Raw genomic sequence first — 230,686 nt, 5'->3', positions numbered from 1 at the left:
TTGTGATGGGATCTCCCGGCCATGAGTCTTTTCGCGATCACTCGTTGGAGATTCCCATTCGCACCCAGATCCCTCGGACATTCGCGATTTGTGACGCGGAGGTGACCTTGGAGCAATTCCAGCGTTTTGATCCCGATGCGACTTACGCGACCCAGTACGCACTTCAACCCGACTGTCCGATGACTTCCGTTGGGTGGTTCGATGCGATCAAGTACTGCCGTTGGCTGAGTGAACAGGAAGGCATTCCTAAATCGCAAATGTGCTACCCGTCAATCCAAGAAATTGAACAGTCCTACCAGTTGCCCGAAGGGATCAAGCGTCCCAAGGATTTTCTGGAACGCACGGGTTACCGACTGCCAACGGAAGCAGAATGGGAATATGCCTGCCGCGGACGAACCCACACGCCTCGTTCCTATGGGAATTCGCCTGAGTTGCTGCCTCAATACGCCTGGACAACGGAAGGGGCCGCCCAGGGCTCGAGAATCCTGTTTCGACCGGTCAGGCAGTTGGTGCCCAACCCGTTCGGTTTGTTTGACACTCTCGGGAACGTGATGGAGTGGTGCGAAACTCATGAAGTCTCACGCCGCGAAAACAAAACGATGCTTGTCGACACGACCAATGGCTTGATCGACAACCAGTCGACTTTTCGAGCCGCACGAGGCAGCGCGGTGTTCTACATTCCGACCACCATGCGTTCGGCCAAACGAGAACAAGAAAAGCTTTACACGCACCACCCTTATCTTGGATTTCGCGTCGCACGCACGTTGCAGGTGGTGGAAGAACCCAAAGCGGAATGAGCGGCTGTGATTCAGCCGTGAGGGGGAGTTTTGGGCCGTGATAAAATGCTTTGGCCCTGACAACGAGCCCAGCCAATGATCAAGGGGCAAGCCGTGTCCGTTCTTCCCATTGGCCGTTCGTATTTCGTTGGTAAACCGTTCCCTTGTTCGTGATCACTCGGAGCTTTTGGTTGACTGTCCGCAGGTCGATCGGCTTGCTGGCATTGGGGGAGAGGGAAACGAGGGACCAAGTCGCCGAAGCTGCTTGGAACTGGTAGAGGTTTTGGTCTTCGGTGAGGGCGTGAAGTGGTTGAGAGTCCGCTGCTGCCATCATGCAAACCTTTTTTCCCGCCAGCGGGGCGCGACTGAGATGCGACCAGCTGGCGCCTACGCCGGTGTCCTCCAGTTGGTAAACGGTTTGATCGCGCGCCAGCAGAAACAGGTTTTTGTTGTTGCAAACCAGGTCATCCACTTTCCACGAGGATGGCGAGATGACTTGTCCGTTCTCGTAGACTTTTCGGTCATTCTTCAACAGGAAGTGCCTCCGGATAGGAGGCGGCGGTGGGGCGAATGGATTCACCGGGGTCGCTGAATCGACTTTGACCATCCATGCTTCGTAGGGGGCGTGTTCTTTGATTCGCAACACATGAGCTTCGGCACACCACTGGCTGACGTCGATCGAATCAAAGTTGTCGTACGACGCCCAGCAGAATCCTTGGTCCTTCCATTGCGTTCCCCATGAATTCATCAATCGAAGGGATCGTTTTTGGTCGTCGTAGCCAACCGCGGTGACGGCATGATGGTTCACCTCGGAGGATGAATCGCTGCTCCAGAGGTAGGGGGAGCCGTCGTTTTCGTCGGAGCGGAACTCCGTTTCCATGCGAACAACCAGGATGACGGGGTACCCTTCGTGCAAGTACAGCTTGATCTCATCCAGGTTGCGAGCACGTGTGTTTTCGAGCAGTCGGAAGGTGTTCGCCTCGACCGCTGCTTGTGGTGTGGCTTGTCGGTTCGTTTGATCCAGGTTTGCTCGTGATGCACACCCATTGAGTTTCAAAAAATCGATCGCTCGTTGAACGGTCAACCCTTCTCCATTGCTGGAAATCTGATCGTAGACATATTCGGGACTGAAGTGGTCGCCAGCGAAGGTCGGTTTGCGTCGACGTTCTTGGCTGATTTGGCATGAGTAGGTCGAGTAGGCAACCGCCCACGCGACGCAATCGTTTTGGGCTTGTTTTCCGGGGGTCGGCAAATGGTCTCGCAGGTCGACTTGCTGTGGCAGGACGACCGAGTCTGTCGGGCCCCAATTCTGGTCAATTCCCGGGGCCATGCTGTACGCGGCACTCATCGGCGGGGCGAGATGAGTCTCAGGCTCGGCAGTTCGATCGCTTGCCGGAACGGGAACACCATTCAGAGTGGCGGTGCCCGGAATCACCGCACTTGGAACTGACGCAGCGGTGGATGGCGAAAGGTTCGTTCGTGTCGGAATCTGTTCGTAGATTTGTTTCGGCATCAAAATGACGCCGGGGTTGTCGGCGGACTGAGCAGCCACCTTGCTCTGGCAAATGGCAGTCAAAGCGACGCCGACAAGAGCTGTCAAGAAACACAAACGCATGCTGTCCGGCCAAAAAGGAAGATTCAAAGAAGGAATTGGAAATGGTTGGTTCCGAGTCGCTCGCTCCAATTGGCAAACTTGCGTGGGGCGTGAAAAAGGAATAGCCTTCTTCTCCGTGGGGTGAACAAACCAGCCGCTAGCATTCTATCCGAGGCAAGCATCGTGAGTAAAAGTCCAGAGCAAGTTCGTGCCATGGCATTGTCGGGCACCGTCTCGATACCACCGCGTTTCCCCGAATTGGCGACCATCACTTTCGAAAAGGGGGATGCCGTTGCTGATCCCGCCTACGTGGTGGCGAGTCAGCAGTTGTCGCCGAAGCTCGCGGTCAAACGCAGTTTCTACGCGATGGACGTGAAATGTTTGTTCGTTCCCAACTCCACCGCCGACGTTGATCTGGAAGATGGCGAGTGGTTTGAGGGCGAGAAACTGGCTCAGAAAGCGTATGCGATGATGAACAAGGAAAAGTTGATTGGCATTCTTTACGTTCGAGAGCAGGCCCAGTCGTTGCTCGAAATGGAAGCCGGCATGACGGCTGCGGAGAGTGCGGAGTTCTACCCGCCGCTGCCGGAGGATCGTTCGGTCAACCATTACAACATGGAGCCATCAGGGGTTTCCGCCGGTTGCCACTGAGGTCGTTCGATGAATTTCATGCCAACGATTGATCTGGCGCTGCTCACTCGAGACGATCGCCCCTTGCAGGATTCCGTGCGGGACGCGATTGAGTCGCAAGTCGATGTCCGATTGAATGTTCACCGAGTCATCGGTCAACCTGGTCGGACGGACGCCAGCCGAATGGCGACCATCGTTCGGGCTCGAAACGAAGCGGTTCGTCGTGGGCGCTCGGACCACCTGATGTTCTTGGACGACGACGTGGTGCTTGGCAAAGACTGCATCGCTCGGTTGCACCATGCCTTGATGGCGAGGTCCAACTACGGTGCGTTTGCCGCGGACTACTTGGGTGAGTCATCGTCTCATCGCGATTCCCGGCATGTCGCGATGGGAGCAACGTTGTTCCGTCGATCCGTGTTGGAACGGAATGCGTTTCGTTGGGAACCTTCCAAGTGCGAATGTTTGTGCCAGTGCGAAGACGTGCGCCGAAGTGGAGCCCGCATCGGTTATTTGAGCGGCGCCAAAGCATGGCATCTGTCGCCTCGGCATTCGGCGACCGATTGTGCGACTAGGAATGTTGCGGCAGTGGATCCGCCTCCAATCAGCGTGAACCCGGAGGTCGTGAAGAACGCGAAAATTTTGGTGGCGTTCAATCGTCGTGATGTCAGACGATTCCAAGACGTCTTCTTGCGGACGTTGCGGGCTTCGGGAAACCGTCAGGAAGTCATCGTGGTGGGGTACGGGTTGTATCCCAGCGAGATTCAGAAACTGCAAGCGTTGCCGAACGTCCGTTTCATTCGTCAACCGTACAACGGGCAGCTTCCACCGGTGAGGCGATTGGCCGACTTTCGCGACATCGTCGCGCAGCTGCCAAGCGAAACTTCAGTGGCTTACTGGGATGCGGGGGATGTGTTGTTTCAAGGTCGGCTCGATGCGCTTTGGCAGCAGACGCAGCAACACCCCAGCAAGATTTTGGCGGTCAGCGAACCACTCGGATTCCCCTACAACAACGCGATTCGTGGGTGGACGCGAACGATCGAAGATGCGTCGATGCGTCGGCGTGCGTTTGAGCTCTTCGCATCCAACCCATTCTTGAACAGCGGTTTCAGTGCGGGAACAGCTGAGTCATTGAACCGATACTTCACCGAAGCGATGCGATTGCAAAACAGGGAACTGCGTGGAACGACCGATTGGGGCGACCAGACGGCACTGAATTTTTATTGCCACAGCGATGCAAGTCGTTGGGTGGAAGTCGCAGAGGGTTGGAATTTTTGTGTCCATGATCGCCGACGAGGCGATGTTCGTGTCCTGCCCGATGGGCGGGTGTTGAATCGTCAGGGCGCGGCCATGCCCGTTGTGCATGGGAACGCTCGCTCGTTGACCCAGCTGGCGATCGTTCGATGAGCCCTTCATGAAACACATCGATGAAGACACGCCGACCTTCGTGATCAGCACGCTCGACGAGCAATCAAAGGAACGCGTTGGTCAAATCGAGTGGCAGCTGCACCGGGCAGGGTTTCGCAATGCGGAGATCATTCAAGCGAAGACGCCCGAGACCGAAGATTTTGAACGCCTCGGCTTGCCGGCGATCCTGCAGGGCAGATGGCGATCCGACCTTCAGCATCTATGGGGGTCTGCTGCATGCACGTTGTCGCACATCCAGTTCTATGGTCGGCCCGAAGAGGAACTGCCTGTCATTGTCTTGGAAGACGATGTCACAATTCATCCGGAGTTCTTTCGCTATCTAGAAAAAGTGGATTTCCCGGAAGAAGTCGAGTGGGACCTTTGTCATCTGTCGTATTTCAACCCTCTGGTGGGAAGCCAAGGGAACCCCACGCACCTTGTCGCACCCAATCTGGTTCGGTGCCCAGCGGACCATGTCGCTGGCACGTACAGCTACATCGTCAACCAATCCTTCCTGGAACGTTTCGTTCCATTGGTGGAGGAAGTCGATTGCCAATTGGCTCATCGAACGCATGCGGTTCGCAGTTTTGTGATCGAACATGATCCGAAATTGACGTTGCCAGATTTCAAACTGGACAGCGTGCGGAATTCGCTGGATCGAGTTTCCTGGCAACGAAACAACCCACCATCCGATTGATCGGAAAGTCAATTTTGGGCCTCAATCGACGTCGCCCAATTTGCCTGGTCGCTTTCGCAAAGCCCCTGGGTTGCCAGTTCGTGGAGGGAGAATTCGGATGGGGATTTCATCTTGGTGCGGTCAAAGGGTTCTGCTAATTTCCCTCTCATCGCCGGAGAGCCAGGAAGGCCCCCGCAAACGGCGATGCGATCTTCACAGAACCGGAAGGGAGTCCGACGTGGAAAACACGCAGAAAATTGGCCCAGCTTTGACCGGACAAGCCGCGCATATCCGTTGGATGATTCGACGAGATATGCCGGATGTCTTGGGGATTGAATCCAACTGCTTTGAGTTCGCTTGGTCGGAGGATGACTTCATCCGCTGCCTTCGCCAACGCAATTGCATTGGCATGGTGGCAGAATGCGACGAGCGTGTGGCGGGTTTCATGATCTATGAACTGCACAAGAATCGGTTGCATATCCTGAACTTCGCCGTTCACAGTGATTACCGACGTCACGGCATCGGCAACACGATGATGCGAAAATTGCTGGGCAAGTTGTCTCAGGAACGTCGCAATCGCATCATGCTGGAAGTTCGCGAGACGAACTTGGAAGCTCAGTTGTTCTTCAAGTCGTTGGGTTTCAAGGCCATTTCAGTGCTGCGAGATTTCTATGACGATGCGACGGAAGATGCCTACCTGATGCAGTTTCGCTATCAGCCGACGGCAGAAGAGTTGGCTGCCCCTCACAATCGCATCACGCGGATGGCTGGCTGAATCCAGCAGCAGGTCATTTCATGACCTGACACGCAGGGCGTTGCACTTCATGTTCAACGCCGTGTTTTGTTGCCGTGTTGTTGAGTGCCGCTTGATGACTTCAGGTGGCAAACTGGGGCGGTGGTCTGTGGCGTTCGATTGCGATCGAGCGATTTCAGGTCCGCGGTTGGATGGTCCATGCTCGGACGCTTCTCACCCGAACCTCGTCTCGGCCTTGTTTGATAAGGTCTCGATTTTTGGGCGTGGCGACGTTCCTCCCGTACAGTCCTGCGTCGACCGGGATTTGTTCCCCATCGGCTCGAAGGTTCTGGTGATCACTGGATTGGCCTGCCCCCGTGTTCGCTTCTCGTGAGATGATCAGGTACATCGGTACTGTTGGTACCAGTTTGGAGTCGCGGACAACTGCTTTGCCGTCGACAAACCAGATCAAAGCCTGTTCGGTCCAGAACAGGCCGATTTTGTGCCAGCCTTGATTGATTCCCGGGACATCGATCGATGTCTTGCCGTCTTCTCGAAGTTCGTTGAAGGTGGATGGTGGATTCGTTTTTCCACCGATGCACTTCATGAGCAGGATGTTGTTGCGGGATTCAGCCTCTGGCGAATCTTGTTCGACGACCATCTCGTGTTCGTAGATGTCAATCTCAAGCCCGTTGGCTGGATCATTGTCATACGCACCGCTTTGTTCCGAAGCTGGCATCAGCCAAAACGAATGGCGGTGAGCGAGTGCTTCCATGCCCTCGAAGTTCACCTCGATTTCAAAGAATGTCCCTGGCTCAAAGGTGATGTTGGGTGAGGCCGTGTCGGTCTTCCCGGGTTGTCCCCAGAATTGATCTTTGGGGACCTGTTGATCGGATCGTTCGACCGGCACTTGTTGGCCGTTCATGCTTTTCAGTGCAAAGGTATCGAACCATGACGTGTGGATTTCAAAGTCGGCAAAGTTGACTTCGCCTCGGGCGGCGTCGTTCGGATCGGGGTCAAGGTAGGCAAAATTGCGAGGCGATTCGCCGGCGTCGCGGCTTGCAAAACCTTCGATGTCTGAATCGGCGACGAAGCCTCGTTGGATCAACACGCCGTCTTCGATCGATGCCGTTTGGTCGTGGTGTTTGTCGTACCAGGCGGCGTGCCGCCGTCCCGGTCCCTGGCGGTGCTGTCCGGCATTGTTGCTGACACCCATGTCTTCGCGACGGAGGAAGCCTGTTTTGGGATCCAGTGTCTCGAGCGAGCAGAAATCCAAGTCGTAAGTGAGTTGGAACTCAAAGCGTTCGTGCGCGCGTTGATCATTGATGGAAGGAAGGTCCTCCGCGATCACCGGGGATAGAAGTGAGAGGGCGAGGGCAATCACGCCGGTTGGTCGACTGCACATGTTGTGGCTCTCTATCTTTTCGAAGGTTGTTTGGCAGCGTCAGCGGACGACTGTTGGGTGGTTTGCTCGCTTTGGTCAATCATAGCTTGCATTTCGGCAAGTTCCGTGTCGCTGGCGTCCTCAATCACGCTGTGAGCATTGCCGGGGGCGCAACCTACCTGGCACAGAATGCATGAGCACAACAGGAAGATGCTGAAGGCAACAAGACGGGGCTTTTTCATCGTGACGATCGAATGAAGGGAAGAGTGGTGTGAATTCATCGGGCGGTGGTGGTCGATGCCAATCGAATTTGCGAGGGCATCAGAACTCGCCGTTGATCACTTCTTTGGACGAACGCGTGCCGAGTGCACCCCACAATCCATAGGGGCTTTGGGCGCCTGGTGTGTTCCATCGCCAGATTGGTTCTGCACCGGAGTTTCCGGCTTCGATGGAATCGGTGATGAATTTCACCGCTCCGTCTCCCATCAGCACGTGCACCCCACCTTGATGGCGGCTGGAAGTCGGGAACGAAGTCAGCAGTGAAGCTGTGTCGGTCGTGCAGAGTTCTCGGTTGGGCGCCAGTGCCGTGTTGCAGGCACTGAAGTTCTGGTAGGCATCCGCCCATCGGAATCCGCGACCGTCCGTGACTGGAACGCGTGGGTCGGCTGCTGGTCCCCAGAACTGAGGCCGTTCGGGATCGATCCAGTTGGGCAATTGGATCGCGCACCAGGCAGGATTTTTGGACGGGCCGGCAATCCATGAAGCTTGATCCACCGCGATCGTTCGCTTGTCGTCATCGCCCAGGTCGGTGGCGATTTCACCCGCCGCAATCGTGTTGGACAGGCCGTCCAGAATGTCTCGGAACGCCATGTTTTTGTGCATCACGAAAAAGCCCCGAGCTGAAGCTCGGGTTTCTTCCGAGCGAACGGAATCCGGTTGCAGGTAGTCGTTCAGTCCACCCTCATGAACGTTGTAAACGCTGTCGCCGAAAGAGGCCGCGTAGTTGGTGCGCCCAAACGCAGGGAGTCCCGAACCGGGATCGCTTGGGCAACGGAAGGTCGGCATCTCCGTCACCCAGGGGCCGTAGTCAAGTCGCGTTGGCGAAGGGCCCATCGCTGGCCAGGGCGGTGTCCGGGTTGATTTGTCAGCGTTGAGACCATTCGGGCGACTGATGGCATCCCACATCGCTTGCTGTTCCATGAATGGCAGCAAGCCAACGAGCATGCTGAGCCGGAGGTTGTTGGCTACTTCGCTGCTGGACCACCAAGCCGCTGGGCCGGAGTTGAGTGAATCGTAAGTTCCGGCTCCCTGTGCAGGCAGTCGATTGTAGGCCGAATGGTAGTTGTGCATCGCCAACCCAATTTGCTTGAAGTTGTTGCTGCAACTCATTCGCCGAGCGGCTTCTCTGGCAGCTTGCACTGCGGGCAACAGCAACCCCACCAGCACGCCGATGATTGCAATCACCACCAGCAGTTCGACGAGGGTGAAGCCTTGTTTCGGTTTCTTCTTTGACGGCATGGTCAGTGGTCCGGTGACGCTTGAAACTGCTGGGGAAGAACGCTGGGAGGGGGCTGTTCGAAAGCCAAGCGATCCTAGTTTGTGTCGGAGGTCTGAAAACCCCTCTCGTAGATGAACATTTGTCAAGCGGCGGCTAGCGGTCCCGCAACGCGCAGGAACGTGTCTTCAAGTTGCCATGCAGGTGTTTTCTGCGGCATTTTCAGGTGCCGAGTATCAAACGCCGCGGGACCGGATCATGGCTGTCAGGACGCCCCATCCCGAAACGCAACTTCAAGCTCGCGCATTGAGGCGTTGCGAACACGACAAATGAATGCTTCGCAACCTTACCTATCCGGGCGATCAGGCCGATGGGTCTGCAGTTGCTTGAGTCAACGTTTGGGGGCCACTCCGATTTCCGCTGACAGCTCTTGAAACGCGTCCAGCCATTTCGCGGTGATCGCCTCCGCAATGCCCGCGTCTTTTTTTGCCCGGAGTTCATTCGCGGTGGCGCCCCAGTAGAAGCTGATCCATCCATCGACATGCGATTCAGACTGCAGGACGAAAGTCGACAGTTCGTCGACCCCGCATTTCATTGGGAACATCTCTTCGACGACCAGCGGCTTCCCGACTTCGTAGGCCTGCAGTGACTTCAAAGCGTGGTCAATCTTTCCTTTCTCGGGATAGAAATGAACCGAGGCAAAGTCCAGTCGCTTGCCGATGTCGGGCGAGTGGAAGAGCGGCTTTCCACCACCAAAGACAAACACCCAGGGGATCACACCGACGGTCACCATGGTCTCTGGGTCCTGTTCGCGAATCGCATCGACCATTTGGTTGACCCAGGCTTCCGCAATCTCTTCGCGACTTCTTCCTTTTCGGTCGAGTGCCAGTCGCTGCACGAAGAACTTGCCACCAAGCTCACCGGCCAGCCAGTCCGTCTCGGGGGACTCGCCTGGTAGGATCGGTTCATTCATCAGGTCGTAGCAAAAGATGGCAGGGCTGCCAGCGCAGGCCTTCGCGACCGACGACCAAAATCGGGCTTGCACCGCCCATCGCTCTGCCTCGTTGAGTTCATTCAGCCAAGCAGGAATGTTGGCTTTGTGGTAACAGGCCAGCCCGGTAATATCGAGGTACAGGCGTTTGGATTCGGCCAGTTTGATCAGCTGCTTGAGTTGGTTCACCTGCGACGGGGACGCCTGCTCGTGTGATTCCATCCACAGGCCGATCTGCAGGTGAATGCGAACACAGTTGGCACCGAGTTGCTGAATTTCGCCAAAGTCTTCGATGACTTTGTCCCACTCTTCGGTCCAGTACTCATCGAGTAGGCGTCCCGATTCATCGTGATCGTAGTTCACGCCCCAAGCCACGAAGGGCTGTTCTGAGCCAGCCTGAATGAACGAGTGCCCGTCGGGGCTGACTCGGATCGCCGGCAGAGGTTCTTGGGCCCGCCCGACGCTGAGGTGGGTCGTTCCGGTGATCCAAAGCAAGCAGAGCATTGCCAAGACGGAGTGCCGCCAGGTGGGGTGCATTTCAGTTCCTTTCAGGTGGAACCGAAATGATACCATCGTTGGTGGCAGGTGGATTGATTGATTGCCAGGCGGTAGCCGGCTGGGGGCGGGGCTAGATCGCTTCTCCGCCGCGTTCGCCCGTTCGGATCCGGACGCAGTCGTCCATTGGCAGGACGAAGATCTTTCCATCGCCGATCTCGCCGCTCTCACCGCTGCGGCCGCCTTCCAGGATGGCGTCGATGGTGGGCTGCACGAATTCTTCGTTCACGCCGATCTGCAGCTGAACTTTGCGGAGCAGGCTGACGCCGTAGTCACGGCCTCGCATCGAGCCCGTTTGGCCTCGTTGGCGGCCAAACCCTTGGCAATCCACCACCGTCAAGCGGTGCACCTCCACTCGGGTCAATGCCTCTTTGATGGCATCCAATTTGGAGGGTTGAACGATTGCGATGATCAATTTCATGGACGGTGCAAGTCTGAAGTTGCGAGCAGGCAAATCGAGCGAGCTATTCGAGCGGGCAAGGAGGCTGCCCTTTCGGCGTTCAGGTCCGCTCCTGATCGCTGAACGAAAGCTGGTGGCGTCGAGGGCCAACCAGGAATTTAGTCGATCGCCAGTTTTTCGCGTAGACCCGGTGATGGCCGGTTTGCTTCGCTTGCGGCGATGAATCACTGACAGCGCAAAAAAAAAGACCCCGATCCGTAACAGGTGAGGCGGACACCTGTCACGGATCATTGGGGCTTCTTCTGGCCCAGGCAAGAGCCGAGAAGTTCAAAGGCACCGCGCTGCGACGCCGCCGAGTGTGGTAACGGCACATTCGGCGGCATCACTGCGGTGGGTAGAACTAGACCACCGATCCGCCGGCGACGGCGTCCGATGGGTAAGCGTGCATACCGTGTTCGCTGATATCCAAACCAGCTTGTTCTTCTTGTGGCGAAACTCGCAGCATGCCCACTGCTTTGAGAACTCCGAAGACGATCGACATGGTGATGAAGGCCCAAGCACAGATCGAAGCGGTTCCGATCAACTGGATCATGAAGTTGGTCGAGCCAGATTCGAGGTGAGCGTTTGGCAGGATGCCGAGAGCCATGCAGCCCCAAACACCGCAGACGCCGTGGACTGGGAAAGCACCGACGGGATCGTCGATCTTGACTTTGTCCAACACGATGATGCTCAGCACGACCAAGGCACCGGCAACGCCACCAACGACGATCGACATTGAGTTGCTCATTGCGTCACAGCAAGCCGTGATGCCAACCAATCCACCCAACGCACCGTTGAGGCCCATGGTCAAGTCAGGTTTGCCGAACAAGCCCCAGGAAACAGCGGTGGCAACGATCACGCCAGCAGCTGCGGCGAGGGTGGTGTTCACAGCGATGAAAACAGTTGCGTCGATGTCAGCCGACGATTGGAAAGCCAGTTGGCTGCCAGGGTTGAATCCGTACCACCCCACCCACAGGATGAACACACCCAGAGCAGCGAAAGCAACGTTGTGACCTGGCAATGGAACGCTCTTGCCTTCAGCGGTGTAGCGACCCAGGCGAGGGCCGAGGAAAATTGCACCAGCGAGGCCAGCGAAACCGCCAACAGCGTGAACCACTGCTGAACCAGCGAAGTCTTGGAAGCCCATGGCGTACTCGCCGTCGACCAGTTCACCGAACTGCATCAACCATCCGCCGCCCCACTTCCAGTAACCGCTGATCGGGTAGATCAGGCCGGTCAGGAGGGCACTGTAAACCAAGTAAGCGTTGAATTTCATACGGCCAGCAACTGCACCGGAAACGATCGTTGCGGCGGTTGCAGCGAAGACGGCTTGGAAGAACCAATCGACTTGTGGCGAGAATGTTTGATCAGGACTGGAGTCGTAGATTCCGGTGCCACCGAAGGCGAAGAATCCGTTTGTGACATCGCCGTAGCTTCCTGGGTACATGATCCCGAAGCCGACGAAGAAGAACAGAAGTGCCCCAACGGACAAATCCATCAAGTTCTTGGAAAGAATGTTGATCGTGTTCTTGGAGGAGTTCAGCCCAACTTCGACCATCGCGAAGCCAGCTTGCATGAACAGAACCAAGACGGCACAGAGAAACAGGAAGCCATTGTCGAAGGCGTACCCGACTCCCGCATCCGCAGCGGGTTCCTCTGGATCAGCGTCACCCGCGTCGGCGACCTCTGCAGTTTCCATTGCAGCCGAGGGCTCTTCCTGAGCCGAAGCTACCGACGCGAGTGAACCGCCGATCCCCATCATCCCCACAAGGAGAGCCATAGTGAGCCAGGCAAAACGGAACCCTGTCCGTCCGCCGCCAAGCTCGTGTGTTGTAAATGCTGAGATCGAACTCATGTGGTCTTCCTTCTCGTAAGACAGTTGGTTGACCCGACACGTTGCCTTCGGCACCCATTGCCAAAGTGAATCATTCACCATGCCGAATCGTTTCGAACCAAGTGCTGCACCGCCGTCCACCGTCCAACTCCTGCCCGGGCCATCCTGAATCGCTCGTGAGTCGTGCGTTGTCCTTTTGGGAAGCACTTCTTTTCGGAGGATGGCTATTGGCACACTTCGGGCCAAAGGCAAAGTTGTTTCTTTGGAAAGGTTTATAAGGTGCTTGACAGGAAGGACTTAAAAGTTTGTGAAAGCAAGGTGGTTGCAATTGAGGCGGCGTGCCAAAAATTTTGATGCCTAATGCATGGGCAGCTTTGTTTGTCGACGCGTAAAAAAGAGGCAGCGTGGCTCACTGGCGGAGGGGGGGCAATTCGAAGCTCCATCGTTTCTCGCGAAGACGGACCCCAGGCAGCGTCGGGTGGATCCCTTGGGCGACCTTTCTCGGGCCGCGGCGGATATGCCGGTCACTCATCGCTATCGCAATGCGTTCGCTGTCACAGGCTCAAACCCGTTCTGGCAGGTGCCGTGATCGACACGCCGCCAAGCAGTTCGGCAGGAATGATCGGAACCACGTGAGCGGTTTGGGTGTTCGCCTGGACCGCAAAATGTTTGATGTTGATGCCCCGATAGCGGATGCAACTTTTCTTCCGGCTTGCTGTCTTTCTTCATCCCGGTAGGGATGCCAGATGGTAGCCGGGGGGGTGCTGCGTAGCAGCGTACCCCCGGAAAACATGTCCGTCGGTGGCGCGATCGCTTACCGACGGCTACCATCTGAAATCCCTGCCGGGACAAAAATTTGCGGAACCACAGTGTGTCACAACGCCAAACATTCAGCAGTCCAGCGTGAGCGCCGGTTGTACGTCGGATCAACAACGCTTGCCCAAACCATTTCAAACGCCGAAACAATCCTGCCGACCTGCTCAACACCAGCTTTCGGGGGACCGCATGGTCGCCGGACATATTCTGTTGACGCGATGTTCCTGGGCACGACCTCCTGACTTTCCGGCGGTGGTCGAGCGAGCCGAGTGCTGGCGTCCGCATCGTCCGATAGCCACCTGGCTCGCGTGGGCGTTGAACCTGGACGACCACCGCCTCCTGAACCGAAGTGACATTTCAAACGTCTTGTATGACTCGCACGCCAACGTGCGCAATGGGTCGGGGGGCATGCACCGGCCCGCCTAAGGTGCAGAAGCAACCGACACCCGATCTCAGCGGAGTTTGTGACGCCGTCTTCACAGTCCCCTCATAATTACGCCTGACAGGGGGCATGCATTCGTTTAAGCTATTGGATGTGATGTCGGTCATCTGGCATCACTCCCCCACCCGGACGGATCTCGTCCGTACTCCTCATCTTTTCATCCCACCGAATCGGTTCTTTCCTCATGGAACCTTCCTCCACGCCGGGCCCGGCGCGCAACGGTCGCCGCAGCAACCGACGCATGCGCCACCCAGACAAAGACGTCGATAAACGCGTTCGCGAGCTTGATGCGGAACGCGATCCGCTCTCGTTGCCCGAAGAGATTGTCAGTGAAGTGACACGCGCGGGCGGTCGAGTTGGCATTCCCGCGAAGGATCAATCCTCCAAGCAAGCGTTGAATATCAACGACCTGCAGAAGCTTGATCACGATGAGTTGCTGGCTCTGGCCGAAACGGAAGGCTTGCAAGAGATCGCAGCCTTGCCGCGGCAAGATCTTGTCTTTCGCCTGCTGAAGGCGCGGATGAGCGCCAACGGTTTGATGTACGGCGAAGGCACGTTGGAAATCCTCCCCGACGGGTTCGGATTCTTGCGAAGCGCGCAGTACCACTACCTTTCATGCCCCGATGACATTTATGTCTCGCCCAGCCAAATCCGACGGTTTGGTCTGCACACGGGGTCGCACGTTGCCGGCCAAATTCGTCCGCCGAAGGAAAACGAACGTTACTTCGCGCTCCTTCGGATTGAAGCGATCAACCACGCCGACCCGATGCAACGTCAGCGTCAAAAACCCTTTGACGATTTGACTCCCTTGCACCCTCGAGTGCGAATTGTCACTGAATATGACGCACAAGAACTGAGCACTCGTGTTGTTGACCTGTTCACGCCGATTGGATTTGGGCAACGCGGATTGATCGTCAGCCCGCCCCGTGCAGGCAAGACGATGTTGATGCAGAGTTTGGCTCGCGGTGTTTTGAACAACTATCCGGACGCGTATGTTGTCGTGCTGCTGATCGATGAGCGGCCCGAAGAAGTCACGGACATGGAACGCGAGATCACTTCGCCCCAATGCGAAGTGATCAGCAGCACGTTTGATGAGCCTCCGGCGCGGCACATTCAAGTCGCTCAGATGGTCGTCGAAAAAGCCAAGCGAATGGTGGAGTCGGGAACCGATGTGGTCATCTTCCTCGATTCAATCACGCGTCTGGCGCGAGCATACAACAGTGACAGTGAATCAGCGACCGGCAAACTCTTGACGGGTGGCTTGGACGCGGGAGCCATGCAGAAACCGAAGTCCTTTTTCGGGTCGGCTCGAAAAGTCGAAGAAGGTGGCTCGCTCACGATCTTGGCGACCGCCTTGGTTGACACGGGCAGTCGCATGGATGATGTGATCTTTGAAGAATTCAAAGGCACTGGCAACTTGGAAATCGTTTTGGACCAGGACTTGGTCGCTCGGCGAGTTTGGCCTGCCATTGATCTGACACGCAGCGGCACGCGACGCGAAGAAATGTTGTTGGATCAAGAAGAGCACCGCCGGATCGAAACGTTGCGACGCGAATTAGCGGATCATTCACCGGTAGACTCCATGACGGAACTCACCAAACGCATGCGGAAGACGCAGAACAACGCGGAGTTTCTGATGAGTGTTCAGCCTCAGGATTGATGGCTTCCCTCTCTTACTGACCAACCTTCCCACCTCCAATTCTTCTTCGAGAATTCGAATGCCCTCCATTGATGGAACCACAGGAAACCTGCCCAGCGGACGTGTCGCGATCATCGCCAGTCGCTACAACGCCAACATCTGCGATTCGATGGTTCAAGCAGCCCTGCAATCACTCACCGATGCTGGGATCCCGGTGGAGAAACATTGGTTGATCCGTGTGCCGGGGGCTTGGGAGTTGTGCTGGGCGGTGGAGCAAGCGTTTCAGCATGCCGACGTGATCGGTGCCATCACGCTGGGATGCGTGATCAAAGGCGAGACCACTCACGATGAACACATCAACCGCGCGGTCAGCGACACTCTGATGGAACAATCGGTGCGAAGCGGTCGCCCGATCGGGTTTGGTTTGCTGACCTGCAACACGGTCGAGCAAGCCATCCAGCGCAGCGGTGGAACGGTCGGCAACAAGGGGCACGAAGCCGCGGATGCGATGTTGGAAATGCTGCGTTTGCAAACCAAAATGCGCTAGGGTTCATGACTGAGTCGACGCTTTGCGAAGGGGGCCAAACGGCGTTCGCAAAGAGGAAATTCTTCCGCCGCAACCGGAGCCGCACATGACTCGATTGTTCATCCAGTTCTATTGCGGGGTGCTACTGATCTTGTTCATCGCTTGGGTGATTCAAGCGTATGTGTTTCGCGGCACGACGGAATCGCAGAACATCTCGGTCATCGAAAGTGCGCTCAGTGGTGGAGCGCTGCTGGCTCGCGATGAGATCGTCGCCGGTGGCATGGAGCACTTGGATGACACCGTCGCCAGCATTCAGTCTCGTTTCGCGTACCCGGTTCACGTGGTCGATCGCTCCGAGCGAAGAATGTCACCGACTCTGTTGAAGCGACTCGATGAGGGTGAGGCGGTGCTGTATGGCGACAGCATCGAAGTGGCTCTTCCCGAAACAGAATGGCTGTTTGAGTTGGGCCCGCTGCCTCGGTTCGCTGGTCCACGCCGCAGTGACATCCTGCTGGGGTTGGGCAGCGTCTTTGGGCTGGTCGCGATGGCCATTGCGATCTTGATGCGGCCCATTGCCCGGCAGTTTCGCAGTGTCGAGCAAACGGCGTTGGCGATCGCGGAAGGTGACTTTTCCGCTCGGATCAAAGACACGGGGCGTCGTCGCAGCCTGCCGATCGTGGGGGCGTTCAACACGATGGCCGAACGTGTGGAATCACTTCTGCAGTCGCAAAAGGAATTGCTGCAAGCGGTCTCGCACGAGTTTCGAACGCCACTCGCTCGCATCAAATTTGCAACCGAATTGGTGCGTTCCGCGGACACCGAAGAGAAACGCAATCAGCGAGTGGATTCGATCGATGATGCGACCGACAAACTCGATGACTTGGTCGCTGAGCTGCTCCACTACACTCGCACCGACGAGCAATCTCAAGTGGCGCCTCGCGAACGGGTTTCCGCTCAAGCAATCGCCTTGGAAGCGATTGGACAACACGCTCCCTTGCATCCCAACATCCACTTCGACTCGCCCACCGGTTCGGAGACGATCGATTTGGTGACGTATGAAGCCGGGTTGGTTCGGGCCCTCGGCAACCTGGTCGGCAACGCGGGCAAGTACGCCAACTCGCAGGTTCGCGTCACGATCACCGACCAAGCCAATCGCGTTCGGTTTCTGGTCGAAGACGACGGGCCGGGAGTCCCCGCTGCGGATCGTCGGTTTATCTTCGAACCCTTTCATCGCCTTTCCGGCGACTCTCAGCCTGGTACCGGTCTAGGTCTCGCCCTCGTGCGACGCATTTGCCGGAGACTAGGTGGCGCCGTCACGGTGGACGATAGCCCGCTGGGTGGAGCCGCGTTCCAAATCGAACTGCCACAAAGTTTGCTGCCGATGCCGCCTCGTCACTCGGCGCCAGATCAAACCGGAGACCGTTGATCGCGTTAAAGTGAAAGTGGAGCGAACGAATTGCGGCGGCCATTTTCGTCGTGCACTGCTATCTGGTCATCTTTTTTTGAGGCGAGAATATGAACGCCAAGTTGCCTTCCTCGAGTCGACCAGCGAACTTCCGCAGACGACTCCTGTTTGTCGTCGCGGTCATCGTTTTCATCGGTGTCCCAGCGTACTTGGAATTCAAACTTCGACGCCCCGTCGGTGAGGGACCAGCCGGTTTGCAGATCTCGATCGAACCGTTCGAGACCGTTTGGACGCAGCGACGTGTGCACATGCTCGGGGTGGGAGACAGTGTCACGCGAGGTCTCGGCGCGAAATCCAGTTCGCATTCGTACTTTGAACGCTTGAAGCAAAATCCAAAGGATGAATGGCCGGGCATGCAAGGCAAGCATTTGTCGGCGGTCCTGCCCAACCTGACGGCGTCCAACGTCGCCGTGTCCGGTTCCACTTCGCTGGACCATGAACGCATCATCGAAACGGAGATCGAGCCGTTTGATGAGGACGTGTTTGGATTGGTCGTGATGACCACCGGTGGAAATGATTTGATCCACAGCTACGGTCGCCGCCCGCCAGAAGAAGGCGCCATGTACGGTGCGACCTTGGAACAAGCCCAGCCTTGGATTGAATCGTTTGAATCAAGGTTGGGTGGAATGCTGCAGTCGATCAGCGACCGCTTCTCTGCAGGGTGCATTGTCTTTCTGGGTGACATCTACGATCCGACCGATGGTGTCGGTGATGCACCGAGTATCTTTCTTCCCGATTGGCCCGACGGTTTGGCAATCCATGCGGAATACAACCGCGTCATTCGCCGGGTGGCAAATCAGTTCGGGCATGTTCATGTCGTGCCGCTTCATGAAACGTTCTTAGGGCACGGATCGCATTGTCGCCAATTTTGGCGAAGCACCTACGACTGGGATGATCCCACGTATTGGTTCTACACCAACATCGAAGACCCCAACGATCGCGGCTACGACGCGATTCGTCGCGTCTACTTGCAGGCCATCGTCGATCAACGCCAGGCGTTTGTGTCCCTGTCCGACCGCGAGCCGGACCGGAGCCTCGGAATTGCCCCAGGTCCGGCGTCGCTTGGTCGTTGGCACTCGCCTCAGTCAGAAATGGAAGCCAGGCTCGTTGGCATGCCTTCGCAATCGAATTTTGCTTGGACGGATTGATCGGTCAATGAGATCACCCAGAGGCTTGCATCGCCCGGGTTGGTGATCGCGATCTGACGGCCTCGCGGAAGGAACACCGCGTCGTGATGTCCGAAGTGGCCTTCCATCTGACTCGGTCCCACCGCGATCGGTTCACCCGCTTTGGCGTCGGAGAAATCACCGTTGCCATCGGGATCCAGTTCCACCACGTACAGCTGATCGCTTTCCGGAGCTTCTTTCGATTCCGCAAAGCACAGTGCGATCGGACGTCCGCCGGAGCCTTTGCCGACAATCGGTGTCCGCAGCGACTGGTCGCTGGCGAGTTCCATCTTCATCGATTGAACCTTGGGTTCATGGCTGGAAGCATCGACGAAGCAGAGCAGTGATTGGTCAGCCTTGCCACTTGTGAAGACCACCTTGTCACCGAGAGTCGCGAATGCTCCGGTGCGAAGCGAGTTGCCCTCCGAGTCCGTGCCGATATCAAGCTGATTGACATGCACGGAATCAGCCGCGTCATCGACTTCCAAGTCCGCTTCGACCCAGCAAATGCCTTCGGCCGGAGCGAAGAAGACTTTGCCGCCACAAGACGTCGCGCCGTGCAGGACGCCGGTGGGGCAATCGATGCGATATCCCTTGCCCTTGTTTTCTGCCAGCCCGACGACGTCGACGCGTCCCGCATTCTCACCTTTGCCGTGAATCCAAGTGCTGTAGGCGACCTTTCCATCGGCCACCGCCAGCGTGATGTGTCCTCCTCCGCCTTCGTGGAACTGCCCCGCTTCGGTCGGCGTCGTGGCTTGTCGAACACCTTTCGCATTCATCACCGTGAAGCCATTGCGTTGATCGTTTGCCATCACGAACGATTGCCCATAGCGATACAGGTGAGCTGGGTTGCCTTGGCCGTCGTCAATCAATTTCGAGTGCACCGAGGGTGGCTCTGGAAAACGCCAGTGGAAGTGATCGCCATGGGCTTCTTGCGTGGCTCCCGACTCAATCGCAATCCAGCCGCTGCCGATGTCGCCGTTTGCTTCGTCACGCACGCCAACGACGAGCAGCCCGTCATCGATCTGCATCTGAACCAGCGTCTGGTCATCCACATCCAGTTCGGGGAAGCCTTCGACGGGGTGCTCTTTCAGCGAGTATCCCTCCTTCGATTTTTGCAGGTCGCCCCATTTCAAGGCGGCACTGGAGTGGTCCTGCCAGAAGAGGCGGGCGATGGTGCGCCCTTCTGCGTGGAGGTTGGAATTGCCCAAGAATGAGAGGGCAGCCAAGGTCAAAAGGAATGTTCGAATGGTCATGGTTGGTTGTGTTCGATGTCAATGAATGGATGAAAGGGAATGAACGGCGCGTCGTGGCAGCTCAATCGTCTGTTGAGGGGTTTCGGAGAACGGTTTCAATCGGAGCGAGTCGCAGAACTTGTCCACCACGGATGCTTTCAGCATCCAGCCGCCATCGCTGATCGATTCCATTGCGACGACATAGCTCTCCGGTTCAGGGGATGGCAAGGCGTGGAAGTGGGCGACTCCATGTTCATTGGTGACTGACTGGTCGAGCGTGATGCCATCGGCAGACTGCTTCAGTCGCACCTGCACGTTGGCGAGTGGGGTGCCGTCGTAAGCGAGCGTCACGAATGTGGTGGATTTCGCAGCCGTCTTCGACGACGTTCCATCACACCCGATGACAGCCACAGCAGCACCGGCCAGCAGCAATGCCCCGTAGTGCTTGGTCACGGCCACTGGACCACCTCTTTGCCGTCGCGTGAAAACAAGGCGTGGTACAGCGTTCGATCGATTGAATCGGTCATGAAGTGGACGCTGCCATCCAACATCGCGTGCATCGATCCGCCGGTGTGATAGGACCGCGAGGAATAAAACCCGCGACCGTGCATGCCCACATCGGGGATCGCCGAGTTCGGCGTCATGTAGCCGTTGATCACCGTGGAGTAGGGCACGCCTCGGATCCAGCTTGCCCCGCGATTGCCGGTGTAAGAATTGATTTTCGCGGGAAAAACCGTTTCCAAATCGGGGTTCAAAATCAGCGTTCCACCATCCAGGAAACCTGGATTCGGGGCGGTGTTGGCCGTCGTGCCACTCCAGTTCGCGATCCGGCGATGTGGCCCAGCGGGCGTGGGCTCGGTCAGGCCGCTGGTTTGATCGCCCATGACGGTTTCGGCCAGCAACACGGTTTGGCTGGTGCCGTCCAAGCAGTCACGAAATTTGGCCCAGGAGTTCTCCCAGACCATTCCGTCGGTTCGATATCGATCATCGTAGTGTGTGTCAGTTCCGCTCCCGTAGCTGAACATGTAGCTCAGGCCGCCAGAATAGCCGTCGGTTCCGTCCGCAAACGTGGTGCTGAATTTTGGGTCGCCGACGTCGCTTGGGCAAAGAAAGGTGGGGACCACTGTTTCAACCGCTTCGCGAAGAGCCGGGTTGAAACTCGATGCCCAGGGAGGGCCGGTCAGCAGAGGTTGTTCAAAGTTGATCAGCTCACTCAGGCCAGCCTGTTCGATGTAAGGCAGCACGCGAGCTTGAGCGGAGAAGCTGCTGGATCCCGTCATTGCTGGGATGCATTTGAACGAGCTCTCGTAGTTGTGAGTCGACAACGCGATTTGTTTCAGGTTGTTGCTGCACGACATACGGCGAGCCGCCTCGCGAGCCGCCTGAACAGCCGGCAATAGCAACGCGACTAAGATCCCGATGATGGCAATGACCACCAGGAGTTCAACCAACGTGAACGCATCGCGAGATCGGTCGCGACGTGTTGGAGGTGGAATGGATTTCATGAGATTTGGAGTGGGTGAGTGCGCAGAAAAATGGTAGATGCCCCGCGTGGCGCGCACGTCGATCGACACAGGTATGGTCGGACCGCGCGCCGCTCGTGCGTGAACGCACACGCGAGGCAATGGATGAAGTCGAATCGCGAATTGAGTGCACCGCCATTTCCCGCTCGCTCATCCGTCATCGGATGGCGTGGCGTTCCTGCGCATGCCGATCAGTGAATCGTTGCCAGCTCGATGGTGGCAAGGAACGATCGACTTGCACCGCCCGCGCAAACGCAGGCGAATTCAGCAAGAACGAAGTGACGGTGACTCAGACTCGAATCGCAGGCGGGCCACGAAGAGGTGGCCAAGAGATAGACAGTCCGACGTCCGCGGAATCGCGAATCGGCCAATCAGTGAACTCAATCCATTCGCTGTTGATCGGCGCTTGGGGCTGATCAACCAAGCCTGTTGGGGCCGCGAGCGATTGGCAAATCCAGCACGAATGAGAATCGTGCGGGGATTGGGATTCGTCGGCGAATTCGCTTGAATTCGCGAGCGAGTCTTGTGGGGAAGCGATCGGTGTCGCTGTTTCGCAAGCATCCGAATCACAGCAGTGATCGTGCGTGTGAATTCCCTGGGAAGCAAGCAGTTGGACCGCGTTTCCAAGTGGACCGCTCTCGCGATCACAGTTCCCGTGTTCATGGGAATGGTTCGCAGAATGCCCATGATCGCAACCACCTGAACGACAGACGACATGGTTGCACGTGGCAACATGCAACCAAGCCGGTGCATGGCCAAGCAACAGCGTGACGCTGAGCAAGAAAGTCGTGAATGGACGGATCGACGGAGCCACGGTTCGCCCAAGCGGGAGATCACGGAATTGGAATTGGAACTGCAGGTCCGACCAAAGACTTGCACCAGCATACGCAAACGTTGTGCGTTTGGTTTAGCCCCCTTTTCGAAAATTTTTGCACCTTGGAATCAATGGGTGCCCAATCATCCCTCCAAACTGCCTCGTGGTCTGTTCCAACACAATTTTGGGGCGCGGGACTCGTCAAGAGTTTCGTTGGTTGCGGGAAGACCGAGTGTCTTGACGAATGCCGCTACGGTCGGATCCAAGTTTGTGGGCGAAACAGACCGCTAGAAAGGTCGGCAGGAGTCATTCGGGATTTGAACCGTTTTGGCAAGCGTTGTTGATCCAAGTTCAATCGGGGCCAGCGCTGGACCGCGAAATGTTTACATTTGGCACTCCAACAGCGGATGCAATTTTTCTTCCGGCTTGCTGTCTTCCTTCATCCCGGTAGGGATGTCAGATGGTAGCCGGGGGTCGCTGCATAGCAGCGCACCCCCGGAAAACGAGCGTCCCCCAAAATACTCTCCATCCCGCCGTGGCCAATGGCCACGGCGGGATGGAGAGTGGCAACGCGGGCGACAGGTCCGTCGGTGGCGCGATCGCTTACCGACGGCTACCATCTGACATCCCTACTGGGATGAAAACGTGCGCAAACGAACGCGTTCCATGACACCAAACATTTCGCAGTCCAGGCCAACGTCCAAACGGCTCACACGACTGTGTCCAATCATTCCCTCCAAGCAACTTCAAAGCAGATTTCGCTCAGCTGAAAGGCTGGTTCTGCTTGGCGGAGTGGTTTTGTCGGTGCGGTGCGAACCATCCGGTGAGCAAACCGAGGGCCCGCGTCCTGGCGCTCGTCATGGGACGATTATGCAAGCGAGTGCGACTTCAAGGAATCGAAATACGATTCCCAGCTCTGGTGCTCGCGGCCGGCTGCCTCAACAAAATGGCTTTCGTTGTCGACCGCACCGGTGCGAATGCCTTCGTAGATGCCAGCGATGATGTTACCCAGGAATTCGCCAAGTTCTTGCGTGCGGTCGTCGCGATATTCTTCGACGGACATGGAACGAAAGGTGAGTTGGGTTCCAAACGCGTCGTTCAAATAGTCCGTCAATTGCTGTTGAGTGATCGCATCACCGTGCAGGTTGTAAGTGTGCCCGTCGTGTTTTGATTCCGTCAACATTTTCGCATAGGCAAACGCGAGTTCAGGACGCGTTGTGTACCCGCATTTTCCATCCCCGGCGCAGTTTGCGATCTCGCCTCGTTGTTTGTAGTTGTCGATGTATTCCACGTCGGGTTCGATGTAGATGCCGTTGCGACCGATCACCCAATCCAGACCACTTTCACGGATGTCCGTTTCGGTTTGCCGGTTGCTTTGCACCACGGGTGAGAACGCAGTGCCGTCCTCCGCACCTTGAATGCTGGTGTAAACGATCTTGCGGACACCCGTCTGCTTGGCCGCTTCGATGACGTTGCGATGTTGTTCGATGCGTTTCTCGGGAGCGTCCATTCCGGACACCAGCAAGACGTGGTCGATGCCTTCGAGCGAGCTTGCAAGGTCGGATCGCGAGTTGTAATCGCCCGGTCGGATTTCAATCCCGAGCGAGCTGGCTTTGCTGGGAGTCCGAGCCAGTCCAATGACGTTTTCCTGGCCCACGATTGGAAGCACAGCGTTGACAACTTCGCCACCCAGGTGGCCGCTGGCGGAAGTGATTGCGACTTTCATGATCGAATTCCTTGTCGGTGGGGGATGGCGAATTGCATCGTCGTGCGACTGGCGAAAACTTGTCCCGTGCCGCTAGTAAGTGTAGGATGCACGCAAAGGCGATTCAACCGCCGCCGAAGTGCGGCGTTTCGTTGCTCTTCAGTGCGACCACCTACGAGAGCATTCATGTCAAAACCTGAGCGACCTGGCTTTTTGATCAGTCGACTCGCCTACCTCTTCCGCGCACGAATCGAATCGGTGCTGGCGGAAAATGGTTCCACATTGTCCCCGGAAGAATTCGCCTTGCTGATGGTCTTGGTGGAGTCAGAGCAACCGCTGCGCCGTGGAGAATTCGCGGAGATCATGTTGCGAGACAAGACCACCATCACGCGACAGCTCGATGGGCTGGAGGCGAAGGGGCTGGTGCGAAGAAAACCGGATCCATCCGACGCTCGTGCGGTTCTGATATCACCGAGTCCGAAGGGAACTCGCCAGATCAAGAAGCTGCTGCCGCACTTTCAAACGCTTCGAGAGAGCCTTCAGGACGGGCTGACGGCGGAAGAGTGGGGGGCCGGGATGAAGGTCATGCGTCAGATGAAAGACAACCTGATCGCGATCGAATCGAAAGGCTCGCGCGAATCCAGGTGACCCCGGATTCGCGATTTTATTCTCGCTGCGATTCGCGTGGATCAAGCGATCGTGGGGACGATGCCGCCGTCGCTTCGCAGAGCAGCGCCATTGATCGCTGAGGACAGTGGGCTGGCGACAAACGCGACCAGGTTCGCAATCTCTCCCGGTTCGATCAGACGTTGGATCAAGGAAGTTGGCCGGTTTTCTTCCATGAACCGTTTTTCCGCAGCGTCGAATGGTAGCTCGGGGAACAGTTTGCCCACAAACTCGCGCACGCCCGGCGTTGCAGTGGAGCCTGGCAACACCGAGTTGACGGTCACCTGGGTGCCTTGAGTCAACTGGGCCAGGCTTCGCGAAAGTGCGAGTTGAGCGGTCTTGGTCATCGCGTAGTGAGGCATTTCTGGTGATGGAACCAGCCCCGACTCGCTGCTGATGAACACGATCCGTCCCGAGTTTTGGTCGAGCATTTGTTTGAGGTAGTGACGGGCTAATCGCACGCCGCTCATCACATTGATCTCAAGGATTTCGTTCCATTGATCGTCTGTCAGATCGAAAAAATCGACCGCTTCAAAGATTCCGAGGTTGTTGATCAAGATGTCGACCTGCGGATGCTCTTCGATCGTCTTGGCGATCCCATCGGTGGTGCCGTTGTCGGCGACCAAGCTCACGAGTTTTGCGTCCGGCAGTTCTTGGCGAATTTCACCGATCGCCTTTTCAACGCTCGCTTCGCTACGGGCGTTGATGATGGTGGTCGCGCCGTCTGCTGCGATCCGTTTCGCGATTGCCATCCCGATTCCGCCCGACGAAGCGGTGATCAGTGCTGTTTTGTCGTTGAGTCGTAAGTCCATGAGTCTGCTTCTTTTCGTTCAATTGCTTCGATGAGGTGACTCGAGTCACCGGTCAACCTGAGATGTTCGTTCAGCATGGACGTCCGCACGGTGAATACCAGATGGCTCATGTGCCGTCTGGCTCCTGCCAAAATGCGATCGTCTCTCGCGGTGATCGCAGGCTTTCACGAAGACGACAGGATGGTTTACATCGACCCCGACGAGTGCATCGACTGCGGAGCCTGCGTGCCTGAATGCCCCACCGAGGCAATCTTCTACGAAGACGACGTGCCGGACCAGTGGAAGGGATTCATCGAGCGAAACGCAACGAAATCGCAAGAATGCCCGTCAGCACACGAGTGAAGTCGTTCACCCAAGCAATCGCCGCATGGCAAGACGGTAGCCGGGTTCGCCAAGAATTCGGAGGCTCACAACTCGCGCCTCTGAATTTTGGTAAATCCAGCTACCAGGTGCCGTAGGCCAGGTTCCACCTGGCACCGCGCCGATGCTTGGGAACCAAGCGAGGCGTCCAGATAACCTTCCGTGACGATGGCGATGTTCTGCGGCATAGCACCCGCGCCAGGTGGGACCTGGCCCACACAACAACGGGTGCATCACAACCCGCCGCATGGCAAGACGGTAGCCGGGTTCGCCAAGAATTCGGAGGCTCACCACTCGCGCCTCTGAATTCTGGCAAATCCAGCTACCAGGTGCCGTAGGCCAGGTCTCACCTGGCACCGCGCCGATGCTTGGGAGCCCACTTCAATCCTGTTCTCACCAGTACGCCAACGATCAGTAAGGTGGCGCAAGTCGGCGGAAGCCGTGAAAGAGAACAACGATTAGAAAAAACAAATTGCGAAGCAGGACAGCGATCGGATTGATTGTCGGAGTTTCGACGGACGCCTCACCGGCAACGGAACGAGCCAGCGAATCACCGAGTCGCTCCATCCATGCTGTACTGCGAGGCCATTCGCAAATGCCGTGGATCCATTCCGCGGGAATCCCTTCGCGACCAACCCCGGTACCCACAATGCCTCCCACGATTGCGGCGGTTGTGTCAGCGTCGCCTCCGCAGCGAATCATCTCAGTCACGGCTTGTCGAAAATCCTTCGGGTGTGAAAGCCACGCATGAATCGCAACCGGAACGGTGTGATACGTGTAGCCGGTGATGCCTTTACCGAGCCCCAGTGAATCGGCAAACGTGTTCGTGGACTCTCTCTCACCGACGCTGTCGATTGCTTTTTGAAGCAGTTCAATGAGCTCGGTGCCGGCTTCTCCGACCGCATCGACGACTTGATCGAGCCATTGGTTTGCATTGATCGTTGGGCGTTGGCGCGAATGTTTCGCAGCCAACGCCACCGCGATCGCTCCGTATTCCGCTTTCGGGTCGCTGTGTGTCAGTCGTGAGGAGGTTCGCACCATTTCCAGCATGGGCGACATCTCATCGATCGCGGCACCGAAGATCGCAGCTCGCATTGCCGGCCCGTTTCCGGCTGAGAAAACACCGGCGTTTTCTGGTTTTGCACCCAACCACAGTTTGATCCCCGACCGAGCCGTTGCTTTGCCAACTCCCGCTGGCAAGGCCAAAATCCACCAACGCAGCCGTCTGGCGAAACGTTTTTTGAAAACATCGACATCGCCGCGGGCTTCGATCAGCGACTGGGCCACCATGCACGTGTGTTCGGTGTCGTCCGAGACCATCCCTCGCCGAAAGAAAAACCGGTAGCGATCCGCCGGTCCAAGCAAACGCTCGGCTCTCTGCGGCGAAACACCTTCGTAGGGAAGCCCCAACGCATCGCCAACCGCGGTTCCCAAAAGGCATCCAACAATCGCGTCGCATGTCATTGCATTCGTGCTCATCCTGGAAACGCCAAGTATTTCGTCGGCACGGAATCGACCAGCCACACGCCGTTGGCGGAGAGGAAGAATTCGTGACCGTCTTCGTGCATCATCCCGGCAGCGACACGAAGGATGATCGGTTTGCCTCGCCGCGAACCAACTTTCGTGGCCGTCGTTTCATCTGCGGACAGGTGCACGTGATTGCGAGCACGCTTTTGCAATCCGCCTTCACGGATGCTGTCGAGAAACGCGGCCACGGTCCCATGATAAAGCGTTGCGGGAGGCGTCTGCTTCTCAAGCTTCAAATCCACGCCTGACACAGAGTGACCTTGGCTGGCACGAATTCGCAAACCATCGTCGCTGAGTGCGAAACGACGTTTGTCGTTCGTGGCAATGACTTCGTGAACCAATTCCAAAGTCAGCTTCTTGCCGCGGGCATTGGCACTCGCAATCAAATCATCGATCTCCAGCCAGCCTTCTTCGTCCAGCTTCATTCCAATGACTTCCGGTTGGTGCCGCAGAACAAGGCTGAGGAACTTGCTGGTCGAGATGAGTGTTTGGCTGGCTTTCATAGCACCAATGTAGTGGATGAGGGAACGAATGGATTGCAGCGGGACTCGTTGCCTCATCCACTACGAACGAAAAACGCCCGCGACAGAAGGATCCGTCGCGGGCGTTTGTCATTGGTTGCGTCAAACGACGACACGAGTCACAACACCCGAGCCGACTGTTTTGCCGCCTTCGCAATCGACGCGTACGATTTGTACTTCGCCAGCCCTTTCTCAGCTTGAACACGCAAGATCGCCGATGTCAGCGTTGTTTTGCCGTGGTTGATGTGACCGATAGTGCCAACGTTGACGGAGAAGTACTGTCGCCTGGGGCAGCGGACGATTGACGCGATCGAGAGGGCCAATGACCAGGGCGGAAGCGGGAGTCGCTACGATAGTGCAACAGTTCACGCGAACGCCTGTCACGATCCCAGGGGAAGAACGGTTTCTGAACCTGGCGAGGGAACGAGTCCGTGTGCCCTTTCTTTGCTGAATGGCAATTCAAGGGTGGAGGCTTCGGTTCCGAAAGGGGCGACGTTTGTGTTTTCGGTTTCGCCCATCAACGAGCTTGGTGGGTGAGTTCCGACAGCATTCAAAACAACGGATGAAACTCTCAAGAGGAAGATCCAGGATGAAAAGAAGTGAATGCATCGTGCCAGCAATGGTTTTCGTCTTCACGTGTTGGCTCGTCGGTTGTTGCGCTGCGAATGCCGACGGCACGCTTGCTGCCCCCGGCGAAGGCAGCGAAACGGTCCATGACAGCACCGCTTCGCCTCGGCCTCCATTCAGTTGGGATCGAGTCCCTTTGTACATGCACATCCGAAAGGCGACCGATTTCACGCCCGAAGAGTTGGACTATTTAGGCGGGTTCCCGTTGATCACCCTGGAGAAGACCACGGGCAACCGGACCCATGGCTCCACCGAGGCTGGGTCTCTTGCCGCAGCCAAAGCGATCAAGTCCGTCAATGAGGACGCGTGTGTTCTGTATTACCGAAATGTCATGTGCAACTATTCCGGCTACAAGACCAATGACGGGTTGAGGGACATCCCCGGAGCATTCTTGCAGGGTAAAGACGGCAACCGAAAGCTGCATCGTGGTGTTCGGGAAATCTACGACCTGTCCAATCCGGATGTGCGTCGATGGTGGGTCGATCACTGCGTGGAAATGGCAAATCACGATGAGATCGACGGGATCTTTTTGGATGGCAACATCAAAGCGCTTGAGCCAGCCTTCCTTCGTGCGGAGATCGGAGCCGAGCGAAAGCAGGAAGTGGCCGACGGCTACTTCCTGATGATGCAAGACCTGAAGGACAGGATTCCAGCCAACAAGATGCTGTTGGCCAATGTCATCCGAGCAAGGTTGACAGATTCTGGCTTGGACACCATGCGGTACTTTGACGGATCCTACTTGGAAGGCATCGAGAGCCAGGCCAATGGCCTGACACGAGTGGAGTATTTAGCGAAAGGGATCGACGCCGTTCAGAAAGCCGCACGTCAGGGAAAGATCATCGCGATGTCGATTGGCCTGGGCGACGCAGCGCTCACAGGGCTCAAGATTGATGACAGTCGCAAGAAAGTGGTTCGGGGAGCCAACATTCAGCCACGCCTGGAGTATTGCTTGGCGCTGTTCTTGATCTGCGCTGAAAAGTACAGCTACTTCCTTCCTCATGATGGTTACAGCGTGAACAACAAGGACAGCGCCGTGTGGCTCACCAAGTTTCCAGAATACGACAAGCCATTGGGGCCGCCCAAGGGACCTGCCGTGAAGGATGGCACCACCTACACGCGCGAGTTTGAATCAGCGAGCGTCTTTCTGGATATCGAAACGCAAACCGCAAAGATCACTTGGAAGGAAACGAGATGAACTTACGGTCGCAAAGACATTCGCTTGACTGATTCACCTCGCTGGCAATCCCGCGTGTCAAATCCTTCGTTCGTTGGAGGTGCATCGAAGAGACCCTGAACAGGGAGCGGATCACGGAGGGTGGGTTGGTCAGAAAATGTGAGGTGCGAGGTGATCGTGTCAGGTGATAGGCGTTGAAGCATGTTTTAACGCTCCCCGTTCAAACCGCGGAGCGGTGACACTTGACAGCCTCGGGTTTCAACCCGAGGTCCCCTGTGCGACCGCATCGCAACAAAGCCGCAGAGCGGCGACAGGTGGTTCGCACACGCTGTCAATTGCGGTCGCTCCGACGCCTCCCATGTCCGCGCCCTCACCCACGCGTACGCCTGAACGGCGTCGCTCGACCTAGTGTATCGCTGTCGCTCTCCCGAAACTTCGTTTCGGGAGAGGTGCGCAGTGTGGCCCAGGCGAACGTTCGAACGACTCATACACTCGATGACACTTGCATGCGTGTTTAGCGTGTTTCGATTCATGCGGTTTCGCCGCATGGCTTCTGCTCACCTGCTGCTTGGGCATCTTGCCGAGACAGCCATTCCAAGATTGCTTGATTGGTTTGCTCTGGTTGTTCTTGCTGGATCCAGTGGCCGCAGTCCAGGTTGACCACGTCCGCGTTGGGGACAAACTCGGTCAGTCTTTCAAACTTGGGAATGATGTCTCGGTCGCCGTAGATCATCAATGTGGGCTGCTTAATAATTGGATCGACGTCGGCCAGCAATCGCCAGTTGCGATCGAGGTTTCGATACCAGTTGATGCTGCCGGTGAAGCCAGTCGATTCAAAGGAGGAGAGGAAGACGGCCAGTTCATCGTCACTCATCAGCGGTTCGCCTCGCAGCGTTTCTGCTTGGGCCAGGTTGATCATCATCATGCCTGGTTCAGGCGGTGCCGGCGGCACGTTTTTGCGGAACAGGTTTCGAAGAAACCGGGACGTGTTTTCGTTCAGCACTGCATCCGCGACGCCGGGATGCCGGTTGAAATGAACGAAGTAGTGGTCGCTGCCGAAGATCTCTTCCAAAAACTCAATCCAAGGCTTTTCGCCACGCTCTTGGTACGGCAAGGCAAGGTTGATCACTCGATTGACTCGGCGAGGATGCAACAGTGTCAGCCCCCAAACCACCATCGCGCCCCAGTCGTGACCGACAAAGGTGGCGTCGTCGTAGCCGAAGTGATCGAGAAGTGCGACCAGATCACCGGCCAGATGTTCGATGTCGTAGTCGGTGACTTGGGCAGGGCAAGACGAGTTCCCATAGCCTCGTTGGTTGGGGACGATGACGTGGTATCCCGCTGCGGCAAGAGCAGGGATTTGATGACGCCAAGAGAACGCATGTTCTGGCCAACCGTGACAAAGCACGATCGGATTCCCTGCGTTTTCTTGACCAGCCTGAAAGACTTCGAGGTCCACACCATTGACTGAAATCAGAGTGGGTTTGGGAAATTCGGTTGAGATGGACACTGCGATTCCTGTTGGTTTCTGGGGCGGTCAATCAGATGTGTGTCGCAACTTCGAAACTTGCTTGCGACCATGAGCACGCGTAGCGTAGAACCTAACGGTGCCAAAACGTGTCACCATTCAATGTGGTTTGTGAATTGAGTTCTCGCTCCCGTCAAGATGCGATCGTGCGTCTTCTTCGCCGCAATGGGACCATGACAATCGCTGAGTTGGCGACGGAGGTGGAGGCGTCCCGACGCACGGTGTTGCGTGACATTGGCGTTCTGCGAGACCAAGGCTTTGTCATTCATTCGGAACCAGGACGCGGGGGCGGTCTGCAACTCGATCCGCAATCCGTTTTGACCACCGCGAGGCTGTCCGTGTCGGAGGTCTTTGCGCTGATCATCAGCGTATCGGCGATGCGTGCCACCGGGAGTTTTCCGTTTCTGGGGCTCGCGGACGCGGGGCTCGCCAAGATCGAGAAGGCTCTGCCCAGGGACAAGATCCGCGATTTACGCCGCCTGTTGAAGTGCCTGTACGTCGGGGAACTTGCCCCACAAGTGAACATCTCGGACATGGGAACGATGACGCCGGCGCTGTTGCCGGCATTCGAGACCGCTTTTCTTCGTCGACTGCATCTGCGGTTTCAGTACCGAGATGCGAAAGGCGTTGAAACGCGTCGAGAGGTTGAACCGCAAGCCATGCTGATCTTGCCACCGCTGTGGTACTTGGTGGCCTGGGATCCTTCCCGCGACGACTTCCGGCATTTTCGAATGGACCGAATCAGCCGACCGACATGCTTTGAAGGCGAAACTTTTCGGCGACGTCACGTCCCATTTGAGGCTCATGTGCATCCCGTTCGCGACCCAACGTCGCGTCCATGACAGACTGGAAACCGATCCCACAGGTCCAATAAAAAAGCCGAGTTGCGATTGCTCACAACTCGGCTTTTGAAGTGGAGGCGGGGAGGATTGAACTCCCGTCCCGCGATGCATCCACGATGCCGTCTACATGTGTAGTCAAGCTATTTGTAGGGATGTCGCAACCGAAATCACGCACCCCCTTTTCGCTTCATCGGGCGCTACCTGACAGGCTCCCGAATCCACTAACTCAAATCTTGTTTAGCGACCCGCGTCTTGAGTAAGACGGGTTGCGATCCGACATTGTGACGGACATTCAGGCGACATCGGCGATCCCCATCAGTCCGGGCTACCTGTAATTAGGCGGCCAGTGCAAAGTTTTCTTCTGCAACTAAAAGTTTTTGATCAGCTTTTTACGTGGCCAACTGATCAACCACGACACGCAGGCATACGCTTCTTGACATCCGGTCGATTCCAAGTCGCCCCCTTGCTTCTTCATCAGACGTTCATTGTACCCGATTGGTTCACTGTTCGCTGCACGGTTTGTCGACGAATTTTGATCGGTGTTCTCGCAAGTCCTTTCCTCGCTGGTACTTCGCAAGGAATGCCAAACTTGGCTGCGGCACTGGTTGCTCAACGCTGCAGGGCCATGTCGACCAATGACGACAGCCCACCAAACTGGCCCTCTCGGACGACCAACCGGTCTCCCGCTCGCAGGGCGTAGTCGGATTCGGGGCGGACGTCGCCCGCACCATGGTCGGCGAACATGACTTCCATGCGAAGCCCTTCCACGGAATCAGATGAATGCCGATAGAGCACGGCTTCCAATCGACCAAAACGTTTGTCCACGCCGGTTTGCTTGAGCAATGTGCTGACGAAAACGGATTGACCTTGAGGGTTGGACCCCGAGGCGGGCGGCAATGGCAAGACTCGCACAGGTGTCCGGTCGCCGACGACCTGCAGCACGATGGAATCGTTTGCTTTGGCCTCTCGCACCTTGTGATAGACCTCTTCATTGAAGGTGCCCGATGACAGGGTGGCTCCCGAGCCAACGGTGTCGAATCGTGATTCTGGATCCGTTCCACCTGCTGCCATGCCACTCAGTTCGCTGAGTTTGGGTGGTTTCATGCTGGGCATCTTCAATGCACTCAGCTGCAGCGGCGCACAGCCTCCAGACAACAAGCACAGGGCTCCCACGACACAGGTGAGAAACAGCGTTCCGCTCAGTTTTCGTTCGGTGAGGCGTGTCATGGTGGGGGGCTTCGTCAGGCGAAGAATGACCCTGCGGGTCGCGGAAATTAGATCGTCTGGGAAGTTAATCGGCCCACCGCTGAAGTTTCTTGAGCAATCTTTGGATATTTCCTCAACTCAATCCGTTGGAGCTTACTTCTCGAAAGGGTCGATTGAGTCCGCGAAAGCCGGTCAAGGCGGGAGATGTCGGGCGGTTTGAGTCCCATCTCGGTTGGAAGAGGGATTCCATCCCGACTCGAACTGGGGTGGCAGACCAACCGAGGGCGCTGTTATCGAAAAATCTCTCGAATCGCTTCCTCCCAGGAGTCTTCTCTTATGTTCGAGTTTTTGAAACGTTTTCCTCTGCGTCGTCGGTCCCCTGTCTCACCGACCCATCTGACTCGCGACACTCAAATGAATGGGCAGCAGGCTTCTGCTGGTCATGAATTGTCCGGGAGCGTGAAGCTGAAGTTGCAGCTTCCGCCGGCCGCTGCGGATCTTCGCTCCATCGCCCAGCCAAACGTGGCTCCGGTTGCAATGGCGATGCAAAGCACCGAGGCAATGGGAAGTTCCGTCGCTTCATCTGCCATCCCAACGCCATCCACTTCGGTGGCGTCTGCTGTTGGTCGTCCGTCGCGACTTCGCAGCAGCCATCGTGAACGCATTTTTGCGATGCGGATCGAGCACCTGCAAATCTGCAATGAGAAACGTTGCCGTTTGCTGGCAAAGGTTGGAGTGGTCACCGCGGGTGATTTGGCGTGTTGCAACCCGGACCTGATTTCACGTCAATACAAATCGCCTCAACGTGCCCTGCGTTCGATCAAACGTTTGCGTGCGGCAGTGCGATTGGCGGTTGCGATTGATGGCATGATGCCTCGCGATGCACTGATTCTGGTCGCGATTCATCGCCGCAGCGTGGCTTCGTTGGCGCGTGAATCAGCCGCTGTGTTGCATCGCGATTTGGAGCGGTTCTCGCTCAGCAGTCGCGGTCAGCGATTGGTGGGGCATCGAGGGGTTCCGAGCTTGCGACGCGTCAAAAGCTGGGTGGGCCAATGCGAACAATTGGTCGCTCACTGGATTCAAACGCACCCTGCCGAAACGCAGGTTGCGGCGTAGCGAGGATCGGTCCGCGGGTGGATGGTTCACGGTCCTGGCAGGTCGTCACTGCATCTTCAGCACCGGCAGTCGACCACGTGTATCGATGCGATTGCGAATCGATTCTGGTGTGGCATCGGCTGGTCGAGGTCGTTGCATCGGAGGGACCTCCGGCGGCACGAAGTGGTCGCCTTGTCGTGAATCGCGGCGGTCAAATTCCGCTTCAATCTCTCGACGAATGTTTTGTTTGTCCGCGCACCATTTTGGTTCGATCAGATAATTGGGCGGTGCGTCGCCACTGACCCGTTCGACGATCACCTCTGGTGGAATGCGTTCCAGGAAATCGACGACGGTGCGAACGTAGTCTTCACGTTTCATCATCTGAATTTTGCCCGCCAAGACTTCTTCCCCCAGCGGCGTTCCGCGAACGCTGTAGAGATTGTGAAGCTTGATCGCATCGAAACCCAGACGACCGATTTCAACCGCCGATTCCATCATCATCGCGTGATCTTCTCGGGGGACACCCAAGATGATGTGTGAGCAGCATTCAAATCCGCGACCTCGGGAACGGTCGATCGCGTTGATCATATCGGCGTGGGTATGAGCCCGGTTCATCCACTCGAGCGATTCGTCGTGAACGGTCTGCATCCCAAATTCCAGCGACACGTCGTGGTCAACGGCCAGTTCTTGGAGCAGATCCAGGACACTGTCGGGAACGCAATCGGGCCGAGTGCCCACGGCCAAGCCCACGATTCGATCGTCCGAATGCAACGCGAGGTCAAAGATCTCCCGCAATTGCTCGATGGGAGCGTAGGTGTTCGTTGCTGGTTGGAAGTAGGCAATGAAACCACGGACGTCGTTGTAGCGTTTTTGAACGCGGCCGATTTGTTCGCTCAGCTGATCCGCGACGCGCTGCAAACGCACGCGTCGGGAGGGACTGAAGGACCGGTTGTCGCAGAAATTGCAGCCGCCCGTCGTGACCGCTCCGTCCACGTTGGGGCAAGTGAATCCCGCATCGATGCTGACACGCTGAATCCGCCCGCCATGTCGTCGACGAAGCGACTTTCCAAATGCATTGAACCGAGCACCCTCTGCCTGCCAAGCCAACCGGGAGTGATCGGGAACGATCGCCGAATCGGGGGCGGGGGTGGCGGAACGATCGGGGGATGATTGCTCAGAGGGTGATTTCATCGCGGAATTGTAACGTGGAGACGTCGGAAACCAACCGGCGACGCCGAGGGGCATGACAGACGCTTTGCCCGATGATTTTCAGCGTCGACTCGCTGGGCAGCGTCCCTTTCGGTGAAGGTGGGTTCGCTCCCCTGCCCGCTTTGGAGGTCGGGCCGTTTTGAAGTCTTGAATTGCCAGGCGTTTGTCATCACCCTCGCCTTGGGAGGGTCGAGCGAAGCGTGGGGAGGGTGAAGTAAAACTGCACGACCTCTTTCGGGGACGGAAGTTGGTTTTGGGCCAAGCAATCAAATCGCACAACCAAACTTCAAAGCGAACGCGCCGGGGGATGGACGCTGCCAAGTGAAGCGGTCGGTTGAGTCGGTCGCTGACGGCCGTTTCGGAGAATCTTCCATTTTCCGCGAGCCTTCCAATCAGAACAGGCGTCAAAATAGGAAAAGAAAGCCCTGTGATTGCCTTCCAACCTTCCCCGTCGGGGGGCGTGAAGGCTGGCCCGTCGCTCATTGCGAGAATACAATGCAGCGTTTCAAGTCATCATCCCTCCTTCTTTGAAGCTCAACGTCATCATGAGTGCGGAAGACGCCCCTCAATTTGCTGGTGCCTTTGGTCAACTGACGCCTTTGGGCGGCGGGGACCCAATCCCGCTGGTCAAAGACAAATTGCTTTTTGGTCGCCGGCGACACTGCGATATCTGCTTGGACTTCTCCAACGTGTCCAGCCAACATTGCCGAATGACCCTGGAACAGGGGTATTGGTTCATCCGTGACCTGAACAGCCGCAACGGAACCAAGGTCGATGGTCGTGCGATCATGCGCAAAAGAGCGGATCCCAACTGCAAAATCTCGATCGCAAAGCACCACTACACGTTGGAGTATGAACCGCAATTGTTGGGAGCTTATGGGCCACCACCTGCGGATGACGATTACATCGAAGAAGTGATGAAGAGTTCATTGATGGATCGGGCTGGGATCAGTCGGCGGGATCCCAAGAAGGGGTTCTTCAACCGAAAATCGGAAGACTGATCGCTCGCGACGGGAATCGGCGGCGGTTTTCGCCGTTGATCCGTTCGGATGGCAACACAACAAAAAAGGCACGTGCGAACAATGCTCGCACGTGCCTTTTTTATGAATTGGGCTGTTGTGCTTGGGATCGCCCTCTCGGGCGTTTCCAAGCGAAGCCTTGATCAACCGCGACCCAAGGTGGCGGTGACTCGTTTGATCAGGGAGCGAACGGGTTGAACCGGTTGGTACCCCGTCAACTTGCGGCGACTCCAACGACCGTCTGCCGTTTTGCTGTAGAGGATGATCTGCGGGATCATCTTTTCGCCTTCCATCAACGTTTCGGCGAGTTCTGGTTCCGCATCGCGGTTGACCAAAGCAACACTGACTCCGTCAAGTTCGCCACTGTTTTGCATGTTGGCGATGGTTGTTTTCTTCAACGTTTCGCAAGCGGGGCACCACGGTGCTCCGACCACGACCATCAGTGGTTTGTCTTCCTCGACCGACTTTTTGTAGGCGAGTGTGTAGTTCTGGTCTGGCGTCTGTGTGGACGCATGATGGGTGACCTCGGTCGTAACAGAGCCGTTGGTCGCCATAGCGATTGTGAGACCCAAGAACAGTGACAGCATCCCAAGCTTCCTCATACAACGTGTGAAGCGTCGACGGTTGCGGCACCATGCCGGCATCGAGCTGGGCAAGCGAGTGACTGACAGCCTCAGAGTCCCTGAGGGCGGCAGATCATCCGCAATCCATGTCCTAGCTCAAGAAAAGTTCGATGAGTGGTACCGCCGAAACGCTTGTGCAACGAAACACGCCCAACCCATTTCGAGTTCCTCTCGAAGGCACTGGCGAATTCGCAATAAACGCTGAAAGTCGGCTCCGGTCGATGACATCCTGATCGACGATGGAAATGACCTCGGCCTGAAAGGAAAACGTCTGACACAGTTTGGTCCCCGTTCAGGGGGGATGGCCAAACTGTGCCGATCGCGTTGACCGGACAGGCTGGGCGGGATTCTAGGACTGCAGCAAATGCGTGCAAGTATCCGCACTCGCCTTTTGGCAATTTCATGGCAGGGGAGGAATGTGGACCGCTATGGGGCGATAAAAGAGTCGCGTGCGACGCTCGTGTGTGAGAATAGGCAAGTCTGGTGAGTGCGAGATGGCACGATCGAGCGGAAGGTGGCAGTTTTCGCTCGCTGGACGCCTCTCGGGCAGACGTTTCGAGGATTCGCTTTCGAGGCGTCCACACCGCCGTCCCGGACGCTTGTTAATCGCTTTTTCCGTTTCGCGGGTTGAGAAATGGCGGGATTGCTGGCAAGTTCTTCGATTGTTCCGCCGAGTTGTTCTCCCTCATCCACCAGTAGCTCCATGCAACCGCCCGCAGTCCCGGCCGTTCCCCCTGACCACCCCCGCCTCGAAGCGTTGCTTCGGCGGATGGGCGAAGCCGTCGGGATCATGGACGACACGGTTTTTGAGAACGACAAGTTTCTCGGTTTCTTTCAGTCTTTTCGTCCCGATGGACGTGGCTTGGACGGCGTGTTTGACGAGCTGGATTGCGGGCCAGAACTGGGACAGCGCCTGGAACGCTTGTTTGAAATCGCCGGGGATGACCGGCGGCCTCAGGGCGGTCGCGATGCATTCTTCTTGGTTCGATCGCCTGAACCGATCGATCCAGCGGTGGTCGAGTCCAAGGCGGTGGAGTGGACGGAACGCATGGCCGAATTGGCCGACAAGCTGGGGGATCCCGAGGCGGCTGGACGCCTGCGATCGATCACCAAGCACCGGGTTTTGGAAGGCATTGCCCCCAAACACCCTCGGCAAGATCATGAGAAAACGGAGCTGCTGAAGACGTTCCAGAATGTTGTCGAGCAACTGGTCACGCGAATCTCGACGCCTGAACCCTTCGCAGAATCACTTCGTGCTCCTTTTTACTTCATTAGCTGCGACGCTGGTGTTCGTGATCATTTGATGTGGCCGTTGTACCGGGACCACTTGGCGGCAAGTTTGGTCGGTGTGGATCAAGGGGAGCTGGAAGAACCGTTTCAGCCTTACTTTGATCTCTGGTCCCACGGCGTGAAATTTCGCGTCTATCAAGAAAATCAAGTCGACTGGTACATGCCACGTCTATAGTGGGCCCGATGTCACCCTCGTCTTCTCAGCCAACGTTTGCGAGCCCCGGTTCCGCGGTTCCCGATTCGGTCGTCGCTTCCCTGGATGCGGCGGAAGCAGACGCGTTCCCGGACGGTGACATGGGCGCCATCCATGAAGTTGAGCCTCCTTCCGGGAATGGCCCCAGGTCTTCCTCCGGTGACGGTGGTTTCATTCACGCGATTGTTTTCGTGGTTGTGATGATGGCGATGTTCATCAACCCCATCGAACCGAAGACCAGTGCCGAATTCGATCGGGCGACCAGCAGCCTGAACGTGCTGACGCTGGCAAAACTTGCCATCGCCGCGGCCGCCAGCGGTTTGGGAGGAATCGCGTTGTTGGTCAGCCCGCGAACCCGGCTGTTGCTCGGCAGTCTCCCGGGACTTGGACTGCTCGCACTCGGCGGTCTGTTCTGTATCACCAGTCTGTTTGCCATCGAAAGCAACGCGACCATCAGTCGCGCGTCAGCATTGATCTTTGTTGGCTACCTGCTTTTCACCGCGATGGCGCTGGCCACGTTGGGACCACGACGCATGCTGGCGGCGATCGTTGCAGGAACGTCGCTGTACATGTTGGTGACCTGGGGCCTGTTCGTGCTTGTTCCCGAAATGGGGACGTTCGAGGAATACATTAGCGCGACCGAAACGGTCCAGCGAATGGGCGGCACGGGGCACCCGAACAACATCGCGAAAACGGCGATCGCAATTGGGTTGGTTGGCGTGGCCATGTACTTGGGACGCACCGATTCATTGATCTCCGTGGGCGTCCGTGGGCCGTGGCAGCGACTGGTGTTGATCGCCATCATGGTGCTTGCCGCAGCCACGGTCGTGGCAACGCTCAGCCGAACGGCCATGCTGGCGGGGATGGCCGCTGGGGGCGTTTTGCTGATCGATCGTCTTTACGGACGAGGCGGGTTGGCCCTTGGGATCATCGGAATCGCCTCGGCCGCGGGGCTGGTTCTGGCGATTTCACTGTTCACCGGAGAAGGCCCTTTCTCGGAGTCCGCGGTCAATGCGGTGACCAAAAGCGGTGATGTGGAAGAACTCACCTCGCTCACCGGCCGAACCACGATCTGGGAAGAAGCCATTGGACTGATCGCGGTGCGCCCGCTCACTGGATACGGGATGGACAGTGCCGCCAGTGTCATGAGCCGCGAAGCAACCGGGACTCACAACTTGTTGTTGCACGTCACCTTTTCCGCGGGAGTCTTCGCCTGCTTGCTGATACTGTTGATGCTCGGATGGTCGTTGGTGTTTGGAGCGACCTCGCCACAGGAATGGATCCGCACTGTCCTGACCTACGTGTTGGTGTCAGGACTCGTCGAGGACACGATCATCGAGTCGTTTCCAACCACGCTGACCGTCCTTTGGATGGCCGCGTTGTTGGCACCGGCGTTAGCCGGTCGTTCCCAATCCTGACGCGATCGCATTGACGCTCAACAGCAAGGCGGGGAGCAATGCATCGGCTTGTTTGTGCTCGCCCATCTTGTTGTAACTACGCCAACGCTGCAGCAGGGAGATCTGTTGGCGGTGCAGCAAACGCAGACCCTCGCTTCGCAGTGCGATCATGCGTTGCACGTTGGGACGCTGGGTTTCCAGCGGTCCGCCATAAACTGCTTCGACCATCTCGCAAGCCAGCGTCCATTGCGATTCGATGTCGCTGACAAAGTGTTCTCGCAGTGTTTCGTTTTCAACCAGCATCGCGTATTGCTTCATCACTTCAATGTCGACCGCTGTCACGCTGGTCGCCACGTTGCTGATCAAGTAGTGGAGTGGCGCCCAGTCGCGGAGTGCTTCTTTGACGGCCGCGAACTCATCGGGGCATTCGGTTTGCAACTTTTTCAGAGCGGTCCCGACGCCGTACCAACCTGACAGGTAGCAACGGGCTTGACCCCAACTGAACACCCACGGGATGGCTCGCAAGTCATCCAGCGTTTGCTGGCCGGTTCGACGGGCCGGACGCGATCCGATGCGGCTTTGTTCAATTGCATCGATCGGCGTGGCTTCGCGAAAGAACTCGACGAAGCCGTCGCTGTGAAGCAATTCGTGGTAGGTCGATCGAGCCCAGGCGGCCAGTTTCACCAGCGTTGGTTCCAGCGGATGTTCGGGTTCCTCGGATCGCGAATCGGCCAACGATTTTCGCGTGACTCCCGCGAGGAACAGTTCCAGGTTGTAGATCGCGGTCGGTTCGTGAGCGTACTTTTGAGCGATCGTCTCGCCCTGTTCTGTGAGCCGCATGTCACCGCCGATCGTATGATCGGGAAGACTCTTGATGAACCGGTGCGTTGGCCCGGCACCGCGGCTGATCGTGCCGCCGCGGCCATGAAAGAATCGGGCGCGAACGCCGTGGGAACGAGCCGCCTGAGTCAGTTTTCGCTGAGCGTGACGCAGCCCCACGAGGCTGGCCAGAATCCCGCCATCCTTGTTGCTATCGCTGTATCCAATCATGACTTGTCCGACCGGAGTCGTCGCCCCTTCTCGTTGGGCAATCGCAGCCAAGCTGTTTCGCGTGATCGGGTGTTGAAGGAATCCGTCGTAGATCTCCGGCGAGCGTTCGAGGTCATCGATCGTTTCGAACAACGGGACCACTGGCAGCGGGCAAACCACTCCCGATTCGGTCCGTTGCAACAACCCGACTTCGCGAGCGAGCAAGTAGACCGCCATCAAATCCGATGTCTTGCGGGTCATGCTGACGATCAGCGCTCCCAGTCCATCGGCACCATGTTGCGAGCGATACTCGGTCACCACGCGCAGCGCTCCGAGCACCGCATCGGCTTCTTCGCCAGCGGATGCATCAGGGTGCGTCAGTGGTCGCGAACTGGCTAGTTCCTCGTTCAGGAAAGCCATCCGTTTGTCTTCATCCCAGCTGGCAAATTTCCAGTCCGCCATGCCTGCGGCTCGCAGAAGTTGTTCGATCGCGGTGTCGTGTTTGGCGCTGTTTTGCCGGATGTCCAGCACTGCCAAGTGGAAACCAAACGTTTGAGCGATTCGCATTGTGGGAGCCACGGCACTGGTCGCCACATCTCCCAGATCGACCGCCACCAAGCTTTCGTGCAGGCAACGGAGATCCGCCAGCAATTCGCGTGAACGTTGGTACGTGAATTGTTCCTTGCCGTTTGCCCTCGTCGACTCGGATGGCAAGCTGGCTAGCATCAGGTTGATGAACTGACGCCAAGGTTCATTGGGGTTCCGCGAAATTGCGGCGGCTCCGGTGCTGCCCATCGCATGGGCTCGTTCTGCAATGCGGGTGAGGAAATCACTGGTCGGCGGCAACCAATAGGCCGACACGCTGGTCAAACGCGCCAGTTGAACCAGCTCCTCTCGCATCAGTTCGACCGCACCACGGCGAAGCTGCATCAGCGTTTCTTCAGTGACTTCAGGCGTGACCAATGGGTGCCCGTCGCGGTCGCCGCCCACCCAGGTTCCGAACGTCAATCGCGGCAACGCCAAGGGATCTGCGATGGCCTTTTCGCTCAGTCCGACCTCTCGCCAAGCTTGCCGCAAGCGTTGATCAAGTGGTTGCAAGGCTTTGGGGAAGACGACCGTCAAGTAATCCATCACATTGCGGCGTTCGGATTGCAGGTCCGGTTTGTCGAGGTAGATTTCGCCGGTTCGCCACAGGATGCTGAGCACCGATTCAATCGCTTGCTCGTTCTCAGATCGCCGCCATGGGGGAAGGTCTTCCTGGTGTCGAAGTTGGAAACGGCGGAAGAGGCGACGGTGGTGAGCCAACACCGTCGCTCGTTTGGCCTCGGTGGGGTGTGCGGTCAGCACGAGTTCGACTCGCATCGATGGAAGTTCTGCGGCAATCATGTCCGCGGTCCATCCCTGGTCGATCAATTGTTGCAGGCTCTCGCCCCACAGCGCGGGGAGATCAGCCATGCCGGTCTCAGATTCAATGCGGTCTCGAAACTGAGCGGCAGACCCCTGTTCGGCCATGCTCAACAATTGGAAGGCAATGGAATACGCCTGAGTCAGCTGAACCGAATCAGCCGGAGCTTTTGCGGGATCGAGCTTGCAACCCGGGACCGGCAACAGCTCTGCCAGTTTCTCGTCGCCCCCCCGCTGCAGAACCGTCTGCAGCGCGGACAGCATCCACTGCCAGTCACGATTCAGTTGGTCGACATCAAGGGCGAGAATATTGGCTGATACCATCGGGGCAATTCAATGTGGAGAATAGGAGAATGAGGTCGCGACTTAATTGCATCATCGGGTCTCGTCAATCAAACGAATCGTCGGGTATCTCGCGTTCCTTGCCAATGGTGACAGCGCATAAAAAAACGAGCGCTGTTCGTGAACAGCACTCGCTCTTATTCTCGGTCAAACGTCGATTCCGAATCAGGTTGGGAATCAACGATGTCCGGTGATTCAGTTGCAGCAAGGGGTTGGGCAGCACTTTTTGGCTGCGAAACGAGCCTTGATCTTTGCGAACAAGCCACATTTTGGCTTGGCACATGGGTCGCAGCAGACAGGTGCTGGTTCGCAGCAAACTGGAGCTGGTTCGCAGCAAGGAGCTGGGGCAGGTTCGCAGCAAGGTGCTGGAGCTGGAGCTGGTTCGCAGCAAACGACTGGTGCAGGTGCTGGTTCGCAGCAAACTGGCGCTGGTTCGCAGCAGACAGGTGCTGGTGCTTCGCAGCAAACTGGGGCTGGTTCGCAGCAGCTGTTCTTTTTGAAGCATCCGAACAAGCCAGCTTCGGCTTGTGGAGCAACGGCAACGCTGGAAACAGCGAACAGGGCGACAACCATGATCGATCGAATCATCTAAACTCTCCTAGACTAGGTGGAAATGCCTCAAACACGCGCGGAGGCAATTTGGGCAGAGTTTAGGTCTCACGCAGCTTGCGTCAACCATAGCAATTGCACCGGGAAAAACGATTAAAACGTCTTTTAGGGCAGTTCGCTTGCGGTTTTTGAGCGTTTTTACGCGACTGTGTTCAAATTGGGAACGCAGCCGCGTCAGGATGCCGCACCGGGCCCCTTAGCAAGATTTCCTGCCTCAACCACCCAATTTCAACATTTTGATGCTGATTGAGCTGGTTCACGAGGCAATTTCTACGCTTTTCGACTGAGGGAGGCAGCGAAAATCAAGCCGCACGGCGACCTGGAGTCGCTGTGTCTTCGCGTCGGGTGGGCTGGTCCAAGCGTCGTCGTGGAATCGCCAAGGGGCCCCGTTCATCTGCTCCGGCGTACGAATACCAGGCCCGTTCATCGATCGCGTCCAAGATGGAGCTGGCAACCTTCACGGCGCGAGCCCCGGCGGAACCGTCAACAACCGGTGAGGATCCGCTTTCGATGCTGATGACAAAGTCATGCAGTTCGTCCAGGATCGCGTTTCGAGGTTGCAGTTCGTTGACTTCGCAATGCAGGTGCTCACTGAACAACGCGTCGGCGTAACCCAGGGGGTTCTCCGTTTGTTCGTTGAGCTCGAATTGTCGAGTCGTGAGCGTTTCGCTGGCGCGAACGGTCGCCAGGGATGGCTTGCCGAAATCGATTTGTGCAAAGCCAGCGGGGCTGAACAGAGTCATGTCGCGAGCAGGCAGTGGGCTGACGCGAGAAGCCTTGAGGTTGGCGACCATGCCGCACTCGAATTCGATGCGTGCTTCCGCGATGTCTTCGTGGTCGCTGACAACCGAAATTCCGCTGGCGGAAATGGATCGGACGGCGGACTGAGTCAGTGACAGGACGAGGTCCAAGTCGTGAATCATCAGGTCCATCACGACGCCGACGTCCAAGCAGCGGCCTGGGAATCGAGAGGCCCGTGTGGCTTCGACGTACTTCACGTCGACACCAAAGTCTTCCAGCGATGTGAACGCTGGGTTGAATCGTTCGACATGGCCGACTTGCAACACGACGTTTCGTGTGGATGCCATCAATGCCAGGCGGCGTGCGTCGTCGGACTCAGCAGCCAGTGGCTTTTCAACCATCAGATGTTTGCCCGCTTTGATCAGCGTCGAGGCGATCTCGGCGTGATAGTCAGTGGGGGCCGCGATGATGGCGGCGTCGATGTCTTCGATGACATCGCGATAATCAGAGTGAGCTGCAACGCCGTGCGTGTCGGCGACTGCCTGGCAGGCGGCCTGGACGGGATCGCAGACGGCGACGAGGCGAGCGCCATCGACTTGTGAAATCAATTTCGCGTGGATGCGGCCCAGATGACCTGCACCGATGACGGCGACTCGCAATTCCCGGTTCATGCTGCTTTCTTTCTTCTATCTCGGCCTCGGCCGGCACGACCAAGGCAACTGTTGTCTAAACAATCAAATAGGTGCCGCAACACGGGGCGGATCGGACCTGTCGCAAACAATTCATCGCGAGCGGGTTCCACGCCGATACGTTTCCGATACAGCAAACGAAAAGCCTGTGTCAACACAGTAATGTCATCTTCCGTGTAGTCATGGCGTTTCAGTCCCACTGTGTTGATGCAGCGAGGACGAGCGTCAGCTCCATCGACGATGACAAAGGGAGGCACGTCTTGAAGGATGCGGGTCATCGCACCGACAAAGCTGAGCGTTCCGATCGAAACGAATTGATGCACGCCGGCTCCGCCTGCAATGGTGACGTCGTCAGCGATGTGGGCGTGACCGCCAATCATGCAGTTGTTCGCCAGTACGATTCGCGAACCGATGTTGCAATCGTGCGCAATGTGGGTGCCGGTCATCAGATAGTTGTGATCGCCGACGCGAGTCACACCGTCTTCTTTTTCGCTGGCGCGATTGATCGTGACTTGTTCGCGGAAGACGTTGCCGTCGCCGATCTCCACACGCGTGGGCGTGTTCCGATAGCTGACGTCTTGCGGGTTGGTGCCGATCGAAACGTGCGGGAAGATTTGGTTGTCGCAACCGATCGAAGTGACACCATCAAGGGTCACATGATCTCCCACTCGTGTGCGGTCGCCCAACTTAACATTGGGGCCAATGACACAGAAGTGTCCAATTTGGACACCTTCGCCAATTTGCGCACGAGGATCGACCACGGCGGTTTGAGCGATACTAGCACTCATAGTTGGATCCTTGGTGCGTTGTTCTGAGGTTGAGTTGCGAGAGGGAAGTGAGTCAAAGTTCCGAGTTGATCTATCATGCGGCTCGCCGTTGCTGCAGGCCAATGGTTTGATTGGCACGTTGATTCCGTTGTTGTTGCTGAGCAAGTTCAGCCAAGCGAACGGCAACCATGCCGTTGAGTTGGTGCCCACCTCGGACGGAAGAAAACTGTCCTATCAAAGTGACGCCCGCCAAGGAAAGGTCACCGATCAAGTCCAGCGTTTTGTGCCGAGCGCACTCGTTGCGGAATCGATATTCGTTGTCGACCGGTCCTTCGTCGCTGATCACCAAGAGGTCTTGGTGGGTGACGTGGGAGGCGACGCCGGACTGGCGGAGTTGCAAGGCTTGATCGGCAGTCACGAACGTGCGTGCGGAGGCGACTTGTCTTGCGAACGTGTGCGGTGTGGGAACGCATCGGAAGGATTGCTCCCGAATGGCACTGTCGGGGCCGTAGTCCAGGTGGTATTCGTAAGCGGCTTCGCCTTGCGTGGTGGGCGAAACGTCGATGTACCCGCCACCGTGTTCTGTGCGGAATGAGTCGCGAATGATCAGGGGTTGGGAAGCGGCGGCTTGGATGACCAGGCCTGCTTCTTGCAACGCCTCGACGTAGGGCAGGGAGCTTCCGTCCAACCCAGGGAGTTCCTCGGAGCTGATTTCGACACGGCAGTTGTCGATTTCCAGGCCTGCGAAGGCGGCCAGCAGGTGCTCGACCATTTCAAATTTGGCCGGACCGTTGGCAAGGTTGGTTCGGAACGAAACGCCCGTGGCGAAGTGAGTGTTCGCAGGGCATTCGGGTTCGCCAGGCAAATCGGATCGCACGAGAACGATTCCGGTTCCGGCAGGCGCGGGGCAGCAGGTGACGCGGACGTCCTTGCCGCTCCAGTAGCCGCGGCCGCTGATCGCACAGCTCGAGGCGATAGTGTGTTCGTTGCGAATCCCCATCACGCTGCGAGCCTCCTTGCACGCGAGCGAAGCCTGATTGTCATCAACGGAGTGACGATGTGCCCCATTGGTATTCTTGGAGAGCGTCACGAATCCTTGTGGCGCTCGGTCGGTGGCTCAAGCGATGCTCGAGCCACCTTTCAAATTGTCAGTCAGGGCGACTGGATCACTGGCGGTTTGGCGTTCCGCCAGGCTTGACAGCCAACAGTTTCTTGTCGAGGTAGCTCATGACCGCACCGGTCATGTCCAGTTGCTCGTCGTGATAGACGATGTTTCGCATCACGCCACGGATGACCGACTCGCCTTGTGCCAGGTCCATGTCTTCGCTGTTGTAACGCAAAACCAAGTTGATTTTGTGGTACTCGGCGATCGCTTGAACGCCGGAAGTGATGAGTTTGTAGTTGTCGTAGTAGATCTTGGCTTCGCGGTCGGCGAGCTCTTTGCGTTTGCGAGCCATGTCCAAACGGAGTTTGGATTCCATGGATGCGACGCGTTCTTCTTGAGCGGTGTACTCAGGGGAGTTGGGTTGGAAGGTCTTCAGCTTTTCAGCCGCTGCCTTCAACTCTTCTCGTTTCGCTGTCAGTTCGGTGTCGAAGGACTTCAAATTGTCCTCCACCGCCTTGACTTGCTGTTTGATACCTTCGTTGTTTTTGAAGATGTACGCGACATCCACAACGGCGATGCGATGGCCTGCGTCTTGGGCGGATGCCGAAGTCGGTGCCAATACGCTGACGGTGGTCATGGCCATGGCGATGGCCGAAAGAACGATGGTTCGCACGTCCGCTACTCCTTGCGTGGTGAATGCGATTGTCTGATTCATGCCCGCTTGATTGGCTCCGGTTTCCTCACCGAAATCAAGCATTGCTGCCGGTCATTGTGTCAATCCGTTCCAACCGCTTCAAGGCGGATCGGGGCGGTTTGCACAGCAGTTTGGCATTTTTCTTGGCGTTTTATCTTGTTCATCTTGCCCGAAGTCGCACCATCAATTCCATCTCTTCTTCATCACGCTGGATTGTCAGTCGCAGCGAGTCTCCGGGTGACTTCGGTCGAAGTTCTTCCCGCAGATCGTTGACAGTTTGAATGGTCCGGTCTCCGGCTTTGATCAACTGATCGCCCACTTGGACGCCACCTTCCTTTGCAGCACTGGGATCCATCACTCCGGCGACTTGGTTGGAATTGGGATCCATTTGGATGCCCAGAACCACTTTCATCTGATGCCGAATCTGAAAGTCTTTGTTGGTCTGCGTGTACGGAGGGCGCTCGTCCATCGTGGCGACACGATTGGCGGCCTGAGAAACGATATCGGTTATGCGGGTCATCCCGTCCAGGTTAAGTTTCTCAAAATCATCACTTGGACGGTGATAGTCACTGTGCAATCCGGTGAAGAAGAACAGAACAGGGACGCCAGCTTCGTAAAACGAGGCGTGATCGCTGGGCCCATATCCGGTTGAAACGAGGTTGAGTTTGAACGGTCGCGAGGTTTGCTGCATGCCTTTGTTCAGGCCCAGGACCAGTGATTCGAAGCCCGTGGCTGTTCCGGTCCCGTAGATGGTCAGTTCGTTGTCGCGAAGTCGACCGACCATGTCCATGTTCAGCATCGCGACCGTGTTTGAAATCGGGAATCGAGGCTGGGAACAGTAGTGCTTGCTGCCCAGCAATCCACGTTCTTCGCCGGTGAAGGCGATGAACACGATTCGTCGGTGATCGGTCGTCTGGTTCAGTTCATCCACGACACGTTCAGCGACGGCCAGCATCGTGGAGGTGCCTGAGGCGTTGTCATCAGCCCCGTTGTGGATCTCGATCGTTCCAGGGGCAAGCGAACCCATGCCGCCCATTCCAACGTGATCGTAGTGAGCCCCGATCACGATGGTTTCATCGGCCAGCTTGCCTTTGCCTTCCAGCACACCCAACACGTTGGGGCTGGTCGCGGTTGCTTTCGTCAGTCCCACCTGGAGACGACCACGCAGTCCGGTGGATGCAATCACTTTCGGCTTGTAGTCCGCGTCAATGGCCTCTTCGACCGCGGTCAGACCCTTCGCAAACAAGGCTCGCGAGTCGTCGTCCTCGTTCGTCGATGGCAGGGAAGCCATTTGCTTCAGCAAGTGATCGGCGGCTTCCCTCGAAATCGACGCGACGGGGATGGCGGGACGGCGAGATGACTTGCCCGTCTGCGGGTCGGTGACCTTTCCGTTGCCCTGGAGAGGCCGCATCCCGGCTTCGGCGACACCGAGCATTCCCCACTTGGCTTGCGCCACTTCCTGTTCACGATTGCCCAGCATCTCGTTGACTCGATCAAGTTGCTTGGTCAATGCCGTTCGCAGATTGGTGGCTTCGGCAGGCAACGCGTTGAGCTGAGTCGTTAACGCTTGGAGACGTTTTTCTTCGGCTCGATAGCGTTGGTGGATCGCTTGCACCATGCGTTCTGTGCTCACCGGATCGTTGACGAGCAGCACGCCCACGGCGCCCTGGTCGATCGCGGTTGAAACTTTGGTGTCAAAGAAGGCATGGCGGGTGTTCTTCACGCCATCGAAGGGGCTGTTTGGGTCCGCGAAACCAGGCTCTTTGCGAAGCATCATCACAATTTTGCCTTCGATGGAACCGTTTTTCTCGGAGGGTTGCTCGCCGCTAGCCAGTTGGAAAGCCGCGTAATCGTCGTATCCCAGATCTGCTGCGCGGATGCCGTATCCCACCCAAACAATGTGGGCTTCGACGTCGCCTTGGGTGGTGCCAATTGCCAGCGGCATGAATTGGTTTTCCAGTTCGATCGCGGTCGGTTCCGTCCCGGGGGACGACCAGCGGAGGCGATTGTCAGCCGACGAAGTCGGTTGCGATCCCGTGGCCATCTCCACCGGTTGCATCGGGGAATCGCCGTACAGGCGCGTTTCCAATCCGATTTCGCGATATCGTTCGGCAATGTAATCCGCCGCTTTCAGGATCTCGGGGCCCACCGCGCTGCGCCCGGCCAGTTCTTCGCTGGTCAGGTACCTCAGGTCCTTTGCCAGTGATTCGGCTGACGCCGCCGGAGAGCGGGTGGCCTCTGATTTCGCGACGGATTTTGGCGTCAACTCTTCTGCGTTGAGGGAATGCATCGCCATTCCAAACCCGAGCAGGGCGATTCCCAAGCGGTAAAAAGCGAGCGAGGCTCGGTTCCCAGGCGTGCCAATCGTGTGCCTTCGCGTCATCATTTGCTTCCAGAGGTAGTGACAGAGATCGTTTCGCGAGAAGGTGTGGGGTGCACCTCGTTATACCTGTTGAAGTCGGCTGTTTGTTCGGTCGGTCCAGTCGACTTGCTGTGCCAGATTGAAACTTAGTTCGAAGCAAACCTGCATTCTCGTTGCCAAAACACCCGTTTCCCAGATAGAATTTGCGTTTGGAAGAGGGAGATGCGATTGCTGCATTGGCGATCATTCCCTCCCACCAGTCGCTCACCGGTGGCCGAGACAACCTCTTGTTTCGGTCACCGGCGCGGGACTGAAGATTTGACACTCCTGTCGTTTCTTCCCCATCCCACTCTCTGAGGTCTCCTTGCGCGTGTCACCCTCGTCACCGAAATCTTCTCGTGATCCATCACGAGAATCGCTGTCGCCATCGGCGTTGGAAACGAAACCGGCGAACTCCAACGAGTTCTCTCCCTCCTCGGATGAAGCTGAGGATCAGGCCATTCGATTGGTGGACGCATCTGACGACGAACCGTACGCCGATGCCTTCGCAAAGATTCAGCGTTGCCAGGAGATTCTGGGCTACGACTTTCAAGACCTGGATCTGCTGCGGTCGGCTTTGACCCACGCTTCTGGGGCATCCAATCGATTGGCCAGCAATGAGCGTCTGGAGTTTCTCGGTGACTCGGTTCTCGGGCTGACCGTTTGCGAATGGTTGTTCAACGAATACCCCGAATACAGCGAAGGCGATCTGACGAAGATCAAATCCGCCGTCGTCAGTCGTCGTTCGTGTGGCAAAGCCGCCTGCAAACTTGGGCTGGATCAATGCCTGATCGTTGGCCGTGGTGTGACCCGAAATCGAAGCTACCCCAAGTCACTGGTTAGCGACGTCTTCGAGGCTGTCATTGCAGCCTTGTACATTGATGGTGGGCCTGAGATCGTGCGCAACCGATTGAAGGATTGGTTGGCCGATGAAGTCAACTTGGCCGTTGACACGCAAGGGTCCGGGAATCACAAATCTGTTTTGCAGCAATACGCTCAGCGGGAATTGTCCGCGACGCCTGTCTACAGACTGATTCGCGAGACGGGACCGGACCATCGCAAGATGTTCTTGATGGGCGCGATGGTGGACGATCGCAGTTTCGCTCCCGCGTGGGGCAACAACAAAAAAGACGCCGAGCAGCGTGCCGCTGCCAACGCGTTGGCTGAGTTGCACGGCAATTCAGTGCCGTACGACAGCGATCAACCACCGGTTTAGTGGACGGCTTGGGAGTCAAAGCGAAGCCGGGCCGAGCAGCTTGCTTTGAGTGAACCGAAAAATCCAACGGGGTGTCACGTCTGTGGAATGTGGACGGGTTGCGACTTCTTTGTCGCGTTGCGACTCTGACGCCACTCCGCCCGCAGTTCGTTCAATTGAGTCCTTCCGTGACCACGGAAACCACCGCCGCTGATTTGACACCCACCTCCGATTGGGTCCCCGTGCGATTTTCATGGGGAGTGATGTTGGCCATCGTGGGGACATTTCTGTTTGCACTGAAGTCGATCTTCATCAAGTTGGCGTTTGCCGCGGGGGCTGACGCAACACTCTTGTTGGCCATTCGCATGGTGTTGGCCGTTCCCTTTTATGTGGTCGTGTTCGCCACGCTCTTGAGGAGGAGATCATCGGCAGACGCCGAATCTGCTTCGCCCGCCTTTCCCGTTTCGATTGTGATTCGGTCATTGTTGCTTGGTTTTTTGGGCTACTACCTCGCGTCGTACTTGGATTTGTCGGGGTTGGAATTCATTTCAGCCCAGTTGGAACGGCTGACGTTGTTCACCTACCCGGCCATGGTCGCGGCTCTGGCATGGATGTTTCTTGGCGAGCAAGTCAACGGAAAGATTCTGGCGGCGATCGGGTTGTCGTACCTGGGCGTGTGGTTGATGTATGGCCAGGAGCGTTCGTTCACACCTCACGCCAATACAGGTTGGGGGGTGTGCTTGGTGTTTGGTGCAGCGCTGAGTTATTCACTGTACGTGTTGTTCGCCAAACCGGTGATGCAGAAGATTGGCAGTCGAGAATTCACCAGCCTGGCGATGATTGGATCGACGTTTTTCGTCGTGATTCATTTTCTCTGCACGCATTCGTTCAGCGATTTTTTTGATGCCCAGCCAATTGTCTACGTGTATGGATTGGTGCTTGCCTTTGTTTGCACCGTGATCCCAAGCTTCATGATCAACGAGGCAATCTTGCAGATCGGAGCGACCCGAACCACCGTCATCGGTTCGGTCGGCCCTGTGCTAACGATGTTATTGGCGGTCATGGTTCTCGAGGAGCCATCTTCCTGGCAGCACTTCGCCGGCATGGCGATCGCGATTGTCGGCGTCAGCTTGGTCGCCAAAAAATGACCCTTCTTCCATTCGGTGCCAGCCACCTTCCGGATTGAGCCACCTTCCGGATTGGCAATCCCAATTGGAGACTGGGTTCCCGCTAATCCCGGCGTTTTGCGGCTTCGATCAGGGCATCAATTTCCAGAACGTGCGAATGCGGGAGGCGATTCCGCCGATATTTGTTGTTGATGATTTCGTGCAGGGTCTCGAGATCATCCAGCGGGATGGCAGGAAACGTGGTCCACTCGGTTTCCGACTTGAGTCGGGACCGAAGCTGCCATTTCCCGGCATGTCGCGTCACAGTGACCAGACGCCTCTCGCCTTCGTCAGTGGTCTCGTACCATTCGTGTTTCTTCATGAATCACCGAGCCTAAAGGCCTGCGACTCAGAACTCCTGTCGCAAGCGTGAGATGAACTGCAAAGAGAATCCGCAGCAGGAACGGACGAATTCTGGATTCACAGAATGATGTCAACGGAGCAGCATCAAAGACACGTAAAACAGTCCCCGGTTTCACTTCGCGCAAGCCGTGATCACGAATGCACATCGCTCGCTCTGCCGCCGAAAAGGATATCAATCGGCGGCTTCATTGGATAGCCATTCCCTGCGCGAGATCCGCAGGGCAATCACCGAGAGATGCACACTCCAATTTGAGCGACGGAAACTGATTTTGGTGGGTGGCACAAAACAGGAGGAGTCATGACACGTTTCGGGGCGTGATAGAATCAGGCGGGACGGCAAGCCGTGTTGTGCCTGCCGTCAGCGAAAACATGGTCTCCCGGAGTCTTCGACGTGAACCAGAACCAAGCTTTCATCGACCAGGATCGACGTCAGTTCCTTCGAGCTTCCGCTTGGGGCGCCGTCGCGACAACCGTTGCCGGCATCGGAATGCCCCGCGTTGCCTCCGCTGAAACACAGGGGCGAAACGCCTCCGTTCCGCTGCCAACCCGCCCAGCAAACGTTCACGTGCTGATGCCACGCGACCGAGTGCCGTTGTCGTTCATCATCGATGACTCGACATGCCTGGTGAACATGGGCCATTTTTGCAATCCGCAATTCGCTGCCGCTTGGCCCAATCGCACGGAATATCAAAAGCCATGGAAATCATGGCCGCGTGAGATCCCCGATGCCTTCGTTCGTCAGTTCGGAGAATGGTGTGCCGAACACGGGGTGAAGGGCAAGTACAGCATCGTTCCGAACCCGGCCTGCGTCGGTTGGCTCGATCGCGAATTGCCGGGGTGGTCGCGATCCGAACTGCAGTCCAGCTTGAACTTGGTCCGTGAGTTGATGCTTCCCAACTGGGACATCCATCCGGAGATGATCACACACACTCGCGTGATCGATCTGAAGACCGGCAAGCCGATGGAAGCGATCAGCGCCGCAACCATGGAAAATTCGTACCCGCAGGAAAAGAAAAGCGTGGACGAATTGGCGGCGTACCTAGCCTATGCACTTCGCATTCTGAAGAACTGTGACCTCCCCTGCGAAGGTGTCACCACTCCCGGCGGATTTGGCAATGCGGTGAAAAGCGAATTGCCGATCGCGGTCGACCAAGCGGTTCGTGACGTCTATGGCGTCGAGTTGCCTCACTACTTTAAATACGTCATCTCGGGCGACGAGAGCACTGAACCCCAACTAGAAAATGTGCGAGGAATCGGAACCGACGACGTGCAATTGACGGTGAACGTGCCCGCAGGAACAGGCGATTGGTTTGGCGGTTGGCAAGGCGACTCACTCTCGGAACCAGATCGCTATTGCAATGCCGCTGCGACCAGCGGGCGGATGGTCGAGCTGATCCAGCGACGTCAACCAGCAGTCATGCTCTGTCATTGGCAGGGGATGTATAGCAACGGCAGCCAAGAGGGTTTCCGCTCCTTCCAACGCGTGGTTCAGTCGTTGGCGTCCCAATTTGGAAACGAAACCATCTGGATGAAGGTCAGCGAGATCGCTCGCTACTGGGCGGCCAAGCAGTTGACCGAGATCGAACAGGTTGGCAACCAACTGACGCTCCGGGCCCCCTTCGCGACGGAGAGGTTCACGTTGCAAGTCGACGGTGCCTCGGGACCGGTCAGCGTCCAACAAGGAAGCGAGCGGACCGTGCTGAAGGAAGCAACTGACCGGTCGACGCTGAATTCAGGAACATGGGTCTCCGATGGCAAGACTCTCGTCGCTTGTTTTGACTTGCCGAAGGGAACCACCCAAGTCCTGCTCGGCCAGACCCCTTCGAGTTGAATCCCAGAGTCTCTCAATGCAATCAAACGAAAGGCAATTCTCTGTCGCAAGCTTGCTCGTTCTGGTCATTCGTCGCGATTGTTCTCTCTTTCGTACTCGGGAGGACCATCATTCGGGCAAGCCTGTTTGGGAACGAACGCTTGCTGGCTCAATCCCTGGTTGTCTCCACTACGATTTCCTATTTTCTTGCGGTTTCGGTGGTGGGTGGGTATTTTGGCGGTCTCGCTGCTGAACTGGAATGAGTCTTGTCTTCGCCAAGCATTTCGACTGGCACATCACACTGAATCCACAAGCCACTCTTATGAAACGCATCCTGCTATTTCTTGCCTTCCTGGCCTGCTCGACTCACGCCGGAACTTCGCAAGATGCGGTGGAAGCGAATGCGTTTGAATCGGATGTCGCGAAAACTGCGATTGCCAAGTTTGACGAACGGTTGCAATTTCTTGACCGGAAACTCAAAGAGCAGATTTCACTTGCTCAAGAGACTTTGCGAAGCGATCTTGAGGCAGCTCTTTCCACGGTCGTCGAAGAGAAGGACTTTGCAGAAGCAAATCGCATCTCGGCTCTCCTGGATCGCAAGTTGGATTCGTTCGTTGAGCAGCGAACCCAAACAGGCTCCCAGGCAGAAGATGCTCCCGACGACGACAAGCAACTGATTGCGAACTTGAAGGAACACATTGCCGAGTTGAAAGCACAACGAAAAACTCCAGAACCACCGGACCCAGTGGTAGGACGCTGGGACTACGGCAACGGAAATGTTTGCGACTACACCCCAGATGGTCTCGTCGTTCTCCGCGGAAAGCCCATCGGACTTTGGGCCAAGGTGGGCAACAAGCAGTACCTCGTTGCGTTTCTTCGCAACTTTGCGGACGGTTCGTCAGAGGAAATCATGCTTCATCCCGATGGAGAACACGCGACGTCGGTCGGGAGCAAATCGAGCGTCCAACTCACCCGGATCGGGAAATAGGCCGCGACGAAACGGCAAGTTGACTCAATCACTCCGCCGTCATTGAACCATCACCCCGCCTGCACCACTCTGGGGCTCATGGCTGCTTGGCCATCGGCCCGATGTACTTCTTGGCGATCACCACGTTGTCCAGAAAGATGTGCTGGTCATGAGGCGATGCGGTTTTTCCGCCATGGTAGAGGTTCAGCCAGATTTGCTCGATTCGAAGTTCGTCCGTCAATCGAAACCGCACATCTGTTTTCTCAAACGCCAACTGCCCATCGACCCAGGCTCGCAAAATCCCATCCTTTTCACCGGGAGTGTTGAGTCGGCACTGTTGCTCAATGGCGTACCAGCGATTGGTTGTCAGGTACCCGCGGTAACCTTGGCTCCAAACCCAATTCGCTCCATAGGTGCCTTCCATGTCAGCGTGATAGCAATAGAACCCAATCGGGGTTCGTCCTGCCAAAGGATTGCCCTCTGGAATTGTCTGGCGGAACAACCCACGAGCCGACCAGCCGTCCTTGCCATTGCTCTTTCGTCCCCCCCAGCCAGCTCGACCGTAGGTCCCACTGATCCCCGGTAGCTTCCCGCCTTGGATGGTTTGATTCCAATCATCTGCCAACCGCAGGTAGTACCGAAAATAGACCTCTTCGGGCTCACTGCCGATCCGCTCCTCAAACTTGTACAGCGTGTTCAGGGCGGTGAACTCTCCTTGGGCGATTCGAGAACGCAATGCCATCCCTTGCAGAGGAAGAAAACCTTCTGACCGAGTGTCGGCATCCACCGTGTCCACTTTGCTGTCGGGTCCGGCCTGAGTCCATTCATTCTCCCAGTTCGATTGTTCGAAACCCGTGGCGAAGATCACGTCTGGATCGTCCTCGATCCCGCGATCATTTTCGTACTTCGCCGCGATGCCGAAAACAGGCGAAGAAGGCAAAACGCGTTCGCCCTGATTGCAGCGAAAGACACCCACACTGGCGGAACCAAATTGCTGAGTCGACTGCAACACCAGCTTGGCGTTGGTGATTGTCCCGATATCGGCCGCTTGGTTCATGTTGAATCGGATCAAGAGATTCTCCGACTCGGAAGAAACTCGCAGTTCGTCGGCTTGGCCCTGGCAACGATAAGTCGACTTGGGCAGGAACGTGTCAGCGACTGCGTCCAAACGGACTGCCCCCCCTTCGCCGGTCAATTCAAGCTTGGGATGCAGAGTCGCGTCTGAACTCTCACGGCTGCCAAATGCAATCCGGCCACTCCCATCGATGACACGTAGGAACACGCCTTGATCCGGGTGTGTTGCATCGCCCCACTGCTTCACCAGATTGGTCACATCCCAACGAACGGGTTTGCGAATGTCGTCGTCCACCACTTCGGCGACCGCATAGGCTACCTCACCTTGTTCGGTCCCCTCGGCGTCACACCAATCGCCCAAGAAGTGTTTCCAACGCAAGGATGCGGCCAGGTTGTAATGTTCGCGATTGGCTCCATCGTTGTGCTCGGCGGTGCCTTCCGCCCAATCGGACTGCTCCGCCATGGCTGGGAGGGTTCCTGTCGAAACCAAGACCGCGAAGAAAAAGAAAACCCGGCTGAGTGTGGAAGGCTGCATCGGATATCGGTATGGTCACGGGGGTGCGATATGAACAACGAACAATGTACCCCACCTGATCACAGCATGGCTGGACTCTTCCTGAAACCACAGCTCACAGTTTTCGATGGCCGTCGCTGTTTGGCTTGGCTCATTGTGCCGTGGTTGGCGTTTGGGTGGGTGCAATTGAGATTGCCGACCCGTTCCCTTGCGGAAGCTCCCAGCAAGGTGGAGACAGAACGTTGGCGGAACCAAACGCTTGCCTCCATCGCAACGAAGATCCGGAAAACCAAGTCGGATGCTGAACGCCTGGAATATTCAGCGAGGCAATCGTGGCTCCGTCGATGGAAACCAGGGCAGATGCCTTTGGCTCCCGCAGACGCACCGGATGAATCGGGGCTGGTGGAAGAGCCTTGGCTGCAAAATCTGGAGCGTCCCGAATCCGTTGCCACCGATGCTTGGCAAGCGATGATTGATTTGCAGGATCGGTTGCTCGCGTCCGACACCGACGACGACCGCAAAGACAACTTGCGGGCCACGATTGAGCTGGCCAGCCAACTGGAAGCGACCTTGGCCGCGCATCTTCCGGCTGATTCGCAATCGCTGACGACGCCGACGTCATGGGCTCTCGCGTTCACTCGTTACCGACTGGGGCGGGCGCTCGCGTATCGCGAATTGCCCGAAGTTCGAGAGCGATGGCCAATTGCCGATCCGGATCAATATCAAGCACAATTGGTCGCTGCCTTTGAGCGGTTGACCGAGCAAACGAAGGGGGATCGTCACGAATTCATCCTGCTGCAAGACCGGATGTTTCGGCGATCGGGCAAGAAAGGGCGAGCTCTGGAATTGCTGGAGGCCAATCGACATTCAATTGAACCGAAATGGTACCTCAAGAAGCGACGCGATCTGCTACAAGAACTCGGTTGGGATCCGCCCTATCGAGAAGCCGCCCAACGGTACCTGCAAGCCGGCTACGATGATGAATTCTGAAGGACCGATCCGAAATGAGCGACGAACACCTTGCCGCTCACAAATGAGATGCCCAAGCGGGTAAGTTGAAGACTGTGTCAGGCAACTTGACGTTTTTGTTCACTCCAACAAGCGGCCATTCCTCTGAATGATGCTTTCACTCTCCAGCACTGATATCCAGCTTCCTTCTCCCCGTCCGCACGGTCTTGCCAAGTACAGCGATCTGACCGAAATGGCTCGTGGCGGCAATGGGGTGTTGTACTCGGCTTTCGATCAAATCGTCGGTCGAACCGTGGTGCTCAAGATGCTGTTGCCAGAGCATCGGCTGGACCGCGGGTTCCGACGTCGCCTGCTCCGTGAAGCACGAGTGACCGCCCAACTGGAGCACCCTGGAACCGTCCCCGTGCATGAGATCGGTGAGGATGACGAATTCGGGATCTACTACGCGATGAAACGCATCTCGGGGGAGAATTTCTTCTCCGTGCTTCGTCAGCTCGCAAAGGGCGAAGAGAGCGTGGCCGCAGCATTCCCGCTGCACCGACGGATCGAGATCGTTCGAGACACGTGCCAAACCCTGGTCTTTGCACACGCGGCGGGGGTGATTCACCGCGACGTCAAACCTGAGAACATTTGGGTGGGGAACTTCGGTGAAGTCACGCTGCTGGATTGGGGCGCGGCCAAGGTTTGGGGCGAGCCGACGCTGGACGATGGTCGCTACCCCACCTCCCCCGTCCGCCATAGCCACGCCCCACACAGCGAGTCGGACAAGTCATCGATGCACGTCAAGCACGAAGAGAAGACCTACGAGCTACCGACGTTGACGCCTGCCAATCAACTGATTGGCACACCGACTTACATGTCGCCAGAACAGATCTCCAATCGCGAAGTGGATGAACGCAGCGACGTGTTCTCAGCCGGTGTCTGTTTATACGAGGCCATGGCGATCGCCGAGCCGTTTCGAGGAAAGAACCGTGATGAAACGTTCGACAACATTTGCATGCGTCAGCCAACGCCACCAAGCGAACGCTCCCCGAAGCAGCACATCCCCGAGGAAGCCGATCGCATCGTTTTCAAAGCAATCGCCAAACAAACCACGAGTCGATATCAATCGATGCGTGAAATGATTGCCGACCTCGACGAACTGTTGCTGATCGTCCGCCAAGACGAATCGGACTGACGCCCCAATCACCAACGTGACGATTCAATTGGGGACTGGTCAGGACCAGTCCCCAAGGCTGGATTCGTCCAGGATGAGCTCGTGCAGCTTCGTGTCCTTCGTGCTTGAAACGCCCTCTTCCTGTTCAGCACGTCCGTGTCGGCGATCGGTTCAACGCTGGAAAGATGGTTCCAGGACAGAACGGCCGAGGCAACAGAATCGTTCTGATTGGAACGCTGGCTGTTGCTCGCAAAATCGCGTTGGATGGGTGGCGTTTGACTCATTTTTTTGTCAGAAGAATGAGGGCTGGAGGAGTGGTCGGAGGATAGCGTCGCGAGAAAAACAACGAACCGAGTGAAGGAGTTGCCGTCAAAATGAAGGAGTCATTGAAAACACGGATGACGTTTGCACTTGCGTTCGCGATTGGAGCACCGCTGGGGATGTTCCTGATCGGTTTGCTTGACAACGAAGCGGGCCTTGATCGAGATTTCGTTTGGACGGGCGTTCCCTCTTGGATGAACGTCGTTGGTCTGGTTGTGACCGGAGCTGTTTTGATCGCTGTTGCCAATTGGCCAGTGCGAACGATTCGACGACTACTTTCGCGGATGCTCGGCAGAGCGATGACGGATCATTCCAATCCCAAATTTGGCGACAGCGAAATTCCTCGTTGGATGTTTCCGGTGCGTGGCTACATCGCCGCACGTTGGTGCTTGGCATTGTCGACTTGCCTGCCAGCCATCGCGATGCTTTCAGATGGCCCGATGGATGACGGCAAGATCGCCGCTGCTTCATTCGGTTTGGGGATCCCGTTGGTGCTTGCCATCTTTTTTGGATGGCGAGGACTCGCGGAAGCGTCCTTGTATCGGGAAGCCGAGAAAGGTCAACGATTGGCAGTGTGGCAAATGAACGCCAAAGAAAGCCAGCTATGCCGACGATGGTTTTACCGTGATTTGTTCCAGCGGATCGCACGTTTCGTCGGGATACCGATGGCGATCGGCATGACCGCGGCCATCTCCACGACGCTGTACTTCTGGTATGAAGGCGTGGAAGCCTGGGCGACCTCCGGTGGCCGGCTGATCGCGACGGTGCTGGCGGTCGGAGGCACGGTCTTGATGGGTTGGTGCTTGCTGCTGATTCCGAACCTGGTGATCGTCAGCCGCAATCACATCGGAGCCTTGTTTTTGAAGGATCGGTTTTGCTTTGCCGGCCATTCGATTCGAATGACGACGAATCATCACCGACGCAGAGTCGCATTCGTGGATCAGCCAGATCAGAAGCTTTTGAGCATCACATTGGTGTGGCTGCACCGCCGTCGCTCTTCGAACCACGGCACCGGACTGATTCCCTATGTCACCGACACCACCACGCAGCGGGTCTATCGGATTCCGGTTCCCACCGAAAGCCTTCCCAGCATCCCTCGCCTGCAGTCGAGCTACCAACGCTAGGCGGATCAGCGGAATCCCACTTCCGTGGAAACCAAGGCACCGCGTTCATCGGTCAACGTCACCAACCAAGTGTTGGCTTCCAGAGGAAGTCCCTCGGCTTCGACTTTTCCATCCGCAATCACGCAGTCGACGGTTTGCCACTTTCGCTTGGATCGCAGGCCCGTTTCGGTCGTGAAATGCAATGCAGATTGAACGATCTTCGTATCGGACTGAAAGGGCACCGTGACGGTCCCGTTGTCGCTGACCTGCAGCGTGCCCACGGATGCCAAAGGTGTGGTGTCCCTCAAAATCGAGTCCACGAAAATCTGGATTTCGGGCGGGTTCCAACCTGCCTGGTGGCCGTGTGGCATTCGCGGTTCGATCCGCATCGTGCGCGGCCCCTGCACCTTGGCGTAGGACTTGGCATAGCTGTCGAGTACGTAGTGGATGTCGTGCGTGCCATTGACCCACAGTGTGGGGACCGTGCATTTTGGAAGGTGACTTCCGGGGTCGTAAGCCGCAACCCAGGCATCACGGCGGTCGCCAAGGCCGTCAATGGATGGTTTTTGGACCGATTCGCCTTCGTGCAGGAATCCGCATCCGTAGACAGGCACTGCGGCTTTGAATCGATCATCCAGCGAAGCGGCCAAGCAAGTCGTGTAGCCGCCCCAGCTGATCCCGGTCACGGCGGTGCGGTCAGCATCGACCTCAGGGAAACTGCGGATCAGTGTGTGAGCTCGCATCACGTTGGCTGCCGCGTGGTACGGCCAATCGTCATCGATTCTTCCCCCGATGCAGTCAAACTTTTCGGGGTGTCCGTCCAGGGGACCGCCTTGTGCAAGTCGAACGCGAGTGTCTCGTTTGTGACCCGCGTAGGGTTTCAACTTTCCTGACGAATCGAATTCAGGATCGGGAGCTCGGCGCCCTCCGAGGTCCATTGCGATCGCGGCATAACCGCGGTTCGCCCACATCCAAACCCAATCGGCGAAGGCCGTTCCACCGCCACCGTGAATCAGCACAATGCCTGGATACTGCTCGCCCTCCCTGCCAATGCCCAGCGTTTTGGGCGAGGCGTAAAATGAGAAGACTTCCGTCGCTTGGCCATCAACCATCTCGCCTTCGTAAATCAGCGTCTGGATCTTTGCGTCGGGATCTTCGATTCGGTAGGCCGGCACCTCCGACTTCAGGCGGTCAATCGGCCAGATTCCTGGTGTTGAGAGGCTCGCCCCTTCCTCAGCTTGGACGCAAGGAGTCAACCAACAGATCGCAAGCAGCAAGACACTGAAAGAACGAGAGGAAGTCATGCAAGGGGAACCAGGTTGTGGATATGAACGGAATCAATGGAGGTGAAACGGGCTGCCTCCAAATCAAGGATCACCCCGAGCGACGCTGCCTTTTGCAGGCGGTCGAGCAAAGCGTCATCGGGATCGTCACAGTTTATCAGAACCCGCCGTGCTCGCAGCGTTGGCTAACGGTCGAATGGCGATCCTTGACGTTCGACTAGCTTCCCCAACCGGGCGTTGGGGCCCGATTCAAACATCCTCCCCCATTCAGGCTGAGCCGACGCTACGCTAGTTGAGAACCAGCGTGATGGATGGGCCCGATCAGCACTTGGATCCCTCCCAGGTATCGATCCACTCAACCGTTGCGACAATTTCCTTTCCCTTTTTCGCTATCAAGCCAATTTGGGCAACTAGCGGTGGTGTCGAAAGCTCGTGATCTTTCAGGTATCTCATCGGATTCATTTTCGATACGACCAACCGGTCGTCATCCAACCGCTCACGATCCGACTGCGGCCCCGCAGCGACGGAGCGCAACGTGTGCTGTATTGGAATTGTCAGCTCAGTCCCGAGCCATCATCGTCCAACTCAATTTTGGATGTGTTCGGCAATGTGGCCCAGCAGGTTTCATTTGAGGGCAGTCATCGCGAACTCACCCTGGATGTGAATTTCGAAGTCGAAGCGTCGCGGACCAATCCGTTCGACTACCTGTCCCTCGACTCGCGAGTCACCAATTTGCCCGCTTACTATGACTTGCGGATTGCCCAAGCACTGTCTCCGAACCTGCATCGACAGATGATGGACCGCACCATCGGTCATTGGGCAGGCGAGATATCTGCGAGCGTTGATTGGCAAACACAACCCTTTTTGTCGAAGCTGTGTGAGATCATCCACCGCGAATACACTGCGGAAACCCGGTACGAGGGCGCTGCTTTCTCACCCAGCCAAACGTTCGCGGAAAAACGGGGTGCTTGCCGAGACTTGGCCGCACTGTTCATGGACGCGTGTCGCACGCAAGGCTTGGCAGCCCGGTTTGTCAGCGGCTATGTCTATGAGCCCAACCGAACTCACGGATCCGAGCTCCATGCCTGGGCGGAGGTCTACCTGCCCGGTGGTGGATGGCGTGGTTACGATCCAACGTTAGGGATCGCCGTCGCGGACGCTCACATCCCGGTGGCTGCCGGCCCTGAACCGGAATGGGCTGCCCCGACGGAAGGCTGCTACATCGGCGAAGGCCGTTCCGAAATCGTCTACGAAGTCCAAGTCACACGTCGCTAGTCCGGCCGTGATCGAGCTGCCTGCCAGTTCGTTGGTGCCAGTGCTAGACTTCGCCCCCAGCCAGAATCACAGAGACTGGAATCACAACCACCTCCGCCAACGGAAGCCCAAGGAATGTCGAGTCGCCCCATGGACTGGGAAAATGTACTGAACGAAATTGATTCGATCATTCAACCTTCTCGCGGCCAGGGACGTGTTGCCGACTACATTCCCGCGCTGGCAACGGTGGACCCAATGAAGTTTGGGCTGGCGGTCGCCCTTGGTGATGGCAACGTCCACACGCTCGGCGACGCCGACGAATACTTTTCGATTCAAAGTATTTCCAAGGTGTTCACCCTTTCGATGGTGCTACGTAAAGTTGGCGACGAGCTCTGGGAAAGCGTGGGGAGAGAACCGTCGGGGTCACCCTTCAATTCCATTGTGCAGCTTGAACTCGAAGGCGGGATCCCTCGCAATCCTTTGATCAACGCGGGCGCGATCGTCGTGACGGATCACTTGGTCCAACAGCAAGGAGCCGACGCTACGATTGCCGAACTGATCGAGCGGATGCGAACGCTGGCCAGTGATTCTGCGATCCATGTGGACCAAGCGGTTGCGTATTCCGAGTCCGAGGCGGGATCGCGAAATCGGGCTCTGGCCTACTTTCTGAAGTCGTTCGGGAATTTGCGGAGTCCGGTCGAGGAGACTCTGAAGGCGTATTTTTCACACTGCGCGATTGCGATGAATTGTCGCCAACTGGCACGCGCCGCCTTGTTCTTGGCCTTCGACGGCACCGATCCCATCAGCGGAATCCAGATGGTTAGCAGTAAGGCGTGCCGCCGGGTCAATGCGGTCATGATGACATGCGGGCACTACGACAACAGCGGTGATTTCACCTATCGAATCGGCTTGCCCGGCAAAAGCGGTGTGGGAGGCGGCATCTTGGTCGTCGCCCCCGGAAACGGTGCGATTGCCGTCTGGTCGCCGGGGCTGAACGAGGCGGGGACATCCGAAGTCGGCAGCCTTGCTCTAGAAACCCAGGTCCGCCAAACGGGATGGTCCGTTTTTGTCTAACGGAGGATCGCCAGCGAAGCGGGTGCCATCTACGCGGATGATCGTCCGCGTGGCGTCAGATGATGCCGCTGTGACGCTGGCTCGGCGACCTTGTCGTGGTCTCGTCAATTCTAGAATCTGGTGGCCATCAAAACACCGTCCGTTCCCATGCTTCGTCCCTCTACAGCCTGGCAGGTGGCGATGGAACTACTGCGCGCCAGGGGCTGTGGTCAGGCGATAGGCGCACGCTGAATCGCCACGTGTTTCGTGATTGAAGACGCCGATGTCCAGGCCCTTTTCGTGTGGCGTGAGAAAGTACGGGACCACTTTGCTGGGCAGCAGGTGACTGAGGTCTTCCCACGTCCCCTCTTCAAAATCTTGCCAGGTCTGGAAGCGGATGAATTTGTGTTCATCGCAGTTGTGTTCGCCTGCATACGATGGGCAAAAATAGCTGGTCGCGTACCAGTGACCGTCGTGGAAATCGACGTCGTTGAGGACCAAGCCAGTGCCCTGCCAGCTGCCTGCGGGGGCGTTCCTCTTCTTTCCGAAGCTACGGTGGATCTTGAACTCTTGGTTTTCGAAATCCGTGACTTCGACCACCATGCCATGACTGGAACCGACCACGTACAGCGTCCCATCGGAAATCGTGAGTGCACGTGAATACCCCAACTGCTTGGAAAGATCCAACACCTCCACCTTGCCGTCGGCTCCTTGGAACCGAAACACTTGGCTGCTGTCGGGATTCAGCGTGTACATCCATCCCGTTGCCGCATCAAACAAGATGTCGTGTGGACGCTGCAGCTTGATCTCTGCCAGCGATGTCGCAAAGCTCTCCCATTGATCGCTCGCCGGATCTGCAAAGGTGATCAACCGATGGTTCCCGGTGTCGGTTGCGTAGTAGCGTTTCTCAACAGCGTTGAATGCGACGGAGTGGGCGTCGACCAAGACGCTGATCGGCGACTGGCGAAACGGCGACGTCGAATCCGTTCGATAGAACAGTCGGTCGCCACTGGTCACGATCTCAATCTTTCCGCTGTGGTCGATGTGCGTGCACGCCGGAAAAGAACCGCTTTGCGGCGCGTATTTCTCGATCGCAATCTTGTTCACTGCCACGGTCTGCGCGTTCACCGACAAACCATTGAACAGGCTGGCAACAAGAATCCCAGCGTAGATTGATTGGGGCACGTTCATGGAAGGGGCGTCCGGAGGAAAAACAGCCCAGCATACAATCTGCAACCCGCTTCGGGGCCCGATCGCATGGGATCCAACTCGGATTTCGGGATCGAGGAACGTTCATTTTCCAATCCGCCGGATGCAACGTTGGAGGGCACCGCCAAAGTCGCCCCAACCTGCGAGTTGACCTCGCTCGGCCCCAGCGCAACGAAACGATTTTGAGCGGGCGGAGCCCCAGGCTGGTTCTGTGTCCTATCATTTCGTTTGTAGACGGGCGTTGGGTTTTCGAAACGAGCCCCATGCATTGCATTCTTCCTGTCAAATCTCCATCCGTTACGAAGATTTTTTCATGCTCCGAAGTTTTCGTCTTTGCCAGACAATCGCGTTGACCGGTCTTTTGACTCTCTGGGGCACCTCTGCCTCGGCATGCACAGGGATCACGATCCGGCCCGCTGACGGTTCCGTTGTTTTCGCGAGGACCATGGAGTTTGGGATCGATCTGCGATCGAACGTGATCATCGTTCCTCGAGGTCATTCATTCGAAGGCACTGCCCCCGGTGGAAAACCAGGCATGCAGTGGACATCAAAGTTTGGCATCGTTGGCACCAACGCATTTGATGAGCCGCTCATCGCAGACGGCCTGAATGAAAAAGGGCTTCATGTCGGCCTGTTTTACTTCCCCGGCTTTGCGAAGTATCAAGAGGTGAAGTCCACGGACGCTGAGCGAACGCTCGCCCCGTGGGAACTTTGCTCCTATTTGCTCGGCATGTGCGGCAGCGTGGACGAGGCGGTGGAAGCCGCCAACCATGTTCTCGTCGGCGAAGTGGTGATGGAGAAGATGGGATTTGTGCCACCGCTTCACTTGGTCGCAACCGACTCCAGCGGTGAGTCAATGGTGTTTGAATACGTCGACGGCAAACTGAACGTCCATGCGAACCCGCTCGGCGTGGTGACCAATTCGCCTCCGTTCGACTGGCACATGACCAACCTTCGAAACTACATCAACCTCACGCCTCAAAATTCCGGCGGATTGGATTTGGCCGGAAACAAGATCGAGGCACTCGGGCAAGGGAGCGGAATGCTCGGGCTGCCGGGGGATTTCACTCCGCCGTCACGGTTCGTGCGGGCGGTCGCCTACACTCAATCGGCTTTGCCGGTCGAAACCGCTGAACAAGGAGTCTTGCAGGCCTTCCATCTTTTGAACCAGTTTGACATCCCCAAAGGGGCAGCGACGAGCACCGAAAATGGCAAGGAAGTGGCGGACTACACCTTGTGGACGAATGTCGTCGATTTGAAAAACCTGCGTCACTATTTCCGCACCTACGAAAACAGCCAGATCCGGATGGTGGACCTTCAGCAACTTGACTTCGATGCGAAAACCATCAGCACGGTTTCGATGCGAGGCGATGAAGTCATCGAAGATCTTTCCAAAACCGCAAAGTAAATCCAGTCACCCGGAACAAATGGATCGCCTAGTGGTCTGTCAAAGCTAAAAGTTAGGGTTGTTCGTAGTGGACGAGGCCACGAGTCCTTGGATTTGACGCCAGTTCAGGACTCGTGGCCTCGTCCACTACCCTAAAAACAAGTCCTGACAGACCACTAGGCAGTTCGCACAGCGTTCAGCGTAGGGCGCCGCTGGGGGACGACGGCTGGATCGAACCCAGCGCACGGTGACTGGATCTCGAATCGTCAATGCGAACTCGCGGACGACCAAGGACATGTCCATCCTCGCCGGGCAACTCCCCGAAAGAGGTTTGACCCATTGAATCTCGAGTGTGCAAATCAGACGCTCCCACTGTGCGAATCGGCGCAGCGGTGTGTCACTGGCTGGCTGACGGTGCGAATCGCGTGACAAATGCGAATGGCGTGAGAATTGCGTGAGAATTGCATGTGGGACATTGCGTATGAAGAGTGAGCAGCCAAACACACCGAAAACAGGAAAGAGCAGACCATGCGAAGCAACGTTCATTTCTTAATCGTCTCCGTTTTCACCATAGCGATATTTAATATGGGCGAGACTCAATCGCGTGCTGAGACGCCGCAGGATGGATCCATCGTTCAATACGGAAAAATGCACGAGGCGATCGGCAAGCACCAAGATCAGGGGCGTGTCCAACTGAGTGATCTTGTGAAGCGGCCCCATTTCTTTGGAGTTGGGGCGCTGCAGGGTCTCGAAGGCGAAGTGACGATCGACGATGGAAAGGTCACGATCACCGGGGTCGATTCCGATGGTCAAATGAAGCCACTTGAAAACTCGGACGCTCAGCAAGCGACGATGCTCGTTGGATCCTACGTGGCATCATGGACCAGTCACGAAACGGCCACGGCAATAGGCCCCGATGACTTTGACCAGTTCATTAGTGATGCGGCATCCGCGGCAGGCATGAACACTGACAAGCCATTCATGTTCAGTGTTGTAGGAGAGTTTAGCGACGTCAGGTTGCATGTGATTCACGGGGCCTGTCCGATTCACGCGCGGATGCAAAAGATTGATCTGCCCCAAAGTGAACGACCTTTCGAGAGCACCTTGCCGAAGGTTCGCGGAAAACTGATCGGCGTTTACGCGAAAGACGCCGTCGGAAAGCTCACACACCCAGCCACCTCCACTCACGTTCACATCCTGTTCGAGAACCAGGAAACGGGTGCTCCGGTGACTGCCCACGTCGAGCAGATCGGTCTGCTGAAAGGAGCCACGTTGATGCTGGCGAAATGAATGCTTGGGGGAAAGAGCAGATGAGTGTGGCGGCTTGGGTGGGTGGCATGAATCTGGGAACCGTTATTCGTTGCAGTCGTTTATAGAAAAGACCCGTGATCGTGATCTCGATCAGGGACTCTTCGAACTTGAAACGGAACGAATGCTCGACATCAACCTGAACGGTGAGGTCTGGACAAAGCTCGGCGCCATGGTCGCCTATGCGGGAAATGTCAAATTCGAACGCGAAGGAATTCTTTCGCGTGGGATCTGAAACTTGCTCAAAAAAGCGGTCTCCGGCGAATCCGTGCAGCTTCTGTTTCGTGGCCATGGCTTCGTCGTCGTCCAACCCTACGAAGAGGTCTATTTTCAACATCGGCAGGCATAAGATGCCAGCGCATTCAGGCTAGACGGCAAAGAAACGGGTCGGCTGGGAAATACGTCAAGTGGCAAGTTGTGACGTTTGTTCACTGGCGATTATCGAACGAGCCGGCTTGCGACGATGTACGACATACGAGGGGCACTCGGTCGCGTGCTTGGGAACCGTGAAGGCGGCGGTTTCCATCGCGACTTGTTGAAACGTTGCAGATCACCCAGGGGCACATCGCATGAATGCGATGATGGGGGATTTGGCGTGCCTCTGTGTACGCTTATTCCGCTGCATGTGATGAAAAAACGAACCGCACGTCTTGCGTTGTTGATGGCGATTTTCGCCAGTCCTTCTGCCAACGCCGCTGATTTTGACGTCAGCAACCACAATGATTCTGGGCCGGGTCGTTGCGCGCCGCGATTGAAAGCTCCAATGGTGCCGGGGCTGATGTCACGATCGCTAACATGACGCTGAAAGAGGGGTGAGCCGGCGGCGGTGACGGTGGCGATGGCTATGCAGGAGGCGGAGGAGACGCTGGGGCTGGCGGTGCTCTTTTCGTCAACACGGGCGCCATCGTCAACGCCCAGTTCGCTGGCGTGGGCGGGGCAGGCTCCACGGCCAACGGCTTGGACCTGGGTCGAGACTGGGCGAGCGCCGGTGGCGGTTTCGCGGCTCAACCGAGCGACCGCTAGGAACTGCGAGCCGACGACGACGCACAGTTCAACGATCACCAAGTCTTCCACGTCGGATCAGGTTCCGTCAGCTACGTCTGGTAAGCCCCGTCGAAGGGAAGAAGATTCTCAAACAACCAATCAAACTCAATAAGGAAGAATACCATGCTTCGACACTTAACCACCTGGGCTCTCATCGCGTGTGTGACCACTGCACACGCAGCGGGCCCGATCATCAGCTCGTCCAATACCAGAATCACGCAAGCCGACGGCTCTCATGCTATCGTCGATGTCAACGTGGGGGCAGGCGAGTCAATCTCGGCCATCAACGTCAGCGTTTCGGGCGATCATCTTTACACGCGACTGGATGGCGAAGGTGAAATTTGGAGTGAATTTTGGCATGATGAAAGTGGTAACCTGCTAGATCATGGAGGCCCTGACACGGTTTCTCCCGGAACATACAGCTTTTTATGGGACGATGATTTTGGTTTCGCAACTGACTTTACCATCGACTTCATATTTGCTCTCGCCTCGTTTGAAGCAGGGCAATTGTTGGGCAGCACGTCGCAGGCTCAGTTCCAAAACCAGAGCTACCAATTCCAATCGCTCAGCAGTCAAGTTCGCAACATGGCGGGCACCTACACCAGCGGTGGCGGCTCGATGGGCTTGGCCTCGCTGACCCCTCCACCCCGCACCGCCGACGGTGAGTACGCACCCATTCGTTTGGTCAGTTACGAAGAGCCAGCCGTTGATCAGGTCAGCTATCAAACGGGTGCCGCCCGTCAAATCAACAACCGCAGCTTGCCACTGACACGCGGCGGATGGGGTGGATGGATGCAAGGCTACGGCGTCGGCGGTAGCGCCGATGGTCACGCCGGTGTGTCGGGATTCGACTACGGCGGCGGCGGGACTCAGTTAGGACTGTTCCGCCACGTCGACGCTCACACGATGGTTGGATTCTATGGTGCCTACGGCTATCAAAACGTCAACACCGATGCCGGTTCGGAAGCCAACGTCAACAGCGGCATGGTCGGCGCGTTCTTGCATCGCCACGACCACGAAGGCAACTACTACACACTGGCTGGCAACGCAAACTACGATGACTACGACACGTCTCGCACCGGTGGAATCACCGGCAACTTTGACGGCGTGCAAACGGGCACGTACCTGGAACGAGGGTGGAATCGCACACTCGGTGGCGTGACGGTCCAGCCCAATGTTGCCCTGCAATACGTCTGGGTACATCAAGACGACCATGTGGAATCCGGCGGCGCGTCGATCGACGACGTCGATGCCCATTCGCTTCGCAGCATGATCGGATCGAACTTCTATGGCAGCCGTCACTTCCACGGTCCGCTGGGTTGGGGCTGGACACCGAACGCTCGTGCGTCATGGATGCACGAATTCTTGGACCCATCAACGAGTGTGACGGGAACGCAAAGCGGATCAAGTTTCGCAACCAACGGTTTGGACATGGGCCGCGACTGGGCACTGCTGGGTGTCGGCATGCAAGGCAACCGCAATGGAGCGTTGTCGTTGTACGCCAACTACGACCTGCAAGTGAATGACCGCAACCGATTCCACACCGGCACCGGCGGCATCATCTGGACCCGGTAACCCGATCGCCAGGGTGCTGATTCGTCGCCACAGCGTGGCATAGCCGCAGGGGAGGTCGGGCTGCTTTTGCCAGCACTTACCAACTCGACTTCACCCTCCTGAACGCAGTTGGGGAGGGGGCGGAAAGCGAGCGTTCAGCGAAATTTCCGGGGCAGGGCCGAACTGGCAGGCCAGCCCAAATCAGTCGTGCTCGGCCTAGCGTCCCACCCCAGGTCGCACAACGAATGGTAACGATTCAGCCATTTGGCCGAGAGTTCGATCTAAACCGATTTTCATAACCCGAAGGCGTCACCGTCTTTTAGCCGGTGAGTTCTTCCCAGCGAATTCGGTTCTCTTTCATCGCGGGCAGGAGTTCTTTGGGAACAGTTCCCTCTTCGATCAAGGTCCATCCCGTAAAACTTTTGGCATCCGTGTCGAGGAGCATCGGGAATAGTTCGTCCCACGGATAATGGTTGTTTCGGAGGTCATGGATGTGAATCGTGCCCATCCGATCTTTTAGCAGGTTGTAGTTGTGCGCCAAACCTTCGCCGTGCAAGTCCTGCGGGTTGCAGTTCCAACAAACGGCTACGTTCGGGTGATCAGCGATGTCCATGATCGTCTTCATGTGAGCGATTTCCGTCGTGCCTTTGCCGTGCACTTCGACTCGGATTTGGACGCCGTATTCGGCAGCGAAGCGTCCGACCTCATTGAGTGATCTCCCAATCTGTTCCAGGGTCTGTTCGACAGGGCGTCCGGCCGGCAAGCCATTGGGGCGAACTTTGACGCCGCTGCCACCGACGTCTCTGCATAGCTTCACGAACTGCTTTGTTTCTTCGATGTTCTTGTTGAGCTCCGCAGAGTCAATCGCGTGATACTCACAGGCGCTGCCGAGTCCCACAAGCGTCACGTTGCTATCCGCAAATTGTTTGCGAACATGCTCCCGTTGCTTTGAGTTGAGCGTGATTTCAACCTGATGTTGATGGGTGCTTCGCAATTCAACGCCAGCGAATTGGGTTGTTTCGCAGTTCTTGATGATGGTTGGCAGATCCCAGTCCTTGCCCCAGTTGTAAGTGACCAGCCCGAGCCGCAATGACTTTGGGGAAGCTTTGTCAGCTCGGACATCGGAAGCGGAGAGAGCAGCAAGTCCCAATGCCGAACGAGCGATAAATTGACGGCGATCCAACGACATGGAGGCTTCCTTCGAAAGGGGAACGGAGCAATTTCAGGGCTGCCCAACTTACACCGATGAGGTGTGGCATGCCAACTTAAGCAGGTCGGCAGGAGTCTTTCGGCATTTGAACTGTTTGGGGTAGCGTTGTTGCTCCCACGTGCAATCGGGGCCAACGCCCAAATGGCTCACCGGGTTCTGCCTGATCGTTCCTGCCGACCTGCTTCGGAGTGAACTCCGCGTCACTGTTTTCGTGTTGGCCTGATCGGGTTGGCGTTGGATGTCAGGACGGCCACGCCAGTTCAAAACCTTGCCGTGTGAGGAGGCGTTGGAACTCGGCCAGTGACTGGGGATCGTTCCGAACTCCGCTTGGTCGATCGTGTTGATCGAGACAATGAGCGGCCAAGGCACCCGCGGCTTCGCCAATGCTCCATTCGACTGGGTGCAGGCGGTAGCAACCGTTGCTGAGATGAGTGGTGCCAATGTTCTTGCACCCAGCGATCAAGTTCTTCATTCGCTTGGGGATCAATGCGCCCAGGGGAATTTGAAACGGAACACTGGCGAAGTCGATGTAGTTGTCGCCACCGGTGCTGGGGTGCAGATCGAGATGGTAGTAGCCAACCCCGATCGAATCGTGAAAGGATGCCGCCCGAACTTTGTCCGTTGGGCTCTTCACCAGCGTCTCACGCTCGGCACGTGAAATGTGTTGTTCGAGAATGGTGAACTCGGCTTCGATTCTTCGCGACTCACGGATGTAGGGATACTTGGCCAGGCCATCCTCCGTGCCCATGATGTCCTTCCGTAAGCGGAGTCCCTTCCATCCCGTTCCGCCGTCAGGACGTGGTGCTTCGGTCTGCAGCCAGTACAGCAACGACAAACTCAGTTGCCGGGATCCTTCCAAATGCTTGTCGATTTCCTGTTCATCGCCAGTCATCAAATCCCCCAGCATGTAATCATTCTGCGGCCAATTGACGATGGTCACACCGCTTGGGTAGGTGCCAGGGACAAAGTTGGCTGGGGCCAGGATGCGGCGATACAGCCACAAGTTCAGGGCTTGTGTTTTCGCTGGTGGCTGTCCGTTGCTTGGCGGGACAAAGGCGAGGTCATGGGGCTTGTGCGTGTTCGGCTTGGAATACTGAAGCGACAGCAACTTGCCGGGCCAGGGTGGCGTTAAGTCAGGTGTGTGCTCTTTCCAGAATCCGTATTGTTGGGGCCGATCGATGGTGTGATCTTCTCCGTCCAGGTGATCGATCGCGAAGCACCACGTGAACGATTGGATGTTTTTCGGGGCGGCTTGGTCAGGGGCATGTGGTTCCCCGGTTTGGTCTCGAGATTCGAAGCCGGTGACATATTCGGTGTTGGTCAGTGGCAGCACGTCCCCTTGTTCGCTGGCGTCGACGAACATCGGTGCCGTCACGGTCACCGCCGTCCCCGCTCTGTTGCGGAAGGTGAGCGATCGAATGCGATCGCCATCGACATCAGCTTGGATCGGTTCGGTATCGAGCAGCACGGTCAGTCGGCCTGCGCTGACTGCAGGCGCCAGCATGGCATCCAGGACCGCGACGGCAACACGAGGCTCATGACAAAGCCGCGAGACACTTCCATTGCCAGGATTCAAGCGAGCGTTCTGTCGGGCGGCCTCGGTGAGCGGGGAGTGTCTTCTGTAATGGTCGCGAACCTTCTCGCGAAATTCTCGGTAGCTGGCGGTGCAACCATGTGTTTCGATGTGGCTGTGTTCATCGGGCGGCACACCTTGTTGACTGAGTTGTCCACCAATCCAATCGGTGGGCTCAGTCATCAGCACACGCTTGCCCATCCGGGTGGCTGCCAACGCTGCAGCACAACCACCAAGGCCACCGCCAACGATGACGACATCCACCGCCATTTCGTCTGCGGGGGTTGCCCCGGCGGCATCAGCCGCGGCAGCGATTTTTGGCAGGCAAGAGGATGCGGCCACCAGACCAGCGAACTCAAGGAAGTCACGACGCTTGAAGCTGCCTGAGTCGGTTGGGCGTGCAGCGGAGACGAATGATTCAGGCATGGTTTTTCGGATGAATTCGGGGCGGAGATCCACCCCAGGCTCGTGGTCTGTCATGACTTGATCTTAGGGTAGTGGACGAGGCGACGAGTCCTGAACTGGCGTCAAATCCAAGGACTCGTCGCCTCATCCACGACGATCAACCCTCACTTTTAGGCAGGTCGGCAGGAGTCTTTCGGCATTTGGACTGTTTCGGTAAGCGTCGTTGCTCCCACGTACAACTCACATGATTGTGCCCGATCATTCCTGCCGACCTGCTTCGCTGTGACAGACCACCAGGAGCCTGTGACACTGTTGGTGAACGTGCTTGCTTGCCAGCTACTTCACGGTCAAGGTGACCTTGTCGATCTTGCCCGTGAACTTGCTTGATTCCTCGGTGTAGTCAGGCGACACGGAGGTCTCGCGATCGAGGCCGACATTGGCGGTTTCATCTGCCGACCAAATCGCGAACTGGGTTTTCTCGACCTTGCCTGAACCAACCGGTTGGCCGTTGACCTTCAGCGTGGCCGTGCCTCCCGCACCAAGTTTGGGTTGGCCATCGGCCGATTGACCGTCATACGCGAATTCGAGTTGGAGCGTTGATTTGCCGACAGGCAGAACGTCCTTCGATGTCACCGAATAGCTTTCCAGACCGAGGTAATTGTAGGTGTAAACCGGCTTGCCTTCTTTCAAGTACAAACTCCATCCACCAAAGCGACCGCCTTGGCTGACGATCACCCCGTTGGTTGCTTTGCCCTGTGATTCGATTTCCGCGACGATTTCGAAGGAACGGTTCTTGGTGTCGATGAAATCGTTTTCAGGCAAAAACCCCAGCCCTTCATAGACGGTCAGCGAGGTGCGATCTCCCATCAAGGTTGGCCGTCCGGCCAGCTTGGCGTTGAGTCGCAATTGGCGTCGATCGTCGATCGGCAACACCTTGTATTTCACCGCTTCGGACAAAAACACTTCCTGCAGCTCTTTCAGCTTTTCAGGATGCTTCGCTGCCAGGTTGTTTGCCATGCTGAAATCTTCCGCCACATGATACAGCTCCCAAACATCGTCGAGGAGTTTGTTCCGTGGTGGAGCCCAGGGGTACATGTGAACGGTGCCGGCGAACCAACCATCGTAGTACACGCCTCGATTGCCCATGATTTCGAAGTACTGCACCAAGTGCCGGTCAGCGGCTTGGGCCTCATCGAAGGAGTACAGCATGCTGACACCTTCCATCGGACGTTGCCCGACGCCATTGACGATTCGAGGCTGCGGCAAGCCAGCGGCTTCCAAGACCGTGGGGGCGATGTCGATCACATGGTGCCACTGCTGACGCAAACCGTTCTTCGCTTTGATCCCTGCCGGCCAGTGGATCACGGTTCCCTGACGCGTTCCGCCATAGTTGGACGCGACTTGTTTGGTCCAGGTGAAGGGCGAATCAAAGCACACGGCCCAGCCGGCTGCCATGTGAGGGTAGGTGCTGGCGCTGCCCCAATCGTCGTAGTGCTGGAGCATGTCGTCGACCGTTTCCTCGACTCCATTGAAGTACGTCATTTCGTTGTACATGCCGTTCATGCCGCCTTCCGCACTGGTGCCGTTGTCACCGGCAATGAAGACGATCATGGTGTTGTCGAGTTCGCCGAGTTCTTCAATCGCATCGATGAGTCGGCCGATTTCAAAGTCCGCCATGTCCAAGAATGCTGCAAAGACCTCCGCCTGACGCGAGAACAGCTTTCGCTCTTTCGGCGAAAGAGCGTCCCAGTCTTTGATGTCCTCGGGCTTCTCGGCCAGCACCGCGTCTTTCGGAATCACTCCCAAGCGTTTTTGGTTGTCGAAAATCTGCTTCCGAATGACATCCCAGCCAGCGTCGAACTTGCCTTCGTGCTTTTTGATAAACGATTCGGGAACATGGTGGGGTGCATGCGTGGCACCGGGGACAAAGTAGGTGAAGAATGGCTTGTCCGGCGTGAGCGACTGTTGGGCACGAATCCAATTGATGGCCTGCGTCGTCATGTCGTTCATGAAGTGATAGTCGGGGTCGCCCTTCGCCGGGTTGTCCACGGGGGTGATGCCGTCGTAAATCGCAGGTGCCCACTGGTTGGTTTCTCCCCCCAGGAAGCCGTAGAACTTGTCGAATCCCGAGAGCGTCGGCCAACGAGTCAGCGGACCGCTGGGACTGATCTCCCAAACAGCGACTTCGTGACACTTGCCGAAGTGGGCCGTGCTGTAACCGTTGAGTCGGAGGATTTCAGGCAACTTGGCGCAGCTGTCTGGGAGCTTGCCTGTTTGGCCAGGGAAAGAGGTCGCAATCTCTGTGATCGAACCCATGTTCACGCTGTGGTGATTCCGACCGGTCAACAAAGCTTGACGTGTGGGAGAGCACAACGCGGTCGAATGAAAATGGTTGTATCGCAAACCATTTTTCGCGAGTCGATCGAAGGTGGGCGTTGGGGTGACGCCGCCGAACGCGCTAGTGCCACCAAAACCAAGGTCATCAATCATGATGACCACCACATTGGGCGCATCCTGGGGCGCTTCGACCTTGAACACCGGTGGGGCTTTGGCATCGCGGGCGTCCAACGTTTTGATCGGTGGTTGCCATGGCGCCGCGATGGGCAGCACACGTCGGTTGACTGGCACTTCTCGGTCAGACTCTTGTGCCTCGGTTGCCTGTGCATGAAGCACGACTCCCGCCAACACCAGGCACTGGATCACGTTCCGAATGACAGGTGATTGTTTTTGATCGAACTTCATGGAAGCAATCCAGCAGAACCAGGAAACAACGGGGATCGAATGCAAGAGACTGCATTCGGTTGTGAGCCTATTCATATCACTCCCCCCTCGAACATACAACTAAGCGGGGCCGCAGGATTGATTGGGAGCAAGCATGCAAGCTGTTTGGGTGTTTGCCCCGTTTGTACATGGGAGCCTTGGCGAACGCCAAAGGGCTCACACACTCGAAGACGCCCGTCGAGCTGATTGAACGGGAACGCTTCTGTCACGCAAAAGTGATTGGCATCACGCGACATTCTGCCGAAGCAATGACAATCTCTTTGTGAGCTTGCAAAGTTCAGGCAGGACCAAGGCTCTGGCCATTGAACTTCGCTTGAATCGTCGATGGCACGGGATGCATGATCGACTGGTGGATGAAGCAACTGTTCTCGCCGACTTCAATCATCTTCCGAATGGTTTCTTCGGATTCCTCCGATTCGATCTCCAAGTGAGTGATCACTTCGACGCCTCGGCCAGTCAGCGTGCCTTTGAGAACCGATCCTTCCATCGAGAACCGGGTTTCCTGCGAAAGTTTTAAACGGGAGATTTTGAGTTTCTTGATGGAGGCATAGCGAGAGAGCTGAGTCAACAGGCAAAAGGCGATGCTGGCGCTGTAGTAGGCCAGTGGCGGTGGTGCGGAATCGTCCCCGCCCAAGTACGGGCCTTCATCGCAAATGATTTCGAACGTGCTGCCTTGAGGTTGATCGACTCGAACCGTTGCCCGCTTCCTCATGTTGTCCAGTGATTCTGCCTCCAACCGCAACACGACTTCGCGTTTCTGAACCGGCGCGAGACTGGATCCATGCTCGTCGGGATTGGAGAGTTCTTCCACTTTGCGAACAATCGGCGTGGCGGATTCGTCTGTGCCCATCGGTGAACTTCCGGCTGGAGTGAAAAGAGGTTTCAGAGAATCATCACGTGATGAGCACACGTTGGTCAATGCGTTTGACGCCGCACGGTGCAGGTGAGCCTGCCACGGTCGATGTACGACGGACGGGTGGTTGAGTCAGCGTGGACTTCGAAAAGGGGACGACAGCCGGAACCACCGACGTGCTCTATGAAATCGAAGACATGTGTCCCCTGCGTGGCTACGGCTTCGTCGACATGGGGAATGGCTATGTCGACCATCCGATGGCTGGAGAAGACGCCTACACGTTCGCGTTGAGCTCTGGCGTGGGGGTTGCATGTCCATCGGTGGCGCTGTCGCTTACCGACGGCTACCATCTTGCATCCCTACCGGGATGAAAACTTGCGCAAGCGACAATACTCTTTAAGCAGGTACGCAGGTGTCATCGGGTATGTGAGCCGTTGGCGTTAGCCACGGTTTTCACGCACAACCGGGGCTAACGCCCAAACGGCTCACATGATTGTGCTTGATCATTCCTGCCGACCTGCTTAACCCCAAACGTTCAGCAGTCCAGGCTAGCGTCCAATGGCACTTGCTTTACAAATTTACCCTCCCCCTGGGAGCGTCGAGCGAAGCGAGGGGAGGGGCTACACACCGGGTTTTGGGCTCGCCCTCCCCGGCCCGAAGCGGGCCGACCCTCCCTGAGGGAGGGTGAAGTCAGTGCCATTCGGCTAGCGCCCGTCGGCTGATCGTTCGATCTGCGAAACGTTTTCAATCAACAGTCTGCTAGGCGTCATTGGCAGCCGGGCGGCTCCGTGTGGAAAGCGTTGCCTGCGCTCCATGCTCAATCATGGCGGGCCTCACGTTCGTCGGCCACCACCACGCGTGGAGTCATGGCTTCCTCCCCCAGCCTCCGTCCCTCACCTTGGCAAAATGATTTGAACGACGGTCCCGCCATCGGGATGGTTGGCGGCGGCAATGGTTCCCCCGTGAGCTTTGACGATTCGCCGGCAAACCGAAAGTCCCAGCCCCGCGCCTCGTTGCTTGGTTGTGAAGAAGGGTTCGAACATCCGCGCCTGGACTTCTTCCGTGAGGCCACTGCCATGGTCGCGGACACGCAGCAGAATTGGAGACGCGTCGATCGACTTCCATTCCGAGGAGAGCGATTCGGTGGACGGTGAACAGTCACATTCAAACGCAATTCGTCCTCCTGGAGAACTGGCGTGGATCGCATTCTCCAACACTCGCCGAAGCACCTCTCCGATCCGATTGACATCCAAGTGGACCAGCGGGCAGGTGTCTGCTTTCGAATCCACCTTCGACGGTTGGCTCTCGGCCTCCCCGGCGGCGATTTCGATCCACATTCGCGGGCACTCCTCCGCGATTGGCTGAACGAGCTTCCTAAATTGTTGTTGGCAAAGTTCATTGAGATTCACTGGCGAACGCTTCAAAACAATCGGCGCCGCGTAATGCTTGACCTCTTCATGGTTTCGGTGCAAGTCGTTCAAAGCGACTTTGATTTGGTCGGTCAACTCTAGCAACTCGCCTCGATGGGTGAGATCCAAACGCAACAAATCCAGACAGGATTGGGCGCGTTGCAAAGCGTTGCTGGACTCGTGCGCCAGTCCGGTGGCCATCTGCAACACTGCCGCCAATCGCTCTCCTTCGATCAAGTGATCGACTGCCGGTGGATTGACATCGGCATCCTCCACGCCAGCTTGATCGCGGCAGACATCAATCAAGTTGATCCAGCGAGTTTCTCCCCAATCGGAGGTGAGAGGGAAAACCGAGGTTTGAGCGAGAAAACTGGACCCGTCGCGTCGGTGTCCGCGCCGGAGGGTTGGCTGACGTCGCTCCAAATCGCTCGATCGTGCCGGTCGGCACGAAGTGTGTGACGCATCGTCACTGGTTGAATCGACCTCCAAAATCAAATCCAATTTTTGACTGATCAATTCCTTTTCTTCGTAGCCAAACCATCCCTCGGCCACATGATTGATTGCTTCAATAACTCCGCTGGTATTTGACAATACAATCGCGACAGGCGATGCCTCCATCATCACTCGAGCGAGGCGGTTGTTCCGCAGGGGGTCGATTTCTATATGCATTTCTAGTTCCGCCCAAAAGTTGATCCTCAGTGGAGGGATTGCAATGCAGACGGAGTGCCATCAGGTGTCCGCCCCTGGGCGCATTCTTCGCGTGTGTTCGGCACAGGGTTCGCTCTAAGACGTCGTGGAGCCTTTTCGACTCCTGCCCCCTCGCGGTTACACAATGCACACACGGAAAGATCCTATGCAGGCGATTCCATTGAGCGAAAAGCAGTCATTCCCCTCGAATTCATTGGCGGTTCATCCAACGGCCAGTTCCACCAGGGATGTATCCGATCGGTTCAATGCAGAAATGCGGCGAGTTGGTCACGGCGAACTGCGGGGCATTCGAGTCGATGTCAACGACCAAGGGATCGTCTTGCAAGGCCGCGTCTCATCGTTCTATCTCAAGCAACTCGCTCAGGAGGCCGTTCGTCCCCTGTCGCGGAGCTTGCGGATCCTCAATCAGATTTGCGTGACCGGAAAGAAACCGCTGAATCGAAAACGCTTGCCCATCGCAAGGCGAATCACGCTGGATTCCCCGTCACGCGATTCCGAGTGAATCGGACGAGGAGATCACGACTGGAAAACGATGCTTCAGCAGATGCGGTCGTCGATTTTGCTCATCAGAGCATTCATGTCCAAGGGCTTGAAACAAACCTCGTCCAATCCGAGAGCCTTCAAGCCGTCGAGGATACCGTCGGCTTCTTCGCGGTGCCCCGTGATCAAAATCGTTCGAATGGTCGGGTTGACCTCGAGGACTCGCTGCAGGACTTCACAACCGTCGGTCAGTCCGCTGCACAGGCTGAGATCAACCACCGCGATCTGGTAATCGGCTCCCATCGCTTTGAGGACGCCATCTTCTTTGTTGTGCGCCAAACAAACTCGATACGATCGTTCACGCAAAATGTGCCACATCGTTTGACAAAACTCGGGGTCATCGTCGACGACGAGCACCATCGGAGCGTTCGAAACCTGTTCGATCAACGGAAGCAACTCCTTCAGATCAACGGGTTTGCGTAGCACCTGTTGAATCCCACTGTCTCGGGCTCGCTGAGCACCATCGCCGTGAGCATAAGCGGTCACCATGATCGCGGTGATTTCCGGCCGGAGCTGAACCATCTGTTGATGCAGCGTGGCCCCGTCCATGCCAGGCATCGAATAATCCAGCAAAGCCACGTCGTAGGGACTGGATTCGACAAATTGCAAGGCGGACGGCCCGTCATGAGCGATGTCGGTCTGGTACCCAAGGTCATCGAGAATGTCCTTGATGTTCGTGCAGATGTCCACGTCATCGTCCACGATCAACACACGTTTCGCGGTCACTGGCTCTGCTCCGCGATTGGAATCGAGATTTGAAACGTGGTTCCCTCGTTCGGTTCCGATTCCAGTTCCATTGAGCAATGGTTCTTTTCGAGAATTGCGGTGGTGATGGCCATGCCCAGCCCCATTCCGCGAGCCTTGGTTGAAAAGAAAGGCTCGGCTATTCGACGAACCACATCCGGTGACATTCCAATGCCATCGTCCTGCACTGTGACGACCACTTGTGATTCCAAGTGGCGAGCCGACAACTGGAGTGCGCCGCCCTCGCTCATCGCGTCCCGAGCATTGCGGATCAGATTCTTGAAAACGATGGGCAACTGCTTTTCATCCGCCCACACGTTCGGCAAGTCGGCTGGAACAATTTGCGTGACAACGATGTTCTGCGGCAATTTGCACTCACGCAGGATTGTCGCCAGCATTTCAGCGACATCCATCGGGCTCGATTGTGGATCGGGCAAACGAGCCAGGTCCGACAGTGCCGTGACCGCATTGTTGATGCTCGAAACTTGCCGGTCGATTCGATTCAGATGCTCCTCGGTCTTCGCCGGCGATGGCGTTTTCGCGTTGAGCAAATAATAAGCGGACGTTTTGATCGCGTTGAGTGGGTTGCGAATCTCGTGAGCGATCCCACCGGAAATCCGCCCGAGGGTCGCGAACTTCTCCTTTTCCACCAATTCTGTTTGAGCCTTCTGTAGCTCGGCTGCTTGGTCTTGAACGCGTTGATCCAGCGTCGCATTGAGCTGCTTCAGTTCTGCTTCGGCTGCTTTGAAGTCGCTGATGTCACGCAGGATCCCAGTGAAGAGCTTTCGTTCTTTCGCCTCCACTTCGCTGACAGCGAGATGCAGCGGAAACAAACTGCCATCTTTCCGCTGGCCGGTCACCTCACGGCCGATGCCGATGATGTGTCGTTCGCCGGTTTCCTGATAGCGATCGAGGTAGCCATCGTGCTGCTCATGGTAGGGCGATGGCATCAGCATCTTCACATTCTGACCGAGCATTTCATCGGCGCGAAATCCGAACATCCGCTCCGTCGCAAGATTCACGGACTCAATCGTGCCGCGTTCGTCAATGATGATGATCGCATCGACCGCTGTTCGTAACACCGAGGCCAGGACGGCCAGTTGTTCGACGTCATGCATTGCTTGATTCCCGTGATCCGGTGCAGTCATCTTCCAATGTCGCCTCGTGTTTTCCGAAACGAATGACGAACCGCGCCCCGCACTGCTTCGGCTCAGCGATTTGGATCACACCTCCATGGGCATGAACGATGCGTTGAACGATCGACATGCCCAGTCCGGTTCCCTTGACTTTGGTCGTGAAGAATGGCTCGAAAACCATTTGACGTTGCTCGGGTGAGAGTCCAGGGCCGTTGTCCTCGAAATCAAGAAGAACATTGCCACTCCCATCGCATCGGCATTGCAGCTGAATGCGAACGGGATCCTGACAAGCCGCCAACGAGTTTTCAAAGAGATTGCGAAAGACCTGTTCCATCCGCAACACGTCCACGACAACGGGACATTCACAATCGCACAGCGTCTCGTTCAATTCAGCGTCGCGAACGCCTCGCGATTTCGCCAGATAAGCCCACACTCGTCGCCAAATGAAAGGCAGTGAAGCATTTTCAAGGTGCAGGCGAATCGGGGCCGCAAACTCACGGACTTCTTCCAACGTCGTCCCCAGTTCATTCGAGGCTCTGGCGATGGACTCGATCTCCTCGCGCATGTCGGTCTGAGGAGGAACATCGAGACGCAATAGTTCGACACTGGCGTTGATCCGGTGCAGTGCGTTTCGACTTTCATGCGCCAACCCAGCAACGGTCTGTCCGATCGCGGCAAGCCGGTGATCTCGCGCGGCTGCCTCCTGAGCTTCGACCATGTCCGTCACATCGATTCCAATCGCGATCAAGGATTCGATCTGATCGTCAGCGTCTTCCAATGCCGAATCTGACCAACGAATTTGACGCACCCGGCCGTCCTTCGTCAAAATGCCGTTGCGGAAGCCGGAGACCCGCCCGCCACCAACCGAATTGCGAAAGACCTCGCTGACTCGTTCTCGTTCCGCAGGCGGAATGCAGTGGCGAATGTAATCCTGATGAACCAACTCCTCGAGCTTCCACCCCGTGACAACAGAAAACTGCTTGTTGAAGTGGACGACACGTCCGTCCAGATCCAGCACAACGATCAACGCCTCCGTTGTCTCCAAGATTTGATTCGCGAATCGCTGCTCACGCTGCAATTCCGCTTCGACCCGCTTGTGCTTCGCAATCCTAGCGACGCTTTGCCGGATGACGTCTGGATGCACGGGTTTGAGCAGGTAGTCCGTCACACCTTGCTTGAAAGACGCGATGGTGCCCTCCATGTTCGCAAACCCCGTCACAATGATGAACTCTGCGTTGGGCAATTGCTCCGTCAAACCAGCCAGATGATCTTCAACTTGGCCATCGGGCAATCGACGGTCCAGGATTGCCAGCTCAATCGCGGGATCGACGCCAGCATTCAGGACCTCGGCGAAGCTGCCGGCGACTCGAATTTCATGCCCGTCCATCTCCAGGATGTCGATCATGTTCGCTAAAGAATCCGGGTCGTCTTCAACGAGCAAGATCGTCAACTCGTCGTCCATATCCCAGAATCCGGCATGAAAGCAATCTGATTGCGTCAAACTTGTCGCAAGCTGTCATCAACAGGATACAGGACGAGGATTTTCCCTGGTACCTCCCGCACCACGCTGGATGCCCGAATGGCCAATGAGCAAACTTTCCGAACGCTTCCCCTGCACTTTTGGCTTGGCCAAGCAGCACAAACCGCCCGCTACGTCACCGCAGAGGTCACACCCTTCCTCGCCCGTTTGCAATCCCCCAGTGGTTTTGCAGCAGTTTCTCATCGGTCGACACGACGATTCGCAGCTGGACTCCTGAGTGCAAGGAACGCTGACCTCGACGCGACTCGGGCAATCCATGCACTCCGTCCCAGCTCAACCGAGTCGCCACTTCCCGACCTGAAAAACAATGTCGTGGGGACGACACTCGGAAAGGATGTGGCCGAATCAGATTCCCATCTGCGAAAGCATGTCAGCAAATTGACCGGCGGTTTGGGTCAATTGCGGGTGGTTGCATGCGACGCTTTGTGTCGATCGATGAAATCGCTTGGCCAATTCGGCTGATTGAATGTCGAATCGCTCCAAGCTGTCTTGAATCTCCTCGACAGCGTTCTGGAGCTGTTGTCGTTCCGAGGAATTCAACGTGTCAAGTTCGGCCAACTGGTCATGAAGCTGCCGCAGTGTGTCTTCCAGTGCTTCTGGCATGATGCTGTCTCTCGGAAAGGAAAATCTTAAAAACACCTTCCTCCGATGCACGTTCCATTCCGTCGCCCAATTTCCCCTCGTCAATGCCAACCCGAGCCTCCCGGTGGACTCATCCGCACGCTGCTGCTCCCCAGAGCACAGTTGCCATGACTGAGCGTATGCAACACCGCCTTGATCAGGGGCGGGCCCCGAATCCCAACTGCCGCAGAAAGAAGGACGACTCGCCAGACCACCAGGTACTAAGCTACGTCGGCGGAAGCACTTCCGGTCGGCCCCACTCTTGATCGTTCTCTCCCAGCGGATGACGATAGCAAGAAGAACGCATCCGTTTTGGTTCGGTCGTTCCGACCTGACGTGATTGACGTTGGCGATTGATACTCGCTGGGTCCAGCGTTGTCGGAGTCAAACACCGGTTCAGCGTTCTTGCTGGCGCCCCCCACTTTGCACAAGGAATCACGATGACGGAATCGCCCATCAAGCTGCTGCTGGTCGACGACGAAGAGGACTCGCGTCGATCGTCTGCAAAATGGATGACGCGAAAGGGACACACCGTGACCGATGTTTCCAACGCTGCCGAAGCCCTCGGGCTGCTCGAACGCGAATCATTTGATGTGGGTGTTTTCGACATGAACATGCCCGGCATGTCAGGATTGGAATTGCTGCAGCGAATTCATCAGGACAACATCGACATCGAAGTCATCATGCTGACCGGGCAGGGCACCGTGGAAACGGCGGTGTCGGCGATGAAAATGGGAGCCTGCGACTTTCTGAGCAAACCCTGTGCACTGGGCGATTTGGAACACCATTGCTTTCGGGCCCGTGAGCGACACCAACTGAAGAAAGAGAACAAGCAGCTCAAAGCCGTCATTTCGCGTTCGCAACCGGCCGCCAAACTGATTGGGCAATCGAAATCGTTGCAAGAAGTTTCCCGACTGATTGAAAAGGTCGCACGCACAACGAAACCCGTTTTGATTCAAGGCGAAAGCGGCACGGGAAAAGAAGTGGTCGCCAAAGCCATCCAGCAATCCAGTCACGTCGCTGACAAGCCCTTTGTGACCGTCAACTGTGCCGCGCTGCCAGAGAATCTGGTGGAGAGCGAACTGTTCGGCCATCAAAAGGGAGCTTTCACGGGGGCAACGGCCGAGAAGCCAGGGCTGTTTGAAATCGCGGACGGTGGAACCTTGTTCATCGATGAAATTGGAGAGCTGCCGCTGTCTCTGCAACCTAAGTTGCTACGCGTTCTCGAAGACGGGTCACTGCGTCGCGTGGGGTGCCACCGCCAACGCAACGTCAAGGTCCGCATCATTGCCGCGACCAATCGAGACCTGCAAACCGAAGTCAATCGAGGCAACTTCCGGGAAGATTTGTTCTATCGGATCAACGTCCTGTCAATTGCGCTCCCTCCGCTGCGTGATCGAGAAGGTGACATCGATCGATTGATCGACCATTTCCTGCCGCGGTCCTATCACATGGACGATGCGGCCAGGGATGCCATGAACCGCTACCCTTGGCCGGGCAACATTCGGCAGCTGATCAATGTGATCGATCGGGCCACGATTTTGGCCGACGAATTCGACATCACCTTGGACGATCTGCCGTCCGAAGTGGTTGACTTCGGGCGTCCGTCCGCCAAACCGCCAATGAGGTCCAATACAGAAGCAACGACGATGATGGAGGCAGGTCAGGATTCGACGTCGTCACCGCACCCCAGTGAGATGTTGGGCAACTCCCGCTACCAACTGGACGAGATCGCACGAGTCCATGTTTTGAAAGTCTTGGAAGACCAAAACGGCAACAAGGCCGGTGCGGCACGCAAACTGGGAATTCACCGTCGAAAGCTCTATCGCTTGCTGGACCGATTCAATGGCGTGACCTCCGACAACACCGACACCGACGAATTGGCAGGGGACTCCGTCATTTAGTCAGGTTCGCTTCAGTCTTCCGGCATCGCAGCTGCTTGGGCGTTCGCCATCGTTCAACAAAATCGTGTGGATGCGGGAAACGCGAATCTCAGATTGATTTTCGGATGCGGTGAAATCCATTCTTGATTTCTTCCCCGACGAGTTGCAACGCAGCCCAGACGTCGTCACCGGTTTCATCCACCGCGTTCTTGAGTGGCTGGTATTGCTGGTTCAATTCTTCGAGTTTTTGATCGAGTCGTTCCAGCTCGCTCTTGGCATCTTCCTTGCCAAGGTGAATCTGCAGAGCCAGCTCGTCTCGTTCTTCTTTGAGGTCGCCAATCATGTTGGAGATCAATCGGCGGGCAGAGGCAGGCATTGAATTCATCCTTTGAAAATATGAGACGCGGCCAGGCGAAGTCGATTGCCGGACGCTGTGGTTGGGTTCCAAGGCAATGACTGTGCCGTTGCGAAAACAGCGTTTCCGCACACCATTCCGATCCAAATTTGCTCGGTGGACTGCTCCGTATTGTCACACTAGCGCGCCCGGGCGAAGCAGTGACTGGAAGAACTGGCATGGGAACAACGTTTGCGTGGACCTTTCACGTTCCTGATTTTTCTCCATTGAGATTTTTCTCCATTGACCGGGGTGCCCAAGCCATGTCCTGTGAACTGACGACGAAATACCTCGGGCTGGAATTGGTCTCACCCGTTGTGGTCGGTGCTTGTCCTTTGAACACGCAACCGGAAACGGTGCGGCAACTGGTCGGCGCAGGTGCCGGTGCGATCGTGTTGCCGTCGATGCTTCAAGAGCAAGTCGTTCATCAACAGATGAAGTCCACCGACCCGGCAAATGCAATCCAGCGCAGTGGCTACCAACCTCAGCAAGACCGGTACAACGGCGGGACGGAAGTTTACCTGCAGACCATCGCACGTCTGAAGGAGATTTGCACGGTTCCAGTCATTGGCAGTTTGAATGGGTCTTCGCCTGGGCAGTGGCTTCAATACGCGAAGGAAATTGAATCAGCCGGGGCGGATGCCCTGGAGTTCAACTTGCAGCAAGCCGTGTTCGATCCGTTGGAAACGTCCAACGATGTCGAGACACGAATGTGTGAGTTGGTGCGACAGGTTCGCGAATTGGTTTCCATTCCAGTCGCTGCCAAAATCAGCCAGCGATACACCAACCTTTCGTCGATGACCGCTCAGTTGCAAAGAGTCGGCGTATCGGGGTTGGTCTTGTTCACTCACTTGCCTCAGTGGGATGTCAGCACCGACCGCATGCACTGGACGATCCATTGGGAATTGTCGCCGATCAATACGTTGGGCGGTATTCTCGAAGGCATCGTGCGTGCTCGTGCCGGTGACCGGACGATTTCGATCGCTGCCAGTGGCGGGATCTCAAACGCTGAAGACTCCCTCAAATCGATGATTGCGGGCGCGGATGTGGTCATGATCACTTCGGCCGTCTATCGCGAAGGCCCCGATGTGATTCGAGACATCGTGGACGGGATCGTGCGGCACCTGGAAGAAACCCAGTATCAATCGCTGCAGGCATTCCGCGACGCTTGCCCGACAGACCACGTGGGTGACGAGAAATCAGTGCGTCTGGAATACGTGGATCCGCTGACTCGAAGCGACACCTACTTTGATCCCACCCCCTTGGTTTCGCAACAGTCAGGCGATTCCTACGGTCACCCCAACTGATGAGCCGGTGCCATGGTTGTCATTGAGTCCAACGCTCCCCTGCAAGCGGCGGAGCAGATCGAGGGAATTCGCGAAAACAAGACGTTCGCGAAACAGCTCTCGGAAATCGCCGATTTGCTTCAGGAACAGCACGCCAATGAGTTTCGTGTCCGTGCTTATCACGCCGCGGCCGAAACCGTCGCGAACCTGCATTGTCCAGTCCGAGACATCCTGGAACGAGATGGAATCAACGGGCTGGTCAACCTTCCCACGATCGGTCATTCCATTGCCGGGCTGCTCCAATCAGCGATTCAAATCGGCCGGATTCCGCTTCTGGATCGCTTGCGTGGTCAATCCAATGCCGAGCACTTTTTTGCGACGCTTCCGGGGCTCGGGCCTGAATTGTCTCATCGTATTTATGACCACTTGCACATTGAAACCCTTTCGGAATTGCTCATCGCCGCCAAGGACGGTCGCTTGGAACACGTTCCTGGTATCGGGCGCAAACGGAGAGAAGCGATTCAGGCCAGCCTGACACATCGCGGCGTCACACAACCACCAGACTCCGTTTCGAGCCCGGAGAGTCAGGTCACGGTCGACGAACTCCTTCACATTGACTGCGAGTATCGCAAACGGGTTTCAGAAGGCACTCTGACTCAGATCCATCCGGCAGGCCAAAAAGGCAGTCCCAGTTCGGCGATTCCGGTGTGGCATACGGAGCAAGAAGGGCGTCACTACACTGCGATGTATTCCAACACCGCTCGAGCACAGCAACAACATGCGACGCACGACTGGGTCATCGTGTTTCGAGACGATGCGAGCGCACACGGACGCTGGACAATCATCACGGCTCGGTTCGGTGAACTGAGCGGATTTCGGATTGTCCTCGGTCGGGAACAGGACTGCGTCGCCTACTACCGACAACACAATGCCTACCACCAGCCCAAAGCCGGTCAGACACGTTACCCCGAGCTTCCGACCCAGTGGGAAGAGGACGCGGGGCGAACAGGCATTCACGGCTGACGGAATGCCATCGTCGGCATGACGTTCAATGCGTTTGCGTCTGTTGTCGCATCGCAGTGAGCACTTGGTGGATCGTGGCCTTTTCTTTGGCCGAGACTTTCCCGAACCCCAGGTGCCCACCGGAGGCCTTGGCAACGCCTGTCATCTGCTTCTTCGTCAACAGAATCAACCGCTGCTGAGCAACGCTCGACATGCCACGAAAGAGTTCGTGGACGTATCGCTTCCATGCATCCACGCACAATCCAGGCGGACGCACCTGCAGCCACTGATCAAGCAGAATTCCAGCGGTGGAATCTTCTTGAATTCCAATTTGGTGGGCTTCGGCCATGACCGCTTCGCGTTCTTTCTTGTCGACGTTCTTTTCGGCCCAGGCGACCAGCACCAATGGGAACAACCGCAGGGTGATCAGGCCGTCGGCCGTCACCCCCAGCTTTCCCAATTCTTCGATCAGACCGGGATCGTGAATCCCGGTGCTGCGGATCAATTCTTGGCGACCGAAATCGCTGCTGGCTTCGTCGTGCAGTTTGCGGACGATTTCTTGTTCCAGATTCGAAAAGTAGTGCTGTGTTTCGATGGCTCGTTGCTTGGCCGGTGCGGCTTTCATGTTCGACATATCAATCGAATCCTGTGGAGTTGAACTAGACGGTGCTGACAGAACTAGCAAAGCCGGGACCAGGGGCATTCCAGGCGGAAAACTCGCACAAATGCACCTCCCAAGCGATCCACTCCGCTCAGATGTGCACCCACGCACGCGTGGCCTTGGAAACCACGAGCGATTTTGCGGAAATTTCACTTTGGCACCCCGCGTGCGTCGGTTCTCCAAGCAACCCCCAAGAGAGTTCGATGAAAAAGATCTTGCTGACCATTGATGGCTCCGACGCTTCGTTCGACGCCGCTCGTTTTCTGGCTCGTTTGCCACACACTGAAGCAATGGAATTGACCGTCGTCACGGCGATCGCTGAGACACCTTCGCGAAAGACATTTCTAGCGGATGGATGGAGCGAAAGTTGGATCGCCCGAAAGCACCATCAAGCTGAGCAGTCGTTCAGCAAGGTCCAGGAGTACTTTGACAATGCCGATATCAAATGGCGTCAGATTATCCGCCAAGGTCAGCCGGGCGAAACCATTGTCGCGATCGCCAAAGAGCATCGCCCCGATTTGCTGGTGATCGGATCCAAGGGCTACTCAACCGTTGCTCGCCTCTTGCAGGGCAGCGTCAGTGATTTCGTGGCAACCCATGTTCCCTGCAGTGTTCTGGTGGTGCGACCAAATTCGCAGTTCAGCGGACGTCATCGCCTGCGCGTCGCAATTGGCTGCGAACCAACTGAGCCTTCCGGAAAGGCCGTGGAAGAATTCGCGGAGTTTGGTTGGGCCAGCAACACCGAGGTGCGTGTGTTGTCCGTGACGGACAACATGGACGAAGCCGAACTGCCCCACGACGCTCCCGCAACCGAGGTCATTGAGAGTGTGGTGGAGCGACTCAATGACGTCGCCTCCACCACTCAAGGGCATCTGATTCACTGCGACCACATTGGTGACGGCTTGGTCGACTACATCGAAACCAATCAAGTCGACCTGGTGGTGGTGGGGGAAACGCCCAGGAGCGACCTGGGCCGTGTTCTGTTGGGCAGCACCACGCGATTTGTGCTTCGTCACTCTCCATCCAGTGTGTGGATCGCACGCAATCAATCGATTTCCAGCAATCCCCCAAACGCAGCTCTTCAGCATTCCATCGTGACCTGATTGCGACTCAATGAAACGCAACTGCCTTCGAAACCCGTGAACTCTCAATCGTTGCCTTGCCAAACCTCGGCTCCCAATACCATGCAAAACTTCACCAACATTCTCGTTTACGCTGGTACCGAACAACCACAGGTTGCGGTTTCGCGGGCGACTGACATGGCGCTCGAAAACAATGCAAAACTCACGCTCATGGATGTCGTCAAGCCGATCCCCAAAGCGTTGGGCATGATGACCGATGTGGCCAAACCAGAGGAGCTTGAAAAGCTAGTCGCGGCTGATCGCCGTCGTCGTTTGCTTGACCTCGCAGCGGACTACTCTGACACCGGATTGACCTTGGACGTTGCAGTCGCCATCGGTGACCCGGCCACCGAGATCACCCGACAAGTCCTCCGAGAGGAGCATGATTTGGTCGTCAAGACCGCCGACGGATTCAGTGCGGCGGAGCGATTCTTCGGAAGCATCGCGAAATCGCTATTGAGATTGTGCCCTTGCCCCGTGTGGTTGCTCAAACCGGACATTCACGGGGAGTTTGATCAAGTCGTCGCGGCCATCGACGTGGAAGCCGCGAACCAACAACATCGTGAACTGAACCGTCAGATTCTGGAACGGGCGTATTCCATCGCTCAGCGTGACAAAGCTCAATTGCATGTTGTCGCCGCTTGGCAAATGTGGATGGAGGACTCGATCCGTCGACACGCAGGCGATGATGCGGTGGACCTGGCGCGGAAGGATCACGAAATGAAGGTCCATCAAGCGCTCGACGAACTTCTGCAAACCCCGTACGCAGACGCGGCGGACGTGCACCTGCACCTCCGACACGGATCGCCCGCCGATGTGATTCGCAGTGTCGCAGATGAAGTCGAAGCGGACTTGATGGTGATGGGAACCGTGTGCCGATCCGGCATCGCTGGAATCCTGATTGGCAACACAGCAGAAACAGTCATTCCCGACATCACCTGTTCGTTGCTGGCGCTCAAGCCCAAAGGTTTCCTCTCTCCCGTTGAAATGTCGCAGACCTCGTTGATCGAAGATGATGAACCACTCCCTCTCATATAGCTGAACGTCATGAAAAGCACTCTCTCAATCATGCTTGCCGGTTTCGTGTTGCTGTTGACATCCATGGTGGGGTTGACCTTGCAAGCGGACCCGCCATCCGACGATGCCTCTTCCCATCGGACAACCAAACTCACCCCGTTGATGCGGTTGAAGCTGGAAAAGTCCAAAGCAATCTTGGAAGGGCTGACGCTCGAAGATTTCGACCAGATCGCGTCCAACGCTCGATCGCTAAAATTACTGAGCACCGAGTCTGGGTGGAACGTGATCCAAACACGGGAGTACGCCGAGCAAAGTCGCGACTTTCAACGTGCAACCGATTTGATTGCCGAAGCCGCTGAGGAACAGGACATTCATCGGGCCACGATGGGGTACGTCGCCATGACGGTTCACTGTGTGGAATGTCATTCTTACATGAGAAAGCATCGAAACGAATTGATTGAGCTGCCTCGTGAATAGTTGATTGGCCAAGCGTCTCTTTGGGGGATCCGAATGCGATGAGCATCACAACAGACATCCATCCAACCCTGGATGGCTTGATCACTGGTTTGAAACACCCCCAGGCGTACCCGCATCCGATCGAATCCCCGATCCTTGTGCAGGAGACGCATCTCTCGGTTGTGTTCTTGGCTGGTGAGTTTGCTTACAAGATCAAGAAGCCGATTCGGACCGATTTCCTCGACTACAGCACGCTCGCACGACGGCGACATTTCTGTGAAGAAGAGGTGCGTTTGGATTGTCGCTTTGCAAACGGTCTGTACATCGGAGTCGTGCCGATCACTCTCACCGAAAAGCGACCGACCATCGAAGGGGAAGGCGATGCGATCGAGTACGCGGTCAAGATGCACCGTTTCCCATCGAATGCCCTCCTCAGTGAACGGGTTCAAGCAGGGCAACTGACCACCTTGGAAGTCGTTCACCTCGCGTCCACCGTCGCGGGGTTCCACCGTGACGCGGCGGTTTGCCGCGATGGCATCGCCGAGGAGTGGCCTGGATTCTTGCAGTCCAACATTCCTCAGACGATCGATCAGGTTCTGACAACCGCCGATGCCACGACCGCCGCGACCTGCGAAGTGTTGCGGGGATGGACCGCGGATTTCCTGGAACAACATCAACGTTTGCTGGCCGACCGCATCGCGGCAGGATTCATTCGTGAGTGTCACGGTGATCTGCACTCGGGCAATGTCGTGCAATGGCAAGGACAGTTGGTTCCTTTCGATGGCGTCGAGTTCAACGACCACCTGAGATGGATTGATGTTCTCAGTGATGCCGCGTTTCTGGCAATGGATTTGGCAGCGCGGGATCATCTCGATCTGTCACGCACCTTTCTCAACGCCTACTTGGAATGCACTGGCGACTACCAATCCTTGGAGTTGCTGAGGTTGTTCTTGGTTTACCGAGCCCTCGTGCGGGCCTTGGCTGCCTCAATGCGAAAGGATGCGGTGGACGCTCGCCATCACGTTGACTTGGCCTATCGATTCACCTTGCGTGAGACTCCTCGGTTGTGGATCACGCACGGCGTCAGTGGCAGTGGAAAGACAACGCTCAGTGAGGCGGTCGTGCAACGTCACAACGCATTCCGATTGCGCAGCGATATCGAACGAAAACGCATGTTCGGGCAGTCGGCGATGCAGCGATTGACCCCAGACACCGTCGGCTTCCCAAACACAGCGTCTTCAAGTACTGCGTCTCCAAAGATCGCTTCCCAGGACATTGCTTCCCAGGACATCGCCCCCCAGGAAAACGCGGCGCTGTACTCGTCCGAAGCCAACGAGCAAACCTACCAGCGTCTTTCCCAACTTGCTCGCCGAATTCTCGCGTCCGGTCACAGCGTGATCGTTGACGCCACTTTTTTACGACGCGCTGACCGCCAACAATTTCACGAACTCGCCGAACAAGCTGGCGTGCCCATCGCCATCCTGGACTGCCACAGCGACCTTCAGACATTGCGTCAACGCGTCGCTGATCGCTTGGCACATCGGGAGGACGCCTCGGATGCTGACCTGGATGTCCTGGATCGACAACTTGCCAATCGGGAACCACTGACGGAAGCCGAGCGAACGTTGGTGGTTGAGATCCCTGACTTGGCTCAAGTGGCCGAATCGCTTTGAACCGTTCTTTTCTCTCTCAAAGGATTTGAAGCAATGACTTTTCATCTCAACACCCATTTTGGCGGTCTGGCGTTGGCTTCCCCTGTGATCGTCGGTGCCTCTCCGATGTCCATGAATGAACACACGCGTTTGGCCATGCAACAGGCCGGGGCTGGGGCGATCGTGTTGCCGTCATTGTTTGAAGAACAAGTGATCGATTGGAGCTGGAACGCGGGACGCAAGATCACGGCTCGAGAACGAAGCCTGCTGGACCGCTCTGATCGCACCCAACACAACTGGGTGTGCCCCGACGCCGATTCCTACTTGGCACTCGTCAATCGAGCCAGTTCTCTGCAAGACATCCCCATCATCGCGAGCCTGAACGGGTTCACTGCCGGTGGTTGGATGGACTTCGCAGGTGAATTGCAGGAAGCCGGTGCCGCCGCGATTGAGCTGAACGTCCACCATTCCCGCCCCAGCGACTTCACCAGTTCAGCCGAAATTGAAGCGACCATTCTCGAAGCCATTCGAGAGGTCGACGCATCGATCACCATCCCGCTGTTTGTCAAACTCGGCCGAAATTTCACCAGCTTGCCGCACCTCGCCCGTCAATTGCTGTCGGGTGCACAAGGGATGGTGCTTCACGGACGAGCCCCCAAAACGGACATTTGTCTGGACACACTGAAGCTGGCCAGTCGCTGGCGACTCACCCATGAAAGCGACGAAATGGAATCGCTTGATACGCTGATGCAGGTCCACAGCTTTTGCCCGGCGATGCCGTTGGCGGCCAACGGCGGGATTGGCCATGCCGATCATCTGATCAAGGTGCTGCTGGCGGGAGCGGACGTGGCGATGGTGACGTCGGCGATCTATCGGGAAGGCCCCGATGTGATCCGGTTCATGCTCGACGGACTGACGGAATTCATGGAACGACATCAAATGCAATCGATGAGAGAGTTGCAAACACGCCGCCCGCTCGAATTCACCAACGACGAAGACAGAACCGCCTACATCGCGGCATTGACAGCGCACCTGCACAGCAGCGACGCGCATCTCCCGCCCCCCAACCTGCATGCGGACCGCTGGGGCCATCCGGCAACATAATTCCGAGGGCAGCCAATGCACAACGGTCTGCTTGGCCACTGCGATCAAGCGATCGAGATCGCCTTGTCGAGGTAGACATCCTGAATCCGATGAAGCAGTTCGACTCCTTCCAGCATCGGACGCTGGAATGCTTTCCGACCGGAGATCAAACCGGTTCCCCCAGCTCGCTTGTTGACCACCGCTGTTTTCACAGCTTCGGCGAGATCGGATGCGCCCGAGGACGCTCCGCCGGAGTTGATCAATCCCGCACGGCCCATGTAGCAATTGGCCACTTGGTAGCGACACAGATCGATCGGATGATCGGTGGTCAATTCGTCGTAGACCAAGGGGGACGTTTTGCCAAATTGGATCGCATTGAAACCACCGTTGTTGGTTGGCAGCTTCTGCTTGATGATGTCGGCTTGCAGCGTGACGCCCAAATGATTGGCTTGCCCGGTCAGATCCGCGGAAGTGTGGTAGTCCTGGTCCGTTTTGAAGGCTGGGTTGCGAAGGTAGCACCACAAAACAGTCGCCATCCCCAATTCGTGCGCGTGCTCGAACGCCTCCGCCACCTCAACCAGTTGGCGACGCGATTCTGGAGAACCGAAGTAAATCGTCGCTCCGACCGCGCCGGCCCCCATGTCAAATGCCCGTTCAACACTGCCAAACATCACCTGATCATAGGAATTGGGATAGCTGAGAAGTTCATTGTGATTGATCTTCACGACAAACGGAATTCGATGCGCGTACTTGCGTGACACAGCCCCCAGGACTCCCAAGGTGGACGCGACCGCATTGCAGCCTCCCTCGATCGCCAAACGCACAATGTTCTCTGGATCAAAGTAGTCCGGGTTCGGTGCGAACGATGCCCCAGCGGAGTGCTCAATGCCTTGATCGACTGGAAGAATCGACACATACCCCGTCCCGCCCAGTCGGCCATGGCCAAAGAGACGTGCCAGTTGATTGATGACCCGTTGGTTCCGATCGGTTCCGCACACCACTCGTTCTAAGAAATCAGGTCCCGGAAGATGCAGCCGACTTTGGTCGATCGTTTCACACCGGTGCTCAAGCAAATGGGGGCCATCGGGGCCAAGCAATTCTGTCGTGGATTGGGGCATGTTCTTCTCGGATTCGAATCTCGCGGCAAAGTGCAGGCGCCTTTTCACGTCATCCGTGCAGGGCAAACGTTGCTCTCCAGGTGCGAACGACGACCGTCACCGACCACTCGATTCCTGGGAAAGGAATGAGACGACTCTCTTCCTTGCAATTCTTGATCCACTTGCGAAATGCGCCGAGTTGCCCCTGCGGACGTGCATCGCCGCACAATGCCCGGATTCGAATGGCTCACGAGGACGCCCATGCACTCTTTCGCCCTACCAATGCCTTGGTTTAAAAGATTGGGGACACCAAGGTCCAGCACTGACGATGCCAAGCAGGTCGGCAGGAGTGATCAAGCACAACCATGTGAGCCGTTTGGGCGTTAGCCCCGGTTGTGCGTGAAAACCGTGGCTAACGCCAGCGGCTCACATACCCGATGACACCTGCGTCCCTGCCTACCGAGTGCCAGTTTCCATGTGCTCATTTGCACGTTGTGATCGACGACGCACCGATTTGGGCTTCCCCCACAAAATGCAGCACCGGCATAGGCTTTGCCCCTGTGGTTGTCCCGTCACACTTGCTGCGTCATTTCATCTCTCCGGCGTTCCACGCCTCCCCCCTTTCAACAACGGAACCAAGTCCATGCGTCTGCTCGTCATGCTCGCTTTCACCGCGCTCTGGATCACCACCGGATTGGCCCAATCGCCCAGCACCGAACCGGAAACCAAGGCTGCATCCGACGAAACGGTTCCGAAGGAAACCAGTGAACGTTCCCTCGACTTTTGGATGCAGAAAAAGCTGGACTACTCCACCGGAATTCTGCGTGGGCTGTCGATGGGCGACTTCGACCAGATCGAAGCCAATGCGAACCACATGCGTTTGCTGAACAAGGTCGAAGGCTTCGCTCGCAGTCGCAATCCCGACTACCGCAATCATGTCCGAACGTTTGAGCGAGTCACCAACGAGGTGATTCATCAAGCCAAGAAGAAAAACATTGACGGAGTCACGCTGGCATTCCACCAATTGACCACCAGCTGCGTGCGCTGCCATCAATCCCTTCGCGAAGCGGAATGATCCGGAGACGCGTGTCGAGTGCTTTCACCCGGGAAGCACTTTCACACATCGACGTTCCCCGGCAGGTCGTGCCGGTTTGGTTGGCGAACGCGTCTTTGTTTGTCAGACCTGCTTGAACCGCCAGGCACTTTTCGGCAAATCGATGTCCGGGTTGGCTTTCGCCAACGCAGCATAAAGTTTCGCTCGATTGTAGTGATGGTTTTGCGTGATCCGTATCTGCTCGCCAGACTTCATGTGCATCCTGATCGAGCTGAAGTTGGAATTTTTCTGATGAGTCTGCTTGATCTGAACGATCTCACTCACCGGCACAGAAAACGACCCATTTGCTGACAGAGGATCGACCACTTCAAAGCGGTCCGCATTCACGGCCATCCGAAACGTTCCGTTGCGGATCCAAAAGAAAAGGGCGGCGAACAGCAGACCGAGCTCCACCAATGGCACAACGATTTTCACCCAGTCGAACAACTGGTCCTTCGCCTCGGAGGGTTCGATGAACTGGTGAGCCGCCCAAGCCATCACCAGCAGCACCCCCATGTTGATCATCAGAGTTCTGGCGGTTTGCCGGTGCTTTCTCTGGTAAAGATAAAGTTCTCTCATGTTCGCATCGGGCGGAGAAGGGAATGAAGACTCAAACAAGCTCAGTCGCGGTTTCTTGGGGTTCTTTGGCTGAATCTGGCGACTCAAACAAGGTCAACAACGCGCCGATCAGAAAACAAACCGCGCCCTGCAACGTCCACGCAGTTGAAACTGTGATCGCACGCTCGCTCAGACCACTTGGAAGCACGAAGGCGAAGCAGGCAGAGATCATGAACCCAACGCAGCCTAACAAATTGATCCAAACGATCCACCACGTCAGGCTACGCGGCTGAAACGCCCAGTGGGCGTGACAGGTTTCGATAAAAGCCAGGTAGCCCGATGCCAAGAATAAAACAGACCCCACCCAGTCAGGCGCCCACACGACCAAGTCTTGCTGCAACCAGTTCAGCGACGGGGACATCGCGTCCAACGTGTTGAAGTTGAACAACACGGTCCCGACAAATTGCAAGGCACAGCTCAACCAGCCGATGTCCCGCGGGTACCAGCCGAACCCGATCAGTCGATCCCGTCCAAGCGGGTCCAGGCGGGCACTGGCGCTGGCGGCCTGAAACAACTGCAACCCTGCTGCTGTAGTGAATGGAATCGAACCGGCGAAGTAAATCGCGTTGAGATGCTCTCCCACGACGGAGCCTTCCACCATCAATGGGAATAAGCTGCCACAACTGGCGACCACAAAGCACGCTGCCCCGATTGCAAAGACCGTCCCAATCCAAGCGTTCAAATGTTCCGCAGAGAAGATCCCTGCGACACGTGAAAACGCACGCGGAACCGTTCCCTTGCGATGCTGCCGAGAATTCCAAACCTGCCGTGTTCCTTCGATCAGACGAACACGTCGCGACACAAACGGCCATGCCCCCGAGGCTTCGACCGCCGACTGCGGTTCCACCGGATTGTCGTTGGTCAAGGGCATGGGGTCTCCATTGGATTCGTTACAGAACGCAGCACAGTTCGAATGCCGACCGAAGCCGGTCGGCAGGAGTCTTTCAGCATTTGGGATTTTTTTGGGTAGCGTCGTTGCTCCCAAGTACAACCGGGGCTAACGCCCAAACGGCTGACTTCGTTGCACGCGATCTTTCCTGCCGACCTGCTTAGTGGGAGAATCCCGAGGCTTCGGCGGCTGTCATCGTGGTATGAACCGGATGCTTTTCGAAGTGCTCGATGACGCGTTTCATGTCTTCGACCAAGATCGAACTCAGGTCACGACTGACACCGTGCCGAACCAGAATTCGCTGGATCACCAAGTCTTCTTGGTTGGCTGGGAGCGCGTAGGCGGGAACCTGCCAGCCTCTCGTTCGCAACCGGTCTGCAAAATCGTACAGCGTGAACCCTGGATCTTCTCCCGCTTTCATCTTCCAGCACATCGCTGGAATTCCGGAAGCCATGTCCCCATCGTAGATGACCTCGAACGGCCCGAGTTTCGCGATTTCTTCGGCCAGGTACTTCGCCGTGTCATAGCAAGCAGTGTGAGTGCGTCGATAACCTTCTCGCCCGAGTCGCAGGAAGTTGTAGTATTGGCAAACGACTTGACCGCCCGGCCGGGAGAAATTGAGCGCGATGTCTCGCATGTTGCCGCCCAAGTAGTTCACCCAAAAGATTTCCTCTTCTGGCAAATCTGATTCTTCTCGCCAGATCACCCATCCCACTCCCAGCGGCGACAAACCGAATTTGTGTCCCGAGGTGTTGATTGACTTCACTCGCGGGAGTCGAAAATCCCAGACCAAATCCGGAGCGCAGAAGGGGGCCAAGAATCCGCCACTGGCTCCATCGACGTGCATGCGAATGTCGATGCCCGTTTCTTCTTCGAATCGATCCAGTGCCTCTGCCACTGCTTGGACAGGTTCGTACTGGCATGTGAACGTCACCCCCAGAGTCGGCACCACACCGATGGTGTTCTCATCGCAGCGTTGGATGACTTCTTCCGGCGTCATGATCAGACGCCCCTCCTCCATCGGGATTTCGCGCAGTTCGATGTCCCAGTAGCGAGCGAATTTGTGCCAGCAGACTTGGACGGGACCGGTCACCAGATTAGGGCGATCGATCGGCTTGCCCGCCTCCTTGCGACGTTTTTCCCAGGCTCGCTTCATTGCCATTCCGCCCAGCATCGCGGCTTCACTGGAACCCGTCGTGGAGCATCCGATCGTGTTCGCTGACTCAGGGGAATTCCACAAATCCGCCAGCATGTGGACGCAGCGAGCTTCGATCTCGGCTGTCTGAGGGTACTCGTCCTTGTCGACCATGTTTTTGTCCATGCAGTCGTCCATCAACTGCCGCACTTCAGGTTCTGCAAAGGTCTGGCAGAACGTTGCCAAGTTCTGACGGGAGTTCCCGTCGAGCATCAACTCGTCATGAACGGCAGAGTAGATGTGCTGCGCCGCCTGCTCTTGCTGCGGGAATTTGAACTTGGGCATCGTCGTGGACAGATCCGACGAGGCATAGATTTCGTCGTCGATGAATTCGCGAATGTCATCTTTGCTGTGCAGAGGCATGGTGCTTCCCTTCGGGTTGGCCGGAAAGCACGCGGCGAGGTGGCGTGGCGATACGGCGGAGCTTGCGGTCACGTGTCGTGAGCGGAGGTTATAGCGGACCACCGCATATCGCGTGGAGCCGACCTCGGCAAGTGGATGCCTGGTCCGAGTGCGTTGCACTGCCAAGAGAAGCACCGCCAAGAAGCACGCCCGGGAGCCCGGCAAGACGCCCGGCAATCACCTGCCCAAAGAAGGGTCATGCAAAAAAGAAAACTGCCAACACTCATTGCCCCTTTGAGTGTTGGCAGCGATGGTTTGCGACCAGCAAAGCGAATGATCGCCCGCCGGAATACAAACCATGATTCACTGGCGTGAAGTTGGAAACAAGGTGAACATCTGCATCAGGTTTCAGAAGGTTGAGTTTTTCCGTTTGCCAAGGCGTTCTTGATCACACCTACAATGGCCAGTAGCGCGCCACCCCCGACGCCTCCCGATGCCACGCTTCCGAGAATGGCCGATAAATCCATCGCTCCACTCGGTCCTGCTGTCATCCCGAGCATGCCGAGCAGTTGACCACCAAGTCCGCCGCCGATGATTCCGGCAATTGAATTCCCAAGGATTCCAAGATCGAGCTTCTTGACCAGTTTCGCGGCTGCATTGCCACCGCCTGCACCGGTGATGAATTGGATAAGAAGAGGAAGGTATTCCATGGGATGGGCTCAATCAGAAGAAGAGAAGAACGTCGAGACAATCAAAGACGCGTTCCTCCGCAACCGAACCCGCAGTTCCCGCTCGATATGCGCCCCAGTGAGATCAAACACCGTCGATCATGAATTGGGGATGTGAGCTGGTCGGCAGGAGTCTTTCGGCATTTGACCTGCAATGGCAAACGCTAGTGTTCCCGCGTACAACCGGGGCGAATGCTGGGCTGCGAAATGTTTGGGGTTGCCGATCTGATCGCGGATGCAATTTTTCTTCCGGCTTCTGACTTACTCCATCCCGGTAGGGATATCAGATGGTAGCCGGGGGTTGCTGCGTAAGCAGGTACGCAGGTGTCATCGGGTATGTGAGCCGCTGGCGTTAGCCACGGTTTTCACGCACAACCGGGGCGAACGCCCAAACGGCTCACATGGTTGTACCCGAAGATTCCTGCCCACCTGCAAAGGACCTTTTCGTTGGGAGACGTCCTGGCCAATGGAGACCGGTTCGTGCGATCCGCCGATGTGTCACTGCATGAACGAGTCCAGCAACGAGTAGGACATGGTTGTCTGCGATTCCGCGACTGGTGTCGGATTCAATTTCGCTGGCAACTGCCCCGCTTTGAGAAGCTGGACAATGAAATCAACCTCTTCCTGAGTGAAATTGCTGGTGATTCGTGCCTCTTGCCGGATTGGCTCCAAGATACTTGGAGCTGTCAGCAATCGGTCATCCAAGATGATCCCGAGTTGTGTGGCTACATTCCCCAACGGTGCATTGTCGATGCACATCGCAAACATATTGCGACCGCCTGCTTCGGTGAACTGAATCGCAACAGCGGGCGAACCGTTGTGGTCAAAGGTGGAAGACGCAAACGCGATGTCCTGACCGCCCAGCGATTGTGGCTTGTCCACGACTGCCAGTACATCGATGGAAGCGATGTGCTGGTCATGTAACCAGCGAGCGACCTTCATTGGGCTGTCGTTGCCCAGCAGTTCCTCGGGCAGAGGGATGACTTCTCCTGTTTGAGAATTTCGAACGACGGGCGATGTCAAAACGATATTTAGTGGAGCGATTGGATCGGCCACTCCCGAGTTGGCATCCACACCAACCGTCGCCCATCTCGCGGCCAGATCGCCGTTTGGGGCGTGCACGTCCCGCTGGGGTGTTGGAGCATTGGTGGTTTGCTGGACAAGTTCAAAGACTGACGCGTGCCGAGTTGGATTGGCGATCGGAAGGAATCGCAGCACGCCCGCGGACATCAGCAAGTCCTTCGCAATCTTGATTTGGGTTGGATCTCGGGTCGGCAAAATGATCTCGATTTGCTCATCATCAACGGCATTGACCTCCAGTCCGATGCCAAACAACTCGCCCATGCGACGTCGCAGCGGGACTTCCATTTGTTCGCTCGTGACAAACTCGGGCTGTGAGTCGGAACGCTGGATCGAGTACACCAGTTGGGTCGCTGGCACTGTACGCTCCAGCGTCAACAGGGACGCGACGCCAGCCACCAACGCAACCAAGAGCAACACCGCCACCCCGATCAAAATCCCCAGCAGCCAGCGGGCAGATCCGTCGTTGGATTCCAGTTGTTCCTGGGTAGCCCTGCTGTATTGATTCATGGGGTGGTCGATCAGAGATGGATTGCACAAGGGAATGAGTGAGGTGACGCGGCGACTGCACGGTCCCTCCACCGAGAATCATCTTTTCAGCCGGACGCGAACGGAAGCCTGTCCGATTTGTTTGCTCTTTTTGACTTCGAACAGATCGATTGCTTCAAACATGTCACTGAGTTTCTTAAATCCGTAGGTGCGATGGTTGAAAGGACCTTGGTTCGAGATATGAGCTCCGACCGGACCGAGTGCCGCCCATCCGTCGTCATCGGCGGCTTCCTTCACTGCAATTCGAAGCGTGTTGATGAGCTTGGTGTTCTGTTTCAACGACGAAACCGAGCTTTCCCTCCTCTCATTCTGCGGTGTTTTCCCATTGTCATCTTCATCCAAGTAGATGAAATGGCTACACGCCTGGACGAAAGGTTCCGGCGAGTTCTGCCGCCCGAATCCGATGACCTGCTTTCCATCTTCTCGCAAGCGGCGGACGAGCGGCGTGAAGTCACAGTCTGACGAGACCAAACCAAATGTCTGGACCTGTTTGGTGTACAGGATGTCCATCGCATCGATCAGCAACGTCATGTCGGTTGCGTTCTTGCCCTTGATCAGATCAAAGCACTGCGTCGGTGCAATCGCGTATTCATGCAGCACCTTGACCCAACCTTCCAACCCTCGCTTGGTCCAATTCCCGTAGGCCTTTCGAATGTTGACCACGCCGTAGGTGGCAAGTTCTGAAATGACGAAGTCGATTTTTGCGGCGGGCGCGTTGTCAGCATCAATCAGCAGAGCGATGCTGTCGTGGGGGCTTGGTTCAGGCATGAATGTCGATGGCTCCGGTGGAATGGTGGCGCAGGCAGTGACGCACCATGAGAATGGTGCGTCCAATCAAAGGAACGAGAGCCTTCGCGGTGGATCCCGCGAAGGAAGAGAAAGCATGGTGCAATCAGGAGGAAGAAGCCAGTTGACGAACCACGCCAATGCATTTTCACTTCGACACACGTCCATTGTAACGAGACGGATCGCAGCCAGGCATCCCAAGCCATTCAGACGCCGCCAACCAAGGCAACGGGCAGCAAACGAAACGAACAGAGGAGCGTGCGATCAGCGACAATCAGGGCTCTCCAATCTGCGTCGATGGAACAATCATCGTCGGCATCGACTCGCCAAGTAGGCCGGATCAAGGAACGAGGTGACGCCGATCCGGCATCCCCCTGTCAACTGCCGGAACAGCGTTTCGCTTGGTCCGGCCGACAGGGCAACATGGGTTCGACGCCGATCAAGCCTGCCCCCTTGGTTCTTCCATGAGGTGGATGGGGAAACACAGGCTGGAAGCCAAGCCCACGGCAGCCAACCGCCAGCGGGACCTTCGGTTGCCTGGGACGGGTCGTGCGTCGGCACTGGGTTAGGCTGGGCTGTCAAAAGGTTGGTATTGACACCGCTTTGGACTGCGCAGGTTTTGTTCCTCGACTTCGCCCCAACGGGGCAGCCCTATGCCAGCCCAGGGCAACGCCCTGGGTTGTGGCGGGACCATTGGGGCGTAGGACTGAATAAAAATCAACGTCGCATTTTCCGTGTCAATACCAACCTTTTGACAGCCCAGCGTTAGGCCTCTTCGCTCCCACGCTTCCCAAACAGCTTTTGATCCAGCGAGATTTCGCCGGGGCCTGTGATGAAGATCACGGCGTAGGTTGCGAGGTAGACCGCGGCCAGTTCTTTGACCTTCCACGGATCACTGCCGTGAACCAAGAACAAGGCGACGAACATTGTGAACGCGAGGCCTAGAACCGCGACGCGTGTTCCCAGGCCGAGGATCAAGAGGATGGAGCAACCGACTTCGGTGGCGATGGCGCACAGGAGGCTCAGTTGATGTCCCATGCCGAGCGGGTCGGGGAATCCTTCCGAGATCGTTGAAAAGCCCATGACCTTTTGCAGGCCGTGAACCATCATGAAGCAACCAAACGCAACGCGGAGGGCGAGCAAACCAAATGACACTTGTTGGGAGGTGCCGAGTAGCAATCGTTGTTTCATTGTCTTTTTTGGGGACCGGGAAAGGTGTTTCATCGATGAACAATTGCATTTGAAATCGCCCTTCCACGCGTATTTCCGCCACGTGTTTCTGGTTCGGGTCGAGGCGAACTGGTTCGGACTTCGTCCTCGCGGCGCTCCTTGGGAGCCTGGGGTAAGTTTGGCAGTGCCGGCATCCGGTTTGGCTTATCATTGCGTTCGCTTTGGTGGGATGTTTGGCGGTGAGTCGGGTTTCCCTCTTTCTCCTTTTCCTCTCGTTTACTCTGCAAGACCGTGATGAAGCTTCTTTCTGGTGCTCGTTTGACCGGCATGGTCGCGTTCTTTGGCCTCGCAACACTCCTCGTGGGGACGGTTCATGGCGAATCCGTTCCATCGGCGTTGCTTGGTGATTGGTCGCTGGACCTGTCCACAGCCGAACCGGCTTGGATGAGAGTGGAAGAGCAGGCTGGCAAGCCGGTTGTGTCATTGCGGATTTATGTTGGCTCGGCCGCGCCTTACCGCGATGTCGAAGTGATCGACGGACGCGTTCAATTTGAGATGGTCAAGAAGTCGAAAGGCAAACGCGTGAGCACGACCCGTGTGAGCATCGGGTTGGTGAACGGTGAGTTGGATGGTGCGATGGTGAGAACACGTGCCAATCGGCAACCAGAACATGTGACGTTCACGGGGACGAAGATCTCTGCCATGCCTGCGGAGCGTCCGGATCTTTCCAAGGTTCGGTTTGGGCAACCGATCAGCTTGTTCAATGGAAAGGACATGACTGGTTGGACCACTCATGAGCCGGACAAAAAGAATGGTTGGTCGGTGGTCGATGGTGTGCTGCAGAACAACACGCCGAAGACCGATTTCAGTGCGACCGGTGACCACGCCAATTTGAAGACAGAAGCATCATTTGAGGACTTTTGGTTGCACCTTGAATTTCTCGTTGGGTCACAACGCAACAGCGGGGTCTACTTGCGAGGCATGTACGAGGCTCAAGTGGTGGACCGTGACAGCCGGATGCAAGGGATCCAAGGTGTGGGAGCGATCTTCGGTGAGATCCCACCTTCGAAGAACGCGGGGCGAGCAGGAGGCGAGTGGCAAACGTACGACATCACGTTGGTGGACCGACACGTGACCGTGGTGCTGAACGGTGAGAAGGTCATCGACAATCAACCGATTTCTCGACCGACCGCGGGTGCGATCCACACGAACCCGGATGAGCCCGGTCCAATTTACTTGCAGGGCGACCACACCAATGTGTCGTATCGCAATCTTTACTTGGCTCCGGTGGTTCAGCCGTGAGTGATGAATCATCAACATGGAGTTGGTGGATCATCGCAGGCAATGCTTGGTTCCGGTAAAACAACGGCACTCCGTTTCCAACCACCTTCATGCCTCATCCATCAAACACAACCATGCTTTCTTTTCAAATGATCTTCCGGGTGGGTTGCTTTGCAATTTGTCTCGCTGGAATGGCGGTCGCCCAAACGCCGAAGGAGCCCGTCTCGCCGGAACCAACCGAATCCGGGATTTCTTATGGGGATCATCGCAAGCAGACGTTGATGTTTTGGAAACCGACAGTTGCCACGGACGGTCCGTCGCCGTGCGTCTTTTACATTCATGGAGGAGGTTGGCGTGGCGGATCGCAGACGGATGCGAACTTGATGGGAATGCTGCCGCAGTTGTTGGATTCGGGGGTCACTGTGATTTCCGTTCAGTACCGGTACATCCAAGACGCTTTGGCCGGACATGTCACGCCGCCGGTCAAGGCACCGATGTCGGATTGTGCTCGTGCATTGCAGTTTGCTCGTTATCATTCGAAGCGATTTGGAATTGATCCGGATCGAATGATCGCGGTGGGGGGATCCGCCGGTGCGTGCACCTCGTTGTGGTTGGCTTTGCACGACGACCTGAAGGATCCAAGCAGTGATGATCCGATTGCACGCCAGTCCACGCGTTTGATGGGTGCCGCGGTGATTCGTCCTCAAACCACGCTCGATCCCAAGCAAATGCGGGAGTGGACGCCGAACAGTTGGTATGGCGGGCATGCGTTCGGGCGGTTCGCGAAAACGGGGGACAAAAAGCCCGCTCAATTCGCAAAGTTTCTGGCGGCAAGAGAAGACGTTCTTCCATGGATCAAAGCGTACTCGCCGATCGAGCATGTTTCGTCCGATGATCCGCCGATCTACATGTACTACAGCGATGTGCCCAAGATCGGGAAGAAGCAAGGCGACCCGACGCACACCTCCAACTTTGGCATCAAGTTGCAGGAGCGATTGGAGGCAGCAGGCGTGGAGTGTGAACTGTTCCACCAGGGAGCCGACGTGCCTCATGCTTCGGTCGAATCCTATCTGCTGGATCGCTTGGCGACCCAAGAAGACTGAGATTGCAAGAACGATTTGCGGCGAACAAGCAGGCGATCGCAACTTTGTTCTATCGGCTTGCGATGAGAATGGGAGCAGAGCCAGATCGTGACTCATGGGGTGTCATGCCTTAGAGTCATGGTCTCTCGTTTATCACCTCCGTCGCAGACGTCTTCGATGATTTTATCTACTGTTCGTCGCCGTTTCTCCAAGCTCATTGCTCTGGCCCCCTGGGGGCTGGCAAGCCTCGTTTGGCTGGGGAGCGTTCCATTCGGGGTGGCTCAAACGGTCCAGGTTGAGACGAGCGAACAGGTCTCGGATTCGGGGGCGATCCCAACCTATGAACTGGCGGAAAGCATCGACTGGCCGACATTTCTCGACGCCTGTGATTTGCGTCGCGACACCATGCCACGTGCTTGGGACGAAGCGCCGTTCACTGGCAACGGGGAACAGGGCACGCTGGTTTATCAGCTCGACAACCAAACGATTCGGTTTGACGTGGGGTGCTCGGCCGCGCACGACCATCGGCCTTGGCAAGAGGACGATCTGTCTGAAAAACACGTTGAGGTGCTCAATCGTGGGCGACACTTCATCGGGCACCTGGAACTTCGGTTGCCCGCCGATATCACCAGCGGCACGACTCGGATTGAGTTGTGGAACGCTCAAGCGACCGGGACAATTCGCTCGGAGAACGGCAGCGCGACATGGACGGCCATCACCCATGCGACCGAACCCGTGATTCATTGTGAATTGCAGGCAGATGGCGAACTGACCGATGCCGAATTCGTTTACGTGGCTCGACCACCAAAGAACCCGCGAGCCGTTCGAGGCAAATCGGAACGTGCTGAGCCACATCCGGATCCGGTGATCTCAAAGACGGATGATGGGATCGAGCTGGTGGTCCAAAACCTGGTTGCGGGTGGCCAGACAGCGGTGGCCTGGACCACTCGACGTGAGGCCGGCCGGACGCGGTTGTGGTTGAGCGTTCAGCATTCTTTCCCCGATGGGAACGCATCGGAACGTGTGGTCGACGCCGTGCGGACCGCCGTTGCGGCTGATCACGAAAGCTGGATCAACCAGCACCGAACGTGGTGGCACAACTATTACCCACAAAGCTTTCTCAGCACGGGATCCGAGTTTTGGAATTCCTTTTACTGGATTCAGCAATACAAGTTGGCCTGTGCCACCCGTGACAAGGGATGGATCATCGACAACCAAGGACCATGGTTGCAACCGACCGCTTGGAATGCGACATGGTGGAACTTGAACGCCCAACTCTCACACGAGGGAGGCTACACGGCGAACCGTCGAGGCACCGTGTCAGCGCTTCGGCAAAAGTTGCATGAAAACCAAGAGCATCTGATTCAAAACGTGGCGGAGCCATATCGTCATGACTCGGCGGGATTGGGGCGGACCTCCTCCGGCTGGGATTTGGTGGGGCATGTTGGACAGCCCGGCGGACGTCCCAAGATGGATCCCAGGATTGGTGCTGAGTGTGCCAATTTATTGTGGGCGTTGCACAACGTTGATTTGGAATACCGTTATTGGTGCGACGAATCGATCCGCGATCAAACGTTGTTCCCGTTGCTGAAGCGAGCCGTCAACTATTACCGGCATTTTTTGACACGTGATGAGAACGGCATCTGGCACCTTCCCAAGACCTACAGCCCTGAGTATCGATTGGCGGAGGACTGCACCTACGACTTGGATTTCTTGCGTTGGGGCAGTCAGCGTTTGCTGGAACTTGCCGAAGAGAAAGGTTTGTCGGAAGACCAGGAACCGTTGTTGCCTGTTTGGCGTGACCTCGCGGACAACTTGGTCCAGGTGCAGACCAACGAAACCGGCCGAGCGATTGGACGCGACGTGTGGCTGACCGGAGGGCATCGTCACTGGTCGCATTTGATGGCGATCTATCCGCTGCGGACCATCACGCCTGAATCAGAAGAAGACCGAGAACTGATCGAACGCAGTCTTCAGCACTGGCGTTCGTTTGGTCGAGGCATCGCAGGGTATTCCTACACGGCGAGTTCCTGCATGGCATCGCTGCTCGGTGACGGCGACTCGGCACTGAAGTTTCTGGAACAACTCCGGCCGTACCTTCAGCCCAACACGTTTTATTCGGAGATCGGTTTGCCGGTGATGGAAACTCCGCTACACGGAGCGACTGCGATTCAAGAGATGATGCTGCAGAGTCAACATGGCCGGCTGGCGATCTTTCCTGCGGTTCCATCGGCTTGGCCCAGCGTTCAGTTCGGGCACCTGCGAGGCGAAGGCGGCTACCTGGTCAGCGGATGCATGGAAGACGGCAAGTGTCGCTGGGTCTTGATCGAATCCACACAGGGTGGAAGCGTTGACATTGCCCTGCCAGAAGGCACCTATCAGTGGTGCAAGAACGAGCTGCCAGCGAAGGAGTTCTCTGCCGACAAGCTTTCCAAGGCAAACACGATGAAGTTGGAATCGGCCAAGGGTGACCGATACCTGTTTTGGCCCGTCGGGGAACCACTTCCAGAATTGAGATGATTCTGAGATCGACGAAACAAAAGCACGCATGACGCCGGCAGCGTGCTGCCGGCGTCATGCAATGCGATGGGTCTACATCGGCGGATCTGCTGGCGGGTCCATGTCCGCGTTGGCAGCTTCCGGGTTGTTGTCCAGGTACTCCTGGATTTGGTCCGGATCAGCGGAAGGACCGGACTCTGATTCACCGCAACCGAGGGTGGTTGCGATGACCGCGAGGAAGGTCAGAGCGAAAGCGTTTTTGAGATTGAATCGCATGGGATCAAAATTCTCCTGAGATGATTTCTTTGGAACTGCGAGTGCCGAGTGCACCCCACAAACCGTAAGGGCTTTCCGCCCCGGGGACGGATTCGGGATCGTTGTGCTGGGCGTGTGCACCGACTTGTCCGCGGTTTGCGTTGCCCGCATCGATCGAGTCGGTGATGAATTTGACAGCACCGTCACCCATCAGGACATGGCATCCACCTTGGTGACGACTACCCATGGGGCAGGTCGCGATGGAAACGATGTTGGTGTTGTTGATGCACAACGGCGAGTTGGGCGTCAGGATCGTGAAGACCTGTTGGCTGACAGGACTGCCGTAGGCCCACTTCATGCCGCGAGTTTGTTCGCTGCTACCGACCTTGGGTGCGGAGCTGAGCCAAAACTGAGGGCGTTCTGGATCAATGAACTGTTCGCAAGAAGTGTTTCCGCCAATGTTGAGCAGGTTGACTGCAGCATCAACCGAATGGGTTCGTGTGTCGTTGTCACCCAGGTCAGTCACGATTTCACCAAACGCAATGGTGTTCGAGAGACCATCCAAGATGTCGCGAAAAGCACTCTTTTGTTGGTTGCGAAAGAAACCACGCTGTGAGGCGCGGACACGAGACTGGTAAGACGAGTTCGTAGTCGCAACGCCGTTGGTTCGGTTGCGATAGCCGCCCCAGGTCGTGTCGGTGGAATCACCGAGGCTGGGACCGTAGTTGGTTCGTCCCTGCCCGGGCAGTCCAACGCCGGGATCGCTGGGGCAACGAAGCATCGGAAGGCTGGTCATCCAAGGGCCATAAAAGCCGCCCGCCGCGTTGGTTGCCGAGTTAAGTGGACGTCCTGGCCAAGGTCCCATCGGTGCGTAGATGTTACCGACCCCAGTGGTGCCTTCGGTCACCTGATACGGGTTGCTGATTTGCTCCCACAAAGCTTGTTGCTCGAAGAAGGGGGCCAGACCCACCAAGCAAGAAAGATCCAAACGGTTGTTTCCCGTTGCGGCCGACCAAGCATTGGTTCCCGTGCCGTGGGTTCCGCCCTGATGTTCGGGAAGTTGCTTGTAAGCCGAATGGTAGTTGTGCATCGCCAAGCCGATTTGCTTGAAGTTGTTGCTGCAACTCATTCGACGTGCTGCCTCCCGAGCAGCTTGGACGGCGGGCAAGAGAAGCCCAACAAGAACACCAATGATGGCGATGACAACCAACAGTTCTACCAAGGTGAAACCATGGGGGATCTTCCGAGACGCAGTTCGCATCACAACTCCAATCGATTCAAGACAAGACAAGATAAGATAAGAAAACAGTGGCAGCGTAGTGATCGAGGACAAGAATGCCCCGAGAGATTGCGACGCCATGGAAGAGATATGCGACAAGCCATCCAGCCAATGGAGACCACGCCCCCAAACCACCGCCTCCAATCAACAGTTCCGCACCCTTGAGTTCAACAAGCGGCATCCCCATGATGCTGGAGCACTCAACTGTCCTTCTCACTGACCCGAGCGCAACAGCGAACCTTTAAGCAGCCTGAATGGAACGATCTGCCCCGCTGAGGTTTCCAGTCCCATTTCATCCAGGTGATATCTGAACATTCCTTTGGTGGGGACGCTCGTAGCTCTCGCGGCATCATCCATGCACGAGAGTCCGAGACAGGCCCTCCGCTTTGACGTCGAGGAGCCATCTGTTCCACGACCGTTAGCAGCGATCTTTTCTCGAACTATTTTTCTTCTTCGCCCTGGCTGCTCACTCTGAAACCGCCCCAAGGCCCCCTCAACAGGTTGGCAGGAGTCTTCCGGCATTCGAACCGTTTGGGCAGGCGTGGTTGCTTCCACGTTCAACCGGGCCAAACGCTGGACTGCGAAAGTTTTGCGTTGCGAAGCGCTGTGGTTGCCCACCGTTTCATCCCTCCCGGGATGAAGAGAGACAGAAGCCGGAAGAACAATGGCATCCGCGATCAGAGCGCCAGCACCCAGCCTTTCGCAGTCCAGGCGAACACCCGAACGGCTCACCTGGTTCTGCTCGATCATTCCTGCCGACCTGCTTGGTCCACCGATTCGGCTACCCAATTGCATGGAAACGCGACCGAAGGGCTGTCGGTCGAGGGCCAAAGGAGTGATTCCCGCCACCTGATTTGGTCTTCCGCTCCGAGCTGTTCAGGATGGTCCATGAAACAGGCGAGTTTCAGGCGGCGAGGTTGCGTTGATGACCTAAGTTTTGGTATCGCGAATGGTTCCCGATCGAGGTGACATTGTGGCTAAACCTGACGAAACCAAAACACAAGACGCGATTCCGCCGAGCAGCCGGTCCAAGACCACGGTCGCCTCGCTGGCGTTCGTGACGATGTTCACGATGGTCGGCTTCGCCTACATGTTTTCCATTTTGGCGGGCGGACGAGAGATCGATGCCCCTCAAACGCTGAACCTGGCATCCGCCCAATACGTCGCTGGAAACATCGTCGTGGCTGGCGATCTGGCAGCACGTGCGAAATTGAACGAAAAGAACGAAGCCGAAAGGAAGTTGTATCCCATGCAGCAATTTCTGATCGGAGCGGGAACTTATGCGCGAGCCAACCAAGCGGTTTCGCTTCGGGATCGCCACGAACAAATGGAGAAGGCACTGCCCTATTTGCAGCGAGCCTATTCGCTGGGCTTCCCTGAAGGGCGAGACGCCGAAGGTCACCAAATGCTAGGTGGAACCCTGAACGCCATCGGGCGCCATGAACAAGCTGCCAGTCATCTGAAGCAGGCCGTCGACATTGACCTGACCTTGCGAGGGGAACTGCTCCCCTTGCTGGCCCGTTCGCTGGCCTCTTCCATCTCAGCCAAACCCGACGAAGCCTTGCGAACGATTGTCGCTCACCTGAATGAATCCGGGCTGGACAATCGCCGTCGAAGCGAAGCCGAGATCCTCAGGATTGAACTTCTCAATCAACTGAGACGACACGGCGACGCACTTCCCGTGATCGCTCGCGTGGAAGAGGACATCGCAGAAGACCTCTCATTGCAAAAGCCGTGGGCAATGCAATTGCAGGATCAACTGAGTCTGCAACGTGGGTTGGCTCGAGTCGGCCGGATCATCGACACACTCCCCAGTTCCATCTCCGCGAAAATCATTGCGGGCATTCCAATTGTGGCTGATCGAGAGCTGCCGGAAGAGTCTCAGGCGGAGCTCAAGGACGTGATTCGCGTGCTAGACCAACTGCAACGCGAAGCGGATCCCAAGGTCGCTGGCAGCGCACGACTGTTGGTGGCACAATCCTACTTGCTGCTCAATGATCCGGATCTCGCACTCGCACGACTCACTCAAACTCGGCAACAACGCCCCTTCGATGCTCGCGGCCTGGAAGGTGGCATCTCAGAGATGGAATTGCTGGCCAGCCGCGCAATGGGCGATGATGTGGTGCAGACCGCTCGCTACCTGGTGCGGGAAATTGGACAGAGCCAATACCTGGACTTCCCTGAGATAGCGCGTGAAAGCGTCACCCAACGAATCATCGATGCGATCGCGATGCTGAGAGGTGCAGGGCAATTTTCACCCGCGGCCGACACTGCAACGGCCACCGCTCCGGTGCTCGGATTGGCCAGCTCATTCAGTCAAGCAGGAATGGCCTACCGTGACTGGGGCGAAGCCACCCTGGAAGCCGGCATGGGACCGGGCGGAGAACTTTCTCGAGAGGCATCGGAACTGGCTCGCGAACGTTTTCGCAGTGCTGGCGACGCCTACGCCGCGGCGGCAAAGGAACAATTTGACACGGACGAATACGTCTCCACCTTGTGGCTGGCAATCGAGTCCTATCAGAGAGGACGGCACTTTTCACGCAGCGCCGCACTGCTCGAAGACTACTTGCGATACGAAGACCGTGGGCGAATCCCACGCGCGCTGGTCGCCCACGGACGTGCCTTGCTGGCCGACGGAAACCCCAAGGCCGCGATCGAATCACTGCAGACCTGCATCATCGAATACGAACGCGATCCGATGCGGTACGACGCTCGACTGCTGGCCGCTCAAGCTGCGGCGGACCTGGGTGACCGACAGCGAGCGAGAGAATGGCTGGAAGCGAATCTCAACGACGGGCAACTGACACCACAAAGCCCCGCCTGGCGAGATTCCTTGCTGACACTGGGGGAAATGCTGTTCGCGGAAGGCCTGTCACAAACACTGAAAGCTCGCGAACTGACACGGGACAAACGCATCGAAGCGCTGCGAGAGTCTCGCCCCACGCTGGAACTGGCGATGCGGCGACTGGACGAAGCGGTCCAACGATACTGGCCTGAACCGCGAACTCAAACGGCCGCCTACTCACTCGCCCGCGGGCATTTGCTCGCGACCGAACTGCCGGAGATTGAACTGACGTCAACGGAGCTGCAAGACACAGCTAGGCGGGGGCTGAGCCAAAAGGCGAACTCACGCCGACAAGCAGCGCTCGACCAGTTTGCGATGCTGGCGAACTACCTCCAGAACCAGCAGCGAGACAGTGACCTGAGCGACAAGCAACGAGCCCTGCTTCGTAATTCATTGATTGGCCAAGCAGACACACTGCGGGACATAAATCGGTTCGCCGAGGCAGCGGACGCCTACCGCGACATGGCAATCCGATACATGAACGAACCAGCTTCGCTGGAAGCCTTTCTGGGGCAGTCACAAATGATGCGAAAGATCGGGCGTGTTCGCGAAGCGGACCTGCTGATTCGCCAAGCGGACGTGGTTCTCAGCCGAATTGGCGCCCAGTGGGACAATGAGTTCGACAAAGTCACGCGTTACGACCGAGCGGGCTGGGAACGCTACCTGGCGTGGATGGTTGAACGACTGGACCAGGGTGCTCAGCTGACCAATCAAACAGCCCCCTGAAAGTCACCTTGACGCACCGAGCCAGGCGGATTGTGATGAGACCGGCACACACGAAATCTTTCATCGATTTCGAAGCGGGGGAACTCCCGCTCGACGATCGATTCACCAAGGGAATGGGACGAAGACATGGAAGCCACCATCGATCGCCGGTTTGCATTGCTGGAACTGCTGCTGGAACTGACCGTTCAGCAGGAAGCCGCCATCTCAGAAGGCCACATGAATGAGCTGATGCGTGTGTTGAGCCAGAAGCAGCGGGCGGTGGAGCAACTCGTGCAGGCGTCCGAGCAACTCAAGAATGAACGAACGGAACGCGGCGACTCGCATCCTGTGTCAGACGAACACCGCCAACGAAACACGAAGTGCGATGAAATGCACCGTGAATTGATGGCGCGTGAGCAGGCCAGCGAACAAATGCTGAGCGAAAATCGAGACGAGGTTGCGTCTCAACTGCAGCAAAACGAAGGTGCCAAACGAGCAGCCAAGGGTTACGACCAAACGAATCGCGGGGCGTCGTCAGGGGGAAGCACTCTGGACCTGTCGCAGTAGTTTGGAAGCTGAGTTCTCTTGAAAACCCGACGCGTGAGCGAGGCCCATGCGGCATGCCCGACGCCGGCCCCGTCCGGGGCGAGACTCGCTGTCGAGCGATGCCGTGGTTCGCGCCCCCGTCATCGCCGCCCGGGTTTTTAAATTTGCAATTTACAACTTCACTTTTTCAATCGATCCCCCGTCGCGTCGCTCACTACCTGTCGCCGCTCCGCGGCTCGTCGAGGAAGGGGGTGACGCCCGAGACCTCGGGTTGAAACCCGAGGCTGGCAACTGTCACCGCTCCGCGGTTGTTCGATCATCGGTTGATCTTGAGAACTGCGAAACGCATTCAATCGACCGCCCGTGGCGCATTGGGTTGCCAGAAAGAGCGGTGGGACTGGGTTCTGTCGGCGCATAAAAAAACCACCATCAAAAGAATCAATGGCGGTGTCAATTTTATCTACGAGATCAAGCCGTTCAGGCAGGAGTCACGTTTTCGGCACAAGGTCCTTTGGGACCACGACCTTCAGTGTAAGTGACTTTTTGACCTTCTTGCAGTTCGTCGTAACTCGCGCCTTCGACATTCGTGCAGTGGAAGAACAAGTCTTTCGGCCCTCCAGTGTCGATAAAACCGAAGCCTTTGTCGGTGAGCCGTTTGATTGTACCTTCTGCCATTCTTCTAATTCCTTCGTGTAGACTGTGATGCTTCTCGTGCCGAGTGCGCGAGCTATACCACCACGAGAGGGAGTATAACAGATTCCAGATGCTTGTGGTGAGTTGCGGCCGCTCAGATTTCACAGAAAAAGTGAAATTTGGTGTTTTTCGGCTGATATCCTGACGAAACCGGCCTGCGGTTACCCGCAAACTGGTCACCGAACATGGATCTTTTGAGACTGAATCGTGATCAGATTCACTCCCTCATCGTAGGTCACGCTGCCAGATACGGTGACAACATCTCCCTTGGAAAGGCCCGCAAGATTGTCGGCCCGAGTCGTGCGAACGCTACCAGACTCATCGATCAACTGCACCACAGCCTTGGGCGCGTTGGCCAAGCGACGCTTGCAGAACGGACAGTTGTCGGCGTGATCTGGATCGCCGCCCGTGTGATCTTCGTCGGGCAACTCACTCAGCATGAACGTCGCTGAACCGGGCTCAAATGCGTCAAACTCTCCCGCGTCGATCCTCCCGACCAAGGTGACCTCACTGGGCGCCGGCGTGGCCTCGTCTCCGAACCGCTCTTTCACTTCGGTCAGCGAGAGCGCGTCTGCAGGCGCCTCGCTGAGCAGCACCGCTGGGTCAGCGTCCGAAGATGCCGTCTCGCTGCCAGATGGTTCGCAGCCGACAGCCAAGATCAGGCAACCGGCGGCCAATGCCAAGGAATGAAAACGGTGAGTCATTGGAGGCCCCCGAGGACTTTGATGGAATCGTCAATGTCACCACTGACTTCGCTGTATTCGGCCCCGTTTTCACCATGCAGCTTGGCATCCACCGATCCAAACGCGTCGAACAGAGCGTCCACTGCTGCCAGAGCCTGCTTCTTTTGCTCTTCGTTCAGATCGCTGCTTTTCGCCAGGGCTTCTGTTTGCTCCAACAGCGTTCCAATGTCGTGCAATTCGTTGTGGATCGAATCAACATCGTCATCCGCGAAGCCGCCCGCGATGGTCGCCTTCATTTTGGACAGCTTCTCAACCGCAGCAGCAAACGACTTGGGTGCATCGGGCTTTTCCAAATGCACCAGAGCGTCGCTGCTCAACCCTGCCGCGTCGGCGTCAATGACTTCGTGGTCACCATGGTCATGGCCTTCATGCCCGTGAGCATCGTGGTCATGCCCCTCATGGTCATGGCCCTCGTGATCTCCGTGATCGTGATCATCATGACCATGATCGTCACCGGATTCCGAGGCAGACGTGGCTGCCGAATCCGTGGGGCTGGAAGGCTGGCAACCAGGAGCGGCCACCAGGGCCAACGAGAGCAAAGCGAGAAAGGTGATCTTGGTCATGGGGGCTGATTTCCGAGGAGGGGAGGCATTGGAAACGCTGAGAAAAAATCGTGAGAGCGTGCCTACGAAAGCGCCAATTCGCGAAATGGGGTCGTCACAAATGGCTTCGAGCGCTGGTTTGCTACGCACCTTGGCATCCTAGCGTTCACCCGCTTTTGGGGAGCGACAAACCAAAATGGATTTCAACGCGGACACGGGGGGAAGCGAACGCACAGTCTCCCATAGGTCCTATTTGCCCTGTCTTGCCATTTCAGAGGCAGTCCATTCAGCATTTGAGCCCCCTGGGACGCCTTTCCCACTGCGTCATCGCTTCGTAGTCCGGGTGGCCGATTCGGCGCTGGTGGCCTGCTGTTTCTCTGAGCCGTTTCGGCGTTCGCCTCGGTTCCACCACCACAGAACCGTGGCGAACGCCCGAACGGCTTAGATCTTCCCCTTTCTTTCCAGCGGCAACTCAACAAGAGGAACCAGTTCAGAGGCATTTGAAACGGGCTGATTCGGCAACCATCGAACGGGCTTGGAAAGCGGGCTCGATCCAAGCCGGACTGATTCCCTATACTTCCTGGCTCTTCCAATTCGCGAGGACGCCTCGCCTTTGCTTCTTTCCAATCGCACGCACGCTGATGAGCATGACCGCCGCTGACCCGACCTCATCGGTCGCCTCCCCTTCCACCTCCCAACCCGCCATTCGTGTTTACAACACACTGAGCAAAACCAAGGAGCCGTTTTTGCCGCTGCGTGCTCCGCGTGTGGGCATGTATCTGTGCGGGCCAACGGTCTACGCCGAATCACACATTGGGCACATGGTTGGGCCGGTCATTTTCGACACGATCAAACGCTACCTGACCTACAGCGGGTTCGAAGTGACGTGGGTGGTCAACATCACCGACGTCGATGACAAACTGATCAAGAAGTCCAAGGAACGTGGCATCCCGATGAGCCAAATCGCGGTGGAGATGACCGCGGACTACTTGGCCAACCTCCGGGAACTGGGCGTCAATCAGATCGACCACTTGCCGCGTGCCACCGACCACATGCCGCAGATCATCGCGTTCATTGGATCGCTGGAATCGAAAGGCTTTGCCTACGCGATTGACGGCGACGTGTTCTTCGACGTGACCAAAGACCCTGGCTACGGGCAACTCTCCAATCGATCAGTCGAAGATCAACAGGGCGAGGGGGGCGGCGCGGCAGCCAAGAAACGCAACCCCGGCGACTTTGCATTGTGGAAATCAGCCCGCCCAGGCGAACCGTACTGGGAAAGCCCTTGGGGCGACGGTCGACCAGGATGGCACATCGAGTGTTCTGCGATGAGCCACGAAATTCTGGGCGAAACCTTCGACATCCATGGCGGCGGGTTGGACCTGATGTTCCCGCACCACGAAAACGAGCGAGCGCAAAGCACGTGCTGCCACGGTGCGCCGATGGTGAAGTACTGGATGCACAACGGCTTGATGCGGGCTGGCGAAAAAGGCAAGGTTGGCGGCAAAAGCGACCGCGAAAACGCGGCGGCGGAAGCAGCCAGCGTCGAAGAACAAGCCTCGGGCAAGATCAGCCGCAGCAAAGGCGCCGGCGGTTTGGCCGATCTGATTCGCAGCCAGACCGGCGAACGCATCCGGTTCTTCTTGTTGCGAACTCAATATCGCAGCACGATCGTTTACAACGAAGAGACCTTGGCCGAAGCCGGCACATCACTGGAAGCGTTTTATCGTTACTTCGATCGCTTCGAAGAGATCACAGGCAGCTCGTTCTACGACCTGACCGCCGCGACCCGACGTGCCGAAGGCAGCTTTGATCCGGCGGGCGATGCATTGCTGACCGAGATCCATGCCATCCGCGAAAAATTCTTGGCCGCGATGGACGATGACTTCAACACGGGCGCCGCGATCAGCGTGCTGTTTGACGCTCTGCGGACCCTCAACCGTCACGTCGACGCCAACCAATTGGCCGCCGGTGCGGATGTGAAATCGCCCGCCGTGGAATCACTGGTCAAAGCCACCTCGGTCATCGCGGAACTGTCGCGTGTGCTGGGTTTGTTTGCAAAACCACCGGCCACCTCCGGTGGCGACGAAGCGGATGCAGAGCTCCTGGATTCCGTGGTGCATTTGTTGATCAACCTTCGCAAGGAAGCTCGCGAGCGAAAAGATTACGCCACTGGCGACGCCATCCGAGATCGACTGGCTGATCTCGGGGTCGCCCTGCTCGACAAGAAAGAAGGCACCTCTTGGGAACGCAAGTCATAACGGCACGCCCTGGATCGGCAGCCTGCATTTTAGGAATCGACCCGGGGCTCAACACCACTGGTTACGCGGTGATCTCGCGAGAGGGATCGCGTCTGTGCTTGCGTGAAGCGGGGGTGATCAAGTCACGCCGCTCTGACACGCTCCCAGAACGCTTGCAAGAAATCCATGTTGGGCTGTCGGAAGTTTTCGCGGCCCATCCCGTGGATTTGATGGCGGTGGAGCAATTGTTCTCGCATTACGATCGCCCTCGCACGGCGATCCTGATGGGGCACGCTCGCGGCGTGATCTGCCTGGCAGCCGCGACGGCTGGCGTGCCGGTCGAGCACTACGAACCAACTCGCGTGAAGAAGGTGATGACTGGCAACGGCCGAGCCCCAAAAAGCCAAATGCAATTGGCGGTGAAGATGCAATTGAACCTGCAATCTGCCCCCGAGCCCGACGACGTCGCCGATGCGATGGCAATCTGCCTGTGCGGGCACTACCTGGCCAACAACCCAATTGACCAAGCGCTGGCTTGAAGCCCAGCGCTCTCGTCGGCCTCCGGCTTGGACTGATCGCGATGACCGCGACAGTCTCCCAAGGGAGCGAGATGGTTGAGAAGACTGGAGTTTGCTAGCCTGCGTCGGCCCAGTAAAGGTGGCTTTGCGACACTCATCCGGTTGGGAGTTGCCTGAAAAGGTCCGCTCAACTGCCGGAGCGGCGCCGAAGCGGCTTGATCCGGCCTACCTGAGAAATCGATCACCTATCAATGTGAAACCCCATGTTGAAACCAGCTTCCGCAGTGCGCTCTTTTCCTCTGGCGGAAGTCGGTTTGACCTTTGAGTGATTCACCGAACGGTCTGCCAACGCCACCTGCAGGCGATCTCGAAGGAGATGAATGCCAGCGGACATGGATGGATGCCGTCGGCCGCGAGGCGAAGCGGCTTGGGTGGCAGCGGTATGGGCTCTTGATGTTTGGCATTGTTTGCCAGTGCGTCACCCTTGCGATCACCTGGCCGCTCTGGCAAACGCGGGCGATGCCACCGCACCTGCCGACGTTTGACCTGCCTTCGCTTTCCTTTGGCTGGCTCCTCATCGCTTCCCTTGCTTGGACCGTGATCCGTCCGAGGTCGGGGTTGGCAGTGCACTGGGGCATGTTGATTGTCGCAGCCGTCTTCGATCAGTTTCGTTTGCAGCCACAGTTCTTTTCCATCGCGTTGTTGATGGCGGCCTGCGTGCTGGACGCCGGTCATCGAATCGCCCGCTGGTCATTGGTGTCGACCTGGGTCTGGGCGGGGCTGCACAAACTCCTGTCGCCAGATTGGTTCGGGTACGCATCGCACTGGCTGGTCGCCCGCAGTGGGCTGGACGCCGACTCAACCTACCTGTGGTTCGCTGGCGCAGTGGCGGCCGTTGAGCTTGCCGTTGGGGTGCTTGCGATTTTCCGGCCGCGGTGGGCGGCACCTGCCTGCTTGGCCATGCACCTGGGAATCGCGTTGACGATCTCACCCTTGATCGTGAACTGGAACGAAAGCGTGCTTCCTTGGAACTTGTCGGTCGCGGTGATTGGCTCTTGGGTGATGTTGACCACGAAGTCCTGGCGGCCGGCCGCGGCCTGGGAGAAGGCGGTTTGTGCGGTCAGTTTGCTTGGCCCCATTGGGTTCTATGGCGGGTACGTCGATCACGGGTTTTCTGGCGTGCTCTACTCGGGTTCGATCCCGCAAGGACTGATCACTTCGCGGACCGGCACCCATCCGATTGAAGGTTGGGGCGACCTGCACGTTCCGTTTCCGAAAGAGCGACGGACGATCCGGATCTACTTTGAACAGGTTGCTATGCCAGGCGACAAATTGCATCTTGCGGATCCTCGGCCGTGGCTCGACGATGCTTTTTACGTGCTGGATTCGCAGGGCAGCGCCCAAGCGATTGATCGAGACGAGTTCCTTGCCGGAATTCCAGTGGACAGCCTCGAGCGACTCAAGACGGACGAGGGCGTTGCCCTGGCAGGCTCTCCGAACCTGGCGACAATCGAAATCAGCGGAGTCGGAATCGACAGCCGGCGCTCCCTCTTCGAGCTGCAGAAAGCGGGCGTGCGAATGGTTCGCCGCGCCGAAGACCAACCGATTTTCGCGATCGAATTCACCGCGGAGAATTTTGATCCCTCGCTACTGGAGCACGTGGCTCACCTGCCCAACCTGATGCAAATCCAGCTTGCTGGGACGAGTGTTCAGGATGAGGACTTGTCCAAGCTGGTTGACCTGCGATTGCTCACCGGCATTGGGCTGAACCAGACCAGCATCACCGACAAGGGAATCTCGCACCTGAGCGACTTGCCGTTCCTACAGCACATCGAATGCGAGGGAACCAACATCACTGCCGAAGGCCTCGATGCCGTGATGAAGGCTCCGTTCTAAGCAGGTCGGCAGGAGTCTTTCGGCGTTTGAAATGTCTTGGCAAGCGTGGTTGCTTCCACGTGTAACCGGGGCGAACGCTGGACTGCCAAATGTTTGGTGTTGACGCTCCGATAGCGGATGCAGCTTTTCTTCCGGCATGCTGTCCTTCTTCATCTCGGTAGGGATGCCAGGTGGTAGCCGGGGGTTGCTGCGTAGCAGCGTGCCCCCGGGAAACGAGCGTCCCAAAAAACACTCTCCATCCCGCCGTGGCCATCGGCCACGGCGGGATGGAGAGTGGCGACGTGGGTTTTGCCTGTCCGTCGGTGGCGCGATCGCTTGCCGACGGCTACCATCTGACATCCCTACCGGGATGAAAACTTGCGCAACCCCAGTGCGTCACGACGCCAAATATTCAGCAGTCCAGGCCAGCGCCCAAACGGCTCACATGGCTAGGCCCGATCATTCCTGCCGACCTGCTTAAAAGGCTCGCCCGACTTCACTCGTTGCCAGTTTCGGATCGGACCGGCAGGCCGAAGAATTGCGTTTCCTAGAGCGCAGCCCACTTTTGACGCCCCAAGAATTCGCGATGGACGCGGCTGCGAACTGCAAGCGAACGGACCGCACTCCGGTTATGTTCGAGGCAAATGGCTTCTGTCCTCGATGAGAGTTGATATGCGCGCGTTGAAATGTTGGGGTGGCTCAGTCGCGTTCTGGGCGATCGCGTTGAGCATGGCAAGCGACGGGACCGGCGATGACTTCACTCGCTTTCGCGGTGGGGATGCGACGGGCGTCGCGGCAGACCACCCTGAATTGCCGACGCAGTGGGACACCGAAACAAATGTCGCCTGGGTCGCAGATGTGCCTGGGCAGGGCTGGGGCAGCCCAATCATTGTCGGTGAACGAGTGTTCGTTTCCGCCGTCGTGGCAGAAGAGGCAAATACGCCGCCGCAGGGAGGCTTGTACCTGGGCGAAGGCGTCCGCGATCCGGCCGCGGGAATCCACCACTGGATGGTGACCTGCTTTGACCTGGGCAGCGGCAAGGAGGTTTGGAAGCGAGAGGCACACGCGGGCCGTCCCCTCGTCCCGCGACACCCCAAAAGCTCTTACGCGGCGGAAACACCCGTGACCGATGGCGAGCGTTTGTTTGTCTTGTTCGGTGACCTGGGACTGTACTGCTACAACCTCGAGGGCGAACTGCTGTGGTCACGAAACATCGAACCGAAGCAGACCAACATGGATTACGGCGCGGCCGCTTCACCGGTTGTGCATGGCGATCAAGTGTTTGTGGTTTACGACAACAAAGAGGCGTCTTGGATCGCCGCCTTCGACACCCAAACCGGCGAACAGCGTTGGCGCACCGAACGTGACGAAACGATGTCCTGGGCAACCCCACTGGTTTGGCAAAATGAACTTCGCACGGAAATCGTTGTCCCAGGCAAAAACGCAAACCGAAGTTACTCCCTGAACGGAAAGGAGCTCTGGAGCTTCGATGGAGACATGTCGATCTTGGTCATCCCCTCGCCGTTTGCGGCTTACGGAATGTGCTACCTGTCATCCGGCTACGTCGGTGATTCCCACCGGCCTACGTTTGCGATTCGTCCCGGAGCGTCGGGAGAAATCGACACTTCCGATGGCTTCACCAGGAACCCGTACATCGAGTGGTATCAGCCGCGAGCTTCACCCTACAACACGACCCAGATCGTTGACGGCGACTACCTTTACACGGTCTACGACCAAGGCTTCATGACCTGCCACAACGCGTTGACTGGCGAGGAAGTCTACGGCAAGCAGCGGTTTTCGCCGAAAGGATCCTTCACGTCCTCGCCGTGGGCGTACGGCGGAAAGGTGTTTTGCCTCAGCGAGCAAGGGCTGACCTACGTCATCCAAGCTGGGCCGGACTTCAAGGTTCTCAACACCAACCCGCTGGATGAACTCTGCATCGCCACACCGAGCGTGAGCGATGGCAGGCTGCTGATCCGCACGCTGACGAAGGTCTACTGCATCAGCGAAGCGAGCGAGTAAGTGAATGGGCGAATGAGTGAGCGAACCGTGGTTCACTTAGCGAGTCACCGAGCCGCTCGGGTAACCCGATGCCGCTCCCGTGCTGCCAGGCATGTAGCCGGCTGGCTGAACCGAGTTGGAACTGCCGGAAACGGAACCGGTTGCGGTTTGGTAAGCCGGGGACTCCGTCACAGCAGCGGCGGCGTTGGCGGCTGCGTCGGCAGTTGCCTTGGTGGCTCCCGATGCGACCGATGCGACACGGTCTTTCGTCGCGGAAATCGATTCACCCAAGTTGTCTGGCAACCCGATTGCCGAGATGGCGGGTGAAGACTTGGTTTCGCTGGACGCCGTGGCCGATGCGTTCGGCCCGGACATCAAATCGCTTGGAAGCGTAAACGCCGAGCCTGTCTTTGGTGCACTGGATTGTTGCTGCGCCACAATCGCATCCATTTCAGATCCTGGCAAAGTGAATCCGTTGGACTTGCTTGCTGGTGTGCCTGACTGAGCGGCGATTGCATCAGCTCCTGCCGGGGCCGAGGTCGATGGCACGCTGATTGGCGGCATTGCCGTTGGGCGCGGTGTCGTGGCTTGAGGCGAAGCAGAGGGCTGCGTTCCCATTGCGTAGCCATTGGCCGAAGCGGCCGCGTAACTGGCAGGTTGCGAAGGGGTCTGGCTTCCTGGCAACGCATACGAAGCCGGCGGCAGAGAGCCATTGGACTGCGACGCGACCGCGCCATAAGGGGTGGTCGCGGAAGCCGGTGGCGTGCTGGGAACACCGGGTGTGCTGTTGACCGTTGGCAAGCCAGCGGTGCTGGTTGCCGCGTACATGTTCGATGAGGAACCGCCTGGCATTCCGCTCGGCGTGGTGGCAGGTGCAGTGCCACCGGCGATCGATGCAATCGCGTTCGGTGTCGCTTTGGATGATGGCGGCTGCGGGTAAGTCAGTGAGGGGCCAGTGCCGGCCAATGTCTCAGCGGAGGGTTCCCCTCGCATGCCGAACATGTTCAAGCTTGGACGTCCGCTGCGGCAGCCCGTGGCAGCGATGCTCGCGGTCACACAAAAACCGATTGCGGCGTGGGCGACCAGGGTTCGCGCGGCGTTTCGAGTTTGAGTTGATCGTGTCGTCATCGTCGCGTCCTTCCGTCGGAGGCGGATTGGGTGTTGTCGAAATGGTTCCAGTGCGTTGAATCGACCGATTCAATCGTCCAATGAAGCCAAATCGGAAAATCCAGTCCAATTGATACAGGCGGCCGCGAATCGATTGGCCGTCATACAAGCAGCCCATGTGAAGAACACACCAGGCGACTTGTTTAACTAGGGATTCTGCCTCGGTGGTGTCAAGAGATCCGCGACTGCAAAAATCACAGGTACATCGCTTGGAAGCCGTCACCGTCTTCGATTTGCCGCTGGATTTTTTCCAAGCGTTTTTCGGTTTGGGTCAGATCACCTGCTTGGATGTAGCGGTCAAACTCCACCGCAATGGAATGCTTGACCGACTCAGCCAAGAACTCCACAGCCGGTTCGTTCAGCCAATCGCAGGTTTCTTCGCTGAGTGTCACCAACAGATCGACCGCCTTCGTTTTCAGATCCTTTTCACCGGTCATCACGACGCCCTCGACATGAAACTCGACGCGACCTCGATCCGGGTCGTTGGTCAGATGAAAGGCACAGCGAGCGCGGTGCAGGTAATACGTGTTGTGGGTGCCATGTTTGGCGAGCGCCGCTTTGACTCGCAGGACAAACGCTTCGTAGTTCGGCGACGCATCCAACGGGACGTCCAACCGAGAAACGGTGCGAAGCGGCAAACAATCAAATTCGAATTCGACCCAACGACCCAACATTCCACTCTCCTGGTGCACTGCGTGACAACTTTCACAAACCCCATTCCTGTTTCGACAACCGGGGCACGCGACTTGCCTTTGTGACGCATTTCACCGTGAATTGCGACCCCAACGGCGAAGCCGCTCGCCCAGAACGCACGAAGGGAGCCCTGGGTTGAAAGGCCGTCTTGGATTTGCCGACTGGAATTTTCTTGACGGAGTCTCCCTGGAGGCCTCAAAGTGATCTCAGGTGAAGACTCTTTCTACAGATCCTGCCTTGTCAAATGAGGACTCTCGTCATGACCAAAACCATTGGAACCGCAACGCTTCCCACCCCCAGTCCTGGAACCATGCCGCATGTGACGGCTCGCGAGATGATGGTTCGCAACCTCATCACGCTGTCACCCCAAATGGATTCCCTGGAAGCTCTCGACGTGTTGCTGCGGCAACGCATCTCCGGTGCCCCCGTGGTGGATGACGACGGCCACTTCGTCGGTGTCTTTTCAGAGAAATCTTGCATGAAGTTTGTGGTGGGGATGGCCTACGAAAATCTTCCCAGCATTCCGGTGGGTGATCTGACGGACAAGAACCCACCGACAATCAGTGAAGAAACCGATTTGTTGACCATCGCACAAACGTTCTTGAACGCCGCCTGTCGTCGGTTGCCAGTGCTGGACAGCGAGGGCAGGCTACGCGGACAAATTTCTCGCCGCGACGTGATGCGTGCTGTTCGCAGTCACATGCAGACACCAACCAAACCACAAACGCATACCGGTTTGTATCTCAGTGCGATTTTCTCCTCTGACGAACGTCGCGTCTGACGCAGGCACGACGCGTTTTGCCCCCCACCGTGGTAGAGGTCGAGCAGCTTTCGAATGCCGTGTACGCCCGAACGGCGTCGCGCGTCCTCCCCAAAAACTTCGTTTCGTGAGGGGGGCGCCGTATGGAAACACGCTAGAAAACGACATCAAGAAGCCGCACGACCTCGGTCGACGAGAGCGCCCCGTGGCGGTTCGGTCTCGCTGGCGAATGAGTGGGAGGGGCGACTGCGAACTGGATTCCGTTGGGAACTGGATTCGTGGGTTGCAGGGGAATTGCCCGGGGAACAGTGTTCGGCGATAATGCCGGCCCATCGCCACGAGGGCGTTTGCTCTCGTGTTACGATCCGTTTTGAATGGATCCTGTTCCCTGTTTTCCTGGAGACCTCCATGCCACGTCCCGTTACGATTTTCACTGGTCAATGGGCCGATTTGCCGATCGAAGAGATGGCAGCCATGACCGCCGACTTCGGATACGACGGGATCGAATTGGCTTGCTGGGGCGATCACTTCGAAGTCGACAAAGCGCTCGCAGAAGACGACTACTGCGAAAAAAAGCACGCGTTGCTTGCCAAGCACAACCTGCAATGCCACGCGATCAGCGCTCACTTGGTCGGGCAAGCCGTGCTGGACAAAATCGACGAGCGGCACAAATCCATTCTTCCCGAATACATTTGGGGCGATGGCGATCCTGAAGCGGTCAACCAACGCGCGATCGAAGAACTGAAGAACACCGCTCGTGCGGCCCAGAAGTTCGGCGTCGATGTCGTCAACGGCTTCACCGGCAGCAGCATCTGGCACCTGCTGTATTCGTTCCCACCCGTTTCCCCCGCCATGATTGACGCGGGATTCGACCTGTTGGCAGAACGCTTCAATCCAATCTTGGATGTGTTTGGTGAGTGCGGCGTGCGTTTCGCGTTGGAAGTTCACCCCACCGAAATCGCGTTCGATATCTACACCGCGCAACGAGCCCTGGAAGCACTCGACAATCGGCCTGAGTTTGGATTCAACTTTGACCCCAGTCACTTGATCTGGCAGGGCATCGATCCGGTCCAGTTCATCCGCATGTTCCCCGACCGCATTTACCACGTGCACATCAAAGACGCGATTGTGACCCTGGATGGTCGCACGGGAATCAACGCCAGTCACCTGAACTTTGGTGACTCACGGCGCGGTTGGGACTTCCGAAGTCCTGGACGCGGTGGCGTGAACTTTGAAGAGATCATTCGTGCTCTCAATGAGATCGATTACCAAGGTCCCCTGTCGATCGAATGGGAAGACAGTGGCATGGAACGCACGTTTGGTGCTCGGGAAGCCTGCGAGTTCACCAAGAAGCTGGACTTCTCGCCCAGCAACCGTGCTTTTGACGCCGCCTTCGACGACGAGAACGCCTGAGTCGCATGATCGACATCACAGTCAACGGCCGCCCCACGCAGATCGATCGGCCGATGCCGATCGACGAGTTGCTGGTCACGGTCGAAGTCCCGAAGAATTATCTCGCAGTCGAGGTCAACGAAGACGTCGTCCCGCGAGAGAACTACGCCGCGACAATCGTTGGCGAAGGTGATCGCGTCGAGGTGGTGACCTTGGTCGGTGGCGGCTGATCGGCCGGATCGGTGGTCGGTGATTCCATGTTGATTGCCCGACCACATCAGCCTCGTCGAGTTTGGACGACCGAGTCCGCTTGGCCAATTGCTGGGCAGAGAAAGGACCGGGGATTGTTGCTGCGATCGATCGGTTGTCTGATCAGGGCGGATGCATCGGTCCCTCGCATTCCAAACGAGACCGTTGCGACGCTTTCCTTCCCTTTCCACCCATCTGTTTCCTATGACCACCGACGCTCTTTCCGATTCACCGCTCAAGATCGGATCGCACACGCTGAACAGCCGATTGCTGGTTGGCACCGGGCGTTACGACACGATGGAACAGATGCGTGATTCCCTGGACGCATCCGGCACAGAATGCGTCACGGTGGCGGTTCGTCGCGAGCGGTTGTACGACCGAACGGGCCAGAACATCCTGGATTTCATCGACTCGGATCGCTACATCCTGCTTCCCAACACGGCGGGTTGCTACACCGCTGCCGATGCCGTGCGTGCAGCGAAGCTTGGTCGAGAAATCTTGCGGACGCTTGGCAACCCCGGCTCGGACTGGGTCAAACTGGAAGTCCTCGGTGACAGCAAAACGCTGCTTCCCGATCCGGTGGAAACCGTGGCGGCGTGCGAGCAACTCGCTGCCGATGGCTTTTCGGTGCTTTGCTACACCAGCGACTGCCCGGTCACTGCCCAACGCCTGAAAAAGGTGGGTGCCGCAGCGGTCATGCCAGCAGGCAGCCCGATTGGCAGCGGAGCGGGGATCCTGAACCCCAACAACCTGCAGATCATCTTGGAATACCTGAAAGAAGACGACGAAGATTATCCGGTCATTATTGATGCGGGTGTTGGAACGGCCAGCGATGTGTCCGTGGCGATGGAACTGGGGGCCGATGGTGTGTTGCTCAACACCGCGATCGCGCACGCTCGAGAGCCCGTTCGGATGGCTCATGCGATGCGAATGGCGGTCGACGCTGGGCGCCACGCCGCCCTGGCCGGACGCATCCCGAAACGTTTGTATGGAACCGCAAGCAGCCCACAGGAAGGTGTGATCAGCACGCGTCCTTACGGTTCGCAAGCCAATGAAATTGGGGATTGATCATGTCGATGGAAGATCGAATCACCGAACTTGAAATCCAACTCGTTCACACCCAACGCGTTTGCGAGCAACTCAACGAAATCGTGACCGAGCTGTCACTCGATGCTCAACGTCGCGAACGTGAAATGAAGCGACTCGCCGATCAATTGAAGGACCTCAAAAACAAGGCCACCGAACGCGGTGGCGACCTGGAAGACGAACGACCACCACACTATTGAACCGCCAGCCCTGATTGAACCGCCAGCCCGATTGAACCGCCAGCCCGATTGAACCGGGTGGCCGTTGGGATCGGGTGGCCGTTGGGATCAGGTGGCCGTTGGGATCAGGTGGGCGTTGGGATCAGGTGGGCTGGTCGAACCGAGTGACCTGCCGCCGAGTGTGACGCAAATTCCCGCGGATTGGCGATGCCATTCAGAGGCCGCCGTTTAACAACGGCAACTGGCTGAACGTCACCGCTCATCGCTCTGCGACGGGCGTAGAAAGCCGACGTGCGATTTTATTCCGACTGGGCGGACTTTTCCGTGGAGGCCGACTGGGTGGATTGCCGATGGCAGAGGGGACCGTATCTCGTTTCCTCCCATCGATCTTGGCTGCTGCATATGTCATCCAATTCACCTTCTCAGCGACCGCCCGCCAACGAGCTGACGGCGGAAGAATTGATCCTTCAGATGGAAGTCGAAGAGGTCCAAGAACTGCTCGGTGACATGGGATTTGACCCTCGGCCCGAGTTCGCACGTGGGATCCAGCAACTGGTTGCTTCGCTGGGCTCGCTCGACGCGGCCATCATTGCGTTGCAAGACAACCTGGTTCAGCGCCGCGCCGCCTGAATTGCCAGATCGACCTGGTCGCTGGCTATGGCTTTTGCGCGGAACGGTTAAACTTGGCAGTCCGTCACGGTTCAACGAATCGAAGACCGCCGCTTTCGCCAGCCAATTGATGTTGCCCATGCCCACCAGTGTCCTCCCGACCGACCGACGCTATCAACAAGGTGGCTGGCTGTTCCTGGGAACACTGCTGGTGTTCTTCCTCAGCAGTCTGCTGCTTTACGGCATTTACGCGAGCAGTCGGCTGGGCGACTCGCAATCGTCGGCTCCCTTGCCCGATGCATTTCTCACCAGCACGGCGTGCTTGCTCGTGATCAGCGGATTGGTGCACTGGGGCACACGAACGGTTCGCCGGTCGAAACGCGTCTTGACTGGATCGCTGCTGGCGACCAGTGCGATTGCCGCGGTCGCGTTCATGGCGATCCAATACGTCGCGATGCTAGAGTTGCTCAGCGGCCCCGCCATGCAAGGCGGCACCGGAAAAGGTGTCGCTGGGATGGTCGTGGTGCTCGCGTTCCTGCACGCCCTGCACGTGGCCGGTGGCGTGATCGCACTGGGCATCGTGTCCGTGCGATCGATGCTTGGGAAATATGACCACGAACGACACTGGCCGGTCGATTTCGCCGCCCAGTACTGGCACTTCTTGGACGTGGTTTGGCTGTGCATGCTCGGCACGTTCGTTGTCACCACCGGTGGTTTCGCAGGCATCTCGTTGTAGGCCGCACGCACGGATGGCAATGCTAGAACCGCTTTCCAAAGCCCTGCTCATTCACTGTCGTGGCGAAAATCACAACCCGACGCGTCAGCGAGGGACCATGCGGCGGATCAGTGGTGAGTCCCTCGCTGACGCGTCGGGTTGTGGTGAGGAGCCAAGTGACACGCCGAAAGGACGTTGCCTCAAGCCGCCTTTTCCGGGGCCTGGCGACCCCGGCAATGGCTGTGTCGGCCCCTCTGGGCCTAGAGTGAGCTCAACTTCAACCATTCGCAGATGGCACTGTACGGCCCCAAGCTAGCAGCTAATCGCTAGTCGCTATCAGCTTGCTTCAGTCGGGAGCCATGATTCGGATGAGCGTGTTCTCACGCAAGATGTGCGTCACTCAAGACCAGGTTGCATGGCTAATCAGTGCACCGGAGAGAACGGTGTACCGGATGGTGGGTGGCACAATCCGGCGATCGTCACGCGTTTTGAAGTTGCGCTTTTGCGGTCGGTTTTGTTGGCCGACGGCCAACATCAACCCACACGTTTTGGATTGAACTTGGCCGTTGGCCAAAATGGGAGCGGTTTTCCTGGTCCAGGGGCGTTGCCTGGGCTGATAAAAATGTTGGCAGGATGGTAAGTGTGCGAACCGAATTCAACTCATTGAAAAAGTTAAATTGACAATTGAAAAATGCAAATTGATGCGATTTCATCCACGCATTCCGGCATTTTACAATTGTCAATTTACACTTTCACTTTTTCAATAACGACCAACGCCGTGTCAATAGCATTCGTCGGAAACTGCCCAAACCGCCTGGTTGATTTCATTTTTATCAGCCCAGGCGTTGCCGGCTGGCTATGTTGAAAAAGGCCGTTGGCCAACAAACCAACTGCGTCAGCACCATCGAAATCGCAGTCCATGACAAGTCCAGGCCACTAGTGGTTTGTCACAGCTAAAAGTTAGGGTTGATCGTAGTGGACGAGGCCACGAGTCCTTGGATTTTACGCCAGTTCAGGACTCGTGGCCTCGTCCACTACCCTAAAAACAAGTCCTGACAGGCCACTAGTCTTTTTCAGTGGCTGGGAACCGTTGGCGTTGATCGCTGGGGACTGGTTTGCCGCTCTTGAGGTTCCACCATTCGTGAGCTCGTTCGGGATCGTAGCTCGGGTTCGGTATTGGCGTCCGGGCCAGCACGCTGCTTCTCCACTGCGTCAACTTGCGTTTGAGGTCGCCTGCTCGACCTTTCTTCTCAGAGGCTAGGTTCTTCGTTTCGCCCAGGTCGTTTGCCAGGTTGTAAAGTTCGAGGTCCCCGGTGCCGTCCAAGTACTCGATCAGCTTCCACTCTCGTTCGCGAATGGCACTGGCGGGTCGGTCATGGTGGTAGTGCGGGTAGTGCCAATGCAGTGCATCTCGATCGAGTCGGCTGGTTGGATCAGACAGCAGTGGCGCCAGGCTGTGGCCGTCGATCGTTTGGTTGGCGGGCAGTTCGCCACCGGCCAATTCAACAAACGTGGGGTAGAAGTCATGGCTGATCGTCGGTTCGTCACAGACGCCGGCTGATTTCACGGTCGCTGGATGACGGATGATCAAGGGGACTCGAGTGCCGCCTTCGTGAAGCGAGCCTTTTTCGCCTTTCAGAGGAGCTTGTGTGCTGACGAGATCGTCGGCGGCTTCTCGGTAGTCGTATCGTTGGTAGAGTCCGCCGTTGTCGGAAGTGAACACAACCATCGTGTCATCCGAGATCCCCAGTTCGTCGAGCGACTCAAGCAAACGGCCGACCATGTCGTCGCAGTGCTCGATCATGGCGGCGTAAACCGGATGAGGCAGTGACTTGCCGGTCTGCTTTGCTTTGGCCTCGTACTTTTGAACCTTCTCTGACATCGCTCCCAGCGGGATGTGCACCGCGAATGGCGATAGCATCAGGAAGAACGGTTGGTCTTTGGTCTGCTTCATGAAGTCGATGCAGAGGTCGGCTTCGAAGTCAGTGCGGTACTGGTTGGGTTTCGGTTTCAGGTCGGAGCGTCCCTGGACTCGGTAGCGGCCGGGGAGATGAGGCCCGCCGATGACGGCGCTGAAGTCGTAGCCTTGTCGATCGGGTTGGAATTCAGGGCCGTTGCCGAGGTGCCACTTGCCGACGTACCCCGTCGTGTAACCCGCCGCCTTCATGGATTCCGCGACGGTGACCGTGTCCAGCGGCAACGCCATGGTGGTCTGCGGCGTGATGACTCGTTCGAACGGACGCCAGTGCCCCGGGATGTGAGCGGTGATTCCGATCCGAGCTTGATTCTGCCCCGATTGAACGGCACACCTTGTCGGTGAGCAGACAGCACCGGAAGCGTAGAAGTTCGTGAACTTCAGGCCCTCGGCGGCGAGTTGGTCGATGTGCGGTGTCTCGACGAAATCGTTGCCATAGCAACCGATGTCTTTCCACCCCAGATCATCGATGAAAATCAACAGGATGTTGGACTGATCAGCGCGTGCTTGCGAAGAGAAGCAACAAGCGATCAACGCGATCGCCAGGGCGAACGGGGGCACTCGAAGTGTCACAGTGATTTCCAATGGGTGGGGAATTGGATGGTGGGACCTCGAATGATAATCCATTGCGCTGGGGCGGTTGAGGACCGCGCATGAAAAACTCCCTTCCGATGCCTCGAAAGGGAGTTTCGTGTTCTCTCAGATTTTCGCGGGGCCAGCCGCTCAAACCGTTCAGGCGTTGGCGGCTTTCTTTTCAGCTCGCTCGACCAACCACAGCAAAACGGGGCTGGCCACAAACACGCTGCTGTAAGTACCGACGATCACACCGACCACCAGGGCGAACGCGAATGCATGAATGCCTTCGCCGCCGAAGGCGTACAACAATACAACCACAATCAAGGTTGTGATCGATGTCAGCAAGGTTCGGCTGAGCGTTTGGTTGATGCTGGTATTGATCATTTCGCCGGTCAAACGAGGAGCCTTGCCCTTCGTTTCACGAATGCGGTCGAAGACCACAATCGTATCATTGAGCGAGTAACCAATGATCGTCAGCAGGGCCGCGACAACCGTCAGCGAAATCTTGAACGGATCAATCAGCAGGAACCCAAGGGCGTCCGCCACCCAGTAGCTGACTGCGATCGCACCCAAGGTGATGGCAACATCGTGCAGCAAAGCAACCACAGCAGCCAAGCCGTAGATCACACGTTGGAATCGGAACCAGATGTAGCCGATGATGCACAGCAGCGAAGCGAACAAGGCACCGAAGGCACGGCTGATCATGTCGCCAGCAACACGTGCACCAACGGCACTGCTGCTGATCCAAACCGGATCGCTGTCGAGCTGACGCTCCATCTCAGCCATCACCTTGATGGCGTTGTCTCCACCGAGAGGCAACTGAACCCGCCACTTCGAAAACGCCAAGGTCGAACCTGGTGACCAAGCGTCGACGTCGTCACCGAGTGGCTGAACCACAATGCCTTCTGCATTGATTGGGACGTTGACGGCTTCTGCCGCTGAAACGATTGAATTGACCAGGCCTTCTTCGTTTTTGACGGCGACTCCATCACCACCTTTGATGCCCAGCGAAATGTCCGAGGTGCTGAATGCCAAACCAGGCAGTTCGACGGACTTGGTTTCGGCTTCAGCTTCTTCGGTTACGACTTCATCAGCTTCCGTGGTTTCTTCCACAGCCACTTCTTCGGTGACAGCTTCTTCGTCATCAGCTTGAGCAACCACCAACATCACGCCGTTGTCGGACGCCTGCCATTGGCTGGTCGTGGTTTCCGAGGGCTCGACAGGATCGGAGGAACTCGTTGCCTCTGCCTCTGGCTCGGCCGATTCCTGCGAGGCACCCGACAGATCAGCAGGAGTGATGTCGACGGTGTAAGTCACCAACCCAACCGATTCCGAGGCAGCAAAGCCTTCCTGGATGACCTTTTTCAAATCGTCGACTCGGTCAACGGATGAATCCACCTTGAAGACAGTGCCTTCTTCGGTGCCATCGATCGAAACGCCGTTGACGGTGAACTGAACGGACTCCATTCCCGACGATGTCACGGCATCGTTCATGATCTGCCGAACTTCATCCGCTTCGGTGGGTTGATCCACGCGGAATTGAACCGAGGAACCACCGGCGAAATCGATGTCGAGAATGCTTTGACCGCGAGCGAACAAGGCACCCAGACCGCAAACGACCAAGATGGCTGACATCGTCAGTGTCACCTTGCCTTTGCTGATGAAGTTGAACTGCCCACCACCGGCGAATGCCGAGCGGATGCTGTTGACGCCATCGGACATTCCCAGCGACAGGAACCCACGGCGTTCAGCCAAATCAAAGATCGTTCGCGAAACGTAAATCGCGGTGAACATCGAGTACAAGATGCCCAAGATCAACGTGACGGCGAAGCCCCGGATTTGGTCCGTTCCGATCGCATAAAGAACGATGGCGGTGATCAACGTTGTCAGGTTGGCATCGATGATCGTGGTGGTCGCTCGAGCGAAACCGTTGCGAATCGCCATGCGAGCCTTGGCACCTTTGCCCAGCTCTTCGCGGATCCGTTCAAAGATCAACACGTTCGCGTCCACCGACATCCCGACGGTCAAAACCAAACCGGCCAAACCGGGCAAGGTCAGTGGCTGGCTGATGAACACCATCGTGGCCAAGATCATCGCCATGTTCATGACCAATGCGATGCAAGCGACCATGCCGGCGAAGCGGTAGTAGAACAGGATGAAAACCAGCACCAAACCGAGCGAAACGCCGATCGAGTACAAACCTTTGGTCCGAGTGTCAGCACCGAGCGTTGCTCCCACTTCGTTTTCAGCGATGGGCTGCTTGGTCACCGTTGCAGGCAACTGCCCCGCCTTCAAGATTTGAACCAACGAGTCCACTTGATCACGAGTGAAGTTACCGGTGATGCGACCGTTCTTGTTCATTGGCTCTTGGATCGAAGGAGCCGAAAGCAGCTCGTCATCCAAGACGATGCCCAATTGTCGCGTTCGCGAACCATCGGGAGCGTTGTTCGTTGTCAGAGCACGGAAACGTCCCGAACCCATGTCGGTCAGGGTGAACGCGACGGCAGGAGCACCGGTCTCATCGAAGGTGCTGGCGGCGTAAGCGAGGTCTTCCCCGAGGATGTCCAGCTTCGGGTTGACGACCATCAGGACTTCGATGTTGTCGAAATCTTGAGTCTTCAACCATTTGGCGACAGAAACCGACTCATCGCCGATGCGTGCTTCCGGTGGGACGTTGAGGATCGCACCCGTGCGTGGGTTACGAGCCAAAGCACCGGTGACAGGCACCAACAGAGGACGCACGCCATCGGTCTCGGTTTCTTCGAAACCAATGCGAGCCCAAAAGCCGTAGAGCGAATCCTCAGGCGATCCAACCATGTCTTTGGTTGCGACGCCCGGTTGCGGCGATTCAGCTTGTTCAATCGCTTCGTTGATCAGCGTTTGATGGTCAAACTGGTTGGCCAAAATCGCGAATCGCAGTTGGCCCGCTTCTTCGACCAAGTCCTTGATGCGTTTGACCGCGTCAGGATCTTTTTGCGGGATGATGATTTCGATTTGTTGTTCGCCGTAGGGGCGAATCACGATTTCTTGTGTGCCTGCCGGATTGATACGACGGGTCAACGGTGCCACCAAGTCTTCACTGGTGATTCGCTGGCCTCCGCCCTCGATCACAGCGGCTTGCTTTTCCGGGTCCAGTTCATAAACCAGGATGGTACCGCCGGACAGGTCGATGCCGAGGCTGGGGAACTTGTTCGTCAGCGTCACAGCGCTGGCCGTGATGGCAAGCAAGATGAAACCGAAGCGAGAGCCGTAGGTTGGCATCTTCAAGGATTTCGCCAAGAAGTTGCCAACAATGAACGGCAGAATCAGAACGGCCGCAGCGCTGAGCAAAGTCAGAAACTGTTCGATGCTGATGCCCTTGGAGACTTCGTTGGCGACGGCAGCGTCGGTTTGCGCGAGCCACTGAGCCGAAATCGTTTGGCAAATATCGGGAAGAGTCGAAAGATCCATCGTGGTTTCTAAGTACGGGTGCGATGTGTCCGCTGCGACCAAAACCAGTCGCTGTGGGAAGGATGGTTTGGGAAGAGGTCAGTCCGACGAATCGTTGTCGGGTTTGTTCTTCGGTTCGCCGACGATTTTGACGATGGCTGACCGATTGACTTTGATGCGTGTCGAACCACTCTCGTCAATTTTCAGAGTCACCGTGTCACTGTCCGGTGCAGCGGAAACGATCGTGCCGTGAATGCCACCAATCGTGACCACGCGATCGTTTTTGCCCAGCGCGGACATCATTTTGGCTTCTTCGGCACGCCGGCGTCGTTCAGGGCCGAAGTAGGTGACGTAGAAAATGGCCACCACGCCAACAGGCAAAATCAACGGGTTTTCGAGAATTCGCTGCAGAATCGAGGATTCTCCAGCAGGCGGTGCATCCTGTGCCAGCAACTGAAATGCGAGCAAGGTTGCCTGCCGCGTCAGATCAGTTAAGAACAGATCGAAAGAAGGCAACAAGACAGGGGTTCCGGGGAAGATGACACTAGCTCGACGCGGCCCCAGCCGTCCTGGCTGGTGGTTGCCTGCGTCATTCGCAATGCGGCATGATATGGAAGCAAAAAAATCGCCACAAGCCCAGCCCTAACTTGCCTCGCCATCCTCCTTTGCGTAGCACAGAGAATCAATTGGATTTCCCCGCCGAAGAATCGTTCGAGGCCTCCTCCGATGGGTGGCCGGCTTGGCCACCTCAAAACGCCCAATTGACCAGCCAGATCGAACGCTCGGTGACAGAAGTTCTGCACGACGGCCAATGGGGGACCTATCCCGAGACAACCGCGGGCAAAACGGGCTCCCCCGGCGTTTACGAACGATGTCGCGCCTCCGTGGCTGAGGCCGCAACAAGCTGGGCGGCCCCCCCAGGAGTCGACCTGTTCGGTGTTCCGCCCCAGGTCCGTTTGTGCCCCTCGGGATCGTCGGCGATTGAACTTGCCCTGAGATCGCTGGGAGCTGGGCCAGCGGGGGGAAAGCAAAAGGCTGCGACCAAGGTGATTTTGTCGGCCTACGATTACCCCGGCAATTTTCGGACGGTCGAATTGCTTGGGGCCCGGCCGGTGCTATGCGACACGGAGGCTCCCCAGGCAGCGCCAGACAGCTGCTCCCCTTCCGGTATCTCTCCATCCCTGAAGTCAATTGAGCGAATCGAGGCCCCGCCAGAATCCGTCCTGCTGGTCTCGCACCTGCACGGCCAGTTGGCGGACTCGCATGCCCTGGCGGAACTGTGTCGCCAACGCCGATGGTGGTTGATCGAGGACGCTTGCCAAGCGATCGGAGCAGGGCGAACTCAACCGGCCGCGACCGGACAACTGGTTTTTGTGCCCGTGGGGGCGATGGCCGACTGGACCACCTACAGCTTTGGCGGCAGCAAGCCACTGACGTGCGGGAACGGAGGCGCTTTGGCGACTGGAGTCGAAGGCAAATTTCAAAAGTTGAAGGGGATGGTGGATCGGCCAAGCGATGCGTTCCCGCTGTCCCCGCTGCAATGTGCCGCACTGCTGCCGCAATTGAGCTGGCTGACTCGGATGAACCAAATCCGCTGCGAAAACGCGACACGTTTGAGTGAACTGGATTGGGCATCGGTCGGATGCACCGCGATCTGGAACGACGATCCCACCGTCGTCCGGGCTCCATACAAGTTCCCCGTCATGGCTCGAGACGCTCCGACCCGGGCGAACGTGTTGCAAGCCCTGCGTTCCAGACAGCTGCCGTGCGGCGAGGGATTTCGTGCGATGCATCGAACCAGCGACCGCCGGAGCGACAAACCAGTCCCGCTGACGAACGCTGAAAAACTGAGCGACTCGTTGCTGGTCATCGACCACCGCGCGTTGCTTTCCCCCGACATCACCGAACGAATTCGCGAGTGTTTGGTTGAAATGCGTTGAGTCCGCCCAGGGAGATCTCGCGAATGGAAGCGGCTTGAATTATCTTCTCCGCGTTCCCAGCCTTCCAACCCCGAGAGCGGCGGGCGAGCTGGACAATCGCGTGCTCTCGCCGAGCCATTATCACCGAATCCCCTTCTCACTGAGATCAACATGCAAGTCAACGAGTACTTCGACGGCAATGTCACTTCCATCGCGTTTGAAAATGGCGAAGGCCGAGCGACATCGGGCGTGATGTTGGTGGGAGATTACGAATTTGGAACCAGCGAAAAGGAATTGATGAAAATCGTTTCCGGCAAACTCGAAGCGAAGCTGCCCAGTGAACCTGGCTACCGGGCCTACCCAGCCGGATCCGAATTCCGAATCGATGCCAACCAAAAATTCCAAGTTCGCGTGCTCGAACCCACCGCCTACCTGTGCTTCTACAGCTGAGCGGGTTCGCGACCGCCAATTGTCGCCTTTCTGACTCCGCTCGATGGAATCGGGCAAAGTAAGCAGGTCGGCTGGAATGATCGGGCACAAGCATGTGAGCCGTTTGGGCGTTAGCCCCGGTTGCGCGTGAAAACCGTGGCTAACGCCAACGGCTCACATACCCGATGACACCTGCGTACCTGCTTAGAACATTTGTCTCAAATGTTTGCGTGTTTGGATTGAACTGCCGAGACGTGCGACGCGGATGTTTTGCGGGTTGGTTGGGAGACCACGTGGCTTGGCGTTGGCAAGATTTCTGACGGAATAGTTGAGGACAACGGCTCTACTCTGGGGCCGGGGCTTCCTGCGTTTGGACCGGCCGATGCGAATCGATCGCATGGGAACGCGATGGACTTCAGGTTGGGTTACAATCAGACGGCATGTCCGTGAGCGCCGACGATTGCCTCACCCCGCCTGAATCCTCCCGCCTGGAACCTTGGTTCTCCCCCTTCCATGAAAAATGATGTCTTATCGGCCACCTCGTGGTCACGGATCGCCGCTCTCGCGTGCGTCGTTGTTGGTTGGAACACCTTGGCTACCACGGCAAGATTCGCGGACGCCGCTGAGAAAAAAGTCTTGCTCATCGCTGGTTCCCCCAGCCACGGCTACGGTGCTCATGAGCACTACGCTGGACTGAAAGTTCTCGAACAGTCGCTGCTGGAAGCCAATCCAAACCTTCAAACCGAAGTCGTTCGTGGATGGCCCAAGGACGCTTCCAAGGTGGAATCAGCCGACAGCGTCGTCCTGTACAGCGACGGGCAAGGTGGCCATGTCGCGTTTGATCACCGCGATGAATTGCGGACTCTGTTGAAGCGTGGTGGCGGGCTGGTTTGCTTGCACTACGCCACCGAGATGACGCCGGGCGAATCCGGGGATGACATGGTCGAACTGTTGGGCGGTCACTTTGAAGTCCACTACAGCGTCAACCCGCACTGGATCGCGAAGTTTGATTCGCTTCCCGAGCACCCGATCACTCACAATGTCGAACCCTTTGCAACCAATGACGAGTGGTACTTCCACTTGCGTTTTTCAGACCAAGGCAAGCTGACTCCGATTCTGCAGTCCGTCGCACCAGAATCGACGATGCGACGCCCAGATGGTGCTCACACCGGCAACCCACACGCTCGCAAATCAGTCGCGGCGGGCGAACCCCAAACAGTTGCCTGGGCCTATGAACCCGAATTCGGCGGCCGTAGTTTCGGCTTCACTGGCGGGCACCATCACTGGAATTGGTCCCATGTTCCGGTACGCCAATTGGTGACCAACGCGATTCGTTGGACCGCTGGCGACGATCCGACCCAGGAAGCCAACTCGCTTCAACCGATCTCGGCAGAAAGGTTGCTGGCAGACCAAGACTTCGAACCGCCCACGACGTTCGATCTGGAGACGGTCGCGAAACAGTTTGCCATTCCGGCCACCAGTGAGACGTCCAAGGACAACGCAAAAAAAAACGCTGAACCGATCGACGGCGGCGCCCGCTGAGCTGTTGTTCGCCAGCCCACTGGTGACCACTGCGACCGAAGGACACCAAGTATCGATCGAAGTCGACCTGACCGAGGTCGACGAAGCCGCGCGTCAAAAACTGTTCCTGGTGGTCAGCGAAGGCAACAACGATTACTCGTGTGACCATGTGGCTTGGTTGGCACCAACGCTTCATGGTGCCAAGGGACCACTGGGTTTAGTTGATCACGGCTGGGTGAGCGCTCGAGCCGGATTCGGCGAGGTCCGGAAGAACGCCAATTGTTCGGGGGGCCCGGTGTTGGTTGAAAACCAGCTCGCGGGCAAAGCTGCGATTGGAACCCACGCTCCCAGCATCATCGAATTTGATGTCCCACCCGGCTACGACCGTCTGACCGTGACGGGGGCTCTAGAAAGTGGCGGCACCAACCAGCAGGGCGGCAACAGCACCAGCGTCCGGTTTGCCGTTTACGCCGGATCGCCGCCGAAGCATCTCAATGAAGTCGATGGCAAGGCGGCGGAAAACCAACGTTCGCCGGAACTTGCCATTGCGGGATTGGAGGTCGCTGAAGGCCTGGAAGTCACGCTGATGGGCAGCGAACCGGACCTCTCCAGCCTGACCAACCTCGACATCGATCATCGCGGGCGGGTTTGGGTTTGCGATGTCATGAACTATCGCGGCAATCAGGGATCGCGTCCCCAAGGCGACCGAATCTTGATTTTGGAAGACACCACCGGCGACGGAAAACTCGATCGCGTTCACACCTACTATCAAGGTCGTGACATCGATTCGGCGATGGGGATCTGCGTGCTCGGCAACGAGGTCATCGTGTCGGCTTCGCCAACCGTGTGGAAGTTCACCGACACCGACGGTGACGACATCCCAGATTCCAAGGTCGCGATGTTCACCGAAACGGGGCAACCTCAACACGACCACTCAGCCCACTCGTTCCTCTTCGGCGACGACGGCAAACTGTATTGGAACTTCGGCAACACCGGCATGCAGGTCAAGGATGCCGAGGGCGAAACGGTGATCGACATCCACGGCCGGGCGGTCGTCGACGACGGCAAGCCTCTGTTCGGCGGAATGCCATTTCGATGCGACCTCGATGGTTCCAACTTCGAAGTCCTGGCTCATAACTTTCGCAACAACTGGGAAACCACCGTCGACTCCTTCGGCGCGTTGTGGCAGAGCGACAACGATGACGATGGCAACCGCGGCACACGAATCAACTTCGTGATGGAACAAGGCAACTACGGATACAAAGACGAGCAAACCGGGGCCTCGTGGCGAGCCGACCGGATCACCTTGGAAGATGAAATCCCGCTTCAACACTGGCACTTGAACGACCCCGGTGTGGTTCCCAACGTGTTGCAAACCGGCGCGGGTTCCCCCAGCGGAATCTGCCTGTACGAAGGACGCTTGTTGCCAGAGCGTTTCTGGGACGAAGTCATCCACTGTGACCCTGGACCGAATGTGGTCCGGGCTTATCCCATGACGTCCGACGGTGCAGGATACTCAGCCACGATTGAACCCTTGATCACCGGCACGACGGACAATTGGTTTCGTCCAGCCGATGTGTGCGTCGCTCCCGATGGATCGCTGTTTGTGACGGATTGGTACGACCCCGGTGTCGGTGGCCACCAACAAAAGGACAGCGACCGCGGACGCCTGTTTCGCGTGGCCCCGCCTGGTGTGAAATACTCCGTGCCGAAGTTTGACTGGACGACCGTCGAAGGTGCCATCGAAGCACTCCAAAGTCCCAACCGTTCCGCTCGCTACCTGGCCTGGCAATCGCTGCACGCGATGGGCAAAGCCGCCGAGCCCGCCTTGCTTTCGCTGTACGAGAATGAAAACCCTCGCTATCGGGCTCGTGCTTTGTGGTTGCTTGGCAAGATCGAAGGTCGCGGGCAATTCTACGTCGAGCAAGCCTTGGCCGACGACAACTCTGACATCCGAAGCACGGCGATTCGGCTGTGCAAACAACTCGGTCTTTCAGCCGCAGAAACTTGTGGCGATGCAGCCCACGATCCAGCTCCCGCGGTCCGCCGTGAACTCGCTGTGGCCTTGCGATTCGACAAGTCCGAAGCCATGCCAGCGGTTTGGGCGAAACTTGCGGTCCAGTACGACGGCAACGACCGTTGGATGTTGGAAGCGTTGGGGATCGCCAGCGATTTGCGAGCCGACGACTGCTACGCGGCTTGGATGAAAGCCAACGATGGCAACTGGAACACGCCCGCGGGACGCGACTTGGTCTGGCGACTGCGTACCGATGACGCGGCAGCCAAAATGGTGGAACTGCTGGCCACTGGAATGCCAAGCGACGAAGCCAAACGCTACTTCCGGTCACTGGAATATCACTCCGATGCGGTGCGTGGATTGGTGCTGCGTCAGTTGCTACCCGATGAAAACAGCGAGCTTGTTGTGGATCCCCAAGTCCTCATCCACACCGTCACGCGAATGCCCGATTTCGATCCGGCGAAGTTCCCCAAGACCCACTCCGCAATCACGGATTACATCCGCAGTCGCGCCGGCGAGCCCGACTTTGTTGAGCTGGTCGAGCAGTTTCAGATCACGGACATGGACGAGGATCTGATTGCCACGATGCTTCGAGACGGTGACGACAACCTGTCGCTTTCCGCCTTGCGTTTGCTGTTGAAACGCAAGGACGGCTGGAACCGTTTCGTTGTCATTTTAGCAAAGGACTCGACGTACGATCCCGGCCAACGAGGCCGGATCCTGTCGCTGCTCGGTTCACTGGGCAACGGGCGTGCAATCGGATTGCTGGCCAAGACGGCTGGTGACGAGGAGATGGATTACGGTTTGCGAAGCGCCGCGGTGCGCGCGATGGCCAAGTCCAACGGTGGCGCCGAAGAGTTGCTCAAGATGGCGCAGGAGAATCACCTTCCAGCGGACACGCATTTGCTGGCGGGCGGCTTGCTCGGTCGCAACGCCAACCCAACGATCGCAAAACGCGCCCAGAAGTTGCTGCCTCAACCCGCCGCGGCTGATAACGCTCCGCTTCCTCCGCTGGATGAACTGGTGCGCCTCAGCGGCGATGCGAAAAGGGGGCTGACCATCTTCCGTGGCGTCGCGACCTGTGCGAACTGTCACCTGGTCAATGGGTTTGGAAAACAAGTCGGCCCGGACCTCTCTGAAATTGGGTCCAAGCTTTCTCGCGAAGCCATGTTCACCTCGATTTTGGCCCCCAGCGCCGGCATCAGCCACAACTACGAGAACATGATCGCGTTGACCGAGGATGGCCGCGTCGTCAACGGCGTGCTGGTCTCGGAGACCGACGACAAACTTGTGTTGCGAACGGCAGAAGCCATTGACTTGGAATTGGACCAAGACGAAATCGTTGATGTCAAAAAAAGCGAGAAGTCGATCATGCCCGAAAACCTACACCACACCACCGACCAACAAGGCTTGGTGGACATGGTGGAGTACCTGATGGGACTGAAGAAGAAGTCGTGAGGGGCCAGCACGTGCCGACGACGTCGACGGAAAAGGCGTGCTGCCAACCTGTCGCTCGGTGAGCCTCACCGAGACGAGGCTGCCTTCGACTTTACCGGTTGAAAGCCGATGCCCATTCAGGCCTCAAAGGAGTGGCCTTCGCGAGGTTCGAAACTCAGGAATGAATTGGCTTCGTCGGAGCCAGCGAATTGCTGCTTGGCTTCATCCCAACGGAGTGCCTGACCGGGAAAACGAGTCGCGATGCAGCCGAGCAGAGACGCCTGCGTCATGGTGCCGGCCGTTTGCAGATCGCTGGCCAAAGCATCCGACTTGCCTTCTCGGGCGGCTTGGATCCAGCGTTCATAGTGAGACTTCGATGTCTCGCTGCCCTCGGCAGACAGTTGCTCAGCCCGTTCCCGAGCAGCTTGCCGTGCTGCGGCGAGCTCGCTGTCGTCATCGCTGGCAACGGCAACGATCTGCGGCATCTGATCCGATTCATTCGCGAGCGTTGATCCGACAAGTGTCATCTTGTCGCCCACAATCATGCAGCCGCTGCCGCCGGCGGAGAAACCAGGTTCGCCGGTGGCTTCATCCGCAATGATGGTCGGCGTTTCGGGCTGCTTGCCTCCGTCGTCCCAGGTCAGCTTCAATCCCTTGGGACAGACATCGGTGGCATCGAACTCCATTTGGACTTGGGACCAGACGGGATAAGAAATCGACGCCGCCGTTTCACAATCGGCAGTGACCGTTCGCGGCAGTTTCAACCGCAGCGCAGTGAAGGCGGGATCCAGCAGATGGCACCCCATGTCGCCGAGAGCTCCGGTGCCGAAGTCCCACCAACCGCGCCAGGCCACGGGAAGGTAGCCTTTGCAGAACGGACGATCCGCGACCGGGCCGAGCCACAGGTCCCAGTCCAGCGAAATGGGGGGCGATGTCGAAACCGGTGTCGTCGCCATTCCTTGTGGCCATTCCGGACGGTCTGTCCAGCAGTGAACCGATTGGATCTCACCCAACACGCCACGCTGGATGAAGTCCTGGAAGGCTCGCATATGAAGGCTCGAGTGGCCCTGGTTGCCAACTTGGACTGCCAATCCGGATTCCGCGGCGGCAGTTTGCAACCGTTGGACTTCATCAAACGTGCGAGCCATTGGGCATTGCAAGTAAACGTGCTTTCCATGCCGCATCGCTGCCAAACCGATGGCCGCATGGGTGTGGTCTGGCGTGCTGATGACGACCGCGTTGAATTCCTTGTCGAACTCATCGAGCATGACCCGATAGTCCGTGAACCGTTCGACATCGGGATGCTGGCAAAAGGTTTTGCCTGCTCTTTGAACATCGACGTCACAGAGCGCCACGGGGGTCCCACCGGCGTGGATCATTCGGCGTACATCTCGGGCCCCCTGACCTCCAACGCCGATCTGGGCAAATCGAAATTGATCGCTGGGGGGAGTTTTGCCGGGTCCACCCAAAACATGGGGGGAGACAATCATCACGGACGCTGCAGCGAGCGTCGAACGTTTCAGAAAAGAGCGACGGTCGGCGGACGCGCAGCGTCCACCCCGGCTGGCCAAAGAATCGGTCATTGCGATCACCTGACGGTGCAAAGAAGAGAAAAGGACAAGCGAAAGACCTCGCTGTGATCGTTCTCAGCGAGTCTCCGCCTGACGCGAGCATTCTACCGGTCAAGCAGCTTGCGGACCAATTTTCAATTTTCGGGCGTCAAATTTCACCGGATCGTTGCCCCATTTCAAACTGTTCCCAATCTGCGATCGCCCATGAAATGGCGTCAAATGCGGAGTGGAATGCTAGCATTTGGCCGCCGTCCGCCGAGTTCCTTGGGGGTCCGCCTTGGATTTCTAAATGAACCGGACACTCCTTCGCTGCGAAAAGAGGTTGTTGATCGGGTTGGCCTGCGGGTACAATTTCCGATCACTCAGTAGTGGGCCGATTGGTGCCAAAACTGCCAAGATGCCGGATTTTCGCATTGGCGAGCCTTTCTCGGACCTAACTTCAAAACAACTGTCCATCCATTCACGAGGATCATCCGAACGATGGCAATCAAATTGACCGAACGCGCAGCCGAAGAAGTCATGCGTTTTCGCAAGGAACACAACTTCGACGATTCGATGCTGTTGAGGATTGGTGTCGCCGGTGGTGGTTGCAGCGGATTCAATTACACGCTGAACTTCGACGACAGCTTTGACATGAAAGCCGACTCGAAATACGACTGTCACGGCGTCAGCGTCGTCGTCGACAAAAAGAGTTCGCTGTACCTCGATGGAACCGAAGTCGACTGGTACGACAGCCTCGAAAAGCAAGGCTTCACGTTCAACAACCCCAACGCTGTGAAAAGCTGCGGTTGCGGCAGCTCCTTCCAAGCCTGATCGAGCTCGCTCGAATGGAAAACGACTCATCGAAAGTCGGCTCGCTTCCCTGAAGTGGCCGGCTTTCGTTTTTTGCTGCGCGGATTGCCCCGGGATGGAGAACCGCTCTTGGCGGGGAAGTCCTTCGCGAATCGTCTGGGGCGAAACAACCATTGCGAGCGCCTCGTCCACTTCGTTTGGCCCGTCCGATCGCGTCCAACAGGCACTCCACCAAAATCCCTCCGACAACTTTGCCTTGGCCTAGTTGACACTTCTGAGGTTCCTGCGGGATGATCGCTCGCATGTCCACACGTCGACGCGCCCGCGAAATAGTCCTGCAGCTTCTCTACGAAGCCGATCTCAATGATTGGCGTGATGCCGCCACATCACGCAAGTTCATCCGCTCTCGCTTGCAAGGTCGCAAAGTCCTCACCGACTTTGCCTCTGACTTGCTCGATGGCACGATGGCTCGGCGGGATGACATTGATGCCAAGCTCGCAAAGCTTTCCACCAACTGGGCATTGCATCGCATGCCGGTGACCGATCGCAATGTTTTGCGTCTGGGTGCCTACGAGATCCTCTACAGTGGAACGCCGGGCCAAGTGGCGATTTCAGAGGCTCTGACGTTGGCAAAACGCTATGGCGGCGAGAACAGTCCGAGGTTCATCAACGGCGTTTTGGACCGGTTGTTCAAGTATCACTCCAGCCCTGAATCCATTTCCTCATGATCGTTTCGATCGCCGGCAAATTGGTCCAGGTGGGCGAGATCAGCGTCATCATCCAGGCGGCCCCGTTTGATTACGAGGTCTACGTGGGCGATTTCACCCGCCGACAATTGCAGAACCAAATCGGCAACGAAGTTCGGCTGCACACCCTGGACTACATCGAAGGCAACGCTCAAGGCGGACGCCTGACACCACGCTTGATCGGATTCTCAACCCTTCCTGAACGTCAATTCTTTGACCTGTTCTGCAGCGTGGACGGCGTCGGCGTGAAAAAGGCTCTGCGGGCAATGGTCCGCCCCGTCAAAGAACTGGCGGTGTTGATCGAAGAACAAGACGCAAAAACGCTGTCAGCACTTCCTGGCATTGGACCAGCGACCAGCGAAAAGGTGATTGCGAAACTGCGTCGCAAGATGCCACGATTCGCGTTGATGGTGGCCGGTGGCGAAGTCGCCGATTCGATGCAGTCCGAGTCGCCCATCATGTCGGACACTTACGAGGCACTCGTGATGCTCGGTCACAGCGAAGCGGATGCTCGCAAGCTGATCGACGAAACCCTGGCGACCGGCAAAAAGTTCAAAGACACCGAGTCGCTCCTCACCGCCATCTATCAGCGGTCGAAGTAACCAGGGCGAAGCAACCAGGTCCAGGCAACAGGCCGAAGGACCTGCCGTGGATCTCCTGAGCCGGTGGTCGCCTGTTCAGACGTTTTTGGTATTGCCCCTACGACGGTTGGGACAGGCACAGAAACGCGAGGGGCGACGAACGAGCGTTTCCGCGACTGTCGTCAAAAAAACTGCGCAAATTGCCTAGGCCTCCATGTTGAACTCTTGTGATTCCATTTTGAGACGCTTAGGTTTCCCCGGTCCAAGGTCCTTTCGACGCCCATCTTCGGGTCACGAGGGACAGGTTGCTGCCTTAAGAAGGGGAATCCTATGGCTCAGTCGATGGTTGCGGGACGCAGCCGTTTTTGCGGAACCGGCGAAGATCGCCACTCGGTGACGCCACGCTTTTCACAGCGAGTTTTCTTTCTGGTCCGGCCGGCCAAGCCTTGCTGGATCATTGCTCTGGCCACTTTCTTTGGCCTGTTCGCCACCACAGCCCGAGCCGAGTTGCCAATCATTGGCAAAGTCGCGTCGGCTCTCTCGTCGGCAAACTCGAATCGCCCGCCAGTCAAGGAACTCTTTTCACCAGAGACGCCCCAGTGGCACGACAACTTTGAATCCGGCTGGGCCGCAGCTCGTCGCTCAGGGCGACCGATGTTGATCTTCATCACGTCAGAACATTGCCGATTCTGTGACGCGATGAAACAAAACACGTTGTGTGACGCTGGGATTCAATCTCGATTGGCGAATGGTTTTGTGCCGATTATCCTTCGACCGGACACCAACCCAGAGATTTTGTCGCGAATCCCTGTGACAACGTACCCGACCACTTTGCTGGCCATTCCGCGCGGCAAAGTGATCGCTCACCGAGTAGGCTATCAACCTCCTGACCGTTTCCACGAACTGTTGGGCCTGGCCCCTTCCCCTCCGAACTGACCCCACTATGAATCGACGCATCTCCGGCATTTTGACTCCTAACATCACGCCGGTGGATGACCGGGGACGTGTCGACGAAGACCAGTTGCGAGGGTACGTGGATTGGTTGATCGACCATGGCGTGGATGGGCTGTACCCGAATGGAAGCACAGGCGAATTCGTTCGATTCACGGCGGAGGAACGCCGCCGGATCGTTCGCATCGTGGTGGACCAAGCCGCCGGTCGAGTCCCCGTTCTGGCGGGTGCCGCGGAGGCAAACGTTGATGAAACCATCGAAGCCTGCAACGCCTACGGAGACATGGGGGTTCGAGCGGTGGCGATTGTGGCGCCGTTTTACTACCCGATCAGCAGCGAAGGCGTGCATGCCTACTACGCCCGGATCGCTCGCGACGTGCGAGTCGACGTGACGCTCTACAACATCCCGATGTTTGCGTCACCGATCGAGGTCGATGTGGTCATCCGGCTGGCCGAAGAGTATCCCCGGATCATTGGCCTGAAGGACAGCTCAGGCGATCTTCCCAACTTGATGCGAATGATGGCCGCGATTCGCCCAATGCGAGACGATTTTTCGTTCTTGACCGGCTGGGACGCGTCGCTTGCACCGATGCTGATCGCCGGAGCGGACGGCGGCACCAACGCAACCAGCGGCGTGTTGCCGGAACTGACCCGGGCCATCCACCGCGCCTGCGGGGAAGGTGATCACAAGCTGGCCATGGAACTGCAGTATTTGTTGCTGCCATTGTTTGACGCAATGATCGGTTTGGGTGAATTCCCAGAAGGCTTCCGAGCAGGAGCCCGTGCCCGTGGCTGGGACCTCGGTCGCAGTCGCTTGCCACTGTCGGACAAACAACAAGCCCTGATCGCAGAGGCGGAACGCGACATCAACGCGATGGTCCATTCCACGCAAGCCAAGATGTCTGCCACATCGGAAATGCCGCTGGAAGCAATCCAAGTGATCGCTCGCCGAGTGATGGAACAACTTCAGAAGTAGCGAGCCACTTTTGAAAAAGAAGGTCGCCTGGGAAGCCAGACGTGCCGATCTGTGGGACACATCAAAGCGGTTGCGCGGTAGGATAACGCGTCGACCTGCTTCGTTTTCACTGCATCGTGTTTTACCGTCATGGCGAACATCCGACCGTTTCGCAACTCTGATCTCCCGGGCCTGTTTGACGTTTGGATGCGTCACTGGGAGGCGGCCGGCCAAATCCCTCCGGTCAGCGTTTCGATCCTCGAACGAGCCGTGCTTTCACGAACGTTCTTTTCCCCTGCCAGCCTGCTGGTGGCGGAGGTGGATGGCGAAGTCGTGGCGTGGTGCCATCAGTTTTCAGACGACTGGCAATCGCCCCCGCCGGAATTGTTGGAAGGCGACTCGCAGGTTGCCCTCAACGAAGTTCCCGAAGTCGATGCGGTGCCGACATCGCTGGTCGCCGCGATTTGCTTTGCCGGCGAGGCTGGACTGGCGGTTTGCGATTCCTTGCTGATCGAAACCATGCAGCGAGCCGTCGACGCGGGCGTCAAACGGATGTGCGTCGGTCCCGTTCGCGACGCAAGAAATGGATATGGCGGCTTGCCTCCCATCGGGCACGGGATGGGGGTCCCCGTTTCGGACGTGCGCGTTGCCTCCCTGTTGTCGCGACATGGTTTCCGTGTCGCTCGCAGTTTGCTGCGATTGGTCGCCAACACATCGACCTATCGCCCGCCAGTCAATCGAGAGTTTTTGCAACTGCGTCGTTCCACTCGGATCGACCGGTTGCCCATGCTGCCGCTGAATCATCGCACGGCAGTCGCGATGAGCCATTTCGACATGGAACGCAATGTCTTGATGGACCACCAAACCAACGAGCCACTCGCCGCAATTGACCTGTGGGTGGGTGATCCCGAAGGCCAAGTTATGGATGGGGCCCGTTCGATCTTGTCTTTGCGGTTGATGCATCCGGTGGAACTCAATGGCTACCCGGCACCCAAGCCCAAGAAAGGGTTTGTGACATCGATGGCCGAACGCGAATTGTCGACGCACGAACAATTCTTAGTGGCATCGATCGTTCAGTCACTTTCTAACCGGCAAATCTTCACCGTTGAAACCACGATCGACTGCAACGCGGTGAAGCTGAAAGAACAGTTCGGGACGCTGAAGTTCAGCGATGACGAACAGGGGCGCCAGTGGGAAAAAGACTTCGCCTGAATCGACCGTCACGGTTCGCACCTGCAACCGGGGCCAGCGCTGGACTGTGAAATGTTTGGTGTTGACGCTCCGATAGCGGACGCAACTTTTCTTCCGGCATGCTGTCTTTCTTCATCCCGGTAGGGATGCCAGATGGTAGCCGGGGGTTGCTGCGTAGCAGCGTACCCCCGGAAAACGAGCGCCCCAATAAACACTCTCCATCCCGCCGTGGCCAATGGCCACGGCGGGATGGAGAGTGGTGACGTGGGTTTCACCTGTCCGTCGGTGGCGCGATCGCTTGCCGACGGCTACCCTCTGACATCCCTACCGGGATGAAAACTTGCGCAACCACAGTGCGTCACAACGCCAAATATTCAGCAGTCCAGGCCAGCGCCCAATGGCACAGGAGGCGATTTCGATCGTTCCTGCCTCACTGCTTCGATGCATTTCATTCGGCATCCGCTGCGTTGGATTCGGCGTCCGCTCGATCATTCCGATTGACCATGGATTGAAACAGCGGCTGATCAACGGTCTCGGAAAGAAACGTCACCGCACCATCGCCCTTGAGGACACTGGCGCCGCCGAAGTGCCGGCTGCCCAACCCTCCAACGAAACTCAGATCACTGAGCTGCTCTTCTTGTGGGAACGAGTTGATTGGGTGGCCTGAGTTGCGGAGCGTCGCTCGTGTGCCGCTCAACCAACCCAGATCGCCTGGAAACGAAAGCTTTTCTCCCAGCAAGATCGTGGCAGACATCCCGTCAGGAACTTCTTCCGAGCGAACCCAGGCGTTGAGAAACAACAGCCCATCGTTGGACGTGCCAATGGGGCTGGCGACGGAATGATGCAACCCAGCGTAACTTGAATTGGTGGGTGCGGAATCGTCGGAGGGGCAACGAAAAACAGGAACCATTGTTTCGCGAATCAAGCGATTGGAATCGGAATAAACACTGGACGTGAAATCGATTGACTGAAACAGTCCCGTTTGATCGACGTAGGGAAGCAGTGCCGGAACCCAGTTGTGGTGATAACCTTCGGGAGCGCTGGCGATCGCGAGCTCCGCGTCCGCGGCAACCGGTTCGCCCGTCGACGGCACCTCCGGCCAAAATCGAAACGTGGCATTGAAAGAAGCCGTGCCCGTGGGCAGATGAGCCTGATCAGTCGAATAGGCCTGCATCGCAAGTGAGAGTCGGACCAGGTTTTGATCGCAGTTGCTGCGCCGAGTCAGTTCGCGCATGTTGCGAACGAACGGGATTGAAAGCGACAGCAAGATCAACACGATCAGCACGACGACCATCACTTCCACCAAAGAAACGCCAGGTCGCGGCAGTGGACGCTGGCGGCGGTTCCAGGGGAGTGACGTTTCGAAACGAACGAGTCGGCGATGGGAAGCAGCATTCATGCCCGTACTTTATCGAGCCAAGGCGTCTTCGCGAAGATCGCTGAATCCTGGTCAAGCCGCTTCAGGGTAATCGGTGGATTTCTGATCGGCATCCCGCTGCCCATCGAGCTGGTCGTCCGTCTGCTCCTCGAGGTCTACTGCTGAAAACGACTCCAGTGCCGTGTCCAGCGACAGGGTCGATGGCTCGCCATCTGGCTCGGCCAATCGACTGGGGGCGTTCGCATCGGGGGAGATGTCCTCTTCGCCGGTGTTCTCGCGCGATGCCACTGCGGCGGCGTCCGCCTTGGCTTGCTCGTCGTCCCCGGATTCTGGTTCGTCCGCTTCTTCTGCGGGGTCCCCCGAGTCGTCTTGCAGTTCACCTCGCGAATCGAGGTCGCGCTCCAACCGAGCCCGCTCGCTTTCCCACTCCAAGTTCCATGCGGCGGCGGCTTCCAATTTTGGAATTTCGGTCAACAAGGCGTCTGCGGCGTTCAATCGCCCGGTGTGCCTCAGCACGGCGGCCAGCAACAACAGTGCAGGTGGATCACGCGGCTCGATTGACAGCCCAGCTGTCAACGCCTCTTCTGCCAACGCGTAGTTGCCCGTTAAATAAGCGACTTGTGCTTCGGCAAAGCGGTCCGGCTGGTCGCTGACTTGGCGGGGCGACAACAGCAACGGCAACTCGCGAATCGAACGAACCGTCAACACACCCCAGGCGGCGGCAACGATCCAACAGGCCAGCATGACCAATGCCCCGGACAACCATCCGGGATAAATGAACTTGGCGATCAGCAATGCGTTGACCACCGCGGCAAACGCGACGGACGCAGGCAGAGCCGACAACCGTCCACGCCACCACAATTCCGACATCCCCGGCCACAGGCACGTCCAATAATGTTTCGCTTGGATCGACACGATTTCCATCGCACGACAAATACGAAATTCAGTGCCTGTGCAGCAAGTCGAAACGCAGCAAGCGAAACTCGCATCCGTCCAAGCCAGGGAACTTGCTCATGCTGATGGACCCAGAAGCCTTTGCCATCATCATCAGCAGTGTCCTCGGCGTTTTCCTGGTCATGGGCGTCGGTGCGGTGTGCCGGATTCAGCATTGGTTGACTCATCAGGCCGATGTTTCGCTTGCCAAACTGACGGCGAAAGTCCTGCTGCCCTGCCTGTTTCTGGACCGGATTCTCGGTGATCCGACGCTGGACTCCCTGGCGTCGGCGTGGCTGCCCCCGGTGCTTGGTTTTTCGATCACCACGTTCGGTTTTCTTGCGGCGTGGTATGTCGCCAAAAAGATGGGGCCCTGGGTGGGTTTGAAAACCGACGCCCAGCAACGAGCGTTTGCGTTGTGTGCAGGGATCTGCAATTACGGCTACATCCCGCTGCCACTGGCCCAGATCACTTACCCCAACGCGGAAGTCGAGATGATTCTGCACAACGTCGGCGTCGACATCGCGCTCTGGAGTGTCGGCGTCGCGATTGTGACTGGCAGCAGCGGAAAGAAGGCCCCCCAAGAACAGACAAGTGTTTGGCGCCGGAACTGGAACCGAATCAGCCCCGTTGCCACAAGCGCCCCCCTGATCGCTGTGATCGTTGCCCTGTTCCTTCGCGCCACCGGAGCCGAAACCTTGATTCCAACCTCCGTGATGCGTTCGGTGGGATTGCTGGCCTCCAGCTCAATCCCGCTCGGACTGCTGCTCAGCGGAGCGATCCTGGTCGACTTCCTACGCGCAGCCGACTGGACGGGGTCCGCACCGGTGATTGGATTGGCGGTTGGTTTCCGCCAGTTGTTCATGCCGGTCGTGATGCTCGGCGTCGCCTCGGTGACGGTGACCGCCACCGACCTGAAGCAAGTGTTGCTGCTAGAAGCCGCCATGCCATCGGCGGTGTTCCCGATCGTCTTGACCAGGCTCTATGAAGGTGACACGGCAACGGCCCTGCGAGTCGTGCTGTCGACTTCGTTGCTCGGAATCGTGTTGATTCCGGTCTGGATGGCCATCGGTGCGTGGTGGCTGGGCGTCTGATTCGCGAGTCGCTCCGATCAAACGCTCCGATCAAACGGGCTTACCAACGAGCTTCCATCTGGCTGACAATTCGGTTTGCCAGATCTTCAATGGCTTTCTGCGTGGCTGTGTCGATCGATTGACCAGCTTCGGGAACAAAGCGTTCGTCCTGACTGAAAAGGATTGTCAGGTCATCCGTGGGGACAATGGAATTCTTCATCAGCAATCGGCCTTGCCGATCCGACCAAGAGGCTCGGACCTGAATCGCTGCATCCAGAGCACGCACGTAGTCAGCATCGTTCTCGGTCAGTACCCGTTTGGTTTCGTCGACGACCTCGCAACGCAGCACCGTGTCGGCGAGCGGGTCCGCCGTGACCTTGTAAGGGGTTCGCAGCTCAATCTCTTTGTTGAGCGCTTCGGTCAAGCGAACACCAAGGTCTTCTCGAAACGTCGCATTGCGGATGACAGGCACGTGCACAGTTCGAATGTTCTGCGGGAACATCGAGGCATTGCCGAATTGATACGGCGTGCAACCCGAGAGGCATCCCACAACGATTGTGGCAAGAATCCCAAACAACGTCCCTGAATTCGGTCGTCTTGTGCGTTGACTCATCGGTAGATCGACTCGTTTTGTTCACCGGTCGACGAGTTGAACTTGGTTTCCAGAGGTGGCGACCGGCGACTGTCTGGGAAGACTCGCTTGAGCATCATCGCGGTGACTCGCTCAGCGGGAACGGCGGGGTACCCCGAAATGGCCTCCAAACGCTCACGGGCACGTTCTGCAAAGGGAGTGCTGGGATAGTCACGGAGAATCATTTGGTAGTGCAAGCGTGCCGCACCATACTCCGATCGCTTCTCACGAAAGGTCGCTCGGTCGTTCAGCTTTTCAGCGCGGCGGAAGGCGACTTCGGCGGCGGCGCGAGCCACCATCTCGGAGGTTTCTGGATCCTGCAGGCGATCCGGGAAACGCTCCCGGGTTTGCCGAACCAACTTGTCAGCTTCTTCCAACATCAACCCGCTGTACTTGGGCCCCGCAAAAACCTCGAGCTTGCATCGGATGCCCATCAGGTGAGCGTTGAAAAAGTGATCGCTCTCGGGAAAGGTTTCGCGGAGGTCCGTCAAGAATTCATCGGCAGTTTCGAAATCGCCCTGACGCATGTACTCGACGGCCGCGGCCATCGTCGCATCATCGGCCAAGCGTCCGGTTGGATTGTCGTATCGGATTTGGTCCAGGACGCGAACCGCGTGTCCCTCGGTGTCCAAACGCGGGCGACTGGGGTCGAACAGATTGAACTTGAACCAATCGTCTTCGGTCGCCCGTTCGGTGTCGATCCAGTACTGAGAAATCGCAAACGCGCGTGCGGCGGCCTGGTCGACATGGCGGTTGTTGGGGAACTCTTTGTTCAAGCGTTCGTAGACGTCCGTCGCATCGGGGAGTTGGTCCGAGAAGAACAAACTCTCTGCTTGCATGAACATCGCATCTTGCGCCAACGCTGTGCCGGGCTGCGCGTCGGCGGCGCGAGCGAATAATTTCGCGGCGCGGGCAAAGTCCTTCTTTTCCGTGCCTTCCGCTTCGCCATCGAGTTCGGTTTGCTTGGTGCGAGCGGCAGCAGCACGGAACAACTGGTCGGCTTCTTGGTAGAGCTCTCGGGCTCGCTCCGCATCGGGTTGCTCACGCATGGTGAGAAACCGCAGGGCACGGTCAGTGGAATCTTTCGTCGAGTCCCAAAACCCATCTTGGGCCTGAAGAGAATTCACGCCCAACAACGGAGCAGTAAAAACAGCGAATGCGAGTAACAGCGAACGGCGAAACGTCACGAGCAGCTTCCTTCAGTCAAGTTCGAAATGACTCGTTGGAGATACTCAACTCGCTCGCCGCGTCGCTAGTGCGAATCGAGCTTGCTGGGCAGGAATGCTTGCATTCGCGGCGTCTGCCCGATCAGTGCTTCCAGAGTACGATTCAGCAACCCACGCAGGTCGCGGTAGATTGCCGGGGTCAGCGTGGGAAACAGGCGGCCAATCGGAAACGCGGCCGTAGGCAGCAGGCTCGGATTATCGGGTCTGGGATTCACCGAGGGCGTGGCCCCTGCGACGCCATTTTCACCACTCCGGGTGGCTGAATTTGCCGCGCCGACCGGACAATCACCAGGATCGCGGGCCAGTTCACGCAGCGCCCCCAGGGCATCCCAGCTGACTGTCATCAGATGGGTCTGCGCCGGACGGCAGGTTTCACAGACCACGCCGCCGCCGACCAATGAAAACGCAGCACGTCGTCGGCTTCGCTCGACGTCCTTCCCGCACACCGTGCAACGATCGGTTGCTGGCGAATGCCCCAGCAATCTCAAACACTGGGCGTCAAAGGCCAACAACGTTTCCGCGACCGGGCCATCCCCATCGATCATCCCCATGGCCGACAATGTCATCTCAAACAATTCGCCGTGCGGGTCGTCGTCGTCGACCAACAACCGCAGCATTTCCGCGATGTGGTACCCAGCGTTCAGTCGGTCCAACGATCGCTGGGCGCCGCGAAAACGGCGGCGGAGCTTGGATTCCGTCAATAAATCCAGTGTATCGCCTGGTTTGTCAATCAACGTGATGGCGCACACTGACAACAGGTCCAACGATCCCTCAAAGGGACCTTTCAGTCGCCGAGCCCCTTTGGCGAGCGCCGAGATCCGCCCGAGATCCTTCGTCAGCAACGTGACGATCAGGCTGGTTTCGCTGAATTCCACCGTTCGCAGAACAATCGCGGTGGTGGATTGATTGATCATCGATGAAGTGGGATGGGGTCCGACCCAAGGTTGTTCATTGGTTCAGCGTCAGGGCAGCGATCGCTTGTCCTCGCCAGAGCAACCGTGAGAAGCGGGCGAACGCCTCCTATCGCCTGCATTGACATCAGCGACACCACGTAAGGCGGCAAGCTGAACTGCTTGGGCATTCCGGGTTGAGTGTTCCCAAGACGAGTTGCGCCCGGAGGGAGTGCGAGGAACCTTGAAATACGCAGCCGTTACATGCAAATCCCATTACTCCTGCGCACCCCGTCCGGACGCAATTCGCCGCCGCGGAATTTTACCTCCGCAAGCCTTCGCTCTGCGGTGCACTCCATTTGAACACACAGCAAAACTGGGTTGCGAAGTGAATTCTACCACGGTGTTTCGTAGTCTAACTACTGGGCCGTTCAGGGAAAGCTGCGTCCAACCGAAACGACCTATTTGCATCTTCCAGGGTGATGTTTGCAACCTGAATTTTCCCGCACTGTGTCGGATTTGTCCGCTGTCAGCGGATCAATCCTGATTCCGATTGGATTTGACAGGGACACTCTCGCGGCGACGCTCCAATTGACGACATCTTCCGCCGGGAAACCTGAGAAGTGCCCCGGGGTTCACGACCGGAACGGCGATGCGCATACTGCCGGGTTCCCGTCCAACCTGTTCTCTCAATCAAAGTGAATTTCGATGAGTCAAAGTGGTGTGATCACGTTCAAAGGCAATCCGATGACTCTCGCTGGTAGCGAATTGGCAGTCGGCCAAGCGGCTCCCGATTTCAGCTTGCACTACGCCCACGAAGGTTTGAAAGAACTGAAGTTGGCGGACCTGAAGGGCAAACCTTCGATGATCAGCATCGTTCCCAGCTTGGACACGCCCACCTGTGCGATCCAAACAAAAAAATTCAATGAGCAGTTGGGCGAACTGGGCGACAAGATCAACGCGGTCACCGTCAGCCGCGATTTGCCGTTTGCACAAGCTCGTTTCTGCGGAGCCGAAAACGTTTCGATGCGAACCGCCAGCGATTATCAAACGCACGCGTTTGGTGAAGACTACGGCGTCGAAATCGAAGAACTGAAATTGCTCAGTCGTGCTGTCATCGTCTTGGACGCGGATGGCAAAGTGGTCTACAAGCAGGTCGTGGCAGAAGTCACCGAAGAACCCAACTACGACGGAGCCCTGCAGGCTCTCAAAGATCTGGTTGGCTGATTGACTTGACTGGCAGAGTGAAATGAAGGCCCTGAAAACGTTTTCCTCCGTCGGCAACGTCGACGCGAGGGGAATCGTTTCCAGTCAGCCGCTCCTGATATCTGAGTCACCTTTCGTGCCCCGATTTCAATTTCTCGATTCGATTTTTTTCAAGGACCCCCTTCATTGTTGATCGACCGGCTTCGCAGCGCAGCGGTGTTGATAGCGATCTCGATGGGGTGCCTGTTCGCCGATTCGAAATTCAGTGCCCCTGGAACGGAAGGTTTCCTTCTGATTCCGTTGCTGCTGTTTTTCGCCCTGGGCACCACCTGGGACGTCACGTCTCTCTTGCTGGCATCTGGCCGCAACTTGTGGCGAACCGGGTGCATGATCGCGGTGGGAGCAATCAGCTTAGGCTCGGCCATCCCGACCTTGGTCAACGCAGCGTCCCAGTTCAGTGGGGGTGCCATCGGGGTGTACCCTGAGAATTGTCCGATCGGGCCATTGGGGTGGGCGATGACCATGGCCATCGCGTCCCTGTTCGCGTTGTTGATTCGCGAAATGCGGACCTATGGCGTGACAGCGACGAACGATTTGGATACCTCGATTGACTTGGATGCCTCGATCGCGTCCAGCGACACGGCGTCCGAACCCAGTGCAGGCAGCATGGACCGCCCCAGTGGCAGGGACCGATCCAGCAGCATCGACCGAACCATGCGGGCCGCGTTTGTCTCCCTGTACATCGGGTTGCCAATGAGTTTGCTTTTCTCGATTCGCGGATTGGGCAGCGAGATCAGCACCTCCTGGGGGCTGGCGGCGCTGTTGACCATGATCGCGGTGACGAAATCAGCCGACGCAGGGGCTTACTTTGCCGGCAAGGCATTGGGCCGCCACAAACTGATTCCGCGTCTGAGTCCTGGCAAGACTTGGGAAGGCGCCATCGGCGGAGTGCTCATGTCGACGTTGGTCGCGATGGCTTGTTTCCAGTGGTTGTTCCCTGCGATGGTTGCCGGTTCGGTTGCTCCTGCCTCGCTTCCCTCGATCGGTTGGGCGTTGATTTTGGGCCCGGCTCTGGCAATCACAGGCATGGTCGGTGATTTGGCGGAATCGATGTTCAAACGCGACTGCGGGGCAAAAGATTCCGGAAATTGGCTTCCCGGTTTAGGGGGAGTCTGGGATGTGACGGATTCATTGATTGCTGCGATTTTGCCGGCTTTCCTGTGTTTAGCGGCAGCGGCATGACGGCCCCCCGGCCTCCCGTGAATTCTGCCCAATCCGACGCCGCACGATGGTCGGACCACGTGTGGGACGGTTAGAATGAGTCACTCTTAATGAAACGCTCTGACGCATGTCGGTCCAATCTGCAATGAACGAAGCCACGCTGTCGACAGCGGGTCCCAATGAAGTCCTGACGCTGTTCGGTCCTCGCGATCAACACGTGCGAAAGCTGCGACGGCTGTTTGGTGTCGACATCACGCATCGAGCGGGGAAAATCCGCGTCGCTGGTGAAGAGACCGGCGTGGGGGCGGCGATTCGAACGCTGGAAAAACTGCGTTTGCTCTGCCGCAAAAATGGCTCACTCAGTCTGGGCGACATTGAAACCGCGGCCGCCGAAGAGGGTGCCGAAATCGAAAATGGTCGCCCACCGACCCCCAGTGGCGAAGCCATCAACCTGCAGAACGCGGGACGCAAAATCGCCCCGCGAACGCCTGGTCAAGCTCGCTACGTCGAAGCGATCCGGCAGCACGATTTAACAATCGCGACGGGCCCCGCCGGCTGCGGCAAGACTTATTTGGCCGTGGCCACCGCCGTCGAAGCGCTTCGCAACGAATCGATCAAGAAAATTGTGCTGGTGCGTCCCGCCGTGGAAGCCGGCGAGAGCCTCGGTTTTCTACCGGGTGACTTGCGAGCCAAGCTGAACCCCTATTTGCGGCCCCTGCTCGATGCCCTGGGCGAAATGGTTGACTTTGACCAAGCCCGTGCATTGATGGAACATGATGTCATCGAAATTGTTCCTTTGGCGTACATGCGAGGCCGCACACTCAACGATGCGTTCATCATTCTGGACGAAGCTCAAAACACGACCGTGGCACAAATGAAGATGTTCCTGACCCGGATGGGCGAACGGAGCAAAATGGTGGTCAGTGGAGATGCAACCCAGCTGGATTTGCCACGCGGGGTCCGCAGTGGACTCCATGACGCGGTTTATCGGTTCAGCCGCATTCAAGGCATCGCTCAGGTTCGCTTGGGAGCCGCCGACATCGTGCGTCACCGTCTGGTGCAACAAATCGTGGCTGCCTACGAAAACAAAGACGGCGAAACCGTTGTGGACGAAGTGTCTTCGTCAACGAAACTCAACAGCGACGACGAAGCCATTTCAAACGATCCGGGTGCTGCGAGCGAATGAGCGGAGCGAGCAAAAGCGGGACGACCAAAGGCAAACAACGTGCGGGCAAAGAACGCATTGAGTCGCTGGGAATCCCGAAGTCCAAATGGGCGACCTGGTGGTCTCGAAAAGACAAAGCGGAATGGTCGCTCCGCGTCGGGATGACGCTGATCGCAGCGATCACCATCCTGGTTTTGTGCTCCACCTGGAAACCAGCCTTCAGTTATCGCAGCGGCGCCATCCCCGCTCGCGATTTGATCTCACGTGTTGACTTTCAAGTGGCGGACGCGATTGCAACCGGTGATTTGAAGGAACGCCGGCGTCGGGAAGTGATGACGCTGTACCGCAATTCACCTCAGCGTCTGGAACAATTGCGTGCCGCGCTCAAGAACCGACTGTTTCTGGTCCTTGGTGCTGCCAATTACGAACAACTCGGCAAAGAAGAACGATCCGCGCTGACGGAATTCTACGAGGGCAGCGAGACCGCCCCCGATGGTGAATCGCCGGCCGAGCGTTTTGCTTTGCTCAAGCGAGTCTTCAGCAAGGACAAGGACCTGGCAACGCTGGAAGCCGCCGTCGATTCGTCGATGCTGAAGCTCTACAAGAACGGCATTTTGCAGGCCCCGCAGCACCCGCCCGAAAAAGGGTCGCAGCGGATGATCCGTGTCTTCACTGGCGATCAAACCGAAGAAGCGGTTCCCGTGGAACTGTCCAAGGTCATCATCGCGGAAGCCGGCAACCAACTCGTCAAAGAACTGCGTGACCAATTTCGGTCACGATTCCCCGGTGACGAAGGCTTGATTGCCGCCGACATGATTGGCGATTGGCTGCGAACACGACTGCCCGAATTTGAGACACTGAAATACGACGACGAAGCCAGCCAAAAGGTTCGCGATCAAGCGGCCGCGGCGGTCGAAGACGTGATGATGACGTTCTACGCTGGCCAAACCAAATTGGCCGATGCTGGCAAACCGCTGACGGGCCGCGAATTGGGGCTGCTCCGCAGCGAGTGGTCCAAATTGGTGGAGTCCATGCGCTGGATGGACCGTGTCGCTCGAGTCGCTGCCTACGCTGGCATGATCGCCGCACTTTACCTGCTGTGCGGATCCTACATTTGGTTTGTTGACGACCGTTCCCTGCTGCTGGATCGCAACAAACTCGCCAAACTGCTGGCGTTGATGGTGATCACCATTGCGTTGGCCTACCACGCCTCACGCGATGCCTGGCGAGCCGAACTGGTTCCTCTGGTTTTGGCGTCGATCACGGCCGCGGTGATCTACGGTCGCGAATTGGCAATTCTACTGATGGCGTCGGTTTGCTTGTCCGTGATCCTGTTGCTCGGTGCCGACATCCCGAACCTGGTTGCCGTGACGGCGGCCTGCACCACCTGCACCTTGTTGACTGGTCGCATCCGTTCTCGCACCTACCTGGTCACCGTCGGCCTGATCTCCGCCACGATCACCATGTTCACGGTCGTCGGCGTCGGGATCGTCACTGGACAAACCCTTTCCTCGGGCGCTCCGGGCGGCAACCTGGAAGGCATGCTCAGCGGCGGATCGCTCAATCACGTCGTCAATGGATTGATCGGCGAAGCGGGCTGGGCAGGCGTCTGCATCTTGTTCTCGTCGCTGGCGATGACGGGTTTGTTGCCTTTGGTTGAAAAAGCATTCGGCGTTCAAACCGACCTCAGCCTGTTGGAGCTCGGCGATGCATCGCACCCGCTGCTGCGTCGCTTGGCACAACGAGCCCCAGGGACTTACAACCACTCCATCAACGTGGCGTCGATCGCAGAAGCCGCCGCCGATGCGATTGGTGCGAATGGCTTGCTCGTTCGCGTGGGAGCGTACTTCCATGACATCGGAAAGATGTTCAAACCGGAATACTTCATCGAGAATCAATCGGCGGGAATCAACCAGCACGATTCCCTGCAACCGGCAATGAGCACGCTGGTCATCATCGCGCACGTCAAAGACGGCGCGGACCTGGCTCGCAATCACCACCTGCCCGAACCGATCATCGATTTCATCCTGCAGCACCACGGCACGACACTGGTCGAATACTTCTATCGGGAAGCCGCCAAACGCAGCGAAGAAGATCCCAATCGCGAAGCGGTCAGCGACAAAGACTTCCGCTACCCAGGCCCCAAACCGCAGACACTTGAGGCCGCCGTGTTGATGCTGTCGGACACCGTCGAAAGCGCTTCGCGGACGCTGGTCGACCCAACCCCCGCTCGAATTCAAGGCTTGGTGGACGCGATCGCCCAAAAGAAAGTCGCGGACGGTCAGTTCGACGACTGCGGGATCACGTTTGCCCAGCTGCATCGTGTGCGACAAAGCCTCGTGAAATCGTTGACTGCGATTTATCACGCTCGCGTGAAGTATCCAGGACAACAATCGGCGTGATGGGACAACTCGAGACCAACTTGACCGCGGATGTCCTCGTCGACGAGGAAGCAGAACCTGACTTATCGGTGTGGTTTGGTTCCCTGGAGATTGCGCGCACGCAACTTGCGGAAGCTGCGATTGCCGCCGCCGCTGTGGAAGGCTGCGACCATGGTTCGATCGGAGTCCGGATCTGCGACGATGCCACGATCCATCCCATCAACCGCGAATTCTTGCAGCACGATTACCCGACCGACGTGATCAGTTTCCCGTATGAACTGGCCCCGCCTCAGGTCGAAGGCGAATTGGTCGCCAGCTTTGAAACCGCCATCGAAAACGCAAGTGAACCCAGCAACCCGCTTTCGCCCCGCGAAGAATTGTTGCTGTACGTCGTTCACGGAACCCTGCACATCGTTGGTCATGACGATCAATCTCCAGAGCCTCGTGCTGCCATGCGTCGCGCAGAAGCCGTGGCCATGAAAGCGATCGGGATCGAATTGCCACTGAGCCCCCCTTCCTTGTTGGAGACGTCCCCGGACGATGACTCGTCGGACGACGGCATGTCGAGCGGAGACTTTTCATGAGCAACTTGAGCGATCTCAATGCGTTGCCGTGGGCAGCCCTGGGTTTTGTGCTCGGCAGCATCGGCGGTCTGGGGAGTGAACTGCTGGATCGTTTCGCCGGTCGGTCGCTGGAGATTTATTGCCGGGTCAAAAAGAACCGGGACCGCTTTGGTTCGGTGCTGGACCACCAAGACACCGTGATTCGCGCAGGCGCCTACCTGCACGTCATCGGTTCGGTGATGTTCGTTCTGTTCGGCACAATCGTGGTCGTCAATCGCGTGGACGTGGATCTCAACACGTTGTTGGCATGGGGAATCGCGGCCGCTGGTCTAACCATGCTGACTCACACTTGGTTGCCCAACGCGGTGACTCGGTTCGCCTCCGCACCACTGCTTTACCACACGTGGCCGTTTTGGCGAACGATGTCATTTGTGATGCGCCCGCTGCATGCTCCCGGTGAACTGCTCGAGATCATCTCTCGCCGCTTGGCTGGCGTGGAAGAAACAGAAGACGAGGACGAAGAACAACTCGAAGACGAAATTCGCACGATCGTGGCCGCGGGAACCCGGGAAGGTTTCTTTGCCCCCGGTGTTCGCGAAATGATCCAAGGGGTGATGGAACTTCACGAGGACACCGTGGGGCACATCATGACGCCTCGTGTTGACGTCAATGCCATCGAAATCAGAGCGACTTGGGAAGAAGCCATCGAGTCGATCATCGAAACCGGACGGACACGCTATCCCGTTTACGAAGACACCATCGACAATGTGGTGGGGATTTTGTTCGTCAAAGATTTGCTGCCGTATTTGGCGGGCGAAGGTTTGCCGAACAAACCTTTGATTGATCTCTGTCGTCGCCCTTGGTCGGTGCCCAAAGATCGCAGCGTCGACCTGTTGCTGCGTGAATTTCTACACAGCCGTTCGCACATGGCGATTGTGCTCGATGAGTTTCAGCAAACTGCCGGTGTGGTGACCATCGAAGATGCGTTGGAAGAAATCGTTGGCGAAATCGTTGACGAATCAGACGAAGAAGAAGAGATCGAAATGCGAGTGATCGACGACGACACCATCGACGTTGACGGACGGGTCATGATTGATGACGTCAACGACTTGGTTCACTGGGACCTGCCCGAAAGCGATGACTACGAAACCGTGGCCGGCTGGGTGCTGCATCACACGGGAATGATCCCCACCACCGGGCATCTGATTCGCGTCGGCCATTGGGAGATCGAAGTGTTGCACGCCACCAGTCGCAAGATTGAAAGCATGCGGATTCGTCGTGCAAACGGCGAAACTCAACGCGTCGGCTAAATCGTCATCGAGATGATGGCGTTCGATTATGTGATTTAACTTCCCTTCCTGACTCCAGCCCTCTCGTTATCTATGTGCGGTATCACCGGCGGTCTCTGGCAACGCGAAGACCAAGCGATCAGCGCCGAATTGCTGTCCAGGATGACAACCGAAATCGCTCATCGCGGTCCCGATGATTCGCAAATCTGGATGGACGCCGAGCATCGCGATGCGACCGGCCAACCCATGGGGGTTGGGCTGGGATTTCGACGCTTGTCGATCATCGACGTGGACGGCGCGCGCCAACCGCTTGCCAACGAAGACGGCCAGGTCCGGATGGTCTTCAACGGGGAGATCTACAACTACGAAGTGCTGCGAAAACGCTTGCAGGGCGCCGGGCACCAATTCGCAACGCAAGGTGATGGCGAATCGATCCTGCACCTCTATGAAGATGTGGGGACGGACTGTTTCTCGTCGCTCAACGGGATGTTCGCCATCGCGATTTGGGATGCCAGACGCAACCGCATCGTTCTCGCTCGAGATCGCATTGGTCAAAAACCGCTTTACTATTCGTACAAGAATGGGCGTTTGGTTTTTGCCAGTGAACTGAAAGCACTTCGATTGGTGCCTGGCGTTTGTGAGGAAGTGGATCCCAACGCAATCGATGAGTTCTTGACTTATCAATACATCCCCCATCCAGGAACCATTTTCAAAGGCGTTCATAAACTACCGCCTGGCCATTTCGCGGTCTTGGACCAGCGTGGGCTTCGAGTGGAACGGTACTGGAACTTTGATCCATCGGTGGAACGTCCAATCGGTCGGGAAGAGGCCACTGAAAAAGTTCGCGACTTGCTTTCCGACTCGGTGCGGTTGCGAATGCGTAGTGACGTTCCGCTGGGATCGTTTTTGTCAGGCGGAATTGACTCGTCGTTGATCACGGCTTTGGCGGGCGATCACACCGACACCGCCCTGCGAACGTTCAGCATCGGGTTCCCCGTCGCGGAATTTGACGAGACACGCTACGCCGCGCAGGTGGCGGAACACTTGCAAACCGACCACACCCGGTTTGAGGTCCAACCCAGCGGCATCGAGATTCTTGAAAAGCTGGTTTGGCACTACGACGAACCCTACGGTGATTCATCTGCGGTGCCAACTTGGTACTTGTCGAAACTCACCCGCGAAAGCGTCAAGGTGGCGTTGTCGGGCGATGGTGGCGACGAACTGTTTGCTGGCTACGAGCGTTACCGAGCTCTCTGGATGAGTCAAAAAATTGCTCGCCTGTTTCCACTGAACCGCATCCCCGGGATTGGACTGATTCAAAAACTTCCCGATTCGAATCGCCGCCGCTCGGTCATCCGGCGAGCCAAGCGTTTCTTGGAAGCGATCGACCAACCCGTCGTTCGGCGCTATCTGAATTGGTTGCAGATCTTTCCCGAATCGATGCGGGCGTCGATGTACAACGATGACTTCATCGCACGATTGCCCGGGAATGACCCCGTCGACTTTCTGGAATCCGTTTGGGCTCGCAGTGAAGGGCGAGACGTTGTCACGCGAGCCTCCACCTCAGACATCCTTTCGTACTTGCCGTGCGATTTGTGCACCAAAGTCGATATCGCGTCGATGGCTCACGGTTTGGAAGTTCGCCAACCGATGCTCGATCATCGTTTCGTTGAGTTGGCGGCCTCCCTTCCCGTGGAGCACAAGTTCCGTGGGCGACGCGGGAAGCTGATTCTGCAGGATGCCTTTGGAGATCGGATTCCTGCCTCGATCTTCACTCGTCCCAAAATGGGCTTCGGGATCCCAATCGGGCAATGGTTCCGGGAGGACTTCAAACCGTTGGTCCACGACACGATGCTAGCTCAAGACGCTCGCATCAATCAATTTTTCCGCCCCGAGGCCATCGCGGGTTTGGTCCGTTCCCATGAAAACGGCGAGCAAAATCATGGGTATCGACTTTGGAATTTGCTGGTTTTGGAAACCTGGCTGCGTCAGCTTTAGGGCTCGCTGATCGCCCGCCCCCCACCAAGAAGATACAAACGACTCTCGGATGAACTGATAAACTGCGGTCTTTGCTGATCATCCACGAATCAGCATCGCGCTCCCGCGAATTCGATTGAGTATCTGATGAGACGTACTTTGTGCTGCTTGCTTGGCTGTTGGCTGCTCGGTTGTGGCTCCTTCGCCACTGCCGAAGATTTCTTCCTCACAATCGGGGGCGGGTACTCGCCCTCGGGCAATCAAGCCTCGCTAGAAAACAACGTGCTGTTCTCGCAGCGCGCCTTGAGTGAGCAAGGGGTGCTCGGGGAGCACAACGACATCTACTTTTCAGATGGGGATGCGGTCGGAAAGGACCTTCAAGTGATGGATCCGAACTCGGTTCCGAAAGCCAATCGCTTGATGGCCGAGTTCTTCGGCAATCGCGATTCTCTGGGGCTGTCCTATCGCAACCACAGTGTTCCCAACGTGAAGGGTAGCACCGAACCCAAAAACATTCGCAATTGGTTTCGAGACGTGGGCGAAACGATGCAATCAGGAGATCGGTTGTATGTTTACGTCACCGCCCATGGAAGCCGAAGCAGCGATCGCCAATCGCCCTATGACACCACGATCGCAACCTGGAACAACAGCTCCATTCGAATGAAGGAGTTCGTTGAAATGTTGGATGGTCTGCCAAAGGGAGTGGATGTCGTTGCGATCATGGTCCAGTGCCACGCGGGCGGGTTCGCGAGATTTATTTTCGATGAAGGCGATCCCGACCAAGGCCTTTCTCAACAAAACCGAATTGGCTTCTTCGCCACCGTGCACGATCGCCCCGCATCGGGCTGCACCCCGGAGGTGGACGAAGCCAGCTACGTCGAATACAGCACCTACTTTTGGGCGGCACTCTCAGGTCGAAACCGTTCCGGACGCTTGATTGAACGTCCGGACTACAACGGCGATGGTGTTGTTTCATTTGATGAAGCCCATGCATACACGGTGATCACCGCCGACACGATCGATTTGCCCGTGATGAGTTCGGGCGAGTTCCTGAGCATCCACAGCCATTTCGACGAAGACAAGCCGGACCTACTGCGAAACGATGAGTCCTACGCGTTGATCCTGGATCTGGCGACTCCTTCCCAACGTGCGATGCTGGAAGGTTTGTCCGATCAATTGAACCTTTCCGGTGATGAACGCATCAATGAAGCCTGGAAGACGACCCAATCCGATCGAGACCGGAATTCGAATCGCCGCCGCCGACGCTCCTCCCCGGAGGATGGCCTGCGACGTCAGATCACACGTGACTTGGAACGCAAATGGCCGGAACTGGCCAACGTCCTCAACCCAGTTGCCATCGAACTGTTGACCAGTCGCCAAGACGAGTTTGTCGAAGTGGTGGAGAACCATCCCGACTACCCGCGTTTTCGCGAACTAACCGATGCCCGCGAATCCGATGAAGCCAAAACGAAAGTGAAGTACGAACGATTCGTTCGGATCGCTGACAATGTCGCGTTGGGGGAGAACCTCCGGCGTCTCGGTGACGAACGGCTTGTCGCGCAATACGAGGCCATCGTGGCTGGAGAAGCCGGTACGCTGAAGTCATCCAATTGAATTCGCCCCAACGTTCCCTGGCATTTCACGATTGTCGAGACCGTGCTTTTGGCGACGTCGTCGTTGCCAAGCCACCCCCAACCCCACGCAGGCTATCCACGCCAGTGACCCCGGTTCAGGAACCGCGGTCACAGTCGCAAAGTTATCCAGTGCAAAGTAACCCGGCGTGTTCATGCCGTAGGGTCCCACGTCGCTGGAAGACAAATTGAAATGCAAGCTTGTGGCTTCGGACAAAGAAGACAAATCGACGGTCCGCCACTCATCCAGGATGTAGTCCTCCAGTGAGTCAGTGAAGCGAAAGTCCGCAAGGAACACGTCGATGCTGGTGTCCAGGATTTGGTCGTTCGCATCAATTCCAAAAATGGACAGTTTGAGAAAGTCGGGATCTGTTCCCGACACTCCACCAAACGGTTTCGCAAAGGAATCGCCGTCACGCATCGAAAGTGCTGCGTACGTCGTGTTGCTCACATCCAAGCGGATCGCCTGCTCCCCATCGGGCAGATAAATGCTTGGCAGGGCGGTCAACGTGTTGATGTTGGTTGGAGTCGAGTTGGCATAGCCAAAAGCCACTGCGTAGTTGCTGGAACCGTCTGATCCCGCCCCCGGGTAAGCACTGAATTCATTGGTGTAGCCCTCTGTGGTGGTGTCTGTGTGATTGGAAACGGCAAACCCGCTCCAACTGCCGTACAGATCATTGTGGCGGTTGGAAAAGTCCACTCCATCAGCGGAAAAGACTCCGATGTGGTCATTCCCTCCATAGGTGCCCGGTACGACGGAGGCATTGTTGACAGGCCCATTGAACACGCCTGATGCCCCCAGAGTTTGGTTCTCGAAACCAACCACCACATCGGCCTGAATGACGCTGCCTCGCAAACTCGAGAGACAAACCAACGCCAGCAGCACCCACCAAGGCAGTGCCAGTGGACGGTCCTGTAGCGGATCGCGTGAAGAAACGGTGACCCAACAAAAACGGCATGGGCGAGAAGAAGACATGATGACAATTCCAAATGCACTTTGCATTGAATCTTCTGTTGTCGGCGCATATTTCCCCTGATGACTTCCAGCTTGTTCGCGAAAATTGCGAGCCAAGTGCGAGAAGTTCAATCCATGGAGACGCTGCGACGAAAACTCAATTCAATTGCTGAAGACGGAAACCCAACACATGAACCGCCGCAACCTCGATCAAAGCATGGCAACATTGGTTTCATACGTTGCAACGTTTGCCTCAATCCAAGAAGGCACCCAAACGTCTTGCGCGAGGTAGGTCTTCTGACTCACCACCCGTTTGTTCACTCACTGCCTTCTCATTCACGTATCACGTCACGACGCAAAAACGAGAACAATGGCTGAATAGAAAAAGTGAACAATGAGATCGACTTCCGAAGATCTCTGGTGGCACACAGCGGCCGGACCGTCCCGGAATTTCACCGGAGTTCCCTGTTCACTGATTGGGTTGAAACCCAATCAGTCACCTCGAACGCCGGCGATTCTAGCCACGGTCGATCTCCTGTCAACACATTTCGAAACGCTTTGAGTTGCCAGAGAAAACGGAGGTCAAGCAGCTCTACTTTACCCTTCCTCCAGAGGACGCAGGCCGCACTGGGCCAGGGAGGGGGACGCGCTGCATCCGATGTTCGTCCCCCCGCTTCGCTCAGCTCTGCCGGCAGGAAGGCAACAACAAACACGTCTAAGCAGGTCGGCAGGAGTGATCAAGCACAACCATGTGAGCCGTTTGGGCGTTCGCCCCGGTTGTGCGTGAAAACCGTGGCTAACGCCAGCGGCTCACATGGGGAAGCCCAATCTTTCCTGCGTACCTGCTTCGCTCGTTCAGGGAAGGGGTGCTGCGATCGGATGGCGCCAGCCGGGAAGCACTTTCCAATCGTTTGCGAGATGAAGACAAACTTCGGGCTTGGCGGGCATCGGGGCGGGGAACACATCATTGAATTGCACCGAAACTGTTTTCGATGGCAGTTTCAGTTTGCCTCTCCAACAAAACCTCTCACTGTGCAACTCATGCCATTCTCTTCAACTCGTCTCGTTGCCTCGATCCTCTTCACGCTTGTCTGGATGATGAGCTTGCCCGCCCAAGAAACGGCAAGCGTCCCAAAGGAGGCTCCTTCTGAAGAAGCCAACCAACTGCAACCGGATCCCCCCATGCTCCACTCCGATACGACCATTCCAAAAGTGATTGTGTTCGACGTGAACGAAACGTTGCTCGACTTGGCCCCGTTGAAAACATCGGTTGGCAAAGCCTTGAACGGACGCGAAGACCTGCTGCCATTGTGGTTTTCAACGATGTTGCATTACTCGTTGGTTGAAACGTTGGCGGGCGAGTATCACGACTTTGGTGAAATCGGTACCGCCGCCTTGATGATGGTCGCTGAGCGGGAAGGAATCGAACTGGACCGTGAATCCGCCCGGGCTGCGATTGTCACTCCCTTGCGATCCTTGCCAGCCCACGCAGACGTTCGAGAAGGCTTGCAACGACTGGCTGAACAAGGCTTTCACATTGTGAGCTTGACCAACTCTTCGTCCGTGGGCGTCGCAACGCAGATGAAGAACGCTGGACTCACGGATCTTTTCGAAAAACGTTACAGCGTGGATCAACTTAAAAAGTACAAGCCTCACCCGGCACCCTATCAAATGGTGTTGGATGACTTGGGGGTCCAACCTCATGAAGTTTTGATGGTCGCTGCCCATGCTTGGGATCTGGCCGGAGCGAAAAGTGTCGGGTTGCAGACCGCATTTGTGAAACGCCCTGGAAAGGCGCTTTACCCCAATGTTCAGCGTCCCGATCTCATCGTGAAGGATCTCAATGAATTGGCTGACATCCTGTCGGAAGCAAAACAGAAATGATGCGTTGATAGACCAGCGATCGCAACGCGACCAACGCCTTGGATTCATTGCTTTTCCGAGGGCGGCCCATCGATTCGCAGCGACGGCCACGTTTGCCACAAGGCAACGGCAGAGACAACGCACACACACAAACTGCCTCCCAAGCAAATCCAAGATTGGTACAGAAAGTACCCGGTGCTGAATAAGACCGAGTAGATCAGAAACGTCGCGGCCATCATGGCTTTCAAACCCGCCGTGATTGAATCACCGGTTTCAACATGAACGCCATCCGCTGCCAATTCGTTGCGAATCGTTTTCCAGCCCGCGCCTCCTGGACGAATCTTCCGATAGAATTTTCGTAGCGTTTCACGATCGGTCGGTGGAGTGATGATCGTGGCCAACATCCACGCTAGGGTCGTGATCACAACGCCAAACAACAGTTGTTGCCAGGAACGGAGTTCCGGCCACCCTGTGTGCACATACCCAAATTGAAAGAACATCGCGACCGCCAACGAAACCGCCATCCCGGTGATCTCCGTGAACGCATTGATCCGCCACCAAAACCATCGCAAGATGTAAATCAGACCAGTGCCTGCACCGATCTGCAGGATGATGCTGAAGCTTTCCATCGCACTTTCCAGCATCAATGCGACCGCACCGGCGACGATCATCAGCCCCACGGTGGCCCAGCGCCCCGTGGCGACCAAGCGATGTTCGCTGGCTTCAGGATTGACAAATCTGCGGTAGAAATCGTGAGCAATGTAGGAGGCCCCCCAATTCAAGTGCGTTGAGATCGTGGACATGAAAGCTGCAATCAAACTCGCAATCACAATGCCCAGCAGACCGCTGGGCAAGTACGTCAACATCGCCGGGTAGGCGAGGTCATCTTGGACCAATTGGGGATCAACGCCAGGGAAGGCGACTTGAATGCTTTCTAGACTTGGGAAAACGACGATGGATGCGAGTGCCACAATGATCCATGGCCAAGGACGCAGCGAGTAGTGGGCTGCTTGAAACAACAGCGTGGCCAGGGTCGCATCCCTCTCACTCCGTGCACCTAACATTCGCTGAGCCACATAGCCACCGCCACCCGGTTCGGAGCCTGGGTACCATCCGCTCCACCACTGCACCGCAAAAGGCATGATGATTAGCGGAATCAATGCGTCCATGTCGCTGAAGTCGGGCAGCAACGCTGTCTTGGATCGCACTTCTTCGTGCTGAAGCAGGTTGGTAAAACCGCCGACTTCCGGCAAGTTGCAAACGACGTAGGCCGCAGCGATCGCTCCGAACATGGCCACGAAAAACTGAAAGCAATCCGTCAGGATCACGCCCCGCAGTCCTCCCAGCAAGGTGTAGACAACGGTGATGGTTCCGGTGACAAGCACCACTTGAATGGGTGTCGCGCCGACCAAGACGCCGCCTAACTTGATCCCCGCCAAAATCACGTTGGCCATGACCAAACAATTGAAAACGACCCCCAGATAGATCGCTCGGAATCCACGCAGAAACCCCGCGGTTTTGCCACTGTAGCGAAGTTCGTAAAACTCCAAGTCCGTCGAAACGCCGCTGCGTTTCCAAAGTCTGGCGTAAACAAACACGGTCAGCAGTCCGGTCAGCAGGAATGCCCACCAAACCCAGTTTCCGCTGACGCCATCTCGACGGACGATGCCAGTGACCAAGTTCGGCGTGTCGGCAGCAAACGTGGTGGCGACCATTGAGATGCCCAGCATCCACCAGCTCATCTGCCCGCCAGCCAAGAAGTATTCCGAAAAGCTCTTGCCCGCCCGGCGACTCGCGAAAAGTCCAATGGACGTCGTGATGACAAAGAACGCAACAATGATCGCGTAGTCAATGGATGAAAGTGCCATGTCCCTGCACAGTTAGATGTTGAGGTGGAAGCGTCGAGAGATCAGTCAAAGAATTGGTCTTCGCGGAATGGACCCAGCGGCCTGGCGTCTCACCAGTGGGTTCACGTCCTTCCACTGTCATGGGAACATCGAAGTTGCTCCGAGACGATTTCCTCGCGGGTCCCTTCGAAGGTCGTCCCTGGCAACCATGAGCTCAGAAGACTTGCACTTCGATAATCTTCGAGAACGAATTGAACACGTAGCCTTTGTTGCCATGCGATCGAATTTGAACGTAGCGAACCTCGCGAGGTGAGAAGCGATGTTCGGCAGGAGTCGTTGGATCTTCGGGCTTCTCCAGTCGCGTCGCCACCTCCTCGAAGTCGACTCCGTCGGTGGACGTCGCCACGCTGTACTTCTCAAACGATCCCGCAATGCTGTAGGCAAACACGTTGATCTGTTTCACCGTTTGGACACCTCCCAAATCAATCGTCAGTTGGATTGGTTCGGGATCCGCGGGGTAACCCAGGTAGAAACCAAGGTTGTCGGTTCCTCCATCGGTGATTCGCTCCACGGAAAAGGGCGGTCCAGACGTCGCACTCGAGGTGACCGGTTGGTGCAACGCGAGATTCGGTTGACCATTCACTTTGATCAGGTTGCGTCGGCTCCCGTGACCAACCCGCTCCCGTCCCGAAAAGGCGGTGGCGCGGACCGTGGCGCTCTTGGTCAATTCCAAGGGTGACTCGTAGACGGCGGAGTCCAGCGACGGTTCGGTACCATCCGTCGTGTAATGAATCTCGAAATCCAAGGACGAACCACTCTCCATTTCCGCCATCCCCAACGAGACCAGTGTCGATTGTTCAAAGACGCCGTCCGCTGGGACGAGCAAATTCTTGGCATCGATTGAAACGGGGTAGAACGCTGCCGTCCTTGCCTTCTCGGTCAACGACGACCGACTCTCGAAGTCGTCGTGATTTCGCTCAAGGCTCGGGTTCCACGCGACTTCGGCAAATGGAATCAAACGTGGGATTGTCTGCGGCGAGAAATTTTCTTCACGGCCTTCCCACCATGGCATGCAGAATCCAATCAGCTTGTCCGTGGGAGCGACTTCGACCGGATCGGCGTAGGTTCGGATTTCCGGATTCACATGTTTGAATGTCGTCAGCGACATGGTTTCATAAATGTGTTGAGGCGACGTCATCGTGAAGTTGGTGCGCGGATAGTGATCGACCAGGTACAGGGGATCCCATGCCGCATTGATCACGCGGTGTCCGTCCCGGATCATTTCATCGGCCGGGTAGTTGATGGTTCGCCAATTGAGATGGATGACTTCCGGATGGACTCGATTGTCACCGGTTCCAGGACGAGGTCCTTCCCACACCAGAGTCTCTTTCCCTTTGGACTTCAAATACGCGTGCAGTTCATTGATCAAGTCGCGTTGCAGATTCTCAGGCACCCCAAATGCCTCATCCCCGCCGATGTGAATGTACGGCGAGGACGAAAAGACAGCCATCATTTCATCCAGCAGCGTCTTGATGCCTTCCAGTGCCGTTTCGGACTGGGTCAAATCCGTTCCCGTCTTTCCAAAAACATCTGGATAGGCCCGGCGCAACAGTTCGGAGTGTCCAGGAACTTCTAACTCGGGAATGATTGTGACACCACGCTCCACCGCGTAGCGTTCCAGGTCCTGGAACTCTTCCAAAGAAATCACACCGTCCCAAAGTTTTGGGAACGCGGTCGAAGGAAACGCGATTCGCTGGTCGTCGGTGAGGTGCAATTGAACCGAGTCGACTTTGTAGAACCAAAGCAAATCGATTGTTTCTTTCAAGAGCTCGACGCTGTGGGGATTTCGCCCCATGTCAATCATCAGATTTCGATAGCTGAGTTGCGGCGAGTCTTCGATCCGCAGTTGCGGGATCGACTTCAAATTGTCGCTGCCGACCAACTGAAGCAACGTTGCGGTCGCGTGAGCCAGCCCCTTGACGGTCGAAGCTGTCACCTGAATCTGATTGGACGTGACTGCGATCGAGTAGGCTTCTTCCGAGAGGTCCGCCGAATGGGTGAATGTCAACAAAGCATGTTCACCGCCTGCAAATTGCAGTTGATGATCCCCGGCCGTCATCCAGTTTAAACGCTCCCCAAATATCGTCAGATGCTTGGCCCACCCAGCATCTTCAGGCATCTTTGCGGTGAGGATCTTTGGAAGAACCAATGGGGGTCCTGGTTGGGATTCCATTTTGAGTGGCAGCGGAACCAAGGAAGGATCCGCGGCGGAAACGGATGACGCCAACAACAGAAAAGCGAACAGGCAACGGAGAATCATGATGCAATCAGCAAGAGGTGAAACAAAGGTGTGGTCGAATCGAATGAGAGCGAACGAAATCCGCCATGTCGTTTGACTCAAAGACGCGACCAAGCACAGCAATCAGCGTCCAGAAACGGTGGTCCACTGGCGAAGCAAAAGGCAGGCCGCCTTGGTCCTAGAATAAGTTCAATCCGAGAATTCATCGACAGGAGAAAATGCCAGTGTGGCTTTGACCCCCGTAACAAGTGATTTGAGATTGCCACTTTGCCAACCTCCCAATGAACGCGACGTTCATCGGTCCCAAGTTGAACACGCCGCCGCCAATTTCCATTCGCGGTAAGTCAATAGACTCGCAGCCAGTTCATTGCCACGACGCCTCCGCCGAGGAACTGGATGAGCAAAGACGCGGTGGCATGACCGTTCGAATTGTTTCCAGGTAATGCAAGAAAGTCTCGGTTTCGATGAGGGGCAAACGTGGCGAATTTCGCAGGGGCAACTGAGGTGAGGAATGCTTCACCCGTTCGCCCCCTTTTCTGTTGAAACTGCGATGAATACCCCGATCACACCATGGCTGAAACTTGCAATCCCGTCCGTCCTTCCCGCCCTGTTGGCTGCTGTGTCCCTGCATGCCACCGAACCGTTCGAGACGCGGAAGCCAACCCGCGAACTGCAAACGCAGCTCTTGGAGGTGAATCCGAATTGGTCTGAAAGGATGCCTGATCAATCTGCGCTTGCCTCGTTGAGATCCGTCGATGATGAAGTCGCTTTGATCCAGACGCACTTCCGACTTGTGTTGGACCAACTCATGGCGGCAAACGTCGATGATCTCACTGAATCACAGAGCGAAGAACGCGCGCGAAACATCGAGCGACTTCGCGAGTACATGCTGGCCGGCGTCTTTCCACAGAACGTCTTTGTCGCCGGTCGACGCCCCGTCTTCATCGACCCGTGGGGAACGCACTGCGCCGTCGGTCACCTGATCGCGACGTCTGGTCATCCGCAACTGGCACGGCTGATTGACCGAGAGCATCGCCTGGACGTGCTGGGCCGAATCGAGACCGACGGCCTCACTGAATGGCAGTTGGCCTCTGGACTTCGCGTCCAAGAGTTGGCGTTGATTCAACCTCACTACGAATTTCGAAACAACAGCCAAACGATTCAGTACCCAACCGAGGTGGAGTCATTGATTCTGGGGGACTCAGCAGAGATCCTGGAGGGGCTGCGAACCGGAAAACTGACCGTGGAGAGTCGCTGTGGAGGAAAGACGCTTCTACACTTTGCCGCAGCTGCCGGTGATTTGAAACTATTGAAACATTTGGTGGACCTGGGAGCTGACCTGCACGCGGTTTCGACGCTGGGTTGCGATGCCACGGAAATGAGCCAAGGTGGCAAGCATTCTCGTTTCCAGGTTCGATGGGATGCAGCGACCGAAGTCACACCAGGGAAAAGCTACGCTGCAAAGGGTCGGGTCTATCAGACGGTCCAAGGGGCGTTTGTCGCGGACGTGCTGCAAGACTTCTTCGGAGGCATGACCGAGAAGAACGCACTTCACTATGCAACGACAGAACCTCGAGGCTCAGTGCATGGCACACCAAGATACTTTTATCCCGGGAGCGGACTCCAGTACCAAACGGGTCTTGCCGGGGCCAAGAACAATCCTCTTGAACCATTGAAAAACGGCCGAGCCGAAGCGGCCAAATGGCTCCGAGAACAAGGGCTGAAATAGGCCAAGACTGAAGTCGACACGATCAAGAAAGAATCGTCCGCCAGGTGCGCACTCCAAGCCAGCCCCAATGGGCAGAGCAAGTGAGTGCTTGCCTGTGTAGAATGGAGTGTCTGGTGTTTGCTTTCTTTCGATGGTTGAGGTAGTCAGATGCAGTGCCCGGCTTGCTCGGAAGCATTGGTCCGAACGAGATATGAAGGATTGAATGTTTTCAAGTGCAAGCAATGCATGGGGTACTTGGTTCAGTCGCGACGCGTCGAAGACATTTGTCGCCGAGACGCAAAGCCACCTTCGGAATTGCAACAAGAGGCGACGCACTGGAGAGAAAGCGTCAGCCAACTTCGTTGCCCGCAGTGTCGACGACCGCTGAACAAAGACCGGCAATCGGGGGCCCTGGCCTTCGATCTCGATCACTGCCCAAATTGCGATTGGGTTTGGTTTGACCCAGCCGAGTTGGCCCTCCTGCAATTCCAGCATGAATCATCAGTACGAGGACGAGACGCCTCGAGATTCCGGGAACGTCATCGGCGGATGACTCCGGCAGAACAATCCACCTTTGAAGAAAACTTGGCAACACTGCCGACCGGAACTGCAAGCCTGGCGTCCGTCTTTGCAGACGGCATCCTCGAGAGCGTCCGAGGGCTTGTTTCTGAATTGCGGAGGCAGTCCTGGTGAGTCACTGTTTTGCCCTGAATTCACTGCGCAGCGTATCGGTGGTGGCCCCTGTTGAACCAGTGTGACGGTGCCATGCCAATTTTCTTGATCGGCACAATCGTTACAGCCTGATCCTCGGAGGGGAGGATTCGTTCGGGTTATCGCGATCGTGCGTGATGCACGAGTCGTGTCAAACCGATGAACGCAATGGGCTAGTGTCGAATCATGGGAAAGGTGTCGCGATGCAAATGCATTCAAATCACAGGAGCGGGATGCAAAACGCAAAGAGTGCGATGTTGCTGGCCTGTTTGGGAATCGCGAGTGGTTGCCAAACCGTCAGCGAAATGACGCCCAGTCGCTCTTTCGCAGGGGCAAAACCTGTGTACCAAGAGTCCGTCGCCCCAGAGACGGCAGGGAAGGTCGAGCCAAAAGAACGCGTTCAGCAGGTCGGTTGGGACCAGCTCAATTTCGCTGGTGAAAGCACACCAGAACCGGTCGCCTTGCAAGCGCCACCAGAATTGAAGCTGACCGGCGACGCAGGTTCCACGTTGGTCGTCGAACCGCAAACGTTGCGTGATGCGATGGAACTGGATGCCTCCCTGCAAGAGGTCGAAGAAGGGCAGCCAATCTCGCCTGCGAGCATGCCGTCTCCAATCGTTGGTGAATCCCAGTTGGCGGGCACCAATCCACTCGGCCAGTTGACTCTTTCGTCCGTTGAATCGATGGCGCTGGGGGCGCACCCAGCAATTGCCGAAGCTCGAGCAAGGGTGGCGTTTTCGACTGGCCAAGCCATCCAGGCGGGCCTGCCCTTCAACCCGGTTTTGCAATATCAATCCGATGAGATCGGCAACGAATCGTCATCGGGATTGCACTCGGTGCAATTGTCCCAGCAGTTCGTGACCGCAAACAAACTTGAGATCGCTCAACAGGTTCAGGCTCACGAGGCTGAAAAGCGACGCTCGGAACTGCGAATGGCGGAGTTGCGAGTCCTCACCAACGTTCGCACCGCGTTTGCGAGTGCCCTGGTGGCTCAACGTCGCGCAGAAATCGCGTCCCAGATCGTCGACCTGGCGGAGAAGTCGCTGAACAGCGTCAAAGATCTGCTGGACGCTCAAGAAGTTTCACGGGTCGCCTGGCTGCAGGCTCGCGTTGAGACGGAACAAGCACGCATCACCGCTGAGAACGCTGCGACACAGTTGCGAGCCAGCCGCAAAGCGTTGGCCGCTGCAACCGGTTTGTCGGCCTTGCCGGAGGGAGCGTTGGTTGGCGACATCGCCGAGGGACTCATCGAAACACCATGGGACTCGCTGCTGTCAGAAATCAACGCGACCAGCCCCGAAATTTCGGCAGCTGGATCCGCGTTGGAACGAGCGCGATGGTCGCTGCGTCTGGCTTGCGCCCAAGTCACTCCCAACATCACGGGGCTCGTCGGGGTCGGGGTCGACGCCGTGTCGGATGATACCTTCGCTCGGATCGGAGTCAGCGTTCCGTTGCCACTATGGAATCGCAATCAGGGCAACATCCGCAGTGCCCGGGCGAGCATTTCCGAAGCGTCTGCCGCGATCGAGAGGACCCAGTGGAGCCTGGAAGGCCGATTGGCCAACGCAGCTGGACGATACCAAGTGGCGCTCCAACGCTATCGCCGATTGAACGCGAACGTGTTGCCAATCTCCGAAGAAACCTACCAATTGTCGCAACGGGCATTTGAGGCCGGGGAAACCGACTACCTGCAGTTGTTGACCGTCCAGCGGACGTTGTTCAACACGCGTTTGAGCGTCTTGGAGGCGGCCGCCCAGGCACGCCAAGCGGCCGCGGAGATCGAAGGGTTGTTGGTGACCTTGGACCGTTGAAAAGGAATGCCTCCGCCCCGGAGTTTGGCATTCCCGATTGATTCTGTTGTCTAACGGCCTTCAAGCGACGGCGGGCAACTTCGAAAGGCATCAGCGAGGTTCCGTCCAACGAACCTCGGAAAGACTGGTTGAATTTTCTTCCTGAGCTGTCTTCGATCTGGTCTTTGTGATCCGAACAACCGATAATAGCTGCATCCTTCCATCCACAGAGAAACCGTGTCCGCCTTTTGTCGTCTCATCACCGCCGTGGCATTGCTGCTGCACCTGTTTTTCGGGTGTGCGATGCATCATGTCGTTGCCTGTGGTGGCCACGATCACGAAGGTTGCTCACACGACCACTTGGAGGCTGACTCGCTAAGTGTCCACGCTGGACACGATCACGGGGAGGGGAACTCGCAGGATTGTTGCCAGCACCATCATGATGCAGGCCAGAAAACATCCGACGCGAGTGAAACAACTTGCATTGACGGATGCCTCTGCCAATCCGCCCCATGCGATCACGACCACCCAGGTTGTCACGGGGGCGTTGGTTGCAGTTTTGTGGGCTCGAACGATGTGCAATTCGTCGTCGAACTGCCTTGGGTTGCTTCTCTGGACACGCCAGCGGAGGATCCAAACCACCGTTCCTCGGCTGCTTGGAACCGTGTCACAGTTGTCGATGTCGGTTGGACAGCGATGGATTCCAGGTCTCACTGTGCTTGGTTGTGCACCTGGGTGATTTGAAATTGGGAGCTTGCGATTGGTGGTTTGTGAACTGGGATATCTCCCGTTTGCAATCAACCTTTCGCCTTCTTTTTTATTCCCAATTTTCATTTTTGATCGGAACGAGTTCTCGTTTGCGACCGGTGGGTGTTGGCTCGATTTCCTCAGTCGCCCAGTGGCGAGGGAGGACAGAGACCGCAACTTCTCCATTGCATTGAGACACTTGTCGCTTCGCCCAGCGTGAACCGCTGTCTGCGAGGACGATCCGGTCGTCCAACTTGCTCCCGTGCACTGTCATGACCTCATCCATTCCGTGGCTCGCGTCGCTGCGCACCTCCATTCTTTCATTGCTGGCCATCGCAATCGCAGTCGTGATCGGGTTGTATCTCCTCACCGATTTCGATGGTCCATCAACCGCCCAAACGCAATCGCCATCCAGTGTGGATGACGGGCACGATGACCATGCCGGTCACGACCATGCGGGCCACGATGCGGCAAACTCGCTGGAACTGACATCGCAGGCTCGAGCCAACTTGCGGCTCCAAACAGAACCGGTCACCGTTGGCCCCTACACCAAGTACGTGGAAGTGCCTGGCATGGTGACACCGTGGCCCGGCAAGACCCACATTTCAATCACCTCGCCGTTAACGGGGGTCATCAACGCGATTCATGTGTCGCGAGGTGAGTTGATCGCAAGCGGCTCCCCGATGTTTCGGCTGCGTTTGACGCACCAAGACTTGGTCGAGACCCAAGAGGACTTCTTGCTGCAGTTGGGACAACTGGATGTCGAGGATCGTGAAATCCAACGCCTGTCGGCGATCACCAGTTCAGGGGCCGTTTCAGGCAAGACGCGTTTGGCTCGCGAATACGAACGCGAGAAGTTGCTCGCGGGCCTCCGTGCGGCAAAGCAATCGATGCTGCTGCACGGATTGACGGAACAACAGATTGCCACGATCGAACGAGACCGCACGTTGATTCGCGAAGTCATTGTTCGGGCGCCATGGGTCGAGGAAGACAATTCGCTGCATCACGAGGCACTCAGCCAGGCGACCAATCGGATGGCGGGCAACCCCGAAGCCCGACTGGCGTCGATGCAACCACCGCCACTGGACGATCACGGGCACACGCACATTGATGCAGAATTTGTTGTTTCGGAACTGGACGTGCGCCGGGGTGAATCCGTCACCGCTGGCCAACAGATCTCCCAAATTTCCGACTTCAGCCAACTGCTGATCGAAGGCCTGGCCTATCAACGTGATGCCCGACTGTTGCGACAAGCAGCGGACACACACGCTGAAGTCCAGGCCACGATGAGCGGGCCGGACGGCGACGTGGAAATGATTGGTGGCCTGAATGTGATTTACATTGGCAACAAGATCGAGACGGAATCACGGTCCTTGGCGTTCTATGTCGGTCTCGAAAACGAAATTGAACGTGACGAGGTCCGAAATCAGAAGCGCTATGTCAGTTGGCGATTCAAACCAGGGCAAAGACTGACGCTTCGCCTTCCTGTCTCGCGAATCGAAAACTCGATTGTGGTGCCCAAAGATGCGGTTGCGGAAGAAGGGTTGAACCGGTTTGTGTTCATCGAAAACGGCGATCACTTTGATCGCGTCGCAGTGGAGATTGTGGCTCGCGACAGCGTCCACGTGGCGATCCGAAACGATGGGCAGATCTGGCCTGGGCAACAGATCGCGGTGCGTGGTGCTCACCAGTTGCAAATGGAAATGAAGAATCGTGGTGGTGGTGCAATTGACCCGCACGCCGGCCACAACCACTGATCTCGATCCGTCGACGATCGTTCTGAGATTCTTTTGGGGGCCAGCCAAGAAAGAGTGCGAATGTCGCTCGCAGGTTGCTGCCCACCAAGCCACCCCATTCATTTCAACTTGTGACCACGATGTTAGACAAGATCATTCAATTCTCGTTGCGGAACCGCCTGCTGATCCTGGTGGTCGCGGCGATCATGCTGGGCGTTGGGACTTGGCAAGCCACCCAACTTCCAATCGATGTCTTTCCCAATTTGAATCGCCCTCGCGTGGTGGTGATCACCGAGGCCCATGGGATGGCACCCGAGGAAGTGGAAACCTTGATCACCTTTCCATTGGAGACCGCCTTCAATGGAGCCAGTGGGGTGGAAGCGGTCCGCAGCAGCAGTGGCATTGGATTGTCGGTGATCTATGTGGAGTTCGACTGGAACACCGACATTTACAATGATCGGCAAATCGTCAACGAACGCTTGCAACTGGCGTCCGAACAATTGCCTGATGGCGTGAAGCCAACCCTGGCCCCCATTTCATCGATCATGGGCCAAATCCTGATGTACGGGATGTGGAGCGAAGGTGGCGAAACCGAACCGATGGAAGTGCGGACTTTGGCCGATTGGGTTGTCCGCCAGCGGTTATTGACGGTGCCGGGTGTGTCGCAGGTGTTCACCATGGGCGGCGGTCGAATGCAGTATCAAGTGCTGATCGACCCCGACAAGTTGATTCAGTTTGGCCTGACGATTGAAGAAGTTCACACAGCGGTCAAAGAGTCCAACTTGAACGCGACGGGAGGTTACTTGGATGACCAAGGAGCCAACGAGTTGCTGGTTCGAGGGCTGGGACGCATCACCAGCTTGGAGGAACTGAAACAGATCGCGATCACAATGCGTTCGGGACGGCCGGTGACCTTGGCGGATGTCGCTCGCGTGGTCGAGGGAACTCAAGTCAAGCGAGGTGATTCGTCCGCCTTTGTGCGTGATGAAAACGGCAACGTCGAAGGTGGTCCCGCCGTCGTGCTGACCATCAACAAGCAACCCGGCAGTGACACTCGCAAGGTGGATCAAGCGATCGTGGAAGCACTGGAGGAACTCCGGGGATCGCTTCCGGATGACATCCGAATCGCCAACGTCTATTCCCAACGCTCGTTCATCGATCGAGCCATCGACAATGTGGTCGAGGCCTTGGCAGATGGTGGCGTGTTGGTGCTGGTGATTTTGTTTCTGTTCCTGTTGAACTTTCGCACCACATTCATCACGCTCACCGCAATCCCTTTGTCCATCATTTCCACCGCCTGCGTGTTCGCAGCGTTTGGATTGTCGATCAACACAATGACGTTGGGTGGATTGGCAGTCGCGATCGGCGAGTTGGTCGACGACGCGATCGTGGATGTCGAAAACATCTTTCGGCGGCTGAAAGAGAACCGTCATTCCGATACCCCTCGACCTAATCTGCGAGTCGTCTACGACGCGAGTGTCGAGGTGCGAAGCAGTGTTGTTTACGGCACTGCGATTGTGGTGCTCGTCTTCATCCCCTTGTTCGCCCTTGAAGGAATGGAAGGCAAACTGTTTGTGCCGCTCGCGATGGGGTATGTGGTCTCTCTGATTGCTTCGCTCGGCGTTTCGCTGACCGTGACTCCTGTGTTGGCGTCGTTGCTGATGGTGGGAAAACGGAACTGGCAGTTGGTGGTTCCCTTGTTGGCATTCGGAATCGCTGGGCTGACCGTCACCTGGATCTTGCCGCGATTCTCACATTGGTTCGTCGAAGATTGGCGACTTCCTGGAAACCAACTTGCTTGGACGCTTCTGTTGACGCCCGTGTTTTGGATCTTGATCCAGGTCTCTGAATGGATGCTTGGTGGCGAGGACGCGGAAGAGGGACGGTTGTTGGAAGGACTGAAAGGAATCGCGGGATTGGCAATTCGTTTCAGCACGCAATTCGCAGTCCCCGTGCTGGCCGCGACCGCGGTGCTGGTCGTCTTCGCCGGCATCGCCTTGTCGCGACTGGAGCGTGATTTCCTGCCGCCTTTCAACGAAGGTGCGGTGCAGGTCAACGCTCTGTTGGCACCAGGGACGTCGTTGGCGACCAGCAACCAGATCGGTGAAACGATTCAAGAGCAATTGATGAAGCTCGACTCCGTGAAGTCAGTGGCTCGCCGCACTGGACGTGCCGAACTGGACGAACACGCGGAAGGAGTCAACGTCACGGAAATGTTCTTGGAGATCGCCGACGGAGCGGATCGGGAACAAACCATCGAAGCCATTCGCGAAACCATGGAAGAATTTCCGGGAGTCGTTTCGAGCACCGAACAGCCACTCGCTCACCTGATCAGTCACATGATCTCTGGGGTGAAGGCGCAGATTGGCATCAAACTGTACGGCGATGACTTGGATGTGTTGCGAAACAAGGCGGAAGAAATGAAGCAACGCATCGCAGGTGTGCCGGGTTTGGCGGACGTGATGATCGAGCAACAGACGAACATTCCCCAGCTGCGGATCGACGTGAATCAACCCGCTCTGACGCAGAATGGGCTGCGCCCTGCCAATGTGATGGAACTGGTTGAAACGGCGATGAATGGGCAAGTTGTTAGCCAAGTCGTGCTCGGTCAACGGACGTTTGACTTGATGCTTCGCATGGACGAACCCTACCGAGAGAACATCGAGAAACTGAAGCGACTGCCAGTTCCCTTGCCCAACGGCGGCACACTTCCACTGGATGAGTTGGCAGACATCTATCGCAGCGATGGTCCCAACATGATCAAGCGAGAAAAGGTTCGACGCCGAATTGTGTTGCAAGCCAACGTGTCCGACCGAGGCGTGGTGGACGTGGTCAACGACATCCAATCCCGTCTGGAAGAGCTGGAACTCGAACCGGGGTACTACTTGGAATACGGCGGCCAATTCGAGAGCCAACAATCGGCAACGCGTCGATTGATGATTCTGTCCGGCGTGGCGTTGTTGGGAATGTTCCTGGTTCTCTACACGTTGTTTGGAAACATCAATTTCGCCATGCAAGTCCTGGTCGCACTTCCGACCGCGTTTGTCGGTGCCGTGGCGGCACTCGTGCTGACCGACCAAAATCTGACGGTTGCCGCGATGGTGGGCTTCATATCACTGTGCGGTATTGCCAGTCGAAATGGCATCCTGTTGCTCAACCACTACTTGCACTTGGTTCGTCACGAAGGCGAATCATGGACGCATCAGATGGTGGTCCGTGCAGGACAAGAACGCATGGCACCGGTGTTGATGACGGCCCTGACATCAGGCATTGGGTTGCTGCCGTTGGCACTTGCCGCAGGAGAACCGGGAAAAGAAATCCTGTACCCCATCGCGACGGTGATCGTCGGTGGATTGCTCAGCAGCACCCTGGCCGAGTTTTTCGTGCGGCCGGCATTGTTCTGGGCCATTGGACGTGGCGCTGGGAAGCAAATGGTGGATGCCTCGAGCGCCGAAACCAGCAACCCTTTCTTGAACGAAAACCATTGAATTGAAAGAACCCTTCGATCGATCGACGACGTCCTGAATCGATGGAAAAGAATCCTCGAAGTGATTGTTATCCCCTCAAATCTCGGAGTTGAAATGAAGTTTGCATGGAATTTGGTGGCATTGGCGTGTGTTTTCCTGGTTGGCTGTGGCCCCAAGTCGCCCTCGGGTGCGGCGACAAACCCCAGCACCGACACGGTGGTGATGGAGGGAATGCCGCCTGAAGGACATGGTCACCCCGAACATGGCCCTCACGGTGGAGAACTGATTGAACTCGGCAAGGAAGCGTTCCACTTGGAGATGCTTCACGACGACCAAACTGTCACGCTGAACGTGCTCAACGGTGCTGCGACCGAAACGGTTGCCATCGAAGCGGCCGAACTGACCGTCAGCTTGAAGCACGATGACATCGTGAAAACGTTCTCGCTGCCGGCCGCACAAACCACTGAGGGCAAGTCGTCCTCGTTCAGCGTCGCCAACCCTGAGATGGCAGCGTGGATGGAACAGGGTGCCGAAGGTGCGGTGACGTTGGAGATCAGCGGCAAGTCTTACACCGGAAAGATCTCGCACGATCATGATCACGAGGGACATGATCATGAGGGACACGACCACGACGCAGAGGGTCACGAAGGGCACGACCACGACTGAATCAAAAAGAACGCTGAGCCACCGGGGTGATTGCATTCACCATGGTGGTCTCATCGCAACAGTCGGTGGAGGACGTTCCAATGCCGGCAAGGTTCCCGGTCCGCGATTCGACTAGCCCTCGAAGGACCGGGAGCCGCTTTTTCGACATCGGACGCGTTCAGATTCAACGCACAAAGTTCGTGTGAGATTGCAAAGAAGACGACTCGGCTTTCGAAAGTGAACGCCATCGTTCCACCGGTTTGGTGTGATCACCGTCATAGTCCTCGCCCGCATGGCTGGATTTCGCAGACTCCAAAAACTCAAGCAGCTCCTTCCGCATCGATCTGACCCGTTCTGGATGCTGGTCGGCGAGGTTCTTTGATTCGGTGACATCGTTGCTGAGATCAAACAATCGGTCGTGTGAAGTGTCGCTGGCTGACTCGATGATCAGCTTGTGTTTGCCTCGGACCAGGCAGGCGAACTCTCCGTAGCGAAACGGAATCGACTTCTCTCGCTTCGATTGTTCGCCTTTCCAAATGGGAAGGACATTTTCACCATCGAGCCAACGATTTGGGAGCGGCTCAGTCCCCGTGATTGCTGCCACGGTGGGAAGCAAATCCATGACCGACAGCGGGACATCGAGTCGGACGCCAGCAGGGACTTTGCCAGCCCAATGGACCAACGCGGGAACTCGAACGCCACCATCGAGCACGCTTCGTTTGCGTCCCGAGAAATCGCCTGCACTGCCCGCACGTCGCGTTTTGGATCGATCTTTGGGCGTCTGACCTTCCGGTCCGTTGTCACTGCAAAAGAAGAGCAGCGTGTTGTCGGCGACACCAAGCTGATCGAGTTTCCGTCGTAGTCGCCCAATTTGGTCGTCCACGGCGGTGATGCATCCATAGTAGTGGGCCGCCTCGCCGTGCCCTTCGTAGCGGGCCAAGTACTCCGGTCCAGCTTGGATGTCTTCGTGCGGGGCGTGGAACCAAATCACACTGAGAAACGGTTGTTCGCGGGCCACCGCCTGTTCGATGAACGGCACCGCTCGATCCATCAGCACCCGGGAATCGCACCCCAAAACGTTCTCGTCCGTTGGAACACCGTTTTCGTAGTAGGGGTTGTTGCGTGCACGTCTGCCGATGCCGGGATCCCAGGTGCACACCGCCGACTCCGTCACAAAAGAAGCGTCGTAATCGCGTTCCCAAGGCGGTGCGTAATGAAGATCCGGACGCCGCCGCTTCCCTTTCGCAGAGATTGTTCGACTGAGTGTCCCCAGGTGCCATTTGCCAAAGTGCCCGGTCATGTAACCGTTTGACTTCAACATTCTTGCCAAGGTGAATTCTTGCTCGGGGAGGTGACCTTGATTGGCCGACCAAACGCCCATTCGAAAGTAGTGCCGTCCCGTCAAGAACGCGGCCCTGGTTGGCGAGCAAACGGGACCGACGGAGTAGAAGTGATCGAGCACCGTCCCCTCTCTGGCCAAAGCATCCAGTTCGGGAGTTTGAATGATCGCATTCCCGTTGAACCCCGTGTCGCCCCAACCCATGTCGTCACACATCATCAAGACAATGTTGGGACGCTCCGCCGCTTCCCCGCGGGTCACCCCCGGCATCAGCGCCAGCGTCATGACAGCCGACAAGCGAATAACAATCGGCAAGGAGAACAGGGTAGGACATGTCATGGCAGGACCAGGTACTTTCAGCGCAGGAAGTGGAGACAGTGCAGCGAATCAGAAACTCTTTTCGAATTCACTCCGATTCAAGCATCAAAACAGATCCTCGATGATCCCCGTCGAATCACCGAAGGAATTCGACTGAATGCCGGCGCCCCGCAAGGTGCTGAGCCAAAGATTGCACAACGGCGTTTTGGGGTCGTCCATCACAAGGTGACGACCATGGCGGAATCCAGCTCCACCACCGGCGATCAAGGTGGGGCAATTTTTCAACGTGTGCACCGAACTGAGGTTCGTTCCCATCGAGATGGCGACGTTGTCAAAGAGGGTGGAACCATCTGGTTCCGTGCTGGCTTTCAGTTTGTCCATGAACTCCGCCAACAACCGCGCGTGGGCGGTGTCACGATTCTGCGAAACGGTGCGACGTTCGCCCTCGGAATAGTGGCTCATGCTGTGCGCACTCATCGTCGCACCGAGGCTGGCGATCATCGAATTGACCGGCATCCGGTAGGTGAAGACCCGAGTGGCATCGACTTGCATGGCTGCGACCATGATGTCGTACATCATCCGAATCTCTTCCACGCCCTCGAGTGATTCCCCCGGTTCGGGAACCACTTGTTGAGGCCGCTTCTTCTCGACCCCCAACCATTTCTCTTCTTTGGACAATCGAACCTCAATCTCTCGGATGGACTGGAAGTATTCATCGAGTTTCGCATTGTCAGAAGCATTGAGTTTCCGATTGATCGACTTGGCGTCCGAAAGCACCGTGTCGAGCACGCTTCGTTGTTCCTGCAATCGTTGCTGTTGAACTTCAAGTGGGGTTCTGTCGACGGAGAACAAACGGTGGAAAGCAGCCACCGGCGTGTCCAACCCTGCGATCGGTTTGCCAGAGCGATTCCAAGCCAGTGATCCGCCGGGACCATGACCGTCCGTGGCGGCACCCTGAGCAGAAAGCTGGATCGACGTGAATCGAGTTTGCTGCCCAAGGACTTCGGCGGCAACTTGATCGACCGAAACGGTGTTGTGAAAACTCTGCCCGGGAATCGCATAACGGTTCGCGCCGGTCAACCAGAACGTGCTGCCAGAGTGTCCGTCAGCGGAATATTGGTGCATCAGATTCTGAATGATCGTGATGTCGTTCTGGTGCTTGGCCAGCGGCCGAAGGATCTTGGGCAATTCGTAGCTCTCGCCCACCGTGTTGATGTCGGGGTACCAACGGTCCGCGGTGACACCGAACCCCATTCCCAAAAACACCATGCGTTTGGAAGGAGCCATCGCCGTCGTTGCGGCGCTCGCGAATCGCTTGAAACCAAACGACTCCAGCATGGGCAATGCAACCAAGGCACTGCTGCTGCGAAGAAACCCACGACGGGAAGGACGAATTGTTCTCATGGGAGTTGCCTTGATGGGGACGAGAAATGCGACAGACATCCTGCCTGTCATTGTTGCGAAGGATCGAGGGACGAGCTGGAAGCCAGTTTCACTGCTCAACGAGTTTGAAACGCCGGTGACTGAATCAGTGCGTGAATGAATTGGACAATCGAATGATGGTGTTGCTTTGCCTGCAAGCTGATCTGGATGGCAAGCTCTTGATCGGTGAATCCGAAAGGACGACCGAGACCGTACGCGATCAAAGCCTCCGTGAATCCGCGAGCGAATTCATCGTCGTATTCCGCGACTGCGTCACGGAGTTCCAAGAAGTTTGAAAACTGTTTTCCGTTCGGAACCTTCCCAGCGGGATCAATCTCGAATCGGACGTCTTCCTGCCAACGCCCGTATCGACGTTTCCCAAGTCCAATCACCTCTTGATCTCGCCATTGACCGGCCGCGTCAAAATTCTCGAGTCCAAACCCGATCGGATCGATCTTGTGATGACAATTGGCGCACTGAGGTTGCTCCTGGTGAGCTCGTGCCAATTCGCGTGCGGGCAAGGTTTCCCCCGCCAATCGACTCAGTTGAGGAACGTTGGGTGGTGCCGGCGGCGGTGGATCGTTCAGCAAGTGACGCAGCACCCAAGCACCACGTTCGACCGGCGACGATCGCTGGCCATCGGAGCCCATCGCCAACACTGCTGCTGTGCCCAACAAGCCCCCTCGCAACGATCCGTCCGGAACCGCGACCTTGCGAAACTCGTGCCCCTCCACGCCTTCGATTCCGTAGTACCCCGCCAACAAATCGTTGATGACAACAAAGTCAGCCTTCAGTAAGTTTTCGAGAGGCAGCTCACTCTCCAGCAAGTAAGCGAACGTTTCGAAAATCTCCTGCCGAGCGTTCTCGCGAACGGCGTTGTCAAAGTTGGGGAAGTCCGCTCCGTTGAACTGGAACATGTCCAATCGTTCCATCTGCAGCCACTGATGAACGAACCCCTCGATGAAAGCCTTGCTGCGTGGATCTCGAAGCATTCGTTCCGTTTGAGCAGCCAAAATCGAAGGATCTGACAGTTCGCCCGATTCCGACAGGGCCATCAGTTCCTCATCCGGAGGAGCTGACCACAAGAAGTACGACAACCGCACCGCCAACTCCTTGGGCGACAAGTCACGATCTTGTCCGGAAGCCGATTCTTCGACTTGATAAAGAAAACTCGGGGAAGCCATCACAATCGACAGTGGTGAGACCAACGCCTCGGTGACTGATTGGCCCTGGTCGCGGGCCGTTTGATAGTGCTGACTCAAACGCCGCAGGTATTCTTCAGCAGGTGGTGAACCACGAAACGCTCGGCTGGCGAAACGCCGGATCACCTCGGAAGCGTATTCGGATTCCTCCATGTCACTCGGGTGCTCAAACAGAATCGAATCACGAGCAGCCTGGATGGCCTTGGTTTGATCCGAAGGCAAAGGACCGTTCAGTTCGACCCAATCAATCCAAATCCCAGGCGGGGTTCCGATTCCGTTTTCTCGCATGTGCAGCGTGGCGAGGTTCTTGTCGCCGCGATCTTGATGAGATCGTTGGTGAATCCAAACTTGTTGCTTGGCTCCCGGTTCATGCGTGAACTCAAAGTCAATGATTTGTGGATCGTCCATTGGAGCGGAGACCTTCCGCCACCCCAGCAACTTGCGCCCGGTTCCAAAGCCGGAGCTGAATTCCAAGTAGTGATGCCGTTCATCGGCGTCGGGGTACATCGCCGCGCGAACTCGCACGTGGTACTTGCCATCCGCGTCGGGATGCTGCGTCGGCAGTTTGACTTTCGTGTACCCGCCTTGTTTGATCGTCATGATCAACGTGATCCCCGTTTGGGTCTCCGGTCGAGCCATGTAGTCTTCCATCAATGGCAACCACTCCTGGACCTTCTGCTTCTTGGCTTGGTAGGCATCCAACAACCCAAACTCAGACGCAGGTTTCTCTGATTGGGACAAGAATGCATTGGCACGTTTGCCGATGTCTCGCATTTGCTCGGCCGCCTCGGTGTAGTGCGGCGTGTAGTACTCCTCGGGTTGGATGCGAACCGTTTTGGACTCCGGACTCTTTCGAGGCGAAAGCAGCAACTGCAAATTCGCAATCGCCGTCGAGTGATACTGTTCGATTTGGTCGCTCGACAAAAACAGCGAGGCTCCTGCGGTGTCGAACCCAGCCGTGGCTTGGTCGTCCGGCAGCGTGGTCACATCCGGACGCACGCCCAACAATGCTTGCATCGTGTTCGCATATTCGCGGCGATTCAGACGACGCATCATGATGTCGCCGCCCGAATCGCTCAGTAGCAGTCGTGCGGTCACCATTTTCTGAGACAAGTCTTCTAAAAACGCGAGTTTGTCCGCGTCACGAAGAGGCTCCGAATCTTCCGGTGGCATCTCGCCCGAGTTCAGAGCCCCCAGCACCTTCGACCACAATTCCGCGGTCGCCATGTCCTCGGCCACGTTCATCGAAAGCGATTCGAGGTCAATGTTGGCTTCCTTGGTCGCACTGTCGTGACAATCCAAGCAGTGGTTTTCAAGCAACTCCGCGTGACGACTTGGCATCTCGGTGCTGGGAAGTTCTTCCGCAAATGCTGCTTGGCAAACAACGGGAAACAGCAGAGCGAGTGAAAGACGATGAAAGACCATGAGGATGAATCTCAGGCGGTGAAGGTGGAGGAGACACCAGAGAATGGTGGGGACGCGGGGAGGTAGACTCAATCGATCAGTCCAAAGTGAACTCCAGAAGCGGGCCGGAGACCTCGGGGTGGGCATCGTTCGCAAACGCGTGGACCAAACCACGGTCGGTGCCTTCGACCAAGCCCGATTCACGTACCAGAACAAAGGTCACCCGTCCGTCATTGTCGTTTCGCAGGAACTGCAGCAACGCATCGGACTGGATGCCAAACGTTCCCGTTTGTTGACTGCGAGGAATGTCAAATTTGCCAAGCAAAATGCCATCGGTGATATCGGGGGCGTCTTCCCAACTCGGGTCGTCGTCCCAAGTCTCTTTGGATCGATGGGTCACACCATAGATCGCGAAGGTGTTGAGTTTTGGCAATCGCGAAGCGAACCCCTTGCCGCTGGGGACTTGGTTCAGACGCAGCCTTGCGGTTGAGACGGAGTTCAAGTCAACCGAATCGATGCTCATCGAAAACATCGCTCGCATGTCCCATTTGCGACTGTCCGCTCGTTTGACCATCAGCATCTCTGGATGAATCCACTTGCCGCGGCGATTGTTGCGAATGACATAGTCGGATCGCCCTTCCGTTCCGACCCGAATCACACGAGGGCGATCCGCGTTGGATTGGTCGTATTCTTGTTCGGGCGAGGTCGCAGATTGCATCGACAACGCGTTGTCTGAGAGCGAAGCAAATTGCTTGTCGAACAAGTGGACCTCTTTCCCACTGGTGGGATGGTGAACCGAAATCTCGCCTTGCAGCACTTCGAAGTCCGATGTCTGCGACGACTCTTGCACCGACACGGCAAACTGAGTCCCGTGATCGATCGCGAATCCGCCAGGTGTTTCCACGACGAATCCATGTGCGGATTCAGGGACATCAATCACGGCCGCCCCGTCAACCATTCGAACTCGCATGGCATCCAACAATTCAAAGTGGGCAGGGGCCTCGAACGTGATCTTGGCTCCCGACTCAAACTCAACGGTCGCAATGCCCGCCATCAACTTCATGTTGCCGGCGACCAACTTGGATCCGACCGTGGTGGGCAACGAACTTTCCCATGCCGCGTTTTCACTGGTGCTGAGTGTTGCAATGGGAGTGGGCGTTTGCGAACCGGTCGTGAACAAAAAGGCGAGCAACAACGAGGCGGCCATCGCACACCAACCCACCAACCAAATGTTTCGATTGGTGGTTGAACTTCGAACGACCGGCGGTTCCATCGAACGCTGAAGGGCCAGATCACGCAGCCCCGCATCCGTGGCCGCGGCGATGGCAAACTCTTTCCGCAAATTCAAGTCGCTCGCGAGCTGCTGTTCCAGATCAGCCACTTGTGAATCCGAAAGCGTTCCCAACAGGTATTGCTGAATCAACTGAGAAGGGTCCATGTCAGTTCGCCTCCATTTGCAAACGTTGCTGAACGCAATCGGCAAGCTTTTGACGGAGTCGCCCGAGCAGCTTGTAAAACGCGTTGACGGTTTTGCCGCCGCTTTCCGCAAGCCGCGTGACTTCGCCGCCGCTTTGATACGGTGCCATCAACAATTCTTGGTGTGGCGGAGGAAACTTGGTCAGGCACTCTTGCAGTGCCGAACGGATCTCCGCCACTCGCTCGGTCTCGATGGCCTCTGCTTCGTCCGCGATTTGTTTCAACACTTCATCGCTGAGCAACCGTCCGTCACGTCGCAATCCAGTGACAGCACTGAGGCATTTGAAACGCAAGATGACCTTCGCCCAGGGAAGAAATCCGTCCTCACCATCTAACTGAGAGAACTTTTGCCACATCGTGACACTGGCTTCTTGGATCGCGTCATCGACCGCGTTCCAATGAGGGAGCATCGATCTCGCAAACGCTCGCAAAGCGAGTTCATGCTTGACGAAGAGACGCATGAAGTCGCTCTCGGTCAATGGTTGCGGCGGGTCTTGGGATGGGGACATGACTACCTATTTGAGTCACGGGAACAACCTGCCGCAAATTCCGAGGAATTTTGCGAAACAGATCGTTTCGGGGAGGATTTGTCCTGAAAACAGGCCCCGGACGGAGCCCCACCAGAAGTCCGTCGACGAATCAGTCGGTTTGCATCCCTTCACAGTCTCGCAATTGAATCGGGGAATCGCTGCCGCGGACGATGTTGTTTCGGATCATGCAGTCCGAGCATTCCACCGCCAAAATCGCTGGCAGCGAGTCGTCTGAAAACAATCCGCCTTGAACCAGGATGCCGCGACATCGAGTGAGTTCCAACACCGCGGGACGATCGTTGACACCTCGGATCACATTGGCGGAAAGAACGCAGTCACGGCAATCGGTCAGTTGAACACCATGTTTGGCAACGGCGTGTCGCCCCAGGTGGTAGCGAGGGTTCCGGTCCATGGCGTTGGAAGCCAACGTCACCGCTTCGCAATTTTCCAGCACCACGTTGCTTTGGAATCCCTTCCAAATGGTATTGCCGGTGACCGTCGCACTTCGCAGGTGCCGCAAGTGAACGTTGACTTGAGTGTCCGAGAGGATGTTGCCGCTGATCGTGATGTTGCCATGCCGACGTTCCTCCGTGCCGTTGACTTGCTGGCTGTGCAAATCGATCCGAATGTTGGCAGAGTCTTTGCCTTGATGGGTGTGCTGGATCGTGCAACCGGTGATCGCCACTTCTCCGATTGATCCCGACCCGCTGGTCAACCAAACATTTGCGGAAGAAGCGGCCTCGGCGGAACCCATGTTGCCTTCGATGTCGCAACCGGTGATGTGCAAGTTGCGAACGTTGCCACCGTGCGAAGCAATTCCACCACCGGCGTTGTAGCTGATGTGACTTCCCGTGACGTTGATTTGATGCAGGTTGACCGCATCCAGAAACAGTCCAACGCCGGAGTTCTCGTAGAGATGGCAATCACTGACGATCACGTTGCGATTGCGATCCACCAAGTGAATCGCATGTCGCGACTTTCGAATCGTCAGGTTGTGAAGCGTGGGCTGCATCGTTCCCGACAGTTCGACGCCGTCAGCCTCGGGATGCTCACCAACAATCTCCAAGTCGGAAATGATTACGGCGTTCTGCTGATTCCAAACCTCGTCTGATACGGTCGAAGGATCTGCGGTTCCCGCATGAGTCCCAATGACCTGGATCGCTGGCCCGGGGCCCGTCATCACGATCCGGCTACGCCCCTCGCCTCGAAATCCAGTCGCACCAGTGCTCTTCAGATCAATCCGAAGTGGACGCGTGATTCGGTACGTTCCCGCCGGAAGTTGCACGTCGCGTTCGGCGTCAATCCATCGCTGAATCGCAGCGGTGTCGTCGGCAACGCCATCTCCTGCCGGTTCAGCGGCAAGGGCGAACGGCAACAACGCAAATGTGCCAACGGAAAACGCCGTGATCGACGCGAGGAACAGGGAGCAAGTGACACGGCGGGCGGGACGGCAATTCATGGTGGTCCATTCTCAAGGTGGGAGGTAGGACCGTCCAGTTTACCATTCGCGAACCAGTCGATTGTGCCCGACCGAATCCGCCCAACGGTGCAGTCCGGCGACACCGGCATCGAGCCCGTCACCACTCACCATGTTCACGACAACGGCTGCCCCGATCGAACGGAGTCAATGGGCGACGGGTTAGGCCGATAGATTGGTGCCCACGTCGGTGCGGTAGGCGGATGCGGCGGGAACGATGCCAGCCAACAAACTCAATCCAATCACCAACGGCAACAGGTAAAGCTCATACGTGCTCATTGAGAAGAACCCGACCTGGACACCGGTGCGGGCCTCGATCAACGGACTGGCCGCGAGAATCCCCAGGTGAGCCAGCACCCAACCGGCGATGCCACCGACGAGGGCGATGATCAAACTTTCAAACAGAATGATCCACGTCACACTGCCTCGGCGAGCCCCCAGGGCACGCATCACCGCGATGTCTCGTTTGCGGTCGTTCATTGAATTGTAGATCGCCACCAAAACTCCCACCGCAGCAACCACGCAAGTGATCAACGTGATGGCCAGCAAGGCTTGCATCAGCGGACCAACAATCATCGTCATCAGTTTGTTGATTTCACCGATCGGTGTCGCTGCTTCCGCTCGCACGCTTTCCTTGATTCGGTTTTGAAGCATCGGTGCCATCATCAGGTTCCCATTGCGAACCAAGATCGACGTGACTTCCCGTTCAGGAATCGTCAACAACAACGGTTCGTCTGGCCCCGCCGTTGCAGCGGACTCGGGAAGCACAATCACGGCGTCCTCTGGAATCGGTTTGGCATGCCCTTCCAGCAGGTAAAAGCCTTCCAAGTTGACAAACGCGGCGCGGTCATTCGGCGTTCCAGTGGGATCCAACACCCCGACAATCTGGAACCCCTGCCCATGGCCTTTGCCTTCCGGATCGCCGTGCGTCGGGTTCATCACATCGCCGACACGCATTCCCATTTGAGCGGCAACGCGGGAACCCAGCACGCATTCGAAGTAGCTGTTCTCTTCATTGTGAAATTCAAAGTTGCGTCCCTCCTCAAACGTGAAGGGCTGGTCGGCATCGGGGCCGTGATTCAGCAATTCAAAGAAGTCAGGCGTGGTGCCGACGACTCGAAATTCACCGAAGTAATCCCCCAGTGCGAGCGGGATCGCATAGCCATCGGTCATGAATCCAGCGTAGACCCCATCCCGTTCCCCAAGTGCCGGATCACCACCGAAAGTGCGAACCATCTCGGCACGCTTCTCTTTCGGGTAAAACTCCATGTACTCGGTGTAGGGAAGGTTCTCGATTGGTTGGCTGAGGTAATAGACTGCGTTGAGCGTCAACTGCAGCGTGCTGCCTTTGGGACCCACGACCAGGTTGTATCCCACTGACGCGTTGCGAACGAAGGCTTCGCTGATGATGCCGTAAACCGACATCACCAGAACCACCAATCCGACGCCCAATGTCAGCGACAACGTGGTCAAGAAACTTGACAAAGCACGGTAACGAAAGTTTCGCCAAGCGATGAACAACAGGCTCATGATCCGGCCCCCAAGGGTGAAAAGGCTCGGTTGATGTCTTCGAGTTTGTCAACTCGCTGAAAACGCTGGGCCACATCCATGCTGTGCGTGACCATCAACAAGGAGATCTCCTCGTCACGACACGAATTGATGATCAAGTTCAACACCGTGTCGGCACTGGCCGGGTCCACATTCGCGGTGGGCTCATCGGCCAACAACAGTTTGGGACGACCGGCGAGAGCTCGCGCGATCGCGACTCGCTGCTGTTGCCCCACCGACAATTGATTCGGACGATAGTTCGCTCGATCCGAAAGGCCGACTCGATCCAGCAAGTCTGACGCGCGGGCCGCATCGACGCTGCCGCTTCCGAACGACATGCCCAGCTTGACGTTTTCCAGTGCCGAAAACGCAGGCAAAAGATTGAACGTTTGAAAGACGTACCCAATCGTTCCCGCCCGAAATCGATCGCGGCCCTGTTCGCTGAGGCGAGTGAGTTCCAAGTTGTTGATGCGGATCGAACCGGATGTCGCTGACAGCATCCCTGCAATGAGGTGCAACAATGTGGTTTTGCCGCCACCGCTTTGACCGATCAAGGCGACTTGTTCGCCGACTGCGATGTTGAACTGGGGCACATCCAGCACCGTCAGTTCGCCTCCACCAGGTTGATCGAATCGTTTGATCAGATTTTCAATCGCTAGCATGTCGCTGGAATGATTGGGGGTTAGGTGCTTCGTGAGCCACAGGCCGCGCACGATTTTGGAGAGAGAGCCGCGATGAATGCCGTTCGGCTGATTCAATTTGGCTCGGGTCACTTACGCCGCATGGCTCAGATTACTTGCGCCGCATGGCACAGATTACTTGCGCCGCATGGCTCTTTGCAGCCCACGGTCGGTCTCACGTTTCTTGATGGTTTCGCGTTTGTCGTGAATTTTTTTCCCTTTGACCAACCCCATCACACATTTCGCCAACCCTCGTTCGTTGAAATACACCCGCAGCGGGATCAGGGTCAGTCCCCGTTCAAAAGCCCGCCCTGCGAACTTCTCGAATTCTTTGGCGTGCACCAGCAGCTTGCGAGGACGGCGTGGATCGTGGTTCCACATTCCCGCGTTGTTGTAGTGAGCGATGTCGGAACCGACCAACCACAGTTCCCCGTTGGTGGCCCGAATGTGCGCTTCATCGAGGGAAAGTTTGCCTTCTCGCATGGATTTGACTTCGCTGCCCATCAGCATCATGCCGCACTCGACGCTGTCGAGAATCTCGTAGCGGAACTTCGCTTTGCGGTTTTCAGCGACCGGCGTGATGTTCGGTTGGTTCTTTTTCGCGTTTTTGCTTTTTCCCTTCCCTGACTTCTTACCGGCCGCTTTTTTTGCGCCAGCCTCGGTCAAGGTGGGCTGCTTTTTACTTTTGTTCTTTGACATGGCCGTGATTGTATCGGGATCGCGCAAAAGCAGGATGGGGCGACCATTTTCGATTTCCACCCGGCCCACTACAATGAGAGGCCTTCACACTGATTCAGGGTTGGCTTGGGTTACGGACGCTTCTGCGGAACGGTTCAGTCCCCCGCTGACCATTGATTTTTGATTTTTTGCCTTTCATCCGGATAGACGCCGATGGCTTTTCGATTGCCAGTTGTCGCGGAACCAGAAATGCCTGCGGGCACCGACGTCAGCTCGACGGGACGGTTGCCCCGCTGGCTCAAACGTCCCATCCCAAAATCCAACTCGAATCACCTGACCGATTCGCTGATGGAGGAGTACGGGTTGGAAACCGTTTGCGACAACGCCAAGTGCCCCAACCGGATGGAATGTTACAGCCAGCAGACGGCGACGTTCATGGTGTTGGGCAACGTCTGCACACGGCCCTGTGGATTCTGTGCCGTCAGCCGAGGCCGTCCACCAGCGGCCCCCGCCGTCGATGAACCGGAACGAATCGCGAAAGCGGCGGAGCGTTTGGGACTGAAACACGTTGTCATCACCAGCGTCACCCGAGACGACCTGCCCGACGGCGGTGCCGATCATTTCCACAACTGCGTCATCGCTGTTCGCGAACGCACCGGAGCGACCACGGAAGTCTTGACGCCTGACTTTGTGCATTGCAAAGAAGCCCTGGCTCGCGTGATCGAAGCCAAGCCCACCGTGTTCAACCACAACATGGAAACCGTGCCACGCCTGTATCGTCGAGTTCGCGGCCCCAAGAGCGATTACGCGTGGACGCTGCAAATGATGCGGGAAGTCAAACGCTACGACGCCGAAGTCAAAACCAAAAGTGGTTTGATGTTGGGGTTGGGCGAAGAACGAGGCGAATTGCTGGACGCACTGTCCGATCTTCGCGAACACGACGTCGACTTCTTGACCCTGGGCCAGTACCTGCAACCTGGCGACAAGTATCTGCCCGTGGTTCGCTACGTGCCACCAGAAGAATTCGACGAACTGGCTGACATTGCGAAGTCAATGGGATTCAAGAAGGTCGCCAGCGGCCCGTTCGTGCGAAGCAGCTACCACGCACGTGACATGGCTGAGACGGAGTGATCCGTCAGGCGGTCTGACCGATTGGACGATCACCTCATCAGCCGATCAGATCAACCAACCAAGGTGCGGCAACCGTGATTAAAACCAAGGCCACTGGGTACGCCGCGACGTAGCTGGTTGCCGGTTGGCTGGAATCCGTCGCCCCCGTCAGAACGGCCAATCCCGGCGTGGATGTCATCCCTCCACAGGTCGCACCGAGCGACTGCCAAAGCGTTCGTCCGCCAAAATACCGGGAACCGGCAAAGCCCACCAGCAACGGAATGATGGCGATGGCCGCTGCGGCCACACACAGCATAACGCCGCGTTCCATCAGCACTTCGACCACGTTGGCTCCGGCGTTCAATCCCGCATCGGCTAAGAACAACGCCAGTCCTCCTTCCGTCATCAACAACATCGCGGCGGGAGGGTACGAACCACGGATCGGCCCGAGTCGACGGAAGTGACCTAGGATCAGTCCCACCATCAAGGGACCGCCGGCGATTCCCAACGACATCGAGAACTCGCCGATTCGCAATGACAGATTGCCGACAAAAATCCCCAGCACAATGCCGGCGACCAAAGACAATAGGTCGGTTTCGTTCACCGTTCGAGGTCGATGACCAACAGCCGTCGCGATTTTTGCCAGTGCATCCGGCTCTCCAACGGCGACCAAACCATCGCCAAACTCAATTCGAGTGCGCGAAGAGGGAACAAACTCAACGTCGTGACGCTGGACACGAACGATCGTCACACCGTACTTCGACCGCAGACGCAACTCTTTCAGCGTGCGACCATAAATCTCTGGTGATGTGACAACGACATAACGGCGTTCTCGATCCGCATCGACCACCGGATCCGCCGTGTCTTGCAGCTCGCCCAATGTTTCCGACACCCGGCGGATCTCCAACGAACCGCCAACCAACATGACTTCATCGCCAATTTCAAATTTGTAATTTGGAGGCGTGGGACGCCAGCGACCTTCGCGTTGAACACGCGACATCTGGCAAGGTGAATCCGCAAACGCGGCGATATCGCTGGGCCGTTTCCCCGCCACCACTGGATTCGCGATTCGCACCACACGTCGCCCAATGCTGCTCGACTCCGCGATTTCAGCAGTGGAAGGTTCTGAAGAATCCGAACTGGAATCGAGTTCGTCGTCACTCGTCTTGGCGAACAGTTTGATCGCGATCTGCACAAACAGAACGACGGCGATGATCCCAATCGGATACGCCACACCAAACCCCACCGCGACCGCAGCCGGATCATCGGATGACTGGGTGATCGCACCCAGGGCAGGGGTGCTGGTCATTGCACCAGCCATCAAACCGCCAGCCAACTCGGCGGGGAGATCCAACAACCGAGCGCACACCCACGTCACTGCGACTCCGGTCAGCACAATCACAGATCCGGTGATCGCCATGGCTCGGCCATGAGACGCGAGCCCTCGAAAAAAGGTCGGTCCCGCCGAGATGCCGACGCAATACACAAACAGCGCCAGTCCCAAGGTGCCGAAGCCGGTTGGGATGCTCCAGCCAAAATGCCCGGCGAGCAACGCGACAAACAAAATCGCAGACGTGCCCAGCGAAATGCCGCGAAACGAAACACGGCCAATCAGCAGGCCTAAAGCGATCACACAGAGGAGAACGAGAATCGGGTTCATGGTCTCCGAAGCCCCAAGGAAAGAAACTGCCGGACAATACGAGGGTCGGGGCGATTTCACAACCTGGGATTGGCTCCTCCGACCAAGCTTCGTCTGCTAGGTCGTCTTCCGAGACGCTGTTTCCTGTCGCGGGCGGTCAGAACGGGACTGGTGATCCCCTTGGTCAGCGAAGCAGGCAGCCGGGAATGATTGGGGATCCCCCACGATCGCTTTGGGCGTCAAACCCGGCTGCCTTTGGGGACGGTGGCGAATACCAAAACCGCTTATCTGCCAAACGGTGGCAGCTTAGCCGTTCCAACAACGGATGATGAACCCTCCAAGCCAACACCAAGATCAGCCGGGTCGCGCTGCCCACTTCAACAACGTCACGTAGCGCGCAAGCCGGATGGGTTGACGTGGGGCGACGTCGTCCGCCGAGACACTGGATTCGACTCCGGACGTCCCACCTTTTGTGGCGACGACATCGTCCGCGCACGAAAACAGCCGGCCTCGTGTGAGGTCGGCTGTTGGTTGTTTGGTCAAGCCCCGAATAGACCGTTCCGAGGCTCTGAGAACGCAGGTGCGTTAGGCTGCGGCAGTCTTCTTCGCGTCGCGAGCTTTCTTTTCAGCGACGGTGCGATAATCGACCACGTCCCAGACCAAGCCAACTGCACGGAGCAGTTTGATGGCTTGCCAAGTGATGTCGAATTCCCACCATTTGTGACCGTGTTTGGCCATCCGTGGGTAAGCGTGGTGGTTGTTGTGCCAGCCTTCGCCGTATGCCACGATCGCGACCAACCAGTTGTTGCGGCTGTCGTCGGTGGTTTCGTAGTTCTTGTAGCCCCAAATGTGGGAAGCACTGTTGACCATCCAAGTCGCATGCAACACAGCGACCAAGCGGACAAACATGCCCCAGACCAACATCGAGATCCCCAGTTCCCAGCCACCGAACGCGTAGCCGATACCGAGCAGGGCAAACGAAGCGACGATGTGAATGGGCAAGAACAACAGGTCAAACGCCCGCATGGCTGGGTCTTTGTACAGGTCCGGCACCCAACGAGTCAGGTAAGCGTCGCGGTCACCGTTGTGCGTGTGAAATGCGAGCCAGAAAATGTGGCTCCAGATGCCACCATCGCGAGGCGAGTGCGGGTCGCCTTCGAGGTCACTGTGAGCGTGGTGTTTGCGGTGATCGGCAACCCAATCCAAAGGCGAACCTTCGCCAGCAAAACAACCGATCCCAGCGAAAAGGTATCGCACCCAGTTGTAGGTTTTCATGCCGGTGTGCGTCAGCAACCGGTGGTAACCAAGGCAAATGCCGAGGCTGCCAGCGACCCAGTGAAGCACCAACGCGGTGATCAGAGCGGTCCAAGTGAAAGTGAAAGGTGCGGCCAAACAAACAATATGTGCCATGGCCAACCAACCGACGGCCCACCAACTGATGTTGGAAGCACGAACTCGGTCAGCTTTCGTCGGCTTGGCCAAATCTCGCTTCTTGGCGGCCTTTTGAGCGACGAGCGACGAGAAACCGTCGGCGTCTTCGGCTCGAGGCTGGTCCAAACGCAACTTGCCGCCTGATTCCGGCGATTCCAGCGTGGTGGATTCGGGTGCGTGGGACGTGGTTTGGTCAGCATTGCCCTTGCTCTTGGCAGGGGCGCGATTCTTGGTTGGTTCAACAACGGTCGACATCAGAGAACGATCCTGGTCTCGTGGTGCGTTAAATAAGTCGTGAGACGCAGCCTGAAAATGACCGACGTCTCGTTTCCGCCGGAAGAATAGCAACGCAATGCCTTTTCGACGTCACCCCTGATGTAAAAGCGTGTAACGGTTATGTAATTGTTCTTTCGATGCCCCTATTCTCAGGAAAACAGCTTGATCGAGAGGGCGAAAACGCTCGTTTTGAGCGTCTCTCCGCCGGCTATTTCCCGTCCGCACCGCCCTCCAACCCGCCCATCTGCTGTCTCCGATGCCCGATCCGCCATTGATTCCCACGTTCGCGGACCGCTTGCGTCAGAGATCCGATCTCCTTCGCGACCTTCGCCGATTCTTCGACGACCGAGGCTTGGTCGAAGTCCAGCCACCGTGTTTGAGTCGCGACTGCGTGGTCGACGCATTCTTGGACCCCATTGAGGTGGACGGGGCGCAAGTCGGATTGGTTGGCGGGCCAGATTCGCCCGCGACCTTTTACTTGCAAACGTCACCTGAATCCGCCATGAAACGCTTGTTGGCCGAAGGTGCTCCGTCGATTTACGCGATCACACCCGTGTTTCGCAAAGGCGAGACGGGATCGCGTCACAACGTCGAGTTTTCCATGTTGGAATGGTATGAGGTTGGCGGCGATGCGGCGTCGGCGATCGAGATGCTGGGTAGCTTGGCCGTCGAAATACTGAACACGCGTCCCTACCGAACGATCACTTACCGCGAGGCTTTTCAACAACATCTCGGATTCGATCCAATTGAGATCGCAGTCCAAGACCTGCAGGCCCGTGTCGCCCAAATGGACACGACGCTGGCTCACTCCATTGGGCTGGATCGCGACGCTTTGCTCGATGTTTTGTTGAGCGAACAGATCGAACCCCACCTGGCCACTGACACTCCGACCATCCTGACTCGGTATCCTGTGACACAAGCCGCGCTCGCGAAACCCTGCCAGGATGACCCGCAGTGCGCCGACCGCTTTGAACTGTTCTACCGCGGCGTTGAGTTGGCCAACGGCTACGACGAACTCCTGGACGCAGAAGAACTTCGGAAACGTTATGAACTCAGCAACCAAATTCGTGTCGCCCACGGACGCCAAGCCTTGACCGTCGAAACGACGTTGCTGCAAGCCATGCGTCGGGGCCTGCCACCATGCAGCGGCGTGGCGCTCGGAGTCGACCGATTGCTAATGCTGCGTGTCGATGCCCATCACATCGAAGACGTCATTCCCCTTCCCACCACCCGAGCTTGATTGCCCGCGATGCAGCTTTCTTTACTCCGACGTTCAGTTTGTGAAGTCATCGGCACCTACTGCTTGGTGCTGATTGGGTGCGGGGCCATGGTGGTCGACAATCAGACCGGCATGCTGACTCATGTGGGTGTGGCCACCGTTTGGGGGTTGATCGTGATGACGATGATCTACTCGATCGGAGATTTATCGGGAGCTCACATGAACCCGGCTGTCTCCATTGCATTCGCGAGCGTGGGCCGCTTCCCCCTCCTCGATGCGGCCGCCTACATCGTCGCTCAATGCACCGGCGCGTTGCTCGCGGCCGGTTCCTTGGCAATGGTGTTCGGGGTCGACGACGTGAAGCTCGGCAGCACGATGGCGTCTTTGCCCACAGGATCCGCCTGGGCGGTGGAATTCATGATGACCATGATTTTGATGTGGATTGTGGTCGGTGTTTCAACCGGTGCGAAAGAAAAATCGATCACGGCGGGCTTGGCCGTCGGCGCTACCATTGCCATGGAAGCCTTCGTTGCCGGACCACTCACCAAAGCATCCATGAACCCGGCTCGTAGCCTGGGTCCCGCTGTGATGTCCAACCATTACAATCTGCTCTGGTTGTATTTGACCGCACCCATCGTGGGTGCGATCGCGGGTGGCTGGTTGTACCGATTCGTGCGAGGCGATGACGAATCGGACAGAGAGGAATGTGTCATGGTGAAGAAGGTTTCCGCCGTTGTTCTGTTTGCGTTGCTCTTGGGTGTCGGTGGAAATGCCGCCGTGGCGGAGGACGTTGATTCGCTGCTGCGTCCCAACGATCGCATCGCCATCATTGGGGGCACGTTCGTCGAACGCATGCAACCGCGAGACAAACTGGAAGCCGAATTGCAGACGCAGCGGCCCGACTGGAAGCTCTCCCTTCGCAACCTCGGTTGGTCGGGCGACACCGTGTCTGCCATCGCTCGCAAGCGTTTTGACAACATCGAAGCGGGCCGCGCCAGGCGTTTGGCGGACATTGAGGCAGCCAACCCGACGGTCGCACTGATTTGGTACGGACAATCGGAAGCGGGGCAGTTCGAGGAAAATGCAGCTCGATATCAAGCGGACCTGTTGAGCTTGGTTGGCGAACTGAAAAAGCGGCAAATCCGCGTGATCCTGCTGACTCCTGTCGAAATGCCCGGGGACCGACGTCCCCACTACCGAGCCGGTCTGGAGGCCTTTGAGCAGATGCTGCGTGATGTTGCACGAGCCCAATCACTCGCATTGGTGGAATTGAACTGGAAACCCACCGATCAACAATTGGTGGACGATCGCATGTTGCCCAACGAACTGGGGTATCGCGAATTAGCCACGCAACTGGGGGGAGCCCTGCTGGGCGAATCCACCGAGCAGCGTGACTCCACCCGATCCGCCAAGATGGACGCTCCCGAACGCCAGTTGTTGCTGGAAGCGATTGGTCGAAAGAACGAGTTTTTCTTCCATCGCTACCGCCCTCAAAACGAAACCTATTTGTTCTTGTTTCGAAAGCACGAGCAAGGCAACAACGCCATCGAGATTGAACAGTTCGATCCAATCATCCAAGCAGCCGACCAAGCGATCTGGGACGCGGCCCAGAGCCAGTAGTCAACCAGGCAGGCCACGCACCTTGGAAGCGAATGTCCGGCGGTGCCGCGGAGCGTCGGGGCAGGGGCTTTGAGACCATCTTCGTTCGACGACGGAGCGATCCCCGCAATTCGATTACAATGGCGGGCTTCCCCACATCCCGCCCCTCAGAATTGTTGAACATGCGCACCGCACTTTCACAAGCCCGCCCGTTTCTAGCTGCGCTGCTCTGCGCGGCTTTGGGCGGCCCCATTGCCCAGGCCGCCGACCAGCTTCCTCCCACTCCCCAGCGTGATGGGGTCGAACCTCGCAACGTGGTTTTCATCCTGACCGATGACCATCGCTTCGACGCCATGGGTTGCGCCGGCCATCCGTTTCTCGAAACACCGCACCTCGATTCGATCGCGGCCAACGGAACGCACCTCAAAAATGCGTTTGTCACCACCAGTTTGTGCTCGCCCAGCCGCGCCTCGATTTTGACCGGCTTGTACACACACAAGCACCGTGTGATCGACAACAACCGAGTGGTTCCCGACGGCACATTGTTCTTTCCTCAATACTTGCAACGGGCGGGATACGACACGGCCTTCGTGGGCAAATGGCACATGGGTGGGCACCACGATGACCCGCGTCCCGGATTTGATCATTGGGTCAGCTTCCGAGGGCAGGGCAACTACTTGCCACCAGGTCCCAAGTACACCCTGAACGTCAACGGCGAACGGGTCAAGCAAAAGGGTTACATCACCGATGAATTGACGGACTACGCCGTCGATTGGTTGAAAGAGCGAGACGACGACAAGCCGTTTTTTCTCTACTTGTCCCACAAAGCTGTTCACTCGAACTTCACCCCCGCCGAGCGCCATCAAGGACGTTACGCCGATGCTGATCTCAGTTTCCTACCGACGGGAAAAGAGCTTTCCGCTGACAAAAACACACCGCGTTGGGTGAGAGACCAGAAGAACAGTTGGCACGGAATCGACTTTTCGTATCACAGCGACAAAGGACTCGACTATCTCTATCGCCGCTATTGCGAGTCCGTGCTCGCGGTGGACGACAGCGTCGGTCGAGTCTTGCAGCAGCTCAAGGACATGGGCATTCACGACGACACGCTGGTCATCTACATGGGCGACAACGGATTCATGTGGGGCGAACACGGGTTGATCGACAAACGGGTTTCCTATGAGGCGTCAATTCGCGTTCCGATGTTGATGCAGTGCCCCAATTTGTTCGAGGGCGGCAAACCAATTGAGAACGTGATTGGAAACATCGACGTCGGACCGACCGTGTTGCATGCTGCTGGGTTGCAAACACCGGACTACATGGACGGGCAAAGCTTCCTTGACCTGCCGAACGATCGCGACGCCGATTGGCGGAAGTATTTCTTGTACGTGTACTACTGGGAAAAGAACTTCCCCCAAACGCCGACTCAATTTGCCTTGCGTGGAGATCGTTTCAAGTACATCACTTACTACGGATTGTGGGACACCGACGAACTCTATGATCTGCAAACCGACCCTGATGAGTTGAACAACTTGATCCACGACCCAGACTACCAATCGGTTGCCAAGGAGATGGAAAACCAGCTGTACGAGATGCTGGGCGACGAAGGCGGCATGGACATTCCCATGAACCAACCTCGTGGAGGATCCAACAACAAGCGTTGGGTTGAACAGGGTGGATCCGCGGCCGCTGACTTCCCCAAAGCCTTTGTGGTTGAGGAACCGCTCAACCGCAACGCAAACTGATCCGTTGTCGATGCCGGAGGCCATCGCGTTGCGAAACCGCCATCCGTCAACGAACGGCTTCCATGGAAAGCGGCTGCCCCCTCAAGGACAGCCGCTTCTTTTCACCTCTCCCAGATGTGCCAACTCGAAGAAGCTGGCGGCGAATCAGTTGGTCGCAGGTTCAGGCTCGATGGGTGTGTGCTGGAGAACACGATCGATGATCGAATAGGATTCCATTCGCATGTTCTTTGTGAAATCGTGCTCGCAGTCTGGAGTCAACAGGATCAACTCCTCGGGGGCGTCAAACAGCGAATAGATTTGGGCAGCCACTGGAATCGCCTTGCGGACGCCGCGAATGTCAAAATTTGCGTCGTGAGTGGGGGAGACCGATACAAAGGTTCGTGGTGCCATCGCGGCGACCAATTCATAGAAATCAAACGGAACCTTGTCGGGGGCCAATTGAAACTCGTCTCTCAGTCGGGGCATGTACCGTTCACTTGCCCAGCCCTCGATTTGCCCGCCATAGTAGTCATGAAATGGACACCAGCCACAACTGGAGACCATCACCTTCACTCGTTGGTCAAACACTCCCAGGAAAATGGCGTTGTGACCTCCAAGTGAATGCCCAATCGCACCGATGCGTTCGGAATCAACGATCGGCAGCTCGGCAAGGTAGTCGACGCATCGCCGATGATTGGCGATGGCCTTCATCGTGCCCGATGCATAATTGTCGCGTTTGAAGTCATAGTCGGCGTACTCGCCAAAGGACGGGTAGTCGGGTGCGATGACCACATAGCCACGCTGTGCAAGCTCGATTCCATACTGTCGACCCGGTCGACCACCCTGGCCGGCAACGATCCGTTTCCCTGCTGCCCCCGTGGGATGCAGGGCGACAACGGCTGGCAATTTGGGTGAAGAAATGACGTTTGTTAGCGCGTTCACGTTCACGAACTGTGCAACGGAGCTGGGAAGGTACAGATCGAATGGCAGACGATCCGAGTCGTCCACAGCCATCGTCATTGTCATTCGACGCACTTTTCCCATCCACACGTCTTCGGTGATTCGAGTGTCAAACGCAGGCAAGGCTTCGGTTTGTGGCAACGGCCCCATTGCCAACTCTGCCCCGGCAATGATTTGCTGGCGACGGAACATCCAGTCGGCAACCGACTGGATCGGTTTGAGTTTGCCGTCGGCGGCTCGGTACTGGGACAGGTCCGAGTGTTGCAATTGCGTTTGGTCAGCCGATTGGTCATCGGCACTCGCATTGCCAGTCGCAACAGCGAACAAACTGGCCCAAGCAAGAGCACCAACCCAAAAGCTATTCGCGTGCATTGCAATCTCCAAATGGTAGACCGGCTTGGATGCTCGCCGATCGCGGTTGTATCGAGAATCGAATCGCTCGATTTTGGTGGGTGGCACCATCCGGGGTGATCCGGAAGGTGCTAAGCAGGTCGGCAGGAGTGATCAAGCACAACCATGGGAGCCGTTTGGGCGTTGGCCCCGGTTGTGCGTGAAAACCGTGGCTAACGCCAGCGGCTCACATACCCGATGACACCTGCGTACCTGCTTAGGGGAGGATGTCGTGGAGGACGTTTCCGTGGACGTCGGTGAGGCGGAAGTCTCGTCCGGAGTAGCGGTAGGTCAGTTTTTCGTGATCGAGACCGAGGGCGTGCAACATCGTGGCGTGCAGGTCGTGCACACTGGTTGGATTCTCTTCGGCTTTGAAACCAAATTCGTCCGTTGACCCGTAGACGGTTCCACCCTTGATGCCGCCTCCTGCCATCCACACGGTGAATCCGTAGTGGTTGTGGTCACGCCCCAGTTTCGATGCACCAGCACCGGTCAGTTCCACCGTTGGCGTGCGTCCGAATTCGCCTCCCCACACGACCAAAGTCTCCTCCAGCATGCCGCGTGATTTGAGATCGTCCAGCAGTGCGGCAATCGGCTGATCAATTTCTCCAGCGAGTTTGCGATGGTTGTCAGCAATGTTGTCGTGATTGTCCCAGGGCTGACCGGCCCCGTGCCACAACTGGATGTAGCGGACCCCGCGTTCCGCGAGCCGTCGCGCGATCAGCGTCTGTCGTCCGTGCACAGTGTCGCCGTATCGCTCCCGCGTGTGCTTTGTTTCACTGGCGATGTCAAACGCGTCACTGGCCTCCGTCTGCATCCGAAACGCGAGCTCGTAGGACTGAATCCTGGATTCCAAACGTTGATCGACCCGCGGGGTTTGATGCTGGTGATTCCACTTGGCCAACAGTTCCAACTGACGTTTCTGGTCGGGTGTGCTGATCTGTGGGTGTTCGATGTTCTCGATCAACTGACTCAACTGGGTGTGCTGAGTGTCGATGTGGGTGCCTTGAAACGAACCGGGAAGAAAGGCCGACTGCCAATTCTCCGCGTCCTTGATCGGCAGACCACCTGGACACATCGCGATGAAGCCGGGCAGGTTCTTGTTTTCCGCTCCCAGGCCGTACAGCACCCAAGCCCCTGCGCTGGGGCGTGTCTGGACGGAGTCGCCGCAATTCATCAGCATCAACGATGGCTCATGGTTGGGCACTTGTGCGTACATGGACCGGATCACGGCGATGTCGTCGATGTGCTCGGCTGTCTTTGAAAACAGTTCGCTGACTTCGATTCCTGACTCACCATAGCGTTGAAACTTGAAAGGCGATGGAAACGCCGCTCCGGTCTTGCGTTCGGTGGTCAGGGTTTCGCCAAGTCGCCGGCCGGCATACTTCTGCAAGGCGGGTTTGGGATCGAATGTGTCGACATGCGAGGGGCCGCCGTTCAAAAAGAACTGAATCACTCGCTTGGCTTTCCCACCAAAGTGCGGGCCGATCACCGCGTCTCCGGTGCCGTTGTCGTCGGCCAGGACTGAATTGAGCCCCAGGGCTCCCAATCCCATACCGGACCGGAGCAGCATGTCACGTCGGCTGAGTGGCGATTGGAATCGGCCCCGTAGCGGATGGAACGCGTTTGAGTGTTTCATGTTCATCGTGTCGTTGCCTCTTCAATCCACAAACAAAAATTCGTTGGAACAAAACAGAATCTGAGCCAACTGCTCCAGTGGCGTCAGGCGGTTTGCTTCGTCGGTCGGAAAGTCAGCTTCCGAATCCCAAACGATTGCGTCGCCGGCCCCGGTTTTCGTCTCGCGATTGGGCGAGTGAGCGGCCTCGCTATCAGAAGCAGTTCCGGGCTCGGTCGTCACCGCTTCAGTCATGTCGGTGATCGTTACTTTCCAAAGGAATTGATCGCTGTTCAAAACCGAGTCGATGTCGACCACGAAGTCAATCGTTTCACCTTTCTGCACTTTGATTGCCTCGGCATTCAAAGCTGCTAAGGACTGGTGAACCTTGGCCGCACCAAGCTGACCTTGCTCAGAGCTAACAATGAAGCCACGCACGCCATCGCCGGCCGCGACTTGATGGCGGAGTTCAGTTTCGATTCGAACCGTCATCTTGTCTGGTGCCGTCCAGCGGCGGACACACGCGGTGTTGCGTGTGTTGCCGGGGTGCCCGCCGACTGCGGACAGTTTCACCCAACCGAGTTTGCCATCCGGCCAACTGGGACCGCCCTGCCAGGTTTGGCCCGTGAAGTGGGGAAGTGATGCGAAGTCTTGGACACGTTGGGCTTCCTCGTCATACTTCCCGTGCCCATACGACCAGTCCGCGACCGTTGGCCGAACGGGAGTGCTTTCCGTCGCCGCTTGGGAAGCAACTTGCAAAGCGTCGGTCACCTCTGCTTCGGTTGCAGCCCGTTGCAGCACTCGCTGAAACATTTGTTCGATTGCCTGACGAGGCTCAGCGCCTTCGCTGCAAACGGAGGCCAGCTGCTGAGATCGTTTCAGAACAAGCGGATGGTTCATGAAGAACAACGCTTGTTGCGGCACCGTGGTTTGGCTGCGGCGGGGCACATGCAAGTCAGGGTTGGCAAAGTCGAACACTCGCAGAATCGCGGGCAGGAACTGGCGATCCACCAACCCGTACAACGTGCGTCGTACGTTGGATGGGGCTTTGAACAGATCCGCGGGTTTACCACCGGTCTGCAGGTCGATTTCACCGGTCGCCGTGAGCATTGAATCGCGAAACTGTTCGAACGTCAGACGCCGCGAATTCATTCGCCACAGCAACCGGTTCTCTGGATCACTCTCCATGGCTCGCTGCAGGTCAGCTCCACCGGTTGGTCCGAGAGACGATTGACGGAAGGTAGAGGAAGTCACGATGAGACGGTGCAGCTTCTTGAGACTCCATCCTTCATGGATGAACCAATGAGCCAGCCAGTCCAGCAGTTCCGGGTGCGATGGACGTTCGGCTCGCAGTCCAAAGTCGCTGGGTGTGGTGACCAAACCGGTTCCGAAGTGATGTGCCCAGACGCGATTGACGATCACGCGTGCGGTCAGCGGGTTGGACTCGTCGATGATGTTTTGGGCAAGTTCAAGACGCCCGCTACCGACCTGAAATGGCTGGCGGTCTGAGGGAGACACCACTGCGAGAAATTGCCGCGGAACGTCGTCGCCTTGTGTGAGGATGTTGCCGCGTCGGAAAATCCGAGGTTCCGATGGAACTGGACGGTCTTTCAAGATCAACGCATAACCAGGAGGCTGCGAGGAGCGAATCAACCAGCGGTCGATCTCGCCTTGCAGTTTCCACAACGCGGTCGTGGTGCTGCTGTCGAAGAAGATTTCGGTATGAACGATTCCTTCGTCGGGAACATGGCAGGGAGACGCCGGACCGAACATCACCTGCCAAAGACGGTGGTCGGCAGGAGCGTTCTGGTTCGGCTCGTCGGCAGCGACCTCCGACAACAACTGTCCGTAACGATCGATGACCTCGGTGAAGTTGGTTGGCGGCGTCTCAAAGATGGCGGCAACGCGAGGATTGATCTCCACAGGTGTCGCCACAGCGATGGCGTCGCACACCGATGGTGCCTGTTCGGTGAACTGATCCGGCGGCAATTTGGAAAACAGATGCCACGGCAGAAACACCGGATCACGCTGGCGATCTGCTGTTCTCAGGGATGCCTCCCAACGTCGCACGAATGCCGGCAGCAGGTCCGAGGCCTCGAAGATCTGATCGAAACCCTTGGGCGGATACTTGTCCAGTTCCGTTTGAGCGTACAAGTAATCTCGAACCCGGCTGCGGGCTCGCTTGGATGCTTCTTCGCGACTTGATTTCAGCTTTTGCTGGAATGCTGTTTCGCGTTTCTGTAACTCCGCTTTGAACGCTTCATCAGCATTGGCTTCTGAGCCCGCGGGACTATTCAGCGAAACCAGTTGTTCCTCACAGCTGTTGAAGACCCCGTACAACGAGTAGTAGTCGGCGGTGGGGATCGGGTCGTATTTATGGTCGTGGCAACGAGCGCAACTGACCGTCAGCCCCAGTGTGCCGCGAGTCACCACGTCGATGCGGTCATCCATGATGTCACGATTGACCCCCAAGAACCGTCGACCAACGGTCAAAAATCCCATGGCGGCCAAGTCTTCCTGACGCTTGGATTCGACCTGGTCGGCAGCCAATTGCAACAGCAGGAAACGGTCGTAAGCCATGTCCTCGTTCAGAGCATTGACGACCCAATCGCGGTAACGCCACGCGTGCACCCAAAAACGCTCTTCACGCGCATACACGTAACCCTTGGTGTCGGAATAACGAGCCACGTCCAACCAATGACGAGCCCAGTGTTCGCCGTATTGTGCGGAAGAAAGATAACGATCGACCAAGTCTGAATAGGCGTCCGTGGACGATGACGCAATGAACTGGTCAACATCGGTGGGGCTTGGTGGCAGACCCGTGAGAGTGAATGACAATCGTCGAATCAAGGTCCGCCGGTCGGACTCGGGGGAAGGTGACAGTCCCGCCTCACCGAGTTTGCGGAGGACGAAGGCGTCGATTGGATGGGGGACGACTTCGCGATCGGTCTGCCCCTCGTTTCGCTCGGCCCTTCCAGAGGAAGGTTGAAGTTTGGAGGCGGTTGGGTTTGCAAACAACCGAGGCACGAGAGGATTCTTGACGCTTTGAAACGCCCAGTGGTCCTTGGCATTTTCCATGGCGGCCGATTGCAGTTGCGACGAACTTTCAGGCCAGGGCATGCCCATCGCGACCCACGTTTCGATCGCGGTGACTTGCGGTGGATCAAGCGGTTGGTCCGGTGGCATTGCGATGTTGTCGCTTCGCCGGACGGCTTCGAGTAGCAGGCTGTCGGCGGACACATCGCTGGGGAGCGGTCCGGAGAGTAGAGGCCCGGAGTCACCTCCCTGAATCAACGCTGGTTTCGAATCCAGACGCAAGCCACCGCTCTGTTCGCTTTCTCCATGACAAGCAATGCAGTGCTCGACCAAAATCGGTCGAATCTCGGCTTCAAAAAAACGATCGGCCGGATCGTCCGCCAGGACTTGTCCCATGGAGCAGAACGCGAGGCAGGCAAAAATCGCGACGGTCGAGCATGTCCAGGGCTGGCGCATCAGGAGGCGAAGGAAGTACGATTGGGAGTCAAATCTCTCCATCGGAAGTCGTTCGATCAATTTGTGTGGCGGGAACTTGGTCACCTTTGGGGCAGCGACGAAGTTGGAGGGGGGCCTCATTGTATCGTGTCAGGGGGGCAGCATGTGTGTGCAGTGGTTCTGTTCAGGGCACACGCTCCAGCTCAGACATCACGCTTGTTTTCCACTGTGTTAGTTCCGCTTTCATGCGTTTCACGATGGCTGGCTTTTGGTTTGCCAAGTCCGTCGTCTCGCCCGGATCATCGACGATGTCGTAGAGTGCGTCACCCTTTTCGGTCGAGATAAACTTGTACCGTTGTTCCATCCAGACAGCTTCCTTGCCATCACGATTAAGGAATCCCAATGGTTTCTGTCTGATGATGGAATCTCCCGTCACGAACCGCAGCAGACTGGTTCCATCATAAGTTCGGTCGGCAGGCAACTCGATTCCAATCGCGTCGAGGATGGTTGGGAAGTAGTCGGACGTGAAGCAAGGGGCATTGATCGTGCGTGCGGATGTCACCTTGTCGGGCCAGACCAGCAAGCCGGGCACGCGAATGCCGCCTTCGTTGATCGAAAGCTTGTAGCCCTTCAGATCCTTTGCCGACCCGACGTGCCGAGGGGAACCCTGACGCGCGGGGCCGTTGTCCGAACAGAAACAGAGCAGCGTGTTGTCGGCCACTCCCAAGTCATTGAGCTCGGATCGCAGACGTCCGACTTGTTCATCCATCGCTGTCAAACAGGCGTAGTAGTGTTGTGTGGGCTCGGGATGTTCGCGGTACATTCGGCGGTATTCCGGGCCGCCGACGACGGGTGAATGCGGTGTGTGAAACCACACCGCCGCAAAGAACGGTTGTTTCTTGCTGACGGCATCGCGAATGAATGGAATCGCTCGGTCCATCAACACTCGCGAATCGTCGCCGTGAGTGTTTTCGGTGACGGTTTGGTTCGGTCCGGCGAAGTAGTCGTTGCCGTAAGGCTGGTCCTGACGTGGTGGTTGCTGGGGTTCCTTCGGATTGCTCGGCCTCGGATTGCTCGGACCCGGATTGCTCGGACCCGGATTGCTCGGACCCGGATTGCTCGGACCCGGGGTGATCAAAGGATCCCACGTTGGGACTTTCGATTCAGTGACAAAACAAGAGTCGACATCACGCTCCCAAGGCGGGCAGTGGTAACGCTCTGGTTGCTCGGCAAAGGTTCCCCATCGCTTTTGATCGCCAATGGTTTTGGAAAGGGTTCCCAGATGCCATTTGCCGAAATGCCCGGTGGTGTACCCGTGCTTCTTCAGCACCGTGGTGATGGGGATCTCGGTGGGTTCCAACATGCCCTTCATCGCGAAGGTGACGCCGAATCGGTACGGGTTGCGACCGGTGTAACAACTCGCTCGAGTCGGCGAGCACATCGCGGCGGCGGCGTAGAACCGAGTGAACGTCACGCCCTCCTTTGCCATTTGATCCAGATGAGGCGTCTTCAGGTGAGGGTGCCCGTTGTAGCCCGTGTCACCCCAGCCCTGATCGTCTGACATGCAGAGGATGATGTTGGGAGGATCGGCAGCAATGGTGGGACAGGCCACCGACGCCAAGAGTGCGAAGGCGAACGCTCGTGCGGTTTGAATCATGATGCTGTCGCGACTTTGTGTTGGGAGACTCAATTGTTTTTGGGAAGAAGATCGGGGCGTGGTGAATCCACTTCTTGTTGGAGGACCAACTTCAGTTGCTCGACCTTTTCAGGGAAACCGGACGCCAGATCAGTCCGTTCTTCGTTGTCCTTGGAAATGTCATAGAGTTGATAGATGCCCTTGTTGCGGTTTGCTTCAACGAGTTTGAGTCCTTCCCGCGTGATCAACGCGCGGCTGCCCATTGCGGAGAAGCGGTTGTTGACCACGATGAAGTCATGCTGCTGAGTTTGCGGTTGCCCCAACAGCGTGGGCAGGTACGAGATCCCGTCTTTGCCGTGAGGCTTTTCTTGGCCAGTCAGGTCGGCCAAGGTCGCGAGAAAGTCATAGTGGGAACTCATCAGATCTGTTTCACTTCCTGCCGCGATCTTCCCTGGCCAGCGGACGATCATCGGGCACTGCATCCCGCCTTGATAAGCGCTGCGTTTGAGTCCTGCCCGGCCACCTGCACCATCAAAAATATCATCGCACTCGGAGGTGCGCCATTTCTTATCCGTCAGATTGGCGGGCTCGCCGCTGGGAAGCTTCTGAGCTTTGTAGCTGGGCTTGGGGCCGTAGTAGAGTTCGTGCCCATTGTCGGAGGTGAATACAACCACGGTGTTGTCTTCGATTCCCAAAGTGACCAGCTCATCCAGGATCAAACCGACGTGATCGTCCAGCATTTTGACCATCGAAGCGTACTTCTTTTCTGCCAATGACATCGTGGGATGATCGACGAAATCAGGATGCAGTTCGGGGATCGCGACGGGGCCGTGCGGCAGTTGAGTCGGGTGATAGAGAAAGAACGGTCGGTCGTGATTGGCTCGCAGGTACTTCAGGATTCCTGCGATGAAAACGTTTTGCGAATAGGTTTCTCCGCCATAGCCAACCGGCTCATCCCCGTGCTCGCTGGTTTTGCCACAGTCGGCCAGCGTGTTGCCCGGGAGTTCGAACTTCTCGCCGTTTCGCCAGAGATAAGGCGGATAAAAACCGTGGCAGCGCTGGTGGTCATAATAGCCTTCATAGAAATCCCAGCCAAATCGCTTCACACGTTCGTGCCACGTCAAAAAGCCGCGGTCGAGTTTTCCAAACTGCGCCGTTTTGTAGCCTGCGTTCTGTGCGACCTGGGCAAGGAACACTTCTTCCTCAGCGATCGGATTGGAGTTGGCTTTGTGTTTCGCCAATCGCGTTTGAAACTCGTCTTCCGTGATCTGGCCCCCGTCTCGCCAAATCGGTAGTCCCGCACGATTCTGCGCCCAGCCGCCATTGCGGCCGTCGTGCATGCCCGTCAGCAGAGTCCACCTGGCGGGAGCACAGTAAACGCCACCGTAGTAGTTGTTGAACTTCATGCCTTCGCGAGCCAAGCGATCAATGTTGGGTGTCGAAACCACTTGTTGCCCGTAGCAGCCGAGCATTCCAGGGCCGAGGTCGTCCGCAAAGATCAGGATCACGTTGGGAGGGGCGTCGGCCTGCGCCGTCGAGTGGCACCAGAACGCGGCAAGCAGGGCAAGAAGTGTTCTCATGATCGATTTCATTTCGTGTTGGATGCGGGAGGCGGAACGTTGGGGCTGAGTTTCTCGCGCAGGCATCTCGCGACTCAAATAGGCAGACTAGGAGCAAGCAGGAGTGAAACCAGTGTGAGCGAGTCCATGAACAGAATCCAATGCAACCCGTTTGCTCCGGTGTCACGTCACCGTTTCTCGAACGCCCCGGCTTGGATTTTAGCGACATTCAGCATATCGCGAGGGAGTCCATTGTCATTGCCCCACGTCGTCGGGAGGTCATGCAGATTCCAAGTGCCGTGCCTGTAGGCTCTTGCGAACCCCGCCCGTTGGCAACGGGCGAGTCGATTTTGCTGTCGGTTGGCCACTCTTGGCCGACATCCGCAACTCGGACGGGCAAGAGTGCCATCCTACATGCGTTCAAACCTCGTTGACGACTCAATCGACAAGCCGCAGCGGGAGGGGGCGGGAAACGAGCGTTCTGCGAGATTCTCATGGGAGAGGGAGTGCGAGCCGTTTCACATGCCCGGGCCGCCTCCCTCGCGTAGGCCTGAACGGCGTTGCTCGACCTACGTAGATCGCTCCCCAAAAACTTCGTTTCAGGAGAGGTGCATCATGCGCAATCCACTGCTAGGCGGCGTCGATCAACTGCACCACCGCTGGGCGTGGGGGGAACTCGAATGGCAGCGTTTTTCCTTGAATTGGACCAAGCAGGTCGGCAAGAGTCGTTGGGGAATTGAACTGTTTTGGCAAGCGTTGTTGCTCCCACGTACAACCGGGGCGAATGCACAAACGGCTCTCATGATCCTGGCCGAGCATTCCTGCCGACCTGCTTACGTAAGTTCTCGCGAGCGATGCCGTGACGCGGAACGATTGGAGGTGACCGTGTGAATGGAATCGTCGGGGGCGATTCAGGGTCGATGGTGCACCTCGGATCCGTCGCTCATTTGCTGGTCGCAATGGAACGGCGGAAGAGGGCGAGGCTGGCCAGGAAGCAGGTCAGGCCCAGAGCAGCGGTGGCGACGAATTGTTCCCAAACGTCCTGCAACGTCGCTCCTCGAAACACGATCGACTGGGAGAAGCCAACGAAGTGCCGGGAGGGGAAGAAGTAGGTGATGGGTTGCAACCAGTCCGGTTGGCTTTCGATGGGCGTGATCGCACCCGAGAGCATTTGCAGCGGCAGAACGGTCAAGAGCACCAGCAACGCGAATTGGGCCATGGATCCCGAGAGCGTTCCCAAGAAGATGCCCATTGCGGTGGCGAAAAACAAATACAAGGCGATGCCGCTGAGCAAGAGCAGACGGGAACCAGCAATCGGCACGTCCAACAACTTTTCGACGACCAACCAAAGCGACAGCATCACGGCGAGCAAAATCACCAACCCATTGGCGCAGACCTTGGAGACCGCGATGTCAAACGAGGTCAACGGCATGACCAGCAAGTGTTCGATCGTGCCGTGCTCTCGTTCACGAATCAGCGCGGCACCGGTCAGCACAATGGTCAGCAAGGTGACTTGGTCGATGATCGCCGTGATCCCCGAAAACCAGGTTGGATCACCATTGGGATTGAATGCTCGCCGTGCGACCAGACGTGCGGGCAACTGCGTTGATTCATCGGTGCCGCTGACAAAGCGATTGATTTCACTGTTGACGATGTTCTGGATGTAGGTCGCACCGATGTTGGCTTGCATCACAGCGGTGGCGTCGATGTTGACTTGGATCTCGGGGTTTCGGCCTGCGATCGCATCCGATTCAAATCCGGCTGGGATGTTGATGACAAACATCAACTTGTCTTTGTTCATCATGGGTTCCACTTCAGCGGCCGAGATGATCACAGGCTCATTGAAGTAGGGTGGGAAGAACGCGGCGGCAATTCGGTGCGACAACGTCGTTCGGTCTTCGTCGACAATCCCAATCGATGCGTGGTGGACCTCCGTTGAAATGCCGGTCGCTTGGCTGTAGACGCTGAATGTCAATGCAAAGAGCAGCAGTGCGATCAGCATCTTGTCGTGACGCAGGCTGCGCAACTCTTTGAAGGTGAGCCAGAAGATGTTTCGGAGTGTTCGCATGGTCGTGTGCCACCTATTCTTCTTGTTTGCGGAGCAGAGCGGCACTGACCAGCAAGAAGACGGGCGAGAATGCAACGAGCGTCCAGAGGTCAGGGGAGAGGTCTTGCCAACCAAGTCCTTTCGTGAACGCACCAACGCTCATTCGCATGAAGTACGTGGTGGGCCACAGCGATCCAATCATTTGTGCACTGCCACTGAGCGTCGACACCGGTTGCATCATGCCGGAGAACTGAACGGTTGGCATCATCGCGATGATGGCGGTCGCAAAGACAGCAGCCACTTGGCTGCTGGTGAAGCACGACGTGACCAGCCCCAGCCCCGTGGTCGCCATCACATAGAACACCGCACCAAGCGTCAAGGTCGCCAGGCTGCCTTTCATGGGAACGCCAAAGACGTGGATGCCCATCCAAGTCAGCAGGGCGAAGTTGACCATTGCGATCGCAATGTAGGGCAGTTGCTTTCCGATCAGGAACTCAATGCGAGTGGTTGGCGTGACATAGAAATTGGTGATTGACCCGAGTTCTTTTTCTTTGGCGACGCTGACCGCCATCAAGATGGCGGGGATCAGGACCAGCAGCATGGCTGGGACACTGGGGACCATCGCATTGATACTCTCGAAACCCGGGTTGTATTGGTATCGCAGTTCGAGATCAGAAAAGGTCAAAGAGGGGGTGCTGCCATACGCTTTTCTCGCCAAGTCCTGGAGGTAGTTCAGGTGAACCCCTTGGGTGTACCCCACAATGGTTTCAGCGCGAAACGGCATCGCTCCATCGATCCAAGCCGAGATCTCGGGGGAATCGCCTCGAAGCAATTTCCTGCCGTAGTCAGGCGGGATCTCGATGGCCAATGAGACATCACCGGAAACCAGACGCGATTGGAGTTCCTGGTTGTCTCGAATCGGCGGTTGCTCAATGAAGTACCGCGATCCCGCGAAACTTTGGATGTAGTCACGACTCTGTGGCGTTTGGTCGAGGTCCAGCACGGCATAGCGGAGGTCTTCGACGTCGGTGGTCATGCCAAACCCAAGCACGAGCATCAGCAGCACCGATCCAATCAACGCGAATCCGAGCCGAATCGGATCTCGCATGACTTCCAATGTCTCGCGATAGGAATAGGCGAGCAGCCGGCGAAGGCTGAAACCGCGTGGACGCGGCGGAGCGTGGGGTTCGCTGGGCGAGGGGACGACCTGGATCGCGTCCGAAGTTGATGAATCACGGGAGGCGGTTTGTGTCGGATCAGATTCGTTCGCGGCGTCTTGGATGTACCCGACAAAGGCGCGGTCGAGCGTTTGTTCGCCACGAGCGTCGATCAGTTGTTGAGGTGAGTCGCACGCAAGAACTTTTCCGGCGTGCATCAGCGAGATGCGATCGCATCGCATCGCTTCGTTCATGAAATGGGTGGAAACGAAAATGGTGACGTGATCGCGACGGGAAAGATCGACCAGCAGACGCCAAAAGCTGTCTCGAGCGACTGGGTCGACTCCAGACGTTGGTTCATCCAGGATCAACATTTCCGGACGGTGCAAAATCGCAACGGCCAACGAGAGTCGTTGACGAACACCGAGCGGCAAGGAACCTGCCGATTGGTCCAGTTCTTCGACCAATCCAAAACGTTTCGCCAGTTCGTCGACACGTTGGAGCTTGTCGTCGATTGCGAACAGGCGAGCATGCAACAGGAGATTTTGTCGGACCGTCAGTTCCTCGTAGAGCGAAAACGCCTGGGACATGTAGCCCACCCGACGACGCGTCTCCAAGTTATGTGCATCGACCACTTTGCCGAACAGCTTGGCGGTTCCTTCGGTGGTGGGCAGCAGTCCGGTCAACATCTTCATCGTGGTGGTTTTGCCGCAACCGTTGGATCCAAGGAAGCCAAAGATCTCGCCACGCGAGATTTCGAAGCTGACATGATCCACTGCGGTGAACGCACCGAATCGCCGCGTCAGGCCGTTTGCGACGATTGCTGGTGAACTGCTCTTGGCTTCCAGAGGCGGGATCACCAAAGGTTCGGGATCACCCCGTTCATTTTCGGGCAGCAGTTGGATGAAGGCTTCTTCCAAGGTGGTTGCCGAGTCGCCTTTGAGCTGTTCCGGGGTTCCTTCGGCCAACACTTTGCCAGCATTCATGGCGACCAGCCAATCGAACCGCTCGGCTTCTTCCATGTATGCGGTGGAGACGCAGACGCTCATGCCACTGCGTTGCGCACGGATCTCATCGATCAAACGCCAGAACTGCTCCCGTGAGAGCGGATCAACTCCCGTGGTCGGTTCATCCAGGATGAGCAAGTCGGGATCGTGAATGAGGGCGCAGCACAGGCCGAGTTTCTGTTTCATCCCGCCCGACAGTTTTCCGGCAGGCCGATTGTGGAACGGGGCCAGGCCGGTCGCTTTCAACAAACGGGCGATGCGTTGATTGCGTTCGCGTCGGCCCTGTCCGAACAGTCTTCCAAAGAAGTGGAGGTTTTCCGCGACCGACAATTCCGCATAAAGATTCTTACCCAAGCCCTGCGGCATGTAGGCCACCCGGGGGCAGACGGCTCGCCGGTGATGGCGATCTTGCATCGAGCCACCGAGCACGTCGACTTGGCCTGTTTGAATCTGTTTGGCACCGGCGATCAATCCCATCAAAGTCGATTTGCCAACACCATCGGGACCAATCAATCCCACCATCTTTCCAGCGGGCAGCACCAAAGAAACATCATCGAGGGCGACCGTCTTTTTGTAACGATGCGACACGGCGGTGATTTGGGTGTCATTCATGGCAGCACCACTTCGTTCGCTTTGCGGCCGTGTCATCTTCTGAGTTCATGAGGCGTTCGCAGTTGCTTCGTCAGACTTCGCATCTTCCAACGATTCTCTGTCGAACTCGATGGCTTGCGGAAATCGTTGATTCAAACGTTCTGGCCAAGGAACATCGGGATCCAACTTCACATAGGCCACGCCTCGGACTCCGGTCTTCACCTTTTCAATGTGCTTTTTCACAAGTTCACGGGGGATTTGAACCTTCACGCGAAACATCAATTTGTCGCGTTCCTTCATCGTTTCGACTTGTTTGGGCGTGAATTGGGCTTCAGGGGAAACGAAGCTCACGGTCGCCGGGATGGTGTACTGCGGTGCAAAGTCGAGTGCGATGCGAGCGTCGGCGTGAATCGAGAGTTGAGACGTGTACTCGGACGGCAAGAAGATTTCCATGTAGATGTCGCTCAGGTCGAGCAGAGTCAGCACCTTGCCGCCTGCCGAGACAACCTCGCCCTCCTCTGCAAGGCGGTAGAGCACACGGCCATCGACGGTCGAACGCAGGGTGAAGTCGTCAAGTTGGGTTTGAATGCGTTCGATTTCAGCATCGACCGCCTCGATGGCTCGTTGCGACGTGCGGCGATGTGCTTCTGCGACCTTCAAAATGGCTTTGGCCGAATCAAGCTGGCTTTTTCGTGTGTCGTACTCTTCTTGCGATGCTGCGTTTTGAGCCATCAATTTGGCCGTGCGTTGCAAGTTTCGGTCAGCTAGCAGCAGTTCGCTTTCGTAGCGGACGATTTCAGCTTCGGCTTCTGCGAGTGATTCGACGGCTTCGGCTCGTTGTGCTTTCGCTTTGGCCATCGTGGCTCGCAGTTCAGCCGTGTCGATCTTGACGAGCGTTTGACCTGGCTTGACCATGTCACCTTCGTGAACGGTGATCTCAGACACGCGGCCAGCGTACTTGGCCGCAACATCCACCTGGACCGCTTCGATGCGGCCATTGCCCTGCACGATTTCCGCAGGCAAAGCCTGAGAGATTTGTTCGGCGCGTTCGGTTCGCCACCAAGCCCAACCACCAACACCGGCGGCGACCATCAGGAACGACAGGAGAAGACGTTTGGACATTGGAGTTGTTGTTTGAAAGGAGGTGCGATGCCTCATTCAAAGCAAATTCAAGGCCACGACTGTTTCAGAGGAGATTGCTCATCGTTTGCACGCACTGGGCCAACGATGCACACCAACGAGTGTGCACTCCGGTGAATGTGCACGCTTGCAGGTGTGCGGATGGGACGCGAATCCAATGGAGTCTTCAGCCGATCCCGTGCGATTTCATCATCCGGTACAGTTTCCGCCGTTCGATCCCAAGGACGCGAGCGGTTTTGGATTTGTTACCGTTTTCACGCAGCAACACTTCGGTGATGTGATCCCGCTGCAGGACCTGCAACGATCCCGCCAGTTCCAAGGGAGCCTCGTGATCGATCGGGGGACGCTGCAATTCCTTGGGGAGATCTTCCATGGTGAGCAGTTGATCGTCCGCCAGGATTTTGGCGCGTTCGATCACATTGATCAGTTGCCGGACATTCCCCGGCCATTCATAGGACAGCAAGGCCGCCTGGGCTTCCTCGTCCAGCTCAAATTCGGTTCCAAGAAAGTGCTGGATCAACAGTTCGATGTCCTCTCCACGGTGACGCAGCGGTGAGAGTTCCAAGGACATCACGTTGATTCGGTAATACAAATCTTCTCGGAAGCGTCCCTCAGCCACTTCGTTTTCCATGTTTCGGTTGGTGGCGGCGACAATGCGGACGTCCACGTGTCGCTCCTTGGCGGATCCGATTCGGCGCAGTGATCCGTCCTCCAACACACGTAGCAATTTCGGTTGCAACGCCAATGGCATCTCGCCGATTTCATCGATGAACAACGTGCTGCCGTCTGCGACCTCGAACAGGCCTGGTTTCATCGCAGTGGCGCCCGTGAATGATCCTTTTTCATGTCCAAACAATTCGCTTTCGACCAATTGTTCAGGCAGGGCGGCGCAGTTGACCGTCACCAAGGGTTTGTCGGATCGCGGGCTGCCGGAGTGAATCGCGGCGGCAACGAGTTCTTTGCCAGTTCCGCTTTCCCCTTGGATCAACACGGACTTTTCGGTGGGAGCGACACGGTCGATCAACGCCATCAGTTTTTGCATGGGCGCCGAGTGGCCGATCATCCCTCTTGTCTTCTTCGTCGAACGCGTGATGACCTCGCGAAGTTGAGTGTTTTCTTTTCGGAGTTTCCGGCGTTCGAAGGCGGCCCGGCAACGACGTTCCAGTTCGTCCATCGGAAATGGTTTGGTCTGAAAGTCGAACACGCCCAAACGCATCGACTCGACGGCGTTGTGAATTGTTCCTGCACCCGTCAACACGATGATCTCCGTGTCGGGATTGGATTCGCACATTCGCTGCACCAGTTCCAATCCGCTCAGACCTGGCATGTTCCAATCCAGGATCGCGATCTCGAAGTCGTGGTGGCCGCACAGGTCCAGGGCATCTTGGCCGCTGGTCGATTGGGCCACTCGATACCCCTTCCGCTCGAACCAGCGCGCACAGCCTTCGCCGAAGTCTTCCTCGTCGTCAACAAACAGGATGCTGAGTGTTTCATTCATCGAGTGGCTTTCATGAAATGTGGCCGGATGAGCACACCGGGTGATCTCCCGTGCACACTTTGACGTTCGATCGCAGCCTGCCAGAGTCCGTCTGCGGAAATGATTGGACGAATTGCGTTTTGCCCAATGGGGGCGGTCTCCTCGGCAAGAGAAGGCTTTCTCCAACGCGAAAACGGCAAATGCAGTTTGTTTCGTACGAGCCTGCTGGACGTGATCCGCCGGGCGATTGATTGGGAAATGCGTGTTGGCCAGTTTTGTCACGGAGGTGGGTACGCAAACTGCGAACCGAATCGCTCACGAAGAGCGTTTCAAACGCCACCCAGTCGTGTTTGGGAACGATTCCTCGCGAAGTTTGCGGTGACGTCGTCCTGCCCGTTCTTGATTCGTCTTATGTCCAGATCCTCCACCACTGTTCGTTGCATGACCCGTCCATCCATCGAGGCTCTCAACCAAACACCGTTGTCAGACGAGGTTCAGTTGCCAGGTTTGAAAGTGGAGCGGCACTCAAGGATCTTGGAGGATCTGCTGCGAGGCGAATCGCTGGAGATCACGCTGACCAAGTTGGTGGAACTGGCCGAAGAATCACGGGAGGGCATGCTGGGGTCAGTGATGCTGCTCGACTCCCAAGCGAAGCAGTTGCAGTTGGCCGCCAGTGTTTCGCTTCCCGATCGCTATGTGAAAGCAATGGATGGTCTGGAGATTGGTCCACGCGTGGGATCCTGTGGGATGGCGGCGTGCACGGGAGAGCGAGTGGTGATCGAAGATCTTTTCACTCATCCCAATTGGAAACCGTATCGCGAATTGGTCCGCGCGACGGGATTGAGGGCCTGCTGGTCCGAGCCGATTTTATCCGGAGAGGGTGAGATCCTGGGGACTTTTGGGATGTACTATCAAACACCGCGAAGCCCTGAGCACGACGATCTAATTTTGGTCAATGAGTGTGCGAAGCTCGCCGCGTTGGCGATTGAGCGACACCGAGGTGAAGAGCGTGACCGCCAATTGGCGGCGATCGTCAACTCGACCGACGACGTGGTGATCTCAAAAAATCTGAATGGTGTGATTCAAAGTTGGAATCCAGCAGCCGAACGGATTTACGGATACTCCCAAGGAGAAGCGATTGGCAGGTCGATTGAGATGTTGGTTCCAGCGGACCGCCGAGCGGAACAAAGGGAATATCAAAAGAGACTGCGCAACGGGGAACGAATCGAGCACTTCAGCACTGTCCGTTGCACGCGAGATGGCCAGCTCATCGATGTCGCGTTGACCATGTCGCCGGTTCACGATGCAGCTGGCAAAATCGTGCAGATCGTGGAAGTGCAAAAAGACATGACGTCGAGCAAACGATCGGAGCGAGAGCTCCGTGAGACTCGTCGACAACACTCGATGTTGTTGAGCAATCTCTTGGGGGCGGCGTTTCGTTGTCACATTGATGAAGACTTCAGCATTGAATTGATCAGTGAAGGAATCGAGGCGATCACCGGCTATTCGGCGGATGATTTTCGATCGAAAAAAGTCCGCTGGATCACCACCGTGGACCCCCGTGACATTGGTCGGCTGAGAAGTGAAATTGCTCAAGCGATCGCGGAGCGACGTCCGTATCAACTGAAGTTTCGAATTATCCACCGAGATGGTTCCCTACGCTGGATTTGGGAACACGGGCAGGCAATTTATGATGAGAACGGAATTGCAATTGCTCTGGAAGGCTATGCGACCGATGTGACGGATCGAGAAGCCGCGACGATCGAACTTCGGGACCGCGAACAACGCTACCGATCGGTGATTGAAACGGCGAACAGCTTGATCGTCTGTGTTTCCCTCGACCACAAGATCACGGAGTGGAATTCAGGGGCCACGCGAGTTCTTGGCTATTCGAGAAGCGAAGCGTTGGGACAGAATCCGTATCAGCTGTTTGTGGAAGAGGCATCCAGGGAGGCCGTGATCGCCGAGGCGAAACGAGTCAACCAGGGACATCCGTTGAAAGGCTACGAACTGTCTTGCGTGACCCGAGAAGGAGAGCGTCGTAGTATCCTTTGGAATGCAACTCAGTTGATCGATGGGGAAGGGAAGGCAGTGGGGCACATGGCAGTGGGACACGACATCACGGAGCTGAAAGCGGTCCAAGAGAAGCTGATTCAATCAGCACGGTTGGCGGCCGTGGGAGAGATGGTGTCTGCGATTGCACACGAGAGTCGCAACGCGCTGCAACGAATTCAAATCGGAGTCGACATGCTCGGCTTTGACGTTCCCGAGAATTCCGAGATGGTGAAGGAGTTGGATCGCATCTCGCGAGCCAAGGACGATTTGAAGCAGTTGTTTGAAGAGCTTCGAAGTTACGCTGCTCCATTGAAGCTGGAATTTTGTGATTGCTCGGTTGCCGGCGTGTGGCGTCAAACCTGGGCCAATCTGGAGTCGGAATGGAAAGGACGCGATGTCACTTTTCTGGATTCATCCCAGATGGATGGCGGAACATCGGTGGATGTGAACTGCGACATTGACCCCTTTCGGATGCAACAGGTCTTTCGCAATGTGTTTGAGAATGCGCTCGCTGCCTGTGAGGATCCGATCGAGATTTCCGTTCATTGTCGTGAGGGTGACATCGAGGGCGATCCAGCGCTCTTGATTCAGGTTCGCGACAATGGGCCGGGACTCGCGAAAGAACAACAGAAACAACTCTTCGATGCTTTCTTTACCACCAAACCGAAAGGAACTGGGTTGGGAATGGCGATTGCCAAACGGATCATGACGGCCCACTTCGGAACGATTGGAGTCCGTAACAACTCAACAGGTGGGGCCTGTGTCGAACTTGCAATTCCTCGAAAACAGATATGAATTCACCATCAAGTTCATTGCGGATCGTGGTGGCAGATGACGAATCCGACATCCGTGACTATTTCGAAGCCGTCTTGCCCCGTCTGGGGCATCAAGTCGTCGGGGCAGCCGAGGACGGACTGCAGCTGGTTGCCTTGTGCGAGCAGGAGCATCCTGATTTGGTCATCACCGATGTCATGATGCCAAAGATGGACGGTTTGACAGCGGCAGAGAAGATCTCACAGGCCATTTCGGTGCCGATCATTGTCGTCTCCTCGCACGAGAAGGGAGCTGTCAGCGACAATCCCCGAATTGTGGACTATTTGGTCAAACCCATCAGCATCGGGGATTTGGAAGCCTCCATTCAGCACGCAGTCCGAATCTAGCAGCGCACACAACCACATCATTGAAAAAAAGTCTGACACCCAATCATGCGCAACCTCATTGTCTTCGCGTCTCACGAGGGACAAACCGAACAGATCGCCGAGAGGATCCATCGCCGGTTGCTGCACCATCGCATGCCCAGTGATGTCTTGGATGTGGTGCAACACTCTGCGACTGAAATCCAAGTCGAAGCGTACGACGCCGTGTTGGTCGGATCGCCCATGCACTTTGGTCGCCATGACCCCCGGATTCGGTTTTTCATCGAGCACAACTTGGATTTCCTGAACGAAATCCCGACGGCGTTTTTCTCCGTGAGCCTGGCCTCGGCTAGCAAGAAACGGAAAGAGCGAGCGGAAGCTGAAAGGTTAGCCAATGAGTTCTTGCAATCCACCCTTTGGAATCCGCCTGTGATGGACTGCTTCGCGGGAGCGCTCAAGTATTCCAAGTATGGCTGGTTGAAGCGACAAATCATGCACCGAATTGCACAGCGAGCGGGGGCGGAAACCGATTTCGATCAGGACTACGACTACACCGATTGGGAACGCGTCGATGATTTCGCTGATCGATTTGCGACGCTGGTCCGAGCTTGCAGACGCCCCCCCGAGCAACGTCCACGGTTCAGTGAATTGAGGACACCGGTTCGAGAGTATTCCCTTCACCGGACGCGTTCCAAAAGAAGGACCGCCAACCTTTACCACGTGGTGGCCAATGGTGGCCGTTTGCATGGTTGGATGTCCCGCGCCAACTCGTTTCGGTGCATGAAATCACCGTTGATTGGTCGTCTGTGTGCGAAGAGATCCAGGGCGAAAGTGGTCGCTCCTCGGGCAACCAGGAAACTGATTCAGGGGGGCCCGATCTTGGCTGGGAAACATCGCTATGCCAAGCCATTGCCGCGACTCACCTTCCGGCAACGGAATGCGTGACGTTCCAATCGAAAGTGCGGGCATCGACGTGCCTTTCGACGTTGTAGTGAGGGAAAGCCGCTGTGGTTTTCGGAGCCACGTCGGTGAACGGCTTTCGAAACGTCTCGCTGGATGGATCACGGCTTTTGAACCACGAAATAGATCAACAAGATCAAGATTGTCAGCAGCGTGACCCAGGTTGCAAGGGAAATCCGGATGGCTCGTTTCGCTCGCTCGGATTCCCACCAGGTCCGCGGTCGCACGCCTTGGACAGCGAAGGTGAAGACGCCAGCCAAGTTGACGCAAATGACGTTCATGGCCAGCAACATCAGGGCACCTCCAGCGGCATGCAGTTCGCCGCCGGCGAGCATCAACCCAAACACGGTGAACGGAGGCAGCAACGCGACCGCGACCATCACACCAATGAGTGACGCTGGAGCGCCGGTCGTGAATGCCAGCACGCCTGCACAACCCGACGCGGTGGCCAGGATCACGTCGCTCAAGTTCACGTTGGTGCGTGCGGCGATGGCGGTGGACGTCGGATCGACTTTGAACAGAAAGCCAATGATCAAAGAAGCGAGCAAGGTGACCAGCAATCCAGCCCCATTGGTGCGCAAGGATCGCTTGGCCAAATCCATGTCGCCGAGAGTCGTTGCCAGACACAGGGAAACATTGGGGCCCAGCAGCGGCGCAATCACCATCGCACCAATGATGATTGCCGTGTCATTTCTCAGCAAACCAATCGCAGCAACCACGGTTGCCAGCAACGTTTGTGCGATAAAGACGTTGGACAGCTTTGCCCCGGCCACAACATCGTCGTAGAGTTCGTCTCGACTGATCCGCTGAGTCGATGACTCACTCGTTTGTGCTTCATCCTTTGCCACGGGCTCAGGCGGTCGCGGCAAAGTGGCTTCCACCGGAAGCAACATCACGCGAAACGATTCTGAGCTGGAAAACTGGTTGGCCAAGTGATCCAACATCCCTTCGGACTGTTCCGTACGCACCAACATGCGGATCAACGAATGGTCGTTGTCGATGGTGTCGTCCCAACGCCCCAGCACGGTGTCACTGCTCAGGACCGAGTCCATTCGGTGAACCGTCGTGGTGGGCAAGACAATTTCGATCAGTCGCAATGACATGATGTTTTTATTCGATGGACCAAGGAGTGATGCGGTACAAAGTCGTCGCCGGTGCGTCGATGCTGATTCCGCGAGAGACAATCGGACGCATTTGCTGGATGGACTTGGCGTGGAATTGCAACGCCATTTTTCCCCAGAAACTACCCCGTCTTTTCAACTTCAAACAGGGCCATTGATGAACCGTTTCCAAGGAAGCGTCGCCATCGTAATGGGTGGCACACGTGACATTGGCCGTTCCTGTTCGATCCTGTTGGCCGAAACGCGTGCAAAGGTCGTCGTCAACAACCACAGCAACCGGGCGGCTGGCGAAGAAACGGTTGCCAAGATCGAAGAGGCAGGTGGCACCGCAATCCTGGTTGAGGGCGACATGACACGCAAGGCGGAGGTGGATCGCTTGGTGGTGCAGGCTTGTGATGCCTCAGGTGAATCCAGTCACGTCTTGGTCCATCACGTAGGCGGACTCTTTGCTCGCGAGAAGTTGGCGGAAGTGGACGAGGTGTTTGTGAATCAAGTCATGAGGACGAACGTTGACATCCATCGTGGAAGGTTCTGCTCGTGAAAGATTGCATGATTGTGTTCGGTGACGAACCAGTTGCTCACCAAGCGGCTGAGCTGAAAGTCCAATCGGGGATGAGGCCGTCTTGGACGGGCGTGCTGACTGGGTGGCAGGGGTCAGAAATCGGTCAGTGATTTTGGAGCCCAGGCGACTCGCAGTGCATTGAGCACCGCAACCACGTCGATGGCTTCTTGGGCGATTGCGCCCGCGACTGGCGGCAGATAGCCGGCTGAGGCGATCAACATTCCAATCACGCTGAGTGTCATGCCACCGACGGCACTTTGGAGAGCGATTCGCCGCATCCGCCGACTGATGTGCATCAGTTCATCCACTCTGGCCAAGGAGGAATCCAGAATGACGGCGCCCGCTGCTTCCGTGGTCACGTCGCTGTTTTGACCGAACGCGATGCCAACCGTTGCCGCCATCAGCGCGGGGGCATCATTGATGCCATCGCCAACGAATACCGTTTTCGACGTTTGGGTTTCCGCGGTCACAAACCGCAACTTGTCTTCGGGACTTTGATCGCCCAAACACTCGGTGATCCCAACTTGTTTGCCGAGGTATTCGACTTCGGAGGTTCGGTCACCAGACAGCAAAATGACTCGCTTGACCCCATGACGAGCATCCAGGTGATCGACGAACGAATGGCCTTCACTGCGGGGTGAATCACGCAGTCGATACGTGGCGGCGTATTCTCCATCGATCAAGATGACGCATTCCAAGCCCCCAGTTTGTTCGGGCAATCGTTCCGCCCAGTCGTCGCCCTTGGCAAGAAGTTTCTTGCGGCTGGTGATTTGCATTTCGTGACCATCGACGATTCCCCGAAGTCCCGCGCCGGGAGGCTCGCTGATTTCGGAAACGCTGAACAACTCATTTTGCGATGAGGTCGTGTTTCGTTCGGTTGCGGCGGACACGATTGCTTCCGCCAGTGGGTGCTTGGAGTATCGTTCCAGACTGGCAACCAACGTCAACACGCGCGCCGGATCCTGGTCAGGAGCGACCAATTGCTCGACCAGTTTGGGGCGTCCGTAGGTCAAGGTGCCGGTTTTGTCAAAGATCATCGTCTTGCAGCGATCGACTTGTTCTAAAACGGATGGATCGCGAATGATGATCGAACGTCGCGCTGAAAGCGAAATCGCACCGAGAATCGCAACTGGAATCGCGATCAACAAAGGGCAGGGCGTGGCCACGACCATCACCGACAAGAATCGAACTGGATCACCGCTGACAACCCAAGCCGCCACACCGATCAGGACGGCGAGAGGTGTGTAGAAAGAGCCGAGTTGATCGCCAAGGCGGCGGATTTTGGGACGG

180 protein-coding genes, 1 other RNA gene, 2 pseudogenes and 1 riboswitch (2 of these 184 cut by a window edge) are annotated in these 230,686 nt (G+C 56.9%); of the genes and pseudogenes, 92 read left to right on the top strand and 91 right to left on the bottom strand.

What is annotated here, in order from left to right:
* A protein-coding gene (locus UH5x_RS06870) for a bifunctional serine/threonine-protein kinase/formylglycine-generating enzyme family protein (protein WP_482635180.1) crosses the window boundary here: on the top strand, positions 1 to 797 show its final stretch. The gene continues 4,663 nt to the left of window position 1, outside the view; only the last 797 of its 5,460 coding nucleotides appear in the window; the start codon falls outside the window, past its left edge; it ends in the stop codon at positions 795 to 797.
* Between the two features lie 79 nt (positions 798 to 876).
* Here the strand turns inward: UH5x_RS06870 and UH5x_RS06865 are convergent, their stop codons facing one another.
* Positions 877 to 2,418 (bottom strand): C1 family peptidase, encoded by a 1,542-nt coding sequence (locus UH5x_RS06865; protein WP_482635179.1) that lies wholly within the window; start codon positions 2,416 to 2,418, stop codon positions 877 to 879.
* Positions 2,419 to 2,553: 135 nt separating this feature from the next.
* On the opposite strand from UH5x_RS06865, the gene UH5x_RS06860 reads away from it, so the two are divergent.
* From UH5x_RS06860 to rimI, 4 genes are all read left to right on the top strand, one after another.
* A complete protein-coding gene (locus tag UH5x_RS06860) occupies positions 2,554 to 3,021 on the top strand; it encodes a hypothetical protein (RefSeq protein WP_047813496.1) in 468 nt (155 codons plus the stop codon).
* Positions 3,022 to 3,030: 9 nt separating this feature from the next.
* Entirely contained in the window at positions 3,031 to 4,404 is a 1,374-nt protein-coding gene (locus UH5x_RS06855) for a glycosyltransferase family 2 protein (protein WP_482635178.1), read from the top strand.
* A gap of 7 nt (positions 4,405 to 4,411) precedes the next feature.
* Positions 4,412 to 5,101: a glycosyltransferase family 25 protein gene (locus UH5x_RS06850; protein WP_482635177.1), complete on the top strand. Its 690-nt coding sequence runs from the start codon at positions 4,412 to 4,414 to the stop codon at positions 5,099 to 5,101.
* Positions 5,102 to 5,378: 277 nt separating this feature from the next.
* On the top strand, positions 5,379 to 5,855 hold the full coding sequence (gene rimI / locus UH5x_RS06845) for a ribosomal protein S18-alanine N-acetyltransferase (protein WP_102017535.1): 477 nt from the start codon (positions 5,379 to 5,381) through the stop codon (positions 5,853 to 5,855).
* 154 nt (positions 5,856 to 6,009) lie between these two features.
* Here the strand turns inward: rimI and UH5x_RS06840 are convergent, their stop codons facing one another.
* From UH5x_RS06840 to UH5x_RS06820, 5 genes are all read right to left on the bottom strand, one after another.
* Complete coding sequence (locus tag UH5x_RS06840; protein WP_482635176.1) at positions 6,010 to 7,218, bottom strand: LamG domain-containing protein; 1,209 nt, start codon at positions 7,216 to 7,218, stop codon at positions 6,010 to 6,012.
* 300 nt (positions 7,219 to 7,518) lie between these two features.
* Positions 7,519 to 8,715: a DUF1559 domain-containing protein gene (locus UH5x_RS06835; RefSeq protein ID WP_047813491.1), complete on the bottom strand. Its 1,197-nt coding sequence runs from the start codon at positions 8,713 to 8,715 to the stop codon at positions 7,519 to 7,521.
* Positions 8,716 to 9,083: 368 nt separating this feature from the next.
* Entirely contained in the window at positions 9,084 to 10,187 is a 1,104-nt protein-coding gene (locus UH5x_RS06830) for a cellulase family glycosylhydrolase (RefSeq protein ID WP_482635941.1), read from the bottom strand.
* A 124-nt stretch (positions 10,188 to 10,311) separates the two neighbouring features.
* A complete protein-coding gene (locus UH5x_RS06825; protein WP_007327264.1) occupies positions 10,312 to 10,659 on the bottom strand; it encodes a P-II family nitrogen regulator in 348 nt (115 codons plus the stop codon).
* Positions 10,660 to 11,038: 379 nt separating this feature from the next.
* On the bottom strand, positions 11,039 to 12,439 hold the full coding sequence (locus UH5x_RS06820) for an ammonium transporter (protein WP_482635940.1): 1,401 nt from the start codon (positions 12,437 to 12,439) through the stop codon (positions 11,039 to 11,041).
* Positions 12,440 to 14,010: 1,571 nt separating this feature from the next.
* Here UH5x_RS06820 and rho point away from each other — a divergent pair.
* The 4 genes from rho to UH5x_RS06800 all read left to right on the top strand — a co-directional run bounded on the left by rho (position 14,011) and on the right by UH5x_RS06800 (position 18,547).
* Positions 14,011 to 15,429, top strand: coding sequence for a transcription termination factor Rho (gene rho, locus UH5x_RS06815; RefSeq protein ID WP_047813585.1), 1,419 nt, complete (start codon positions 14,011 to 14,013; stop codon positions 15,427 to 15,429).
* Between the two features lie 58 nt (positions 15,430 to 15,487).
* Positions 15,488 to 15,955 carry a 6,7-dimethyl-8-ribityllumazine synthase gene (gene ribH / locus UH5x_RS06810; RefSeq protein ID WP_047813487.1) on the top strand — a complete coding sequence of 156 codons (468 nt, stop codon included), beginning with the start codon at positions 15,488 to 15,490 and terminating at the stop codon, positions 15,953 to 15,955.
* Between the two features lie 85 nt (positions 15,956 to 16,040).
* Complete coding sequence (locus UH5x_RS06805) at positions 16,041 to 17,360, top strand: ATP-binding protein (RefSeq protein WP_047813486.1); 1,320 nt, start codon at positions 16,041 to 16,043, stop codon at positions 17,358 to 17,360.
* An 89-nt stretch (positions 17,361 to 17,449) separates the two neighbouring features.
* Positions 17,450 to 18,547 carry an SGNH/GDSL hydrolase family protein gene (locus UH5x_RS06800; protein ID WP_047813485.1) on the top strand — a complete coding sequence of 366 codons (1,098 nt, stop codon included), beginning with the start codon at positions 17,450 to 17,452 and terminating at the stop codon, positions 18,545 to 18,547.
* Here the strand turns inward: UH5x_RS06800 and UH5x_RS06795 are convergent.
* The 4 genes from UH5x_RS06795 to UH5x_RS06780 form a co-directional block, all read right to left on the bottom strand.
* A complete protein-coding gene (locus tag UH5x_RS06795) occupies positions 18,481 to 19,821 on the bottom strand; it encodes a hypothetical protein (protein ID WP_482635175.1) in 1,341 nt (446 codons plus the stop codon). The two genes, UH5x_RS06800 and UH5x_RS06795, sit on opposite strands and share 67 nt — an antisense overlap.
* 18 nt (positions 19,822 to 19,839) lie before the next feature.
* Positions 19,840 to 20,253 carry a hypothetical protein gene (locus tag UH5x_RS06790; protein ID WP_173442629.1) on the bottom strand — a complete coding sequence of 138 codons (414 nt, stop codon included), beginning with the start codon at positions 20,251 to 20,253 and terminating at the stop codon, positions 19,840 to 19,842.
* On the bottom strand, positions 20,250 to 21,305 hold the full coding sequence (locus UH5x_RS06785) for a DUF1559 family PulG-like putative transporter (RefSeq protein WP_482635174.1): 1,056 nt from the start codon (positions 21,303 to 21,305) through the stop codon (positions 20,250 to 20,252). Before UH5x_RS06785 ends, UH5x_RS06790 begins: the two co-directional genes overlap by 4 nt.
* Positions 21,306 to 23,005: 1,700 nt before the next feature.
* Entirely contained in the window at positions 23,006 to 23,866 is an 861-nt protein-coding gene (locus UH5x_RS06780) for an SDR family oxidoreductase (protein ID WP_482635939.1), read from the bottom strand.
* Between the two features lie 162 nt (positions 23,867 to 24,028).
* On the opposite strand from UH5x_RS06780, the gene UH5x_RS06775 reads away from it, so the two are divergent.
* A complete protein-coding gene (locus UH5x_RS06775) occupies positions 24,029 to 24,490 on the top strand; it encodes a MarR family winged helix-turn-helix transcriptional regulator (protein WP_482635173.1) in 462 nt (153 codons plus the stop codon).
* 41 nt (positions 24,491 to 24,531) lie between these two features.
* On the opposite strand, the gene UH5x_RS06770 is transcribed toward UH5x_RS06775, so the two are convergent.
* Entirely contained in the window at positions 24,532 to 25,320 is a 789-nt protein-coding gene (locus UH5x_RS06770) for an SDR family NAD(P)-dependent oxidoreductase (protein WP_482635172.1), read from the bottom strand.
* 132 nt (positions 25,321 to 25,452) lie between these two features.
* Between UH5x_RS06770 and UH5x_RS06765 the strand changes: the two genes are divergently transcribed.
* Positions 25,453 to 25,662 (top strand): indolepyruvate ferredoxin oxidoreductase subunit alpha, encoded by a 210-nt coding sequence (locus UH5x_RS06765; protein WP_482635171.1) that lies wholly within the window; start codon positions 25,453 to 25,455, stop codon positions 25,660 to 25,662.
* Positions 25,663 to 26,091: 429 nt separating this feature from the next.
* Here the strand turns inward: UH5x_RS06765 and UH5x_RS06760 are convergent, their stop codons facing one another.
* From UH5x_RS06760 to UH5x_RS06750, 3 genes and pseudogenes are all read right to left on the bottom strand, one after another.
* A complete protein-coding gene (locus UH5x_RS06760; protein ID WP_482635938.1) occupies positions 26,092 to 27,144 on the bottom strand; it encodes an ADP-ribosylglycohydrolase family protein in 1,053 nt (350 codons plus the stop codon).
* Positions 27,145 to 27,155: 11 nt separating this feature from the next.
* Positions 27,156 to 27,767, bottom strand: a complete 612-nt coding sequence (locus UH5x_RS06755) for an RNA 2'-phosphotransferase (protein ID WP_482635170.1) — start codon at positions 27,765 to 27,767, stop codon at positions 27,156 to 27,158.
* 110 nt (positions 27,768 to 27,877) lie between these two features.
* Positions 27,878 to 28,030: pseudogene (locus tag UH5x_RS06750) on the bottom strand (GTP-binding protein); the annotation flags it as partial.
* A 287-nt stretch (positions 28,031 to 28,317) separates the two neighbouring features.
* Here UH5x_RS06750 and UH5x_RS06745 point away from each other — a divergent pair.
* Positions 28,318 to 29,550 (top strand): putative glycoside hydrolase, encoded by a 1,233-nt coding sequence (locus tag UH5x_RS06745; RefSeq protein ID WP_482635169.1) that lies wholly within the window; start codon positions 28,318 to 28,320, stop codon positions 29,548 to 29,550.
* A 508-nt stretch (positions 29,551 to 30,058) separates the two neighbouring features.
* On the opposite strand, the gene UH5x_RS06740 is transcribed toward UH5x_RS06745, so the two are convergent.
* A complete protein-coding gene (locus UH5x_RS06740; protein ID WP_047813471.1) occupies positions 30,059 to 31,039 on the bottom strand; it encodes an alpha/beta fold hydrolase in 981 nt (326 codons plus the stop codon).
* A gap of 134 nt (positions 31,040 to 31,173) precedes the next feature.
* Between UH5x_RS06740 and UH5x_RS06735 the strand changes: the two genes are divergently transcribed.
* Positions 31,174 to 31,899, top strand: coding sequence for a helix-turn-helix transcriptional regulator (locus UH5x_RS06735; protein WP_482635168.1), 726 nt, complete (start codon positions 31,174 to 31,176; stop codon positions 31,897 to 31,899).
* Between the two features lie 69 nt (positions 31,900 to 31,968).
* Here UH5x_RS06735 and ssrA read toward each other — a convergent pair.
* Together ssrA and UH5x_RS06725 are read right to left on the bottom strand one after the other, a co-directional pair.
* Positions 31,969 to 32,362, bottom strand: a transfer-messenger RNA (tmRNA) gene (ssrA, locus tag UH5x_RS06730).
* Positions 32,363 to 32,508: 146 nt separating this feature from the next.
* Complete coding sequence (locus UH5x_RS06725) at positions 32,509 to 33,126, bottom strand: hypothetical protein (protein WP_047813469.1); 618 nt, start codon at positions 33,124 to 33,126, stop codon at positions 32,509 to 32,511.
* Between the two features lie 315 nt (positions 33,127 to 33,441).
* On the opposite strand from UH5x_RS06725, the gene UH5x_RS06720 reads away from it, so the two are divergent.
* Positions 33,442 to 34,221 carry a DUF4332 domain-containing protein gene (locus tag UH5x_RS06720; RefSeq protein ID WP_482635167.1) on the top strand — a complete coding sequence of 260 codons (780 nt, stop codon included), beginning with the start codon at positions 33,442 to 33,444 and terminating at the stop codon, positions 34,219 to 34,221.
* Positions 34,222 to 34,266: 45 nt separating this feature from the next.
* On the opposite strand, the gene mnmL is transcribed toward UH5x_RS06720, so the two are convergent.
* On the bottom strand, positions 34,267 to 35,445 hold the full coding sequence (gene mnmL / locus UH5x_RS06715; RefSeq protein WP_482635166.1) for a tRNA modification radical SAM protein MnmL/YtqA: 1,179 nt from the start codon (positions 35,443 to 35,445) through the stop codon (positions 34,267 to 34,269).
* A 509-nt stretch (positions 35,446 to 35,954) separates the two neighbouring features.
* Here mnmL and UH5x_RS06710 point away from each other — a divergent pair.
* Entirely contained in the window at positions 35,955 to 36,410 is a 456-nt protein-coding gene (locus tag UH5x_RS06710) for an FHA domain-containing protein (RefSeq protein WP_047813579.1), read from the top strand.
* A 161-nt stretch (positions 36,411 to 36,571) separates the two neighbouring features.
* Here the strand turns inward: UH5x_RS06710 and UH5x_RS06705 are convergent, their stop codons facing one another.
* On the bottom strand, positions 36,572 to 37,015 hold the full coding sequence (locus tag UH5x_RS06705) for a thioredoxin family protein (protein ID WP_047813467.1): 444 nt from the start codon (positions 37,013 to 37,015) through the stop codon (positions 36,572 to 36,574).
* Between the two features lie 739 nt (positions 37,016 to 37,754).
* Between UH5x_RS06705 and UH5x_RS06700 the strand changes: the two genes are divergently transcribed.
* Both UH5x_RS06700 and UH5x_RS06695 read left to right on the top strand, forming a co-directional pair.
* Complete coding sequence (locus UH5x_RS06700) at positions 37,755 to 38,516, top strand: apolipoprotein acyltransferase (RefSeq protein ID WP_482635165.1); 762 nt, start codon at positions 37,755 to 37,757, stop codon at positions 38,514 to 38,516.
* 8 nt (positions 38,517 to 38,524) lie between these two features.
* On the top strand, positions 38,525 to 39,952 hold the full coding sequence (locus UH5x_RS06695) for an O-antigen ligase family protein (RefSeq protein ID WP_482635164.1): 1,428 nt from the start codon (positions 38,525 to 38,527) through the stop codon (positions 39,950 to 39,952).
* Here UH5x_RS06695 and UH5x_RS06690 read toward each other — a convergent pair.
* Entirely contained in the window at positions 39,929 to 42,688 is a 2,760-nt protein-coding gene (locus UH5x_RS06690) for a phosphoenolpyruvate carboxylase (RefSeq protein ID WP_047813464.1), read from the bottom strand. The genes UH5x_RS06695 and UH5x_RS06690 overlap by 24 nt on opposite strands.
* Before the next feature lie 299 nt (positions 42,689 to 42,987).
* Here UH5x_RS06690 and UH5x_RS06685 point away from each other — a divergent pair, with 299 nt between their 5' ends.
* Complete coding sequence (locus UH5x_RS06685; protein ID WP_482635163.1) at positions 42,988 to 43,206, top strand: hypothetical protein; 219 nt, start codon at positions 42,988 to 42,990, stop codon at positions 43,204 to 43,206.
* A gap of 411 nt (positions 43,207 to 43,617) precedes the next feature.
* On the opposite strand, the gene UH5x_RS06680 is transcribed toward UH5x_RS06685, so the two are convergent.
* The 5 genes from UH5x_RS06680 to UH5x_RS06660 all read right to left on the bottom strand — a co-directional run bounded on the left by UH5x_RS06680 (position 43,618) and on the right by UH5x_RS06660 (position 49,697).
* Positions 43,618 to 44,727, bottom strand: coding sequence for a Gfo/Idh/MocA family oxidoreductase (locus UH5x_RS06680; RefSeq protein WP_482635162.1), 1,110 nt, complete (start codon positions 44,725 to 44,727; stop codon positions 43,618 to 43,620).
* Positions 44,724 to 45,533, bottom strand: coding sequence for an acyl-ACP--UDP-N-acetylglucosamine O-acyltransferase (gene lpxA, locus UH5x_RS06675; RefSeq protein WP_047813460.1), 810 nt, complete (start codon positions 45,531 to 45,533; stop codon positions 44,724 to 44,726). Before lpxA ends, UH5x_RS06680 begins: the two co-directional genes overlap by 4 nt.
* A gap of 73 nt (positions 45,534 to 45,606) precedes the next feature.
* Positions 45,607 to 46,515: a UDP-3-O-acyl-N-acetylglucosamine deacetylase gene (lpxC, locus tag UH5x_RS06670; protein WP_482635937.1), complete on the bottom strand. Its 909-nt coding sequence runs from the start codon at positions 46,513 to 46,515 to the stop codon at positions 45,607 to 45,609.
* A gap of 163 nt (positions 46,516 to 46,678) precedes the next feature.
* On the bottom strand, positions 46,679 to 47,332 hold the full coding sequence (locus tag UH5x_RS06665) for an OmpH/Skp family outer membrane protein (protein ID WP_047813577.1): 654 nt from the start codon (positions 47,330 to 47,332) through the stop codon (positions 46,679 to 46,681).
* Between the two features lie 139 nt (positions 47,333 to 47,471).
* On the bottom strand, positions 47,472 to 49,697 hold the full coding sequence (locus UH5x_RS06660; RefSeq protein WP_482635161.1) for a M28 family peptidase: 2,226 nt from the start codon (positions 49,695 to 49,697) through the stop codon (positions 47,472 to 47,474).
* A 346-nt stretch (positions 49,698 to 50,043) separates the two neighbouring features.
* Here UH5x_RS06660 and rnc point away from each other — a divergent pair, with 346 nt between their 5' ends.
* Positions 50,044 to 50,928, top strand: a complete 885-nt coding sequence (rnc, locus tag UH5x_RS06655) for a ribonuclease III (protein WP_482635936.1) — start codon at positions 50,044 to 50,046, stop codon at positions 50,926 to 50,928.
* A gap of 167 nt (positions 50,929 to 51,095) precedes the next feature.
* Positions 51,096 to 52,055 (top strand): DMT family transporter, encoded by a 960-nt coding sequence (locus tag UH5x_RS06650; protein ID WP_482635160.1) that lies wholly within the window; start codon positions 51,096 to 51,098, stop codon positions 52,053 to 52,055.
* A gap of 82 nt (positions 52,056 to 52,137) precedes the next feature.
* On the opposite strand, the gene UH5x_RS06645 is transcribed toward UH5x_RS06650, so the two are convergent.
* Complete coding sequence (locus UH5x_RS06645) at positions 52,138 to 52,395, bottom strand: hypothetical protein (RefSeq protein WP_047813457.1); 258 nt, start codon at positions 52,393 to 52,395, stop codon at positions 52,138 to 52,140.
* Between the two features lie 453 nt (positions 52,396 to 52,848).
* Here UH5x_RS06645 and UH5x_RS06640 point away from each other — a divergent pair, with 453 nt between their 5' ends.
* A complete protein-coding gene (locus UH5x_RS06640; protein WP_482635935.1) occupies positions 52,849 to 54,267 on the top strand; it encodes a hypothetical protein in 1,419 nt (472 codons plus the stop codon).
* Between the two features lie 238 nt (positions 54,268 to 54,505).
* Positions 54,506 to 55,234, top strand: coding sequence for a hypothetical protein (locus tag UH5x_RS06635; RefSeq protein WP_482635159.1), 729 nt, complete (start codon positions 54,506 to 54,508; stop codon positions 55,232 to 55,234).
* A 76-nt stretch (positions 55,235 to 55,310) separates the two neighbouring features.
* On the opposite strand, the gene UH5x_RS06630 is transcribed toward UH5x_RS06635, so the two are convergent.
* Complete coding sequence (locus tag UH5x_RS06630) at positions 55,311 to 56,822, bottom strand: polysaccharide lyase (protein WP_482635158.1); 1,512 nt, start codon at positions 56,820 to 56,822, stop codon at positions 55,311 to 55,313.
* A gap of 339 nt (positions 56,823 to 57,161) precedes the next feature.
* Here UH5x_RS06630 and UH5x_RS06625 point away from each other — a divergent pair, with 339 nt between their 5' ends.
* From UH5x_RS06625 to UH5x_RS06615, 3 genes are all read left to right on the top strand, one after another.
* On the top strand, positions 57,162 to 57,791 hold the full coding sequence (locus UH5x_RS06625) for a hypothetical protein (protein WP_482635157.1): 630 nt from the start codon (positions 57,162 to 57,164) through the stop codon (positions 57,789 to 57,791).
* Between the two features lie 127 nt (positions 57,792 to 57,918).
* A complete protein-coding gene (locus UH5x_RS06620; RefSeq protein WP_047813453.1) occupies positions 57,919 to 58,947 on the top strand; it encodes a serine/threonine protein kinase in 1,029 nt (342 codons plus the stop codon).
* Positions 58,948 to 59,324: 377 nt separating this feature from the next.
* Positions 59,325 to 60,371, top strand: coding sequence for a hypothetical protein (locus UH5x_RS06615; protein ID WP_482635156.1), 1,047 nt, complete (start codon positions 59,325 to 59,327; stop codon positions 60,369 to 60,371).
* Between the two features lie 5 nt (positions 60,372 to 60,376).
* Here UH5x_RS06615 and UH5x_RS06610 read toward each other — a convergent pair whose 3' ends face one another.
* A complete protein-coding gene (locus tag UH5x_RS06610) occupies positions 60,377 to 61,654 on the bottom strand; it encodes an alpha/beta hydrolase family protein (RefSeq protein WP_482635155.1) in 1,278 nt (425 codons plus the stop codon).
* A gap of 411 nt (positions 61,655 to 62,065) precedes the next feature.
* Between UH5x_RS06610 and UH5x_RS06605 the strand changes: the two genes are divergently transcribed.
* Positions 62,066 to 62,908 carry a transglutaminase family protein gene (locus tag UH5x_RS06605; RefSeq protein WP_047813450.1) on the top strand — a complete coding sequence of 281 codons (843 nt, stop codon included), beginning with the start codon at positions 62,066 to 62,068 and terminating at the stop codon, positions 62,906 to 62,908.
* A gap of 114 nt (positions 62,909 to 63,022) precedes the next feature.
* A complete protein-coding gene (locus UH5x_RS06600) occupies positions 63,023 to 63,961 on the top strand; it encodes a glutaminase (RefSeq protein ID WP_482635154.1) in 939 nt (312 codons plus the stop codon).
* A 186-nt stretch (positions 63,962 to 64,147) separates the two neighbouring features.
* Here UH5x_RS06600 and UH5x_RS06595 read toward each other — a convergent pair whose 3' ends face one another.
* Entirely contained in the window at positions 64,148 to 65,131 is a 984-nt protein-coding gene (locus tag UH5x_RS06595) for an NHL repeat-containing protein (RefSeq protein WP_482635153.1), read from the bottom strand.
* A gap of 229 nt (positions 65,132 to 65,360) precedes the next feature.
* Here UH5x_RS06595 and UH5x_RS06590 point away from each other — a divergent pair, with 229 nt between their 5' ends.
* The 4 genes and pseudogenes from UH5x_RS06590 (at position 65,361) to UH5x_RS06575 (ending at position 70,463) form a co-directional block, all read left to right on the top strand.
* Positions 65,361 to 66,557, top strand: coding sequence for a linear amide C-N hydrolase (locus tag UH5x_RS06590; protein ID WP_201778929.1), 1,197 nt, complete (start codon positions 65,361 to 65,363; stop codon positions 66,555 to 66,557).
* A gap of 564 nt (positions 66,558 to 67,121) precedes the next feature.
* Positions 67,122 to 67,826, top strand: coding sequence for an acetolactate decarboxylase (locus tag UH5x_RS06585; protein WP_047812878.1), 705 nt, complete (start codon positions 67,122 to 67,124; stop codon positions 67,824 to 67,826).
* A gap of 4 nt (positions 67,827 to 67,830) precedes the next feature.
* Positions 67,831 to 68,076 (top strand): annotated as a pseudogene (locus UH5x_RS06580) (hypothetical protein); the annotation flags it as partial.
* 935 nt (positions 68,077 to 69,011) lie between these two features.
* Positions 69,012 to 70,463: an autotransporter outer membrane beta-barrel domain-containing protein gene (locus tag UH5x_RS06575; RefSeq protein ID WP_482635152.1), complete on the top strand. Its 1,452-nt coding sequence runs from the start codon at positions 69,012 to 69,014 to the stop codon at positions 70,461 to 70,463.
* A 298-nt stretch (positions 70,464 to 70,761) separates the two neighbouring features.
* Here UH5x_RS06575 and UH5x_RS06570 read toward each other — a convergent pair whose 3' ends face one another.
* The 4 genes from UH5x_RS06570 to UH5x_RS06555 form a co-directional block, all read right to left on the bottom strand.
* Positions 70,762 to 71,631 carry a sugar phosphate isomerase/epimerase family protein gene (locus tag UH5x_RS06570; RefSeq protein ID WP_482635151.1) on the bottom strand — a complete coding sequence of 290 codons (870 nt, stop codon included), beginning with the start codon at positions 71,629 to 71,631 and terminating at the stop codon, positions 70,762 to 70,764.
* A gap of 262 nt (positions 71,632 to 71,893) precedes the next feature.
* Positions 71,894 to 73,651: an FAD-dependent oxidoreductase gene (locus tag UH5x_RS06565; RefSeq protein WP_482635150.1), complete on the bottom strand. Its 1,758-nt coding sequence runs from the start codon at positions 73,649 to 73,651 to the stop codon at positions 71,894 to 71,896.
* A gap of 315 nt (positions 73,652 to 73,966) precedes the next feature.
* A complete protein-coding gene (locus tag UH5x_RS06560; protein WP_482635149.1) occupies positions 73,967 to 76,372 on the bottom strand; it encodes an arylsulfatase in 2,406 nt (801 codons plus the stop codon).
* A gap of 316 nt (positions 76,373 to 76,688) precedes the next feature.
* The gene (locus tag UH5x_RS06555) at positions 76,689 to 77,261 is read right to left on the bottom strand and encodes an OsmC family protein (RefSeq protein ID WP_047812872.1); all 573 of its coding nucleotides are present in this window, start codon (positions 77,259 to 77,261) and stop codon (positions 76,689 to 76,691) included.
* Between the two features lie 140 nt (positions 77,262 to 77,401).
* On the opposite strand from UH5x_RS06555, the gene UH5x_RS06550 reads away from it, so the two are divergent.
* Complete coding sequence (locus UH5x_RS06550; protein WP_482635148.1) at positions 77,402 to 77,635, top strand: hypothetical protein; 234 nt, start codon at positions 77,402 to 77,404, stop codon at positions 77,633 to 77,635.
* A gap of 522 nt (positions 77,636 to 78,157) precedes the next feature.
* Here the strand turns inward: UH5x_RS06550 and UH5x_RS06545 are convergent.
* Positions 78,158 to 79,342, bottom strand: a complete 1,185-nt coding sequence (locus UH5x_RS06545; protein ID WP_482635147.1) for a two-component system sensor histidine kinase NtrB — start codon at positions 79,340 to 79,342, stop codon at positions 78,158 to 78,160.
* A gap of 184 nt (positions 79,343 to 79,526) precedes the next feature.
* Here UH5x_RS06545 and UH5x_RS06540 point away from each other — a divergent pair, with 184 nt between their 5' ends.
* Positions 79,527 to 79,883, top strand: coding sequence for a BON domain-containing protein (locus tag UH5x_RS06540; RefSeq protein ID WP_482635146.1), 357 nt, complete (start codon positions 79,527 to 79,529; stop codon positions 79,881 to 79,883).
* Between the two features lie 35 nt (positions 79,884 to 79,918).
* Here UH5x_RS06540 and UH5x_RS06535 read toward each other — a convergent pair whose 3' ends face one another.
* The 4 genes from UH5x_RS06535 to UH5x_RS06520 form a co-directional block, all read right to left on the bottom strand.
* Positions 79,919 to 80,647, bottom strand: coding sequence for a response regulator transcription factor (locus UH5x_RS06535; protein ID WP_482635145.1), 729 nt, complete (start codon positions 80,645 to 80,647; stop codon positions 79,919 to 79,921).
* Entirely contained in the window at positions 80,644 to 81,783 is a 1,140-nt protein-coding gene (locus tag UH5x_RS06530) for a two-component system sensor histidine kinase NtrB (protein WP_047814389.1), read from the bottom strand. Before UH5x_RS06530 ends, UH5x_RS06535 begins: the two co-directional genes overlap by 4 nt.
* Entirely contained in the window at positions 81,776 to 83,263 is a 1,488-nt protein-coding gene (locus UH5x_RS06525; protein WP_482635144.1) for an ATP-binding protein, read from the bottom strand. The genes UH5x_RS06530 and UH5x_RS06525 overlap by 8 nt, the downstream gene beginning before the upstream one ends.
* 423 nt (positions 83,264 to 83,686) lie before the next feature.
* Positions 83,687 to 83,944 (bottom strand): DUF4404 family protein, encoded by a 258-nt coding sequence (locus UH5x_RS06520; protein WP_047814364.1) that lies wholly within the window; start codon positions 83,942 to 83,944, stop codon positions 83,687 to 83,689.
* 458 nt (positions 83,945 to 84,402) lie between these two features.
* Between UH5x_RS06520 and UH5x_RS06515 the strand changes: the two genes are divergently transcribed.
* The gene (locus tag UH5x_RS06515; protein ID WP_482635143.1) at positions 84,403 to 85,866 is read left to right on the top strand and encodes a sigma-54-dependent transcriptional regulator; all 1,464 of its coding nucleotides are present in this window, start codon (positions 84,403 to 84,405) and stop codon (positions 85,864 to 85,866) included.
* Between the two features lie 88 nt (positions 85,867 to 85,954).
* Here the strand turns inward: UH5x_RS06515 and UH5x_RS06510 are convergent, their stop codons facing one another.
* Positions 85,955 to 86,221 carry a hypothetical protein gene (locus tag UH5x_RS06510; RefSeq protein WP_047814387.1) on the bottom strand — a complete coding sequence of 89 codons (267 nt, stop codon included), beginning with the start codon at positions 86,219 to 86,221 and terminating at the stop codon, positions 85,955 to 85,957.
* Positions 86,222 to 86,502: 281 nt separating this feature from the next.
* On the opposite strand from UH5x_RS06510, the gene UH5x_RS06505 reads away from it, so the two are divergent.
* Both UH5x_RS06505 and UH5x_RS06500 read left to right on the top strand, forming a co-directional pair.
* Positions 86,503 to 87,546 (top strand): dihydroorotate dehydrogenase-like protein, encoded by a 1,044-nt coding sequence (locus tag UH5x_RS06505; RefSeq protein WP_047814363.1) that lies wholly within the window; start codon positions 86,503 to 86,505, stop codon positions 87,544 to 87,546.
* A gap of 12 nt (positions 87,547 to 87,558) precedes the next feature.
* Positions 87,559 to 88,548, top strand: coding sequence for a helix-hairpin-helix domain-containing protein (locus UH5x_RS06500; RefSeq protein WP_482635142.1), 990 nt, complete (start codon positions 87,559 to 87,561; stop codon positions 88,546 to 88,548).
* Between the two features lie 25 nt (positions 88,549 to 88,573).
* Here the strand turns inward: UH5x_RS06500 and UH5x_RS06495 are convergent, their stop codons facing one another.
* Positions 88,574 to 89,152 carry a hypothetical protein gene (locus UH5x_RS06495; RefSeq protein ID WP_236696213.1) on the bottom strand — a complete coding sequence of 193 codons (579 nt, stop codon included), beginning with the start codon at positions 89,150 to 89,152 and terminating at the stop codon, positions 88,574 to 88,576.
* 239 nt (positions 89,153 to 89,391) lie between these two features.
* On the opposite strand from UH5x_RS06495, the gene UH5x_RS06490 reads away from it, so the two are divergent.
* The 5 genes from UH5x_RS06490 (at position 89,392) to UH5x_RS06470 (ending at position 94,538) form a co-directional block, all read left to right on the top strand.
* Positions 89,392 to 90,291: a universal stress protein gene (locus UH5x_RS06490; protein WP_482635141.1), complete on the top strand. Its 900-nt coding sequence runs from the start codon at positions 89,392 to 89,394 to the stop codon at positions 90,289 to 90,291.
* An 81-nt stretch (positions 90,292 to 90,372) separates the two neighbouring features.
* A complete protein-coding gene (locus tag UH5x_RS06485; protein WP_047814360.1) occupies positions 90,373 to 91,347 on the top strand; it encodes a universal stress protein in 975 nt (324 codons plus the stop codon).
* A gap of 30 nt (positions 91,348 to 91,377) precedes the next feature.
* Positions 91,378 to 91,803, top strand: a complete 426-nt coding sequence (locus UH5x_RS06480; RefSeq protein ID WP_482635934.1) for a hypothetical protein — start codon at positions 91,378 to 91,380, stop codon at positions 91,801 to 91,803.
* Positions 91,804 to 91,841: 38 nt separating this feature from the next.
* Positions 91,842 to 93,455 carry a bifunctional aminoglycoside phosphotransferase/ATP-binding protein gene (locus tag UH5x_RS06475; RefSeq protein WP_482635140.1) on the top strand — a complete coding sequence of 538 codons (1,614 nt, stop codon included), beginning with the start codon at positions 91,842 to 91,844 and terminating at the stop codon, positions 93,453 to 93,455.
* 33 nt (positions 93,456 to 93,488) lie between these two features.
* Entirely contained in the window at positions 93,489 to 94,538 is a 1,050-nt protein-coding gene (locus UH5x_RS06470; RefSeq protein WP_482635139.1) for a dihydroorotate dehydrogenase-like protein, read from the top strand.
* Between the two features lie 44 nt (positions 94,539 to 94,582).
* Here UH5x_RS06470 and UH5x_RS06465 read toward each other — a convergent pair whose 3' ends face one another.
* Entirely contained in the window at positions 94,583 to 95,635 is a 1,053-nt protein-coding gene (locus tag UH5x_RS06465) for a class I fructose-bisphosphate aldolase (protein ID WP_047814385.1), read from the bottom strand.
* 622 nt (positions 95,636 to 96,257) lie between these two features.
* Between UH5x_RS06465 and UH5x_RS06460 the strand changes: the two genes are divergently transcribed.
* Positions 96,258 to 96,689: a hypothetical protein gene (locus UH5x_RS06460; RefSeq protein WP_047814356.1), complete on the top strand. Its 432-nt coding sequence runs from the start codon at positions 96,258 to 96,260 to the stop codon at positions 96,687 to 96,689.
* A 102-nt stretch (positions 96,690 to 96,791) separates the two neighbouring features.
* Here the strand turns inward: UH5x_RS06460 and UH5x_RS06455 are convergent, their stop codons facing one another.
* The 7 genes from UH5x_RS06455 to UH5x_RS06425 form a co-directional block, all read right to left on the bottom strand.
* Positions 96,792 to 97,286 carry a hypothetical protein gene (locus tag UH5x_RS06455; RefSeq protein WP_482635138.1) on the bottom strand — a complete coding sequence of 165 codons (495 nt, stop codon included), beginning with the start codon at positions 97,284 to 97,286 and terminating at the stop codon, positions 96,792 to 96,794.
* Between the two features lie 31 nt (positions 97,287 to 97,317).
* Positions 97,318 to 98,196 (bottom strand): hypothetical protein, encoded by an 879-nt coding sequence (locus tag UH5x_RS06450; RefSeq protein ID WP_482635137.1) that lies wholly within the window; start codon positions 98,194 to 98,196, stop codon positions 97,318 to 97,320.
* Positions 98,197 to 98,374: 178 nt separating this feature from the next.
* A complete protein-coding gene (gad, locus tag UH5x_RS06445; protein ID WP_482635136.1) occupies positions 98,375 to 99,772 on the bottom strand; it encodes a glutamate decarboxylase in 1,398 nt (465 codons plus the stop codon).
* 380 nt (positions 99,773 to 100,152) lie between these two features.
* Entirely contained in the window at positions 100,153 to 100,461 is a 309-nt protein-coding gene (locus tag UH5x_RS06440) for a hypothetical protein (RefSeq protein ID WP_482635135.1), read from the bottom strand.
* Positions 100,462 to 100,977: 516 nt separating this feature from the next.
* Complete coding sequence (locus UH5x_RS06435) at positions 100,978 to 102,069, bottom strand: SecDF P1 head subdomain-containing protein (protein ID WP_482635134.1); 1,092 nt, start codon at positions 102,067 to 102,069, stop codon at positions 100,978 to 100,980.
* 78 nt (positions 102,070 to 102,147) lie between these two features.
* Positions 102,148 to 102,876 carry an NYN domain-containing protein gene (locus UH5x_RS06430; protein WP_482635133.1) on the bottom strand — a complete coding sequence of 243 codons (729 nt, stop codon included), beginning with the start codon at positions 102,874 to 102,876 and terminating at the stop codon, positions 102,148 to 102,150.
* A gap of 783 nt (positions 102,877 to 103,659) precedes the next feature.
* The gene (locus UH5x_RS06425) at positions 103,660 to 104,085 is read right to left on the bottom strand and encodes a DoxX family protein (RefSeq protein ID WP_482635132.1); all 426 of its coding nucleotides are present in this window, start codon (positions 104,083 to 104,085) and stop codon (positions 103,660 to 103,662) included.
* Positions 104,086 to 104,358: 273 nt separating this feature from the next.
* Here UH5x_RS06425 and UH5x_RS06420 point away from each other — a divergent pair, with 273 nt between their 5' ends.
* From UH5x_RS06420 to UH5x_RS06410, 3 genes are all read left to right on the top strand, one after another.
* Complete coding sequence (locus tag UH5x_RS06420; protein ID WP_482635131.1) at positions 104,359 to 105,366, top strand: 3-keto-disaccharide hydrolase; 1,008 nt, start codon at positions 104,359 to 104,361, stop codon at positions 105,364 to 105,366.
* Positions 105,367 to 105,479: 113 nt separating this feature from the next.
* Positions 105,480 to 106,448: an alpha/beta hydrolase gene (locus UH5x_RS06415; protein WP_482635130.1), complete on the top strand. Its 969-nt coding sequence runs from the start codon at positions 105,480 to 105,482 to the stop codon at positions 106,446 to 106,448.
* Positions 106,449 to 106,604: 156 nt separating this feature from the next.
* Positions 106,605 to 108,947, top strand: a complete 2,343-nt coding sequence (locus UH5x_RS06410) for a glycosyl hydrolase family 95 catalytic domain-containing protein (protein ID WP_482635129.1) — start codon at positions 106,605 to 106,607, stop codon at positions 108,945 to 108,947.
* Between the two features lie 72 nt (positions 108,948 to 109,019).
* On the opposite strand, the gene UH5x_RS06405 is transcribed toward UH5x_RS06410, so the two are convergent.
* Both UH5x_RS06405 and UH5x_RS06400 read right to left on the bottom strand, forming a co-directional pair.
* A complete protein-coding gene (locus UH5x_RS06405) occupies positions 109,020 to 109,202 on the bottom strand; it encodes a hypothetical protein (RefSeq protein WP_047814345.1) in 183 nt (60 codons plus the stop codon).
* A 4-nt stretch (positions 109,203 to 109,206) separates the two neighbouring features.
* Positions 109,207 to 110,442, bottom strand: a complete 1,236-nt coding sequence (locus UH5x_RS06400) for a DUF1559 domain-containing protein (protein ID WP_047814344.1) — start codon at positions 110,440 to 110,442, stop codon at positions 109,207 to 109,209.
* Between the two features lie 991 nt (positions 110,443 to 111,433).
* Here UH5x_RS06400 and UH5x_RS06395 point away from each other — a divergent pair.
* A complete protein-coding gene (locus tag UH5x_RS06395; RefSeq protein WP_482635933.1) occupies positions 111,434 to 114,031 on the top strand; it encodes a tetratricopeptide repeat protein in 2,598 nt (865 codons plus the stop codon).
* Positions 114,032 to 114,157: 126 nt separating this feature from the next.
* Positions 114,158 to 114,577 (top strand): hypothetical protein, encoded by a 420-nt coding sequence (locus UH5x_RS06390; RefSeq protein WP_482635128.1) that lies wholly within the window; start codon positions 114,158 to 114,160, stop codon positions 114,575 to 114,577.
* 456 nt (positions 114,578 to 115,033) lie between these two features.
* On the opposite strand, the gene UH5x_RS06385 is transcribed toward UH5x_RS06390, so the two are convergent.
* The 3 genes from UH5x_RS06385 to UH5x_RS06375 form a co-directional block, all read right to left on the bottom strand.
* On the bottom strand, positions 115,034 to 115,231 hold the full coding sequence (locus tag UH5x_RS06385) for a cold-shock protein (protein WP_007326931.1): 198 nt from the start codon (positions 115,229 to 115,231) through the stop codon (positions 115,034 to 115,036).
* Positions 115,232 to 115,425: 194 nt separating this feature from the next.
* The gene (locus UH5x_RS06380) at positions 115,426 to 115,953 is read right to left on the bottom strand and encodes a hypothetical protein (RefSeq protein WP_482635127.1); all 528 of its coding nucleotides are present in this window, start codon (positions 115,951 to 115,953) and stop codon (positions 115,426 to 115,428) included.
* Positions 115,950 to 116,555: a hypothetical protein gene (locus UH5x_RS06375; protein WP_482635126.1), complete on the bottom strand. Its 606-nt coding sequence runs from the start codon at positions 116,553 to 116,555 to the stop codon at positions 115,950 to 115,952. Before UH5x_RS06375 ends, UH5x_RS06380 begins: the two co-directional genes overlap by 4 nt.
* A 620-nt stretch (positions 116,556 to 117,175) precedes the next feature.
* Between UH5x_RS06375 and cysS the strand changes: the two genes are divergently transcribed.
* From cysS to UH5x_RS06355, 4 genes are all read left to right on the top strand, one after another.
* Positions 117,176 to 118,795 carry a cysteine--tRNA ligase gene (gene cysS, locus UH5x_RS06370; RefSeq protein ID WP_047813856.1) on the top strand — a complete coding sequence of 540 codons (1,620 nt, stop codon included), beginning with the start codon at positions 117,176 to 117,178 and terminating at the stop codon, positions 118,793 to 118,795.
* On the top strand, positions 118,777 to 119,313 hold the full coding sequence (gene ruvC / locus UH5x_RS06365; protein WP_173442637.1) for a crossover junction endodeoxyribonuclease RuvC: 537 nt from the start codon (positions 118,777 to 118,779) through the stop codon (positions 119,311 to 119,313). The genes cysS and ruvC overlap by 19 nt, the downstream gene beginning before the upstream one ends.
* A 300-nt stretch (positions 119,314 to 119,613) precedes the next feature.
* Positions 119,614 to 121,188 (top strand): hypothetical protein, encoded by a 1,575-nt coding sequence (locus UH5x_RS06360; protein WP_482635125.1) that lies wholly within the window; start codon positions 119,614 to 119,616, stop codon positions 121,186 to 121,188.
* Between the two features lie 651 nt (positions 121,189 to 121,839).
* Positions 121,840 to 123,189: an outer membrane protein assembly factor BamB family protein gene (locus UH5x_RS06355; RefSeq protein WP_482635124.1), complete on the top strand. Its 1,350-nt coding sequence runs from the start codon at positions 121,840 to 121,842 to the stop codon at positions 123,187 to 123,189.
* 36 nt (positions 123,190 to 123,225) lie between these two features.
* Here the strand turns inward: UH5x_RS06355 and UH5x_RS06350 are convergent, their stop codons facing one another.
* Together UH5x_RS06350 and UH5x_RS06345 are read right to left on the bottom strand one after the other, a co-directional pair.
* Positions 123,226 to 124,296, bottom strand: coding sequence for a hypothetical protein (locus UH5x_RS06350; protein WP_482635123.1), 1,071 nt, complete (start codon positions 124,294 to 124,296; stop codon positions 123,226 to 123,228).
* Between the two features lie 233 nt (positions 124,297 to 124,529).
* Positions 124,530 to 125,009, bottom strand: coding sequence for a hypothetical protein (locus UH5x_RS06345; RefSeq protein ID WP_047813858.1), 480 nt, complete (start codon positions 125,007 to 125,009; stop codon positions 124,530 to 124,532).
* A 278-nt stretch (positions 125,010 to 125,287) separates the two neighbouring features.
* Here UH5x_RS06345 and UH5x_RS06340 point away from each other — a divergent pair, with 278 nt between their 5' ends.
* From UH5x_RS06340 to UH5x_RS06310, 7 genes are all read left to right on the top strand, one after another.
* Positions 125,288 to 125,809 carry a CBS domain-containing protein gene (locus UH5x_RS06340; RefSeq protein WP_053061128.1) on the top strand — a complete coding sequence of 174 codons (522 nt, stop codon included), beginning with the start codon at positions 125,288 to 125,290 and terminating at the stop codon, positions 125,807 to 125,809.
* A 387-nt stretch (positions 125,810 to 126,196) separates the two neighbouring features.
* Positions 126,197 to 127,201, top strand: coding sequence for a sugar phosphate isomerase/epimerase family protein (locus UH5x_RS06335; RefSeq protein WP_047813859.1), 1,005 nt, complete (start codon positions 126,197 to 126,199; stop codon positions 127,199 to 127,201).
* A 5-nt stretch (positions 127,202 to 127,206) separates the two neighbouring features.
* Entirely contained in the window at positions 127,207 to 127,410 is a 204-nt protein-coding gene (gene thiS, locus UH5x_RS06330) for a sulfur carrier protein ThiS (RefSeq protein WP_047813860.1), read from the top strand.
* A 223-nt stretch (positions 127,411 to 127,633) separates the two neighbouring features.
* Positions 127,634 to 128,497, top strand: coding sequence for a thiazole synthase (locus UH5x_RS06325; RefSeq protein WP_047813861.1), 864 nt, complete (start codon positions 127,634 to 127,636; stop codon positions 128,495 to 128,497).
* A gap of 2 nt (positions 128,498 to 128,499) precedes the next feature.
* A complete protein-coding gene (locus UH5x_RS06320; RefSeq protein ID WP_047813862.1) occupies positions 128,500 to 128,715 on the top strand; it encodes a SlyX family protein in 216 nt (71 codons plus the stop codon).
* A gap of 270 nt (positions 128,716 to 128,985) precedes the next feature.
* On the top strand, positions 128,986 to 129,324 hold the full coding sequence (locus UH5x_RS06315) for a hypothetical protein (RefSeq protein WP_482635122.1): 339 nt from the start codon (positions 128,986 to 128,988) through the stop codon (positions 129,322 to 129,324).
* 118 nt (positions 129,325 to 129,442) lie between these two features.
* Positions 129,443 to 130,039, top strand: coding sequence for a cytochrome c oxidase subunit 3 (locus UH5x_RS06310; RefSeq protein ID WP_047814143.1), 597 nt, complete (start codon positions 129,443 to 129,445; stop codon positions 130,037 to 130,039).
* A 458-nt stretch (positions 130,040 to 130,497) separates the two neighbouring features.
* On the opposite strand, the gene UH5x_RS06305 is transcribed toward UH5x_RS06310, so the two are convergent.
* From UH5x_RS06305 to yajC, 4 genes are all read right to left on the bottom strand, one after another.
* Entirely contained in the window at positions 130,498 to 130,731 is a 234-nt protein-coding gene (locus UH5x_RS06305; protein WP_482635121.1) for a hypothetical protein, read from the bottom strand.
* 350 nt (positions 130,732 to 131,081) lie between these two features.
* A complete protein-coding gene (locus UH5x_RS06300; protein WP_482635120.1) occupies positions 131,082 to 132,566 on the bottom strand; it encodes a sulfatase in 1,485 nt (494 codons plus the stop codon).
* 159 nt (positions 132,567 to 132,725) lie between these two features.
* On the bottom strand, positions 132,726 to 136,019 hold the full coding sequence (secD, locus tag UH5x_RS06295) for a protein translocase subunit SecD (RefSeq protein WP_482635119.1): 3,294 nt from the start codon (positions 136,017 to 136,019) through the stop codon (positions 132,726 to 132,728).
* A 78-nt stretch (positions 136,020 to 136,097) separates the two neighbouring features.
* Positions 136,098 to 136,517 carry a preprotein translocase subunit YajC gene (gene yajC / locus UH5x_RS06290; RefSeq protein WP_047813866.1) on the bottom strand — a complete coding sequence of 140 codons (420 nt, stop codon included), beginning with the start codon at positions 136,515 to 136,517 and terminating at the stop codon, positions 136,098 to 136,100.
* A gap of 167 nt (positions 136,518 to 136,684) precedes the next feature.
* Here yajC and UH5x_RS06285 point away from each other — a divergent pair, with 167 nt between their 5' ends.
* From UH5x_RS06285 to UH5x_RS06270, 4 genes are all read left to right on the top strand, one after another.
* Positions 136,685 to 137,938, top strand: coding sequence for a DegT/DnrJ/EryC1/StrS family aminotransferase (locus UH5x_RS06285; protein WP_482635118.1), 1,254 nt, complete (start codon positions 136,685 to 136,687; stop codon positions 137,936 to 137,938).
* 150 nt (positions 137,939 to 138,088) lie between these two features.
* Positions 138,089 to 138,367 carry a pyrimidine/purine nucleoside phosphorylase gene (gene ppnP / locus UH5x_RS06280; protein ID WP_047813868.1) on the top strand — a complete coding sequence of 93 codons (279 nt, stop codon included), beginning with the start codon at positions 138,089 to 138,091 and terminating at the stop codon, positions 138,365 to 138,367.
* 492 nt (positions 138,368 to 138,859) lie between these two features.
* Positions 138,860 to 139,888 carry a ThuA domain-containing protein gene (locus tag UH5x_RS06275; protein ID WP_482635117.1) on the top strand — a complete coding sequence of 343 codons (1,029 nt, stop codon included), beginning with the start codon at positions 138,860 to 138,862 and terminating at the stop codon, positions 139,886 to 139,888.
* A 22-nt stretch (positions 139,889 to 139,910) separates the two neighbouring features.
* The gene (locus UH5x_RS06270; protein ID WP_482635116.1) at positions 139,911 to 143,342 is read left to right on the top strand and encodes a PVC-type heme-binding CxxCH protein; all 3,432 of its coding nucleotides are present in this window, start codon (positions 139,911 to 139,913) and stop codon (positions 143,340 to 143,342) included.
* Between the two features lie 116 nt (positions 143,343 to 143,458).
* Here UH5x_RS06270 and UH5x_RS06265 read toward each other — a convergent pair whose 3' ends face one another.
* Positions 143,459 to 144,700, bottom strand: a complete 1,242-nt coding sequence (locus UH5x_RS06265) for a Gfo/Idh/MocA family oxidoreductase (protein WP_482635115.1) — start codon at positions 144,698 to 144,700, stop codon at positions 143,459 to 143,461.
* Positions 144,701 to 145,372: 672 nt separating this feature from the next.
* On the opposite strand from UH5x_RS06265, the gene UH5x_RS06260 reads away from it, so the two are divergent.
* The 6 genes from UH5x_RS06260 (at position 145,373) to UH5x_RS06235 (ending at position 150,129) form a co-directional block, all read left to right on the top strand.
* Positions 145,373 to 145,705 (top strand): HesB/IscA family protein, encoded by a 333-nt coding sequence (locus tag UH5x_RS06260; protein ID WP_007326964.1) that lies wholly within the window; start codon positions 145,373 to 145,375, stop codon positions 145,703 to 145,705.
* A 269-nt stretch (positions 145,706 to 145,974) separates the two neighbouring features.
* Positions 145,975 to 146,412, top strand: a complete 438-nt coding sequence (gene nusB / locus UH5x_RS06255) for a transcription antitermination factor NusB (RefSeq protein WP_083434854.1) — start codon at positions 145,975 to 145,977, stop codon at positions 146,410 to 146,412.
* Entirely contained in the window at positions 146,409 to 147,032 is a 624-nt protein-coding gene (gene ruvA, locus UH5x_RS06250; protein ID WP_047813871.1) for a Holliday junction branch migration protein RuvA, read from the top strand. The genes nusB and ruvA overlap by 4 nt, the downstream gene beginning before the upstream one ends.
* A gap of 309 nt (positions 147,033 to 147,341) precedes the next feature.
* On the top strand, positions 147,342 to 147,947 hold the full coding sequence (locus UH5x_RS06245) for a thioredoxin family protein (protein ID WP_482635114.1): 606 nt from the start codon (positions 147,342 to 147,344) through the stop codon (positions 147,945 to 147,947).
* Between the two features lie 7 nt (positions 147,948 to 147,954).
* A complete protein-coding gene (locus UH5x_RS06240) occupies positions 147,955 to 148,938 on the top strand; it encodes a dihydrodipicolinate synthase family protein (RefSeq protein ID WP_482635113.1) in 984 nt (327 codons plus the stop codon).
* A 129-nt stretch (positions 148,939 to 149,067) separates the two neighbouring features.
* The gene (locus tag UH5x_RS06235; RefSeq protein WP_482635112.1) at positions 149,068 to 150,129 is read left to right on the top strand and encodes a GNAT family N-acetyltransferase; all 1,062 of its coding nucleotides are present in this window, start codon (positions 149,068 to 149,070) and stop codon (positions 150,127 to 150,129) included.
* A gap of 427 nt (positions 150,130 to 150,556) precedes the next feature.
* On the opposite strand, the gene UH5x_RS06230 is transcribed toward UH5x_RS06235, so the two are convergent.
* A complete protein-coding gene (locus tag UH5x_RS06230; RefSeq protein WP_083434855.1) occupies positions 150,557 to 151,507 on the bottom strand; it encodes a DUF1559 family PulG-like putative transporter in 951 nt (316 codons plus the stop codon).
* A 51-nt stretch (positions 151,508 to 151,558) separates the two neighbouring features.
* Positions 151,559 to 152,410 (bottom strand): tetratricopeptide repeat protein, encoded by an 852-nt coding sequence (locus UH5x_RS06225; protein WP_482635111.1) that lies wholly within the window; start codon positions 152,408 to 152,410, stop codon positions 151,559 to 151,561.
* Between the two features lie 89 nt (positions 152,411 to 152,499).
* Here UH5x_RS06225 and UH5x_RS06220 point away from each other — a divergent pair, with 89 nt between their 5' ends.
* Positions 152,500 to 153,513 carry an AEC family transporter gene (locus UH5x_RS06220; RefSeq protein ID WP_047813876.1) on the top strand — a complete coding sequence of 338 codons (1,014 nt, stop codon included), beginning with the start codon at positions 152,500 to 152,502 and terminating at the stop codon, positions 153,511 to 153,513.
* Between the two features lie 40 nt (positions 153,514 to 153,553).
* On the opposite strand, the gene lptE is transcribed toward UH5x_RS06220, so the two are convergent.
* From lptE to recO, 3 genes are all read right to left on the bottom strand, one after another.
* Complete coding sequence (gene lptE, locus UH5x_RS06215) at positions 153,554 to 154,105, bottom strand: LPS assembly lipoprotein LptE (RefSeq protein WP_047813877.1); 552 nt, start codon at positions 154,103 to 154,105, stop codon at positions 153,554 to 153,556.
* Complete coding sequence (locus UH5x_RS06210; protein ID WP_236696157.1) at positions 154,102 to 155,310, bottom strand: tetratricopeptide repeat protein; 1,209 nt, start codon at positions 155,308 to 155,310, stop codon at positions 154,102 to 154,104. Before UH5x_RS06210 ends, lptE begins: the two co-directional genes overlap by 4 nt.
* Positions 155,311 to 155,375: 65 nt before the next feature.
* Positions 155,376 to 156,263 carry a DNA repair protein RecO gene (gene recO / locus UH5x_RS06205; protein ID WP_482635110.1) on the bottom strand — a complete coding sequence of 296 codons (888 nt, stop codon included), beginning with the start codon at positions 156,261 to 156,263 and terminating at the stop codon, positions 155,376 to 155,378.
* A gap of 684 nt (positions 156,264 to 156,947) precedes the next feature.
* Here recO and tpx point away from each other — a divergent pair.
* The 8 genes from tpx to UH5x_RS06165 all read left to right on the top strand — a co-directional run bounded on the left by tpx (position 156,948) and on the right by UH5x_RS06165 (position 167,655).
* Positions 156,948 to 157,466: a thiol peroxidase gene (tpx, locus tag UH5x_RS06200; protein WP_482635109.1), complete on the top strand. Its 519-nt coding sequence runs from the start codon at positions 156,948 to 156,950 to the stop codon at positions 157,464 to 157,466.
* A gap of 165 nt (positions 157,467 to 157,631) precedes the next feature.
* Positions 157,632 to 158,687 (top strand): phosphatidate cytidylyltransferase, encoded by a 1,056-nt coding sequence (locus UH5x_RS06195; RefSeq protein ID WP_482635108.1) that lies wholly within the window; start codon positions 157,632 to 157,634, stop codon positions 158,685 to 158,687.
* 106 nt (positions 158,688 to 158,793) lie between these two features.
* Positions 158,794 to 159,852 (top strand): PhoH family protein, encoded by a 1,059-nt coding sequence (locus tag UH5x_RS06190; protein ID WP_236696158.1) that lies wholly within the window; start codon positions 158,794 to 158,796, stop codon positions 159,850 to 159,852.
* Complete coding sequence (locus UH5x_RS06185; RefSeq protein ID WP_047813882.1) at positions 159,849 to 162,233, top strand: HD family phosphohydrolase; 2,385 nt, start codon at positions 159,849 to 159,851, stop codon at positions 162,231 to 162,233. The genes UH5x_RS06190 and UH5x_RS06185 overlap by 4 nt, the downstream gene beginning before the upstream one ends.
* A complete protein-coding gene (gene ybeY / locus UH5x_RS06180) occupies positions 162,233 to 162,796 on the top strand; it encodes an rRNA maturation RNase YbeY (protein WP_047813883.1) in 564 nt (187 codons plus the stop codon). Before UH5x_RS06185 ends, ybeY begins: the two co-directional genes overlap by 1 nt.
* Positions 162,793 to 164,085: a hemolysin family protein gene (locus UH5x_RS06175; RefSeq protein ID WP_047813884.1), complete on the top strand. Its 1,293-nt coding sequence runs from the start codon at positions 162,793 to 162,795 to the stop codon at positions 164,083 to 164,085. The genes ybeY and UH5x_RS06175 overlap by 4 nt, the downstream gene beginning before the upstream one ends.
* Positions 164,086 to 164,157: 72 nt before the next feature.
* Positions 164,158 to 166,062, top strand: coding sequence for an asparagine synthase (glutamine-hydrolyzing) (gene asnB / locus UH5x_RS06170; protein WP_047813885.1), 1,905 nt, complete (start codon positions 164,158 to 164,160; stop codon positions 166,060 to 166,062).
* Positions 166,063 to 166,188: 126 nt separating this feature from the next.
* The gene (locus UH5x_RS06165) at positions 166,189 to 167,655 is read left to right on the top strand and encodes a hypothetical protein (RefSeq protein ID WP_482635107.1); all 1,467 of its coding nucleotides are present in this window, start codon (positions 166,189 to 166,191) and stop codon (positions 167,653 to 167,655) included.
* Here UH5x_RS06165 and UH5x_RS06160 read toward each other — a convergent pair.
* Positions 167,644 to 168,648, bottom strand: a complete 1,005-nt coding sequence (locus UH5x_RS06160; protein ID WP_482635106.1) for a DUF4465 domain-containing protein — start codon at positions 168,646 to 168,648, stop codon at positions 167,644 to 167,646. The genes UH5x_RS06165 and UH5x_RS06160 overlap by 12 nt on opposite strands.
* 249 nt (positions 168,649 to 168,897) lie before the next feature.
* Positions 168,898 to 169,146: riboswitch (cobalamin riboswitch) on the bottom strand.
* Between the two features lie 522 nt (positions 169,147 to 169,668).
* Between UH5x_RS06160 and UH5x_RS06155 the strand changes: the two genes are divergently transcribed.
* Positions 169,669 to 170,511, top strand: a complete 843-nt coding sequence (locus tag UH5x_RS06155; RefSeq protein WP_047814149.1) for a haloacid dehalogenase type II — start codon at positions 169,669 to 169,671, stop codon at positions 170,509 to 170,511.
* 44 nt (positions 170,512 to 170,555) lie between these two features.
* Here the strand turns inward: UH5x_RS06155 and UH5x_RS06150 are convergent, their stop codons facing one another.
* On the bottom strand, positions 170,556 to 172,358 hold the full coding sequence (locus tag UH5x_RS06150) for a sodium:solute symporter family protein (protein WP_482635105.1): 1,803 nt from the start codon (positions 172,356 to 172,358) through the stop codon (positions 170,556 to 170,558).
* Positions 172,359 to 172,551: 193 nt separating this feature from the next.
* The gene (locus UH5x_RS06145; protein WP_482635104.1) at positions 172,552 to 174,657 is read right to left on the bottom strand and encodes a family 20 glycosylhydrolase; all 2,106 of its coding nucleotides are present in this window, start codon (positions 174,655 to 174,657) and stop codon (positions 172,552 to 172,554) included.
* Between the two features lie 529 nt (positions 174,658 to 175,186).
* Here UH5x_RS06145 and UH5x_RS06140 point away from each other — a divergent pair.
* Positions 175,187 to 176,365 carry an ankyrin repeat domain-containing protein gene (locus UH5x_RS06140; RefSeq protein WP_482635103.1) on the top strand — a complete coding sequence of 393 codons (1,179 nt, stop codon included), beginning with the start codon at positions 175,187 to 175,189 and terminating at the stop codon, positions 176,363 to 176,365.
* Between the two features lie 923 nt (positions 176,366 to 177,288).
* A complete protein-coding gene (locus tag UH5x_RS06135; RefSeq protein WP_482635102.1) occupies positions 177,289 to 178,866 on the top strand; it encodes a TolC family protein in 1,578 nt (525 codons plus the stop codon).
* A gap of 354 nt (positions 178,867 to 179,220) precedes the next feature.
* Here UH5x_RS06135 and UH5x_RS06130 read toward each other — a convergent pair whose 3' ends face one another.
* Entirely contained in the window at positions 179,221 to 179,559 is a 339-nt protein-coding gene (locus UH5x_RS06130) for a hypothetical protein (protein WP_482635101.1), read from the bottom strand.
* A gap of 305 nt (positions 179,560 to 179,864) precedes the next feature.
* Here UH5x_RS06130 and UH5x_RS06125 point away from each other — a divergent pair, with 305 nt between their 5' ends.
* From UH5x_RS06125 to UH5x_RS06115, 3 genes are all read left to right on the top strand, one after another.
* Positions 179,865 to 181,349, top strand: a complete 1,485-nt coding sequence (locus UH5x_RS06125) for an efflux RND transporter periplasmic adaptor subunit (RefSeq protein ID WP_482635100.1) — start codon at positions 179,865 to 179,867, stop codon at positions 181,347 to 181,349.
* 119 nt (positions 181,350 to 181,468) lie between these two features.
* On the top strand, positions 181,469 to 184,816 hold the full coding sequence (locus tag UH5x_RS06120) for an efflux RND transporter permease subunit (protein ID WP_482635099.1): 3,348 nt from the start codon (positions 181,469 to 181,471) through the stop codon (positions 184,814 to 184,816).
* A 93-nt stretch (positions 184,817 to 184,909) separates the two neighbouring features.
* Positions 184,910 to 185,461 (top strand): hypothetical protein, encoded by a 552-nt coding sequence (locus UH5x_RS06115; protein ID WP_482635098.1) that lies wholly within the window; start codon positions 184,910 to 184,912, stop codon positions 185,459 to 185,461.
* 163 nt (positions 185,462 to 185,624) lie between these two features.
* Here UH5x_RS06115 and UH5x_RS06110 read toward each other — a convergent pair whose 3' ends face one another.
* The 9 genes from UH5x_RS06110 to smpB form a co-directional block, all read right to left on the bottom strand.
* A complete protein-coding gene (locus tag UH5x_RS06110; RefSeq protein WP_482635097.1) occupies positions 185,625 to 187,118 on the bottom strand; it encodes a sulfatase family protein in 1,494 nt (497 codons plus the stop codon).
* Positions 187,119 to 187,202: 84 nt separating this feature from the next.
* The gene (locus UH5x_RS06105) at positions 187,203 to 188,501 is read right to left on the bottom strand and encodes a DUF1552 domain-containing protein (RefSeq protein ID WP_482635096.1); all 1,299 of its coding nucleotides are present in this window, start codon (positions 188,499 to 188,501) and stop codon (positions 187,203 to 187,205) included.
* Positions 188,502 to 188,596: 95 nt separating this feature from the next.
* Positions 188,597 to 191,146 (bottom strand): DUF1592 domain-containing protein, encoded by a 2,550-nt coding sequence (locus UH5x_RS06100; RefSeq protein WP_482635095.1) that lies wholly within the window; start codon positions 191,144 to 191,146, stop codon positions 188,597 to 188,599.
* A 76-nt stretch (positions 191,147 to 191,222) separates the two neighbouring features.
* Positions 191,223 to 192,563, bottom strand: coding sequence for a FecR domain-containing protein (locus tag UH5x_RS06095; RefSeq protein WP_482635094.1), 1,341 nt, complete (start codon positions 192,561 to 192,563; stop codon positions 191,223 to 191,225).
* A 1-nt stretch (position 192,564) separates the two neighbouring features.
* Entirely contained in the window at positions 192,565 to 193,110 is a 546-nt protein-coding gene (locus tag UH5x_RS06090; RefSeq protein WP_047813907.1) for a sigma-70 family RNA polymerase sigma factor, read from the bottom strand.
* Positions 193,111 to 193,240: 130 nt separating this feature from the next.
* On the bottom strand, positions 193,241 to 194,590 hold the full coding sequence (locus tag UH5x_RS06085) for a right-handed parallel beta-helix repeat-containing protein (protein WP_482635093.1): 1,350 nt from the start codon (positions 194,588 to 194,590) through the stop codon (positions 193,241 to 193,243).
* 180 nt (positions 194,591 to 194,770) lie between these two features.
* Entirely contained in the window at positions 194,771 to 196,138 is a 1,368-nt protein-coding gene (locus UH5x_RS06080; protein ID WP_482635092.1) for an ABC transporter permease, read from the bottom strand.
* On the bottom strand, positions 196,135 to 196,818 hold the full coding sequence (locus tag UH5x_RS06075) for an ABC transporter ATP-binding protein (RefSeq protein WP_047813910.1): 684 nt from the start codon (positions 196,816 to 196,818) through the stop codon (positions 196,135 to 196,137). The genes UH5x_RS06080 and UH5x_RS06075 overlap by 4 nt, the downstream gene beginning before the upstream one ends.
* Before the next feature lie 153 nt (positions 196,819 to 196,971).
* Positions 196,972 to 197,604, bottom strand: coding sequence for an SsrA-binding protein SmpB (gene smpB, locus UH5x_RS06070; RefSeq protein WP_047813911.1), 633 nt, complete (start codon positions 197,602 to 197,604; stop codon positions 196,972 to 196,974).
* 123 nt (positions 197,605 to 197,727) lie between these two features.
* Here smpB and lipA point away from each other — a divergent pair, with 123 nt between their 5' ends.
* The gene (gene lipA, locus UH5x_RS06065; RefSeq protein WP_482635091.1) at positions 197,728 to 198,645 is read left to right on the top strand and encodes a lipoyl synthase; all 918 of its coding nucleotides are present in this window, start codon (positions 197,728 to 197,730) and stop codon (positions 198,643 to 198,645) included.
* Positions 198,646 to 198,682: 37 nt separating this feature from the next.
* Here the strand turns inward: lipA and UH5x_RS06060 are convergent, their stop codons facing one another.
* Complete coding sequence (locus tag UH5x_RS06060) at positions 198,683 to 200,284, bottom strand: aspartate:alanine exchanger family transporter (RefSeq protein WP_047813913.1); 1,602 nt, start codon at positions 200,282 to 200,284, stop codon at positions 198,683 to 198,685.
* A 564-nt stretch (positions 200,285 to 200,848) separates the two neighbouring features.
* Positions 200,849 to 201,949, bottom strand: coding sequence for an acyl-CoA desaturase (locus tag UH5x_RS06055; protein WP_047813915.1), 1,101 nt, complete (start codon positions 201,947 to 201,949; stop codon positions 200,849 to 200,851).
* Between the two features lie 277 nt (positions 201,950 to 202,226).
* Between UH5x_RS06055 and epmA the strand changes: the two genes are divergently transcribed.
* The 3 genes from epmA to UH5x_RS06040 all read left to right on the top strand — a co-directional run bounded on the left by epmA (position 202,227) and on the right by UH5x_RS06040 (position 206,533).
* A complete protein-coding gene (gene epmA / locus UH5x_RS06050) occupies positions 202,227 to 203,210 on the top strand; it encodes an EF-P lysine aminoacylase EpmA (protein WP_047813916.1) in 984 nt (327 codons plus the stop codon).
* A gap of 9 nt (positions 203,211 to 203,219) precedes the next feature.
* A complete protein-coding gene (locus UH5x_RS06045; RefSeq protein WP_482635090.1) occupies positions 203,220 to 204,809 on the top strand; it encodes an aquaporin in 1,590 nt (529 codons plus the stop codon).
* Positions 204,810 to 204,928: 119 nt separating this feature from the next.
* Entirely contained in the window at positions 204,929 to 206,533 is a 1,605-nt protein-coding gene (locus tag UH5x_RS06040; protein WP_482635089.1) for a sulfatase family protein, read from the top strand.
* 144 nt (positions 206,534 to 206,677) lie between these two features.
* Here the strand turns inward: UH5x_RS06040 and UH5x_RS06035 are convergent, their stop codons facing one another.
* From UH5x_RS06035 to UH5x_RS06015, 5 genes are all read right to left on the bottom strand, one after another.
* The gene (locus UH5x_RS06035; protein WP_482635088.1) at positions 206,678 to 207,934 is read right to left on the bottom strand and encodes an alpha/beta hydrolase; all 1,257 of its coding nucleotides are present in this window, start codon (positions 207,932 to 207,934) and stop codon (positions 206,678 to 206,680) included.
* 145 nt (positions 207,935 to 208,079) lie between these two features.
* Positions 208,080 to 209,501, bottom strand: a complete 1,422-nt coding sequence (locus UH5x_RS06030) for a DUF1501 domain-containing protein (RefSeq protein WP_482635087.1) — start codon at positions 209,499 to 209,501, stop codon at positions 208,080 to 208,082.
* 21 nt (positions 209,502 to 209,522) lie between these two features.
* A complete protein-coding gene (locus UH5x_RS06025) occupies positions 209,523 to 213,011 on the bottom strand; it encodes a PSD1 and planctomycete cytochrome C domain-containing protein (protein ID WP_482635086.1) in 3,489 nt (1,162 codons plus the stop codon).
* 121 nt (positions 213,012 to 213,132) lie between these two features.
* Positions 213,133 to 214,605 (bottom strand): sulfatase family protein, encoded by a 1,473-nt coding sequence (locus UH5x_RS06020; RefSeq protein WP_482635085.1) that lies wholly within the window; start codon positions 214,603 to 214,605, stop codon positions 213,133 to 213,135.
* 29 nt (positions 214,606 to 214,634) lie between these two features.
* Positions 214,635 to 216,176, bottom strand: a complete 1,542-nt coding sequence (locus UH5x_RS06015) for an arylsulfatase (RefSeq protein WP_482635084.1) — start codon at positions 216,174 to 216,176, stop codon at positions 214,635 to 214,637.
* A 582-nt stretch (positions 216,177 to 216,758) separates the two neighbouring features.
* Here UH5x_RS06015 and UH5x_RS06010 point away from each other — a divergent pair.
* Positions 216,759 to 217,034 (top strand): hypothetical protein, encoded by a 276-nt coding sequence (locus UH5x_RS06010; RefSeq protein WP_482635083.1) that lies wholly within the window; start codon positions 216,759 to 216,761, stop codon positions 217,032 to 217,034.
* 52 nt (positions 217,035 to 217,086) lie between these two features.
* Here UH5x_RS06010 and UH5x_RS06005 read toward each other — a convergent pair whose 3' ends face one another.
* From UH5x_RS06005 to UH5x_RS05990, 4 genes are all read right to left on the bottom strand, one after another.
* Positions 217,087 to 218,211: an ABC transporter permease gene (locus UH5x_RS06005; RefSeq protein ID WP_482635082.1), complete on the bottom strand. Its 1,125-nt coding sequence runs from the start codon at positions 218,209 to 218,211 to the stop codon at positions 217,087 to 217,089.
* Positions 218,212 to 218,224: 13 nt separating this feature from the next.
* Positions 218,225 to 220,966, bottom strand: a complete 2,742-nt coding sequence (gene rbbA / locus UH5x_RS06000; protein WP_482635081.1) for a ribosome-associated ATPase/putative transporter RbbA — start codon at positions 220,964 to 220,966, stop codon at positions 218,225 to 218,227.
* A 45-nt stretch (positions 220,967 to 221,011) separates the two neighbouring features.
* Positions 221,012 to 222,067: an HlyD family secretion protein gene (locus tag UH5x_RS05995; protein ID WP_482635080.1), complete on the bottom strand. Its 1,056-nt coding sequence runs from the start codon at positions 222,065 to 222,067 to the stop codon at positions 221,012 to 221,014.
* Positions 222,068 to 222,251: 184 nt separating this feature from the next.
* Positions 222,252 to 223,583: a sigma-54-dependent transcriptional regulator gene (locus tag UH5x_RS05990; protein ID WP_047813921.1), complete on the bottom strand. Its 1,332-nt coding sequence runs from the start codon at positions 223,581 to 223,583 to the stop codon at positions 222,252 to 222,254.
* Between the two features lie 420 nt (positions 223,584 to 224,003).
* Between UH5x_RS05990 and UH5x_RS05985 the strand changes: the two genes are divergently transcribed.
* Genes UH5x_RS05985 through hemG form a run of 3 tightly spaced genes read left to right on the top strand, consistent with a single transcriptional unit; the run spans position 224,004 to position 227,698 of the window.
* Positions 224,004 to 226,412 carry a PAS domain S-box protein gene (locus UH5x_RS05985; RefSeq protein ID WP_482635079.1) on the top strand — a complete coding sequence of 803 codons (2,409 nt, stop codon included), beginning with the start codon at positions 224,004 to 224,006 and terminating at the stop codon, positions 226,410 to 226,412.
* On the top strand, positions 226,409 to 226,777 hold the full coding sequence (locus tag UH5x_RS05980; protein ID WP_047813922.1) for a response regulator: 369 nt from the start codon (positions 226,409 to 226,411) through the stop codon (positions 226,775 to 226,777). Before UH5x_RS05985 ends, UH5x_RS05980 begins: the two co-directional genes overlap by 4 nt.
* A gap of 45 nt (positions 226,778 to 226,822) precedes the next feature.
* Positions 226,823 to 227,698 carry a menaquinone-dependent protoporphyrinogen IX dehydrogenase gene (gene hemG / locus UH5x_RS05975; RefSeq protein WP_047813923.1) on the top strand — a complete coding sequence of 292 codons (876 nt, stop codon included), beginning with the start codon at positions 226,823 to 226,825 and terminating at the stop codon, positions 227,696 to 227,698.
* 116 nt (positions 227,699 to 227,814) lie between these two features.
* Here hemG and UH5x_RS05970 read toward each other — a convergent pair whose 3' ends face one another.
* Entirely contained in the window at positions 227,815 to 228,816 is a 1,002-nt protein-coding gene (locus UH5x_RS05970) for a TIGR00341 family protein (RefSeq protein ID WP_047813924.1), read from the bottom strand.
* Positions 228,817 to 228,991: 175 nt separating this feature from the next.
* Between UH5x_RS05970 and UH5x_RS05965 the strand changes: the two genes are divergently transcribed.
* Positions 228,992 to 229,375, top strand: a complete 384-nt coding sequence (locus tag UH5x_RS05965; protein WP_482635078.1) for an SDR family NAD(P)-dependent oxidoreductase — start codon at positions 228,992 to 228,994, stop codon at positions 229,373 to 229,375.
* A 113-nt stretch (positions 229,376 to 229,488) separates the two neighbouring features.
* Here the strand turns inward: UH5x_RS05965 and UH5x_RS05960 are convergent, their stop codons facing one another.
* Positions 229,489 to 230,686 carry the 3' portion of a heavy metal translocating P-type ATPase gene (locus tag UH5x_RS05960; RefSeq protein WP_482635077.1) on the bottom strand. 674 nt of this gene lie beyond the right edge of the window, so 1,198 of the gene's 1,872 nt are visible here — the last part of the coding sequence; the start codon falls outside the window, past its right edge — the gene reads right to left on this strand; its stop codon occupies positions 229,489 to 229,491.

It is taken from the genome of Rhodopirellula sp. UH5 (assembly GCF_056839225.1).
The sequence above is the reverse complement of the archived record's forward strand: the minus strand, read 5'-3'. Positions and strand labels throughout refer to the sequence as shown.

Coding starts and splice junctions, on each gene's coding strand:
- UH5x_RS06855 (WP_482635178.1), top strand. CDS start 3,031: ATGAATTTCATGCCAACGATTGATCTGGCGCTGCTCACTCGAGACGAT.
- UH5x_RS06850 (WP_482635177.1), top strand. CDS start 4,412: ATGAAACACATCGATGAAGACACGCCGACCTTCGTGATCAGCACGCTC.
- rimI (WP_102017535.1), top strand. CDS start 5,379: ATGATTCGACGAGATATGCCGGATGTCTTGGGGATTGAATCCAACTGC.
- UH5x_RS06840 (WP_482635176.1), bottom strand. CDS start 7,218: ATGTGCAGTCGACCAACCGGCGTGATTGCCCTCGCCCTCTCACTTCTA.
- UH5x_RS06835 (WP_047813491.1), bottom strand. CDS start 8,715: ATGCCGTCAAAGAAGAAACCGAAACAAGGCTTCACCCTCGTCGAACTG.
- UH5x_RS06830 (WP_482635941.1), bottom strand. CDS start 10,187: ATGCTCTGCTTGCTTTGGATCACCGGAACGACCCACCTCAGCGTCGGG.
- UH5x_RS06825 (WP_007327264.1), bottom strand. CDS start 10,659: ATGAAATTGATCATCGCAATCGTTCAACCCTCCAAATTGGATGCCATC.
- UH5x_RS06820 (WP_482635940.1), bottom strand. CDS start 12,439: ATGATGGGGATCGGCGGTTCACTCGCGTCGGTAGCTTCGGCTCAGGAA.
- rho (WP_047813585.1), top strand. CDS start 14,011: ATGCGCCACCCAGACAAAGACGTCGATAAACGCGTTCGCGAGCTTGAT.
- ribH (WP_047813487.1), top strand. CDS start 15,488: ATGCCCTCCATTGATGGAACCACAGGAAACCTGCCCAGCGGACGTGTC.
- UH5x_RS06805 (WP_047813486.1), top strand. CDS start 16,041: ATGACTCGATTGTTCATCCAGTTCTATTGCGGGGTGCTACTGATCTTG.
- UH5x_RS06800 (WP_047813485.1), top strand. CDS start 17,450: ATGAACGCCAAGTTGCCTTCCTCGAGTCGACCAGCGAACTTCCGCAGA.
- UH5x_RS06795 (WP_482635175.1), bottom strand. CDS start 19,821: ATGACCATTCGAACATTCCTTTTGACCTTGGCTGCCCTCTCATTCTTG.
- UH5x_RS06785 (WP_482635174.1), bottom strand. CDS start 21,305: ATGAAATCCATTCCACCTCCAACACGTCGCGACCGATCTCGCGATGCG.
- UH5x_RS06775 (WP_482635173.1), top strand. CDS start 24,029: ATGTCAAAACCTGAGCGACCTGGCTTTTTGATCAGTCGACTCGCCTAC.
- UH5x_RS06770 (WP_482635172.1), bottom strand. CDS start 25,320: ATGGACTTACGACTCAACGACAAAACAGCACTGATCACCGCTTCGTCG.
- UH5x_RS06765 (WP_482635171.1), top strand. CDS start 25,453: ATGCGATCGTCTCTCGCGGTGATCGCAGGCTTTCACGAAGACGACAGG.
- UH5x_RS06760 (WP_482635938.1), bottom strand. CDS start 27,144: ATGACATGCGACGCGATTGTTGGATGCCTTTTGGGAACCGCGGTTGGC.
- UH5x_RS06755 (WP_482635170.1), bottom strand. CDS start 27,767: ATGAGGCAACGAGTCCCGCTGCAATCCATTCGTTCCCTCATCCACTAC.
- UH5x_RS06745 (WP_482635169.1), top strand. CDS start 28,318: ATGAAAAGAAGTGAATGCATCGTGCCAGCAATGGTTTTCGTCTTCACG.
- UH5x_RS06725 (WP_047813469.1), bottom strand. CDS start 33,126: ATGACACGCCTCACCGAACGAAAACTGAGCGGAACGCTGTTTCTCACC.
- UH5x_RS06720 (WP_482635167.1), top strand. CDS start 33,442: ATGTTCGAGTTTTTGAAACGTTTTCCTCTGCGTCGTCGGTCCCCTGTC.
- mnmL (WP_482635166.1), bottom strand. CDS start 35,445: ATGCCCCTCGGCGTCGCCGGTTGGTTTCCGACGTCTCCACGTTACAAT.
- UH5x_RS06710 (WP_047813579.1), top strand. CDS start 35,955: ATGAGTGCGGAAGACGCCCCTCAATTTGCTGGTGCCTTTGGTCAACTG.
- UH5x_RS06705 (WP_047813467.1), bottom strand. CDS start 37,015: ATGCTGTCACTGTTCTTGGGTCTCACAATCGCTATGGCGACCAACGGC.
- UH5x_RS06700 (WP_482635165.1), top strand. CDS start 37,755: ATGCAACCGCCCGCAGTCCCGGCCGTTCCCCCTGACCACCCCCGCCTC.
- UH5x_RS06695 (WP_482635164.1), top strand. CDS start 38,525: ATGTCACCCTCGTCTTCTCAGCCAACGTTTGCGAGCCCCGGTTCCGCG.
- UH5x_RS06690 (WP_047813464.1), bottom strand. CDS start 42,688: ATGGTATCAGCCAATATTCTCGCCCTTGATGTCGACCAACTGAATCGT.
- UH5x_RS06685 (WP_482635163.1), top strand. CDS start 42,988: ATGGGTCGCAGCAGACAGGTGCTGGTTCGCAGCAAACTGGAGCTGGTT.
- UH5x_RS06680 (WP_482635162.1), bottom strand. CDS start 44,727: ATGAACCGGGAATTGCGAGTCGCCGTCATCGGTGCAGGTCATCTGGGC.
- lpxA (WP_047813460.1), bottom strand. CDS start 45,533: ATGAGTGCTAGTATCGCTCAAACCGCCGTGGTCGATCCTCGTGCGCAA.
- UH5x_RS06665 (WP_047813577.1), bottom strand. CDS start 47,332: ATGAATCAGACAATCGCATTCACCACGCAAGGAGTAGCGGACGTGCGA.
- UH5x_RS06660 (WP_482635161.1), bottom strand. CDS start 49,697: ATGATGACGCGAAGGCACACGATTGGCACGCCTGGGAACCGAGCCTCG.
- UH5x_RS06645 (WP_047813457.1), bottom strand. CDS start 52,395: ATGAAGAAACACGAATGGTACGAGACCACTGACGAAGGCGAGAGGCGT.
- UH5x_RS06635 (WP_482635159.1), top strand. CDS start 54,506: ATGAGTCTTGTCTTCGCCAAGCATTTCGACTGGCACATCACACTGAAT.
- UH5x_RS06630 (WP_482635158.1), bottom strand. CDS start 56,822: ATGCAGCCTTCCACACTCAGCCGGGTTTTCTTTTTCTTCGCGGTCTTG.
- UH5x_RS06625 (WP_482635157.1), top strand. CDS start 57,162: ATGCCTTTGGCTCCCGCAGACGCACCGGATGAATCGGGGCTGGTGGAA.
- UH5x_RS06620 (WP_047813453.1), top strand. CDS start 57,919: ATGATGCTTTCACTCTCCAGCACTGATATCCAGCTTCCTTCTCCCCGT.
- UH5x_RS06615 (WP_482635156.1), top strand. CDS start 59,325: ATGACGTTTGCACTTGCGTTCGCGATTGGAGCACCGCTGGGGATGTTC.
- UH5x_RS06610 (WP_482635155.1), bottom strand. CDS start 61,654: ATGACTTCCTCTCGTTCTTTCAGTGTCTTGCTGCTTGCGATCTGTTGG.
- UH5x_RS06600 (WP_482635154.1), top strand. CDS start 63,023: ATGTCGAGTCGCCCCATGGACTGGGAAAATGTACTGAACGAAATTGAT.
- UH5x_RS06595 (WP_482635153.1), bottom strand. CDS start 65,131: ATGAACGTGCCCCAATCAATCTACGCTGGGATTCTTGTTGCCAGCCTG.
- UH5x_RS06585 (WP_047812878.1), top strand. CDS start 67,122: ATGGGCGAGACTCAATCGCGTGCTGAGACGCCGCAGGATGGATCCATC.
- UH5x_RS06575 (WP_482635152.1), top strand. CDS start 69,012: ATGCTTCGACACTTAACCACCTGGGCTCTCATCGCGTGTGTGACCACT.
- UH5x_RS06570 (WP_482635151.1), bottom strand. CDS start 71,631: ATGTCGTTGGATCGCCGTCAATTTATCGCTCGTTCGGCATTGGGACTT.
- UH5x_RS06565 (WP_482635150.1), bottom strand. CDS start 73,651: ATGCCTGAATCATTCGTCTCCGCTGCACGCCCAACCGACTCAGGCAGC.
- UH5x_RS06560 (WP_482635149.1), bottom strand. CDS start 76,372: ATGAAGTTCGATCAAAAACAATCACCTGTCATTCGGAACGTGATCCAG.
- UH5x_RS06555 (WP_047812872.1), bottom strand. CDS start 77,261: ATGGGCACAGACGAATCCGCCACGCCGATTGTTCGCAAAGTGGAAGAA.
- UH5x_RS06545 (WP_482635147.1), bottom strand. CDS start 79,342: ATGCATATAGAAATCGACCCCCTGCGGAACAACCGCCTCGCTCGAGTG.
- UH5x_RS06540 (WP_482635146.1), top strand. CDS start 79,527: ATGCAGGCGATTCCATTGAGCGAAAAGCAGTCATTCCCCTCGAATTCA.
- UH5x_RS06530 (WP_047814389.1), bottom strand. CDS start 81,783: ATGCATGACGTCGAACAACTGGCCGTCCTGGCCTCGGTGTTACGAACA.
- UH5x_RS06525 (WP_482635144.1), bottom strand. CDS start 83,263: ATGGACGACGAGTTGACGATCTTGCTCGTTGAAGACGACCCGGATTCT.
- UH5x_RS06520 (WP_047814364.1), bottom strand. CDS start 83,944: ATGCCAGAAGCACTGGAAGACACACTGCGGCAGCTTCATGACCAGTTG.
- UH5x_RS06515 (WP_482635143.1), top strand. CDS start 84,403: ATGACGGAATCGCCCATCAAGCTGCTGCTGGTCGACGACGAAGAGGAC.
- UH5x_RS06510 (WP_047814387.1), bottom strand. CDS start 86,221: ATGCCTGCCTCTGCCCGCCGATTGATCTCCAACATGATTGGCGACCTC.
- UH5x_RS06505 (WP_047814363.1), top strand. CDS start 86,503: ATGTCCTGTGAACTGACGACGAAATACCTCGGGCTGGAATTGGTCTCA.
- UH5x_RS06500 (WP_482635142.1), top strand. CDS start 87,559: ATGGTTGTCATTGAGTCCAACGCTCCCCTGCAAGCGGCGGAGCAGATC.
- UH5x_RS06495 (WP_236696213.1), bottom strand. CDS start 89,152: ATGAAAGCCGCACCGGCCAAGCAACGAGCCATCGAAACACAGCACTAC.
- UH5x_RS06490 (WP_482635141.1), top strand. CDS start 89,392: ATGAAAAAGATCTTGCTGACCATTGATGGCTCCGACGCTTCGTTCGAC.
- UH5x_RS06485 (WP_047814360.1), top strand. CDS start 90,373: ATGCAAAACTTCACCAACATTCTCGTTTACGCTGGTACCGAACAACCA.
- UH5x_RS06480 (WP_482635934.1), top strand. CDS start 91,378: ATGCTTGCCGGTTTCGTGTTGCTGTTGACATCCATGGTGGGGTTGACC.
- UH5x_RS06475 (WP_482635140.1), top strand. CDS start 91,842: ATGAGCATCACAACAGACATCCATCCAACCCTGGATGGCTTGATCACT.
- UH5x_RS06470 (WP_482635139.1), top strand. CDS start 93,489: ATGACTTTTCATCTCAACACCCATTTTGGCGGTCTGGCGTTGGCTTCC.
- UH5x_RS06465 (WP_047814385.1), bottom strand. CDS start 95,635: ATGCCCCAATCCACGACAGAATTGCTTGGCCCCGATGGCCCCCATTTG.
- UH5x_RS06460 (WP_047814356.1), top strand. CDS start 96,258: ATGCGTCTGCTCGTCATGCTCGCTTTCACCGCGCTCTGGATCACCACC.
- UH5x_RS06455 (WP_482635138.1), bottom strand. CDS start 97,286: ATGAGAGAACTTTATCTTTACCAGAGAAAGCACCGGCAAACCGCCAGA.
- UH5x_RS06450 (WP_482635137.1), bottom strand. CDS start 98,196: ATGCCCTTGACCAACGACAATCCGGTGGAACCGCAGTCGGCGGTCGAA.
- gad (WP_482635136.1), bottom strand. CDS start 99,772: ATGCCTCTGCACAGCAAAGATGACATTCGCGAATTCATCGACGACGAA.
- UH5x_RS06440 (WP_482635135.1), bottom strand. CDS start 100,461: ATGGAATACCTTCCTCTTCTTATCCAATTCATCACCGGTGCAGGCGGT.
- UH5x_RS06435 (WP_482635134.1), bottom strand. CDS start 102,069: ATGAATCAATACAGCAGGGCTACCCAGGAACAACTGGAATCCAACGAC.
- UH5x_RS06430 (WP_482635133.1), bottom strand. CDS start 102,876: ATGCCTGAACCAAGCCCCCACGACAGCATCGCTCTGCTGATTGATGCT.
- UH5x_RS06425 (WP_482635132.1), bottom strand. CDS start 104,085: ATGAAACAACGATTGCTACTCGGCACCTCCCAACAAGTGTCATTTGGT.
- UH5x_RS06420 (WP_482635131.1), top strand. CDS start 104,359: ATGAAGCTTCTTTCTGGTGCTCGTTTGACCGGCATGGTCGCGTTCTTT.
- UH5x_RS06415 (WP_482635130.1), top strand. CDS start 105,480: ATGCTTTCTTTTCAAATGATCTTCCGGGTGGGTTGCTTTGCAATTTGT.
- UH5x_RS06410 (WP_482635129.1), top strand. CDS start 106,605: ATGATTTTATCTACTGTTCGTCGCCGTTTCTCCAAGCTCATTGCTCTG.
- UH5x_RS06405 (WP_047814345.1), bottom strand. CDS start 109,202: ATGCGATTCAATCTCAAAAACGCTTTCGCTCTGACCTTCCTCGCGGTC.
- UH5x_RS06400 (WP_047814344.1), bottom strand. CDS start 110,442: ATGCGAACTGCGTCTCGGAAGATCCCCCATGGTTTCACCTTGGTAGAA.
- UH5x_RS06390 (WP_482635128.1), top strand. CDS start 114,158: ATGGAAGCCACCATCGATCGCCGGTTTGCATTGCTGGAACTGCTGCTG.
- UH5x_RS06385 (WP_007326931.1), bottom strand. CDS start 115,231: ATGGCAGAAGGTACAATCAAACGGCTCACCGACAAAGGCTTCGGTTTT.
- UH5x_RS06380 (WP_482635127.1), bottom strand. CDS start 115,953: ATGACTCACCGTTTTCATTCCTTGGCATTGGCCGCCGGTTGCCTGATC.
- UH5x_RS06375 (WP_482635126.1), bottom strand. CDS start 116,555: ATGACCAAGATCACCTTTCTCGCTTTGCTCTCGTTGGCCCTGGTGGCC.
- cysS (WP_047813856.1), top strand. CDS start 117,176: ATGAGCATGACCGCCGCTGACCCGACCTCATCGGTCGCCTCCCCTTCC.
- UH5x_RS06355 (WP_482635124.1), top strand. CDS start 121,840: ATGCGCGCGTTGAAATGTTGGGGTGGCTCAGTCGCGTTCTGGGCGATC.
- UH5x_RS06350 (WP_482635123.1), bottom strand. CDS start 124,296: ATGACGACACGATCAACTCAAACTCGAAACGCCGCGCGAACCCTGGTC.
- UH5x_RS06345 (WP_047813858.1), bottom strand. CDS start 125,009: ATGTTGGGTCGTTGGGTCGAATTCGAATTTGATTGTTTGCCGCTTCGC.
- UH5x_RS06340 (WP_053061128.1), top strand. CDS start 125,288: ATGACCAAAACCATTGGAACCGCAACGCTTCCCACCCCCAGTCCTGGA.
- UH5x_RS06335 (WP_047813859.1), top strand. CDS start 126,197: ATGCCACGTCCCGTTACGATTTTCACTGGTCAATGGGCCGATTTGCCG.
- thiS (WP_047813860.1), top strand. CDS start 127,207: ATGATCGACATCACAGTCAACGGCCGCCCCACGCAGATCGATCGGCCG.
- UH5x_RS06325 (WP_047813861.1), top strand. CDS start 127,634: ATGACCACCGACGCTCTTTCCGATTCACCGCTCAAGATCGGATCGCAC.
- UH5x_RS06320 (WP_047813862.1), top strand. CDS start 128,500: ATGTCGATGGAAGATCGAATCACCGAACTTGAAATCCAACTCGTTCAC.
- UH5x_RS06310 (WP_047814143.1), top strand. CDS start 129,443: ATGCCCACCAGTGTCCTCCCGACCGACCGACGCTATCAACAAGGTGGC.
- UH5x_RS06305 (WP_482635121.1), bottom strand. CDS start 130,731: ATGAAATCGCATCAATTTGCATTTTTCAATTGTCAATTTAACTTTTTC.
- secD (WP_482635119.1), bottom strand. CDS start 136,019: ATGGATCTTTCGACTCTTCCCGATATTTGCCAAACGATTTCGGCTCAG.
- ppnP (WP_047813868.1), top strand. CDS start 138,089: ATGCAAGTCAACGAGTACTTCGACGGCAATGTCACTTCCATCGCGTTT.
- UH5x_RS06275 (WP_482635117.1), top strand. CDS start 138,860: ATGAAAAATGATGTCTTATCGGCCACCTCGTGGTCACGGATCGCCGCT.
- UH5x_RS06265 (WP_482635115.1), bottom strand. CDS start 144,700: ATGATCCACGCCGGTGGGACCCCCGTGGCGCTCTGTGACGTCGATGTT.
- UH5x_RS06260 (WP_007326964.1), top strand. CDS start 145,373: ATGGCAATCAAATTGACCGAACGCGCAGCCGAAGAAGTCATGCGTTTT.
- nusB (WP_083434854.1), top strand. CDS start 145,975: ATGATCGCTCGCATGTCCACACGTCGACGCGCCCGCGAAATAGTCCTG.
- ruvA (WP_047813871.1), top strand. CDS start 146,409: ATGATCGTTTCGATCGCCGGCAAATTGGTCCAGGTGGGCGAGATCAGC.
- UH5x_RS06245 (WP_482635114.1), top strand. CDS start 147,342: ATGGCTCAGTCGATGGTTGCGGGACGCAGCCGTTTTTGCGGAACCGGC.
- UH5x_RS06240 (WP_482635113.1), top strand. CDS start 147,955: ATGAATCGACGCATCTCCGGCATTTTGACTCCTAACATCACGCCGGTG.
- UH5x_RS06235 (WP_482635112.1), top strand. CDS start 149,068: ATGGCGAACATCCGACCGTTTCGCAACTCTGATCTCCCGGGCCTGTTT.
- UH5x_RS06230 (WP_083434855.1), bottom strand. CDS start 151,507: ATGAATGCTGCTTCCCATCGCCGACTCGTTCGTTTCGAAACGTCACTC.
- UH5x_RS06225 (WP_482635111.1), bottom strand. CDS start 152,410: ATGGAAATCGTGTCGATCCAAGCGAAACATTATTGGACGTGCCTGTGG.
- UH5x_RS06220 (WP_047813876.1), top strand. CDS start 152,500: ATGCTGATGGACCCAGAAGCCTTTGCCATCATCATCAGCAGTGTCCTC.
- lptE (WP_047813877.1), bottom strand. CDS start 154,105: ATGAGTCAACGCACAAGACGACCGAATTCAGGGACGTTGTTTGGGATT.
- recO (WP_482635110.1), bottom strand. CDS start 156,263: ATGATCAATCAATCCACCACCGCGATTGTTCTGCGAACGGTGGAATTC.
- tpx (WP_482635109.1), top strand. CDS start 156,948: ATGAGTCAAAGTGGTGTGATCACGTTCAAAGGCAATCCGATGACTCTC.
- UH5x_RS06190 (WP_236696158.1), top strand. CDS start 158,794: ATGTCGGTCCAATCTGCAATGAACGAAGCCACGCTGTCGACAGCGGGT.
- UH5x_RS06185 (WP_047813882.1), top strand. CDS start 159,849: ATGAGCGGAGCGAGCAAAAGCGGGACGACCAAAGGCAAACAACGTGCG.
- ybeY (WP_047813883.1), top strand. CDS start 162,233: ATGGGACAACTCGAGACCAACTTGACCGCGGATGTCCTCGTCGACGAG.
- UH5x_RS06175 (WP_047813884.1), top strand. CDS start 162,793: ATGAGCAACTTGAGCGATCTCAATGCGTTGCCGTGGGCAGCCCTGGGT.
- asnB (WP_047813885.1), top strand. CDS start 164,158: ATGTGCGGTATCACCGGCGGTCTCTGGCAACGCGAAGACCAAGCGATC.
- UH5x_RS06165 (WP_482635107.1), top strand. CDS start 166,189: ATGAGACGTACTTTGTGCTGCTTGCTTGGCTGTTGGCTGCTCGGTTGT.
- UH5x_RS06160 (WP_482635106.1), bottom strand. CDS start 168,648: ATGTCTTCTTCTCGCCCATGCCGTTTTTGTTGGGTCACCGTTTCTTCA.
- UH5x_RS06155 (WP_047814149.1), top strand. CDS start 169,669: ATGCCATTCTCTTCAACTCGTCTCGTTGCCTCGATCCTCTTCACGCTT.
- UH5x_RS06150 (WP_482635105.1), bottom strand. CDS start 172,358: ATGGCACTTTCATCCATTGACTACGCGATCATTGTTGCGTTCTTTGTC.
- UH5x_RS06145 (WP_482635104.1), bottom strand. CDS start 174,657: ATGATTCTCCGTTGCCTGTTCGCTTTTCTGTTGTTGGCGTCATCCGTT.
- UH5x_RS06140 (WP_482635103.1), top strand. CDS start 175,187: ATGAATACCCCGATCACACCATGGCTGAAACTTGCAATCCCGTCCGTC.
- UH5x_RS06135 (WP_482635102.1), top strand. CDS start 177,289: ATGCAAAACGCAAAGAGTGCGATGTTGCTGGCCTGTTTGGGAATCGCG.
- UH5x_RS06125 (WP_482635100.1), top strand. CDS start 179,865: ATGACCTCATCCATTCCGTGGCTCGCGTCGCTGCGCACCTCCATTCTT.
- UH5x_RS06120 (WP_482635099.1), top strand. CDS start 181,469: ATGTTAGACAAGATCATTCAATTCTCGTTGCGGAACCGCCTGCTGATC.
- UH5x_RS06115 (WP_482635098.1), top strand. CDS start 184,910: ATGAAGTTTGCATGGAATTTGGTGGCATTGGCGTGTGTTTTCCTGGTT.
- UH5x_RS06110 (WP_482635097.1), bottom strand. CDS start 187,118: ATGACATGTCCTACCCTGTTCTCCTTGCCGATTGTTATTCGCTTGTCG.
- UH5x_RS06105 (WP_482635096.1), bottom strand. CDS start 188,501: ATGAGAACAATTCGTCCTTCCCGTCGTGGGTTTCTTCGCAGCAGCAGT.
- UH5x_RS06100 (WP_482635095.1), bottom strand. CDS start 191,146: ATGGTCTTTCATCGTCTTTCACTCGCTCTGCTGTTTCCCGTTGTTTGC.
- UH5x_RS06095 (WP_482635094.1), bottom strand. CDS start 192,563: ATGGACCCTTCTCAGTTGATTCAGCAATACCTGTTGGGAACGCTTTCG.
- UH5x_RS06090 (WP_047813907.1), bottom strand. CDS start 193,110: ATGTCCCCATCCCAAGACCCGCCGCAACCATTGACCGAGAGCGACTTC.
- UH5x_RS06085 (WP_482635093.1), bottom strand. CDS start 194,590: ATGAATTGCCGTCCCGCCCGCCGTGTCACTTGCTCCCTGTTCCTCGCG.
- UH5x_RS06080 (WP_482635092.1), bottom strand. CDS start 196,138: ATGAGCCTGTTGTTCATCGCTTGGCGAAACTTTCGTTACCGTGCTTTG.
- UH5x_RS06075 (WP_047813910.1), bottom strand. CDS start 196,818: ATGCTAGCGATTGAAAATCTGATCAAACGATTCGATCAACCTGGTGGA.
- lipA (WP_482635091.1), top strand. CDS start 197,728: ATGGCTTTTCGATTGCCAGTTGTCGCGGAACCAGAAATGCCTGCGGGC.
- UH5x_RS06060 (WP_047813913.1), bottom strand. CDS start 200,284: ATGAACCCGATTCTCGTTCTCCTCTGTGTGATCGCTTTAGGCCTGCTG.
- UH5x_RS06055 (WP_047813915.1), bottom strand. CDS start 201,949: ATGTCGACCGTTGTTGAACCAACCAAGAATCGCGCCCCTGCCAAGAGC.
- epmA (WP_047813916.1), top strand. CDS start 202,227: ATGCCCGATCCGCCATTGATTCCCACGTTCGCGGACCGCTTGCGTCAG.
- UH5x_RS06045 (WP_482635090.1), top strand. CDS start 203,220: ATGCAGCTTTCTTTACTCCGACGTTCAGTTTGTGAAGTCATCGGCACC.
- UH5x_RS06040 (WP_482635089.1), top strand. CDS start 204,929: ATGGCGGGCTTCCCCACATCCCGCCCCTCAGAATTGTTGAACATGCGC.
- UH5x_RS06035 (WP_482635088.1), bottom strand. CDS start 207,934: ATGGTGCCACCCACCAAAATCGAGCGATTCGATTCTCGATACAACCGC.
- UH5x_RS06030 (WP_482635087.1), bottom strand. CDS start 209,501: ATGAAACACTCAAACGCGTTCCATCCGCTACGGGGCCGATTCCAATCG.
- UH5x_RS06025 (WP_482635086.1), bottom strand. CDS start 213,011: ATGGAGAGATTTGACTCCCAATCGTACTTCCTTCGCCTCCTGATGCGC.
- UH5x_RS06020 (WP_482635085.1), bottom strand. CDS start 214,605: ATGATTCAAACCGCACGAGCGTTCGCCTTCGCACTCTTGGCGTCGGTG.
- UH5x_RS06015 (WP_482635084.1), bottom strand. CDS start 216,176: ATGAAATCGATCATGAGAACACTTCTTGCCCTGCTTGCCGCGTTCTGG.
- UH5x_RS06010 (WP_482635083.1), top strand. CDS start 216,759: ATGCGCAATCCACTGCTAGGCGGCGTCGATCAACTGCACCACCGCTGG.
- UH5x_RS06005 (WP_482635082.1), bottom strand. CDS start 218,211: ATGCGAACACTCCGAAACATCTTCTGGCTCACCTTCAAAGAGTTGCGC.
- rbbA (WP_482635081.1), bottom strand. CDS start 220,966: ATGAATGACACCCAAATCACCGCCGTGTCGCATCGTTACAAAAAGACG.
- UH5x_RS05995 (WP_482635080.1), bottom strand. CDS start 222,067: ATGTCCAAACGTCTTCTCCTGTCGTTCCTGATGGTCGCCGCCGGTGTT.
- UH5x_RS05990 (WP_047813921.1), bottom strand. CDS start 223,583: ATGAATGAAACACTCAGCATCCTGTTTGTTGACGACGAGGAAGACTTC.
- UH5x_RS05985 (WP_482635079.1), top strand. CDS start 224,004: ATGACCCGTCCATCCATCGAGGCTCTCAACCAAACACCGTTGTCAGAC.
- UH5x_RS05980 (WP_047813922.1), top strand. CDS start 226,409: ATGAATTCACCATCAAGTTCATTGCGGATCGTGGTGGCAGATGACGAA.
- hemG (WP_047813923.1), top strand. CDS start 226,823: ATGCGCAACCTCATTGTCTTCGCGTCTCACGAGGGACAAACCGAACAG.
- UH5x_RS05970 (WP_047813924.1), bottom strand. CDS start 228,816: ATGTCATTGCGACTGATCGAAATTGTCTTGCCCACCACGACGGTTCAC.
- UH5x_RS05965 (WP_482635078.1), top strand. CDS start 228,992: ATGAACCGTTTCCAAGGAAGCGTCGCCATCGTAATGGGTGGCACACGT.